This is a genomic window from Nocardia sp. NPDC056952, assembly GCF_042674185.1.
GTDB lineage: Bacteria > Actinomycetota > Actinomycetes > Mycobacteriales > Mycobacteriaceae > Nocardia.
In genome coordinates, this window is the sequence record NZ_JBHURA010000005.1 from 64,170 (window position 1) to 294,031 (window position 229,862).

General features: G+C 68.0%; 215 protein-coding genes, 2 tRNA genes and 1 other RNA gene (1 of these 218 only partly in view). 108 read left to right on the forward strand and 110 right to left on the reverse strand.

Annotation, left to right across the window (positions count from 1 at the left end; translation table 11 throughout):
* Positions 1-122: 122 nt before the first annotated feature.
* Positions 123-323 (reverse strand): hypothetical protein, encoded by a 201-nt coding sequence (locus ACFTS5_RS19105; protein WP_378632582.1) that lies wholly within the window; start codon positions 321-323, stop codon positions 123-125.
* A 101-nt stretch (positions 324-424) separates the two neighbouring features.
* Here ACFTS5_RS19105 and ACFTS5_RS19110 point away from each other — a divergent pair, with 101 nt between their 5' ends.
* From ACFTS5_RS19110 to hpf, 6 genes are all read left to right on the forward strand, one after another.
* The gene (locus ACFTS5_RS19110; protein WP_378632584.1) at positions 425-1,072 is read left to right on the forward strand and encodes a dTMP kinase; all 648 of its coding nucleotides are present in this window, start codon (positions 425-427) and stop codon (positions 1,070-1,072) included.
* Between the two features lie 77 nt (positions 1,073-1,149).
* Positions 1,150-1,827 carry an MtrAB system response regulator MtrA gene (gene mtrA, locus ACFTS5_RS19115; protein ID WP_056813049.1) on the forward strand — a complete coding sequence of 226 codons (678 nt, stop codon included), beginning with the start codon at positions 1,150-1,152 and terminating at the stop codon, positions 1,825-1,827.
* Between the two features lie 70 nt (positions 1,828-1,897).
* Positions 1,898-3,781 carry an MtrAB system histidine kinase MtrB gene (gene mtrB, locus ACFTS5_RS19120; protein ID WP_378633430.1) on the forward strand — a complete coding sequence of 628 codons (1,884 nt, stop codon included), beginning with the start codon at positions 1,898-1,900 and terminating at the stop codon, positions 3,779-3,781.
* On the forward strand, positions 3,778-5,595 hold the full coding sequence (lpqB, locus tag ACFTS5_RS19125; protein ID WP_378632586.1) for an MtrAB system accessory lipoprotein LpqB: 1,818 nt from the start codon (positions 3,778-3,780) through the stop codon (positions 5,593-5,595). The genes mtrB and lpqB overlap by 4 nt, the downstream gene beginning before the upstream one ends.
* 33 nt (positions 5,596-5,628) lie before the next feature.
* The gene (locus tag ACFTS5_RS19130) at positions 5,629-6,273 is read left to right on the forward strand and encodes a ComF family protein (protein WP_378632589.1); all 645 of its coding nucleotides are present in this window, start codon (positions 5,629-5,631) and stop codon (positions 6,271-6,273) included.
* A 255-nt stretch (positions 6,274-6,528) separates the two neighbouring features.
* Complete coding sequence (gene hpf / locus ACFTS5_RS19135; protein WP_378633433.1) at positions 6,529-7,158, forward strand: ribosome hibernation-promoting factor, HPF/YfiA family; 630 nt, start codon at positions 6,529-6,531, stop codon at positions 7,156-7,158.
* Between the two features lie 47 nt (positions 7,159-7,205).
* On the opposite strand, the gene bluB is transcribed toward hpf, so the two are convergent.
* From bluB to ACFTS5_RS19165, 6 genes are all read right to left on the reverse strand, one after another.
* The gene (bluB, locus tag ACFTS5_RS19140; RefSeq protein ID WP_378632591.1) at positions 7,206-7,850 is read right to left on the reverse strand and encodes a 5,6-dimethylbenzimidazole synthase; all 645 of its coding nucleotides are present in this window, start codon (positions 7,848-7,850) and stop codon (positions 7,206-7,208) included.
* Between the two features lie 14 nt (positions 7,851-7,864).
* On the reverse strand, positions 7,865-9,109 hold the full coding sequence (locus ACFTS5_RS19145; RefSeq protein ID WP_378632593.1) for a fatty acid desaturase family protein: 1,245 nt from the start codon (positions 9,107-9,109) through the stop codon (positions 7,865-7,867).
* A gap of 94 nt (positions 9,110-9,203) precedes the next feature.
* Positions 9,204-10,607 (reverse strand): fatty acid desaturase family protein, encoded by a 1,404-nt coding sequence (locus ACFTS5_RS19150; RefSeq protein ID WP_378632595.1) that lies wholly within the window; start codon positions 10,605-10,607, stop codon positions 9,204-9,206.
* A 298-nt stretch (positions 10,608-10,905) separates the two neighbouring features.
* Entirely contained in the window at positions 10,906-12,063 is a 1,158-nt protein-coding gene (locus ACFTS5_RS19155) for a ferredoxin reductase (RefSeq protein ID WP_378632597.1), read from the reverse strand.
* Positions 12,064-12,163: 100 nt separating this feature from the next.
* Positions 12,164-12,709, reverse strand: coding sequence for a DUF6912 family protein (locus tag ACFTS5_RS19160; RefSeq protein WP_378633435.1), 546 nt, complete (start codon positions 12,707-12,709; stop codon positions 12,164-12,166).
* Positions 12,710-12,719: 10 nt separating this feature from the next.
* Positions 12,720-14,132, reverse strand: coding sequence for a wax ester/triacylglycerol synthase family O-acyltransferase (locus ACFTS5_RS19165; RefSeq protein WP_378632599.1), 1,413 nt, complete (start codon positions 14,130-14,132; stop codon positions 12,720-12,722).
* Positions 14,133-14,359: 227 nt separating this feature from the next.
* On the opposite strand from ACFTS5_RS19165, the gene secA reads away from it, so the two are divergent.
* On the forward strand, positions 14,360-17,158 hold the full coding sequence (gene secA / locus ACFTS5_RS19170) for a preprotein translocase subunit SecA (RefSeq protein WP_378632600.1): 2,799 nt from the start codon (positions 14,360-14,362) through the stop codon (positions 17,156-17,158).
* An 85-nt stretch (positions 17,159-17,243) separates the two neighbouring features.
* On the opposite strand, the gene ACFTS5_RS19175 is transcribed toward secA, so the two are convergent.
* The 3 genes from ACFTS5_RS19175 to ACFTS5_RS19185 form a co-directional block, all read right to left on the reverse strand.
* A complete protein-coding gene (locus ACFTS5_RS19175) occupies positions 17,244-17,567 on the reverse strand; it encodes a hypothetical protein (protein ID WP_378632602.1) in 324 nt (107 codons plus the stop codon).
* Positions 17,564-17,842, reverse strand: a complete 279-nt coding sequence (locus tag ACFTS5_RS19180) for a hypothetical protein (RefSeq protein WP_056813016.1) — start codon at positions 17,840-17,842, stop codon at positions 17,564-17,566. The genes ACFTS5_RS19175 and ACFTS5_RS19180 overlap by 4 nt, the downstream gene beginning before the upstream one ends.
* 110 nt (positions 17,843-17,952) lie before the next feature.
* Positions 17,953-18,768, reverse strand: a complete 816-nt coding sequence (locus ACFTS5_RS19185) for a DUF4352 domain-containing protein (RefSeq protein ID WP_378632605.1) — start codon at positions 18,766-18,768, stop codon at positions 17,953-17,955.
* 69 nt (positions 18,769-18,837) lie between these two features.
* Here ACFTS5_RS19185 and ACFTS5_RS19190 point away from each other — a divergent pair, with 69 nt between their 5' ends.
* The gene (locus ACFTS5_RS19190) at positions 18,838-20,118 is read left to right on the forward strand and encodes a hypothetical protein (protein ID WP_378632607.1); all 1,281 of its coding nucleotides are present in this window, start codon (positions 18,838-18,840) and stop codon (positions 20,116-20,118) included.
* Between the two features lie 45 nt (positions 20,119-20,163).
* Here ACFTS5_RS19190 and ACFTS5_RS19195 read toward each other — a convergent pair whose 3' ends face one another.
* From ACFTS5_RS19195 to ACFTS5_RS19220, 6 genes are read right to left on the reverse strand one after another with little or no spacing between them, the layout of a single operon-like run.
* Positions 20,164-21,678, reverse strand: a complete 1,515-nt coding sequence (locus ACFTS5_RS19195) for a class I adenylate-forming enzyme family protein (RefSeq protein WP_378632610.1) — start codon at positions 21,676-21,678, stop codon at positions 20,164-20,166.
* Positions 21,675-22,427, reverse strand: coding sequence for a glycosyltransferase family 2 protein (locus ACFTS5_RS19200; RefSeq protein ID WP_378632612.1), 753 nt, complete (start codon positions 22,425-22,427; stop codon positions 21,675-21,677). Before ACFTS5_RS19200 ends, ACFTS5_RS19195 begins: the two co-directional genes overlap by 4 nt.
* Positions 22,424-23,443, reverse strand: a complete 1,020-nt coding sequence (locus ACFTS5_RS19205) for an NAD-dependent epimerase/dehydratase family protein (protein WP_378632615.1) — start codon at positions 23,441-23,443, stop codon at positions 22,424-22,426. The genes ACFTS5_RS19200 and ACFTS5_RS19205 overlap by 4 nt, the downstream gene beginning before the upstream one ends.
* A 59-nt stretch (positions 23,444-23,502) precedes the next feature.
* Complete coding sequence (locus ACFTS5_RS19210) at positions 23,503-23,862, reverse strand: hypothetical protein (protein WP_378632618.1); 360 nt, start codon at positions 23,860-23,862, stop codon at positions 23,503-23,505.
* Positions 23,859-24,674: a hypothetical protein gene (locus ACFTS5_RS19215; RefSeq protein ID WP_378632621.1), complete on the reverse strand. Its 816-nt coding sequence runs from the start codon at positions 24,672-24,674 to the stop codon at positions 23,859-23,861. Before ACFTS5_RS19215 ends, ACFTS5_RS19210 begins: the two co-directional genes overlap by 4 nt.
* Positions 24,675-24,731: 57 nt before the next feature.
* Positions 24,732-25,760, reverse strand: coding sequence for a 3-oxoacyl-ACP synthase III family protein (locus tag ACFTS5_RS19220; protein WP_378632623.1), 1,029 nt, complete (start codon positions 25,758-25,760; stop codon positions 24,732-24,734).
* Positions 25,761-25,939: 179 nt separating this feature from the next.
* Here ACFTS5_RS19220 and ACFTS5_RS19225 point away from each other — a divergent pair, with 179 nt between their 5' ends.
* Positions 25,940-27,082 (forward strand): cytochrome P450, encoded by a 1,143-nt coding sequence (locus ACFTS5_RS19225; protein ID WP_378632626.1) that lies wholly within the window; start codon positions 25,940-25,942, stop codon positions 27,080-27,082.
* A 47-nt stretch (positions 27,083-27,129) separates the two neighbouring features.
* Here ACFTS5_RS19225 and ACFTS5_RS19230 read toward each other — a convergent pair whose 3' ends face one another.
* From ACFTS5_RS19230 to ACFTS5_RS19260, 7 genes are all read right to left on the reverse strand, one after another.
* On the reverse strand, positions 27,130-27,849 hold the full coding sequence (locus ACFTS5_RS19230; RefSeq protein ID WP_378632629.1) for a hypothetical protein: 720 nt from the start codon (positions 27,847-27,849) through the stop codon (positions 27,130-27,132).
* Positions 27,850-28,061: 212 nt separating this feature from the next.
* Complete coding sequence (locus tag ACFTS5_RS19235; RefSeq protein ID WP_378632630.1) at positions 28,062-29,459, reverse strand: FAD-binding protein; 1,398 nt, start codon at positions 29,457-29,459, stop codon at positions 28,062-28,064.
* Between the two features lie 52 nt (positions 29,460-29,511).
* Entirely contained in the window at positions 29,512-30,153 is a 642-nt protein-coding gene (locus ACFTS5_RS19240) for an ABC transporter ATP-binding protein (protein WP_378632632.1), read from the reverse strand.
* Positions 30,153-31,121 carry an ATP-binding cassette domain-containing protein gene (locus ACFTS5_RS19245; RefSeq protein ID WP_378632634.1) on the reverse strand — a complete coding sequence of 323 codons (969 nt, stop codon included), beginning with the start codon at positions 31,119-31,121 and terminating at the stop codon, positions 30,153-30,155. The genes ACFTS5_RS19240 and ACFTS5_RS19245 overlap by 1 nt, the downstream gene beginning before the upstream one ends.
* Positions 31,118-31,972 carry an ABC transporter permease gene (locus ACFTS5_RS19250; protein WP_378632637.1) on the reverse strand — a complete coding sequence of 285 codons (855 nt, stop codon included), beginning with the start codon at positions 31,970-31,972 and terminating at the stop codon, positions 31,118-31,120. Before ACFTS5_RS19250 ends, ACFTS5_RS19245 begins: the two co-directional genes overlap by 4 nt.
* The gene (locus ACFTS5_RS19255; protein ID WP_378633438.1) at positions 31,965-32,996 is read right to left on the reverse strand and encodes an ABC transporter permease; all 1,032 of its coding nucleotides are present in this window, start codon (positions 32,994-32,996) and stop codon (positions 31,965-31,967) included. The genes ACFTS5_RS19250 and ACFTS5_RS19255 overlap by 8 nt, the downstream gene beginning before the upstream one ends.
* Positions 32,957-34,540, reverse strand: a complete 1,584-nt coding sequence (locus tag ACFTS5_RS19260; protein WP_378632640.1) for an ABC transporter substrate-binding protein — start codon at positions 34,538-34,540, stop codon at positions 32,957-32,959. The genes ACFTS5_RS19255 and ACFTS5_RS19260 overlap by 40 nt, the downstream gene beginning before the upstream one ends.
* A gap of 93 nt (positions 34,541-34,633) precedes the next feature.
* Here ACFTS5_RS19260 and ACFTS5_RS19265 point away from each other — a divergent pair, with 93 nt between their 5' ends.
* A complete protein-coding gene (locus ACFTS5_RS19265) occupies positions 34,634-34,966 on the forward strand; it encodes an ArsR/SmtB family transcription factor (RefSeq protein WP_378632642.1) in 333 nt (110 codons plus the stop codon).
* A 26-nt stretch (positions 34,967-34,992) separates the two neighbouring features.
* The gene (locus ACFTS5_RS19270; protein ID WP_378632645.1) at positions 34,993-35,118 is read left to right on the forward strand and encodes a hypothetical protein; all 126 of its coding nucleotides are present in this window, start codon (positions 34,993-34,995) and stop codon (positions 35,116-35,118) included.
* Positions 35,119-35,129: 11 nt separating this feature from the next.
* Here ACFTS5_RS19270 and ACFTS5_RS19275 read toward each other — a convergent pair whose 3' ends face one another.
* From ACFTS5_RS19275 to ACFTS5_RS19290, 4 genes are all read right to left on the reverse strand, one after another.
* Positions 35,130-35,438, reverse strand: coding sequence for an antibiotic biosynthesis monooxygenase family protein (locus ACFTS5_RS19275; RefSeq protein ID WP_378632647.1), 309 nt, complete (start codon positions 35,436-35,438; stop codon positions 35,130-35,132).
* A 17-nt stretch (positions 35,439-35,455) separates the two neighbouring features.
* Entirely contained in the window at positions 35,456-35,902 is a 447-nt protein-coding gene (locus tag ACFTS5_RS19280) for a hypothetical protein (protein ID WP_378632650.1), read from the reverse strand.
* Between the two features lie 73 nt (positions 35,903-35,975).
* Entirely contained in the window at positions 35,976-36,434 is a 459-nt protein-coding gene (locus ACFTS5_RS19285; RefSeq protein ID WP_378632653.1) for a MarR family winged helix-turn-helix transcriptional regulator, read from the reverse strand.
* Positions 36,435-36,556: 122 nt separating this feature from the next.
* A complete protein-coding gene (locus ACFTS5_RS19290; protein WP_378632655.1) occupies positions 36,557-37,147 on the reverse strand; it encodes a DUF4352 domain-containing protein in 591 nt (196 codons plus the stop codon).
* 312 nt (positions 37,148-37,459) lie between these two features.
* On the opposite strand from ACFTS5_RS19290, the gene ACFTS5_RS19295 reads away from it, so the two are divergent.
* The 3 genes from ACFTS5_RS19295 to ACFTS5_RS19305 all read left to right on the forward strand — a co-directional run bounded on the left by ACFTS5_RS19295 (position 37,460) and on the right by ACFTS5_RS19305 (position 42,237).
* The gene (locus ACFTS5_RS19295) at positions 37,460-39,394 is read left to right on the forward strand and encodes an N-6 DNA methylase (protein WP_378632658.1); all 1,935 of its coding nucleotides are present in this window, start codon (positions 37,460-37,462) and stop codon (positions 39,392-39,394) included.
* Between the two features lie 103 nt (positions 39,395-39,497).
* A complete protein-coding gene (locus tag ACFTS5_RS19300) occupies positions 39,498-41,024 on the forward strand; it encodes a serine/threonine-protein kinase (protein WP_378632660.1) in 1,527 nt (508 codons plus the stop codon).
* A 172-nt stretch (positions 41,025-41,196) separates the two neighbouring features.
* On the forward strand, positions 41,197-42,237 hold the full coding sequence (locus tag ACFTS5_RS19305) for a hypothetical protein (RefSeq protein ID WP_378632663.1): 1,041 nt from the start codon (positions 41,197-41,199) through the stop codon (positions 42,235-42,237).
* Here ACFTS5_RS19305 and ACFTS5_RS19310 read toward each other — a convergent pair.
* The gene (locus ACFTS5_RS19310; protein ID WP_101466068.1) at positions 42,234-42,551 is read right to left on the reverse strand and encodes a hypothetical protein; all 318 of its coding nucleotides are present in this window, start codon (positions 42,549-42,551) and stop codon (positions 42,234-42,236) included. The two genes, ACFTS5_RS19305 and ACFTS5_RS19310, sit on opposite strands and share 4 nt — an antisense overlap.
* Before the next feature lie 207 nt (positions 42,552-42,758).
* Here ACFTS5_RS19310 and ACFTS5_RS19315 point away from each other — a divergent pair, with 207 nt between their 5' ends.
* Positions 42,759-43,598, forward strand: a complete 840-nt coding sequence (locus tag ACFTS5_RS19315) for an Ig-like domain-containing protein (protein WP_378632666.1) — start codon at positions 42,759-42,761, stop codon at positions 43,596-43,598.
* 26 nt (positions 43,599-43,624) lie between these two features.
* Here ACFTS5_RS19315 and rsgA read toward each other — a convergent pair whose 3' ends face one another.
* Together rsgA and aroA are read right to left on the reverse strand one after the other, a co-directional pair.
* Positions 43,625-44,506 (reverse strand): ribosome small subunit-dependent GTPase A, encoded by an 882-nt coding sequence (gene rsgA, locus ACFTS5_RS19320; RefSeq protein ID WP_378632668.1) that lies wholly within the window; start codon positions 44,504-44,506, stop codon positions 43,625-43,627.
* A 119-nt stretch (positions 44,507-44,625) separates the two neighbouring features.
* The gene (gene aroA, locus ACFTS5_RS19325; RefSeq protein ID WP_378632671.1) at positions 44,626-45,918 is read right to left on the reverse strand and encodes a 3-phosphoshikimate 1-carboxyvinyltransferase; all 1,293 of its coding nucleotides are present in this window, start codon (positions 45,916-45,918) and stop codon (positions 44,626-44,628) included.
* A gap of 112 nt (positions 45,919-46,030) precedes the next feature.
* On the opposite strand from aroA, the gene ACFTS5_RS19330 reads away from it, so the two are divergent.
* Positions 46,031-46,816 (forward strand): SOS response-associated peptidase, encoded by a 786-nt coding sequence (locus tag ACFTS5_RS19330; protein ID WP_378632673.1) that lies wholly within the window; start codon positions 46,031-46,033, stop codon positions 46,814-46,816.
* 26 nt (positions 46,817-46,842) lie between these two features.
* Here ACFTS5_RS19330 and ACFTS5_RS19335 read toward each other — a convergent pair whose 3' ends face one another.
* Both ACFTS5_RS19335 and ybaK read right to left on the reverse strand, forming a co-directional pair.
* Positions 46,843-47,154, reverse strand: coding sequence for a hypothetical protein (locus ACFTS5_RS19335; RefSeq protein ID WP_378632676.1), 312 nt, complete (start codon positions 47,152-47,154; stop codon positions 46,843-46,845).
* Positions 47,155-47,241: 87 nt separating this feature from the next.
* A complete protein-coding gene (ybaK, locus tag ACFTS5_RS19340; RefSeq protein WP_378632678.1) occupies positions 47,242-47,718 on the reverse strand; it encodes a Cys-tRNA(Pro) deacylase in 477 nt (158 codons plus the stop codon).
* 242 nt (positions 47,719-47,960) lie between these two features.
* On the opposite strand from ybaK, the gene ACFTS5_RS19345 reads away from it, so the two are divergent.
* Entirely contained in the window at positions 47,961-48,596 is a 636-nt protein-coding gene (locus tag ACFTS5_RS19345; protein ID WP_174552018.1) for a sigma-70 family RNA polymerase sigma factor, read from the forward strand.
* 20 nt (positions 48,597-48,616) lie between these two features.
* Positions 48,617-48,874, forward strand: coding sequence for a mycothiol system anti-sigma-R factor (gene rsrA / locus ACFTS5_RS19350; protein ID WP_378633441.1), 258 nt, complete (start codon positions 48,617-48,619; stop codon positions 48,872-48,874).
* Positions 48,875-48,948: 74 nt separating this feature from the next.
* Here the strand turns inward: rsrA and ACFTS5_RS19355 are convergent, their stop codons facing one another.
* Positions 48,949-49,023 carry a 50S ribosomal protein bL37 gene (locus tag ACFTS5_RS19355; RefSeq protein ID WP_022597109.1) on the reverse strand — a complete coding sequence of 25 codons (75 nt, stop codon included), beginning with the start codon at positions 49,021-49,023 and terminating at the stop codon, positions 48,949-48,951.
* An 85-nt stretch (positions 49,024-49,108) separates the two neighbouring features.
* Between ACFTS5_RS19355 and ACFTS5_RS19360 the strand changes: the two genes are divergently transcribed.
* Both ACFTS5_RS19360 and ACFTS5_RS19365 read left to right on the forward strand, forming a co-directional pair.
* Entirely contained in the window at positions 49,109-49,324 is a 216-nt protein-coding gene (locus ACFTS5_RS19360) for a biotin/lipoyl-binding carrier protein (protein ID WP_378632681.1), read from the forward strand.
* Between the two features lie 31 nt (positions 49,325-49,355).
* Positions 49,356-50,870, forward strand: coding sequence for a sensor histidine kinase (locus ACFTS5_RS19365; RefSeq protein ID WP_378632683.1), 1,515 nt, complete (start codon positions 49,356-49,358; stop codon positions 50,868-50,870).
* A 114-nt stretch (positions 50,871-50,984) separates the two neighbouring features.
* Here ACFTS5_RS19365 and ACFTS5_RS19370 read toward each other — a convergent pair whose 3' ends face one another.
* Both ACFTS5_RS19370 and ACFTS5_RS19375 read right to left on the reverse strand, forming a co-directional pair.
* Positions 50,985-51,239: a WhiB family transcriptional regulator gene (locus ACFTS5_RS19370; protein WP_022567051.1), complete on the reverse strand. Its 255-nt coding sequence runs from the start codon at positions 51,237-51,239 to the stop codon at positions 50,985-50,987.
* Between the two features lie 251 nt (positions 51,240-51,490).
* Positions 51,491-52,435 (reverse strand): diacylglycerol/lipid kinase family protein, encoded by a 945-nt coding sequence (locus tag ACFTS5_RS19375; protein WP_378632685.1) that lies wholly within the window; start codon positions 52,433-52,435, stop codon positions 51,491-51,493.
* A gap of 146 nt (positions 52,436-52,581) precedes the next feature.
* Between ACFTS5_RS19375 and ACFTS5_RS19380 the strand changes: the two genes are divergently transcribed.
* The gene (locus tag ACFTS5_RS19380; protein ID WP_378633443.1) at positions 52,582-52,980 is read left to right on the forward strand and encodes a hypothetical protein; all 399 of its coding nucleotides are present in this window, start codon (positions 52,582-52,584) and stop codon (positions 52,978-52,980) included.
* A gap of 1 nt (position 52,981) precedes the next feature.
* Here the strand turns inward: ACFTS5_RS19380 and ACFTS5_RS19385 are convergent, their stop codons facing one another.
* From ACFTS5_RS19385 to ACFTS5_RS19405, 5 genes are read right to left on the reverse strand one after another with little or no spacing between them, the layout of a single operon-like run.
* The gene (locus tag ACFTS5_RS19385; protein ID WP_378632687.1) at positions 52,982-53,659 is read right to left on the reverse strand and encodes an endonuclease V; all 678 of its coding nucleotides are present in this window, start codon (positions 53,657-53,659) and stop codon (positions 52,982-52,984) included.
* 3 nt (positions 53,660-53,662) lie between these two features.
* The gene (locus ACFTS5_RS19390; protein ID WP_378632689.1) at positions 53,663-54,148 is read right to left on the reverse strand and encodes a GNAT family N-acetyltransferase; all 486 of its coding nucleotides are present in this window, start codon (positions 54,146-54,148) and stop codon (positions 53,663-53,665) included.
* Entirely contained in the window at positions 54,145-54,762 is a 618-nt protein-coding gene (locus tag ACFTS5_RS19395; protein WP_378632691.1) for an acid phosphatase, read from the reverse strand. The genes ACFTS5_RS19390 and ACFTS5_RS19395 overlap by 4 nt, the downstream gene beginning before the upstream one ends.
* A gap of 23 nt (positions 54,763-54,785) precedes the next feature.
* Complete coding sequence (locus ACFTS5_RS19400; protein ID WP_378632694.1) at positions 54,786-56,021, reverse strand: hypothetical protein; 1,236 nt, start codon at positions 56,019-56,021, stop codon at positions 54,786-54,788.
* 24 nt (positions 56,022-56,045) lie between these two features.
* On the reverse strand, positions 56,046-57,800 hold the full coding sequence (locus ACFTS5_RS19405) for a DEAD/DEAH box helicase (RefSeq protein ID WP_378632696.1): 1,755 nt from the start codon (positions 57,798-57,800) through the stop codon (positions 56,046-56,048).
* Between the two features lie 481 nt (positions 57,801-58,281).
* Between ACFTS5_RS19405 and ACFTS5_RS19410 the strand changes: the two genes are divergently transcribed.
* Together ACFTS5_RS19410 and ACFTS5_RS19415 are read left to right on the forward strand one after the other, a co-directional pair.
* Complete coding sequence (locus ACFTS5_RS19410; protein WP_378632699.1) at positions 58,282-59,334, forward strand: alpha/beta fold hydrolase; 1,053 nt, start codon at positions 58,282-58,284, stop codon at positions 59,332-59,334.
* Between the two features lie 28 nt (positions 59,335-59,362).
* Complete coding sequence (locus tag ACFTS5_RS19415; protein ID WP_378632701.1) at positions 59,363-60,052, forward strand: ferritin-like fold-containing protein; 690 nt, start codon at positions 59,363-59,365, stop codon at positions 60,050-60,052.
* A 1-nt stretch (position 60,053) separates the two neighbouring features.
* Here the strand turns inward: ACFTS5_RS19415 and ACFTS5_RS19420 are convergent, their stop codons facing one another.
* The gene (locus tag ACFTS5_RS19420) at positions 60,054-60,926 is read right to left on the reverse strand and encodes a helix-turn-helix transcriptional regulator (protein WP_378632703.1); all 873 of its coding nucleotides are present in this window, start codon (positions 60,924-60,926) and stop codon (positions 60,054-60,056) included.
* Between the two features lie 100 nt (positions 60,927-61,026).
* Here ACFTS5_RS19420 and ACFTS5_RS19425 point away from each other — a divergent pair, with 100 nt between their 5' ends.
* A complete protein-coding gene (locus ACFTS5_RS19425; RefSeq protein WP_378632706.1) occupies positions 61,027-61,563 on the forward strand; it encodes a YceI family protein in 537 nt (178 codons plus the stop codon).
* 163 nt (positions 61,564-61,726) lie between these two features.
* On the forward strand, positions 61,727-61,954 hold the full coding sequence (locus ACFTS5_RS19430) for a DUF3107 domain-containing protein (protein WP_067450585.1): 228 nt from the start codon (positions 61,727-61,729) through the stop codon (positions 61,952-61,954).
* 61 nt (positions 61,955-62,015) lie between these two features.
* On the opposite strand, the gene ACFTS5_RS19435 is transcribed toward ACFTS5_RS19430, so the two are convergent.
* Positions 62,016-62,699, reverse strand: coding sequence for a TetR/AcrR family transcriptional regulator (locus ACFTS5_RS19435; protein WP_378632708.1), 684 nt, complete (start codon positions 62,697-62,699; stop codon positions 62,016-62,018).
* A 195-nt stretch (positions 62,700-62,894) separates the two neighbouring features.
* Between ACFTS5_RS19435 and ACFTS5_RS19440 the strand changes: the two genes are divergently transcribed.
* The 7 genes from ACFTS5_RS19440 (at position 62,895) to ACFTS5_RS19470 (ending at position 70,761) form a co-directional block, all read left to right on the forward strand.
* Entirely contained in the window at positions 62,895-63,983 is a 1,089-nt protein-coding gene (locus ACFTS5_RS19440) for a DUF3152 domain-containing protein (RefSeq protein WP_378632710.1), read from the forward strand.
* 119 nt (positions 63,984-64,102) lie between these two features.
* Complete coding sequence (moeZ, locus tag ACFTS5_RS19445) at positions 64,103-65,284, forward strand: adenylyltransferase/sulfurtransferase MoeZ (protein ID WP_378632713.1); 1,182 nt, start codon at positions 64,103-64,105, stop codon at positions 65,282-65,284.
* A 111-nt stretch (positions 65,285-65,395) separates the two neighbouring features.
* A complete protein-coding gene (locus ACFTS5_RS19450; RefSeq protein ID WP_378632716.1) occupies positions 65,396-66,247 on the forward strand; it encodes a TIGR02569 family protein in 852 nt (283 codons plus the stop codon).
* Positions 66,248-66,416: 169 nt separating this feature from the next.
* Complete coding sequence (locus ACFTS5_RS19455; protein ID WP_378632718.1) at positions 66,417-68,270, forward strand: SCO2524 family protein; 1,854 nt, start codon at positions 66,417-66,419, stop codon at positions 68,268-68,270.
* Between the two features lie 2 nt (positions 68,271-68,272).
* Positions 68,273-69,193, forward strand: a complete 921-nt coding sequence (locus tag ACFTS5_RS19460) for an SCO2523 family variant P-loop protein (RefSeq protein ID WP_378632720.1) — start codon at positions 68,273-68,275, stop codon at positions 69,191-69,193.
* A 188-nt stretch (positions 69,194-69,381) separates the two neighbouring features.
* Complete coding sequence (locus ACFTS5_RS19465; RefSeq protein WP_378632723.1) at positions 69,382-69,909, forward strand: GNAT family N-acetyltransferase; 528 nt, start codon at positions 69,382-69,384, stop codon at positions 69,907-69,909.
* 30 nt (positions 69,910-69,939) lie between these two features.
* Positions 69,940-70,761: a hypothetical protein gene (locus tag ACFTS5_RS19470; protein ID WP_378632726.1), complete on the forward strand. Its 822-nt coding sequence runs from the start codon at positions 69,940-69,942 to the stop codon at positions 70,759-70,761.
* On the opposite strand, the gene ACFTS5_RS19475 is transcribed toward ACFTS5_RS19470, so the two are convergent.
* The 6 genes from ACFTS5_RS19475 to ACFTS5_RS19500 form a co-directional block, all read right to left on the reverse strand.
* Complete coding sequence (locus ACFTS5_RS19475) at positions 70,762-71,757, reverse strand: SCO2521 family protein (RefSeq protein WP_378632728.1); 996 nt, start codon at positions 71,755-71,757, stop codon at positions 70,762-70,764.
* A gap of 2 nt (positions 71,758-71,759) precedes the next feature.
* Positions 71,760-72,758, reverse strand: a complete 999-nt coding sequence (locus tag ACFTS5_RS19480; RefSeq protein WP_378632730.1) for an SCO2522 family protein — start codon at positions 72,756-72,758, stop codon at positions 71,760-71,762.
* Entirely contained in the window at positions 72,759-73,727 is a 969-nt protein-coding gene (locus tag ACFTS5_RS19485; RefSeq protein WP_378632733.1) for an SCO2523 family variant P-loop protein, read from the reverse strand.
* Positions 73,724-75,568 carry an SCO2524 family protein gene (locus tag ACFTS5_RS19490; RefSeq protein WP_378632736.1) on the reverse strand — a complete coding sequence of 615 codons (1,845 nt, stop codon included), beginning with the start codon at positions 75,566-75,568 and terminating at the stop codon, positions 73,724-73,726. Before ACFTS5_RS19490 ends, ACFTS5_RS19485 begins: the two co-directional genes overlap by 4 nt.
* Before the next feature lie 168 nt (positions 75,569-75,736).
* Positions 75,737-77,221 carry an MFS transporter gene (locus ACFTS5_RS19495; protein ID WP_378632738.1) on the reverse strand — a complete coding sequence of 495 codons (1,485 nt, stop codon included), beginning with the start codon at positions 77,219-77,221 and terminating at the stop codon, positions 75,737-75,739.
* Between the two features lie 202 nt (positions 77,222-77,423).
* Positions 77,424-78,095 carry a FadR/GntR family transcriptional regulator gene (locus ACFTS5_RS19500; RefSeq protein WP_101466098.1) on the reverse strand — a complete coding sequence of 224 codons (672 nt, stop codon included), beginning with the start codon at positions 78,093-78,095 and terminating at the stop codon, positions 77,424-77,426.
* 335 nt (positions 78,096-78,430) lie between these two features.
* Between ACFTS5_RS19500 and ACFTS5_RS19505 the strand changes: the two genes are divergently transcribed.
* From ACFTS5_RS19505 to ACFTS5_RS19535, 7 genes are all read left to right on the forward strand, one after another.
* The gene (locus tag ACFTS5_RS19505) at positions 78,431-79,579 is read left to right on the forward strand and encodes an MFS transporter (protein ID WP_378633446.1); all 1,149 of its coding nucleotides are present in this window, start codon (positions 78,431-78,433) and stop codon (positions 79,577-79,579) included.
* Positions 79,580-79,833: 254 nt separating this feature from the next.
* Positions 79,834-81,288, forward strand: coding sequence for a nitrate/nitrite transporter (locus tag ACFTS5_RS19510; RefSeq protein ID WP_378633448.1), 1,455 nt, complete (start codon positions 79,834-79,836; stop codon positions 81,286-81,288).
* A gap of 30 nt (positions 81,289-81,318) precedes the next feature.
* The gene (gene nirB, locus ACFTS5_RS19515; RefSeq protein ID WP_378632741.1) at positions 81,319-83,868 is read left to right on the forward strand and encodes a nitrite reductase large subunit NirB; all 2,550 of its coding nucleotides are present in this window, start codon (positions 81,319-81,321) and stop codon (positions 83,866-83,868) included.
* Positions 83,869-83,931: 63 nt separating this feature from the next.
* Positions 83,932-84,312, forward strand: coding sequence for a nitrite reductase small subunit NirD (gene nirD, locus ACFTS5_RS19520; protein WP_101466100.1), 381 nt, complete (start codon positions 83,932-83,934; stop codon positions 84,310-84,312).
* Positions 84,309-85,550, forward strand: coding sequence for a uroporphyrinogen-III synthase (locus ACFTS5_RS19525; protein ID WP_378632745.1), 1,242 nt, complete (start codon positions 84,309-84,311; stop codon positions 85,548-85,550). Before nirD ends, ACFTS5_RS19525 begins: the two co-directional genes overlap by 4 nt.
* Positions 85,544-86,281, forward strand: a complete 738-nt coding sequence (locus ACFTS5_RS19530; protein ID WP_378632748.1) for a sirohydrochlorin chelatase — start codon at positions 85,544-85,546, stop codon at positions 86,279-86,281. The genes ACFTS5_RS19525 and ACFTS5_RS19530 overlap by 7 nt, the downstream gene beginning before the upstream one ends.
* Before the next feature lie 77 nt (positions 86,282-86,358).
* A complete protein-coding gene (locus ACFTS5_RS19535; protein WP_378632750.1) occupies positions 86,359-87,120 on the forward strand; it encodes a hypothetical protein in 762 nt (253 codons plus the stop codon).
* On the opposite strand, the gene ACFTS5_RS19540 is transcribed toward ACFTS5_RS19535, so the two are convergent.
* Positions 87,104-88,054 carry a GlxA family transcriptional regulator gene (locus tag ACFTS5_RS19540; protein WP_378632752.1) on the reverse strand — a complete coding sequence of 317 codons (951 nt, stop codon included), beginning with the start codon at positions 88,052-88,054 and terminating at the stop codon, positions 87,104-87,106. The genes ACFTS5_RS19535 and ACFTS5_RS19540 overlap by 17 nt on opposite strands.
* A 126-nt stretch (positions 88,055-88,180) precedes the next feature.
* On the opposite strand from ACFTS5_RS19540, the gene ACFTS5_RS19545 reads away from it, so the two are divergent.
* From ACFTS5_RS19545 to ACFTS5_RS19570, 6 genes are all read left to right on the forward strand, one after another.
* Positions 88,181-89,125, forward strand: a complete 945-nt coding sequence (locus tag ACFTS5_RS19545) for an NAD-dependent epimerase (protein WP_378632754.1) — start codon at positions 88,181-88,183, stop codon at positions 89,123-89,125.
* Positions 89,126-89,224: 99 nt separating this feature from the next.
* Positions 89,225-93,460 carry an amino acid adenylation domain-containing protein gene (locus tag ACFTS5_RS19550; RefSeq protein WP_378632757.1) on the forward strand — a complete coding sequence of 1,412 codons (4,236 nt, stop codon included), beginning with the start codon at positions 89,225-89,227 and terminating at the stop codon, positions 93,458-93,460.
* Positions 93,457-94,134 carry a DUF6875 domain-containing protein gene (locus tag ACFTS5_RS19555; RefSeq protein WP_378632759.1) on the forward strand — a complete coding sequence of 226 codons (678 nt, stop codon included), beginning with the start codon at positions 93,457-93,459 and terminating at the stop codon, positions 94,132-94,134. The genes ACFTS5_RS19550 and ACFTS5_RS19555 overlap by 4 nt, the downstream gene beginning before the upstream one ends.
* A gap of 56 nt (positions 94,135-94,190) precedes the next feature.
* Entirely contained in the window at positions 94,191-95,156 is a 966-nt protein-coding gene (locus tag ACFTS5_RS19560) for an alpha/beta hydrolase (RefSeq protein ID WP_378632762.1), read from the forward strand.
* Positions 95,157-95,191: 35 nt separating this feature from the next.
* The gene (locus ACFTS5_RS19565; protein ID WP_378632765.1) at positions 95,192-95,524 is read left to right on the forward strand and encodes a TfoX/Sxy family protein; all 333 of its coding nucleotides are present in this window, start codon (positions 95,192-95,194) and stop codon (positions 95,522-95,524) included.
* A 79-nt stretch (positions 95,525-95,603) separates the two neighbouring features.
* Positions 95,604-96,056 carry a VOC family protein gene (locus tag ACFTS5_RS19570; protein WP_378632767.1) on the forward strand — a complete coding sequence of 151 codons (453 nt, stop codon included), beginning with the start codon at positions 95,604-95,606 and terminating at the stop codon, positions 96,054-96,056.
* A 55-nt stretch (positions 96,057-96,111) separates the two neighbouring features.
* On the opposite strand, the gene ACFTS5_RS19575 is transcribed toward ACFTS5_RS19570, so the two are convergent.
* Positions 96,112-96,540, reverse strand: a complete 429-nt coding sequence (locus tag ACFTS5_RS19575) for a hypothetical protein (RefSeq protein WP_378632770.1) — start codon at positions 96,538-96,540, stop codon at positions 96,112-96,114.
* Positions 96,541-96,717: 177 nt separating this feature from the next.
* Here ACFTS5_RS19575 and ACFTS5_RS19580 point away from each other — a divergent pair, with 177 nt between their 5' ends.
* Together ACFTS5_RS19580 and ACFTS5_RS19585 are read left to right on the forward strand one after the other, a co-directional pair.
* Entirely contained in the window at positions 96,718-96,939 is a 222-nt protein-coding gene (locus tag ACFTS5_RS19580; protein WP_378632772.1) for a hypothetical protein, read from the forward strand.
* Between the two features lie 145 nt (positions 96,940-97,084).
* On the forward strand, positions 97,085-99,682 hold the full coding sequence (locus tag ACFTS5_RS19585; RefSeq protein ID WP_378632774.1) for a LuxR C-terminal-related transcriptional regulator: 2,598 nt from the start codon (positions 97,085-97,087) through the stop codon (positions 99,680-99,682).
* A gap of 2 nt (positions 99,683-99,684) precedes the next feature.
* Here the strand turns inward: ACFTS5_RS19585 and ACFTS5_RS19590 are convergent, their stop codons facing one another.
* Positions 99,685-100,302: a TetR/AcrR family transcriptional regulator gene (locus ACFTS5_RS19590; RefSeq protein ID WP_378632776.1), complete on the reverse strand. Its 618-nt coding sequence runs from the start codon at positions 100,300-100,302 to the stop codon at positions 99,685-99,687.
* Between the two features lie 115 nt (positions 100,303-100,417).
* On the opposite strand from ACFTS5_RS19590, the gene ACFTS5_RS19595 reads away from it, so the two are divergent.
* The 6 genes from ACFTS5_RS19595 (at position 100,418) to ACFTS5_RS19620 (ending at position 107,921) form a co-directional block, all read left to right on the forward strand.
* A complete protein-coding gene (locus ACFTS5_RS19595) occupies positions 100,418-101,791 on the forward strand; it encodes a flavin-containing monooxygenase (protein ID WP_378632778.1) in 1,374 nt (457 codons plus the stop codon).
* A complete protein-coding gene (locus ACFTS5_RS19600) occupies positions 101,788-102,936 on the forward strand; it encodes a serine hydrolase domain-containing protein (protein ID WP_378632780.1) in 1,149 nt (382 codons plus the stop codon). The genes ACFTS5_RS19595 and ACFTS5_RS19600 overlap by 4 nt, the downstream gene beginning before the upstream one ends.
* A 2-nt stretch (positions 102,937-102,938) precedes the next feature.
* Complete coding sequence (locus tag ACFTS5_RS19605; protein ID WP_378633451.1) at positions 102,939-103,982, forward strand: NAD(P)-dependent alcohol dehydrogenase; 1,044 nt, start codon at positions 102,939-102,941, stop codon at positions 103,980-103,982.
* Between the two features lie 11 nt (positions 103,983-103,993).
* Entirely contained in the window at positions 103,994-105,646 is a 1,653-nt protein-coding gene (locus ACFTS5_RS19610; RefSeq protein ID WP_378632782.1) for a class I adenylate-forming enzyme family protein, read from the forward strand.
* A gap of 13 nt (positions 105,647-105,659) precedes the next feature.
* Positions 105,660-107,399, forward strand: coding sequence for an amidohydrolase family protein (locus ACFTS5_RS19615; protein ID WP_378632784.1), 1,740 nt, complete (start codon positions 105,660-105,662; stop codon positions 107,397-107,399).
* Between the two features lie 174 nt (positions 107,400-107,573).
* Positions 107,574-107,921: a hypothetical protein gene (locus tag ACFTS5_RS19620; protein WP_378632786.1), complete on the forward strand. Its 348-nt coding sequence runs from the start codon at positions 107,574-107,576 to the stop codon at positions 107,919-107,921.
* Positions 107,922-107,953: 32 nt separating this feature from the next.
* Here ACFTS5_RS19620 and ACFTS5_RS19625 read toward each other — a convergent pair whose 3' ends face one another.
* The 5 genes from ACFTS5_RS19625 to ACFTS5_RS19645 form a co-directional block, all read right to left on the reverse strand.
* Positions 107,954-109,114: an NADH:flavin oxidoreductase gene (locus ACFTS5_RS19625; RefSeq protein ID WP_378632789.1), complete on the reverse strand. Its 1,161-nt coding sequence runs from the start codon at positions 109,112-109,114 to the stop codon at positions 107,954-107,956.
* Positions 109,115-109,235: 121 nt separating this feature from the next.
* A complete protein-coding gene (gene narI / locus ACFTS5_RS19630) occupies positions 109,236-109,991 on the reverse strand; it encodes a respiratory nitrate reductase subunit gamma (RefSeq protein ID WP_378632791.1) in 756 nt (251 codons plus the stop codon).
* A complete protein-coding gene (gene narJ, locus ACFTS5_RS19635) occupies positions 109,988-110,668 on the reverse strand; it encodes a nitrate reductase molybdenum cofactor assembly chaperone (protein ID WP_378632794.1) in 681 nt (226 codons plus the stop codon). Before narJ ends, narI begins: the two co-directional genes overlap by 4 nt.
* Entirely contained in the window at positions 110,665-112,356 is a 1,692-nt protein-coding gene (gene narH, locus ACFTS5_RS19640; protein ID WP_378633453.1) for a nitrate reductase subunit beta, read from the reverse strand. The genes narJ and narH overlap by 4 nt, the downstream gene beginning before the upstream one ends.
* A 10-nt stretch (positions 112,357-112,366) precedes the next feature.
* Positions 112,367-116,077, reverse strand: a complete 3,711-nt coding sequence (locus tag ACFTS5_RS19645) for a nitrate reductase subunit alpha (protein WP_378632796.1) — start codon at positions 116,075-116,077, stop codon at positions 112,367-112,369.
* Positions 116,078-116,803: 726 nt separating this feature from the next.
* Between ACFTS5_RS19645 and ACFTS5_RS19650 the strand changes: the two genes are divergently transcribed.
* Positions 116,804-117,595, forward strand: coding sequence for a helix-turn-helix transcriptional regulator (locus ACFTS5_RS19650; protein ID WP_378632799.1), 792 nt, complete (start codon positions 116,804-116,806; stop codon positions 117,593-117,595).
* On the opposite strand, the gene ACFTS5_RS19655 is transcribed toward ACFTS5_RS19650, so the two are convergent.
* A complete protein-coding gene (locus tag ACFTS5_RS19655; protein WP_378632802.1) occupies positions 117,592-118,401 on the reverse strand; it encodes an alpha/beta fold hydrolase in 810 nt (269 codons plus the stop codon). The two genes, ACFTS5_RS19650 and ACFTS5_RS19655, sit on opposite strands and share 4 nt — an antisense overlap.
* A 240-nt stretch (positions 118,402-118,641) precedes the next feature.
* Here ACFTS5_RS19655 and ACFTS5_RS19660 point away from each other — a divergent pair, with 240 nt between their 5' ends.
* On the forward strand, positions 118,642-119,541 hold the full coding sequence (locus ACFTS5_RS19660; RefSeq protein ID WP_378632804.1) for a hypothetical protein: 900 nt from the start codon (positions 118,642-118,644) through the stop codon (positions 119,539-119,541).
* A gap of 11 nt (positions 119,542-119,552) precedes the next feature.
* Here the strand turns inward: ACFTS5_RS19660 and ACFTS5_RS19665 are convergent, their stop codons facing one another.
* The 5 genes from ACFTS5_RS19665 to ACFTS5_RS19685 form a co-directional block, all read right to left on the reverse strand.
* The gene (locus tag ACFTS5_RS19665) at positions 119,553-120,692 is read right to left on the reverse strand and encodes a hypothetical protein (RefSeq protein ID WP_378632807.1); all 1,140 of its coding nucleotides are present in this window, start codon (positions 120,690-120,692) and stop codon (positions 119,553-119,555) included.
* 9 nt (positions 120,693-120,701) lie between these two features.
* Positions 120,702-121,397, reverse strand: a complete 696-nt coding sequence (gene mtnC / locus ACFTS5_RS19670) for an acireductone synthase (RefSeq protein ID WP_378632809.1) — start codon at positions 121,395-121,397, stop codon at positions 120,702-120,704.
* Entirely contained in the window at positions 121,394-121,963 is a 570-nt protein-coding gene (locus tag ACFTS5_RS19675; RefSeq protein ID WP_378632812.1) for an acireductone dioxygenase, read from the reverse strand. The genes mtnC and ACFTS5_RS19675 overlap by 4 nt, the downstream gene beginning before the upstream one ends.
* Positions 121,960-123,747 (reverse strand): S-methyl-5-thioribose-1-phosphate isomerase, encoded by a 1,788-nt coding sequence (gene mtnA / locus ACFTS5_RS19680; protein WP_378632814.1) that lies wholly within the window; start codon positions 123,745-123,747, stop codon positions 121,960-121,962. The genes ACFTS5_RS19675 and mtnA overlap by 4 nt, the downstream gene beginning before the upstream one ends.
* A 113-nt stretch (positions 123,748-123,860) precedes the next feature.
* On the reverse strand, positions 123,861-126,260 hold the full coding sequence (locus ACFTS5_RS19685; protein ID WP_378632817.1) for an arylsulfatase: 2,400 nt from the start codon (positions 126,258-126,260) through the stop codon (positions 123,861-123,863).
* A 264-nt stretch (positions 126,261-126,524) separates the two neighbouring features.
* On the opposite strand from ACFTS5_RS19685, the gene ACFTS5_RS19690 reads away from it, so the two are divergent.
* The 4 genes from ACFTS5_RS19690 to ACFTS5_RS19705 are packed head-to-tail and all read left to right on the forward strand — an operon-like array spanning position 126,525 to position 131,855.
* Positions 126,525-128,102 carry an ABC transporter substrate-binding protein gene (locus ACFTS5_RS19690; protein ID WP_378632819.1) on the forward strand — a complete coding sequence of 526 codons (1,578 nt, stop codon included), beginning with the start codon at positions 126,525-126,527 and terminating at the stop codon, positions 128,100-128,102.
* Positions 128,099-129,058 (forward strand): ABC transporter permease, encoded by a 960-nt coding sequence (locus tag ACFTS5_RS19695; RefSeq protein ID WP_378632822.1) that lies wholly within the window; start codon positions 128,099-128,101, stop codon positions 129,056-129,058. The genes ACFTS5_RS19690 and ACFTS5_RS19695 overlap by 4 nt, the downstream gene beginning before the upstream one ends.
* On the forward strand, positions 129,055-129,915 hold the full coding sequence (locus ACFTS5_RS19700; protein ID WP_378632825.1) for an ABC transporter permease: 861 nt from the start codon (positions 129,055-129,057) through the stop codon (positions 129,913-129,915). Before ACFTS5_RS19695 ends, ACFTS5_RS19700 begins: the two co-directional genes overlap by 4 nt.
* Positions 129,912-131,855, forward strand: a complete 1,944-nt coding sequence (locus ACFTS5_RS19705; protein WP_378632827.1) for a dipeptide ABC transporter ATP-binding protein — start codon at positions 129,912-129,914, stop codon at positions 131,853-131,855. The genes ACFTS5_RS19700 and ACFTS5_RS19705 overlap by 4 nt, the downstream gene beginning before the upstream one ends.
* A gap of 50 nt (positions 131,856-131,905) precedes the next feature.
* On the opposite strand, the gene ACFTS5_RS19710 is transcribed toward ACFTS5_RS19705, so the two are convergent.
* The 4 genes from ACFTS5_RS19710 to ACFTS5_RS19725 form a co-directional block, all read right to left on the reverse strand.
* Positions 131,906-132,061: a hypothetical protein gene (locus ACFTS5_RS19710; RefSeq protein WP_156677410.1), complete on the reverse strand. Its 156-nt coding sequence runs from the start codon at positions 132,059-132,061 to the stop codon at positions 131,906-131,908.
* A gap of 277 nt (positions 132,062-132,338) precedes the next feature.
* Complete coding sequence (locus tag ACFTS5_RS19715) at positions 132,339-134,078, reverse strand: NTP transferase domain-containing protein (RefSeq protein WP_378632831.1); 1,740 nt, start codon at positions 134,076-134,078, stop codon at positions 132,339-132,341.
* Between the two features lie 134 nt (positions 134,079-134,212).
* The gene (locus ACFTS5_RS19720) at positions 134,213-134,503 is read right to left on the reverse strand and encodes an MGMT family protein (RefSeq protein ID WP_378632834.1); all 291 of its coding nucleotides are present in this window, start codon (positions 134,501-134,503) and stop codon (positions 134,213-134,215) included.
* A gap of 4 nt (positions 134,504-134,507) precedes the next feature.
* On the reverse strand, positions 134,508-135,296 hold the full coding sequence (locus ACFTS5_RS19725; RefSeq protein WP_378632836.1) for an alpha/beta fold hydrolase: 789 nt from the start codon (positions 135,294-135,296) through the stop codon (positions 134,508-134,510).
* 115 nt (positions 135,297-135,411) lie between these two features.
* Between ACFTS5_RS19725 and ACFTS5_RS19730 the strand changes: the two genes are divergently transcribed.
* The 4 genes from ACFTS5_RS19730 (at position 135,412) to nudC (ending at position 144,953) form a co-directional block, all read left to right on the forward strand.
* Positions 135,412-139,221: an ATP-dependent helicase gene (locus ACFTS5_RS19730; protein WP_378632839.1), complete on the forward strand. Its 3,810-nt coding sequence runs from the start codon at positions 135,412-135,414 to the stop codon at positions 139,219-139,221.
* The gene (locus ACFTS5_RS19735; RefSeq protein WP_378632841.1) at positions 139,218-142,811 is read left to right on the forward strand and encodes an ATP-dependent helicase; all 3,594 of its coding nucleotides are present in this window, start codon (positions 139,218-139,220) and stop codon (positions 142,809-142,811) included. The genes ACFTS5_RS19730 and ACFTS5_RS19735 overlap by 4 nt, the downstream gene beginning before the upstream one ends.
* A gap of 150 nt (positions 142,812-142,961) precedes the next feature.
* Positions 142,962-144,017: a potassium channel family protein gene (locus ACFTS5_RS19740; RefSeq protein WP_378632844.1), complete on the forward strand. Its 1,056-nt coding sequence runs from the start codon at positions 142,962-142,964 to the stop codon at positions 144,015-144,017.
* Between the two features lie 45 nt (positions 144,018-144,062).
* Positions 144,063-144,953, forward strand: coding sequence for an NAD(+) diphosphatase (gene nudC, locus ACFTS5_RS19745; protein ID WP_378632846.1), 891 nt, complete (start codon positions 144,063-144,065; stop codon positions 144,951-144,953).
* A 9-nt stretch (positions 144,954-144,962) separates the two neighbouring features.
* On the opposite strand, the gene ACFTS5_RS19750 is transcribed toward nudC, so the two are convergent.
* Positions 144,963-145,196, reverse strand: a complete 234-nt coding sequence (locus ACFTS5_RS19750) for a mycoredoxin (RefSeq protein ID WP_143876199.1) — start codon at positions 145,194-145,196, stop codon at positions 144,963-144,965.
* A gap of 111 nt (positions 145,197-145,307) precedes the next feature.
* Between ACFTS5_RS19750 and ACFTS5_RS19755 the strand changes: the two genes are divergently transcribed.
* From ACFTS5_RS19755 to ACFTS5_RS19765, 3 genes are all read left to right on the forward strand, one after another.
* Positions 145,308-147,464, forward strand: a complete 2,157-nt coding sequence (locus tag ACFTS5_RS19755; RefSeq protein WP_378632849.1) for an ATP-dependent DNA helicase UvrD2 — start codon at positions 145,308-145,310, stop codon at positions 147,462-147,464.
* 110 nt (positions 147,465-147,574) lie between these two features.
* Positions 147,575-147,907, forward strand: a complete 333-nt coding sequence (locus tag ACFTS5_RS19760; RefSeq protein ID WP_143876049.1) for a hypothetical protein — start codon at positions 147,575-147,577, stop codon at positions 147,905-147,907.
* A 138-nt stretch (positions 147,908-148,045) separates the two neighbouring features.
* Complete coding sequence (locus ACFTS5_RS19765; protein WP_378632852.1) at positions 148,046-148,369, forward strand: WhiB family transcriptional regulator; 324 nt, start codon at positions 148,046-148,048, stop codon at positions 148,367-148,369.
* 64 nt (positions 148,370-148,433) lie between these two features.
* Here ACFTS5_RS19765 and ACFTS5_RS19770 read toward each other — a convergent pair whose 3' ends face one another.
* A complete protein-coding gene (locus tag ACFTS5_RS19770; RefSeq protein WP_378632854.1) occupies positions 148,434-149,018 on the reverse strand; it encodes a helix-turn-helix domain-containing protein in 585 nt (194 codons plus the stop codon).
* A gap of 195 nt (positions 149,019-149,213) precedes the next feature.
* Here ACFTS5_RS19770 and ACFTS5_RS19775 point away from each other — a divergent pair, with 195 nt between their 5' ends.
* Complete coding sequence (locus tag ACFTS5_RS19775; protein ID WP_378632857.1) at positions 149,214-150,317, forward strand: aryl-sulfate sulfotransferase; 1,104 nt, start codon at positions 149,214-149,216, stop codon at positions 150,315-150,317.
* Positions 150,305-151,618 carry a uracil-xanthine permease family protein gene (locus ACFTS5_RS19780; RefSeq protein ID WP_378632860.1) on the forward strand — a complete coding sequence of 438 codons (1,314 nt, stop codon included), beginning with the start codon at positions 150,305-150,307 and terminating at the stop codon, positions 151,616-151,618. The genes ACFTS5_RS19775 and ACFTS5_RS19780 overlap by 13 nt, the downstream gene beginning before the upstream one ends.
* A gap of 22 nt (positions 151,619-151,640) precedes the next feature.
* Here the strand turns inward: ACFTS5_RS19780 and ACFTS5_RS19785 are convergent, their stop codons facing one another.
* The 3 genes from ACFTS5_RS19785 to ACFTS5_RS19795 all read right to left on the reverse strand — a co-directional run bounded on the left by ACFTS5_RS19785 (position 151,641) and on the right by ACFTS5_RS19795 (position 155,593).
* On the reverse strand, positions 151,641-152,990 hold the full coding sequence (locus ACFTS5_RS19785; RefSeq protein ID WP_378633455.1) for an ABC1 kinase family protein: 1,350 nt from the start codon (positions 152,988-152,990) through the stop codon (positions 151,641-151,643).
* Between the two features lie 61 nt (positions 152,991-153,051).
* Positions 153,052-153,927, reverse strand: a complete 876-nt coding sequence (locus tag ACFTS5_RS19790; protein WP_378632862.1) for a TOMM precursor leader peptide-binding protein — start codon at positions 153,925-153,927, stop codon at positions 153,052-153,054.
* A gap of 208 nt (positions 153,928-154,135) precedes the next feature.
* On the reverse strand, positions 154,136-155,593 hold the full coding sequence (locus ACFTS5_RS19795) for a zinc-dependent metalloprotease (protein WP_378632865.1): 1,458 nt from the start codon (positions 155,591-155,593) through the stop codon (positions 154,136-154,138).
* A 127-nt stretch (positions 155,594-155,720) separates the two neighbouring features.
* Between ACFTS5_RS19795 and ACFTS5_RS19800 the strand changes: the two genes are divergently transcribed.
* Positions 155,721-156,746 (forward strand): PDZ domain-containing protein, encoded by a 1,026-nt coding sequence (locus tag ACFTS5_RS19800; RefSeq protein ID WP_378632867.1) that lies wholly within the window; start codon positions 155,721-155,723, stop codon positions 156,744-156,746.
* Here ACFTS5_RS19800 and ACFTS5_RS19805 read toward each other — a convergent pair whose 3' ends face one another.
* A complete protein-coding gene (locus ACFTS5_RS19805; RefSeq protein WP_266292347.1) occupies positions 156,747-157,325 on the reverse strand; it encodes a PPA1309 family protein in 579 nt (192 codons plus the stop codon). It lies immediately after the preceding gene.
* 156 nt (positions 157,326-157,481) lie between these two features.
* On the opposite strand from ACFTS5_RS19805, the gene ACFTS5_RS19810 reads away from it, so the two are divergent.
* Positions 157,482-160,463, forward strand: a complete 2,982-nt coding sequence (locus ACFTS5_RS19810) for a UPF0182 family protein (protein WP_378633458.1) — start codon at positions 157,482-157,484, stop codon at positions 160,461-160,463.
* 73 nt (positions 160,464-160,536) lie between these two features.
* On the opposite strand, the gene ACFTS5_RS19815 is transcribed toward ACFTS5_RS19810, so the two are convergent.
* The gene (locus tag ACFTS5_RS19815) at positions 160,537-161,079 is read right to left on the reverse strand and encodes a transglycosylase family protein (RefSeq protein ID WP_378632869.1); all 543 of its coding nucleotides are present in this window, start codon (positions 161,077-161,079) and stop codon (positions 160,537-160,539) included.
* Positions 161,080-161,435: 356 nt separating this feature from the next.
* Between ACFTS5_RS19815 and ACFTS5_RS19820 the strand changes: the two genes are divergently transcribed.
* Positions 161,436-161,509, forward strand: a tRNA-Met gene (locus tag ACFTS5_RS19820).
* A 56-nt stretch (positions 161,510-161,565) separates the two neighbouring features.
* Here the strand turns inward: ACFTS5_RS19820 and ACFTS5_RS19825 are convergent.
* From ACFTS5_RS19825 to ACFTS5_RS19840, 4 genes are all read right to left on the reverse strand, one after another.
* Positions 161,566-161,823 carry an HPr family phosphocarrier protein gene (locus ACFTS5_RS19825; RefSeq protein ID WP_101466146.1) on the reverse strand — a complete coding sequence of 86 codons (258 nt, stop codon included), beginning with the start codon at positions 161,821-161,823 and terminating at the stop codon, positions 161,566-161,568.
* 26 nt (positions 161,824-161,849) lie between these two features.
* Complete coding sequence (locus tag ACFTS5_RS19830; RefSeq protein ID WP_378632872.1) at positions 161,850-164,093, reverse strand: fructose-specific PTS transporter subunit EIIC; 2,244 nt, start codon at positions 164,091-164,093, stop codon at positions 161,850-161,852.
* 228 nt (positions 164,094-164,321) lie between these two features.
* Positions 164,322-165,311, reverse strand: a complete 990-nt coding sequence (locus tag ACFTS5_RS19835) for a 1-phosphofructokinase family hexose kinase (RefSeq protein ID WP_378632875.1) — start codon at positions 165,309-165,311, stop codon at positions 164,322-164,324.
* Positions 165,308-166,075, reverse strand: a complete 768-nt coding sequence (locus tag ACFTS5_RS19840; protein WP_378632878.1) for a DeoR/GlpR family DNA-binding transcription regulator — start codon at positions 166,073-166,075, stop codon at positions 165,308-165,310. Before ACFTS5_RS19840 ends, ACFTS5_RS19835 begins: the two co-directional genes overlap by 4 nt.
* 262 nt (positions 166,076-166,337) lie before the next feature.
* On the opposite strand from ACFTS5_RS19840, the gene ACFTS5_RS19845 reads away from it, so the two are divergent.
* Entirely contained in the window at positions 166,338-167,156 is an 819-nt protein-coding gene (locus ACFTS5_RS19845) for an amino acid-binding protein (protein WP_378632879.1), read from the forward strand.
* A 3-nt stretch (positions 167,157-167,159) separates the two neighbouring features.
* Here ACFTS5_RS19845 and ACFTS5_RS19850 read toward each other — a convergent pair whose 3' ends face one another.
* Positions 167,160-167,384: a hypothetical protein gene (locus tag ACFTS5_RS19850; RefSeq protein WP_378632882.1), complete on the reverse strand. Its 225-nt coding sequence runs from the start codon at positions 167,382-167,384 to the stop codon at positions 167,160-167,162.
* 80 nt (positions 167,385-167,464) lie between these two features.
* Here ACFTS5_RS19850 and ACFTS5_RS19855 point away from each other — a divergent pair, with 80 nt between their 5' ends.
* Entirely contained in the window at positions 167,465-168,640 is a 1,176-nt protein-coding gene (locus tag ACFTS5_RS19855) for an alpha-hydroxy-acid oxidizing protein (RefSeq protein ID WP_378632884.1), read from the forward strand.
* A gap of 134 nt (positions 168,641-168,774) precedes the next feature.
* The gene (locus ACFTS5_RS19860; protein WP_378632887.1) at positions 168,775-169,527 is read left to right on the forward strand and encodes a DUF6319 family protein; all 753 of its coding nucleotides are present in this window, start codon (positions 168,775-168,777) and stop codon (positions 169,525-169,527) included.
* Between the two features lies 1 nt (position 169,528).
* Here ACFTS5_RS19860 and ACFTS5_RS19865 read toward each other — a convergent pair whose 3' ends face one another.
* Complete coding sequence (locus ACFTS5_RS19865) at positions 169,529-171,034, reverse strand: diguanylate cyclase (protein ID WP_378632890.1); 1,506 nt, start codon at positions 171,032-171,034, stop codon at positions 169,529-169,531.
* 290 nt (positions 171,035-171,324) lie between these two features.
* Here ACFTS5_RS19865 and galK point away from each other — a divergent pair, with 290 nt between their 5' ends.
* From galK to ACFTS5_RS19885, 4 genes are all read left to right on the forward strand, one after another.
* Positions 171,325-172,431: a galactokinase gene (galK, locus tag ACFTS5_RS19870; RefSeq protein WP_378632892.1), complete on the forward strand. Its 1,107-nt coding sequence runs from the start codon at positions 171,325-171,327 to the stop codon at positions 172,429-172,431.
* A 153-nt stretch (positions 172,432-172,584) separates the two neighbouring features.
* Positions 172,585-174,303 carry a sodium:solute symporter family protein gene (locus ACFTS5_RS19875; protein WP_378632895.1) on the forward strand — a complete coding sequence of 573 codons (1,719 nt, stop codon included), beginning with the start codon at positions 172,585-172,587 and terminating at the stop codon, positions 174,301-174,303.
* A 12-nt stretch (positions 174,304-174,315) separates the two neighbouring features.
* The gene (locus tag ACFTS5_RS19880) at positions 174,316-174,564 is read left to right on the forward strand and encodes a hypothetical protein (protein ID WP_378632897.1); all 249 of its coding nucleotides are present in this window, start codon (positions 174,316-174,318) and stop codon (positions 174,562-174,564) included.
* 47 nt (positions 174,565-174,611) lie between these two features.
* The gene (locus ACFTS5_RS19885) at positions 174,612-175,565 is read left to right on the forward strand and encodes a zinc-binding alcohol dehydrogenase family protein (RefSeq protein ID WP_378632899.1); all 954 of its coding nucleotides are present in this window, start codon (positions 174,612-174,614) and stop codon (positions 175,563-175,565) included.
* 32 nt (positions 175,566-175,597) lie between these two features.
* Here the strand turns inward: ACFTS5_RS19885 and ACFTS5_RS19890 are convergent, their stop codons facing one another.
* The 11 genes from ACFTS5_RS19890 to ACFTS5_RS19940 form a co-directional block, all read right to left on the reverse strand.
* Complete coding sequence (locus ACFTS5_RS19890) at positions 175,598-177,178, reverse strand: alkaline phosphatase D family protein (protein WP_378632901.1); 1,581 nt, start codon at positions 177,176-177,178, stop codon at positions 175,598-175,600.
* A 70-nt stretch (positions 177,179-177,248) separates the two neighbouring features.
* Positions 177,249-177,581: a hypothetical protein gene (locus ACFTS5_RS19895; protein ID WP_378632903.1), complete on the reverse strand. Its 333-nt coding sequence runs from the start codon at positions 177,579-177,581 to the stop codon at positions 177,249-177,251.
* Positions 177,582-177,646: 65 nt separating this feature from the next.
* Positions 177,647-179,107, reverse strand: a complete 1,461-nt coding sequence (locus tag ACFTS5_RS19900) for a PepSY-associated TM helix domain-containing protein (RefSeq protein WP_378632905.1) — start codon at positions 179,105-179,107, stop codon at positions 177,647-177,649.
* Between the two features lie 296 nt (positions 179,108-179,403).
* Positions 179,404-179,964 carry a hypothetical protein gene (locus ACFTS5_RS19905; RefSeq protein WP_378632906.1) on the reverse strand — a complete coding sequence of 187 codons (561 nt, stop codon included), beginning with the start codon at positions 179,962-179,964 and terminating at the stop codon, positions 179,404-179,406.
* Positions 179,965-180,030: 66 nt separating this feature from the next.
* Positions 180,031-181,689: an acyl-CoA synthetase gene (locus ACFTS5_RS19910; protein WP_378632908.1), complete on the reverse strand. Its 1,659-nt coding sequence runs from the start codon at positions 181,687-181,689 to the stop codon at positions 180,031-180,033.
* 126 nt (positions 181,690-181,815) lie between these two features.
* On the reverse strand, positions 181,816-183,444 hold the full coding sequence (locus ACFTS5_RS19915) for an acyl-CoA synthetase (RefSeq protein ID WP_378632910.1): 1,629 nt from the start codon (positions 183,442-183,444) through the stop codon (positions 181,816-181,818).
* Positions 183,445-183,545: 101 nt separating this feature from the next.
* The gene (locus tag ACFTS5_RS19920; protein WP_101468527.1) at positions 183,546-184,040 is read right to left on the reverse strand and encodes a helix-turn-helix transcriptional regulator; all 495 of its coding nucleotides are present in this window, start codon (positions 184,038-184,040) and stop codon (positions 183,546-183,548) included.
* Between the two features lie 98 nt (positions 184,041-184,138).
* Complete coding sequence (locus ACFTS5_RS19925; RefSeq protein ID WP_378632912.1) at positions 184,139-184,771, reverse strand: hypothetical protein; 633 nt, start codon at positions 184,769-184,771, stop codon at positions 184,139-184,141.
* A gap of 165 nt (positions 184,772-184,936) precedes the next feature.
* A complete protein-coding gene (locus ACFTS5_RS19930; RefSeq protein WP_378632914.1) occupies positions 184,937-185,314 on the reverse strand; it encodes a hypothetical protein in 378 nt (125 codons plus the stop codon).
* Positions 185,311-185,613, reverse strand: a complete 303-nt coding sequence (locus ACFTS5_RS19935; protein WP_266292300.1) for a type II toxin-antitoxin system prevent-host-death family antitoxin — start codon at positions 185,611-185,613, stop codon at positions 185,311-185,313. The genes ACFTS5_RS19930 and ACFTS5_RS19935 overlap by 4 nt, the downstream gene beginning before the upstream one ends.
* 43 nt (positions 185,614-185,656) lie before the next feature.
* A complete protein-coding gene (locus ACFTS5_RS19940; protein ID WP_378632917.1) occupies positions 185,657-186,640 on the reverse strand; it encodes a diiron oxygenase in 984 nt (327 codons plus the stop codon).
* A 223-nt stretch (positions 186,641-186,863) separates the two neighbouring features.
* Between ACFTS5_RS19940 and ACFTS5_RS19945 the strand changes: the two genes are divergently transcribed.
* Entirely contained in the window at positions 186,864-187,826 is a 963-nt protein-coding gene (locus tag ACFTS5_RS19945) for a DUF5996 family protein (protein ID WP_378632920.1), read from the forward strand.
* A gap of 22 nt (positions 187,827-187,848) precedes the next feature.
* Here the strand turns inward: ACFTS5_RS19945 and ACFTS5_RS19950 are convergent, their stop codons facing one another.
* From ACFTS5_RS19950 to ACFTS5_RS19965, 4 genes are all read right to left on the reverse strand, one after another.
* Positions 187,849-188,862, reverse strand: coding sequence for a TIGR03617 family F420-dependent LLM class oxidoreductase (locus ACFTS5_RS19950; protein WP_378632922.1), 1,014 nt, complete (start codon positions 188,860-188,862; stop codon positions 187,849-187,851).
* Between the two features lie 143 nt (positions 188,863-189,005).
* The gene (locus ACFTS5_RS19955) at positions 189,006-189,782 is read right to left on the reverse strand and encodes a DUF1206 domain-containing protein (RefSeq protein ID WP_378632925.1); all 777 of its coding nucleotides are present in this window, start codon (positions 189,780-189,782) and stop codon (positions 189,006-189,008) included.
* 317 nt (positions 189,783-190,099) lie between these two features.
* Entirely contained in the window at positions 190,100-191,314 is a 1,215-nt protein-coding gene (locus ACFTS5_RS19960; RefSeq protein ID WP_378632927.1) for an acyl-CoA dehydrogenase family protein, read from the reverse strand.
* Positions 191,315-191,344: 30 nt separating this feature from the next.
* The gene (locus tag ACFTS5_RS19965) at positions 191,345-192,742 is read right to left on the reverse strand and encodes an acyl-CoA dehydrogenase family protein (protein ID WP_378632930.1); all 1,398 of its coding nucleotides are present in this window, start codon (positions 192,740-192,742) and stop codon (positions 191,345-191,347) included.
* Positions 192,743-192,868: 126 nt separating this feature from the next.
* On the opposite strand from ACFTS5_RS19965, the gene ACFTS5_RS19970 reads away from it, so the two are divergent.
* Positions 192,869-194,281 (forward strand): glycosyltransferase family 39 protein, encoded by a 1,413-nt coding sequence (locus ACFTS5_RS19970; RefSeq protein ID WP_378632932.1) that lies wholly within the window; start codon positions 192,869-192,871, stop codon positions 194,279-194,281.
* Positions 194,282-194,298: 17 nt separating this feature from the next.
* Here the strand turns inward: ACFTS5_RS19970 and ACFTS5_RS19975 are convergent, their stop codons facing one another.
* The gene (locus tag ACFTS5_RS19975) at positions 194,299-195,060 is read right to left on the reverse strand and encodes an alpha/beta fold hydrolase (protein WP_378632934.1); all 762 of its coding nucleotides are present in this window, start codon (positions 195,058-195,060) and stop codon (positions 194,299-194,301) included.
* 60 nt (positions 195,061-195,120) lie between these two features.
* Here ACFTS5_RS19975 and ACFTS5_RS19980 point away from each other — a divergent pair, with 60 nt between their 5' ends.
* Complete coding sequence (locus ACFTS5_RS19980) at positions 195,121-195,489, forward strand: MerR family transcriptional regulator (protein ID WP_378632937.1); 369 nt, start codon at positions 195,121-195,123, stop codon at positions 195,487-195,489.
* A gap of 70 nt (positions 195,490-195,559) precedes the next feature.
* Here ACFTS5_RS19980 and ftsX read toward each other — a convergent pair whose 3' ends face one another.
* The 6 genes from ftsX to ACFTS5_RS20010 all read right to left on the reverse strand — a co-directional run bounded on the left by ftsX (position 195,560) and on the right by ACFTS5_RS20010 (position 200,354).
* Positions 195,560-196,462: a permease-like cell division protein FtsX gene (gene ftsX, locus ACFTS5_RS19985; RefSeq protein WP_378632940.1), complete on the reverse strand. Its 903-nt coding sequence runs from the start codon at positions 196,460-196,462 to the stop codon at positions 195,560-195,562.
* Complete coding sequence (gene ftsE / locus ACFTS5_RS19990; RefSeq protein WP_378632943.1) at positions 196,462-197,151, reverse strand: cell division ATP-binding protein FtsE; 690 nt, start codon at positions 197,149-197,151, stop codon at positions 196,462-196,464. The genes ftsX and ftsE overlap by 1 nt, the downstream gene beginning before the upstream one ends.
* A gap of 54 nt (positions 197,152-197,205) precedes the next feature.
* Positions 197,206-197,361 (reverse strand): hypothetical protein, encoded by a 156-nt coding sequence (locus ACFTS5_RS19995; RefSeq protein ID WP_378632946.1) that lies wholly within the window; start codon positions 197,359-197,361, stop codon positions 197,206-197,208.
* Positions 197,348-198,205: a mechanosensitive ion channel family protein gene (locus ACFTS5_RS20000; protein ID WP_378632949.1), complete on the reverse strand. Its 858-nt coding sequence runs from the start codon at positions 198,203-198,205 to the stop codon at positions 197,348-197,350. Before ACFTS5_RS20000 ends, ACFTS5_RS19995 begins: the two co-directional genes overlap by 14 nt.
* A 128-nt stretch (positions 198,206-198,333) precedes the next feature.
* A complete protein-coding gene (gene prfB, locus ACFTS5_RS20005; RefSeq protein WP_056812604.1) occupies positions 198,334-199,452 on the reverse strand; it encodes a peptide chain release factor 2 in 1,119 nt (372 codons plus the stop codon).
* Between the two features lie 44 nt (positions 199,453-199,496).
* On the reverse strand, positions 199,497-200,354 hold the full coding sequence (locus tag ACFTS5_RS20010) for a helix-turn-helix transcriptional regulator (protein ID WP_378632953.1): 858 nt from the start codon (positions 200,352-200,354) through the stop codon (positions 199,497-199,499).
* Positions 200,355-200,495: 141 nt separating this feature from the next.
* Here ACFTS5_RS20010 and ACFTS5_RS20015 point away from each other — a divergent pair, with 141 nt between their 5' ends.
* From ACFTS5_RS20015 to ACFTS5_RS20050, 8 genes are all read left to right on the forward strand, one after another.
* Positions 200,496-201,077 (forward strand): NADPH-dependent FMN reductase, encoded by a 582-nt coding sequence (locus ACFTS5_RS20015; RefSeq protein WP_378632956.1) that lies wholly within the window; start codon positions 200,496-200,498, stop codon positions 201,075-201,077.
* A 122-nt stretch (positions 201,078-201,199) separates the two neighbouring features.
* The gene (hisN, locus tag ACFTS5_RS20020; protein WP_378632959.1) at positions 201,200-201,985 is read left to right on the forward strand and encodes a histidinol-phosphatase; all 786 of its coding nucleotides are present in this window, start codon (positions 201,200-201,202) and stop codon (positions 201,983-201,985) included.
* 95 nt (positions 201,986-202,080) lie between these two features.
* Positions 202,081-204,072 carry a DNA helicase RecQ gene (gene recQ, locus ACFTS5_RS20025; protein WP_378632962.1) on the forward strand — a complete coding sequence of 664 codons (1,992 nt, stop codon included), beginning with the start codon at positions 202,081-202,083 and terminating at the stop codon, positions 204,070-204,072.
* A 93-nt stretch (positions 204,073-204,165) separates the two neighbouring features.
* Positions 204,166-204,399, forward strand: a complete 234-nt coding sequence (locus ACFTS5_RS20030) for a hypothetical protein (RefSeq protein WP_378632965.1) — start codon at positions 204,166-204,168, stop codon at positions 204,397-204,399.
* Positions 204,400-204,719: 320 nt separating this feature from the next.
* Positions 204,720-205,328: a YdcF family protein gene (locus ACFTS5_RS20035; RefSeq protein WP_378632968.1), complete on the forward strand. Its 609-nt coding sequence runs from the start codon at positions 204,720-204,722 to the stop codon at positions 205,326-205,328.
* A gap of 95 nt (positions 205,329-205,423) precedes the next feature.
* Positions 205,424-206,362: an acyl-ACP desaturase gene (locus ACFTS5_RS20040; RefSeq protein ID WP_378632971.1), complete on the forward strand. Its 939-nt coding sequence runs from the start codon at positions 205,424-205,426 to the stop codon at positions 206,360-206,362.
* A gap of 48 nt (positions 206,363-206,410) precedes the next feature.
* On the forward strand, positions 206,411-206,884 hold the full coding sequence (gene smpB / locus ACFTS5_RS20045; RefSeq protein ID WP_378632974.1) for an SsrA-binding protein SmpB: 474 nt from the start codon (positions 206,411-206,413) through the stop codon (positions 206,882-206,884).
* On the forward strand, positions 206,881-207,744 hold the full coding sequence (locus tag ACFTS5_RS20050) for an EamA family transporter (protein ID WP_378632976.1): 864 nt from the start codon (positions 206,881-206,883) through the stop codon (positions 207,742-207,744). Before smpB ends, ACFTS5_RS20050 begins: the two co-directional genes overlap by 4 nt.
* Before the next feature lie 4 nt (positions 207,745-207,748).
* Here ACFTS5_RS20050 and ACFTS5_RS20055 read toward each other — a convergent pair whose 3' ends face one another.
* Positions 207,749-209,047, reverse strand: coding sequence for an ABC transporter substrate-binding protein (locus ACFTS5_RS20055; protein ID WP_378632978.1), 1,299 nt, complete (start codon positions 209,045-209,047; stop codon positions 207,749-207,751).
* Positions 209,048-209,272: 225 nt separating this feature from the next.
* Here ACFTS5_RS20055 and ssrA point away from each other — a divergent pair.
* Positions 209,273-209,645: a transfer-messenger RNA gene (gene ssrA / locus ACFTS5_RS20060) on the forward strand.
* A gap of 361 nt (positions 209,646-210,006) precedes the next feature.
* Here the strand turns inward: ssrA and ACFTS5_RS20065 are convergent.
* Positions 210,007-210,336, reverse strand: a complete 330-nt coding sequence (locus tag ACFTS5_RS20065) for a hypothetical protein (protein WP_378632981.1) — start codon at positions 210,334-210,336, stop codon at positions 210,007-210,009.
* Positions 210,337-210,569: 233 nt separating this feature from the next.
* On the opposite strand from ACFTS5_RS20065, the gene ACFTS5_RS20070 reads away from it, so the two are divergent.
* The 3 genes from ACFTS5_RS20070 to ACFTS5_RS20080 are packed head-to-tail and all read left to right on the forward strand — an operon-like array spanning position 210,570 to position 212,222.
* Positions 210,570-210,908: a hypothetical protein gene (locus tag ACFTS5_RS20070; RefSeq protein ID WP_378632983.1), complete on the forward strand. Its 339-nt coding sequence runs from the start codon at positions 210,570-210,572 to the stop codon at positions 210,906-210,908.
* Entirely contained in the window at positions 210,880-211,395 is a 516-nt protein-coding gene (locus tag ACFTS5_RS20075) for a DUF6879 family protein (RefSeq protein ID WP_378632986.1), read from the forward strand. Before ACFTS5_RS20070 ends, ACFTS5_RS20075 begins: the two co-directional genes overlap by 29 nt.
* A complete protein-coding gene (locus ACFTS5_RS20080) occupies positions 211,392-212,222 on the forward strand; it encodes a helix-turn-helix domain-containing protein (RefSeq protein WP_378632988.1) in 831 nt (276 codons plus the stop codon). Before ACFTS5_RS20075 ends, ACFTS5_RS20080 begins: the two co-directional genes overlap by 4 nt.
* 119 nt (positions 212,223-212,341) lie before the next feature.
* On the opposite strand, the gene ACFTS5_RS20085 is transcribed toward ACFTS5_RS20080, so the two are convergent.
* Entirely contained in the window at positions 212,342-212,485 is a 144-nt protein-coding gene (locus ACFTS5_RS20085) for a hypothetical protein (RefSeq protein WP_378632991.1), read from the reverse strand.
* A 197-nt stretch (positions 212,486-212,682) separates the two neighbouring features.
* Here ACFTS5_RS20085 and ACFTS5_RS20090 point away from each other — a divergent pair, with 197 nt between their 5' ends.
* The 4 genes from ACFTS5_RS20090 to ACFTS5_RS20105 are packed head-to-tail and all read left to right on the forward strand — an operon-like array spanning position 212,683 to position 215,433.
* Positions 212,683-213,012 (forward strand): ArsR/SmtB family transcription factor, encoded by a 330-nt coding sequence (locus tag ACFTS5_RS20090; protein WP_378632993.1) that lies wholly within the window; start codon positions 212,683-212,685, stop codon positions 213,010-213,012.
* A 14-nt stretch (positions 213,013-213,026) separates the two neighbouring features.
* Entirely contained in the window at positions 213,027-213,707 is a 681-nt protein-coding gene (locus ACFTS5_RS20095) for a cation transporter (protein WP_378632994.1), read from the forward strand.
* Between the two features lie 2 nt (positions 213,708-213,709).
* Entirely contained in the window at positions 213,710-214,318 is a 609-nt protein-coding gene (locus ACFTS5_RS20100; RefSeq protein ID WP_378633461.1) for a methyltransferase family protein, read from the forward strand.
* A 53-nt stretch (positions 214,319-214,371) separates the two neighbouring features.
* Positions 214,372-215,433: a hypothetical protein gene (locus ACFTS5_RS20105; RefSeq protein ID WP_378632996.1), complete on the forward strand. Its 1,062-nt coding sequence runs from the start codon at positions 214,372-214,374 to the stop codon at positions 215,431-215,433.
* 89 nt (positions 215,434-215,522) lie between these two features.
* Here ACFTS5_RS20105 and ACFTS5_RS20110 read toward each other — a convergent pair whose 3' ends face one another.
* On the reverse strand, positions 215,523-215,732 hold the full coding sequence (locus ACFTS5_RS20110) for a DUF5302 domain-containing protein (protein WP_063816119.1): 210 nt from the start codon (positions 215,730-215,732) through the stop codon (positions 215,523-215,525).
* A gap of 111 nt (positions 215,733-215,843) precedes the next feature.
* Between ACFTS5_RS20110 and ACFTS5_RS20115 the strand changes: the two genes are divergently transcribed.
* On the forward strand, positions 215,844-216,731 hold the full coding sequence (locus ACFTS5_RS20115) for a hypothetical protein (RefSeq protein ID WP_378632999.1): 888 nt from the start codon (positions 215,844-215,846) through the stop codon (positions 216,729-216,731).
* Here the strand turns inward: ACFTS5_RS20115 and ACFTS5_RS20120 are convergent.
* Positions 216,709-217,533, reverse strand: a complete 825-nt coding sequence (locus tag ACFTS5_RS20120; protein WP_378633002.1) for a DUF1266 domain-containing protein — start codon at positions 217,531-217,533, stop codon at positions 216,709-216,711. The genes ACFTS5_RS20115 and ACFTS5_RS20120 overlap by 23 nt on opposite strands.
* Positions 217,534-217,674: 141 nt before the next feature.
* On the opposite strand from ACFTS5_RS20120, the gene ACFTS5_RS20125 reads away from it, so the two are divergent.
* On the forward strand, positions 217,675-218,370 hold the full coding sequence (locus ACFTS5_RS20125; protein WP_378633004.1) for a helix-turn-helix domain-containing protein: 696 nt from the start codon (positions 217,675-217,677) through the stop codon (positions 218,368-218,370).
* A gap of 124 nt (positions 218,371-218,494) precedes the next feature.
* Positions 218,495-218,983, forward strand: a complete 489-nt coding sequence (locus tag ACFTS5_RS20130) for an NUDIX hydrolase (RefSeq protein WP_378633007.1) — start codon at positions 218,495-218,497, stop codon at positions 218,981-218,983.
* On the opposite strand, the gene ACFTS5_RS20135 is transcribed toward ACFTS5_RS20130, so the two are convergent.
* From ACFTS5_RS20135 to ACFTS5_RS20150, 4 genes are all read right to left on the reverse strand, one after another.
* Positions 218,959-219,357, reverse strand: a complete 399-nt coding sequence (locus tag ACFTS5_RS20135; protein WP_378633010.1) for a VOC family protein — start codon at positions 219,355-219,357, stop codon at positions 218,959-218,961. The two genes, ACFTS5_RS20130 and ACFTS5_RS20135, sit on opposite strands and share 25 nt — an antisense overlap.
* Positions 219,358-219,409: 52 nt before the next feature.
* Positions 219,410-219,823, reverse strand: coding sequence for an arsenate reductase ArsC (locus ACFTS5_RS20140; RefSeq protein ID WP_378633013.1), 414 nt, complete (start codon positions 219,821-219,823; stop codon positions 219,410-219,412).
* A gap of 142 nt (positions 219,824-219,965) precedes the next feature.
* The gene (locus tag ACFTS5_RS20145) at positions 219,966-221,267 is read right to left on the reverse strand and encodes a D-arabinono-1,4-lactone oxidase (protein ID WP_378633015.1); all 1,302 of its coding nucleotides are present in this window, start codon (positions 221,265-221,267) and stop codon (positions 219,966-219,968) included.
* 57 nt (positions 221,268-221,324) lie between these two features.
* Positions 221,325-222,002, reverse strand: coding sequence for a TetR/AcrR family transcriptional regulator (locus ACFTS5_RS20150; RefSeq protein WP_358070330.1), 678 nt, complete (start codon positions 222,000-222,002; stop codon positions 221,325-221,327).
* Positions 222,003-222,131: 129 nt separating this feature from the next.
* Between ACFTS5_RS20150 and ACFTS5_RS20155 the strand changes: the two genes are divergently transcribed.
* The 8 genes from ACFTS5_RS20155 to ACFTS5_RS20190 all read left to right on the forward strand — a co-directional run.
* Positions 222,132-223,625 carry an MFS transporter gene (locus tag ACFTS5_RS20155; protein WP_378633018.1) on the forward strand — a complete coding sequence of 498 codons (1,494 nt, stop codon included), beginning with the start codon at positions 222,132-222,134 and terminating at the stop codon, positions 223,623-223,625.
* Between the two features lie 174 nt (positions 223,626-223,799).
* Entirely contained in the window at positions 223,800-224,216 is a 417-nt protein-coding gene (gene crcB / locus ACFTS5_RS20160; RefSeq protein ID WP_378633020.1) for a fluoride efflux transporter CrcB, read from the forward strand.
* Positions 224,217-224,280: 64 nt separating this feature from the next.
* Positions 224,281-224,643: a fluoride efflux transporter CrcB gene (gene crcB / locus ACFTS5_RS20165; RefSeq protein ID WP_378633021.1), complete on the forward strand. Its 363-nt coding sequence runs from the start codon at positions 224,281-224,283 to the stop codon at positions 224,641-224,643.
* Between the two features lie 47 nt (positions 224,644-224,690).
* Positions 224,691-226,328: a phosphoglucomutase (alpha-D-glucose-1,6-bisphosphate-dependent) gene (gene pgm / locus ACFTS5_RS20170; RefSeq protein ID WP_378633023.1), complete on the forward strand. Its 1,638-nt coding sequence runs from the start codon at positions 224,691-224,693 to the stop codon at positions 226,326-226,328.
* Entirely contained in the window at positions 226,325-227,656 is a 1,332-nt protein-coding gene (locus ACFTS5_RS20175) for an MFS transporter (RefSeq protein ID WP_378633024.1), read from the forward strand. The genes pgm and ACFTS5_RS20175 overlap by 4 nt, the downstream gene beginning before the upstream one ends.
* A 65-nt stretch (positions 227,657-227,721) precedes the next feature.
* Positions 227,722-228,462 carry a DsbA family protein gene (locus ACFTS5_RS20180; protein ID WP_378633026.1) on the forward strand — a complete coding sequence of 247 codons (741 nt, stop codon included), beginning with the start codon at positions 227,722-227,724 and terminating at the stop codon, positions 228,460-228,462.
* 181 nt (positions 228,463-228,643) lie between these two features.
* A tRNA-Ala gene (locus tag ACFTS5_RS20185) sits at positions 228,644-228,716 on the forward strand.
* Positions 228,717-229,120: 404 nt separating this feature from the next.
* On the forward strand, positions 229,121-229,862 hold the 5' end (the start) of the coding sequence (locus tag ACFTS5_RS20190; RefSeq protein ID WP_378633027.1) for an AAA domain-containing protein. The gene runs 2,048 nt beyond the window's last position; only the first 742 of its 2,790 coding nucleotides appear in the window; the start codon lies at positions 229,121-229,123; its stop codon lies off the right edge, out of view.

Here is a 229,862-nt window from a genome sequence, read left to right on the forward strand (position 1 = left end):
CCCTTTTACACCATGTTGTTTGGGTCGCCCCCTAACACCCCGTCCATCTCCCTATTCTGTTTTCTCAAAGGGGGGCCCGGCGCACCTGGGGGGCCCGGGGCCACCGGCATGTTCGGTCTCGGCTAGCCGATGATCAGGCCGGTGCAGAAGATGTTGTGCTCGCTGCTGATCCCGAGCAGCGCGCACATCACCGAGTTGAAAGCCGCCGACGACCCCGCGTCGGGAGCGGCGGTCGGGGTGGCTGTCTGCGCGGACGCGGTGCCACAGGCAAAGGCGGCGGTGATGGCAAGCGTGGCGGCGGTGGTGCGGACGATCGTTTTCATGGGGGGATCCTCGTTCGCCCGAGCGGGTGCCGACCAGACCGCAATTCTGGGGTGACGGTGAGGTGTGAGGGCAACGCGCGCGAGCGCGGTAATCTCACCGCATGGGTGTATTGATCGCGGTGGAAGGGCTCGACGGGGCGGGCAAACGCACGCTGATCGATGGATTGATCGCCGAATTGTCCGCCAAGGGGCTCCGCGCGGACAGTCTGGCCTTTCCCCAGTACGGGCATTCGATCCACGCCGATCTGGCGGCCGAAGCGCTGCGCGGGGGCAACGGCGACCTGGCCGGCTCGATCAACGGCATGGCGATCATGTTCGCGCTCGACCGGGCGGCGGCGCGCGCGGAGCTGTCGGACCTGTTGGGCGGCAACGACATCGTGATCCTGGACCGGTGGGTGGCGTCCAACGCCGCCTACTCGGCCGCGCGGGCGCACCAGGACGCCGACGGCGAAATCGTTTCGTGGGTGGGCGATCTGGAGTTCGGCAGGCTCGAACTGCCGCCGCCGGCTCTCACCGTTCTGCTCGACGTGCCCACCGAGGTGGCGGCCGAACGCGCCCGGCGCCGAGGCGAACTCGACGACGCGCGCGCCCTCGATGCCTACGAACGGGATGGCGGTCTGCAACGACGCACCGGCGAGGTCTATCGTGAACTCGCCGACCGCGACTGGTTCGGCCGGTGGTGGACATACCGATCCGATGACGATAGGCCTGCGTTACTCACCCTCTGCTCGGAAATCTTTTCCGGATAAGGTTGGATACGCGACGGGTTCACACCATTAATGGCGTGGCGGCCCGATCCTGGCCATGGAGATGACAACATAGGACTATGAAGCCCAAGATTCTGGTCGTCGACGACGATATGGCACTCGCTGAGATGCTGACCATCGTCTTGCGCGGGGAAGGGTTCGACCCGCATGTGGTGGGCGACGGCACACAGGCCCTGTCAGCGGTGCGGGAGATCCGCCCCGACCTGGTACTGCTCGACCTGATGCTGCCCGGCATGAACGGCATCGATGTATGCCGGGTGCTGCGGGCAGATTCCGGCGTTCCGATCGTCATGCTCACCGCCAAGACCGATACGGTCGATGTGGTCCTCGGCCTGGAGTCCGGTGCCGACGACTACATCGTCAAACCCTTCAAGCCCAAGGAGCTCGTCGCCCGCGTGCGAGCGCGTTTGCGCCGCACCGAGGACGAGCCCGCCGAGCTGCTCTCGATCGCCGATATCGTCATCGACGTGCCCGCGCACAAGGTGACCCGCGGCCCCGGGCAGATCTCGCTCACCCCACTGGAGTTCGACCTGCTGGTCGCGCTCGCGCGCAAGCCGCGTCAGGTGTTCACCCGCGAGGTGCTCCTCGAACAGGTGTGGGGCTACCGGCACGCCGCCGACACCCGTCTGGTGAACGTGCACGTGCAGCGACTGCGCGCCAAGGTCGAGAAGGATCCGGAGAACCCGGAGATCGTGCTCACCGTGCGCGGCGTCGGTTACAAGGCCGGACCGCCGTGATCGGTCACTGCGGGGCGCCGCTGTGACCACTGGTCCAGTGGCGCAGCTGCGGCGATGGGCGAGCCCGATCATGGCCTGGTTCCAGGCCGTCGGGACAGCACTCGGCCACCTGTGGCGCCGATCGCTGCAGCTGCGAGTCATCGTCTCGACGTTGACCCTGTCGCTCATCGTGATCACGATCCTCGGGGTCGTGCTCACCGGTCAGATCACCGACCGGCTCCTCGAAGCCAAGATCAACGCGGCTGTCGAGGAGATGGATCGTGCCCGCAGCACGATCGAGAACAAGCTTTCCGGCGTTCCGTCCGGTAACAGCCAGGATCAGCAACTCGCCGACGCGCGTGCCGCGCTGTCCAGCCGTGGTGGCACCGGGCAGTCCAGCGGCGCCGCGGGCAGTTTCGACTCGGCCCTGGCGATGGTCGGCGGCACTCCGCCACACGAGATCGCGGCCGGACCGCTCACCGAGGTGCCGCAGGAGCTGCGCCGATTCGTCCAGCGCAATCAGGTCTCCTACCAGTTCACCACCGTCGCCGACCCCGACGGCTATCGCGGGCGCGCGCTGGTCATCGGCAGCCCGAGCGCCGAGGTCGCGACCCTGGAGATCTACCTGATCTTCCCGCTGGCCAGCGAGGAATCGAGCCTGTCGCTGATGCGCGGCACGATGCTCATCGGTGGCGTGGTGCTGCTGGTGCTGCTCGCCGCGATCACCGCGCTGGTGACCAGGCAGGTGGTGCTGCCGATCCGGTCGGCGGCGCGGATCGCGGGCCGATTCGCCGACGGCCGGCTCAAAGAACGCATGCTGGTGCGCGGCGAGGACGACATGGCCCGGCTCGCGCAGGCGTTCAACGAGATGGCCGAGAGCCTGTCGAACCAGATCACCCAGCTCGAGGAATTCGGCAATCTGCAGCGCCGATTCACTTCCGATGTCAGCCACGAACTGCGCACCCCGCTCACCACGGTGCGGATGGCGGCCGATCTCATCCACGGCTCCAGCGACGATCTCGATCCCGCCCTCGCGCGCAGCTCCGAACTGCTCGTGAACGAGCTCGACCGGTTCGAGGGCCTGCTCAACGACCTGCTCGAAATCTCCCGCCACGACGCGGGCGTGGCCGAACTACAGGTCGAATCGCTGGATGTGCGGATGTGCGCGCGTGCCGCGATCTCCACGGTCCGCCACCTGGCTCGCGACGCCGAGATCGAGGTGGTGATCGATCTGCCGGAGGAACCGGTGATCGCCGAAGTCGACCCGCGCCGCGTCGAGCGCGTGCTGCGCAACCTGCTCGCCAACGCGATCGACCACTCCGAGGGCAAGCCGGTGCTGATCCGCATGCGCGGCGACGCCGAGGCCAACGCCGTCGCGACAGTGGTGCGCGATCAGGGCGTCGGGCTGCGGCCGGGCGAGGAAAAGCTGGTGTTCAACCGGTTCTGGCGCTCCGACCCTTCGCGGGTGCGGCGCTCGGGCGGCACCGGGCTCGGCTTGTCGATCAGCGTCGAGGACGCGAATCTGCACGAGGGCAGGCTCGAGGCCTGGGGCGATCCCGGTGTCGGCGCGAGCTTCCGGCTGCTGCTCCCGATGGTGCGCGGCCGCAAACTCGGCCAGAGCCCGCTCGCCCTGGAACCGATGCTGCGCAAGGTCCCCGCGCTGCCGGAAGCCGAACCCGAGCCGGCGATCATCGAAGCCGAACCTGCCGGACCGACCGCGGGCGAGGCGACGGGATCAGAGACCATCGGCGCGGAGCCGACCGGCGCCGAGTCGGCTGGATCCGACTCGACTGTTGCCGAACTGACGGTTGTCGAGACGGCAGCCGAACCGCAAGACGACCCCGCGGCCGACGATTCCGGTGTCGAACCGCCCACGGCAGGCGCGCATTCGGCGACCAACGGCCGCAACGCGGCCCCCGCCGACGCCGACCGCGACGAGTCGATGCCCACCGAGACCAGAGACAGGAAGTCATGACTAGTGCGCGTGGTGATCGTCGGGATCGGCACGGCGCCGCACTGGTCGCGGCGGTTCTGGCCGGTCTGATGGTGCTCACCGGGTGCGCCAGCCTGCCGGAGTCCTCCGCACCGCAGGCACTCGGCACGATCGACCGCGCGCCCACCTCGGAGGGCCCGACCCCGCCGACCTCCGGCCGCGACCCCGACCTGCTGCTGGGCGACTTCCTCACCGCCAGCGCCGACCCCACCAACCGGCACGCCGCGGCCCGCCAGTACATGGCGCCCGAGACGGCGGGTAGCTGGAACGACGAGGCGAGCACCACCATCGTCGACGATCGCCCCGACACCCTGCGCGAGTCGCGGTCGGGCGACAAGGCCAGCTATGTGCTGCGCGCCCGCAAGGTCGGTGAGCTCGCCCGCGACGGCGGCTACCGGGCCACCGAGGGCACCCTCGAGAACAAGATCGAGATGAGCAAGATCGACGGCGAGTGGCGGATCACCGAGCTGCCACCGGGCGTCGTGATGGGCAACGACGCGTTCGTCAAGTCCTACCACCGCTACGTCCTGCACTACATCGACCCGGGCAACTCGCTCCTGGTCCCGGATCCGCGCTGGATCTCGGTGCCGCGCGCCCAGCTCACCGAGCGATTGATCGGCATGCTCGCCGAAGGCCCGCAGTCCACGATCGCCCCGGTGGTGCGCAACCAGCTGGCGCAGCCGGTCTCGCTGCGCGGTCCGATCACCAAGGCCAACAACGAACCGGGTGACGTCGGTGTCGGCATCGGGGGAGTGCGCATCGACTTCGCCGGGCTCGGCGGACTCGCCCAGCGCGACCGCGAACTGCTCGCCGCGCAGGTGGTGCTCACCCTGGCCGGCGCCGACATCCTCGGACCGTACGTGCTGCTCGCCGACGGTAAACCGCTCGACGACCGGTACGCGGCCAACGGCTGGTCGGTCGCCGATGTCGACCAGTACAGCGCCTCGGCGCCCGGCCAGAACCGGATCGGCCTGCACGCCCTGCGCAACGGCACCCTGGTGCAGGTCACCCCGGACGGGATCGTCACCCCGAGCGGTTCCTTCGGCGAGGCGACCAACCTGCAGTCCGTCGGCATCTCGGCCGACGGCCAGTTCGTCGCCGCGGTCGCCGACTCCGGCAAACCGCTGCCGGAAGCCGCCCGCACCCTGCTCATCGGCAACTACGGAGCCAAGGCGTTCGCGGTCGCCGAGGGTGCCGGCATCGCCCGTCCGTCCTGGACCAGTGACGGCGGCGCCGCCTGGACCGTGATCGACGGTGACCGGGTCATCCGGGCGGTCACCGATCGGGCCACCGGCAATGTCTCCACCGAGGACGTCGACATCACGGCCCTGTTCGAAGGCGCGGGCGCTCCACGTCCGCCGATCAGCGAAGTGGTGATCTCGCGCACCGGAGTGCGCGCGGCGCTGATCGCCGACGGCAAGGTCTATGTGGCGGTGGTCCAGCGCCGCCCCGACGGCAAGTACGCGCTCACCTCGCCGCTGCCGCTCGCGCTCGGCCTGAGCTCGCGCGCGGTGTCGCTGAGCTGGGTCACCGGCGACACGATCATGGTGGCCCGCGAGGGCAATGTCGACCCGGTCTTCACCGTCTCCATCGACGGTTCGCAGTTCAGTGCGGTGACCTCGCAGAACCTCACTCCGCCGGTGCGGGTGGTGACGGCGGCCCCGGCCACGCAGTACGTGGCCGATTCCCGGGCCGTCCTGCAGCTCCAGACCGCCGATCCGACCCGCAACGACCGTTTCTGGCGTGAGGTACCCGGATTGACCGGAGAACGGGTTGTGCCGGTCTTGCCGAGCTGATCATGTCGGTGCCCGCTGTCATGCTTCTCCGCTATGAGAGCCCTGCTGGATCTGATCCTGCCCGACCGGTGCGGTGGCTGCGGTGCGGTGGGCGTGAGCTGGTGCGCCGAGTGCGCGGCCGAACTCGGCCGCGATCCCGTCCGGGTGCGCCCGCGCGCTGATCCCGGGGTTCCGTGCTGGGCGCTGGGCCCCTACGCCGGTGTGGGTAAGCGGGCGGTGCTGGCAGCCAAGGAACAGAACCGGCGCGACCTCGCCGCCCCACTCGGGCTGGCGCTCGCCCACGCGCTCGCCCGCTTGCGTGCCCCCGATCGCCCGCTGTTGCTCGTGCCCGCGCCGACCAGAACCGCGGCGGCGCGGCGCCGCGGTGGTGACCCGGTGGCCCGCTCGGCCGAGGTCGCGGCACGGTGGCTGATCGATTGCCGGAGTGTGCCGCTGCTGCGGATGGGACGCGGTGTCCGGGATTCGGTGGGCTTGACGACGGATGAGCGTTCCCACAATGTGCGCGGCAAGATCATGACTGTCGCCGATCCGGGCGAATGGGTCGCGATCAGCGCGAAAGCCCAGGTAGTGCTGGTAGACGACGTGCTGACAACCGGTGCGACATCCTGTGAATCGACACGTGTTCTCAACCGGATCGGCATAGTTCCCCGCGCGGTTTTGGTGACCTGCGCGGCTTGACTGATGAAAGTTCGCGTGAACAGTGGCGGACTTGCCGATGGCGGACTAGCGTCGCGAGCACACACCGAACCACAAGTTTGGGAGGTGGTGCCGCGGATACAGGTGCCGGGCGATTCCCGATCGGCACAGCTCAATCCCGCCGCCCTACGCTTGTAGTTGTGCGGCCATATCCGGGAGGTACGCGTGACGACTTCTTCACGGGCATCAGTGCAAGATGCTGAACCCACGGCACTCCAGAACGGTGCCACCGAGACGATCGACTTCGAGACCCCGAACGCCGAAGTGGTGGTCTCCGGTCGCAACGTCGAAATCCCTGACCACTATCGAATCTACGTCGCGGAGAAGCTGTCTCGGTTAGAGCGCTTCGACCCGTCGATCTTCCTCTTCGATGTGGAACTGTTCCACGAACGCAACCGTCGTCAACGCAAGGCCTGTCAGCGTGTGGAGATCACCGCGCGTGGCCGTGGACCGATCGTGCGCGCCGAGGCGTGCGCCGACAGTTTCTATGCCGCGCTCGAATCGGCCACCCAGAAGATCGAGAGCAGACTGCGCCGGGCCAAGGACAAGCGGCGCGTCGTGCACTACGGCGACAAGACGCCGGTCTCGGTCGCGCAGGCCACTGCCACATTGGTCGACGAGTCGCTGTTCACCCCGCCGGACGGTTCCGCTGCCCACGACCACGACGAGGCAGTCGACGAGACGGGCCCCGGCCACATCGTGCGCACCAAGGTGCACACCGCGACACCGATGTCGGTGGACGACGCCCTCTATCAGATGGAATTGGTCGGTCACGACTTCTTCCTCTTCCATGACAAGGAGACCGACCGTCCATCGGTGGTCTACCGCAGACACGCCTTCGACTACGGCCTGATCAAGCTGGCCTAGGACCCTGACCGATCCGGGCATCCGCCGTGCGGATGTCCGGATCTTGTTCAGCCGCCGAAGGTCTCGTGATGTACGGCCTCGGTCAGCGATCGGCCGGACCGCCACCCGAAACGTTCCAGGTCCGGTACCTGCTGGAACGCGTCGACCGGGCCTACGCACAGCCAGGCCACCGGCTTGATCCCGGTGGGCAGGCCGACGAGTTCGCGCAGGAATTCCGGATCGTAGAACGACACCCAGCCCACCCCCACCTGCTCGGCGGTCGCCGCGAGCCACAGGTTCTGGATCGCCAGCACGGTGGAGTACACGCCGGTCTCCGGCACACTCGCCCGCCCGAGCACCTGTGGGCCGCCACGCGAATCATCGTGCGTGACAACCACACCCGTACCGCTCTCGACGATTCCGTCGATCTTGATCGGCGCGAAGGTCATCGCGCGCTCGGCGGGCAGCGACGCACCGAACTCGACCCGCTTGTCCGCCACATGGTCGGCGAAACGGCGCAGGGTCTCGGCCTGACGAACCACCACGAAGTCCCACGGTTGTGAGTTCCCGACGCTGGGCGCGCGATGCGCGGCGTCGAGGATCCGCAGGAGGGTGTCGTCGTCGACGAGCTCGCCGGTGTATTCGGCGCGCACGTCACGACGCAAACGGATCGCGTCGTAGACGCTCAGCTGATCGGCACTCACGCCGACCATACAACCGCAGCCGGTCAGGCCATGGTCCGGCGGGCCAGCTTGCGCCCGGCGGCCAGTGCGGTGCGCAGTCCCTGGCGACGCCCGGTCACCGGGTCGATCGAGGGGGTGGTGTTGCCGGCGAACAGGCGTTCGGACTTGGTCTCCGGCGCGTCGTCGGTGGTGTGGCGCAGGTACTTGTTCGGCAGCGACAGCTTGAGGATGGTGCGCCACGACTTGAAGTACTGCACCGGCAGCGAACCGGTGGTGTAGGGCAGGTCGTACTTCTCGGCCAGCTCGCGTACCCGCACCGCGATGGCGGCGTAGCGGTTGCTCGGCAGGTCGGGGAACAGGTGGTGCTCGATCTGGTGGCTGAGGTTGCCGCTCATGAAGTGCAGCAGCGGTCCGCCGCTGATGTTGGCGCTGCCCAGCATCTGGCGCAGGTACCACTCGCCCTTGGTCTCGTTCTCGATGTCGGCCTTGGTGAACTTCTCGGCGCCGTCGGGGAAGTGACCGCAGAAGATGATCGCGTTGGTCCACACATTGCGCATCACGTTGGCGGCGATGTTGGCGGTGAGCGTGGTGACGAACGAGGGGCCGGTGAGCAGCGGGAAGACCAGGTAGTCCTTGGCGGCCTGCTTACCGATCTTCTTCAGGACCAGGGTGCGGTCGGCCTCGAACTGCTTCCACTCGGGTGAGTCCTTGGCCCACTTCTTCTTGGCGACCTTGCCCAGCTCGAGGTGCTGGATCGCGACGCCGTACTCGAACAGCGCCTGCAGCAGGAAGTTGTAGATGGGGTTGCCCAGGTAGAACGGCATCCAGCGCTGGTCACGGGTGACGCGAAGCAGGCCGTAGCCGATGTCGTCGTCCATGCCGAGCACGTTGGTGTACTTGTGGTGCAGGAAGTTGTGGGTGATCTTCCAGTGCGCCGACGGGCCCGCGTTGTCCCATTCCCACGAGGTGGAGTGGACTTCCGGATCGTTCATCCAGTCCCACTGCCCGTGCATGACGTTGTGCCCGATCTCCATGTTCTCGATGATCTTGGCGGAGCCGAGCAGGGCGACACCGGCCAACCAGGCCGGGGGCAGGAAGCTGGCGAACAGGACCGTGCGGCCGCTGATCTCGAGCGCGCGCTGTAGCCGGATGACGTTGCGGATATAGCGCGCGTCGGCCGCGCCGCGAGAGGATTCGATCTCCCGGCGGATCGCATCGAACTCCGCGCCTAGAGCTTCGACATCCGCTGCGGTGAGGTGCGCGTATTCCTTGACATCCGAGATCGCCATGGCGGCTACAGTACCGTAAGTTACGAGAGCGTAGGTTGGCGATTTTCGGGACGAAATGTGTGATAAGTCCTATTGCGCGATCGAGATGAAAATGTTATCGGGAATGGCGAGCCATGCGCCGAGCTGCCTTGTCGCGCAGCACACCCCGTTCGCGCACGGCGCGTTCGCCCAGTGCCCGCTTGGCCTCGCGCAGCGCCAGCTTCTCCTGCCGTGCTCGCGCCTTCAGCGCGGTCTTGGCCTCGCGCAGTACTTCCTTCTCGTGCCGCGCCTTGATCTCGAGCGAGACCTTGGCATCGTGCAGCGCCGAGCGCAGACCGAAACGCTTGCCGGTCTCGGGATCGACCCGCAGGCTGTCGGGCAGCGAGATGCCGGCGAACTTGCGCTCCGACGACGTCTCGGGCGCATCGTCGGCGGTGCGCTTGAGGAAGCGATCCGGCAGCGCCAGCTTGTGGATGGTGCGGAAGGCCAGCAGGTACTGCTTGCCCAGCGATCCGGTGGTGTAGGGCAGGTCGTACTTGTCGCACAGTTCGCGCACCCGGACCGCCACCTCCGAGTACCGATTGCTCGGCAGGTCGGGGAACAGGTGATGCTCGATCTGGTAGCAGAGGTTGCCGCTCATGAACGCCATCACGGGGCCGGCCTTGAAGTTGGCGCTGCCCAGCATCTGGCGCAGGTACCACTCGCCCTGGGTTTCCCCGTCGAGCTGCTCGGCGGTGAACTTCTGCGCGCCGTCGGGGAAGTGGCCGCAGAAGATCACGGCGTAGGACCAGAGATTGCGGACGAGGTTGGCGGTGGCGTTGGCCTTGAGCGTCGACTTCCAGGCCGGGCCGGTCAGCGCCGGATAGATCACGAAATCCTTGGCGACCTGGCGGCCCGCCTTGCGATAGAACTCGATATCGGGGGGCGAGGTCATCGTGCCGCTCTCGACTCCGGCCAGCTCCTTCTCGATGCCGAGATCGTGCAGCGCGATACCCCACTCGAAGGTCGCGGCCAGCAGCAGATTGGCGGCGGGCTGGACCAGGTGCACCGGACGCCACGCCTCGTCGCGGGTCATCCGCAGAATGCCGAAGCCGAGGTCCTCGTCCTTGCCGAGCACGTTGGTGTAGGTGTGGTGCGAATAGTTGTGCGCCCGGCGCCACTGCGCCGAGGTGCCGGTCATGTCCCACTCCCAGGTGGTGGAGTGGATCTCGGGATCGTTCATCCAATCCCATTGGCCGTGGCTCACATTGTGGCCCAGCTCCATGTTCTCGATGATCTTGGCGACCGAGAGCATCGCGGTGCCGCCCAGCCACGCCCAGCGATTGCGGCTGCCGAACAGCACCGCGCGCCCGGCGACCTCGAGAGCTCGCTGGGCGGCGATGGTGCGGCGGATGTAGCGAGCGTCGCGTTCGCCACGGGAGGTCTCCACCGAACGGCGGATCGAATCGAGTTCTTTCCCCAGTGTCTCGATGTCGGCCGCCGTCAGATGGGCGAAGGCCTGAATATCGGTGATGGCCACCGGGGGTCCTCCTGTTGTTTATCAGCAGCTGATGCCGCGGGTTCTCGGCCTGGGAACCTCGATCTTGCCTCGTCGAGGGCGCTCCTCGGTCGCACTCTTCGGCGAGTCCGGAATCGAGGCGCCGAAAACCGGGCGCTGCGCGCCTAGGGTTGTCGCCTCGATGCGGTTCGGCCTGTGAGTGATCCTAAGTCGCGCCCTCAGGCATTGATCGAAGTGAGGGGCCTAAGCGATTGCCGCCGGTCACGGGTTATGGCCGACGCGTACTTCAAGGGTACCCGCTCAGCGGTTCGGCAACCGGTTAGATGTCCAGCGTGCAGTCGCCTGCGGCGGCGGAGATGCAGGTTTGCACCTTGTCGCCGGGCTGACGTTCGTCGCCGTTGCGCAGGTCGCGGGCGTGTCCCGCGGACAGCGTCACCACACAGGTCTGGCAGATGCCCATCCGGCAGCCGAAGGGCAACTGCACGCCGACGGACTCACCGGCTTCGAGCAGGCTGGTGGCGCCGTCGACGGTGAGGGTGCGTCCGGTGGTGCCGAAGGTCACCGTGCCGCCCTCGCCGATCGCGGAGCGTTCCACCTCGAAGCGCTCGATGTGCAGCTTGTCGCCCACACCCGCGTTCTTCCAGTGGGTTTCGATCGCGTCGAGCATCGGGGCAGGTCCGCACGCCCAGGTCTCGCGCTCGCGCCAGTCGGGGTAGAGCTCGTCGAGGCTGGCCAGCGAGAACAGGCCGTGGGCGTCGGTGAGCTGCAAGTGGGAGACGAAGCTGGGGTGCTTGTCGTGCAGGGCGCGCAGTTCGGCGCCGAACATCACGTCGGCGTCGGTGGGCGCGGAGTGGACGTGCACCACATCGTTGACGCCGTCGCGCCGGTCCATCGTGCGCAACATCGACATGACCGGGGTGATCCCGCTGCCCGCGGTGAGGAACAGCACCTTCGCCGGCGGCGGCTCCGGCAGCACGAACCCGCCCTGCGGCGCGGCCAGCCGCACGATGGTGCCCGCAGCCACCCCGTTGACAAGGTGGCTGGACAACTTGCCTTCCGGCATCGCCTTCACCGCGATGGAGATGAGCCGCTTACCGCCCTCCCCGGTCCAGTCCGGCGGGCAGGTCAGCGAGTAGGAACGCCAGTTCCAGCGGCCGTCGATCAGGATGCCGATGCCGATGTACTGCCCGGGGCGGTACTTGAAATCGAAGCCCCAGCCCGGCTTGATCACCAGGGTCGCCGAGTCGGCGGTCTCCTTCTGGACCTCGACGATGCGCCCGCGAAGTTCGCGCGCCGACCACAGCGGGTTGGCCAGATGCAGATAGTCGTCGGGCAGCAGGGGAGTGGTGACCCGGGCTACCGCGCCGCGCAAGATATTGAGCTTGCCGCCGCGGTCGGCGACCTGCGCCGCCGGTGCTTCGAGCCATTCCCGGAACTTGTCGATGACCATGCTGTGCGATTTCTCCCTGTCGTGCATCCGGTCCACCGTGGGGTAGCCCTCTCGCAGCCAGGTTACGGCATCGTAGGTTCGGCGCCAGTTGTGAACAGTGGGCAACCCCGAGGTCGCCCACCGCAAATTACAACAGCTCGAGCAGGAACGGCAGTTCTTGTGGTGCGTACCAGGCAAGCTGGTGGTCCTCCGCGTCACCGAGGACGAATTCCGCGTCGGTATCACCGAGGTCAGCGGCGTCGATGACGTCCACCGCCTTGGCCACCTGCGGCTCGGCCTCGGCCAGGTCCACATGCACGGCCGCGATTTGTTTGAAGGTGACCGGTCCCGACAGCTTCACCACAGCATCGTCGAGATCGGGCCGCAGTTTCGCCCCCGCTACATCCGCGGCGATCACCGCGCGCCGATACACCGGGCTAGCCGGGGCGGTGGCCGAGCCCTCGGCGTCGTCGTCGAGATCGTCGAGTCCGTCGCGCTCGGCGCCGATCAACCGCATGGAGGCCCGCGCGGCTTCCTGCATCGCCACTTCGGCGAGCTCCTCGTCGTCGCCCGCGGCGTAGGCCTCGCGCAGCGCGGGCGTCACGGCGAACGCGGTCGCGCCGAGCGGGAGCAGTTGCTGCTCGTCGACGAGTTGGCGCAGCAGCGGAATCGTCGCCGGGATGTAGACGCGCATCGTGTCGTTCTCAGGGACAGGCACCGAGCAACTCCTCCATCGATTCGTGCACCGATGCCGCGAGGACATCGATATCGGCCATGGCGTCGCGGTCGGCGTTGAGTCCGTAGAAGACCTGACCGTCGTACGAGGTGAGTCCGAAACTCAACGTCTGATTGCGCAGCAGCGGCGATACCGGATACATCTCCAGCATGCGCGCGCCGCCGATGTACATCGCGGTCTGTGGTCCCGGCGCGTTGGTGATCACCAGATTGAAACTGTTGTCGGCGAAGGTACTCGCCGCTCGCACACTCATCGCGTGCAGGCTCGCGGGCGCGAACCCGGCCAGGTGCACGAGTGTGCGCGCCCGCACCCCGCGGCGCTGCCTGCCCGCCGCCTCGGTGGCATGCGAGATGTGTGAGAGCCGCATCGTCGGGTTCGGTTCGCCCACGGGCAGATCGATGAGGAACGAGGACACCTCGCTGGCCGGGGTCAGCTGATTGTCGCCGTCGACATAGACCGACATCGGCACCACCGCGCGCAGATTGGTCGACTCGACCAGCGCCTCGTTGCGCGAGAGCAGCCAGTTGCGCAGCGCCCCGGTGACCACCGCGAGCACGGCGTCGTTGATCGAGCAGTCGAAATGCCTGCGGATCGTGCGGTAGTCGTCCAGATCCGTGCGTACCACGTCGAAGCGGCGGCTGCGGGAGGTGCGGGCGTTGAGCGGGCTGTCCGGCGCCGCGCTCGAGGTCGCCGCGCGCACCACGTTGGCCGCGGCCTTCACCGCCATCCGCGTGCCGCGCACCACGCCGAACGCGTTCGATCCGGCGTCGCGCATCACGCTGTAGGCCTCGCGCGGTTGCGCGGCCAGTTGCGAGAGTGCGCCGGCCAGCAGTTCCACATCGGTGGGTTCGCGCGGCGCACGCCACGAGTCGTCGGCCAGCTCGCGCGGCAGCGGGGAGTTGTCGAGGATCACGTGCCCGATCTCCAGGGCGGTGTCACCGTCGACGAGCGCCGAGTGCGACTTGGTGAACACCGCAGCGCGCCCGTCGGCGAGGCCCTCGATCAGATACATCTCCCACAACGGTCGTCCCTGGTCCAGGGGTCGTGACGCGAGCCGGGCGACGAGATCGTAGAGCTGGCAGTCGCTGCCGGGACTCGGCAGCGCGGAGCGCCGGATGTGATAGCTGATGTCGAAACGGCTGTCCTCGACCCAGACCGGCCTGCCCATCGCGAGCGGGATCTCGCGCACCTTGCGGCGGTAGCGCGGCACCATCGGCAGCCGGGATTCGACCAGGTCGACGAGGCGTTCGTAGTCCAGTACCTGGCCCGTGCTGTCGGGGGAGGAGTTGTTCAGGATCGCGAGAGAGCCGATGTGGATCGGGTTACTGCTCGACTCGAGCCGATAGAACGACGCGTCCTGCGGCGTCAATCTCGTGATCACGCGCTCCGAAGCTCCTTCCGGTGCCGCATGGCGCTGATCGGGCACGCGCTACATCCTACGTCACGGCAGGTGAATCGCGGTGCCGGGCAAGGAGGCTCGCCGAGCGTCGTGACCTGGGGTAATGAGTGCGCCGGTACGCCGGGCACGGGTCCGCACCGCCGGGTACGGTGGTCTGCGGACTACCATCGCCGTTGAACACAACTCCGACCAGAGGACTGACGAGACCCGTGCCTGCGCTGACACTGACGAGGTTGCTACGGATTGGTGAAGGTCGCATGGTCAAGCGGCTCTCGAACCTCGCCGATGAGGTCATCGCGTACGGCGACGAGATCGAAGCGTTGACCGACGACGAGCTGCGTGCCAAGACCGACGAGTTCCGCCAGCGCTACGCCGACGGGGAAACCCTCGACGACCTGCTGCTCGAGGCCTTCGCCGTGGCGCGTGAGGCTTCGTGGCGAGTGCTGAACCAGAAGCACTACAAGGTCCAGATCATGGGCGGCGCCTCGCTGCACCTGGGCAATATCTCGGAGATGAAGACCGGTGAGGGCAAGACCCTCACCTGTGTGCTCCCCGCGTACCTGAACGCCATCTCCGGCGACGGCGTGCACGTGGTCACCGTCAACGACTACCTCGCCAAGCGCGACGCCGAGTGGATGGGCCGCGTGCACCGCTTCCTCGGTCTCGAGGTCGGCGTGATCCTGGGCGGTATGACTCCCGCCGAGCGTCGGGTGGCCTACGCCGCCGACATCACCTACGGCACGAACAACGAGTTCGGCTTCGACTACCTGCGCGACAACATGACCCACTCCCTGGACGATCTCGTCCAGCGTGGCCACAACTTCGCCGTGGTCGACGAGGTCGACTCGATCCTCATCGACGAGGCCCGCACCCCGCTGATCATCTCGGGCCCGGCCGACGCCTCCTCGAAGTGGTATGCCGAATTCGCGCGCATCGCGCCGCTGCTGAAGAAGGATGTCCACTACGAAGTCGACATCAAGAAGCGCACCATCGGCGTGCACGAGCAGGGCGTGGAGTTCGTCGAGGACCAGCTCGGTATCGACAACCTCTACGAGGCCGCGAACTCACCGCTGGTGAGCTACCTGAACAACGCCATCAAGGCCAAGGAGCTCTACCAGCGCGACAAGGACTACATCGTCCGCGACGGTGAAGTGATCATCGTCGACGAGTTCACCGGCCGCATCCTGGTGGGCCGCCGCTACAACGAGGGCATGCACCAGGCGATCGAGGCCAAGGAGAAGGTCGAGATCCAGCCGGAGAACCAGACGCTGGCCACGATCACCCTGCAGAACTACTTCCGCCTCTACAACCGGCTCTCCGGCATGACCGGTACCGCCGAGACCGAGGCCGCCGAGCTGCACTCGATCTACAACCTCGGCGTGGTCCCGATCCCGACGAACAAGCCGATGGTCCGCAAGGACCAGGCCGACCTGATCTACAAGTCGGAAGAGGCCAAGTTCGCCGCGGTCGTCGACGACGTGACCGAGCGGCACGAGAAGGGCCAGCCGGTCCTGATCGGTACCACCAGCGTCGAGCGCTCGGAGTACCTGTCCAAGCAGTTCACCAAACGCGGTGTGGCGCACTCGGTGCTGAACGCGAAGTTCCACGAGCAGGAAGCCCAGATCATCGCCGAGGCCGGTCGTCCCGGCGCGGTCACCGTGGCCACCAATATGGCCGGTCGTGGTACCGACATCGTGCTCGGCGGCAACGCCGACATCATCGCCGACATCCTGCTGCGCAAGCAGGGCCTCGACCCCGTGAACACCCCCGACGAGTACGAGGCCGCCTGGCACTCCGCGCTCGAACAGGTGAAGAAGCAGACCGAGGACGACGCCGAGACGGTCCGCGAGGCCGGCGGTCTCTACGTGCTCGGCACCGAGCGCCACGAGTCGCGTCGTATCGACAACCAGCTGCGTGGTCGTTCCGGCCGTCAGGGCGACCCGGGCGAGTCCCGTTTCTACCTGTCGCTGGGCGACGAGCTGATGCGCCGCTTCAACGGCGCCGCGCTCGAGTCGATCATGACCCGGCTGAACCTGCCCGACGATGTGCCGATCGAGGCGAAGATGGTCTCCAAGGCCATCAAGAGTGCCCAGACCCAGGTCGAGCAGCAGAACTTCGAGATCCGCAAGAATGTTCTGAAGTACGACGAGGTCATGAACCAGCAGCGCACCGTCATCTACGGCGAGCGCAACCAGATCCTGCGTGGCGAGGACATGGAGGGTCAGGTTCAGAACATGATCACCGACGTGACCACCGCCTATGTCGACGGTGCCACTGCCGAGGGCTACGTCGAGGACTGGGATCTGGACAAGCTCTGGACCGCCCTCAAGACGCTCTACCCGGTGACCCTGGATCACAAGGAACTCACCGGCGAGACCGCCACCGGCGACGCGGGCGAACTCACCCGCGACGAGCTCCGCGAAGCGCTCCTCGAAGACGCGCACAACGCCTACGAGAAGCGCGAGCAGGAGATCGACGGCCTCGCGGGCGAAGGCGCCATGCGCAACCTGGAACGTCAGGTTCTGCTCTCGGTCCTCGACCGCAAGTGGCGCGAACACCTCTACGAGATGGATTACCTCAAGGAGGGCATCGGCCTGCGCGCCATGGCCCAGCGTGATCCGCTGGTCGAGTACCAGCGCGAGGGCTTCGACATGTTCGCCGCCATGCTGGAAGGCCTGAAGGAGGAGTCCGTCGGCTTCCTCTTCAATCTCCAGGTGGAGGTCCAGCAGCCCCAGCCCGAAGGCGTCTCGGTCGACAAGGGGCTGCGCTCCCCGGTCGGTGCCCGACCGCAGGACACCCCCGCGGCGAACCAGGCCCCGCCTGCTCTGCGTGCCAAGGGAATCAGCGACCAGGCTCCCCGAGCCATGAACTACTCGGGCCCCGCCGAGGACGGCCACGCCGAATCCCATTCCGACGCACAGGAATACGGCGGCCAGCCGCAGTCCGGCACCCGCCGCGAACGCCGCGAAGCCGCCCGGACCGACTCGAAGGGCAAGCGCCGCCGCTGAGGTGAGCCAGCTGATCTAGACGACTGAAGCCCCCGCTTTCGGCGGGGGCTTCAGTCGTCTTCGCGTCTACCGGTCGGTCCGCGCGTCAGCTCGCCCGGTGGATGGGGTGGACTCGGGAGAGGGCGCGTTTGGCTTCGGCGAGGGAGATCATCTGGTCTTCGTCGTCGATGTCGGCGACGGCTGCTTCGGCCCATTCGCGCAGAAGGGTGGAGACCCCTACCCGACGTTCGTCGGCGAGGGATTTCAGGCGGCTGTGCAGGCCGAGGGGGAGCCGGATCGACGTGGTCACCATGATGTCTTCGTTGACGGGAAGACGTGGTGGGGCATCGGTGGGCTCGTCGGAGAAACTCAGCCGATCCATGAAGTCGGCGAGTTCTTCTTTGCTGGACGGAAGTCCTGGCTCGCTCATGATCGGGTCTCACTTTCCCACTGCTCGAATTGCGCCAGTTCCTCGGCGCGCATCGTGCGTGCGCCGATGATCACCCACGTCCAGTCCTCCCGTTGTCGCATCACCACGATCAACGGGCGGCCGGCTGTGGTGCGCCCCCACACCGTCAGGACGGTCACCTGGCCGTCGAAGGCCGGGCGTGGCCACCGTCGTGACGCTGCGAGGACCTGCCGAACCTCGCTGGGTTCGATGCCGATCAGGTGAGCGATCGCCCAATCAGGCCACTCGAAACCCATAAGTCCATAATACGCATGTAGTACGGCTGGTGGAAGGGCAGGCAACGCGAGATCGCCCCTACCCGCGCCGGTACACGGCGGGGTAGGGGCGATCGACTATCTCGAGTGGGCTATTTCAGCGCGACGCGCACCCCGTTGGAGAAGGCTGAATCGTGGAACACTATTGCCGCCGGTTGGGTGCCGGTCGGCACGTCGAAGGCGATGACCACGGACTTCTTGTTGCCTGGATTGATCTGTCCGGTCAAGTCCGGGTTGACCGCGAACTCGGCCATGGTGTCGTTGGCGTATTCCTTGCCGGCAGTGTCGATCAGCTTCTGATTGTCGCCGAAATAGGACTGAGCCTCGCTGCCGATATTGGTGACGTCGACGCGGACGAGGATGTATTCGCCCTGCGCGGTCTTCTGGCTGAACTGGTTGTCCCCCACGGTTGTCACCGGCGGATCCACCTCGGTGACTACAAAGGCGAATTTGCCGTCGCGAACCTCGGAACCGGCAGGCGCGGCCGAGGAGGCTTTGGCGCTGCTTTCGTTCATCTCGTCGCCCGCCTTGTTGAAGACGGCGACGCACCCGCCGCACACCACCAGGATCAACGCGAGCACGCCGAGCAGGACCCACAACCACACTTTGCTCTTCTTCGCGGGTGGCTGTGGCGGATACGGTTGCCCGCCGCCGTACGGCTGACCGCCGTACGGCTGACCGCCGTACGGCGGCTGGTTGCCAAAATTCGGTTGTCCCTGGGGCGGTTCCTGCGGATTCGACAAGCTCGTCCTCCCGATTCGGCGGTCGTCCACCATGCGGAATTCGTTCGGCGGATTCCAGCCGAATTCTGACAGCGCCGCTCCGGCGGTCGTCGGCATTCGGTGGATCGCTCGGTTCTGAACACCAGATATAGGGGTTGCGCGGACCTCGAGCCGGTTTGAGGGCACGGATGCCGACGAGTTCCCTCTCGGTCACCGGTGCACGAGAGGGCTCGCCCCACGCCGTACGCTCGAGCGATGGGCAACGAGGTCGCGCGGCCGCTGTCGGCGTCGGAGCGGTGGTTCTGGCTCGTCGATCAGTTGTCGCCGGCGAATTGTGTGGTCCGATTGCGGGTGCGCGGCCCGATCGGCGCTTACCGGTTGGAAGAGGCCGCTGACGCGCTGGTCGCGGAATTTCCGCTGCTGCGGACAACGGTTGTCGACGGCCCGCGTTTCGCCCCGTCCGCCGACCCGCATCTACCGGTCCTGCACCGCATAGTCGACGACCCCGACGAGTGGCGCACGGTCTTCGACGAACAGCTGGCCGAGCCCGTCGACCTCGCGACGGCACCGGGGCGCCTCATCGATTTGGTGTGGCGCCCAGGCACTTGCGAGGAACGACACGACCTGATCCTCGTGTTGTCCCACGTGGTGCTCGACGGCCGTTCGATGACGTCGCTGGGTTGGCGAATCCTCGCTTACGCCTTCGGATCTCCCGTCCCCGCCGGCTCTCGCTCGCCGATCCCGGCCCCCGACGATCTCATCCCGCCCGCGTACACCCGCCTCCTACGCTGCCTGCGCACCAACCTCACCGGCCAGCTCACCGCGATGGCCCGCCGCCCGACCAGCCTGCCCGGCACCCCGCCACCACTCCCGATCCGCCGCACCCGCACCGTGATCCGCACCATCGAGGGCGACACCCTCACCGAGCTGCGCACCCGCTGCCACGAGCACGACGTCACGATCAACGCCGCGCTGACCGCCGCCCTGGCCGGCGCCCTCGGTGAACTTGCCCTCCGGCCCTCCGGCGTCGCGGGCATCGGCATTCCGGTCGACGTCCGGTCCCGCTTGAACCCGCCCCCGGCCGACGACGAGCCCGGCATGTTCACCGCGGTGGTCCCCACTTTCGTCCCCTACGGCCCTGCCCATTCCCTCTGGGAGGCGGCTCGCGCGGCGAAAACCCAACTGCGCCGGCGGCTGGCGAAGAACAACGATCTCACCGCCCTTGCCGCGATTCGCTACGGCTGCCCCCGTTCCCTCGAATCCGGCAGGCGCACCATCGAACTCATCGACCGCCGAGCCCCGTGGAATGTCACGCTCAGCAACCTGGGCAGGCTGTCACCGCCCGAAACTCCTGAGCCGCTGGACATCACGGCGCTGACGGTCGCCGGAACGAACTCCTGCGCCAGTGCGCTGACGGTCGCGGTAGCCACTCTCGGCACCACGATGTCGATCACCTTCTGTTACGTCGACACCATGCTCCCCCGGGCGACCATCGAAACCCTCGCCGACCGCACGCTCCGCTCGGTGACCCGCTGAGCCGTAACCGTCATTGCGCGCACCGAGCCCAGCAGTGGGCGGGGCTCAGGCGAGCAGCCTGCCCACGAGCTTCCGCAGCGCCGCGCGGTCCGGTTTGTTCGTCCGCCCGCTGACCGGAATTCGATCCACCACCACGATGTCGTCCGGGACGGCGGTGGTGTCGATGACCTGCGGCAGCCGTTGACGAAGTAGGGCCGCGATGTCGTCTGCCCCCGGTTCGGCGACAACGGCGAGCACGATCCGCTCATCGCCGATCTCGTCCGGCAGGCCGACCATGATCGCCTCGCGCACTCCGTCGATCGCGGTGATCACCGGCTCGTACAACCCCGGGTAGATATTGGTCTTCCCCCGGATCATCATGTCCTTCTTGCGTCCGGTGAGGACGAGTTCCGTGCCGTCCCACCGTGCGAGGTCCCCGGTCGCGATCTCGGTCAGCGGCTCCGCGCCGAGATACCCGCGGCACAGGTTCGGACCCGACAGCAGGAGTTCCCCGTCGTCGGCGATCCGCGCCTGCACACCCCGCACCGGAGCGCCGAGCAGATCCCCGTCGTGCGCGAGCTTGGCGGTGCCGGTCGCGATCGCCACCGGCAGGATCTCCGTCATCCCGTAGATCGCGAGAAACTCGGTGTCGGGCAACGATTTCCGTGCCCGGCGCAGGAGTGCGGAGGTGACCGGCGCACCGCCTAGGGCCACTTGACGTAGATTCGGCGGCGGCTCGAGGTCGCCGGCTTCGATCGCGTCGAGCGCGACAGCGAGATCGGCCGGGGTGTAGAACGTATGCGTCGCACTCCGCAGATTTCGCGTGAATCGCACGGGATCGATGTGGGTCCCGAACCGTGGATACCGGGGCATCGCCCACCGTGCCCCCGCCATCAACGCGGGCAGACCCATCATGAGCTGCTCGGTGTGCAGGAAGGCGCCGGGCGCGAGGCTGGTCTTTCCGCCCATCGCGGCGAGCCCCGCACTCAGCGAAGCACGGGTGTGCACAACGGCTTTCGGATCGTCCGTCGTCCCGGAGGTGAAGACGATCAACGCCGCTGCCTCGGGATCCGCGGCAGGCAGGGCGGTCTCGCGTGCGTCACCGGTGAACCGCCGCAACGGAATCGACCCGAACGGCGTACCGGGCAACCACACTCCGCTGTGGATATGGCGAACATCGAGCGCGCCGAACCGCGGCAGTTCCAGCCCCTTCTCGCGGCCGAATCCGGCGAGGGGACCACTCACCGCGTACAGCAGTGATTCCGTTGCGGCCCAAGTGGGTTCGACCAGGCCGACTCGCTTGGTGAAGAGCTCCGGCCCGACGCCGGGATCGACGAACACGATCGTCCCGCCCGCTGCGATCACCCCGAAGATCACCAGCACCGACGACACACTCGGCCGGATCGAGAACAGCATTCGATCGCCCGGGGCGAACCCCGCCTCGCTGAGATTGTGTGCCACCCGGCCGATGGAATCCACCAGCTCCCGGTAGGTGAGCGCGCGCTTGCCGACCGTGCCGAGCGCCGATGCGTCCGGAATCCGTTCGGCTTGCGCGGCAAGCCGTGCGAGAAAGTCGGTCACCGAATATCGACCACGTCGGGCCGATACCGATGATCGGCGTACCAGGCCAGTGTCTTGCGAATACCCCAGGCGCGCACTCGCCGATTCGAGCCGTGCACCCGCACGTCCCGGCGCAAACCATAGTCGGTGGTGATCGTGCGCACCGCGTTGACCAGCGCCCGGTCCTCGTGGAGATCCTCGATCGCGGTGCGCGGGAATCCGCCTGCGGCAACATACAATTCGGCGGTGATGGCCATATTGCACCCCGGCGTCATCACATACGGTCCGAGATATTTCGGATCCCGGTTGCCCGAGCGCACCTTGCCGAACGTCGAGGCCACTTCCAGTGCCACCCGAATGATCGTGCGGTCGATCCAGGAAACGCCTTCGTCGGTGCGCGGAATCAGCTGACCGCTGACCAATCGCAGCCCGGAGCCGAACCCGGCCTTGATCCGCTGGGTCCAGTCGGGGGCGGGCAGGCAGTCGGCGTCGGTGCGCGCGAGGTAGGTGGCGCCTCGGGAGATCGCGTAGCGCATCCCGGTATCGGCGGCGGCGCCGGTGCCCTTCTGCTGCTCGTCGATCACCACGATGCGCGGCAGTGGATGGGCGGCGGCGAATGCCCGCACCACCTCGACGGTGCGGTCGGTGGAGTTGTTGTCGACCACGACCACCGTGAAATCCGTGTCCTGTTGCGCTGCGATGGCATCCAGGGTGCTGCCGATGCCGCGTTCCTCGTCGAAGGCGGGAATCACCACCCACAGATCACTCACGCGTCCTCCAGCAGCCGGTCGAGCCCGCCGGCCTGGTCGACCCAGCGGTGGAAATTGTCCAGGCCGGTCGCGAACGGCACCTCCGGTCGATAGCCCAGTTCACGGGCGGCGCGCGAGATGTCATAGGTCGCCGACCGGGTGACCAGCGCGACCGCGTACCGCGACAGCGGGGGAGTCCACCGCTGCGCGACCGCCGGTATCCGCCACAGTGTTTCGATCGCCGCCAAGGCCCCGCCGAGCACCGGTGCGGGCACCGTCACGCTCGGTCCGGCCAACGAGAACCGCGCGGCCACCGCGTCCAAGGTCGCCCATACCGACACCGGCTCCGCGTCGGCGACGAAATACGCACGCCCACCGACCTTCTCGGCCGTCAGCGCGAGAGCGGCGGCGTGGACGAGGTGGTCGATGTAGCACAGCGAAGCCCGTATATCGCGCCCGCCGGACAGATCCGGCAACCGCCCCGCCCGCAACTTCGCCAGAATCTGCACGATCGGCCCGTGCCGGTCGCCGGGCCCCCACACCGCGCGCGGCCGCAACGAACACGTCGTGAACTCCGGTGTATCGGACGCCAGCACCAACTGCTCGGCGACGGCCTTGGTCTCGCAATAGCTGTTCAGAAATCGCGCGGGGTAGGGCACGGTCTCATCGATCCCCACCTGATCCCCACCGCCGGGCGCCATCAACGCACTCGGACTCCCGATGAACACGAACCGCCGTACTCCGGCCGCCGCGGCCTCCTGCATCAGCCGATCGGTCCCGGCCACGTTCACCGCGAAAAAATCGGCGGGCCTGCCGAATTCACCGAGCAGGGCCGCCGCGTGCACAACGGCGCGCACCCCGGCCACCGCCGCGGCCAGCGCACCCGCGTCGGCGAGATCGGCCACCGCCACCTCGACACCCTCCGGCGCCGAGGCAGGATCGCGAACCATCGCCCGCACCGGCACCCCGCGCGCCACCAGCCCGCGCGCGATCGCCCCGCCGACGAACCCGCTCGCGCCAGTCACCAGCACTGTCATCGCGCCACGTTATCCCGTCGACGATCGCGCGAAGCCGCAGCCGGACGGTGCCGCCTCGGTCACTGTTCGCCCTCGCCCAGCGTCTTCCACCAGGTAGCCCCGAGCAGCATGGTCATCACGGCCGCACGACGACCCGAGATCCCCCGTTCAGCGGCTACTTTCCGGGCCGCTGGAATCTGCGCGGCGTGCACCCCGACGCTCAGCACCACATCGATCCAGAAGGCCGTCCGCAGCCACCGGGCCCGGAACGGCCGCACGACCCCGACGATCAGGAATATCCAGCCGATCACCGGAATCGACCGCAGCGCCAGCACGGCTCCCGGGCCGGGTACCGCGACCGAAGTACCGGCCGCCGCGCGATGGCGACCATGTCGCGGCGCACTCACCGGATCCGGAACAACATGCAGAGACCGTGTCACCGCACACCAACCCCTCGATAGGTCACTGCCGCCGCGGTGGGTCCACCGTCGGCGGCGACGAACAGCAACGGCCGTTCGGCCAGTCCCGCGTCACGGGCCGCCACGAACGCGGCGGTCAACGCGGAAGTGTGCGCGTCGGCGGCGAAGTCGTCGGTCACCACCGCGCCCACGCCGAGCTGGGCCGCCAGTTCGCCGGCGAAGTCCGCTGTCGGTTTACCGCACAGCAGCACCACCTGTCCGGCGTCGATACCGTCCGCCGCCAGCGCTTCTCGCGCCGCGACAGCGGCGTGCTCGACCAGTTCCGCTGTCCCGGTGAGCAATTCCACCGTCAGCGAGGAACGCCCTTCGGCTCCCATCGCGGACAGCTTCACGTATCCCTGCGGGTCGGGCAGTACGTCGCCGGCACTCACGTGGACTCCGCCGAAACCCGCGGCTTCGGCGGAATTCTCGAGCACGAAAGCCGCCCCGACCGGCTCGAACGCGAACTCCACATCGGCCCGGCCCGACGGATGCGCGTCGCCCGACACGACGACCACATGTCCCGTGGGCAGATCTGCCAGCAGCGAGGCGGCCACCCCGACCGCGTTCACCACCCCGCAGGCACCGTTCATCAGATCGAACGACAAGCACGGCACGTCACCGCGTCGATAGTCCAGCCCGATCCCCGCGGCCTGCTGGATCAGCGCCGCGACCGCCGGTTCCACCAGGTTCGCATCGCGATAGACCCCCACATTGATCAGTGCGTCGACCTGCTCCGGCGGACAACCGGCTGCCGCTAACGCGTCGCGCGCGGCGCTTGCCGCCTGTCCCACCGAGCTGACTCCGCCGCTGCGCGTCACTGCCGAAGAAATGATGATTCCCATACTGTCCTATACCCGCAGATCGCCGATTGTCACCGACAAGAATCCGGCGACCACCCCGGAAGCCGCCGGTACCAGCAGTACTTTCGACCCCGGCTCGATCAAGCCCTGCCGCAACGCGTCGTGCAGCACCACGAAATGTGAGGTCGACGCGGTATTGCCGTATCTGTCCAGCACCGCGAGTCCCGGCGGCATCGCCGCGTCGAATTCGCGCTCGGCGATCTTGTTGATCAATTCCACAGCGGGGCCGCTGAACTGGTGATGGATCAGGTAGTCGTAGCCCTCCTCGGCGAAGCTGGAACCGCGCGCGGCCAGGAACTCCAGCTGCCGCGAGGTCCACAGCAGGTACCGGGACTCGTTGTGCATCGCCCGATTGTCGGTGTAGAGCGCGACTCCCGGCCCCTGATCACTGGGCATCCCCAAGCACAGCTTCGCGAACGCGGCGCTGGTGTTGAGCTCCACGTAGTCGAGCCCTGGCCCGTCGGTGCCGTCGAGCAGTACGGCCGCCCCGGCGTCGCCGACGGTGAGCGAGGCGAACTGCGGGTCGTACTTCTGCGAGATCTCCCGCACCGCGGTGTCGGCGATCGGCGTGATGCACTCCCCGGACACCACCATGCCGCGACGCACGGCACCGGATCGAATCATCCTGTCCAGCAGCAGAACTCCGGTCATCATCCCGGCACACGCGTTGGACACGTCGAAATGGATCGCCCTGTTCGCCCCGAGCGCGGTGCGCAGCATCAGGGCGAACGACGGTTCCAGGCAGAAGTCCTCGCCCCGGGTGCGGGTGATCGAGCAGGAGATGATCACATCCAGATCGGCGGCGTCGTAGCGCGAATTGCCCAGTGCGCTGCGGGCGGCGGCCAAGGCGATGGTGAAGGAGTCCTCGGATTCGCCGCGTACCCTGCGCGCCCTGACTCCGCTGACCTTCTCCAGATCCAGCGGCGCGTCGACGGCCAGCTGCGCCAGCAACTCCGCCGTGGTCACTTCTCTGGCCGGCAGATACGCGCCGACGGCTTCGATTGTCGAACTCACCATGCTTGTTCACTTCCAGATATCGCGTGATGCACAGATCACCACCAGCGCATCTCGTCGATCCTAGCCACAGACCTTCACTAATCGGGCGTGCTCGATTAGATTCTGCCGGGGTGTGGAGCTCCGCCCGACGCCATGAACTAACCCTACTCGCCGCTGGTCAACCCTGGTTGCCTGGATTATTGCTGCTGGGACGGTTCGCGCGGCCGATCCGCAAGGTGCCCGAACTCGGCTGGTTCGTCGCCGACCCGCTGGTGGCCCGCCAGATCTACAACGACAGCACCCATTTCAGCATCGTGTCCGAGGGCGCGGCCGGGCACTGGTGGGCGCAGGTCATCGGCGACTGGGTCGAGGATCTGTTCGAGGGTCCCGGCCATACCGACCTGCGGACCAAGGTGCGCGACCTGTTCACCCTCGGCCACACCGATGCCCTGGTCGCGCGCGTGATCGGCCCCGACCTGCGTGACCTGCGCGAACGCCTGGCGGCGGGGGAGACCGTCGACATCGCCGCCCGCGCGCAGATCCTGGTCGGCCGCAGCGTCTCCGACCTGGTCGGCATGCGCCCCGAAGACATCGCCGCGGCCATCGGCGGCGACTACACCGACGATCAGGACGCGCTGTTCCTGCGCCTGTTCCACCACGTCGAAGAACTGGTCAACCTGGGTTTCGGCACGATGGCCTCGACCACGCTCGACCCGGTGGCGCTGGCCCGCGCCCGTGAGCTGGCGACCCAGCTCGCCGTCAACGTTCCCGACGCGTACGCCCGCGCCGATCCCGACACCACCCTCGGTCGCTGCCGTGAACTGGGCCTCGACGTCGAGCACGCGGGCGGCCTGGCGATCCTGATGGCCGTCGCGGGCACCGACACGCTCGCCAGCGCCATGACCAGAATGGTCGCGATCATGCACGACACCGGCCAGCACCGCGCCCTGCTCGCCGCTCCCGATCGCCTCCCCGACGCGGTCCGCGAGACCCTGCGCGTCACGAGCCCGGCCTACCTCGTCGGCCGCTCGGTCACCGAGGACGTCCGCGTCGCCGACCGCGACCTGCGCGCCGGCGAACACGTCAAGATCCTCACCTGGACCATCAACAACGCCGCGGGCGAGTTCCGCGTCGACCGCGACTACAACCCCGAGACCCGCCAGCTCTGGTTCGGCGGCGGCCGCCACCTCTGCCTCGGCGCACAGCTCGTCCACTCCGAACTCACCGCGCTCCTCGAAGCCTTGACGGCCGCCGGTCGCCCCTGGGAAATCGTCGAACGTCGCTATCGCAGAAAGGTTTTCATCCCTACCTACGAGAAGCTGCGCATCCGGCTCGCGCGCTGAACAGCACAATGGCCCCGTCCGGGTGGACGGGGCCATCGCGACGACGACTACTGGTTTTCGGGCGCGTTGATCCGGTTGTGGAAGCCGATGCCGATGGCGATCGCGGCGGGGACGCCGGTCAGCACCAGGCCGGCGGCCGCACCCAGCGGGATGCCGACGGCGGCACCGGCGAGGCAGCCCGCGATGCCGGTCGCGCCGCCGAGGGCGAGCACCGGGACGCCGAGAACCAGGCCGCCGACGCCGCCGATGGCGCAGCCCGCGAGGCCACCGGTGAGGGTGCCGACGAGGGTGCCGATGGCGGTGATGATGCCGAACTGGGTGGCTGCGGCGCCGACGGCGTCGTCGAAGGCGTCCTGCCGGACGACGTCCTTCAGCAGGGTCGACGGGCGGGCCGAGGCCACGTCGGTGCGCGGGGTCAGGGTGGCGCGGGTGCCGTCGATGGCGGCGTCGATCGGGTACTCGAGGTCGTCGATCGTGTAGGCGAGCGGCAGGGCGGCGACGATGTTGCCCTGGTTGTCGCGCACCTGGAACTGGTTGTTCTCGGTGGTGAGCGAGCCCGCGTCGGTCTCGACGACGACCGCGTCGCCCTCGATGCCGGTCTTCCAGTTGATGCCGGGCAGCACCTGGTTCACACCCTGGTTCACGCCGTCGAGGAAGGCCGCGACGGGCGCGGGAGCAGGCGCCGGAGCGGCGTGCGACGTGCCGGTGGCAACGCCGAGCGCGGCGATGACGAGTGCGGAGGTTGCGGCAACCTTGCTGATGTTCATGAATGCAGTCTTTCCCTCAATGGCGATGCTCCCTGGGGAGCGCAGGCCCTCGATCGAGCACCCATGATCAAGTGTCCAACTGTTTGTTGCTGAAATGTAACTTAAAAAGTCATAAGAGTTCAAAACGGACAGTGACGTGCGTCATTGCCGGTGAATTCGATGAGCTGTGAACAACTTTCGCTCACAATTCATCGGCCGTGATCTGAAGCACATCAATGTCGAAGTCCTGTCACCAGCCGCAACCGTCGTGCGAGGTCGGAGGCGAATACCCGTTCGGGGTCGACTCGGTCCCTGATCCGGCGCCATTCGGCGAGCCGCGGATACATCGTCGCGATCATCTCGGGTGTCGTCCGTGATTCCTTCGCGAGGTACAGGCGGCCACCCGCCGCCCGCACCCGTTCGTCGAGGTCCACGCAGAAGCGGTCGAGCCCGCTGGTGAGCGCGAAGTCCAAGCTCAGCATGTATCCGGGATGCGGCCACGACAGCGGCGCCGGGTTGCTCGCCCCCATCCGTTTGAAGACGTTGAGGAACGAGTGGTGCCCCGACTCGGCGATGGTGCGCACCGCGTCGGCCAGCTGCTGTTCGGCCCCGAACGGCATCGAGAACTGATACTGCAAGAATCCTCGCTTGCCGTACGCCCGATTCCATTCGCCGAGCAGGTCGAGCGGATGATAGAACTGCGTCAGGTTCTGGATGCGCCCACGGGCCCGCCGGGGAAACAGGCGATGAGCGGCCTCGGCGGCGATCCGGGTGGTCACCGAATTGACCATCCCGTTCGGAAAGATATCGGGCACCGTGAACAATTGTGGGGCATCGAAATTCAAGGGTTTGCTACGCAGTCTCGACGGCAACTGGTCGACGGTGGCCAGCGAGCCTCGGCTGAATCCGGCCCGCCCGAGTTTCGCCCCGGTGGAAATGGTGTCCGGCACCGCCATCGAGTAGTCGTACCCGTCGTCGGAACCGCCGGTCAGCAATTCCATCGTTTCGTCGAGATCGCGCGTGCGGTCGTTGTCGACGAGGAAATACGCGGTCTCGGTGTGCTTCAACCGAACTCGCGCGCCGACGATGATGCCGGTGAGTCCCATCCCGCCGACCGTCGCCCAGAACAGCGCCGAGTCGGGCCCCTCCGGCGTCAAGGTACGCACCGATCCGTCGGCGGTCAGCAGATCCATCGACACCACGTGATTGCCGAAGCTGCCCTGCGAATGGTGGTTCTTGCCATGGATATCCGCGCCGATCGCCCCACCGACCGTCACCTGCCGGGTGCCCGGCAGCACCGGGACCCACAGCCCGAACGGCAGTGCCGCCCGCATGAGCGTGTCCAGGCTGATGCCCGCGTCGACCTCGACGATCCCGCTGTCGGGATCGATGCTGTGGATACGGTCCAGCGCGGTCATGTCGACCACCAGCCCGCCCGCGTTCTGCGCCGGATCCCCGTAACTACGTCCGAGTCCGCGCGCGATCACCCCGCGCGGCCCCGCGGTCCGCACCCGTTCGGCGATCACCGCGATGTCGGGGGTGCGCAGCACTTCGGCGACGGTCGGTGCGGTGCGGGCCCATCCGCTGAGGCTTCGGCACGCGCTGACTGGATTCGGTTGCGTGAAAGTCACAGGGGCTCACGCTAAAACGGGTTCCTGTGCGCAGCCTGAGGTAATCGTGCGGTTATTGCGGAGATGCCTGCCGCGGGGTGAGGATGCCTTCGCGCATCGTGGCGACGCGGGTGCAGGCGGCCGCGAGGAGGGGCTCGTCGTGGCTGATCAGCAGGACGCCGAGGTTGTCGTCGGCGCGGGTCATGACCAGGCGGATGATGGTGGCGGTGGTGGCGGCGTCGAGCATGGCGGTGGCTTCGTCGAGGATGAGGTAGCGGGGGTTCTGGGCGAGGGCGCGGGCCAGGCAGGCGCGCTGGAGCTGGCCGTCGCTGAGGGCGTGGGGGTGGCGGTCGAGGAGGTCGGGGGTGAGACCGACAGCGGTGGCCAGCGCGGTGAGATCGGGGACCGAGGCACCGCGGATGCGGGCGGGTTCGGCGATGATCCGGGCGAGAGTGAAGTGGGGATTGGTTGCGGCACGGGGGGATTGAAAGACCATGGCGATGCTGCCGCGAGCCCGTCGGGGTGCCTGTCCGTCGACGGTGACGGTGCCGGAGGTGGGCGTCAGTAATCCGGCCATGGTTCGCGCCAGCGTGGTTTTCCCCGATCCCGAGTCGCCGGTGATGCCGATGATCTCGCCCGGAGTGATCCGCAGGTCGACCCCGCGGATGACGGATTCCGAGCCGTAGCCCGCGGTCATGGAGTCGGCGATCAGCATCAGGACCTCGGTCGGCGAATCATGCGCGGCTGCTGGGGAATCAATCGCGTCGGGCCACCCGCGTAGGGGCAGATCTCGGACAGGTTCGTCAGCGCTCGTGGGGGATGGGGGAGCGGGTGCAGGCCGTGTTCGGGCAGGGCGGCGAGCAGGTCGCGCGTGTAGTCGTGCCACGGATCGTCGAGCACGTGCGCACCGGGGCCGACCTCCATCAGGCGTGACGCGTACATCACCGCGACGGTGTCGGCGATGCCCGCGCGGATCAGATGGCCGAGATCGTGCGTGATCAGCAGGACCGCGGCGCCGCTGTCGGCGCACTCGCGCAACAGTTGTCCGATCTGGTCGGTGCGTGAGCGATCGAGTCCGGAGGTCGGTTCATCGGCGATGATCACCTCGGGATCGCCCGCCAGCGCCGCCGCCACGGCCGCCCGCTGGGCCATCCCGCCGGAGAGCTCGTGCGGGTACAGGTCGAGCGCGGTGCGGGCGAGCCCCGCGCGATCGACGAGGTCAGCGGGGGTGTGCGCGGTGCCGAGGGCGGTGATCGTCTCCTGGAGCTGGGAGCCGACGGTCCGCACGGGAGTGAAGGAGGTGCTCGGGGATTGGGGCACCAGCGCGATATGGCGGCCGCGATAGGAGTGCTCGCCGACGAGGATGTCGATCGGTTCGTCGGCGGAGTCCGCCGGACCGTCCACACGCAGGTGGATGGACCCGGTGGTGACGGCATCGTGGGGCAGCACGCCCATCACCGCACCGGCGACAATCGACTTCCCGCACCCGGATTCGCCGACGAGTGCGGTGACGCTGCCCGCTTCGATGTCGAGCGACAGCTCGGTCACCGCATGCACCACATCACCCCGGCCGACCGGAATCCGGACGGTCAGCGCATCGATCGACAAGCGGGTGCCCCGACCTCCACGGTGGGCGTCGAGCAGTGCGTCCGCGGTCTCACTAGGGAGGGAAGGTTCTGTCATCGCGGCATCCTCGACGGTGTGGGTGGGGCGAGAAGTCCGCGCAGCGACGACCCCGCGACAGCGACCGCCACCGTCGTCAGCACCAGGAATCCGGCCGGGAACGCCAGCGTCCACCACCCGCCCAGAAGCAGCGAAGTGCGCGCTTCCTCCAGCAGGGTGCCGAGGCTCGGTTCGTGCGGCGGCAGTCCGAACCCGAGGAACGACAAGGTCGACTCGTGCCAAATCGCGTGCGGGAGAAGCAGAACCACCGCGATCAACGCCTGCGGGGCGACAGCGGGCAGCAGATGCCTGAGCAACAGGTGGGTGCGGCTCGCGCCCGCGAGCACCGCCGCGGACACGTACTCGCGTTCGCGCAGACTCAAGCTCTCCGCCCGCACGATCCGCGCCACCTGCACCCAGTGCGTGAGTCCGATCGACAGCACCACCGCCAGCGCGTTCCCCCGGAACAGCGCCACGATCACGATCCCGAGCAGCAGATGCGGCAGCGCGTTGGCGGTATCGGCGAACCGCATCACCACCCGGTCCACCCACCCGCCTGCCAGCGCCGACACCGCACCGACGAGCACGCCGATCACCGTCGACACGGCCGCCGCGCACGCCGCGACGATCAGCGAGGTCCGCAGCGCCGCCGCGATCCGCACGAACAGCGACCGCCCGGCCGAGTCGGTCCCGAACCACCACTGCCCCGACGGCGCCTGCCGCGCATGCGCGAAATCGGTCAGCCGATCGTCGACCCCGCCCACCCACGGCACGATCACCGCGTACAGCACGACCGCGAACAGCACCGTTAGCGCGAGATACAACCGTCGCTCCGCAGCCCCGTGCGTGCGGTCGCGCCACCGCTCAACCATCGGCGCGCACCCTCGGATCGAGCAGCACCACCGCGACATCGGCGAGCAGCGACCCGAGCATCACCGCGCAGGTCGTGCCGACAGTCAGCACGGCAAGCAGCGCCATGTCCAGATCCTTCGCCGACTGCACGAACGCGCCCGCGATCCCCGGCCACGAGAAGATCTCCTCCACCAGCACCGCCCCGACCACGACCTCCGGCAATCGAGCGCCGAGGATCGTCACGAACGGGGCCAGCGAGGTCGGCAGAATGTGCCTGCGGGTGACCGTCGCGGTGTCGATGCCGCGCGTGACGGCACCGACCACGAAATCCTCACCGCGATTGCCCGCCACCGATTCCCGCACGGCCAGCAGGAGCCACGGCACCTGCGAGAGGGCCAACGCGGCAGCGGGCAGCACGAGATGTCGTGCCACCTGACCGGCTCCGACCTCGGCCCCGGCGTCGGTGAGCCCGGCAGGCGGCAACCAGCCGAGTCCGACCGCGAACACGCCGATCGCGGCCAGTGACACCACGAACGGCGGCAGCCCCTGCATCACCACACACGACGCGGTGACCAGCCGATCGATCACTCCACCGCGATGCATGCCCGCCCAGACGCCCGCGCCGAGCGCGACGGCGACCGCCATGCTCATCGCGACCACCACCAGCAGCACCGTCCACGGAATCCGTTGGGCGAGCAGGGTGCTCACCGGCTGGGCGAACCCGCGGGAAACACCGAGATCGCCGCTGAACAGGTCGCCGATCCAGCGTCCGTAGAGCTGGTACCACGACGCGTCCAGCCCGAGCCGGTTCGTGAGCAACGCCCGATCCGACGCACTCGTCGTCTCGTAGCGAGCGCCGAGATAGCCGACCAGCGGGTCGAACGGTGACACCGCCGCCGCGGCGAAGAGCGCGGCCGACACCGCGGCGAGCACCGGAATCAACGCCGCCAGTCGCCACCCGACCATTGCCCGCAGGCCGCGTCCGCGAACGCGACTGCGCCCCATCAGCGGGTCCAGGTCTGCAGCGACCACCACGGTCCCCAGGTGACGCCGTGCGCGTGCGGCTCGAGAATCGGCCCCGACATCGTCCAGGAAGAATCCTTCACCACATAGGTGTGATCGAGATGGACCAGGAAGACGTGGCTCGGATCCTGGGCATACCGGCTCTGGACCTCCCGGTACGCGGCGGCGCGTACCGCGGGATCGACACTGCGCCGCGCGGTGTCGAGTTGCGCGTCGATCGCGGGATCCGCGTGCCTGCTCGCATTGTCGTACGGGCTGCCCGCACTCGGGTCGAGCAGCGGCGAGTGCAGGGTGTTGTAGGCCTGGGTGTCGGGATCGTAGGGCTCGCTCCCGCCGCCGAGCAGGATCCCGGCCTGTGCGATGCGCGGCTCGATCCGATCCCAGGACAGCGCCTCGAGATCGATCTCGATACCCACCCGCCGCGCATCGGAGGCGAAAGCCAGTGCGAGGTCACGGCGCAACGTGTCGGTGGAGTTGTACATCACGGTGAATCGCGCGCGCACACCGTCTTTCGCGCGCACGCCGTCGGCGCCGGTCCGCCATCGCGCACCCTCGAGGATCGTTTCGGCACGCGTGCGATCGAAGGCGAAAGCGACTGCCGGGTTGTGGGATTCGCCGTAGACCTCGGCGAAAGGCGTGTAGGCCGGGCGGCCGTGGCCGCCGAGGATGTTGTCGATCATCGCCTGGCGGTCCACCGCGTAGTTCAGTGCCAGCCGGACGGCCGGGTCCCCGGCGACCGGATCGCGCTCGGGCATCGACACACCGCGCCAATCCGCGGACATGTTGGCCTGCAACGACATCCGTGGTTCGAATGTGGCGGCCAGCAGGGGCGGCAGCGACGTTCCGTCGAGTTCACCGCCGGCCATCCGCTGCGCGCGGGTGTTGTCGTCGGGTACGTAGAGAACCGTCAGCCGCTTGACCGAAGGCGCACCACCCCAATAGCTTTCGTTCGCCTCGAACACCGCCCTCGTCGGCTCCAGCGCCGTGAGCCGATAGGGGCCGGTGCCGATCGGGGCGGTATTGAGCGGTGATTCGGTCGCGGGTCCCGGCGTGGCGACGGCCTCCGACGGCACGATCCCGATCAGCAGCTTGGCCGGGAACGCGGCATAGGGATGACGCAGGGTGAACCGCACCGTCAGCGGATCGACAGCGTCGACCCGGTCGATCATCGAAAACGACGACCGCACCTCCGAGGCCGACGCCGGATCCAGAATCGCCCGGTAGGTCGCCACCACGTCGGCGGCGTCGAACGCCGACCCGTCGCTGAACCGCACACCGGGGCGCAGCGGCGCCGTCCAGACAGTCGCATCGGCGTCGGGCGTCGGCAATGCCGTTGCCAGGGCAGGCTCGAAACCGGGCATGCCGGTGCCGCCGGTGAGCCGCAGCAATCCGTCGTAGACCTTGGCCTCGCCGGCCGCGCCGTACCCGGCGACCGGGTTGTACCCGCCGAGCTCATACGCGTCGGCGAGCACGAGCGAGTCGGTGGACCCGCTGTCGGGCGCTCCGCACGATGTCAGCACGACCGCCAGCGCGGCTCCTACAGCGAACAGCGGCCGAGTGCGCATCCATCATCCCTACATGTTTATCTGAACAGATGAACAGATAATAGTCGCGGGCGGTGCCGTCCTGTCCACTCGGCGATTAAGCTGGGCACCGCCATGGGAGAGCCACGCACACTGCACGGGTCGCCGGTCGAACTCGGCCGGCGCGCGATCGGCGACGTCGAGATCAGGGAATGGGCGCAGCGCTTCGACCTGCTGTCGGACCCCGGCCGCCTGGAAATCCTGCTGTGTCTGCACCGCTCGCCCGGCATCAGCGTCGGCGAACTGGCCGCCGCTGTCGGCCGCAACGAGAACGCGATCTCCCAGGCGCTGCGCGTGCTGCGGCACGAGGGGTGCGTCACCTCGAGTCGCGAAGGCCGATCGGTCACCAACCGGCTCACCGACCCGATCATCCACGAAATTCTGCACACCATCGGCGCCAAGCACTGACGTCGAGAGTCCGCTTCTCGGAGGCGATGACGGCGAAGGTCCTGTACGTGCTGACCGGTGCCGATCATTGCCGGGCACGTTGTCGTCGCGACACCGGTCAGAACCCCGCCTCGGCAGGCCCGCTGGCCGCGGCGGTGCTTGGCGCGCTGTGAATGCCTGTCGCTCAGCAGAACTCGGCGACCACTTCGTAGAGGGCGGGATTTGCGCGCGCGACCTGACGCGCCTGGTCGACCGAGGCGACGACCGTCGGATTGCGTCCGGCGGCCTCGCAGGCCTCGGCGCTGTCCCAGTGTGCGATGTTCACCAGCTGGAATCGCGAATCGGGCAGCAAGGCGCGGTGCAGGCGGACATCGCGGAAACCGGGGGCGGTGCGCATGTGCGCGGCCCGTTCGCGCCACTGGGCGACGAATCCCTCGATGTCGTCGGCGGAAACCTCGATCACATTGATGAAAGTGACACCCTGGTCGGTCATGGGGAGCTCTTGTTCGGTCACGCGGCGGATCCGGGACGCACGATCATGAGAACGACCACGGCCGTCCACAGCAGGTTGTAGATACCCGCGAGCATCGACAGCACCCGCAGGCGCTTGCCGTCGTCGGGCTGGTCGAGGGCCTCGCGCTGCATCGGAACGATCTGCACGGCGAGCAGCCCGCCTGCCACCGCGGTCGTCACCATCGCGGTGGTGATCCAGATTTCGTTCATCCGGCCCTGAATCGTGGCCAGCACGATGCCGATCACCGGCACGATAATGGCGAGTTTCGCGTAGTTCCCGGTGATCCGGTGCATGGCGGCCGCGACCGGCCTGCTGCGCACCGAGTCCGGATCGGGCGCGCCCGCGACCGGCGCGTACCGGGGAAAAAGACTGGTGGCGACCGCTGAGCCGCCGACGAAGACGATGCCCGCGAGCACATGCACGGACAACAAGACGTGTTCCAACTACCGACTCCCTCCGACCTTCAATGTGCTTGAAGCCTAGCTCGAGTTTCAGTCACATTGAAGGTCGGATTCGTCACGCCTCTGGTCGAGGGGGAATCGTCCCCGCGAACGCGTCGACGATCGCCGCTCCGACCCGCCGCAGAATCGGATCCGCATCCGCCCCGAACAGCTGGGTGTCCACCCGCGCCACCGCTTTACGCGCCTGCGCCAGCAGCTCCGCGCCCGCCTCCGTCAGCTCGATCGCCGACGCCGACCCCGCCCGCGCCGTCCGATCCTGCACCAAACCGGCCCCCACCAGCCCCTTCACCGCGGCATGCACACTTTGCACGCTCGTCCCCGACATCCGCGCCAGCTCGCTGAACGAGGCCCCCGGCACCCCATTGATATGCCCGAGCAACCCCAGCCGGGCCACCGTCAAATCCAGCGCCCCCAACTCGACCCCCAGCGCCGCCTCCACCCGCCGCGACATCGTGATCACCAAAATGCTCGGGCTCATAGCCGGCGGTCCAGGACGCTCGCTCTCGGTGGTCACCCCCTCATTTTCCCGCACGACACCCCGATAGTCGTGTTCCGGGAGCCGTATCCATCCCGCGCCCGCGAAACAGCCACGGGCCCAGCGAGTTCGCTGGGCCCGTGGCCGGTGCGGGAGCGGGACTATTTCAGTGCGACACGGGCTCCGTCGGAGAAAGCCGAGTCGTGGAATTCGACCGCGGTGGGGACGGTGCCTACCGGGACGTCGAAGACGAGGACCATCGAGGTCTTGTTGCCGGGGTTGATCTCTGCGGAGAGCTGGTCGTTGACGTTGATCTCGGCGGTGGTGTCGTTGGCGAACTCGCGGCCCTGATCGTCGATCAGCTTCTGGTTCGAGCCGAAGTAGCTCTGGGCGACGGTGGAGGTGTTGGCGACGTCGACGTAGACCAGGATGAATTCGCCCTGCGCGGTCTTCTGCAGGAACTGGTTGTCGCCGACGGTGGTGACCGGCGGATCCACCTTCGTCACCGTGAACCCGAACTTGCCGTCGCGTACTTCGGTCCCGGCGGGAGCCGCGACCGACTTGGTCTCCTCGGCCTTGGCGACCTCGTTGGCGGCGGTGCCGATCAATGCCGCACATCCGCCGAACAGGACGAGCACGGCCAGGACGAACCCGCCGAGCACCCACGGCCACACTTTCTTCTTACGCGGCGGCTGCGGGTAGTAGGGCTGGTGCGGGGCGGCGGGGTTGGTCGGGTACTGGGGATTGGTCATGACGATCGTCCTCTTCTGGGAAACGCTGTCGGTCGCCGTGGCGCGACCGATCGCGGCCTCGATGGGCCGTGCGGTGCGGGATGGTGCATCGACGAAGGAATCTGCAAGAACTGTTGTCTCGCAACGTTGTTCGTGTGCTGGAAGCGACTGTTCGGGTTGTTGCCGCTCCGTCGAAAAAGGACGCTACACCTACGCAACCGCAATAGCAACAGGGAAACAATGTTTTCACTGTGGACGATGAAAACATGTGTACTGACGTCGTCTTATGTCAACGATGATGTGTAAGGTTTGACCTTGACCAGAGGAGACCCCTTGTCAGACTCGACGCCCACCGTCGCCGCCGCCGAGATCTCCCGGCTGGCCGGCGTCACCCGTGCCACCGTGAGCAACTGGCGTCGCCGACACGCCGATTTCCCCGCGCCGGTACCGGGCGGCTCCGAATCGCGGCCGCTGTTCGACCTCGCCGAGGTGCAGCAGTGGTTGCGTGGACACGGTGTGACCGCGGCGGATTCTCCTGTTCAGCGCTTGCGTACGGTGCTGCGTTCCGAGGTCGCACCCGAGGATGTCGCCGGGCTGATGGCCTTCGTGGCGGACCCGGCAGTCGAGGTGAAGGGCGCGGCGCACGAGGCGGTGCGCGCGTCGATCGGTGAAGTCGGCGTACAGCAGACTCTGGCGGTGCTGGCCGAACGCGGTCTCGACGGTCCGAGTACCGGCATCTACCCGACCGATCAACCCGTCGCCGCGCTGATGGCCGATGTGCTCGCCGCGTCCGCGTCGCCCGCTCCGCGCTCGGTGCTCGACCCGGCGTGCGGCGGCGGAACCCTGTTGCTCGAGGCCGCTCGGATCGGCGCCGAACGGCTCGACGGTCAGGACATCCTGCCCGTGCAGGTGAGTCGCACCGCCGCGCTGCTCAGCACGCTCGCCCCGGGCGCCGAAGCGGATATCCGCGCGGGCGATGCTCTGCTCGCCGACGCGTTCACCGATGTCGAGGTCGACGCAGTACTGTCGAATCCTCCCTATTCGCAACGGGATTGGAGTGCCGATGAACTGGCGCTGGATCCGCGGTGGGTGTACTCGGTTCCTCCGCGCAGCGAATCCGAACTCGCCTGGGTGCAGCACGCCATCGCCCATCTGCACCCCGGCGGCACCGCTGTTCTGCTGCTGCCACCCGCTGTCGCGGCCAGGTCCTCGGGTCGGCGGATACGGATGGAACTGTTGCGGGCGGGCGCATTACGTGCCGTGATCGCTTTGCCGCCCGGCGCGTCGACACCGCGACAGGTAGGACTGCAACTGTGGGTCCTCCGCCGCCCGGGCAAGGGGAATCCGACCGACACCCTGCTGTTCGCCGACACGACCCGGTTGCCCGATCATGGTGGGGACCAACCGGATTGGCACGTCCTCGCCGAAACAGTCGTCACTGCGTGGCATGCCTTCGACAACGGCGACGACGCCACCGTCCCCGACGTGACCGCCGTGGTCCGGGTGATGGATGTACTCGACGACGACGTCGACCTCACGCCCGCGCGTCAGGTGCGCGCCGCCGTCGACCCGGAGAGTGCCTCGGCCTCGGCCCGTGGCGCCATCGGTCACCTCGGCGCGAACCTCACGGATCTGCATTCCGTCGTAGATGCTGTGCGCGAATGGGATTCGGCGCCCGGCACCGTGTGGCGCTATGTGGCGGTCGGCAACCTGATCGCGGGTAAGGCCGTGCGAATCGTCACCAGTACCCCCGACGCGGTCGCCGACGACGCCCCGCAACGACCGGTCCTCACCGGCCACGATCTGCTCAACAGCCGCGCCCCCTCCGGCCTCACCGCCCCCGGCGCCCCCGTCGGCGATCCGATCGAGGAAGGTGACGTCCTGGTCTCCCGTCTGCGCGACGACCACGGCGCCGCCCAGGGCACCCGCGTCGCCGAAGGCGCCGACATCGGCGCCGTCCCCGCACCCGGCGTCCTCGTCTTCCGCACCGACCCCACCCGCATCGACCCCTGGTTCTTCGCCGGCTTCATCGGCAGCCCCGACAACGCCGCCGCCATGTACGGCACCACCACCATCCGCCTAGACCCCGCCCGCCTCCGCATTCCCATGCTCCCCCTCGCCGACCAGAAGACCTACGGCGCAGCCTTCCGTCGCCTGCACCACCTTCGAGTAGCCGCCCACACCACCGCCACCGCCGCCCACCGGGCCGCCGACCTCATCGCCACCGGCCTCACCGCGGGCGCCCTGGAGCCCCACCCCGAAAACTGACCGGCCCGCATCGTGCGCGCTGTCGGCTCGACGATGCCGTCGCCGGTGGACGGCGCGCAGTATCGTGCGGTGGACCGTGTCGGGTGTCGGGTCGGAGGTTGGGGTGCGCGAGGTCATCGACGGGCGGTATGAGATCTCCGGGGCTTTGGGGGCAGGCGGGATGGGGCAGGTCCTGTCGGGGTACGACGTGGTGCTGGATCGGGCGGTGGCCGTCAAGCGGATCGCGGTGGGGCAGTTCGCGTCTCGGGCCGACCTGGCCGAGGAGTTCGTTGCCCGGTTTCGGCGGGAGGCCAGGGTGACCGCGCGGATTCGGCATCACGGTGTACCGCAGGTGTTCGATGCGGTGCTCGACAAGGATGCCGAGAGTGTGTATCTGGTGATGGAGCACATCGATGGCGTGACATTGCGGGACTTCGTGTCCGGGGTGGGGATGCTGCCGATCGAGTACGGGGTCGCCGTCGCGGCGCAGATCGCGACGGTGCTGTCGCATGCCCATGTGTTGCCGGTGGTGCATCGCGATCTGAAACCGGCGAATGTGCTGGTGGCAGGCGATGGGACAGTGAAGGTGATCGACTTCGGGATCGCGGCGCTGCTCGATGGGAGTACGAGCCGGATCACCCGGACCGGGTCGGTGCTCGGGACGGCCGCGTATATGTCGCCGGAACTGGTGAACGGGCAGGATGTCGGGCCACGGGCAGACCTGTACGCGCTCGGCTGCATCATGCACGAGATGTTCAGCGGCCGAGGCGTCTTCGCAGCCAGGTCGGAGTTCGATACGCACAATCGGCACCTCTCGGAGGCGCCGACGCCGTTGCGCACGCTCCGCCGTGAGGTGCCACCACAGATCGAACAGCTGGTCCTGGACTTGCTCGCGAAGGATCCGGTCGACCGGCCGGCCACTGCCCGTGACGTCTACGACCATCTGCTGCCGTTCCTCCCCGGGCCGGGGACGCCCGAAGGCCCGGCCCCCGCTGGGTATCCCGATCCGACAAGAATCTTCCGCCGCCCCAACCCGCCCGCCGATCCGGCACCGGAACCCGCGCCGCGACGGTCGGCACCCGGCAAGCCCGCGTCCGCGACCGGCGGCCTCGTCGACGTCGCGGCACGCTACCGGGAACTCTGCGAACTCGGCCGCTTCGCCCAGGCGGCCGAGGCATTGGTCACCGTCGTCGACGAGGCCGAGCAGCGCTACGGCTCACACAGCCCCCAGCTCGGCGCTCTGCACCGCGACATCGCCACCGCCTTCACTCACAGCGGCGAACACCGCCGAGCCCTGACCGAATGGGAGCGCGTCGAGACGATCGAACGACAGGTGGGTGCCACGAGCAGGGTGTGGCAGGCGAGGATTGCCGCAGTCCAGTGCCGGGCCACCCTCGGCGACCTCGCCGCGGCTGCGGCGGTGGACGAGCTGTACCGGCTGTTCGGTGAAATCCGCGCCGCGGACAACGAATTCGGTGATGCCGCCGTGGCGGTGCGCGTCGCCATCGCGGAGCTCCTGCCCGCGGTGGGCGATCGATCGAGGGCGCAGCGGTTCCTCACGCAGCTGCGAAACGATCTCGAAGTGCTTCGGCCGCCGGAAGATCCGGTGCGGCGACGGGTCGAGCAGCTGGCCGTCGAACTACACCGCTGACAGTTGACCGTTCTGCTCGACGCGGTTGTCCGAGCGGAACCGGGCTGCCGTCGAGGCGCGGTCGCGGGCATCCCGGTCGTCGGGCCCGCCGAGTATGCTCCTCGCATTCGCCGACGGGGGAGCGCGTCGGCAGTCGGTGCGGCCGCCAACAGGGGGTTCGCACGGAAGTGGAGTGGGCCAGGTGCAGTTGTTCGCCAAGTTCGGGTGGGTCGTCGGGCTGCTGGCCGGTGCCTTCAGCATTCTTCTCGGAATCGTCGGCTACTTCACCGGCATCGACCATGCCAGTACGTTCGAAATCGTGCTGGCGGTGGCCTTTCTGGTACTCGGTACCGCACTGGCGGGCGCCTCGATGTGGCAGCTCGTGGCAGGCGACCGGCGCAAACGGCACACCTTCTACCCGCACGGCGAACGGACTCGGCAGCACGATCCCGGTGCGGCACAGATCGGCTATGGGCCGTCCTGGAATAACGGTGCGATCCCGACGCCTCCGAGCCCGGCAACGCCGCCGGTTCCGTATCCACAGGTGCCTTACGTTGCTCAGCAGTCGCCGCAGTACCCGCGATCGCCCTACACTCCACCCTCGGCGCCGATCGCGCCGACGGTCGCGCAAACCCCCGATTGGCAGACCCGCACCCGCACTGCCCAGCACTGGCTGCCCACCGGGATCCCCTACGCGAGCGCACCCACGGGCGTCCTCGGTTCTCCCGCCGACCTCGACCGCGACAGTTCCGCTACCATCCCGATCCGCGTGCGCGACGCAGTCCGCGAAACGATCGCGATCGAAGGTCCCATCGAGCGGAGCCACCTGGTGGCGCGGGTCGCCCAGCGCTTCGGTGTGCACAAACCCTCCGAGAAACAGCAGATCTGCGTCCTCGGCGAGGTGCCGGAATCGCTGATGCGCGCTACCTCGTCAGGTGTGTTCGTCTGGCCGTCCGACCTGGACCCTTCGACCTGGCGCGGTTTCCGTTTCACCCCGCCCACCGTCTCGCGCGCCATCGACACCATTTCCGCCGAGGAAATCGTCAACGCGATAACCCATGTGGCACAACGCAATAAGCATTCGTTCGACGAGATGGTCTGGGCCACGCTCACCCAGTTCGGCCATGAACGCACCGGTGCCGCGGAGGACCGCATCGAAGCGTGTCTGACCATGGCGGTCCGGCGCGGACGCCTGGCCCGTGACCCCGACGGTCGCTACCGCGCGCTGACCTAGGCGGGGAGGGCGGGCAGGGTTCTCGTGTGGGTGATCTCGGGGGTGACGGTGATGATGTCGCAGGCGGCGACGATGCGGTGGGGGAGGTCGGAGCCGAGGTGGGTGAGGCTGGGGGTGACGATCGCGGCGGCTTCGGTGGTGGTGACCACGTCGAGCAGGCGGCCGATCGGGTCGGCGGTGCGGTCGCTGAAGACGACGGTCTTGGTGAAGCGGTAGCCCAGGCGTTCGGCTAGGGAACGGATCTGCGTTTCGTCCCAGGACTGGGCGACACCCGAGATGTCGCGGCGCAGGTAACCGATCGCCGGTGGCTTCATGGGGATGACGGTACCGGCGGACAGTGTCGTGGTTGTGAACGCGAGCGAACGCGAGTCGAATTCGAAATCTGAACGAGATCTATTTCGGATTTGGATCCGCCGGGGACCATGGCGTGATCTACTGCTCGCCACTCGGGCGTATCAGCGCCTCGACGACGTCGAGGGCGTCCGGCACGTAGTTGGAGACACATGATGGTGGACAGAAGAGTGCAGCGCGCAGCCGTTTTCGCCGCCGCGGCGGGGCTGGCGATGACGGCGTTTCCCGGCTCGGCCGTAGCCGCTCCGGGATCGATCACCTGGGATGACGGCAACAGCCATTTCACCCGAACGGTATCGAACACCAACCCGGTGGTCGGCGACACGGTCACCGTGACCACGAAGTTCGAACGCACCGGCATCCCGGTGGAATACATCTACTCGATCAAGGACCTGCACCCGGCGTGCCTGACGCCGGTCGCGGGCTCGGCGAAGATGTCGGGTGACGCGGTCTCGATCGACACGTCGTCGTCGGACTGGATCCGCGCCGAGTTCGGCATCACCAAGTACCCGGTGTACCCGAATATCTCGCCGAAATCGCAGACCTTCGAGATCCAGTACAAGGTCGGCGTGAACTGCGCCCGCGACACCCCGCTGCCGACCTCGATGCACTACGGCGGGTCTCTCGGCGACGGCATCTACCAGGCCAAGGGACCGGCCATCACGGTGTCGGGCGACGCCGTGTCCAGCACCGCCATCACCGCGGTGTCGGGTGCGCAGGTCGGCAAGGCCGTCACGCTGGAAGCGAGCGTGACCCCGGCCGCGGCGGGCGGCACGATCCAGTTCAAGGCGGGCGACAATGTGCTCGGCGACATCCCGGTCGGCGCGAACGGCAAGGCGAGCATCGTCTGGACGCCGGGTGCCCCGGGTGCCTACAGCATCGGCGCGGCCTTCTCCGGGCGCAGCGGGGTGGCGGGTTCGTCGAGCACCGCGACGGTGACCGTGGCCGAGGTGCCGACCGATGGTGGCGGCGGTGGCGGCGGGGTCGACACGGGGTCGTTCAGCTTCTGAGAGTCACCCCGGCACGGAATCGGTTGCTACCAAGCGTCATTGGCGATCAGGGCGGTCAGCAGCGTGCGAATCGCGGCGACCCGCCGTTCCGTGCCGGGCAGCTGATCGAGCGCGCATTCCGGATCGGCCGGCGGCCCGAGATGGGTACAGCCGCGCGGACAGTCCTCGATGGCACCGGCGAGGTCGGTGAACGAGGCGATCACATCGTCGGGCGTGATGTGGGCGAGGCCGAACGAACGCACGCCCGGGGTGTCGATCACCCAGCCGCCTTCGGGTAGCGGTAGCGCTACCGACTGGGTGGAGGTGTGCTTGCCCTTGCCGACACCGGACACCTCGCCCACCGCCCGATAGGCATCGGGCACAAGACGATTCACCATCGTCGACTTGCCGACACCGGAGTGCCCGATCAGCGCGGTGAGCCGGTCGTTCAAGATTTCCAGCACCGGCTCCATCGGATCGTCGATGCCCGCGTAGAGGATCTTCAGATCGAGACCGTCGAAGGCGGCAGCGAATTCGGATTCCGAGACCAGGTCGCGTTTGGTGAGCACCAGAATCGGTTCCAGCCCGCCGGCATACGCGGCCACCATCGCCCGCTCGACGAAACCGGTGCGCGGCGGCGGATCGGCCAGCGCCACCACGATGAACAACTGCTGGGCATTGGCGACGACGATGCGTTCGAACGGATCGGTGTCGTCGGCGGTGCGGCGCAGCACGGTGCTGCGCTCGCTCACCCGCACGATCCTGGCCAGGCTGTCGGGCCTGCCGGTGAGGTCGCCGACCACGTCGACCTGATCGCCCACGACGATCGGGGTGCGGCCCAGTTCGCGGGCGCGCATGGCGACGATGCGCCGGTCGGCGTCCCCGTCGAGCACGCATCCCCAGCGGCCGCGGTCGACGGCCACCACCATGGCGGCCTCGGCGTCGGCGTGCTGCGGACGGGTCTTGGTGCGGGGACGCGACGACGCCTTACCCGGGCGTACCCGGACGTCGGATTCGTCGTAGCTGGCTGAGGATCGCCCCTGGCGGCTCAGCGCGCCACTCCGTCACTGGATAACGCGGGAGCCAGCATCTGCTCCCACAGTGTGACGAAGGTCGGCAGGGTCTTGGCGGTGGTGCCGATGTCCTCGATCTCCACCCCCGGCACGCGCAGGCCGAGAATCGCACCGGCGGTGGCCATTCGGTGATCGGCGTAGGAGTGCCACTGTCCGCCGTGCAGCGGGGTGGGCACGATCTCGAGGCCGTCCTCGGTCTCGGTGACGTTGCCGCCGAGGCGATTGATCTCGGCGGAAAGTGCTGCGAGACGGTCTGTTTCGTGTCCGCGCAGGTGGGCGATGCCACGCAGGCGCGAGGGGGAGTCGGCCAGTGCGGCCAGCGCGGCGACGGTGGGGGTGAGCTCGCCGACGTCGTGCAGGTCGATGTCGATACCGGCCAGGCGTTCCGGACCGTGCACGGTGAGGATGCCGTCGAAGATGCGGGCCTCGGCGCCCATCCGGACGAGGATCTCGCGGATCACGTCACCGGGCTGGGTGGTGCCGCGCGGCCACATCGGGATGCTCACCTCGCCGCCGGTCACCGCGGCCGCCGCCAGGAACGGGGTGGCGTTGGACAGGTCGGGCTCGATCTCCCAGTCGACCGCGCGGATCGGGCCGGGCGCCACGGTCCAGGTCTGGGCGTTGCCGGAATCGGCCGGGGTCTGCACGGCCACATCGGCGCGGCGCAGCATCTCGACCGTCATCTCGATGTGCGGCATCGACGGCAGTGCCTTGCCGTCGTGGTGGACGGTGATGCCCTCGTCGAAGCGGGCGGCCGAGAGCAGCAGCCCCGACACGAACTGCGAGGATCCCGACGCGTCGATGGTGACGGTGCCGCCGCGTAGCGCGCCGGTGCCGTGCACGACGAACGGCAGCGCGTCACCGTCGACATCGAGACCGAGCTTGCGCAGGGCGTCGAGAATGGTGGACAGCGGGCGCAACTTCGCCTGCTCGTCGCCGAAGAACGCGACATCGCCCGTGGCGAGTGCGGCGGCGGGCGGCAGGAATCGCATGATGGTGCCCGCGAGCCCGCAGTCGACAGCGGCACTGCGCAGGGGCGCCGGGGTGATCTCGAGGATCTCGGCGTCGCCGGTGATCTCGGTGCCGAGGGCGCGCAGGGCCCCGATCATCAGATCGGTGTCGCGGCTGCGCAGGGCACCGGTGAGCGTGGACGGCCCATCGGCCAGTGCGGCCAGGATGAGCGCGCGGTTGGTGATGGACTTCGATCCGGGCAGGGTCACGGTCGCGTGGACGGGGACCTCGATATGGGGCGCAGGCCAGAAACTCACGTCCCCATCTTCGCTTATGTGCGGTTCGGACGCACCGGTGGTGCGCTTTTTCGGCGTGGGGTGGCGTCGTCGGCGGGGCCTGATGTCGGTGCCCGCGCGTATCTTGACCTTTATGTGTGGACGATATGCGACGACCACGAATCCGGGCCGGTTGGCGGCCGAACTGGACGCTGTCGACGAGACGGGGCTCGACGAGCCGGACGCCGCCGTCAGCTACAACGTCGCGCCGACCACCCAGGTGCTCACGGTCGTGGAGCGGCACGCGCACGGCGAACCCGACGACGACCCGCGGCTGCGGATCCGGCGGATGCGCTGGGGCCTGATCCCGCACTGGACCAAGGCGGCCGAACCCGGCGTGCCCGCCAAGGGGAAACCGCTGTTCAACGCGCGCGCCGACAAGGCCACCACCGCGCCCTCGTTCCGCGATTCGGCCAAGCACAAGCGCTGCCTGGTGCCGATGGACGGCTGGTACGAGTGGCTGGTCGAGGCGTCACCGACCGGCAAGGGCAAAGCGGTGAAGCGGCCCTTCTACATGTCGCACAGCGACGGTTCCCTGCTCTATATGGCCGGGCTCTGGTCGGTCTGGCGTGATCGCAGCCTGCCCGATGCCGAGCCGCTCATGTCGTGCACGATCCTGACCACCGACGCGAGCGGCGAGCTGGCCGACATCCACGACCGGATGCCGTTGCCGATGCCGCGCGAACACTGGGACGCCTGGCTCGACCCGGATCACCCGGCGCCCGCCGAATTGCTGAGACCGCCCTCGCGGGCAGCACTGGCGACGATCGTGGCGCGTCCGGTCTCCACCCTGGTGAACAACGTGCGCAACAACGGCCCGGAACTGCTGGTGCCGGACGGGACCTGTGACGACAAGGCCGGGCAGACCACATTGCTGTGATCGTGCCCGGCCTCGGGTAGCAGATCTCAGAGCGAGCAGGGCACCGAATCGGTGGCGATGTTCAGCCCGCACTTGATGATCCCGGTGATCAGATCGATCACCTCGGTGGCGACCCCACCGCCGAGCTTCTCCGACTTCTCGGCCCTCTCCTCGGTCTCCGGGTCGGTCTTCGGCGAACTCTTCGGCGTGGTGCCCTGGCCGTTGAGCGGATAGTCGCCGGGTTCGGCCTGCGACGGCGGAACCACCTGCGGAACCGCGGTGGCGGGGGCCAGAGCAGCGGCGCCGAAAGTGATCACCAGGGCACCGGACAGGGCGGCGATCGTCGAACGAGCGGACATTTTCGCATCACATCCTCGGGTCGAATCGGTCGTACCGGGCGCAGAATGCGTCGAATTTATTCGGAACGAGGCGCCGACCGGATTGCCTCAGCTGGTGATCGGGGCGGTGACGGCCGCGCAAGCGCGCACCAGATCCGCGGGCGCCAACTCGATTTCGAGCCCGCGTTTGCCCGCGCTGCACAGCACCCGATCCCAGTCGAGCGCGGAGGCGTCGACAACAGTGGGCAACTTCTTGCGCTGACCCAGCGGTGAAACCCCGCCCAGCACATAGCCGGTGGTGCGCTCGGCCTTGGTCTTGTCGGCCATGCTCGCCTTCGACGCGCCGAGCGCGGCGGCCGCCGCCTTCAACGACAACCGCGCGGGCACCGGCAGAACGGCCACCGCGAGCGCGCCGGATGAGAGTTCGATCACCAGCGTCTTGAAGATCTGCGCGGCTCGCACTCCCAGTTCGTCGCCGAGTGCGTCGACGGCCTCGTCGCCATAGGAGTCGGCGCGCGGATCGTGGGAATAGGAGTGCACCGTGTGCGCGATACCGCTGAGGGCCTTGATCGCGGGAGTCGACATAAGCGGACACCCTAATCGCCACCACGCCCGGCCCGGCAACCACATTTCCGCCGGTATGGGAACACGAATGCGGGGGTGCATGTTGCACACAAGTGACAAGCCAACGCGGCCAGAGACGACGTGAAGGAGAGATAGTGACACTGCTGCTCGAGGAGCGTCCTGTCCTGCCACGGGGTGCGCGATTGCCTATCGATTCCGTCGTGCCGGTAGATTCGGCTACTACGGCGATCGAAGGGATTGGTGTGACGAGCGACGACGACGTGGTGTCCGACGGTGCGTCCGGCACGGAAGTCGACGAAGCCGAGCTGGCGGCCCGGTTCGAGCGCGACGCGCTCCCGATGATCGACCAGCTCTACGGCGCCGCCCTGCGGATGACCAGGAACCCGGCCGACGCCGAGGACCTGGTGCAGGAGACGTTCGTGAAGGCGTTCCAGGGGTTCAAGTCGTTCCGGGAAGGCACCAATCTGCGTGCCTGGCTGTACCGGATCCTGACCAACACCTACATCAACTCCTACCGCAAGAAGCAGCGTCAGCCCGCGCAGTACCCGACCGACGAGATCACCGACTGGCAGCTGGCGGCCACCGCCGAGCACTCCTCGGTGGGTCTGCGCTCGGCCGAGGTGGAGGCGCTGGACGCCCTGCCCGACGACCAGATCAAGTCGGCGCTGCAGCAGCTGCCGGAGGAATTCCGGATGGCGGTGTACTACGCCGATGTCGAAGGCTTCCCGTACAAGGAAATCGCCGACATCATGGGCACCCCCATCGGTACCGTGATGTCTCGGCTGCACCGCGGACGCAAGCAGCTCAAGGGCCTGCTCGCCGATGTGGCGCGTGAACGTGGATTCGACCGTGGGGAACGCCAGGAGGTAGTCAAGTGAGTGACGATCCCGATCTCGACATGGACTGCACCGCGGTCCTCGCGGATGTGTGGCTCATGCTCGACAACGAGTGCGATCAGGCCACTCGGCAGCGCTTGCAGGAGCACATGGATCACTGCAGCCCGTGCATCGAGGCCTACGGCATCGAGGAGAAGATCAAGGGTCTGCTCAGCCGCAAATGCGGTGGCGAGCACGCTCCCGAGGGTCTGCGCGACCGGCTGAAGCTGGAGATCCACCGGTCGATCACGGTGACCAGGATCGAGACCACCGAAGGCTGATCACCCCCGAATACGGAAACAGCACGCTCTCATCGCGAGAGCGTGCTGTTGTCGTCTGTGCGCAGCGGCACGACTCAAGCGTTAGGACGCTTGCCGTGGTTCGCGGCGTTGCCCTTGCGGCTGCGCTTCTTACGTCCACGCTTACCCATGGGAGCTCCCTTCTATGTCTGGTCGAGAGCCATTGTTTCACGTGTGGTTGGCTGTAGCTTCGGCGGATACTAACGAAGGGGTGCCATGCCTGAAGAAGTGCGCGCGGAGATGGTCTCGACCGTGCTCGCTGTCGAGGTCACCGTGGGCGAACACGTCCGGGTCGACCAGACACTGGTGCTGCTCGAATCGATGAAGATGGAGATCCCGGTGCTCACCGAGGTCGAGGGCGACATCACGTCGGTCGACGTCAGCCCGGGCCAGGTTCTCCAGGCGGGCGACCTCATCGCCACCATCGCGTAAGTCACCCGAGCAACGAAGCGGTAGATCCAGCGTGGCAACACTGAGCGAGCTCCTGGCCGAACACACCGACCTTCCCGGCATCGCCGTGGACCATCTGCAACGGGTGGTGGGCGATTGGCAGTTGCTCGCCGACCTCTCGTTCTCCGATCTGCTGCTGTGGGTGGGCGCGGGCCCGGTCGTCGACGGTTCCGATGTGGTGTGTGTGGCCCAGATCCGGCCGACGACCGCACCCACCGTGCATCTCGAGGACAAGGTCGACACCACCGCCTCGCGCACCGATTTCCCGCAGGTCTTCGATGCCCTGCTGAGCGGGAACACCGTGCGCACCGACACCGAGGTCGAGGTGAGCGGGGTCTATCACCCGAGTCCGGTGCACGCGGTGCGCGAAGCGATTCCGGTGCGCTGCGGCGACGACGTGATCGCCGTGCTCAGCCGGGATTCCGACCTGGCACGTTCGAGGGTTCGCAGCACCCTCGAAACGGCCTATGTGTCCTGCGCCGACGATCTGTGCCAGATGATCGCCGACGGCAGCTTTCCGGTGCCGGAGGACCGGGCGGCCACGCATTCCAGCCCTCGTGCGGGCGACGGTTTCATCCGCCTCGACACCGAGGGCATCGTCGTCTACGCGAGCCCGAACGCGCTCTCGGCCTATCACCGGATGGGGATGCAGGCCGATCTCGTCGGCCAGGATCTCGCGGTGACCACCCGCTCCCTGATCACCGATCCGTTCGACGCCCAGGAGGTGGTGGCCGATATCCAGGCCGCGCTCGCCGGGCGAACCGGGCGCCGGATGGAGGTCGAGGCACGCGGGGCGACGGTGTTGTTGCGCACCCTGGTGCTGCGTCCGGGCGGGGAACTGGCCGGGCCGGCGGTGCTGGTCCGCGATGTCACCGAGGTGAAGCGGCGCGATCGCGCGCTGCTGAGCAAGGACGCCACGATCCGTGAGATCCACCACCGGGTGAAGAACAATCTGCAGACCGTGGCGGCGCTGCTGCGGTTGCAGGCGCGCCGCACCGAGAACCCGGAAGCCCAAGTGGCACTGACGGAATCGGTGCGCCGGGTCACCTCCATCGCCTCGGTGCACGAGATGCTGTCGATGTCGGTGGACGAGGAAGTCGACCTCGACGAGGTCATCGACCGGTTGCTGCCGATCATGGCTGATGTGGCGACGGTGCACACCGCGCGGATCAAGGTGCGCCGCGCGGGTTCGCTCGGGGTGTTCTCCGCCGAACGGGCGACGCCGCTGGTGATGGTCTTGACGGAACTGGTGCAGAACGCGATCGAGCACGCCTTCGACGCGGGGGAGAACGGTACCGTGACGATTCGCTCGGAACGGTCGGCCCGCTGGCTCGACGTGATCATCTCCGACGACGGCCGTGGCCTGCCGTCAGGGTTCAGCCTGGAGGGTTCCGACCGGTTGGGTTTGCAGATCGTGCGCACCCTGGTGACCTCGGAACTGGGTGGCTCGATCGGCTTGCATCCGGGTGCCGATGTGGGCACCGACGCGGTGTTGCGGGTTCCGCTCGGACGCCGTTCCGGGCGCTGAGACTACGGAAAGCTCAGGTGGGCAACAATAAACCCGGCACCGTGAAGGTGCCGGGTTCTCACACATGCGTTACCGGACCGGGGCTGATGGCCCGGCAACGCCAGGTCCGTCGATTCAGACGGAGGTACGCGTACGGGTGCGCGCGTTGCGCCGCTTGAGCGCGCGACGCTCGTCTTCGCTCATTCCACCCCACACGCCGGCATCCTGTCCGGACTTGAGGGCCCATGACAGGCAATCGGCCGTGACGGGGCAGCGGGCGCAGACCAGCTTGGCATCGGCAATCTGCGCGAGCGCAGGACCACTGTTACCCACCGGGAAGAACAGTTCGGGGTCCTCATCGCGACAGATGGCCTTGTGGCGCCAGTCCATTCCTCTGCTCCTTTGCGAGGGCGCCACAAAGGGCGCCTGTAGTTAGTGGATCGTTCACTTGTGCGACTCGAATGTTTCCGCACGGTTGCTTGTGAATGCTTTCACGATCACCGTAGATGTCAATAGGTCTCCGGCGCACCGTGGGGGAGATCACGCTCTAGGCCCCCACAAGGGGAACCTGCCCGGTCCTTTGTACTCGCGTCTCCGGGTTTTCGCAGCGCAACCAGGAGATTTTTCTTGCCATCCGGTGGTCAGGACGGCTTGGGTGCCACCACGTCGAGCACGCTGGGCACGGATGTGAAATGCACCATCTTGCGTTTTCCGATGAAGTCGCCATCGATTTGCAGGCCGATCTCCTGGCCCGTCTCGATTCGCACGGACGGTACGTCGTCGGCGCGGAAAAGTATGGGCGACTTGGGGTTTCCATTCTCGGCCAGCAACTGCCGCGCAAGCAGCAGCGTGCGGGTCACACTCATCGACCGCACCGCGAACACGCCGAGGCCCGATTCGAAGGTGGTGGTGGGATTCGTGCGAATCGGGCGGTCCTCGAGATAGGTCCACGGACTCGAATTCGTGACGAAGGCGTAATAGACCTCCTCGACCGGATCCCGTCCTGTGACCTCGAGGGTGACGCTCGGATCCTGACGCCGAGCCCGGAAGAACTGCCGGACCGTGGTGCGCAGATAGCGCGCGGGCGTCGCCTTGCGGCCCTTGGCTCGCGCGGTGTCGATCGACTCGCACACATCGGCGTCGAGGCCGACGCCCGCGCTGAAGGTGAACCATCGGTCGTCGGCGAGGCCGAGCCCGATCCGGCGGTCGGCGTCGCGCGCCAGCAGATCGATGAGCTGGTTGGTTGCTGTCACCGGATCGGGGGAGATGCCGAGCGCGCGGGCGAAGACGTTCGCCGAGCCGCCCGGGATGATCCCCAGACGTGGGCGCCACACCTGGTCGTCGCCGACCTGGGGCACCGGCAGGAAGCCGTTGATGGTCTCGTTGACCGTCCCATCGCCACCGTGCACGACGATCAGGTCCATTTCCTGCGTCGATGCCCACTGGGCCAGTTCGGCCGCGTGGCCGCGATGCTGGGTGTGCGCAACGGTCAGCTGCGTTCGGCTCTCCAAGGCGTGGGCGAGCAGATCCCGGGTGGCCGGGGTCGTCGAGGTGGCATTGGGATTGACAATGAGCAGCGTCCGCACAGTGCCGAGGGTAATGCGCGCGGGCGAACACCCGGCGCGCGCCGGGCGCCACGACGCGTCGTCGTAGGCTGGGGCACGTGGCAGAGCAGGACGTGACAGACGGTGACCAGCGCGAGGGCGGCGACCAGGTGTCGACCGGTATCCCGATGACGGTGCGGGTGGCCGGTGGGCTGGTTTCGCTGGAGGGGCTGGCCGGGGTGGTGACCGCGATCGTGCTGATCGTGCGGGCGCTGACCGGACACGATCAGTCCGCGGCCAGCGGGGTCGGCACCGCGATCTGGTTCGGGGTGCTGTTCGGCGGGGTGCTCGCCGCGGGCATCGGGCTGCTGCGCGGCAAACGCTGGGGGCGGGCCATCGCGGTCATCGCGAACGTGTTGCTGCTGCCGGTGGCCTGGTCGTTGCTGACCGACTCGCATCAGCCGCTGTGGGGGAGTTTGCTCGGGCTCGTGGCGGTGGCCGGATTGGCCGCGCTGTTCGCCCCCGCCACGAGTCGATTCATGGCTCAGGACTACGGCGAGATCCCCGAGGACGACGAGCGTCCGTAGGTCAGGCCGTGGCCGCCCGTAGTGCCTCGCGGCACAGGTGGTCGGCTCGGCGGGTGGTCTCGGGCTGCCGGAAACCCTGTGTGAGGGCCAGTACCCGGTCGCAGGCGGTGTCGAGGTCGATGCGGTGGCCGACCGAGACGAACAGTGGCTTCACCTCGTCGCGCGTGCGCAGTGCGCGCCCGACGACCTCGCCGTCGATCGTCACATCGCTGGCGTCACCGCGGCGCGGCCCCGGCGCGCGGTATTCGCCCCACACCGATTTGGCGACACCGATGGTCGGAATCGCGGTGAGCAACCCGACATGACACGCCAATCCGAAACGCCGGGGATGCGCCACGCCCTGTGCGTCACACACGAGTAGATCCGGTGTGACAGTGAGCTTTTCCAATGCGGCAACCGTCGCGGGCAGTTCCCGGAACGCGAGTAACCCAGGCACATAAGGAAATTCCGAAATGCCGTGTGCGACTGCCGATTCCACCGTTTCCATAGTGGCGATGTCGATAATTACCGCGGCCGTCGCGACGGTGCCGTCGTCGGCATACGCCGAATCAATTCCGGCCGCTGTCGAAAATCGCGGCGGCGCGGGGTTTTCGGTGGATACCGAAGGGCGGAGTTCGTCCTGGAGGGCGATCGCCTCGTCGGGCGTCCGTGGCCAATCGTGGGGCAACGTAATGCGCACGGTTCAGCTCGCGGTGGCGGCCAGCGCCGCCAGTTCGGCACCGGCGAGGCGATAGCCGATCCACTCGTCTTGCGGTGCGGCGCCGAGGGATCGGTAGAACTCGATCGACGGCGTGTTCCAGGTGAGCACCGACCACGACACCCGGCTGTAGCCGTGTTCGACCGCTTCGGCGGCCAGCGCCGCGATCAAGGCGCGGCCGAGCCCCGTACCTCGGGTCTCGGGTCGCACGTACAGGTCCTCCAGGTAGATGCCGTGCACGCCGTCCCAGGTGGAGTAGTTCAGGAACCAGATGGCGCAGCCGACCACGTCACCGTCGTTCTCGGCGACGTGTGCGAAGAGCGCGGGGGCCGGCCCGAACAGCGCGGACCGCAACTGCTCCGGGGTGAGCGTGCACTCGGCGGGAGCCTTCTCGTACTCGGCCAGATCGTGGACGAGCCCGACCATCGCCGGCACGTCGGCGGGGGTGGCGCGGCGGACGAGCGCGCTCATCGGCGGACTCCTTCGATCGGCTCGGTGCGGGTCGTCAGGTTGTGGCCCCAGACGGAGTGGGCGTCGTGGTCGAAGCCGAGCACACTCACCGCACCGGTCGACATCGCGAACCGGCGGCCCTCGCGCACCGCGAACTCCGCCCAGCGCGCGATCAGCACCCGCGAGAAGTGCCCGTGACCGACCAGGACCACGTCGCGCCGCGCCAGCTCCGGCTCCGCCCGGGCGAGCACCCGATCGGCCCTCGCACCCACCTGTTCGGCCGTCTCGCCGCCGGGAACCGGCGCGGTCCATACGGTCCAGCCGGGGACGGTCTCGCGGATCTGCGCGGTCGTGATGCCCTCGTACTCGCCGTAGTTCCACTCGACCAGATCGTCGTCGACCTCGATCGGCGACAGACCGGCCAGTTCGGCCGTGTGCCTGGCCCGCAGTCGCGGACTGGTGAAGCAGAGCGGATCGCGCAGGTCGAGGGATTTCAGCACCAGCCCGGCCGCGACAGCCTGAGCCTCGCCCAGCTCGGTCAGCGGCAAGTCGGTGAAGCTGGTGTGCTTGCGCTGACTCGACCACTCGGTTTCGCCGTGGCGCAGCAGGACCAGGCGGGCATCGGGTGTGGACATGGGTCCATCATGGCAGTGCGGGTTCAGCCGAGCGCGTAGAGCTGTCCGCCGCGTCGTTCGAAGACCGTGTTGCCCAGGACGGCGGTGGAGATGGTGTCGCCGCGGTAATCGGTGCGCGAGAGCGGGATCTGGGCGACGGTCGCGCCGTTGCCGCTGTCCACCGCGAGCTGCCCGTCGGGGACCGGGACCAGCAGCCTGCCCGCCATCAAAGCGGGGGTGCCGAGAGCGTCGCGCACCGTCCAGACCGGCTGCAATGAGCTGGAGCTCAAGGCGATCAGGCTGTTGCCGGTGAAGACATAGATGGCCGAGCCGAGGCGGGTCACCGTGGTGCGCTCGTCCCACGGGGCGGCGAGCTGGTGGGTCGCGATCTCGTTGCCGGTGCCGTCGTGCACGGCGATCCTGGCCGGCAGCCCGAGGCCGGTGGCGGTCGCGGGCGTCGGCGGGTAGTAGACCGCGATCTTGTTGTCCGACACCGCGATCACCCGCATCTGCGGCGCGTCGGCACCCGGTGCGGTGAGCACCCGCGAGCCGTATTCCTCGGGCGCGGTCGATTCCTTCGGCGCCGGATTGAGCACGGTCAGCCGGTCGGTCGCGTCACCCGGGCAGCGCTCGAGCACGGCCAGCCGCGAGGAACTCGACGCGGCCGACCGCAGTGCGCATCCGCTGCGCGGCTGGGTGTTCGGATTCACCGGGGCATCCACGTAGCCGTACTCGAGGGTGCGCACCAGATCCGAACGCCACATCTCCAGCCGGTTCGCGCCGAGCGCCAGCAGGTAGGTGCCGTCACCGCTGACACGGATCTCGTCGTCCATGTAGCTGCTGCGCGCGACCCGGCGCGCACCGGTATCGGACTCGAGCATCACGGACTGGCTGCACCCACGCTGATCGCGATAGGTGGCGATCACGGTCCCGAACTGCGACTCGACCCCGCACAGCGGCATATCCCGGCGATACCACCACAGCTGATTACCGGTGAGCGGATCGCGCCCACTCACTGTGCCGTGATCGCCGGTCACCACCACGTTGCCCGACGTGAGCGCGCGCCTGCTCGACTCGTCGGCGGCATGCCACTGCTCGCGCAAGGTGGTGGGCAGCTGGGTGGCCGCGGTCACGGTGGGTGCGGGCGACGCGGCGGTGACCGAATCGGTCCCGGTGGCATCGGCACGCGCCCATACGACGAACGCCGCCACCACGAGGGTGACGGCGATCGCGACTGCTACAAAGATATCGGCGCGCGTCCGCCGCTCCGGTGCGAGCACGAGAGCGACACTAGCCGATCGGTCCTACTGGACGGAGCCTGCCGTCGCGTGCACGGCGGGCTCGGTGGTCGCGGCTTCGGTATCGCCACCTGCACCGGTACCGGCGGGCTTGCGGCGGCGCCTGCGACGTGCGGGCTTGGCCGTGTCGTCGCCCTCGTTGTCGGCCGGAGCCGAATCGGAGACGTCGGCGGAAGCTGCGCCCGACTCCGCGGTAGCCGCATCGGTCGACTCTGTCCCCGCGTCGCCTGCCTCGGCGGGCTTGCGGCGGCGGCGCCTGCGGCGGGCGGGCTTGTCGCCGTCGGCCGCTTCGTCGGCGTTGTCGGCCGACTCGGTGGTCGTGGTCGACTCGGTGCCCTCGGCGTCGGCCTTGCCACCACGGGTGCGGCGGCGGCTGCGGGAGGACTTGGGACGCTCGGTGCGCTCCTCGACTACGGCGTCGTCGTCACGGGTGGGGGCCGCGGGCTTGCGGATCACACCGGTGATGCCCTCGGGGATGCCGAGGTCGCTGTAGAGGTGGGGGGAGCGCGAGTACGTCTCGGCGGGGTCGGCCATGTTCAGGCCGAGCGCCTTGTTGATCGACTCCCAGCGGTGCAGTTCGTCCCAGTCGATGAGGGTGATCGCGACACCGGTGCGGCCGGCGCGGCCGGTTCGGCCGATCCGGTGCACGTAGGTCTTCTCGTCCTCGGGGCACTGGTAGTTGATGACGTGGGTGACGTCGTCGATGTCGATACCGCGCGCGGCGACATCGGTGGCGACGAGCACGTCGATGGCGCCCTTGCGGAACTTGGTCAGCGCCTTCTCGCGGGCGATCTGACCGAGGTCGCCGTGCACGGCGCCGACATTGAAACCACGCTCGGCGAGATCGTCGGCCACCTTCTGCGCGGTGCGCTTGGTGCGGGTGAAGATCATCGTCGCGCCGCGGGACTCCGCCTGCAGCACGCGCGCGACCAGTTCGGCCTTGTCCATCGCGTGGGCCCGGTAGACGAACTGCGCGGTGCGATCGTGCACGGCGGAGTCGTTGGCGAGCTCGGCGCGGATGTGCGTCGGCCTGGTCAGGAAGGTGCGGGCGAGGGTGATGATCGGGCCGGGCATGGTGGCCGAGAACAGCATCGTCTGACGCTTGTCCGGCACCATCGACAGGATGCGCTCGATATCGGGCAGGAAGCCCAGGTCGAGCATCTCGTCGGCCTCGTCGAGGACGAGCACGCCGATCTTGCCCAGGATCAGGTGGTTCTGGTTCGCCAGATCGAGCAGGCGACCGGGGGTGCCGACGACCACGTCGACACCGTCGCGCAGTGCGGCGATCTGGGTGTCGTACGGGCGGCCACCGTAGATGGCGGCGACCTTCAGCGAACCCTGGTGATTGGTCAGGTACTTGCTGGCGTTCTCCAGGTCCTTGGTGACCTGGATGCACAGCTCGCGCGTGGGCACGATCACCAGCGCGCGCGGGGTGCCGTCGAGCGGGGTGGTGCCGGTGTCGGCGGTGGCGATGCGGTGCAGCAGCGGCACGCCGAAACCGAAGGTCTTGCCCATGCCGGTGCGGGCCTGGCCGATGAGATCCTCGCCGGCCAGTGCCAGCGGCAGGGTCAGTTCCTGAATCGCGAAGGTACGTTCGATCCCGATCTCACCGAGTGCGCGCACGATTTCTTCGCGCACGCCCAATTCGGCGAAACTCGGCGGGATGTGGGTGTTGTCCAGTTCGGCCGTCAGGAGTGTGTCGGCCAAACCGGGTTCCTGTTCGACAGTGATCTTGCTCAGTGTTCGTGCCTTCCTCGTCATTGCATCTCGCACGCACGAGGTGGGGCGGGCCGGTCGGCCCGCGACGACCACATACCCGCCTGTGATATTCACCGGGCCGGCGCCGGATAACCATCGCCGACCAGGCGTTATGCGTGGTCGTCGAGACGGTGTCATCGGCGCGGCGCTGCGGTGATGCGGATTCGTTGCGCGCACATTTTCTTCGACATTGCTGTCTGGGCAACGCCGCTGTCCGCCCGCGCTGTGCGCCGGTGGAGTGCCACGCCGCGGAGTATGTCCGGGCGTCGAAACTAGCGTTGTCCACGGAGATTGTAGCGTGATATTCTGCGGAATCCGAATTTCGACGTGGCTGAATGCCGCGCGAATACGGGCTCGCCACGGGATTACCTCGGCACCGGTGGTGTGTCGCAGCGCAATTCATCGATGCCGGATTTCGCGCGTGTCCACCGGTGTAATCGAGCTCACTGGTACCGGCGGTACTGTGTGTGAGACATTTCTAGTCGTGAGTATCACCGACACCGTCTCCACTGCCGCGCGCAACGCGTGGGCGCTGAGCTTCGGCGCGGGCATCGAGCCCGTCGACCCGGCCCCCTCGACCGTGCTGTGGGACGAGCCGCACCGTCTGCTGCGTCGCTACGATACCGAATTCCAGTCTGCGGCAAGCGATTCCGCGGTGCTGCTGGTGCCGCCACTGGCCGCGCCCGCCACCTGCTTCGACCTGCGCCGCGACCAGAGCGTGGCCCGGTACCTGGTGGAGACCGGTCGTGCGCCCTACCTGATCGACTACGGTGACATCTCCTTCGCCGATCGCCGGATGGGCTTCGAGGACTGGGTCCTCGACATCCTGCCCGAGGCGATCCTGCGCGTGAGCGCCGATCGCGGCGGTGCCCCGGTCGACCTGATCGGCTGGTCCGTCGGCGGCATGTTCTCGCTGCTCACCGCGGCCGCGAATCCGGAACTGCCGATCCGCTCGGTCACCGGGGTCGGCCCGCCGCTCGACTACGACAAGATGCTCGGAATTCCGCAGCTGCGTGCCGTCGCCGGCCTCACCGGCGGCTGGGCGACCACCGCGTTCGTCCGGGCCGCGGGCGGCATTCCGGCACCGCTGACCAAGCTGGGCTACCGGCTCGCCGCCTACGACCGTGAACTGGCGCGTCCGAGATTCATCGCCGGCAATATCGCGAACACCGAGACCCTGGCCAAGATGGAATCCATCGACCGCTTCCAGGCCGCCATGCCCGGCTACCCCGGCCGCTTCTACAACCAGCTGTGGGGCCGGATGATGCTGGCCAACGACATCGGCAACGGCAAGCTCGAACTGCGCGACCGGACCATCGAACTCGCCGACGTGCGCGTGCCCGTGCTGCTGATCGGCGGCAAGTCCGACGTGATCACCCCCAAGGCCGCTGTCGAGGCCGGTTTGCGCACACTGTCGGGCTCGCCATCGGTCACCTACGAGGTCGTTGCGGGCAGTCACCTCGGTATTCTCACGGGACCGGAGGCCCGCGAGACGACCTGGACACACCTGGACAAATTCCTGGCCGAACGCGACTGAGCACCGATCGGGACTATTGTTGACAGTCATGGGAGCCCAGACCTCTGCCGCGCCGGAATTCTTCTCGACCGAGCCGCTCGCCGCGGACCACGCGGGGGTGACGGAGCTGTTCGCGGTCCTCGCCTACGGCGAGCTGTCCGCGTTCTACCGGCTCGCCGAAGAGGCGAAGCAGGCGCCGTCGCTGCGCGGCCGGATCGGCGTCGCCAAGATGGCCGCCGCCGAACTCGCGCACTTCGAGACCCTCGAAGCGGCGCTCACCGAGCGCGGTGCCGACGCCGAGGCCGCGATGGCGCAGTACCAGGGCGCGCTGGACTCCTACCACGCCTCCACCGACCCGTCGACCTGGCTCGAGTCGATGGTGAAGTTCTACGTGGCAGACGGCTTGGCCGCCGACTTCTACACCGAGATCGCGGGCGCACTGCCCACCGAGGTCTCCGATGTGGTGCGCGATGTCCTCGCCGAGACCGGTCACTCGCAGTTCGTGGTCGACGAGGTCCGCAGCGCGGTGGCGGCCAGCCGCTCCGAGCGCGACCGCCTCACGCTGTGGGGGCGCAGGCTGCTCGGTGAGGCGATCACGCAGGCGCAGTTCGTGATGGCCCAGCGCGACGAGCTGGCCGAACTGGTCCTCGCCGCCACCGGCGATCTCAACGGCATCGCGACCCTGTTCGACCGCATGCAGCAGCGGCACGCGGCCCGCATGGCGGAACTGGGTTTGTAGGTTATCCGCCCACCACGCGTTGCTGCACCAAGCGCAATTCTGGTGCGCGGGCGGCTGTTTCGCGTGGCAGCCAGACCACGACCTGCTGGTCTTTGTCCGCGGACAGCGTTTGCACCGTATAGGTGAGGGTGCCTCGGCTGGGATGTTCGAAGCCGAGGAGGGTGGGGATGTCCTCGGCCAGGCGGTGGGGTTGCCAGCGGCGAGCGAATTCGGGTTCTTCGCAGAGGGTGGTGATCACGCCCGCGATACGTTCGTCGTCAGGGCGGCGCAGGCGTGTTCTGGCGAGCTGGTCGGCGAGATGATCGGCGAACTGGGGCCAATCGGTGACCGTGGTCCGAGCCAGGGGATGGCGGAAGGCCCAGACGGCGAGGTTGACCATGTCCGGGTTGTCGAGCAGGCCGAGCGGCGTGGCCAGGTCGGCCCACGCGCTGTTCCAGGCGAGCACGTTCGCCCGGGGTCCGAGCGCGAACGCGGGGGTGGGGGAGAGCGCGTCGAGCACGCTGCGCAGCGCGGCGGGCACCTGATCGAGATCGGGGTCGAAGGCCGTGCTCGGGCACCGGGATTCGCTGCTGGTGGTCAGCGCGAGCCAGCCGAAATGGGCCCGCTCGGTGTCGTTGAACCGCAGCGCGGTGGCGAGTGCGTCGACCACGGCCATCGACGGGTTGGTATCGCGGCCCTGCTCGAGTCGCGCCAGATAGTCCGCGCTCACCCCGGCGAGTACCGCGACCTCCTCCCGGCGCAGGCCGGGGGTGCGCCGCCTGCCGCCGCCGGGCAGGCCGACGTCTTCCGGGCGCAACTCGGCGCGACGGGCGATGAGAAGTTCCGCGAACGCCGACCGGGCGCCGGGATGATCCGTGCTGTCTGCGCCAACCATGCCTCGATCCTCCCTGGTCGTGGAGTTTTCAGCCACGCCCTGCCAGGACCAGGATAACCGCGGTCTGGTTAACGGACCGCAGTCCGGACAGGGTGGAGGCATGACTTCCTCGACACAGACCCAGCAGCTGAAGACCGGATCCTGGGCCCTCGACACCGCCCACTCCTCGGTCGCGTTCACCATTCGCCACCTCGGGATCGCCAAGGTGCGCGGCGGCTTCACCCGCTTCGCGACCGAGTTCGTCGTCGACGAAGCCGGCGCGGCCACCCTCGGCGCCACGATCGAACTCGACTCCTTCGACACCGGCAACGCCGACCGCGACGCCCACATCCGCCAGGCCGACTTCCTCGACGTCGCCAACCGCCCGACCCTGAGCTTCCGTGCCACCCAGCCGGTCCGGGTCGCCGAAACCTTCACCGTCACCGGTGAGGCCACCCTCGGCGCCATCACCCGGCCGCTGACCCTCGACGTCGAATGGGGCGGCATCGCCGACTTCCCCGACGGCACCCGGCACGCGGGTTTCTCCGCCACCGGCGCCATCAAGCGCACCGACTTCGGCGTCGGCGTCGCGATGCCGGGCATGCTGTCGGACACGGTGAAGATCGAACTCGAAATCGAACTGATCGAACCTGCGTAAAGGACACCGACGCGTAGTGTTCCTCAGCCGCGCACGGCCGGAGCGCAAGCGTAGGTACGCCTGATCCGTTCGCTCAGAGCGCAGGCGGCTGTGACACCGGCGTCGGCCGCCTGCACTAGCCTGGGAGTCGACAACACAGGACTCTTACGTTCGGAGGTTGGCCGTGGAGGTCAAGATCGGTATTTCGGATAGCCCGCGCGAGCTCGTGATCAACAGTGCGCAGAGCCCTGATGAGATCGAGGCGCTGGTGTCCGATGCGCTGAGCGGCTCCGCCGGTGTCGTGTCACTCACCGACGAGAAGGGCCGCAAGTTCCTGATCCAGGCCGCGAAGGTCGCCTACGTGGAAATCGGTTCCCCGGCCGTCGGCCGAGTCGGCTTCGCCACGATCTGAGCTGCGAACACGAAAATGCCCCGCCATTTCCGATGGCGGGGCATTTTTCGTCGGTGCGGACTCAGAGGTCCGGGGAGTACGCCCGCTGGGCGGCGGTCAGCGGCACGTGCTTGAGGCCACCCCAGGCCAGCGACACCGTGGTGTCGACGGCTTCGTCCTTGGGGACCGGACGGTCGGCTTCGAGCCAGTAGCGGGCCGAGAACTGGCTGGCGCCGACGAGGCCGACGGCAAGGATGCGGGCGCGGTACGGGTCGAGACCCGAATCGTGGGCGACCAGATCGAACACCGCGTCGACACACGCCTCGGTGGCCTGCTCGACCCGGCGCTGCACCTGCGGTTCGCTGGTGAGGTCGGATTCGAAGACGAGGCGGAAGCCCTGCATCTCGTTGTCGACGAAATCGAAGTACGCGGCGACCGCGGCCCGCACGCGCTGCTTGTTGTCGGTGGTGGAGCGCAGCGCCTGGCGCACGCTCGACACCAGGATGTCGACGTAGTTCTGCAGCACCGCCAGGTACAGCTCCAGCTTGCTGGCGAAGTGCTGGTACAGCACCGGCTTGCTGACCCCGGCTACCTGGGAGATCTCGTCCATGCCCGCCGCGTGGTAGCCGCGCTGGACGAAGACCTCACTGGCGGCGAGCAGCAGCTGCTGGCGGCGCTCGTCACGAGGCAGGCGGGTGCCGCGTTTGGCCGGGACCGTCTCCGGCACCGATCGGCGCGAGGGCATGCGGTCCACGAGGTCAGTCATCTCGGCTCTCTATAGTCGATTCCCCGGGCCGCCGGGTGTGCGGTCGGGTATCCCACGAACGATACTCGCACGGTGTTCGCCCTGCGTCTCGCCCTGGAAATGTAGTACCAGTCCACGGAGTTCGCCGGGCCGTAACCGCGCGATCTCCTCCGGCCGCCCGTACGGCGGATTTGCGCACTGTGAGAATCTGATGGGGTGACCGACCGGACGGATGACCATGCCGACGGCGGGCGCGATGTCGCTCGCTCCACGCAACCCTCCGAGTCCGGTGCTGTCACGTCGGCGCCGGAGGGGCGGGAGTTGCAGGTCTACGACCCGCTCGGGCTCTATCAGCCCGCTGACCGATCCCGCCAGCCGCTGCGTGCCCGATGGGATCCCACCGACCACGACAACGGCCGCCCGCGCAGCCCGCAGCGGGAGGCGAAGAAGCAGAGCGCGCTCGGTCGATTCGTGTCCGCCTACGGGTGGCGTGCCTACGCGTTGCCGGTGCTGCTCGCCATCACCGTGCTGGTCGTCGTCGACGCGGTGCGCACCGGACCGATCCCGCCGCCGAGCGATCCCGGCTTCGGCGCGCTGAGTCCCAAGGTGGCGCAGTCCGGCATCATCGGCGCACCCCCCGGCGACGGCAAGTTCCCCGCCGATCTGCCACTGGGCGCGCTGCCGGAGGGCGGCGACTACGTCGAGCGCGCGGCAGGCACCTGGCATGTGGTGCCGGGTACCAGCGGCCAGGTCGGCGCCGGCACCGAGCGGGTGTTCCGCTACACCGTCGAAGTCGAGGACGGCATCGACACCGCACCGTTCGGTGGCGACGCCGCGGTGGCGAAGATGGTGGAGACCACCCTGGCCAACCCGAAGAGCTGGACCAACGACCCCAAGTTCGGCTTCCAGCGCATCGACGCGGGCCCGGCCGACTTCCGGCTCTCGCTCACCTCTCGCGAAAGCACTCGCGCCGCTTGCGGCTTCGAGATCCCGATCGACTCGTCGTGCTACAACGCCGACCTCGACCGGGTCGTGCTCTCGGAGGTCCGCTGGGTCCGCGGCGCGCTGGCCTTCGACGGCGACATCGGTTCCTACCGGCAGTACCAGATCAACCACGAGGTCGGCCACGCCATCGGCTATCACGGCCATCAGCCGTGCGAGACCGACGGCGGTCTCGCGCCGATCATGATGCAGCAGACCTTCGGCACCAAGAACAACGACATCGCCCTGCTCGACCCCCACGGTGTGGTCCCCGCCGACGGCAAGACCTGCCGCTTCAACCCCTGGCCGTACCCGCGCGGATAGTGGCCTCGCCCATGCGGGAACATGAACGGGGAAGAACAGCGCGGCGGGTCTTGTTGTAGTCAGCAGAGCGGCCACCGGTTCACGGCCGCGCCCGCCGCCATAGATACAGGAGTTCTCACGTGTCTCTTCATGGGACGTTGCCGCCGCTCGTCGAGCCGGCCGCGGAACTGACCAAAGACGAAATCGCTCGCTACAGCAGGCACCTGATCATCCCCGATCTCGGTGTCGACGGTCAGAAGCGGTTGAAGAACGCCAAGGTCCTCGTGATCGGCGCGGGCGGTCTCGGCTCGCCTGCCCTGCTCTATCTGGCCGCGGCCGGTGTCGGCACTCTCGGCATCGTCGAGTTCGACGAGGTCGACGCCTCCAACCTGCAGCGCCAGATCATCCACGGCGAATCCGATATCGGCCGTCCCAAGGCCGACAGCGCCCGCGATTCCATCCTGGAGATCAACTCCGGGATCGACGTGCGGCTGCACAAGATCCGTCTGGAACCGGAGAACGCGGTCGAGCTGTTCGCCGAATACGACCTGATCGTCGACGGCACCGACAACTTCGCCACCCGCTACCTCGTCAACGACGCCGCCGTCCTCGCGGGCAAGCCCTACGTGTGGGGCTCGATCTACCGCTTCGAGGGCCAGGTCTCGGTGTTCTGGGAAGACGCCCCCGACGGTCGCGGCATCAACTACCGCGACCTGTACCCGGAGGCCCCGCCGCCGGGAATGGTCCCGTCCTGCGCCGAGGGTGGCGTGCTCGGCGTGCTGTGCGCGTCGATCGGATCGGTGATGGTGACCGAGGCGATCAAGCTGATCACCGGCATAGGTGAGACGCTGCTCGGCCGCCTGATGGTCTACGACGCACTGGACATGAACTACCGCACCATCAAGCTGCGCCGCGATCCGCAGCGCGAGCCGATCACCGAACTGATCGACTACGACGCGTTCTGCGGTGTGGTGTCGGAGGAAGGCACCGCCGCCGCGGCCGGGTCGACCATCACCGCCGCCGAGCTCAAGGATCTCCTCGACGCCGACAAGGTCGAGCTGATCGACGTGCGCGAGCCGGTGGAGTGGGACATCGTCCACATCGCGGGCGCGACCCTGATCCCCAAGGATCGCATCCTGTCCGGCGAGGCCCTGTCCGAACTGCCGCAGAACAAGCCGATCGTGCTGCACTGCAAGACCGGCATCCGGTCCGCGGAGGCGCTGGCCGCGCTGAAGCGCGCCGGGTTCGCCGACGCGACGCATCTGCAGGGCGGCGTGGTGGCCTGGGCCAAGCAGGTCGATCCGTCGCTTCCGGTCTACTGACCCGATAGCTGCCGGTTTGCGACCTCATCGCATATTGCGGTGAGGTCGCAAAGTGGACTGTCACAGCGTGCCTTGGGTCGCCTGCGGTGATCGCGGGGTTACGGTACGGCCGTGACCTCAGTCGAACCTCCCGAGCATGTGCGAGCCACATTCGGGCTTCGCGAAGTGACGCCGGTTTCCCTCGGAGACTGGGACGGTGGCTGGCGCATGGGTGACGTGGTGCTCAGCCCCGTCGCCGATCACGCCAGGGCCGCGTGGTCGGCGAAAGTACGCGAACACCTGGCGGTCGACGGGCTGCGGGTGGCCCGCCCCGTCCGCGCCACCGACGGACGCTATGTTGTCTCCGGCTGGCGCGCCGACACCTTCGTGGACGGCGCCCCCGAGCCCCGCCACGACGAGGTCGTCTCGGTCTCCCTGCGTCTGCACAAGGCGACAGCGGAATTGGAACGCCCCCGCTTCCTGGTCCAGCCGCCCGTCGCCCCGTGGGTCGACGTGGACGTGTTCGTCGCCGCCGACCGCGCCGCCTGGGAATCGGTCCCGCTGCGCACCCTGCGCGCGGGCGGCGTCCCCATCGCCGCCACCCCCGACGGCCAGCGGTCCCTCGAACTGATCGGCCAGCTCGCCACGCTGCGCAAACCCGTCCGCAGCCCCGACCAACTCGTCCACGGCGATCTCTTCGGCACCGTCCTGTTCACCGGCGCCCACACCCCCGGCCTCACCGACATCACCCCCTACTGGCGCCCCGCCACCTGGGCCGCGGGGGTCGTCGTCGTCGACGCACTGGCTTGGGGCGGGGGCGATGACGGCTTACTCGACCGCTGGGCGACTCTGCCCGAATGGCCCCAAATGCTGTTACGCGCCTTGATGTTCCGCCTGGCGGTCCACGCATTGCACCCGCGTTCGACCCCCGAAGCCTTCCCCGGACTCGCTCGGACCGCGGACATGGTCCGTTTGGCACTGTAAGGCGGAAACCGCACCTGCTCTGACCTATCGGTCGGCGTCGGACTCAAAACTGTTGACACTCAACGTTTTCTGGTATCAGCCGTGCTATTTTCATCGAGCATCGCTGCCGTGCGTCCTACGTCGGCTCGCGGACTCACTGCGGCAGTCACGAGCGGTGAGGATTGTTGCGATGAGAATCCAGCCAAGACAACAGATCCTGGACATCTGGGGTGCCATGGTTTCGACCTGCTATCGGGACGAGAAGTGGCGCTGGGACGGCATCCTCGGCGCCGACTCGATCAGCGATTCCGAACAGCTGCTGTGCCTGTTGTATCCAGCGGCGGAGATCGAGACCTTCGCGCTGGATCAGCCGGCATCGATGTCCGAGGATGTGCGGAAGGTGTTGGCGGCCTTCGGGGGACCGGTAGGAATCGGCACCACGGTTCTCGGTCTCATCGAGGAGTACTTGGCCCGGAACACCGATGCCGACGACGTACCGCGCTTCGCCGCGGGCAGCTATCTCAGATCGCCCGAGGATGGTGATCCGACGGCCGCGCAGCGCGCTCTCGAGGTGGTCGACGGGTATTCCCGTTCGGTCACCGTGTGTATCGCGGCGCTCGGTTTCGCGCGCGGATTCGACCGGTGGGCGCAGGCTGAGCGGCGCACAGCGATCAGCACGCGGATCGCCGACCTGAGCCGCGATGTGAGCACCCGGCTGACTGCCGCGATGACCGGCCTCGTGCGCAGTTTCGCGGTCGACACGCTCGCCCCGCACTCACCTTCGGGCAGAGCGATACTCGGGATGCTGAATCAGTCGGGGCAGCCGCAGAGCTCTGTGATCCATGACATCTCTCGGAGCCTCGAACGCGTGCGGGCCCGTCTGCGCTGCGATGTGATGCTCGGTCCGGCGCTGGTGTCCGAACTCGACAACGAGGATCTGCTGTTCGAGTGTGGCTGGAGCTGGGGCATCGTCCAGGAAGCCGGCCCGGTCGATTTCGTGCCGACCACGATCGGTTCCTGTCAGGGATTCGCCGACCGCCGGCCCTATCTCCACTTCACCATCACCGCACTCGATGCGATCAGCGACGTGCTGTCATCACGCACCAGGGAACTCGGCCTGCTCGACGAAACCCAGCAACGTCTGGCCGAGGCGCTGCGACTGCGCTGGGAAATCACCCAGCGCTACTGGTCGACTGTCGCCCGTTTCGGCACCGGAACCTGGCCGCTGGAAGATATTCCGTGGCGTACATCCGACGGCGAGGAATCGGACTATTTCAGTCTGCTCGTCTCGGCGGTGCTGATCCAGGATCTGGTCGAACGTAGCGCCGCTGATGACGATCTGACCAGGGCGGTCGGCATTTTCGACGAGCTGGCGCGACGCGGGCGAATCACGCGAAGGCCGACGCGGGCAGACCCGTCGGTCGCCCTGCACTGTCCGGGTGTGCGGATGACACTGCGCGGCAGCGAACTCGTCGACGGCGGTGGGTCTCGACTGGACTGGATCGCCTCGGATTTCGCACCGGTACTACTCGAGCGGCTGCTGCGGGCGGCTCGCTTGTCGGGCAACATCACCGCCCGTGACCAGCTGATGGAACTGGCGAAGCAGGTGATGGATCACCTCGATCATCGGATGATTTCGGATGGCGACGCGGCCGGTCTGTGGGACGATCCCGGCGCGGCATTCGGTGCGTCGGCACAGCGCGGGCCGCTCCCGTCGTGGTACATGACCGAGCGCATCGTCAAGTGCTTGGTCGCCGCCGACCGCACTTATCGTGCGGTATCTTTGCGATCGCCCGCGATGGTGGTCCGGGCAGTCGAGTTGCTCCACGAGGCCGAGCACCTGCTGAATCAAGCGATGCTCGACGTCGGAGTCTACGACACCTCGGCCAACCGGTTCGCGCTCGACGCTGTCGAGCAGAAGCTGGACCGGGCGAGGAGCGTCATTGATGCGCAGCCGGGAACCGCGTTCACACTCGTCTCGGCGGCACTGATCGAACTCGATCGACTCGCCTGGGCCCGCCTCGACGCGATGCGGAGTTCTTGACGATGATCGTCTTCGCTGCCTCCGGCAAGGGCGGTGTCGGCCAGTCGGTGACCAGCTGCAATCTGGCCTACCGGCTCAGCCTGCACGGCATCAGCACGGCCTACGTCGATTTCGATCTCGGCTCGCCCAGCGCGGGCGCAGTGTTCGAGATCGGCTCGGTCGACAGTTGCGCAGAGACGGGCAACGGGCTGCACTCGTATCTGCTCGGCCACGACAGCATCCATCGGCGCGTGGACGTGCGGGCGAGTACCCATCGAAAAGCGTTGCACAGCCGACGCTCTCGCGGGGCCGCGCTGGTCCTCCTGCCGGGTGACGAGGGTTGCGGCGAAGCCGTGTCGGCCAACGATCGTCAGGTGGTGCGGCGCTGCCGTGAGTTACTGCTCGACCTGGACAGCACCTTCAAGGTGGTGATCGTCGACCTCAGCGCTGGCCGATCGGTGGCGATGCAGATAGCGCTGGAAGCCACCCGGCCACTGGATATGCCGGACAACGAGGTGTACTGGCTCGTCTACCACCGCTGGACCCGCCAGCACCTGATGTCCGCGAAGCGTGTGGTGCACGGACCCAAGGGCCTGCTGGCGAGGGCAGTCGAGCTCGGTTATGGCCTTGACGACCTCCGGACCAGAATCCGCTTCGTGCGCACTGCTGTTCCCTGCGTCACCGGCGAGCACGCCGCAGGCGGCGGTCCACAGGCGGCCTGGTTGCTCAAACAACACGATGTCCTGCGGTCTCTCGCTGCTGAGTATCGACTCGGTGACAGCGTGTCGCTGGGGGAGGTCCCCGTCGACCGGTTGCTGCAGTGGCGGGAGCAGATTGTTCTCGATGCCGATGTTGGCGCCGGTATCGCGAATTGGGCGACGGTGGTGGCTTTCGACAACCTGGCGCGACGACTGGTGGACAGAGCGACGTGGGTACCGGTGTAGGGGTTGCGCCGGCGAAGAAGGGATGTGACCGTGTTCGTGTAAGGCAGTGCGACCCGACACGCACCTCCGATGTCGCGGATGCTGTCGTGTAAAAGCTGAGTACACTGCCTCTGATTTCGATGTTCGTGATCAGGTGCGGCGTCTAGGCTTGACTTCATAGGTTCTTGTGCGCGAACGCAAGGGAGCAGATGACCACCATCGAGGAAGCCGTGCGGTATCGGGAGCCCACGCAGGCCGATCTGCCCGATATTCAGGTGATCGATGGCGCGGCCTTCCGTGACCGTTACCCCTTCTTCGTCCTGCGCCAGTTCATGGACTTGAACAGTTCGCGCTGCGTCGTCGCCGTCGAGCCCTGCGGCGACGAGGACAAGGTTGTCGGATACGCGATGACCATCATGGGCGAAGGTTCGAGAGCGTGGCTGATCAGTTTGGCGGTGTCGCCCGATCGGCGCGGTCACGGCTACGGTCGTGGGCTGCTGCGGCGCAGCATCCGGGTTTGTCGGCACAAAGGTGATGTCGACGAGATCTGGTTGACCGTCGACCCGAAGAACGTCTCGGCTTACAACCTGTTCAGAGAGTTCGGTTTCGTGCTACGCGAGCACGACGAGCGATACTTCGGCGAAGACGAACCGCGTGATGTGCTGGTGTACAAGCTGCACCGCCTACCCGGCGACCACTCGGTAGGAACCGGCGAAAACGGTTACACTGGAACCTGATTCGGCTGGGCTCGATGCGGGGGTATTCGGATGCCGGGGGGTAGGCCGCAGTCATCGCACGAATCGGTCATCGCCGATATCGGCGATCGCGCACTGCGCTACACCCAGAGACTCGAGCAGGTCGGGGTCGCCGGAACCGGCACCTTGGATGACTTGGACACGCACATCGAAGCCCTGCTCGACCGCCCCGAACTGCTCATCCGCGGGCGGCAGAGCAACAAGCTGCGTTTCGGCGTGCTGTACGAGCGGGCCCCGAACGCGGCACCCGGCGACGAGGCCTGGCGAACGCCGCTGATCGCCGGGCTGATCGCCGCGGAAGTCGAATTCCGCGGGCCACTGCGGCTGAGCCCGGCCCAGAACACCTTGCTCGCCGCCCGATACGAGACGCTCGCCACCGCGCTCACCCGCGCCGATCTACCTGCGCACGCAGTGCGCGCCTGGAGCGGCGCCGTGGAGCTGCACCGCCGCGCCAAGAATGCCGGAGCCGAGGATCGCTGCGCGCTGGCGCTGGCGCGAGCCCGCCGTCGCACCGCCGCGCCGGGTTGGCGGCGTGGCGTCAGCATCGTCTCGGATCTACTGTGCGGTTACGGGTATCAGCCGTTCCGGCTGCTCGGCTGGGTTGTCGTGCAGATCATCGTGTGCACCGCACTCGCCCTGTTGTGGGCAGGGAACAAGCCGTGGAGCGAGGTCGTCTACCTGGGTGTCCTCACCTTCCTCAATCCACTCGATCCGGCGAATGCGGTGGGCATGGCTCCGCAGGCGCGAATCCTGTTCGCCGCCGAAGCGTGGCTGGGCGCGGTCTCGATGTCGGTGTTCTTCGCGCTGCTGGTCCGCCGGTGGTTCCGGCTGTAGTCACCAGTCGCCGGACAGGTTTCCGCCGCGTGCGGCGTAGTACGTCGCCACGTCGATCCGGCGCTGCACCTGTTCCACGCGGGCGGTCCACTGTTTGGAGAAGTTGGCCGCGGCCTGCAAGTCCCGCCACGGCGCCCGCATCGCGGCCGGGACCTGTGCGCCCGGCATCCACAGGTGCGCCAGATGTTCGAGCACGGGCGCGAGCACGGTGACCTGCTGCCCGTCGTCCAGCCCTTCGGCCGCCCGCACTCTGGCGTCGATGACCGTCAGGAGCCAGTCGTGGACGGCGACATCCTGGCAGAACCGCAGGGCATCGGGCAGATCCGTAGCCGCACGCACCGTGACCCGCAACGCCCTGCACAGCTCGTCCTCGAGACGTAGCGATACCGCCGGGCCGGCGTTACCCCCGACGACGGCGGTCCACCGCAGGCGCGTGGTCGGCGCCCTCAGCTGCGGCCGTTGATCCAGCAGCGGCGAGGACCTCAGGTCATCGAGATGCCTGGCACAGATCGAGGCGAGATCCAGCGTGTTCGGGCCGGGTGGGGCGAAATAGCCTGCGACCAACTGCTTGTCGGCGACCGCGCGGTCGGGCACCTCACCGATCACCTCTGTCACGCCGATCCGGCTGATGTAATGAGACCACGGCCTGCGCTTTTTCTGCTGGGCCCGCACTACGGTGGTGTGCGACGACAGCTGGACCAATCGGCCGCCCACCAGGACCACAGTCGATGCCACCGTCCCCACCACGCGCGCGGTCGCTGTCGCGCCCCACCCGAGATGGCAGTCGACGCCGGTCGCTCGGCGCGGTGAGAAGGCAAGCGGGCCAGGACGTTCGCGGCGCAGGACGGACGCCCCGGCCACCGTCGCCAGCAGTTCGTCGGTGGCCTGGCCGTCCAAGGTCATCGAATGCGGCAGCAGGCAGGTACGGATTTCGCCCAGCACCACGAGCGGGGTCGGCAGTCCCGGCGCGGGGCGGCGCGGCGGCGTAGGCGGCACGGTCAGGTCCCATCGAGTAGCAGGTGCCCCACGCGTTCGACGACTTTGGGCGGTACCACCACCTGCTCGGCACTACCCTGGGTGGCGACCTGAGCGGCGACGTCGTCATCCGGCGCGAGATGATCGAGGATGACCCGCACCGCCGACTCGATCAGCAGATAGCGCTTGGGCAGCATCGACAGCGTCCGATACGCCGTGAACGGCGCCGCGTCCGGATTGAGCCGTACCACGGGAGGCAGGTCCTCCCAGCTGTCCGGCCATTCGCGATCGCCGGGCCACAGCTGCGGATCCACGACGGGGGCACCGTGATAGCGCAGCATGCCCAGGCGCAACAGCTGCCATACCGCAGCCAGGAACGGGCACGACCAGCGTCGTGCGGCCTCGTCCCGGTCGTGCCACAACTCCACGTCGAGGAAGATCGAATGCTCGCCGCGGCCGTACTCCTGTGGGGGCCGATATGGCTGCGGATGCATGGCGAGGCGGGACGAATCGTCCTGTTCCCGACGCCCGTTGCACAGCCAGCCGGATTCGGTGGTCGGTGGTCTGCTGCCGTTGGCGACCTCCTCGTCCTCTGGCTGCGCGACGAGCCGCGCCGCCACCATCTCCGCGACCGGGATCGGTGCGCCGACGGCGACCCCGCCCGCGAAAACCGGCGCTCGGTGGCAACCGGATTCCCTGGCCAGATAGTCGATGGTCAGCCCGGCGTCGGCCGCGGCGCCCAGCAGCCTGCCGAGCACCTCGGCCGGTTCGAAGCGTGGCTGGAAGTAATCGTCGGTGAGGTAGCAGGTACTCACCCTGGTGTCCGGCCCGTACTCGATCCGAGCCGACTCGATGAACGCGGCGACCAGCGGGACCGCGCGCCGGAATTGGGCGCGGACCAGGTCGGTGTCGTAGAGGATTTCCTCGTGCCGGAAGTGGCAGATCTCGATCGACAGATGGGCCATGGGTAGTGGCGCGACGGCGGATTCCTCCGACGCTTCCCGATACGTTGGCAGATTCATTTATTCGATGTCCCAGGTCGTCGGAACGGTAAGCCGCCGAGCCAGATCCGTGTACGCCGCGACGGTTGCCGGATCGGCGAGGCCGGCGTTGACGTCGGCATCGAGGATGAGCTGTTCGCGCCACTGCAGCATCGGCTCGATCGGTGTCTGCCCCAGCACCATGGCCGCGCCGATACCCTTGGCGGTGGCCAGTTCTCGCAAGGCGTTCGCCTGTTCTTTCAGCCAGGCAGCCTGGGCAGGCCGGTCCACTGTGCGGGTCCGGTCCGATGCGGCGACTGCCGTGCGCACACAACGCATCGATGCGAGGCGGGCTTGTTCGGACTTCTCGACTGTGAGCAGTTTGTCGCGCTGACGATCCCAGATCGCACCGGTCTTGATCAGCCCGTGCTGTCCGTGTACCAGGCCGCCGGCCGCCAGCACGTGCTGGCGCGTCCACCGGTGGAAGACCAGCCAACGATGCGCGCGGTGCGCCAGCATGGTCGAGGCTGTGGCCCGCAATGCGATCTCGAGCGCGACCGAGCGTCCGGCGCTGAGATCGACTATCACCACGGCGAATTCGCTCAGCAGCTGGGCGAACAAGGCGGTTCCGCGCGCCACCATGGCATTGTCGCAGCCGAATTCGGCGCCGCCCAGGTCGCCGGGGAACAAGACCAGCTGCCCAGCTCCAGGTGCGTCGCGGCGTAGTTGGGGTCGGTCGGTTTCCCGGCCGACGATCAGCCGCCGAGGCTCGCCGGTGTTCCCGCGCAGATACGAATGCATCCCGCGGTCATCGGTGATGCCGCGTTCGGCGTGTCCGATCTCGAACAGCGCGCCCGCCGTCGGAGAGCCGAAATCGAAGTCGACATAGGCGACATCGAGGCCGTGCAGAGCCAATCTGTAGGCGATGTTGCAGCTGGTAACCGACCGCCCCGTGCCTCCCTTGTCAGAGGTCGCGAAGACCAGCATCGGCGCGGCGTCATCGGCGCTCATCGGGTGGCGTCCTCCCGGGCGTAGGCGAGCGCGTTGAGCCGAAGCAGCGCGTCGGCCGCCAGCGCCTCGGCGGTGTGCGGTCGCTTGTTCAGGATCTCGTCAGCGCGGTCCAGCGACTGCTGGATCGCGGCCAGCTCCTGGAATCGCGACGAGTACACGGCATCGCTGACCTGAAGAAACTCCTGGCTGAGCAGATGCTCGGCCTCACTGAGCTTGCCGATCGCGGCGTTCACCATTGCCTGGGTGGCCAGCGGGGGTCGAGTGTAGGTGTTGTGTGCGACTACCAGGCACTCCATCATGCGTTCGGTCAGGAACCACGATGGCGCGGCGTCGGCGGCATCGCCGACCGGTCCGAGGTTGTCCCACAGGCCCGCGGAACGGCCGCCGGTGATGGCTCGGTCCTGCATGTGCTGCAGGGCCGAGGCGGCCAGGTCGAGCAGCTCCTCGCGGGTGTCCACGTCACGTGCCAGCCGGGCGGCCTGGAGGCTGCGCTTGAGTAGGAGCGTAGTGAAGTCGCTGACGTGATAACCCAGCACCGTGCCCGGCTCGATGGCCTCGGATCCCTTGAGCGTCAGGGTAATTCCGGGATAGTGCAGACGAGCGGCAGGATCGTCGGGGACCTGCCGGTTGATGATCCGGGCACGCTGGGCCAACTGCCGTAACACCCCGACAGTGCGTGCCAGATCGGTGGTGGACTCCCGCTCCAGCAAGTCCTGGATGAGAAATGCCGTCACAGCCAGGCTGTAGTAGTCCGACTGTTTCCCGTCGGAAGTGCGCCAGGGCAGGTCTTCCAGCGGCCAGCGCCCGGTTCCGAAGCGAGAGATCGTGGACCAGTAGCGCTGGGTCAGCTCCGCGCGGCGCTTCAGCGCCTCGGCCAGTTGGAGCTGATGCGGCTCGAGGAGCGCCGGTTCCTGGGTCCGCTGGGAGTACAGGTCCTTGATGCCGTCGAGCGCGACCAGGGTGAAGTAGAGGTACGGCTCGGTGACCGCGTAACCGGGCTGGGTGGCAACCCGGCCGGTGACCTCGACGGCGGGGCCCGCATTGGTGTCGATACCCCATGCCCAGCCGCATTCGAAAGCCAGGTTGTCGTCGCGCAGATCGAGGCCGGGGGTGTGGCCGCTGCGCACGTCGTTCTCGGCCTGCACGCGGATCTGCTCGAGCGCACCGGAGAAGTCGGCGATGACATCCTTGACCGGGGCGCCTGTCTGGTTCACCAGCTTCAGGATCTCCTGCCCGGCGGAGGAGGAGAAGGGCGGGGTGTGGATAACGAAACTTCGGATCAGACCCCCCATCGCGGAGGTGAGTCGGACGCTTACCCGGGGGGTCAGCGCGTGGATGCGCTCCTTCAGGTGCGTGCCCTCGCGGCGCACCTCGTGCACCAGATACCGGTCGAGACCGCGCAGAAAGCGCAGCGACGCGATGCACAGACTCAGCGACATCGAATAGGAGTCGACCACCTCGAGCTCACGCTGCGCCGCCGAGGGCTCTCCGAAGCCCGAGTCGCGAAAGTAGCTGCCGCCCGCGAATATCGGATTCCCGTCGGCGTCGGTATAGGAGTCGAAGAACTCCTCGATCTTCGTCACCAGGGCGCCGCCGACCCGGAGGTTGTCGCCGAGCGCCGCCATGACCGCGGCGATATCGTCGGCGGACTCGATGCTGTCCGGGTCGAGTGCGAAACTCGCCAGTTCGGTGGACGGATACAGCAGGCACATCAGCTGTTCGGCGTCGCTGATCGAATTGCGTCCGTCGCGTCCGCCCCAGACCCACCCGCCCTCGCGGAACGAGGTGCGCAGGTGGGCGCGCCAGAGATCCAGAAGTTGTTGCCGCGGTCGAATTCTCACCGATGTCCCCTCCGTGCAACTGCCTCCTCAGTGTGGACGCTGGGACGCGTCCTTGTCATCGGTTGTGCCGTAATACGTTTCGACGTGGGTAACAACGGAAACGGCGTAACAGCCGAAAGCCACGTTCGGGAGGGGACCGAACGTGGCTTCCGGGTGGGTGGGGATGGATCAGACGCTGGCGTAGGCCAGCGAGGGGACCTTGTCGGTGGCGAAGGAGGTGCGCAGGTAGCACCACCAGGTGACGGCGGCCATCACGAGGAAGACGGCGGCGTAGGCCCAGAAGGCGGGGGCCATGGTCTTCAGGTGGACGTTGGACAGGCGAAGGGCCTGCTGGACGACGAACCCGCCCGCGGCGCCGACCGCGCCGATGACACCGATCGCGGCACCGGCCTGACGCTTGGCGGAGGTGGCCGCCTCGGTCAGGTCCATGCCGTGCTCGGAGGCGTACTTCTTGGCAGTGGCGTTGAAGATCGACGGGATCATCCGGTAGGTGGAGCCGTTGCCGATACCGGCCAGGATGAACAGGGCAAGGAACGCGGTCAGGTAGAGCGGGAAGCTCTTCATGTCGACGGCGGCCACGATGCAGGCCACCGCAATCGACATCCCGCCGAAGACGAACACCGTGATCTTGGCGCCACCGCCGATCTTGTCGGAGACCCAACCACCGAACGGGCGGCTGAACGAACCGACCAGGGCGCCGAGGAAGGCCAGGTTACCCAGGGTGGTGATCCAGCCGATCTTGGCGAGGTCGGGGAAGGTGGCCTTGATCAGCGTCGGGAAGGCGAACGAGAAGCCGATGAACGAGCCGAACGTGCCGATGTAGAGGAACGACATGATCCACGTGTGCCGGTTGGTCAGCGCCAGCTTGTAGGACTTGCCGTCGGACTTGGCCTCGGCCAGCGAGTCCATGAAGTACAGCGCGCCGAGGGTCGCGACCGCGATGAACGGCAGCCAGAACAGCACGGCGAGGGTGATACCGAAGCGGTAGCCGCCCGCGTCCTTGGCCATGATGTGGGTGCCGAAGGTGATCAGCAGCGGCACGATCAGCTGGGTTTGCGCGACACCGAGGTTGCCGCCCGCGGCGTTGAGGCCGAGCGCGGCGCCCTTCTTGCCCTCGGGGAAGAAGAACGAGATGTTCGACATCGACGAGGAGAAGTTGCCGCCACCGACACCGGCGAGGGAGGCCAGCACCAGGAACACCCACATGGGCGTGCTCGGCTGGTTGACGAAGTAGAGGATGCCGAGCGCGGGTAGGAACAGCATCGCGGCGCTGAACGCGGTGAACGCGCGCCCACCGAACCGCGGTACCGCGAAGGTGTACGGAATGCGCAGGGCCGCGCCGACCAAGGTCGGGATCGAGGTGAGCAGCAGCGCGTTGCTCACGGCGACCGCGTTGCCCTTGCCGAGACCCTGCAGGAACTCGAAGCCGGCCGGGCCCATCGCGGTGACGATGGAGCCCCAGATGACCCACATGCTGAAGCCGAGATTTTCGGCGAATACGGAGAAGTACAGATTCTTCTTGGCAGTCTTCGCGCCGCCGGATTCCCAGAACCCCTTGTTGTCGGGGTCCCAATGGGAGATCCAGCGGCCCTTCTTCTGGTATTCGAAGGACGGGGCTTCCGTCTCATGGCCGGTGGCGGCTATCGCGGTCATCGGCTTCCTCTCGATCGGGCTCGATAGGAGCGGCTCGCCTGGTGTTCGACGATGCTCCCTGCGGTGTCGAGATAAAGGTAGGAGCCGGTTGTTGCGTGACAATGGCCGCAGGTGACGTTCCCGGCAACTACGGCTCACCGTGCGACTTCGCTGGTGGTGACAGCCCGGTTACCTGGATTTAGGAAGCGTCTCTCCGCGCTGCTCAGCGGTCCGGATATTCGGCGATGAGCGAGCCGAGGAAGCAGTTGGCCGCCTGCACGGCCCGCTCGGCGTCACCGTCGATGACGGCCTGGACCAGCTCGGCGTGCTCGGTGTCGTACGCGTCGTCGGATTTCGCGGTCCGCGCGTGGATCACCTGCTCGATGATCGGCAGCAGCGAATCGTAGAACTCCAGATATACCGCGTTGTGGCTGGCGACGACGATCGCGCGGTGCAATTCGACGTCGGCGGCGATGGCCACCGGGTCGGCCTCGGCCCAATTCCGGTTGCTGCGTTCGGCGAGCAAGCGCTGGAGGGTGGCGATATCGGCGTCGTCGCGGCGGCGCGCGGCCAGGCCCGCCGCGGTGGTGTCGAGAGCTTGGCGCAGTTCGAGGATGTCGCGTTCGTGCGCGTCGGCGAAGTACTTGCCCAGGGTGCCGCCGACCTCGGAGGTGGCGATCACATAGGTGCCCGAGCCCTGACGGCGTTCGAGCATGCCCGCGTGCACGAGCGCCTGGACGGCTTCGCGCACGGTGTTGCGGCCGGTCCCGGTGAGCTCGGTGAGCTCTGGTTCGGTGGGGATCCGTTGGCCCACTGGCCAACGGCCGGAACGGATCTCGGCCCGAAGCTGCTCGGTGACCTGGGCGATGAGGCTGGTACGCCGGACGGGTTGCACGTCAGCAAGGTTACTGGGCTGTTCCGCCTCTCCGGGACTTCAGGCCGGAGTTGTGCACGGGGTGAGCTGGGTCGGCGGCCGACGAGAGGTCGGTTGTGCGGTAGCCCGGTCCCGGTGATTTACCCGTGTTCTCGCGGGAGATCGCTCACAGTCGCTTGGCAGTAGTCATCGGGTCATCCTATGATTTCCGGGTGCCGCCGCTCCGTGATTTCCAGCCAGCTTCCGGCGCCGGGTCGACCCTCGAGGACGACCGGCGCGGTCACGTCGACCCGCCTTCCGAGATCACCCAGCGGTCGCTGATCGAAGGTCGGCTGCTCGTTCTGGCGGCCATCATCATGTCGGCGCTCACCTTGCGCGCCGCCGTCACCGCATTCAGTCCGCTTGCCGAGACGATCGGCGCCGAGGTCGGGTACGGGACGGGGATCGTCGGGGTGTTCGGCATGTTGCCGACCGCGATGTTCGGTCTCGCCGGGCTCATCGCGCCGCTGTTCGTGCGCCGGTTCGGGCTGGAGCGAACCGTGTTCGTCGCGATGCTGCTGGCCGGCGCCGGGTCGCTGGTGCGGGTGTTCTCCACCGGTACCGGTGGACTGCTGGCGTTCTCCGGGGTGGCGCTGCTCGGCATGGGCATCGGCAATGTGGTGATTCCGCCGCTGGTGAAGCGGTATTTCGGCGATCATCTGGCCGCGATCAGCTCGCTCTACATCGTGATGGTGCAGCTCAGTACCGTCATTCCGGCGTTCATCGCCGTGCCGGTGGCGCAGGCGCACGGCTGGCGGATCTCGATGGGGGTGTGGGCGTTGGTCGGTTTCGCCGCCGCGATCCCGTGGTTCGTCGTGCTGCGCGATCGGCGTGGTCGCGACACCGTTGACACCACCGCGCTACCCGCCGAGGCGCCCGAGACCGGCAGAGTCTGGCGTTCGCCGGTGGCGTGGGGGATGGCGGGCATGTTCGGCATGACCTCGCTGACCACCTACGCCATGTTCGCCTGGCTGCCCAAGATCCTGTCCGACGCGGGCGCGAGCGCCGGTTTCGGCGGCAGCATGGTCGGCTTGTTCGCGCTGATCGGGCTGATCCCGGCGCTGGGCGCGCCCACCGTGGTCTCGCGGACGCGCAATCCGTTCCCCGTCGTCGTCGGCTGCATGGTGCTGTTCGCGACCGCTTTCATCGGCCTGCTGGTGGCGCCGATGCAGGCACCCCTGCTGTGGGTTGTGCTGCTGGGTCTGGGCCCGTCCACCTTCCCGATGGCGCTGACGCTGATCAACCTGCGCACCCGCACCCCCCATGGCTCGGCGGCACTGTCCGGCTTCACCCAGGGCGTCGGGTACGCGATCGCCTGCACGGGCCCGCTGCTGTTCGGCATGCTGCACACCTGGACCGGCGGCTGGCTCGTCCCGTTCGCCATGCTGTTCGTCGCCCTCGGTGTGCTCCTCGCGGGCGCCTGGCAAGCCTGCAAGCCGCGCATGCTCGAAGACAGCTGGAATTGATCTCACCGTTCGAGTTGCGAACCGGTGCGTTCGGAGTAATGCTGTGTAGATCACACCCTCACGGGCGTTTCCGATGATTTCTTGCTGCTTCCTTACGCGCGGAAATCGTTGCGACACATGCCGGAAACAAAAGGGCTGATCTCACCTCCCTGATCGGGGGAAGGTGAGAAACCGTTGATTCAAGCGACATTTCCCGCAGCATTTCGGCAATACCCATTTCCTACCGTTGGGCCATCGCACTTTTGGGAGGCCCAATCTTGAGCACGCTGAAGCGGAACCACGACATCGACAACTGGGATGCCGAGGACGTCGCGGCCTGGGAAGCCGGTGGCAAGGACGTCGCCAAGCGCAATCTGATCTGGTCGGTGATCGCCGAGCACATCGGATTCTCGGTGTGGTCGATCTGGTCGGTGATGGTGCTGTTCATGCCCACCGACAAGTACGGCATCGACGCGGCGGGCAAGTTCTTCCTGGTCGCCATGCCCACCCTGGTCGGCGCGTTCCTCCGCATCCCCTACACCGTCGCCACCGCCCGCTTCGGCGGTCGCAACTGGACGATCTTCTCCGCGTTCCTGCTGCTCATCCCGCTGCTGCTGACGCTGTACTTCGTCAACCAGCCCGGCACTTCCTACACCACGTTCCTGGTCGTGGCCGCGTTCGCCGGCTTCGGTGGCGGCAACTTCGCGTCGTCGATGACCAACATCAACGCCTTCTACCCGCAGCGGCTCAAGGGCTGGGCGCTGGGCATGAACGCCGGCGGCGGCAACATCGGCGTCCCGGTGATCCAGCTGCTGGGCCTGCTGGTGCTGGTCACCCTCGGTGGCGACTACGCCTCGGTGATCTGCGCGGTCTACCTGGTCCTGGTCGGTGTCACCGCCGTCGGCGCCGCCGTCTACATGGACAACCTGACCAACCAGAAGGCCGACATGTCCTACATGGTCAAGGCCCTGCGGGTACCGCAGTCCTGGGCGATCGCCTTCCTCTACATCGGCACGTTCGGCTCGTTCATCGGCTACAGCTTCGCTTTCGCCCAGATCCTGCAGATCAGCTTCAAGGCCGGTGGCGACACCGCCGCCCAGGCCGCCGTCCACGCCGCGTCGATCGCCTTCATCGGCCCGCTGCTCGGTTCGCTGGCCCGCCCCTACGGCGGCAAGATGGCCGACCGCATCGGCGGTAGCAAGGTCACCATCGCCACCTTCGGCGCCATGATGGCCGCCGCGCTGCTGGTGATCACCGCGTCGACGATGGCCGACGGCAACAAGGGCATCGCGACCGGTGCCACCATGACGCTGCTGGTCGCGGGCTTCATCGCCCTGTTCGTCCTGTCGGGTTTCGGCAACGGCGCCGTCACCAAGATCATCCCGTCGGTGTTCGAGGCCAAGTCCAAGAGCCTGCCGATCTCGCGGGTCGAGCAGGCGGCCTGGTCGCAGAACACCTCCGGTGCGCTGATCGGCTTCGTCGGCGCCATCGGCGCGCTCGGCGGCGTCGGCATCAACATGGTGCTGCGCAGCTCCTACGCCAGCACCGCTTCGGCCACCTCCGCGTTCTGGGTGTTCCTCGCCTTCTACGTGGTCTGCGCCGCCGTTACCTGGACGGTCTTCCTGCGCCGTCCCCGTCTCACCTCCGACTCCGCAGTGGTGGTCGAGGCCGAGCACATGGTCCTCGAGGCCGAAACCAACGCTTCGTCGGCCAATTCGTCGGCTCGCTGACAACCGACCACTACCAAGGAGGTCACTCTCATGAACAGCACTCGCAAAACAGCGGTCGTGGTCGGCCACGGCATGGTCGGACACCGTTTCGTCGAAGCCCTTCGCTCGCGCGACGAGGCAGGCCAGTGGCAGGTCATCATCCTGTCGGAGGAGAAGCTGCCCGCGTACGACCGCGTCGGCCTGTCCTACTACGTCGGCAACTGGAACGCCGACGACCTGGCGCTGCCCGGCAACATGTACGACGGTGACGAGCTGGTCGACCTGCGGCTGGGCCAGCGCGGCGAGTCCATCGACCTCGAGGCCAAGACCGTCACCAGCACCAGCGGCGACGTCATCGCCTACGACGCCCTGGTCATGGCGACCGGTTCCTACCCGTTCGTGCCGCCGGTCCCCGGCCACGACCTGCCCGAGTGCTTCGTCTACCGCACCATCGACGATCTCGACGGCATCCGCGCCGCCGCCGAAGCGGCCGGTCCCGGCGCGCACGGTGTGGTCGTCGGCGGCGGTCTGCTCGGCCTGGAAGCCGCCAACGCGCTGCGCCTGCTCGGCATGACCCCGCACGTGATCGAGTACAACGGCCGCCTGATGCCCGCCCAGGTCGACGCCGGTGGTGGCGCGATCCTGGAGAAGCTCGTCACCGATATCGGCCTCAACGTGCACACCGGTGTCGGCACCGCCAAGATCGTCTCGATCGAGGAGGAGGGCGCCGACAAGGTCACCGTGCACCTGTCCGACGAGGCCGAGATCAAGGCCTCGCTGGTGGTGTTCTCCGCCGGTGTCCGCCCGCAGGACGCCCTCGCCAAGGCCTCCGGCCTGGAGATCGGCGCCCGCGGCGGCATCCTCACCGACCTCACCCTGCAGACCTCCGACCCGAGCGTCTACGCGATCGGTGAGTGCGCCGCGATCGAGGGCGTCTGCTACGGCCTGGTCGCTCCCGGTTACACCACCGCCGAGATCGTCGCCGACCGCCTGCTGGGCGGGGCGGGCGAGTTCCCCGGTGCCGATATGTCCACCAAGCTGAAGCTGATGGGCGTCGACGTGGCGTCCTTCGGTGACGCGCACGGCACCACCGAGGGCGCCCTCGAGGTCGTGCTGCACGACGCGGCCAAGGGCACCTACGCCAAGCTGGTCGTCTCCGACGACGCCCAGACCCTGCTGGGCGGCATCCTGGTCGGCGACGCCAGCCAGTACGCGGCCTTGCGCCCGCTGGTCGGGCGCCCGCTGCCCGCCGACGCCGCCGCGCTGATCTCCCCGGCCGGCGCCGAACTCGGTGCCGACGCGCTGCCCGACGACGCCCAGATCTGCTCCTGCAACAACGTCAGCAAGGGCGCCATCTGCGGCGCGATCGCCGAGGGCGCCTGCGATATCCCGGCCGTCAAGAGCTGCACCAACGCGGGTACCTCCTGCGGTGGCTGTGTGCCGATGATCAAGAAGCTGCTCGAGCAGTCCGGCGTGGCGCTGTCGAAGTCGCTGTGTGAGCACTTCACCCAGTCGCGTGCCGAGCTGTACGACGTGGTCGCCGTCACCGGCATCCGCACCTTCTCCGAGCTGATCGCCAAGCACGGCAAGGGCTCGGGCTGCGATATCTGCAAGCCGACCGTGGCCTCGATCCTCGCGTCGACCTCGAGCGAGCACATCCTCGAGGGCGAGCAGGCCGCGCTGCAGGACACCAACGACCACTTCCTGGCCAACCTGCAGAAGAACGGCACCTACTCGGTCGTCCCCCGGATGCCCGGTGGCGAGGTGACCGCCGACCAGCTGATCGTGATCGGCGAGGTGGCCAAGGAGTTCGGCCTCTACGTCAAGGTCACCGGTGGTCAGCGCATCGACCTGTTCGGCGCCCGCGTGGAGCAGCTGCCGCTGATCTGGAAGCGTCTGGTCGACGTCGGCATGGAGTCCGGCCACGCCTACGGCAAGTCGCTGCGCACCGTGAAGAGCTGCGTCGGTTCCACCTGGTGCCGCTACGGCCAGCAGGACTCGGTCGGCATGGCCGTGCTGCTGGAGAAGCGCTACCGCGGCCTTCGCTCGCCGCACAAGATCAAGCTGGCCGTCTCGGGTTGCGCGCGTGAGTGCGCCGAGGCCCGTGGCAAGGACGTCGGCGTGATCGCGACCGAGCACGGCTGGAACCTCTACGTCGGCGGTAACGGCGGTCTGACTCCCAAGCACGCGGTGCTGCTGGCCGGTGACCTCGACGACGAGACCCTGATCAGCTACATCGACCGCTACCTGATGTTCTACATCCGCACCGCCGACCGCCTGCAGCGCACCGCGCCGTGGCAGGAGGCCCTCGAGGGTGGCTTCGACTACCTCAAGGCCGTCGTCTGTGACGACAGCCTCGGCATCGCCGGTGACCTCGAGGCCGCCATGGCCAGGCACGTCGAGGGCTACAAGGACGAGTGGGCCGCCGTGCTCGAGGACGAGAACAAGCTCTCGCGCTTCGTCTCCTTCGTCAATGCCCCTGACGAAGCCGACCCGACGATTTCGTTCGACGACAGCGGAGAACGCAAGGTACCAGTGCTCCTCGGTCTTCCCGGCATGCCCGTCGGTGTTGCTTCGGACACAGCACCGGCCGGGAAATAAGCCCTTAACGCTGCGGAAACAGGGCGCCTGTACCAATAGGTAAGGCGTTCGGAGGAGGAACCGATGACCGTTATCGACACACCCACCATCACCACTGAGACCGTGACCTGGACCCAGGCTTGCCGGCTCGATTTCCTGATCCCGGGGCGCGGCGTGGCTGTCCTGCTGAAGGGTGGCCGTCAGGCGGCTCTGTTCCTACTCACCGACGGCACGCTCGCCGCCGTCGGCAACATCGATCCGTTCGGCCGGGCCGCGGTGATGTCACGCGGCATCATCGGTGATCGCGGCGGTGTTCCCGTCGTCGCGTCGCCGCTGCTCAAGCAGGCCTTCTCGCTGATCGACGGCCGTTGTCTCGACGACGAGTCCCAGTCCCTGCCGGTGTACGCCGTCCAACTCGACGGCGGCGTCGTCGCGGTCTCCAACGAGCCGGTGCAGACCCCATGACCTCTCCCACCGACAGTGGCCCTTGCCTTGCCGGCTTCACCATCGGCGTCACCGCGGCTCGCCGCGCCGAGGAATTCAGCACCCTGCTCACCCGCAAGGGCGCGAGCGTGGTCTCCGCCCCCGCCATCCGCATCATCCCGCTGGCCGATGACACCGAGCTCGAACGCGTCACCGAACTGCTGATCGCCGATCCGCCGCAGATCACCGTCGCCACCACCGGCATCGGCTTCCGCGGCTGGATGGAAGCGGCGGAGGGCTGGGGCCTGGCCGAGGTCCTGCGCGACACTCTCGCCTCCACCCGGATGCTGGCCCGCGGCCCCAAGGCCAAGGGCGCGATTCGCGCCGCCGAACTGCGTGAGGAATGGTCGCCTGCCTCGGAGTCCTCGGCCGAGGTGCTCGACCATCTGCTCGCCGAGGGCGTCGAAGGCGTCCGCATCGCGGTGCAGCTGCACGGCGCGACCACCGAATGGGAGCCGGTTCCCGACTTCTGTGAGGTGCTGCGCTGCGCGGGCGCCGACGTGGTCCCGGTCCCGGTGTACCGCTGGGAGCCGCCGGCCGATCGTGGGCCGATGGACAACATGATCGAATCGATCATCTCCGGCAGCCTGGACTGCGTCACCTTCACCAGCGCGCCCGCCGTGGCGTCACTGCTGATGCGCGCCAAGGAAACCGGACTGCTCGAGTCGGTGCTGCACGCGTTCCGCGGCCGGGTGCTCGCCGCCTGTGTCGGGCCGATCACCGCGGCCCCGCTGGAAGAACTCGGCGTGCCGACGACGATGCCGGGTCGTGCCCGGTTGGGCGCGCTGGCTCGCCATGTGGCAGAAGAACTTCCGCGTCGCGCCAGCCGCATCTACGCCGCCGGTCATCTGATCAGCGTGCGTGGTGGATGTGTTGTCGTCGACGGTGAGGTGCGCCAGCTGGCGCCCGCTCCGATGGCGTTGATGCGATCGCTGGCTCGTCAGCCCGGTCGGGTCGTGTCGCGCGAAGACCTGCTGGCCGCGTTGCCGGGTGGCGGTGACGACACCCATGCGGTGGAGACCGCGATCGCGCGACTTCGGGCCGGCCTCGGCACTCCCAAGGCGATCCAGACCGTAGTGAAGCGCGGGTACCGGCTGGCGCTGGACGCGGCCGACTGCTCCGATACGCCCGTGCGGGCGGCTGTTCAGGCACCGCACGCCGCGGGGATCGGAACACCTGCCCGCTCGTCCCGGCCCGCCCAAGCGATCGGGGTGTGGTGAGCGCCGGACAGCCGGGTGATCCGGCTCTGGTGCTGGTCGCGCACGGGACTCGCAGTGCGCGCGGGGTGGAGATGATCGCCGCGCTGGCCGACGCGGTGGCCGCCGAACTCGGCGTCGCGGTGTCCTCGGCGCCGAATACCGCGCTGCGGACCGCGTTCGTCGACGTGCTCGGTCCCTCGCCGTCGGAGGTGCTGCGGGATCTCGATGGGCCCGCTGTCGTTGTTCCGGCGTTCCTCGCTTCCGGTTATCACGTGTATCAGGACGTTCCGCGTGAGGTCGCCGAGAGCGGGCACGGCGCGGTGGCTGTGACCGAGGCGATGGGACCGGATCCGGCGCTGACCCGGATCATGGCGGTGCGGTTGCGGGCGGCCGGGTGGAAGCCCGGTGACGCGGTGGTGTTCGCGGCCGCGGGTTCTTCGGATTCGCGTGCGCGCCAGGATGTTCGGCGGGCCGCGGGGATGCTGGCCGAGCAGCTGGGCGCGCCGGTGAAGATCGCGTATGTGGCGACCGGGACGCCGCGTGTGCCCGAAGTCGTTGCCTCGCTGCGTGAATCGGGTGCGCAACGGGTGTTCATCGCTTCGTATCTGCTGGCGCACGGGCTGTTTCATCAGCGGTTGCACGATGCCGGTGCCGATGGGGTGGCCGAGCCGATCGGTGTGCATCCCGGGGTTGTCCGGTTGATCGTCGATCGGTATCGCAGCGCGGCCAGGGAGCTGGTCGGCGTTCGCTGACGCCGATCGCACAGGCAGCCGGTGCGGGCGGCTGCGACTAGAGTTGGGCCGACTTCACAACAAGGGGGCACCGCTCGATGTCAGATCCGTCCGCAGGTCAGGGCTATTCATCGCAGGATGACGGGCTGACGGCGTACCCGGACGAGTCGGCGGCGCGGGGGACCGCGAATCCACCGGTTCCCGCCGCCTATCCGCAACCGCCGAGCCAGGCCGTCCCGCAACCGCCGTACGGCCCGGTGCCGGGTGCGGTGGGATCGCCGCCGCCCTACGCGCCGCCGCCGCCCTATGGGCCGGGTGCTCCGTATCCCGGGGGTAGTGCGCCGGTGGACGCCGGGCCTCGGGTCGTTCCGCAGAGTGTGCAGATCGCGTTCTACGTGATGCTGGCGGGCGCGGTGGTCACGCTGCTCAGCATGGCCTACTCGCTCACCGTGCTCGACGAGACGCGCAGTGCTGCGCTCGACGCGTCGGGTGGGGTGTTGCGGGGAGACGAACTCGATCTTCTGGTGTACGCGAGCGTCGGCGGCGCCCTCCTGAGTTCGCTGGTGACGGTAGGGCTGTGGGTGTGGATGGCGTTCGTCTGCCGGGCGGGAAAGAACTGGGGCCGGATCACGGGGACGGTCTTGTTCGGGATCAACGCGCTGCTCTATGCCGGAGGCACGGTGACGGCGTTCGTCACCTCGACGGCGGGGATCGCGCTGGTGTTCAGCACGGTCACCCTGGTGATCGGGCTCGCCGCGGTGATCCTGCTGTGGAACCGGACGTCTTCGCCCTTCTTCGCGGCTCGGGCGCCGCAGGGCTACCAGCCCTACCCCGGCTATCCGCCTATCGCGCCGTACTGAAATTCGCGCGGTAGGTACTCGGGGCGACGCCGACCTGGCGAACCATGTGCTGGCGCAACGACTCGGCCGACCCGATGCCGCTGTGCCGCGCGACCTGTTCGATCGGCAGGGTGGTCGATTCCAGGAGTTCCCTGGCGCGGTGGATGCGCTGGCTCAGCAACCATTTCTGTGGGCTGAGGCCGGTCTCCTCGTGGAATCGGCGACTCAGGGTGCGCACGCTGATTCGCGCGTGTTCGGCCAGGTCGCGCAGGGACACGGGGGTGTCGAGGCGTTGTAGCGCCCACGTCCGGGTGGCGGAGAGGGACAGGTCGTCGTCGGCGGGTAGTGGTGTGTCGACGAACTGGGCCTGTCCGCCGGGCCGCACGGGCGTCACCACCGCGGCCCGCGCGGCGGCGTTCGCCACGGTGGCGCCGTAGTCGGCGCGAATCAGGTGCAGGCACAGGTCGATTCCGGCTGCCGCGCCCGCCGCGGTGGTCACCGGTCCGTCCTCGATGAACAGTGCGTCGCTGCGCACCTGGACGAGCGGATGGTCGCGGGCCAGTTCCTCGGCCAGTGCCCAGTGCGTGGTCGCGGTGCGCCCGTCGAGCAGTCCGGCTTGGGCGAGCACGAACGCGCCGCTGCAGATCGAGGTGACCAGGATGCCCCGGTCGACGGCCGCGCGCAGCGCCTTCAGCGTCACCGGATCCGCGTCGGCGCGGCTGCCGGTGCTCGGCACGATCACCGCGTCGGCGGTGTCGAGTACCTCGAGCCCGTGCCGGATCACGACATCGAACCCACCGGGCGTCATCGAGGGCAGGGCCCCTGGCACGGCGGTGCAGACCACCACGCGATAACCGGGCTCGCCGCCGACCGTGATCGAGCCCATCAGCGTTTCCGGCATCGACAGATCGAAGGACTTCACCGGTGGGACAGCAACCACGGCAATGGTCTTCATGGCCTGATCCTTGGGATAGCTGGCAGTGCGGCCACTAGTTTAGCCGTCTCGCGAACGGCATCGTGGAAGGCGCGGGCGCAACCACATTGCTCGCATCGAAAGATGTTGTCGTGAAAGGGAATTCGCATGTCAACGCATGTTGTGATCGGCCGTGGCGGCACCGCTACCGCCACCGCGTTGTCGCTGGTCGAAGCCGGGGATCGGGTACGGATGGTGAGCCGGACCGGGCTCGGCCCCACCCATCCCGACGTGGAATTGATCGCCCTCGACGCCCTCGACACCACCGGTCTGATCGAGATCGCGACCGGTGCGAGCACCGTCTTCAACATGGCGATGCCCGCGTATCACACCTGGCCGGAAACGGTTCCGCCCCTGTTCGGCTCGATCCTGTCGGCCACCGAAACCGCTGGCGCCGACCTGGTCATGCTGGGGAACCTGTACAGCTACGGCCCGGTCGACGGTGTCGTGTCCGAACGCACCCCGCTCGCCGCGACCGGCAGCAAGGGCGCGGTCAGGGCCAGGATGTGGGCCGATGCGCTCTCCGCGCACGAGGCAGGCCGGCTGCGCGTCACCGAAGTGCGCGCGGGGCAATTCCTCGGCGCGGCCGCTGTCTCGGTCTTCACCCTGTTCGTCCAGGCCGCGGTCCTGTCGAACACCCCGGTCAAGGTTCCGCAGGAACTCGACCTCCCGCACTCGTACACCGCGACCGGTGATGCCGCGGCCGCGCTGGTGGCGGTCGCGCGCGACGACCGGTCGTGGGGGAGGGCCTGGCATGCCCCGGTGATCACCACGACCGTGCGCGCGATCGCGAACCGGCTCGCCGAGCTGGCCGACGTCGCGACGCCCGAACTCGCGGTGCTCACCGACGAGGAGATCACCGAATTCGCCCAGCAGGACCCGTTCTGGACCGAATTGTTCGAGACGAAACACATGTCCCATCGCGAGTTCGTCGTCGACGATTCGGCGGTGCGTGCCACCTTCGGTATCACCGCGTCGAAGCTGGACGAGGTGCTCGCCGAGGTGGTCGCCGCCGACGCGGCCGCGCGGCTATCGGTGCCCGACGCGGGGTAGATGCCGTAGGTTTGCCGGGTAACCAGTCAACGGTTGCTCCGAATCCCGGGAGGCCCGGTGCGGCAAGGCGAGGATGGTATCGGCGCGGTAGATGCCGTGATGGCGGCCGAAGCTGTGCCGATTCCCTTGTCTCCCGGACAATTACGCTGGTGGGTAGCTCATCAGCTCGCGCCCGGCGTGCCCGCCACGATCGCCCTGTATCTGGATCTGCGTGGGCCACTGGACATCGCGCGCCTGCGCACCGCGATCCGCGCGGCGGCGGTGCGACTGCAGTCACCGCTCGTGCGCCTGCGGCTCGTCGACGGCACACCACACCAATACCTCGACCCGGCCGTCTTCGGCGAACTCACCGACGTCGATCTCACCGGTGCTGCCGAGGTTCCGCCGGGCGGCGGTGCGGATCATGGTGCGGCGGTAGCCGAAGCGCTGTCGCGGATGGAGGCGGATCGCCGGGGTCGGTTGGACCTGTGTGCGGACGCGATCACTGTCGCGACGTTGTACCGCGTCGCACCCGAGCGGTGCCTGCTCTATCTGCGCAGTCATCATCTGGTGCTCGACGGTGTCGGTGCGGTGGCGCTGCTGCGGCTGGCCGCCGAAAACTATGCGGAGGGAAGCAGTCTCGATCACCCGCAGCTGCTGTCGATCGAGGACCTGGTCGAGGCGGATCGGGTCTATCGGCATTCCTCTCGCGCGGTGGCGGATCGGGCTTTCTGGGCGAAAGAGACTGCTGGGCTGCCAGATCCGATCGGGGTGGCCGGTGTCGCCGCGCCCGCGTCGGCCTGTCCGCACCGGGTGTCGGCCTGCATCGACGAGCGCACCGCGAATCTGCTGGCCGCCGCGCGCCGGCGTTACGCGGCAAGCTTTCCGGAGCTGACCGCCGCCGCCTTCGCCGCGTTCCTCGCCGGAATGTCGGGCTCCGACCAGGTCGTTCTCTCGCTGCCGGTGGCCGCTCGGCCCACGGCCGCCCTGCGACGCTCGGCCGGATCGGTCTCCAATGTCGTGCCCTTGCGGCTGCGCGACCTCGGCTCGGCAACAGTCGAAGAGCTGATCCATCAGGTGCGGCTGCGGGTGATCGGCGCCCTGCGTCACCAGTGCTACCGCTACGAGGACATCCAGCGCGACCGTGGCGAAACCCACTTGGCCCGAGGCGGATTCGGTCCGGTGATCAACCTCCTCGGCTTCACCGCTCCGCTGACCCTCGGGGCGGCTACCGGCCGGGCCCACCTGCTGAGCCTCGGCCCTGTCGAAGATCTCCTCGTCAACGGCTATCAACTCGGTCCCGACGACACCGCCGCGACGATCGACTTCCAAGCCAACCCGGCCCGCTACGACGCCGCCACCCTGTCCTGGTACCACCGCCTGTTCCTCGACTGGTTCGCTACGTTCCTCGCCGCCGAGCCCACCCGGCGGATTCGCGACCTGACCGCCGAATTCAGCACGCCGCGCTCGCGATTCTCCGCCGAGGACGCGGGCGTGGAACCCGGTGAGCGCGACGATGCCGGTGACATCGCAGGACGACCGGAGCTGCGCCCTGCTGCGAAATCGGTGCCGAGTTGTTCACGCACGGCCACCGGTGCGGCGACGACTTCGACGTTGAGCGAACTGTTCAGCGGGTTCGATGGGACCGACAGCGTCGCCGTGGTGGACGGTGGCCGGTCGATGACCTATCGGGAGCTCGGCGAGTCGGCGGCGCGGTGGGCCAGGGTCCTCATCGCGTATGGGGCCACGCCGGGAAGTCCGGTACTGACCGCGATTCCGAGGTCGCTCGAGTCGGTGCTGGCAGTGCGCGCGATCGCGGCGGCCGGTGCCTGCCTGACACCGATCGATGTGGGTGATCCGGGTGAGCGGGTCGCCCGGATCATCGCCGGATCCGGTGCGGTGCTGGGGTTGACGACACGGGCTGCTCGCCCCGGGCGAACCGGCGATGCCGCCGGGGTCACCTGGCTGATGCTCGATGACGCGGACACCCTGGCCCGCGTGGCCGATCAGCGGTCGGACCCCGTCACCGACGCGGATCGTCGCGCCCGGCTGAGCTCCGCGCACCTGGCCTATCTGATCCATACCTCGGGGACAACCGGGGCGCCCAAAGGCGTCGCGGTCACGCATCGCGGCCTCGCTCCCTTGACCGGCCATCTGCTCGACCGCTATCGCACCACACCGGATTCGGTAGTGCTGCACGCGCATTCACCCGCCTTCGACGCGCACCTGCTCGAACTCCTCGCCGCGTTCGCCGCAGGCGCGCGCCTGGTGATCGAACCGCCCACGGTGGTCGCGGGCGCGGAGCTGACCGGGCTGATCGCCGAGCATCGCGTCACGCATCTGCTCACCACGCCCGCCGTGCTGGCGACACTGCGCCCCGCCGACGTGCCGAGTCTGGCGGTGGTGGTCGTCGGCGGCGAGGCCTGCCCGCCGGAACTGGTCGCCACCTGGGCGGCCCGAGTCCGCTTGCGCAACGGCTACGGCCCCACCGAGGCCACGGTGATGGCGACACAATCGGCGCCCCTGGTAGCGGGGGAGCCCGTGACCATCGGCGCACCGCTGCCGGAAGTGGTGGCGCTGCTCCTGGATCCACGCCTGCGAGCTGTCCCCGCCGGTGCGCGGGCCGAGCTGTACCTCGGTGGGCCGTGCGTAGCGCAGGGCTACATCGGCGATCCCGCGAACACCGCGGCCCGTTTCGTGGCAGATCCCCGGGGTGGCGGCGGACGTGTCTACCGCACCGGCGATCTCGTCGGACCACGCGCCGACGGCGGCTACGAGTTCCTCGGCCGCATCGATTCCCAGCTGGCCGTCCGCGGCCGCCGCATCGAACCGGCCGAGGTCGAAGCAGCGCTGCTCACCGACCCTGCCATCGCCCACGCCGCAGTCGACATCGCCGACGCGGGCACCCCCGCCGCCCGGCTCATCGGCTACGTCGTCCCGACCCGAACCTCCGGCCGCCCCGATCCGCGGCAATCCTGCGCGCCGAACACCACGTCCGACAGTGCCTCGCCCCTGCCCTGCGGCTCGGACGATCCTCCCGCATCGGACACCGCCTCGGTCCTGGTCCGCGGGCCGGAGCATCTGTTCGCCTCGGGCATCACATTCGATGCCGCCGCGGCCCTCGCCCGTCTCCGCACTGTCCTACCCGCGGCCCTGGTCCCCGCCGCGTTGGTCACCCTCGACCGCCTCCCACTGACAGCCAACGGCAAACTCGACCGCGCGGCACTTCCCACGCAGCCCGCCACTCCTTACCGATCGCCACAAACCCCGCTCCAGCACCTGATCGCCACCACCTTCGCCACCGCCTGCGATCTCGAGACGGTCGGCGCCGACGACGACTTCTTCGCGATCGGCGGCAATTCCCTGACCGGCGTGAGTGTTTCGGCGCAGCTGGCCCAGTCGACGGACACCCCGATCACGGTCCGCTGGCTCTACACCGCACCGACGGTCGCCGCCCTCGCCCACCGCATCGAGACCTACCGCACCGACGCCGACCCGGGTGCCGACGCCCTCGCCACTGTGCTGCCCTTGCGCACCGGCGGGACCCACCCCCCTCTGTTCTGTGTGCACTCCGCCGTTCCGCTCGCCTGGTGCTACACCGGCCTGGCACGCCACATCACGGACCGTCCGGTGTACGGATTGCAGGCACCGACCTTGTCGGTCGCGGGGCCGGGCCGGGCCGCATCAGGTGAGCACGTGACCGCGAAACCATCGCGGCCGGACGCCCTGACCGTCGACTTCCTCGCGAGGACCTACGCCACCGAGATCACCCGCCTGCAACCCGAGGGCCCCGTCCACCTCCTCGGCTGGTCGCTCGGCGGCCAGCTCGCCCACGCCACCGCCGTCCGGCTGCGCGCCGAAGGCCGAGACGTCGCCACCCTCGCCATGCTCGACAGTGTCGTCGTCCCCGAGCACGCGGATCCACCCCCGCGCCCCCGCATGCGCGACCTCCTCACCCACCTGCTCGGCGACGAACCCGACGACGCAGACGCCCTTCCCGACCTCTCGGCGGAGCAAGCCGCCGCCGAATTGGCCGCCGCCGGAGCAACTCTCGGATCCGGGCTCACCGCTGCCCAGCTGACCCGACTGCACGAGGCCTACGCCGACGGTGTTCGTCTCTCGCACGGCTACCGCCCCGACCGGTTCGACGGCGACCTCCTCTACTTCTGCGCCACCCAGGGCATGACCGCCTTCCTCGACGCCCAGATCTGGCGGCCTTTCGTCACGGGTCGTCTCGTCGAGCACCCGGTCGACACCACCCACGCCCAGCTCACCAACGCCGATGTCGTCGCCCGCATCGGCCCGATCCTCGACCGTCACCTGCGTGCGGCCGAAACCGCGACGGCCACACCATGACCACCCTGCGCTCGACGACCGGCAGGCGCACCGCTGCCACCTGGTGGTGCGTCTACGACGACCCCGTTCGCTGGTCCGCCGAACACCCTCGAACGGCGCCGTTGCTGGAGTGGTTCGCCGACACCCTGATGCGACCGGATCCCACCCAGGGCCGGCCCGGCCCCGTCTGCCCGTTCGTCAAACCCGCTGCCGCACAACACACCCTGTGGATCGCCGAACTGGCCGGCACCGGCTCGATCACCGAGGCCGTCGACGACGCCTTCGACCTCTACCGCACCCTCGACCACACCCCCGCCGTTCTGACCGTCTTCCCCGACCTCGACGACACCACCCGCATCGACGCCGCCCACGCCACGCGAAAGAGTGACATCGTGCGCGCGGGCGCCATGCTCGGCCAGTTCTATCCCGGCTGCCCGGTGGCGGGCCTGTGGAATCGCGACTACCGCCCGCTGCACGCCCCGCTGCCGATGCTGGTGATCCGTCCGATGATGAACACCGATTTCCCGTTCCTCGTCGGCGAACCGGAATGGCTCTCGGCCTATCTCGCCCGGCACGCGCCCGGACTCCCGCGCAAGCTCCGCGCCACGATTGCGGACCGGATGCACGTCCCCGATGCGGGACCCGCCTCGATCACCGGGCTGCGCGCGCATTTTCCGGATGAACACGCACAATAGGGACACGAACCGCCCAATGCCGGACATTAGCGGGGTCATGCGGCACACTACGTCGCATGCGTCGGCTTGTGTGCTGTCTGCTCGTCCTGCTCGGCTGTGGAATCGTCGTCTCGCCCGCGGCATCGGCGGAGTCGGGGATCCTCGATGTTCGCCCGCTCGGCGGCCGGCAATTCGAGGTGGTCGTGTACTCCGCGGCGATGAACCGCCCGATCACCCTGTGGATGTCGCATCCCGGGTCCGGTGCGCCCGCGCTGTATCTGCTGAACGCGGTCGACGGTGGCGAGGGCGGCGGGCCGTGGATGCGGCGCACCGATGTGGTCGACTTCTTCGCCGACAAGCCGGTGAACGTGATCGTCCCGATCGGTGGCCGCGCCAGCATGTACACCGACTGGCAGCGCGACGACGGCGCGCTGGGTCGCAACAAGTGGTCCACCTTCCTGACCGACGAACTTCCCCCGCTGCTCAACGATCGCTTCGGCATGACCGGCGCCAACGGCGTCGCGGGCCTGTCGATGTCGGCCACCTCGGCCTTGAATCTGGCGATCGCGGCGCCCGGCCTGTATCGCGCGGTCGGTGCCTTCAGCGGGTGCACGCAGACCAGTAATCCGCTCGCGGAGACGCTGGTCCGGTCCCAGCTGGCCACGTTCGGCGCCGACGCGACCAACATGTGGGGCGCCCCCGGCGACCCGGCGTGGGCGGCCAACGACCCGACTCTGCACGCCGACCGCCTGCGCGGCACCGCCATCTACCTGTCCTCGGGCAACGGCGCTCCCGGCCCGCACGAGGCCTTCAACGATCCGAGCATCGCGGGCAACGTCGGCGTCCTGCTCGACCGGCTGCTGGTCGGCGGCACCATGGAAGCCGTGGTCGGCAGCTGCTCGAGCCCACTCGCGGGACGCCTGGCCCAGCTCGGTATCCCCGCGGACGTCCGCTTCCGCGCCGGGGGCACCCATGCCTGGCCGTACTGGCAGGACGACGTCCACGATTCCTGGCCGATGTTCGCCGCCGCCCTCGGCATCTGAGCCTTCTTGTCGGTGGCTCGGCGCACACTGAGCCGATGGCATACGACGAGGAACTCGCCGAGCGGATCCGGGAGATCGTCTACCCACGGCCCGATCTCGACGAGCGGAAGATGTTCGGCGGTCTCGCCTTCCTGATCGGCGGCAACATGGCCGTGGCCGCCAGTGGCAAGGGCGGGCTGCTGGTGCGGGTCGCCCCGGCCGAAGGCGATGCCCTGCTCGACGGATCGACGATCACGCCGATGGTGATGGGCGGACGCGAGCTGCACGGCTGGCTGCGCGTGGCACCCGAAACGGTCGACGACGACACCGCACTGCGGGAATGGGTCGAACGCGGGGTGGGGTTCGCGCAGACCCTGCCGCGAAAATAAAGTTCGGTGGATGTGTCGAAGGGCGGTGCGCGGCTCCGACCAGTGGGTGAAGCAAGCCACTCACCCCAAGGAGCACATCATGTCCGTCAACACATTCCTCTGGTTCGATGCCGACGCCGAAGCGGCGGGCGAACTCTATGCCGCGACCGTCCCGAACTCGCGCGTCGTCGAGGTCACCCGCCAGGGCGACGGTTCGGCCTTCATCGTCACCCTCGACCTCGACGGCCAGGCCGTCACGCTGATGAACGGCGGCCCGGGTCACCCGCACAGTGATGCCGCCTCGCTGCAGGTGATCGTCGATACCCAGGACGAGATCGATCGGCTCTGGGAGGCGTTGACGAGTGGCGGCGGCGCGCCCGGTCCGTGCGGGTGGCTCACCGACCGCTTCGGGGTGTCCTGGCAGGTCGTCCCGGCGGTGCTGCCCAAGCTGATGGGTGGCGAGACCGATCGCGTCATCGCCGTCGGCACGGCGCTGCGCTCGATGTCCAAGCTCGACATCGCCGCCCTGCAACAGGCCTACGACCAGGCCTGAACGCGCGAACGGCCGCCGCGGGGAGAGGTTCGCGGCGGCCGTCGTGCGGGTGGGGCTAGCCGGCCGAGCCCGACAGCAGCCCACCCAGATCAGCGGAACCGGTACTCGTGCCACCGCCGGGGTTGGTCGGCTTCGGGGCGACGGTGATCGTGACGGTCTTCGAGCTGATGAGCTCCTGCACCGCCTTGATCTCGTGCGCGCCGGTGGTCTTGGGCGTCCAGGTGATGGTGGCCTTGCCGTCGGCGACCGAGACCGGCTCGCCGATCTGGGTGCCGTTGTCGGTGAAGGTCACCTTGAACAGGAACGAGGTGGCCGTGACATCGGCGGTCACGGTGTAGGCGGTATCCACGTAGTGCGTGCTGCCGCTCACCGCGATCCCCTGCACGAGCGCGGATGCCTGGGGTGCTGCCAGCACGGCGGCCGCGGCCACCGCGGTGAAAGCCGTGAGTCCGAAACCGGCACGCCGCGCCTGGTAGATCTTCATGATGTTCTCCTGTTCGCGCTGATGATGAGCGCGACATTAGCCACCGGAGCACCACCGCGTCCCGGAAACTGAAATAACCATGTTTAAAAATGTTCCGGCCGGTGACGTCGCAGGTGGCGGCCGAATTCACCCGGAGCGGATGAGGCACCCTCGGCGACCGGCCGCGACACTGGAACCATGTCGACGTCCGGCCCGCTGCGCTATCAGTTCGTCATCGAGGGCGAGCTGTCCGAGCGTGTCCTCGCGGCCTTTCCCGAGCTGCGTCCCAGCTCGCATTCGCCCACCGGAACCACCACCCTGTTCGGTCTGGTCGCCGACAGTACGGCCATGCGCGGCGTGATGGCCCGCATCGACACCCTCGGCCTCACGCTGCTGAGTATGTCCCAGTTGCCCGACTGAGCATTCGCCGACGAGTCGACGTCGATCTGATAACGAGCGACCTCACTTCCCCTCGCCAGCAACCGTACAGCCGCTGATTCGCCTACCGTCGATCTCGGCGGAGGTCGGCCGCCGCGCGGTGAACAGCGTGTTCAGGAGGGTGAAGATGGCTTCGTCGTCGGGTTCTCTGGACTTTCACGGTGGCGGCTCGGTGATAGCTGTGGCGGGTCGGCCCGCCGGTCTTCCCGAGCTGTCCTTCGCCCCGGTTCGATGCAACGAGGCGTTCGCCCGCCTGGATCGGGCGCAGGCAGGCGCCGGGCAGACGGTGCTGCTGTGCGGGCCCGCGGGCAGCGGGAAGACCGTCGTGCTGGTCGACTGGGTGCGCCGCCGGTGCTCGGCACGCGTCGCGTGGTCGACCGTCGCCGAACAGCACGGATCCGATCTGCTGGCCGACATCGCCCGAACACTCGAGCCGATCCCGGATTTCGTCCCGACCGGGATGCTGCACACGCCGATGGACCGCGCCGTGGACCTCGTCGCCGCGCTGGCCGACGTCGAGCCGACCGTGCTGGTGATCGACAACGCCCACCTGCTCACCGACCCGCTGCAACTCGCCGGCCTCGAATACCTGCTCACACACCTGCCCGGCCAGGTCACCGCGGTGATCGCGAGCCGATTCGACCCGCCGCTGCGATGGCACGCCCTCGATCTGGCGGGCAGGCTCACCCGGATCGGAGCGCCCGAACTCGCGTTGTCGCCGGATCGGGTCGCTCAACTGCTGGCCCAGCACGGGTGCCGACTCGACGACGCCGAACTCGCCGTGGTCCAGAATTTGACCCGTGGCTGGGCCGCGCTGGTCCGCATCGCGGCGATCTGCCTGTCGGCCGGCGGCACCGACCGCGACACCGCCCTCGCGGCGCTGGCTCGCCCCTCGCACGCCGTCGCCGACTTCCTGGTCGCCGAACTGCTCGCCGCGCTGCCCGCACCCACGCTCGAATTCCTGCTCGCCACAGCGGTTCCCGAGCAATTCTGTCTGCCGATGGCCGAGGATCTGGTCGGCGGCGACGCCGCCCGCATCCTCGACGAACTGCTGCGCGCGAACTTCCCGCTGCACACCGTCGCCCACGCGGGCGAACTCTGGCACACCTACCATCCGCTCCTGCGCGCCTATCTGCTCGCCGAGGCCGCGTACACCAGGCCGGAGCGCCTGCCCGACTGTCATCGCCGGGTGGCGGCCTGGTTCACCGCGGCCGCGATGCCGGGGCCCGCGCTCGGGCATGTCCTGGCCGAGCCCGGCACCCCCGGGCTGGTGCCCTTCCTGCGCGACTGGGGGTTGCGCATGGTCCTGGACGGCACGGGCCACGCCCTGCTCGCCGCCCTCGAAAACCTGTCCGAACACGACACTTTCGTTCGCTTGCTGCGCGCGGCCGTCGCGGTGGAGTCGGGCGATATCGCCGCCGCAGAGGTCTATCTCGAAGCCGCCCATGTGGGTCCCGAATCGGTCGCGCCGGTGGTGCCCGCCGAGTGGGTGGCCGCTCTCGACCGCGCTGTGAGCGCGGGAGTGGCTGTCCTGGTGGGTGATTCGTCCTCGATGCGCTGGCCACTGCCGCCGGTGACCGGCCAGCCCGACCTCGACTGCTACGCCGCACTGCACTGCGGCATCGCCGAGATCTACGGGGGCGAGATCGACAGCGGCGCGGCGTCTGTGCGCCACGCGATCGTGCACTCCGAGCAGGCCGGACTGGGTCGCGTCGCGGTCCGTGCCAGAACCGCGACGGCCGGGGCGGCCGGGATGGCGGGTCGGCTCGGTGAGTTGCGCGCGCTGGCGGTCCAGGCGATCGACTGCGCCGAACGCTACGAACTGGCCGGCTCGGCCGAAGCCGCTCCGGCCAGGGTGCTCGCGGCCTATGGCGCCTATCAGCAAGGCGCGGATTTCGAGCGGCCGCCGTCGGGTCTGCCCTGGGTCGCGGCCGACGAGACCGTGGTGCCCGCGCCGGTGCGTCAGGTGGCGATCATGACCGGGGTGCTGATGTTCGCCGACGCCGCGGATCGGTCGGCCGCCGCGGTCGCACTCGCCAAGCAGCTGCACCGCCTGCTCGACGAATCGCCGACGCTGTACGGCACCGGTGAACTGGTCACCGACGTGCTGTGGCTGCTGCTGCGCGTGCAGGCCAGGGCCGACGCGCAGCAGTTGATCGATCACGCTACGCGCGTGCTCGGCCGGACCCCCGAGATGGCTGTCGCCGAAGCGGGACTGGCGCTCTACGCCCATCGCCCGGCCGTCGTGCTGACGGTGCTGGAACCGCTGCTCGCCACCCCGCGCTGTTCCTCGCGCTCGCTGGTCGCGGCGTGGCTGCTGGTCGCGGTCGCCGCCGACCGCCTCGATCGTCCCCGTAAGGTCGACGACGCCTGCGAACAGGCTCTCGCGCAGGCGTCGACCGAACAGCTGACCCGCCCGTTCCTCGACGTGCCGGAGGCCGCCGAACTGCTCGCCCGCATCGGCTCGCGCTTCGGCCAGTACGCGGCGCTCGTGGACCGTATCCGTGCCCACCGCGGCGCCACCGCGGGCGCACCGCAACTCACCGACACCGAACTGGTGGTGCTGCGCCAACTTCCCTCGGGCATGACCGCGGGCAATATCGCCACCGACCTCGGCGTCTCGGTGAACACCGTCAAAACGCACCTGCGCGGCATCTACCAGAAGCTCGCGGTGAACGCGCGCGCCGAAGCGATCGCCCAGGCTCGCGTGCTCGGCCTGCTCTGAACTCAGTCCGGCGCCTGCAGGGCCGGAAACCAGACATCGGTGAGCACCGCCGCGGCCTGCGCGGCTGAGACGTCGATGGTGCCCTGCATCGCCCAGCGGGTGAAGAACCGCTCGAGCTGGGCGACGAGCAGTTCGATCCGCAGGCGGGCCTCGTCGCGGCGGTGCTCGGGCCAGCGGGCGAGATAGGCGGGCATGGTGTCGGCCAAGGTCATGATGCCCTCGCGCGCCACCGCGCGGAATTCCGGTTCGAGCGCGGTGGCCTCGTCCCAGGCCGGGAGCATGTCCTTGTTCGTGAAGAACCAGTCGATCGCGCGAGTCATCCAGTCCGCGAACGACTCTCGGGAGCCGATGGTGAGTACCCGGTCCAGGTCGGCGTAGAAATCCCGGACGCTGGCGAGGGTGCCTTCCTGGGCGATGGCGCGCAGCACCTCGCCTTTGCTCGTGAAGTGCAGGTAGAAGGTCGCCCGGCTGCAGCCGACGGCGGCGGCGATGTCGTCGACGCGGACATCGGAGTAGCCCTGCGTTTCGAACAGGGTGCGTGCGGTCTCGACGATCCGGGCCTTCGTCAGGCGCTTCTGTTCCTCGCGGAGCGATCCACGGCGGGCGGGTTCGGTCGTCATGCGGCCATCTTAGACGATCAGCCCATTCACTGGACATGATGTCTAGCGAGACGTTATCCTGTGGTCCACGTCACCGGCATGGTCATCGATGGCCGAGGCCGCTCAGGAGTTGTGCATGGATACACGCGAATTACCCAAGGTCTGCGTCATCGGCGCCGGACCTTCGGGTATCACCGCCGCCAAACGGCTTGCCGAGAACGGAATTCCGTTCGACTGTTACGAGGCGTCCGACGAGGTCGGCGGCAACTGGTACTTCAAGAACCCCAACGGCATGTCGGCTTGCTATCAGAGCCTGCACATCGATACCTCGAAGTACCGCCTGCAGTTCGAGGACTTCCCGGCCCCGGCGGATTGGCCGCACTTCCCGCACCACTCACAGCTGCTGCAGTACTTCAAGGACTACGTCGACCACTTCGGCCTGCGCGACAGTATTCGGTTCAACAGCCTGGTCACCTCGGCCGAGCGCGACGACGCGGGACTGTGGCGGGTCACGACAGCGGCGGGCGACACCGAGGTCTACGACGCGCTGATCGTGTGCAACGGCCACCACTGGAATCCCCGATTCCCGGACTACCCCGGCGAATTCGACGGCGTGCTCATGCACAGCCACGCCTACAACGACCCGTTCGACCCGATCGACATGCGCGGCAAGCGGATCGTCGTGGTGGGCATGGGCAACTCCGGGCTCGATATCGCCTCGGAACTGTCCCAGCGGTTCATCGCCTCGAAGCTGTTCGTCTCCGCCCGTCGCGGCGTGTGGGTGCTGCCCAAGTACGTCAACGGGCAAGTGGGCGACCGGGCGTCGATGCCCGCGTGGATTCCCGATAAGATCGCGCTCAAGCTCAAACAGCGCTTCGTGCGCAAGAACCGCGGCGAGATGTCGACCTACGGACTGCCGACGCCCGATCACGAGCCGTTCGAGGCGCATCCGTCGGCGAGTGAGGAATTCCTGCACCGGGCCGGCTGCGGTGACGTGGAGTGCAAGCCCGCGATCACCCGATTGGACGGCGACACCGTGCATTTCGCCGACGGCACCAGCGAGCAGGCCGACGTGGTCGTGTGCGCCACCGGCTACCACATCAGCTTCCCGTTCTTCTCCGACGCCGAGTTGGTGCCCGATGCGGCCAATCGGTTCCCGCTGTTCCAGATGATGATGAAGCCCGGCGTGGACAACCTGTTCTACCTCGGCCTGGCCCAGCCGATGCCGACGCTGGTGAACTTCGCCGAGCAGCAGAGCAAGCTGGTGGCGGCCTACCTGACCGGCCGCTATCACCTGCCCCCGCGCGAGCAGATCGACGAGGTGCTCGGCGCGCAGGAGGCCAAACGCGCCGGACGCTACTACGATTCGCCCCGCCACACCATCCAGACCGAATTCGAGCCGTACGTGCGCTCGATGACCAAGGAGCTGGAGCGCGGCGCGAAACGTGCCGCCGCCGCCGGCAATACGTTGCCGGTGCCCGCTCGGGTGACCGCCGAGGTGGCGCGATGAGCACTTCTTCGGGCTTCTGCCGTGACGAATTCGCCGGTGTGCGTGCGGCCTTCGACGAACACCTCGCCTCCGGCGCCGAACTGGGCGCCGCCCTGTGCGTCACCGTCGACGGCGACCCGGTGCTCGACCTGTGGGGTGGCTACGCCGACCCGGAGCAGAGCACCGCGTGGGCGGCCGACACCCTGGTGAACGTCTTCTCGGTCACCAAGACGATGACGGCGCTGTGTGCCCTGCTGCTGGTCGACCGTGGTGAACTCGACGTCGACCAGCGGGTTGCCCACTACTGGCCCGAATTCGCGGCGAACGGCAAGGCCGGCATCGAAGTTCGGCACCTGCTCTCACACACCTCGGGTGTCTCGGGCTGGGACAAGCCGATCGCGCTGTCCGACATCTACGACACCGATGCCGCCGCCGCCCGGCTGGCGACACAGGCACCTTGGTGGGAGCCGGGCACCGCCTCGGGCTATCACGCCATCAACTACGGCCATCTCGTCGGCGAACTCGTGCGCCGCATCACCGGTCGTTCACTGGGCACGTTCTTCGCCGACGAACTGGCCGGGCCCCTCGGCGCCGATTTCCACATCGGCACCGGTCCCGAGCATGCCGACCGGATCGCCACCCTGGTCCCGCCGGAGATGCCGGACTTCGACCTGTCGACCCTCGATCAGGACAGCGTGCTGATCAAGACGCTCACCAGTCCCTGGCTGGAGGTCTCCGAAACCGCGACACCGGCCTGGCGCGAGGCCGAGATCGGCGGCACCAACGGGCACGGCAACGCGCGCTCGGTGGCCCGCATCCAGTCGCTGATCGCCAACGGCGGCGAGCTGAGCGGCAGGCAGTTCCTCTCGCCGGCGACGATCGAGCTGATCTTCCGCGAGCAGGCCGACGGCATCGACCTCGCGCTGCTGGCTCCGCTACGTTTCGGCATCGGCTACGGGCTGCCACGACCGGAGACGTTCCCGCACATCCCCGACGGGCGGGTCTGCTGGTGGGCCGGGTACGGCGGCTCGATGGTCGTCAACGACCTGGATCGCCGAATCACTTTCGCCTACACCATGAATCGCATGGCCACCGGACTGATCGGTTCCGATCGGTGCGACAGCTATCTGAAGGCCACGTTCGACGCGGTAGGAGACACCCGATGACCATGCGCGCGATGCAGTTGACGGCCCCGGGCACCCTCGAACTCCGTACGGTGCCGGTACCCGAACTCGGCCCCGGCGATCTGCTGCTGCGGGTCGGCGCGGCCGGGATCTGCCATTCGGATTCGTTCGTGCTGAGCCTGCCGTTCCCGATGAGCGAGAAGCCCTTGACGTTGGGCCACGAGATCGCCGGCACCATCGAGGCGATCGGCTCGGGGGTGGAAGGTCGCAGCGTCGGCGAACGCGGGATCGTGTACCTGTGCTGGTCGTGCGGGGAATGCCGGGAGTGCCTGCGCGGCAACGAGAATGTCTGCCTGGCCGCCGGTCGCACCGCGATGCCACCGTGCCCTGGCCTCGGCCCCGACGGCGGCATGGCCGAGTACGTCCGCATTCCGGTGCGCTCGTTCGTACCGATCGCCGACGAACTCGACTTCGCCCACGCCGCGCCGCTCGCTGACGCCGCCCTGACCCCGATGCACGCCATTCGCGGCGCCATGGACCAGCTGTGGCCCGGCGCCACCGCGGTCGCCATCGGCATCGGCGGACTCGGCCACGTCGCGATCCAGCTGTTGAAGACCCTGACTCAGACCACCGTGATCGCGGTCGACGTGGACGCCGACAAGCTCGCCCTGGCCACCGAATGCGGCGCCGACATCGTGCTCAAGGCCGACGAGAACACCGCGGCAACGATCTTGGAGCTCACCGGCGGACGCGGTGCGGAGGCGGTGTTCGACTTCGTCGGCGCCGACCCCACCGTCAAGGTCGCCGTCGAATCCGTCGCCCCCAACGGCGCTGTCCGGCTGGTCGGTCTCGGCGGCGGCGCCACCGGCATCGACGCGGGACCGGCGGGCGGACCCGGACTGCCCTGGGGCGCCACGGTGCGAAAGTCCTACGGCGGCACCAGGTCCGACCTCATCGATGCCGTGGCTCTGGCCGCCGCGGGCAAGCTCCGCGCCCAGGTCGAGCGGTTCGACCTGGCCGACGCCCGTACCGCCTTCGACCGACTCGACTCCGGCGCGATCCGCGGCCGCGCCGTCCTGATTCCCTGATGGAGAAGAACATGACCGATGCTGTAGACCCACAGGAATTCGTGGCCAAGGTGGCAGCGGGCCTGACCGCGCCGGGCGCGCCGTTCGAGATGACCGTCGAACCCGTTCTCGGCGTGCCGATTCCGGTCCTCGCCCATCGCCGTGCCAACCTGCGCGAACTACTGGAGCACTCGCGCACGTGGGGCGAGCGCGACTACCTCGTCACCGAGGACCGCCGGATCTCCTTCACCGAGCACGCCGCGGCCGCGGGTGCGCTGGCCACCGCGCTGGCCGCCAGGTACGGCGTCGGCAAGGGCGATCGCGTGGGCATCCTGGCCGCCAACGGCCCGGACTGGGTGATCGCGTTCTGGGCCGCGCAGTGCCTCGGCGCGATCCCGGTCGGCTACAACGCTTGGTGGGCGCCACCGGAGATCGCCTACGGGCTGGGCCACACCACCCCGACTGTCGTCATCGCCGACGCGAAAAGGGCTGCGCTGCTCGCCGAGACCGGCACCGACCTGCCCGTCTTGACCATGGACGAGGATCTGCCCGCCCTGATCGCCGAGTTCGGCGGCGGCGAGATCCCCGGTACGCCGGTCGCCGAGGACGATCCGGCCGTGATCCTCTACACCAGCGGGACCAGCGGCAGGCCGAAGGGGGTTGTCCACTCGCAGCGAAACATGGTGGCGATCAGTGACTATCACCGTTTCACCGACGCCATGCTGGCCGCGTTCATGGGGCAGGAGCCCGGCGACGCCCCCAGCGATCGCCGCTACCTGGTCACCGCGCCGCTGTTCCACATCGCCAGCCTGCACAATCTCGTCATCCCGCGTCTGCTGACCGGTGCGGCGGCGGTGTTCCCGCACGGCGCCTTCGAAGTCGGCCGGGTACTGAGCCTGGTCGAGCGCGAGAAGGTCACCAACTGGGCGGCGGTGCCGACCATGGCCTCGCGTCTGCTGGAACACGATGTGGCCCAGCACGATCTGTCGTCGCTGAGCGCGCTCTCGCTGAACTCCGCGCCGTCCTCGCCCGCGCTGCTCGCCAGCCTGCGCGAGAAGATCCCGGCCCTGCAATTCTCGTTGACCACCAGCTACGGCCTCACCGAGAGCGGCACCGCGGCGACGGTCGCCACCCCGCTGGACCTGGCCGCGGACGACGCCTCGGTCGGCAGGCCGATCATCGGGGTGGCGGTGGAGATCCGCGACGCCGAGGGCAACGCGGTCGCCGAGGGTGAAGAGGGCGAGATCTGTATCCGCAGTCCCTACGTGATGCTCGGCTACTGGAACGACGACGCGGCCACCGCGGCCGCGATCGACGACCAACGCTGGTTGCGCTCCGGCGATTTCGGCACGATGGACAACGGCAGGCTCACCGTGTCGGGCAGGCGCACCGACCTGATCCTGCGCGGCGGTGAGAACGTGTATCCCACCGAGATCGAGAACGTGCTCGTCGAGCATCCGGCCGTCAGCGACTGCGCGGTCTTCGGCGTCGCCCACCCCGATCTCGGCCAGGAAGTGGCGGCGATCGTCGTCGCCGAACCAGGGGCGGTGGACCCGGAGGACCTGCGCGCTTTCGTCGCCGATCGCCTCGCCTATTTCAAGGTGCCCGCCCGGTGGCGGATCACTTCGGACGCGCTGCCGCGCAACGCGACCGGTAAAGTCACCAGGCGCGAGCTCGCGATCTAAGAGGGGTCACACCATGTTCGACAGCATCATCAAGGGTGCCCGTTGGTTCGACGGCACCGGCGCCCCGTCCGCGGTTCGTCACCTCGGCATCACCGACGGCAGGATCGCCGAGATCTCGGAGACCCCGCTCGACGAGACCGGCTGCTCCCGCGTCGTGGACGCGACCGGAAAATGGGTGATCCCCGGCATCATCGACATCCACACCCACTACGACATCGAAGTCCTGCTCGACCCGTCGCTGTCGGAATCGGTGCGGCACGGCGTCACCACCGTGCTGCTCGGTTCGTGTTCGCTCTCGACCGTGCACGTCGACGGCGAGACCGCGGGCGATCTGTTCGGCAGAGTCGAGGCCATCCCGCGTCAGTACGTGGTCGGCGCGATGAACGACGTCCAGACCTGGAGTACCGCAGGCGAATACGTCGACGCGCTCGAACAGCTGCCGCTCGGGCCCAACCTGGCCGGCTTCATCGGCCACTCCGATATCCGGGCCGCGGTGATGGGGCTGGACCGCTCCACCCGCAAGGACGTGAAACCGTCCGCGCAGGAGCTGGCCGAGATCGAGCGCATGCTCGCCGACGCGCTCGACGTCGGCTTCGTCGGAATGTCCTCGCAGCAGCTGCTCTTCGACAAGCTCGACGGCGAGACCTGCCGTTCGCGCACGCTGCCGTCCACCTACGCCAAGAGTAAGGAACGCCACCGGCTCAACACGATCCTGCGCAAGCGCGGTCGCGCGTTGCAGGGCGGTCCCGACATCACCAACCCCAAGAGCCTGGTGTCGATGGCGGTGTCGAGCATCGGTCTGTGGCGTAACGCGCTCAAGGTGAGCCTGCTGTCGGCGGCCGATGTGAAGGCGGTGCCGGGCGCGTCCAAGATGTTCCCGGCCGTCGGCAAGATCATCAACGGGCTCGACGGCAACTTCCGCTGGCAGCATCTGCCGGTGCCGTTCGAGGTGTACTCCGACGGCATCTCGCTGCCGGTGTTCGAGGAGTTCGGTTCCGGCGCGGCGGCTCTGCACCTGTCCGACCACATCGACGAGCAGCGTCACCTCATGCAGGACGAGGAGTATCGCCGCACGTTCCGCAAGGACTACGACAACAAGTACGGCCCGCGCGCGTGGCACCGCGACTTCTTCGACGCCGACATCGTCGAATGCCCCGACGAGACCGTCATCGGCAAGACCTTCGGTGAGGTCGGTGTCGAGCGTGGGGGCCTGCATCCGGTCGACGCGTTCCTCGACCTCGTCGTCGAACACGGCGACAAACTGCGCTGGCGCACCACCATCTCCAACCACCGACCCGAGGTGGCCGACGTCCTGGCCGCCGACCCGTCGGTCCAGCTCGGTTTCTCCGACGCGGGCGCGCACCTGCGCAATATGGCCTTCTACAACTTCGGTCTGCGCCTGCTTCGTCGCGTCAACGACGCCGCCACCAGCGACAAGCCGTTCATGACGGTCGAGCACGCGGTGCACCGCCTCACCGGCGAACTGGCCGACTGGTACGGCCTGGACACCGGCCACCTGCGCGTGGGTGATCGCGCCGACGCCGTCGTGATCGACCCCGCCCACCTGGACGAAACCCTGGACGCCTACGCGGAGAGTCCCCTCGCGATCTTCGGCAACCTGTCGCGCATGGTCAACCGCAACGACGACACCGTCACCGCGGTCTTCGTCAACGGCCGCTACGTCTTCGGCGAGGGTGAAGCGGATCCCGTGCTCGGCACCGAACGAGTGGGAGCCTTCCTGCGCGCGGAGTAGGACCGCCGCCCGGCGCTCGCCGCGTCCGGGTACTCGCTGCTGGGTCGTCGCGCACCCTGACCCGGTGCGCGACGGCCCAGCCCCGATCTGCGACCCTCACCTGATGACCGGGCGGCGGTCGACCGAACCCGGTCGTCGCCGCCGGCCTACCTCACATCAGCGAGAGGACTCGATATGTCGGACGCGAAACGGATCGCCTGGGGCAAACCGCGTCATCCCACCGACGCCGACCGCGACGCCCTCCGCGAGGACCTGCTCGCCAAAGCACGCGCCGTGCGCGACGACGGCTGGGCCGGCCACCGCGCCGAATGGCCCGCCGGTCAGGTGGCTGTGGTCGCCTATGTGCTGGGCGACGCCGAAGTCCTCGCCGAACTCGAGGAGAACGAGAGCACCGTCCTGAGCCGCTACGCCGCCGACCTGTTCGGCTTCGTCGGTGGCCGCAAGGACAACGAGAAGGGCCTCGTCGACACCCAGGCCTGGTTCGACGCGGTGCGCAAAGCCCTCGGTAACCCGGCGTCGTGATCACCTGGTCGGCGATCGGCCGACCAGGTGGGCTAGGTGCGGAGCACGCATTCCGTGCGTGAGTAGATGGTCGGCACGCATTCGTTGCAGTGCGTGCACAGGGAACGGGTCGTCGCGTCGGTGTGCCAGCGGCGGATCAGGTCCGGTTCGCGCAGCAAAGCGCGGCCCATGGCGACGAAATCGAAACCGTCGTCGATGGCCTGCTGTGCGGTCGGGCGGTCGGTGATGCCACCGAGCAGGATGATCGGCAGCGTCAGCTCCTCGCGGAACCGGCGCGCCTTGTCGGCGAGATAGGCCGGGCGGTAGGGGTATTCGCGCAGGAACCCCTTGCCGACGAGCTGGAATCCCCACCGGGTCGGCACCGGCAGCGTCTTCGCGAAGTTCTTGCGCGGCGCGTCACCGCGGAAGATCGCCATCGGATTGAGCAGGGAGCTGCCCGCGGTGAGTTCGAGGGCGTCGATCGCGCCGTCGTCCTGCAACCAGGTCGCCACCTGTAGCGACTCCTCGATCGAGAACCCGCCTCGCACACCGTCTTCCATGGTGAGCTTGGCCGTCACGGCCATCGTGTCGCCGACGGCGTCGCGCACGGCCTTGACCAGTTCCCTGGCCACCCGCGCCCGGTTGACCAGCGACCCTCCGTAATCGTCCTTGCGCCGATTGAGCATCGGGCTCAGGAACGAGCTCGCCAGATAGTTGTGCCCGAGATGCACCTCGACGGCGTCGAACCCGGACTCGCGCGCGAATCGCGCCGCCCGCGCGTGCGCCGCGACGACCTCGGCGATCCCGAGCGCGTCCGGCACCTTGGTGAAGCGCATGCCGAGTGGATTGAACATCCGGCTCGGCGCCAGCGCGGGCGCCTGATTCGACTTGGCGTTCGCGACCGGTCCGGCGTGCCCCAGCTGCGCGCTCACCGCCGCGCCCTCGGCGTGCACCGCGTCGGTGAGCCTGCGCAGGCCGGGTACCGCCTCGTCGCGCATCCAGATCTGATGCCGGTCGGTGCGCCCGCCCGGCGCGACCGCGCAGTAGGCGACCGTCGTCATCCCCACCCCGCCTTCGGCGACTTCCCGGTGGAACTCCACCAGGTCGTCGGTGACGAGTGCGTCCGGTGTGCGCCCCTCGAACGTGGCAGCCTTGATCACCCGATTACGCAGGGTGAGCGGACCGAGAGTGGCGGGTGCGAGGACATCGCTCATGTGCAAAAGTGAAACACGTTACAGTCCTGCGGGCAATGGGGGATCTCCCGCTGAGTGGGCCGAAACGACAACGGCCCGCCTGCGTGGAGAGCGGGCGGGCCGGTCGAACGGGCACTGCGAACTACCAGCGGTCGGGCGTGACCGGGGCGTCCCAAGCCTTCGCGAAGCGGGTCTTGTCCTTGGTGTCCACTTCCTTGCGGCGGTAGACGATGTAGGGGCGGGTGAGGTAGCCGATCGGGGCGCTGAACATGTGGACCAGCCGGGTGTAGGGCCAGGCGGCCACCAGAACGAGAACGACCAGACCGTGCAGCTGGAAGGTCCAGGGGACGCCGACCATCAGGCCGGGTTCGGGGTTGATCGAGAACAGACTGCGGAACCACGGCGACACTGTGGTGCGGTAGTTGTAGGTGCCCCACAGCAGGTTGGAACCCCAGGTGTTGAGCAGACCGGTGACCAGGGCCAGGGTCAGCAGCGTGTACATCATGACGTCGTTGCGGCTGGTGTTCTTGCGCACGGCGGGAATGACGATGCGGCGATAGCACAGGATGGCCACGCCGGCCACGACCATCAGGCCCGCGATCGACCCCGCGCCGACCGCGACGATGTGGTACGCGTGCTCGGAGATGCCGATCGCCGAGGTCCAGGACTCGGGAATCAGCAGACCCATCACATGCCCGCCGAACACCCCGAGCATGCCGAAGTGGAACAGCGGGCTGCCCAGTTGCAGCAGCTTGGACTCATAGATCTGCGAGGACCGGGTGGTCCAGCCGAACTGGTCGAACCGGTAGCGCCAGACATGGCCCAGCACAAAGGACGTCGCCGCGATGTAGGGCAGGATCAGCCACAGGCCTTCGGGCAGGGGGATGGTTGCGTTCATCGGCGGCCTTCTGTTGCTTCGAAGAGGGCGGGGTCCATGGCGTACGGCTCGAGGCCGACCTCTTCCTCGGGCGGACCCTGGGCGGCGAGTTCGGCGATGCGCCTGCGGTCGGCGGTGGTCACCGGCGGCAACGTGGTGAGCACCGCGCCGAGGACGCCGCTGTAGGGAGAGTTGTTGTCGCCCAGCGACAGTCGCAGCAGCTCCATCACCGGTACGTGCTCACCGAGCAGGCGTTCGCCGCCGATCGGGTCGATGGTCGCGGCGAATTCCAGCAGCACCGGCAGGTGGTCGGGCAATTCCTCGTCGCCGAGTTCCACCCCGGCCTGGCGGTAGGCGTGCTTGAACCGCAGCAGTGCCATGCCGCGCTTGCGGGTGTCGCCGAAGGCGTAGAACGTCAGGTGCAGGCTGGCGCGGCGGCGCATGTCGAAGGTCTCGACGTAGCTCTGCGCCACCTCGATCGCCGGGGTATCGCGCAGATAGGCGAATACCTCGGCGAAGTGCGCCTGTACCTCGTCGGGCAATTGCGCTGCGGCTTCGGACAGCTGGTCGAGCATGGCCAGCATCTGCTCGCCGGGATAATCGAGCAGCAACGCCGCCAGCCGCCACACGACCAGGCGGTCGTGCTCGGCCATGTCGGTGACCGGTTGGGGCCGTTTACGAATCGACAGCAGGCTCATGGCGCGACACCACTCACGGGGTTGTCGGCGACGGCAGCGCCGTTGCTGCCGTTGCCGTTACCGGCGCCGTTGCCGGTCTTCCCGTTACCAGCGGTGCCGCCGTTCGCGCTCGGCAGAAGTCCGCTGGTGCTGCGACCGTCCCAGTTGAGCAGGTTGATCCGGCCCGACTTCTCCTCCGGCGCGGCCTGATTGACATCGGAGAGCGAGAACTTCTCGACGACCTGATCGAACGCGGTCATTCCCGGTCCGCCGTCGGTGTCGAGACTGCACCCGGTGGCCAGCGAATCCAGTTCGTGCGCCTTGGACGTCGCGCCCATCGGGATCACGTACCGGTGCTCGTACTTGGCGATGGCGAGCAGCCGGTACATGGCCTCGATCTCCTCGGGCTCCAGCCCGATCGACGGCGCGATGTGGGCCTCGGGCTCCTCACCCAGGTTGACCGAACGCATGAACGCGCGCATCCCGGCCAGCCGCTGCAACGAGGACCGCACCGGCCCGATCTCCCCGGCAGTGAACAGCTCGGCGAGGTATTCGAGCGGGATGCGCAGTGCGTCGATGGCGCCGAACAGGTTGCGCACGTCCTCGCCGTCGTGACCGGTCTCGGCGAGCACATCGACGACCGGCGACAGCGGCGGCACATACCAAACCATCGGCATGGTGCGGTATTCCGGGTGCAGCGGCAGCGCCAGCTGGTAGTCGACGATCAGCTTGTAGACCGGCGAATCCTGGGCGGCCTGAATCCATTCCGGCGAGATGCCCGCCTTCTCGGCCTCGGCGATCACGCGCTCGTCATGCGGGTTGAGGAACACGCCGAGCTGCGAGGTGTAGAGGTCCTGCGGATCGGTGACCTGGGCCGCTTCGAGCACCGCGTCGGCGTCGTAGAGCATCACGCCGATGTAGCGCAGCCGCCCGACACAGGTTTCCGAGCACACGGTCGGGATGCCGACCTCCACGCGCGGGTAGCAGAAGGTGCACTTCTCCGCCTTGCCCGTCTTGTGGTTGAAGTAGATCTTCTTGTACGGGCAGCCGGTGATGCACTGGCGCCAACCACGGCACTTGTCCTGGTCGACGAGCACGATGCCGTCTTCCTCGCGCTTGTAGATCGCGCCGGAGGGGCACGACGCGGCGCACGAGGGGTTCAGGCAGTGCTCGCAGATGCGCGGCAGGTAGAACATGAAGGTCTCTTCGAACTCCAGTTTCACCTTGGTCTCGAGCTTGCCGAGGATGGGGTCCTTGCCGACCTGCTCGGGACCCGAACCCAGGTCGTCGTCCCAGTTCGCGCCCCAGGTGACCTTGGTGTCCTCGCCGGTGATCAGCGACTTGGGCCGCGCCACCGGGGTGGTGTCCATGGGCGGCGACGACAGCAGGTTGTCGTAGTCGTAGCTCCACGGCTCGTAGTAGTCGTCGACCGTGGGCAGGTCGGGGTTGGCGAAGATGTTCATCAGGCGCTTGAATCGCGAGCCCGACTTCAGGGTCAGCTTGCCGCGCTTGTTGAGCGTCCAGCCACCCTTCCACTTCTCCTGGTCCTCGTACTGGCGCGGATAACCCTGTCCCGGACGGGTTTCCACATTGTTGAACCAGACGTACTCGGTGCCGCCACGGTTGGTCCAGGCCTGCTTACAGGTGACCGAGCAGGTGTGGCAGCCGATGCACTTGTCCAGGTTCATGACCATGGCGAGCTGTGCCATTACGCGCATGTCAGTACTCCACGTTCTGGTTGCGGCGGCGAATGGTGGTGACTTCGTCACGCTGGTTACCGGTCGGGCCGTGGTAGTTGAGGGCGAAGGACTGCTGGGCGTAGCCGCCGATCAGGTGCGAGGGCTTGATCAGCACCCGGGTGAGCGCATTGTGGATACCGCCGCGCTTGCCCTTGGCTTCCTTGGTGGTGTCCTCGGCGCCTTCGATGCGCGGCACGTCGACCGCGCGGTCCTGGGCGTGGTACATGAAGACCGTGCCCTCGGGCATGCGGTGCGAGACGATCGCGCGGGCCACGACCACGCCGTTGCGGTTGATCGCCTCGATCCAGTCGTTGTCCGCCACCCCGATCTTCTTGGCGTCGACATCCGACATCCAGATCGTCTGACCGCCGCGCGAGAGCGTGAGCATGTGCAGGTTGTCCTGGTACGCCGAGTGGATCGACCACTTGGAGTGCGGGGTCAGGTAGCGCACGGTGAGACCGTTGCCGCTCACATTGCCGATGCTCGGCTCCGCGAACAACGCCGACATGTCGAGCGGTGGACGGAAGATCGGCAGTTGCTCGCCGAGTTCGATCATCCAGTCGTGGTCGAGGTAGAAGTGCTGGCGGCCGGTGAGGGTGTGCCACGGCTTGAGCCGCTCGACGTTGATGGTGAACGGCGAGTACCGGCGTCCACCGGATTCCGAGCCCGACCATTCCGCCGAGGTGATCACCGGCACCGGGCGAGCCTGGGTGTCGGCGAAGGTGATCCGCTTGCCCTCGGCCTCTTTCGCGAGGTCGACCAGTTCGGTGCCGGTACGCCGCTCGAGCGCCTCGAATCCCTCGACCGCCAGGCGGCCGTTGGTGGTGCCCGACAGCGACAGGATGGCCTCGGCGGCGTGGGTGTCCTTGGCCAGCGAGGGCCGGCCCGCGGCGATGCCGGAGACGATGGTGCCGTTCTGCCCGGCCAGGTAGGCCACTTCTTCCTCGGGGAAGGTGGTGACGCCCTTGGTCGTCAGGCCGAGCTTCTCCACCAGCGGCCCGAGCGCGGCCAGTTTCTCCGCGATCTTGGTGTAGTCGCGTTCGATCTCCACGATCTTGGGCATGGTCTTGCCCGGGATCGGCTCGCACTCACCGGCTTTCCAGTCCAGCACCTTGCCGCCCGCTTGTGCCAGCGCATCGGGCGAATCGTGCTGCAACGGCACCGCGACGATGTCCTTGCGGGTGCCCAGATGCTTTTCGGCCAGCCAGGAGAAACCGCGTGCGATCCGGTGGAACGCCTCGAAGTCGGTCTTGGCCTCCCACGGCGGGGAGATGGCGGGGGAGAACGCGTGCACGAACGGGTGCATGTCGGTCGAGGACAGGTCGTGCTTCTCGTACCAGGTGGCGGCGGGGAGCACGATGTCGGCGAACAGCGTGGTGCTGGTCATCCGGAAGTCCAGTGCGAGCAGCAGATCCAGCTTGCCCTCGGCGCCTTCCTCGCGCCATTCCAGTTCCTGCGGGCGCACCCCGGTCGCATCGGTGGTCTGCAGGTTGGAGCCGCAGCCGAGCAGATGCTTCTGGAAGTACTCGTTGCCCTTGCCCGAGGAGCCGAGCAGGTTCGCGCGCCACACGGTGAGCACGCGCGGGAAGTTCTCGGGGGCGTCGGGGTCTTCGCAGGCGAAGCGCAGGTCGCCGGACTTCAACCCGTCGACGACGTGCTCGGCGGGGGTCTTGCCTGCTTCGGCGGCCTCGTCGGCCAGGTCCAGGGGGTTGCGGTTGAACGTCGGGTAGCTGGGCATCCAGCCGAGGCGACTCGCCAGCGCGATGTTGTCGGCGGCGGTGCGCCCGGCGAACTTGCCCTTGCCCAGCGGCGAGGCGAACGAGTCCGAGGTGAACGGGTCGTAGCGCCACTGATCATTGGTGAGGTACCAGAACACGGTGCCCTGCATCTGACGCGGCGGGCGCTGCCAGTCGCTCGCCGACGCCAAGGTGGCCCAACCGGTGACGGGACGGCACTTCTCCTGGCCGACGTAGTGGGCCCAGCCACCACCGTTCTTGCCCTGACAGCCGGTGAGCAGCGTGAGGGTGAAGAAGGCACGGTAGATCTGATCGGAGTGGAACCAGTGGTTGGTGCCCGCGCCCATCAGGATCATCGAGCGTCCGCCGGAACGTTCCGCGTTGTCGGCGAATTCGCGTCCGATGCGGGCCGCCTGAACGGCGGGCACTCCGGTGATGGCCTCCTGCCAGGCCGGGGTGTACGGCGACTCGGCGTCGTCATAACCCTTCGCCCACTCGCCCGGGAGACCGTCGCGGCCGACACCGTACTGGGCCAGCAGCAGGTCGAACACGGTGGTAACCCGCTTGCCCGCGACGATTTTCGTCGGCACACCACGGATGATCGACCCGGCGACGTCGGTGTCGAAACGCGGCAGCGCGATCGTGGCCGGTGCGTCGTCGGAGTGGCCGAGCAGGGTGAGCAGCGGGTCGACACCCTCGAGGTCGAGGTTCCACTTGCCCGCGTCGCCCTCGCCGAAGCGGTGGCCGAGCGAGCCGTTGGGCACCACCGGGTTGCCCGCCTGGTCGAGCAGGACCGGCTTGTGTTCGACGCCTTCGCCGGTATGCCCGAGATCGGCGGCGGTGAGGAATTTGCCGGGAAGGGCGCCGTCCTGATCTGCCGCCTCGTCGAGGCAGATCAGGTACGGCAGATCGGTGTAGGTCTTGATGTAATCGGTGAACATCGGAGTCTGCTTCTCGATGAAGAACTCCTTGAGCACGACGTGCCCCATCGACATCGCCAGCGCGGCATCGGTACCGGGCCGCGCGGCCACCCATTCGTCGGCGAACTTGGTGTTGTCGGCGTAGTCGGGGGAGACCACCACGACCTTCTGGCCGCGGTAGCGCGCCTCGGTCATGTAGTGCGCGTCGGGGGTACGGGTCACCGGGACGTTGGAGCCCCACATGATGAGGTAGCCCGCGTCGAACCAGTCCGCCGACTCCGGCACGTCGGTCTGGTCACCGAATACCTGCGGCGAGGCCACCGGAAGGTCGGCGTACCAGTCGTAGAACGACAGCATGTAGCCGCCGATCAGCGAGACGAAGCGGGCGCCGGTGGCGTGGCTGACCATCGACATCGCGGGGATCGGCGAGAAGCCGGCCACCCGGTCGGGGCCGTACTGCTTGATCGTGTAAACATGCGCGGCGGCGGCGATTTCGGCGGCTTCCCACCATTCGGCGCGCACGAATCCGCCCTTGCCGCGCGCGGTCTTGTAGGCCTTGGCCTTGGCCGGGTCCTCGACGATGGACTCCCACGCCAGCACCGGGTCCTTGAGCTCGGCCTTGGCCTTGCGGTACAGGTCGAGCAGCGTGCCACGCACATACGGGTAGCGCACGCGGGCCGGGGAGTAGGTGTACCAGGAGAAGGACGCGCCACGGGGGCAGCCGCGCGGCTCGTACTCGGGCTTGTCCGAACCCACCGACGGGTAGTCGGTCTGCTGGGACTCCCAGGTGATCACGCCGTCCTTGACGTAGATCTTCCAGGAGCACGAGCCGGTGCAGTTCACGCCGTGGGTGGAGCGCACCACCTTGTCGTGCGACCAGCGGTCGCGGTAGAACTCGTCGGCATCGCGACCACCGACCTTGTAGACGGACCGGTTGTCGGGCGATACCTCGCCCCGCTGGAAATACTTACCGAGGTTCAGCAATGTGTCGCCGAAATCGGCGGGCGACGGACCTTGCGTGCGCGAATTAACCACGACGCCCCCTTCGAGCTGTGAAATCGGGCTGTTGGGGGAAACTGTAAGGAGGCGGACTCCTTCGGCAAAACGAACTTTTCACATCCGGATTCGGACCCCGGTGAGCTGTGAGGTCGGCGAAATGTCGTGGTCACGGGGGAGGTTCGCGACGACGCCCGCGATCGGGGGCTCACCAGGGTGAACGAGCCGCGAGCTGGCAGAATGCGGTGATCGGGGGGTGCGTCGTCAGGTCGGCGGTGATGCTTCGGAAACGACTGGTTCTCCCGCGGTTTACATTTGTTTACACACCCGGTGTGCCCGCTGAACAGCGCTGATGTGACGCCACACACAACTATGGTCGGGTCGGGCCCGCCTCGAGGCGGTCGACGGTGGCGGCGGGGATCACTGGTGCTCGCCGGTCGCCGGGCTCGGCGGGAGGCGTTTTCGGGTCGATCCGCGGTGAACCGGGGCCGACCGGTCGGCGGCGGGGATGTCCGGCGGGGGTGTGGATCGCGACGGTCGTGGTGGAGCGGTGCGGAATCCTATAGCACTGCTGAACGGAACGAATCAGAATCCTTTTAATTCGGTTCGGCACACCGCATTTCGTGACCACGCACACAGTTGCCCACCGGTAACTACCCAAATGACGGGGCGCCAATATAAAGAAACGGCATCTTTTCCGGTCGGCGGTTGGCTCGAGGTTGAATAGTCATCCAGGATGAGCCCGTGCAGACAGGGAGGGTTGGGGTGATACCGAAGCCATCGTTCGACGGGCCTGACGGGCCGCCGAAACCGCCGACGCTCGGCGGGTTGCTGCGGCGACTTCGCGACGATCGGCGGATTTCGAGGGAAAAGCTCGCCTTCGCGGCGGGGGTCAGCTCCAGTTACATCACGCATTTGGAGAGTGGGGACCGCGACCGGCCCACGCACGCGGTGATCGAGGCGCTCGTGCGCTACCTCGACCGGATCGCGCCGGTGACCGATATCGAGCGCAGACATCTTTTCGATCTTGCCGGGCTCGCCCCGGTCGACAACCCGACCGTCGACGATCTGCGAGCCGAGATCAGCACCGAGATGCGCCGCACATTGGCGCTCCAGGAACCCGATCTCGCGGCTTACGTCGACACGCGCTGGAACGTGCTGGCGGTCAACGAATCCTATGATCGCGCGTTTCCCGGACTGGTCGAGGACGTCAATATTCTGCGCTGGTTCTTCGGCAACCCGTTGTCGCGCAAAGTAATGGTCGAATGGGAGACGGAGTCCACGCTCACCGTGCACTGGCTGCGCGGTCTGATCGGCCAGCAGGGCGGCGGCGACTGGGCCACCGAATTGCTCGACGAATTGGCGCAGTACCGCGACTTCCGCCGCATCTGGGACGACGGCGACACCGTCTACGGCCGCGAGCACACCGCCATGCGGCTGTGCGATCTGCACACCGGCGAGAACTACACCGTCGACGTCCAGCTGTTCCGGCTCGACTCCGTCGCCTACCCCGGCCGCATCCAGTACTACCTGGGTGTTCGCGGTCCCGACCGTTAGATCCCGGCGACCGCGACCGGCTCGACCGCGTACGGGGTGCAGGCCGTGACCAATCCGGCCAGTGCCGCGGCGACCTGCTCGGGATGGGTCAGCGCGCAGCCGTGTCCCGCGCCTGCCACCGTGCGCACCTCGCCCGCCCCCGGCAGCCCGGCGGCCAACCGCGCGCACTTGTCCGCGGTGCTGCTGTGGTCGTGTTCGCCGCGCAGCACGAGCACGGGCACGGTGATCTCGTCGAGTCGCCCATCGACCGAATCGCGGCCGATCAGGCAGTCGGCCGCCGGGCGGATGGCGCTGCGATCGCCGGCCAGCCAGCGGGTGATCCAGGTCTGCCAGATCTGCGGGTCGGTGCCGCCGATCAATCGTGGTGCGAGGTCTTCGGCCAGTGGCCGCAATGCGCCCGCGCCGCACCATTCGTCGAAGAAGTTCTCGTAATAGGTTTCCTCGTCCCTGGTGCACGCGTCGGCCTCGGTATCGAGCAGTGCCAGTCCGGTCACGCGTTCGGGAGCGAGCAATGCCATTCGCAATGCCGTGTATCCGCCCTGGCTCATGCCGCCGACAATCGCGTGCTCGATGCCGAGCGCGTCGAGAACCCGCAGGCCGTCGGTAGCCAGATCCCAGTAGTCGAACCGCGGGTTGTCGCCGTATCCGGTGCGGCCGTGACCCCGGGCGTCCCAGGCCACGACATTGATATCGGTGTGCGCCAAGACTTTCCGGATCGGGTCGAACATGGATTCGTCCATGAGGAATCCATGGGCCAGCAGCAGCGTCGGACCGTGGACGGCATCGGTGCGGAAATGGACGTTCACGGAATCGGAGTGTACGAAGGGCATTGTCGAAACATACAAGCCATCCGGTCGATTTCGCCCGGTTGCGGACTGAATGCGGTACTCCCGTCTGGGGTACTGCCGGTCCTGTGAATTCACTGGCGAGTGTATGTACCTCACCGGGGACAAATATTTGTGCGCGCCCTGTGGACATGTGTGTTCATGACCGATTGGATAGGGGGCGTACCGATATTCGGCTCGAATCGGAAAATGGGGATTTTGATGAGGGTGACGGAGCAGGGGCTGGACGCCCATATAAGTCTGGCCGCCGCGGGCGACAGTGTCTCGGCGACATTCGCGGTCTGCGACGCGGAGGGCAGGGCGATCTGGTACGGCCCGTTCATCGACGCCGACGCCGACCATCCGCGCGGCGACCAACTCGCGGCCACGATGGGGGCCGCGGGCCGCGCGATCTGGCTCGCGGGCCGAGCACGCGAGGACACCGGGGTCGAGAAGGTGACATTGCACCTGGCGGTCAGCGAAGAGGGGCTCGACGCCATCACCCTGGCCTGCACCGCGTCGATGGCCGGGCTCGCACTGGATCTGGTTGTCACCGAAGACAATCCGGCACTGGACTGGTGCCAGGCGTTCGGCAGGCTCGACTGGTCGTCGGGACCGTTGACCGGTCTGGTCGATCCGGAAATGCCACAGACGATTCCGGCACTCCGGGCGATCACCGGCGGCCTCGACCAGCAGACCGAACCACAGGAAAGGCTCGTCATGCACGAACTAGCACTCGATCCCTCGATGGAACTGCGCTCGGCACTGGAAAGTCTGCTGCTGCACGACGCTATCGGCATGGACGCCAAGATGCGCCACGCCATCGCCGCCGTCGTCCACCTCGCCGTCGACACTCCCCATGGCCCGCCCGAGGACGCCGAGGAATTCCTCGGCCGCCTCGATGCCTCCTGGCTGGTCGCGGCCTGGCTCGGCCACGACACCGAACTCTCCCTCATCGCCACCCTCGCCGCCGGTGAGATCCCCGCCCTGTCCTGGTGCGAACTGATGTTCACCACCACGCTGGCGCCGTGGTCGATCAGCCCGGTCGCGGTTCACGCGCGACGGGTGTTCGGGGCGGTGCAGCGGGGGTCGTTAGGCCCGGTCCGGGCTCAGGTCGGCTGAGAGACTGGGAGTCAGCGCTCGACGACCCTGACGCCGAGTTCGCGCAACCGGGGAAGGACTTCCGGCGCAAACAGCGCTCTCGGAAGGATCAGTGGTGTGGCGCCATATTTCAGGACCGCGCAGTCCGCGCGAACGATGACTTCGGTGACGATCGAAAACGGTGCGCGCAGTATGAAGGTGGCGCCCGCCAGTACGACCGCGTCGGTGCCGAACTGCGCCGCGAGGCCACTCGCGACCGGCAGCATGCCCTGATACTGGCGCAGGGCGTTCTCCGACGGCCGACGCATCCAGAACCGAATCGTCAGCGCAAGAAGTGATGCGAGGATCAGCGCCGACAGCGCACCGGGGACTCCGTATCCCAGTGCGCCGAACGCACAGGCCTCGGTCAGCAGGAACACGATGGCGAGCGGACCCCAGACCGGCCGGCGCCACGGCTCGAGGCGGCGCGCGACGGTGAGTCGGTGCGCGGTATCGGCGGCGATCACCGTGTGCACCTGGGGGTGTGGGAGCCGAGGAAGCGGTGGCAGCGAGGCCGGGCGCGCTGTGGGGTCGGCGCCGACGAGCTCGCGCAGTCGCGTGAACAGCGGGTCGGGGAACAGCTCTCGGGGCAGGGCGACGTGCCGATTGTCGAAACCCAGCGTGACGATGCGGCGGGTGGCGCTGACCGAGCGAATACGGTCGTAGCCGATCCGGGTACGCGACGAACCCTCGGCCAGGTCGAGCGCGTCGGCACCGAGGGTGATGGCGCAACTGCCGGTCGTGACATCGGACCGGGACAAGCTCCGGAACTGGCGACGGAGCGAGAAGTACATGGCGACCAGCACATACGCGACGATCACACCCTGCAACACCAGTATCGATTCGAGGGGGAGACCGAGCCAGAGCAGCATGATCGTGCTCGTCGGTACCGCGATCGCGAGGAGGATCCCGATGTACCGTGGCGCCGCCCGCAGCGCATTGTGCCGGGCGAGCTGCGCGGCTGTGCCGGGTGTCAGCACGAAGGTGGCGTCGGGGGCGTCCAGTCCCGGGATCTCGGGTGCGAGCTGGGTGAACGGGTCGACGTCTGTCGGCGGCATCGTCTGGATGAACGCTGGTGCCGGTGGATCTGTCTGCTGCGGGGCGGGTTCGAGGCTTGGCCCCTGGTCGTTCATGGAAGCAGACTAGTGGGCCGGTAACTGCGGATCTATGTCAGCGAAGGAACTCACCCAGCGGTGGGGTGGGCGTGGGGGATTGGGTTCGTCGGGGCGGTGTACGCCGACGACTTGCCAGCCCGCGGCGACGGCAGCGTCGAGTTCGTCCGGGTGGTCGGAGAGGAACAGGATGTCCGGTGGGGAGACGCCGATGCGGTCGGCGATGGATTCGTAGGAGGCGGGTTCGCGTTTGGGGCCCGCGGTCACCAGGTCGAAGTGGTCGGTGATGAGGCCGGACAGATCGCCTGCGTCGGCGAAGGTGAACCAATCGCGTTGGTTGCGTTCGGATCCCGAGGAGTAGACGAAAAGCTGGAAGCCGTCGGCGTGCCACGCTTTCAAGGCGGGTGCCACGTCGTCGAAGAAGCGGCCACGCAGTGCGCCCGCGCGGAAGCCCTGGGCGCAGATCGCGCCCTGTGCTGTCTTGAGCGGCTCGGCTTTGACGTCGGATTCCAGCCAGCCGCGCAGGATCTCGGCGACGCGCTCGGGTCCCGCATCGGGTTCACCGGCGAGCTCGCGGGTCGCGGTGAGCACCGAATCGGCTGTGCCATCGGTGTTCTCGGACAGCCAGGTGGGCAGGTGGGCGGACGTGTAGCCGTAGAGGTCGGTGCGGACCGCGTCGGTGGGGCTGGTGGTGCCCTCGATGTCGAGGACGATCGCGCGGGTCACGCGAGCAGTTCATCGAGCGTCGGGAAGCCCGCGCTGATCTTGTCGCCGGTGAAGTCGCCCACCCAGCCGTCGGCCTCCTCGAAGAAGCGGATGGCGATGAAGTCGGGGGTGGTACCCATGTCGAACCAGTGCAGGGTGCCCGCGGGGACGGAGAGCAGGTCGCCCGCTTCGCAGACCGTCGCCAGCACGGCGTCGCCCACGTGCAGGTAGAAGCAGCCGCGGCCGGCGGCGAAGAAGCGCACTTCGTCCTCGGCGTGGCGGTGCTCGTCGAGGAACTTCGCGCGCGCACCGGCGGCGACGGCGGGCCACTCCGGGTTGTCGGCGTCGGGGTGGATACGGGCGACGTCGATGTGCTCGTAGCGGCCCGAGGCGTTGAGTTCGGCGATCTGCGGGCCGTAGTGGGCGAGCAGGGTGTCGGAGTCGGTCGCGGCGGCGTCGGCGAGCACCTCCCAGTGTGAGTACGCGATGCCGTGCTGGGCCAGCTCGGCGCCGATCTCGGTGGGGTCGGTGGTGCGCACCCGGACGTCGGCGGCGTTGTCGGCGGCCATCACTTGCAGCAGGGTCATGTCGGTCCGATCTCGAGGGGCGTGGCGTCGGTTCGTCCGGTGCGGGCGATCAACTCGCACAGGGCTTCCAGGCATTCGGCGCGATCACGCGCCTGGGCAAGAGTGTCACCCCAGGTGGTGATCCCGTGCCCGGTGATGAACAGAATCGGTGGTGCGGCAGGGTTTTCGCGCAGGTAGGTGTCGATGTCGGCGCCGATCCGCGCCACATCCGGCCAGTTCGGGAACACTGGGATGACGACCGTCGACGGGTCTGCCAGTCCGAAGCCTTTGATCAGTTCGAAACCGCTGATCCGGACAGGGGTTACCGCGTCACCGGGGCGTGCGGCGGTGGTAGCCAGCGCGGTGGCGAACGGGGAGTGCACGTGCACGACCGCGCCGGCAGCGCGGGTGCGGTAGACGGCGGTGTGAATGCTGGTCTCCGCGGAGGGTTTCCGGCGCTGGCCAGGGCGCGGGGTGGTATCGGCGATCGCGACGAGCACCGTGTCGTCCGCGCACAGTTCACCTTTGGACAAACCGCTGGCGGTGATGAGCGCGTCCTCGCCCCCGCCCGGTTGGGCCGGGGCGATCCGCACCGAGATATTGCCCGCCGTGCCCGGCATCCACCCCCGCTGGTAGAGCTGACGCGCGGTGGTGGCGATCGCCAGACCTGGTTCGGCGAAAGCCGGGTCCGCTGCCGGACCCGGCGCGCTGCCCGCGCCGGCGGGAATCGCCCGGCCCCGGTCATCGAACGAATCCGAATTGCGGTAGACGACACCGTTTTCGGTGACGACCGCGGTGACGAGGTCGGTGGGCGTCACGTCGAAAGCCGGATTGAACGCCGCGGTGTCGGCCGCCGCCGTCGCGACCCCACCGAACCCGGTCACCTCCGCCGCGGCCCGCTGTTCCACCACGATCTGCGCGCCGGTCGCCATCGCGGTATCGCGGGTGGACTCCGGCGCGACCACGATGAACGGAATGCCGTGGTGGCGGGCGGCCAGAGCCAGGGTGAAGGTGCCGATCTTGTTGGCGACATCGCCGTTGGCGGTGATCCGGTCGGCGCCGACCAGCACGGCGTCGACCTGACCGGTCGCCATCGCCCAGGCGGCGGCGGAGTCGATGGTCAGGCGATGCGGAATGCCCGCCTCGGCCAGTTCCCACGTGGTGAGCCGCGCGCCCTGCAACAGCGGGCGGGTCTCGTCGACGATCACGTCCGCGACGGCGCCGCGCTCGTGCAGCACCCGCAACGTGCCGATCGCGGTCCCCACCGCGCTGGTGGCCAGGCGCCCGGTATTGCAGTGGGTGAGCAGGCGCAGCGGCTGCGCACCGCACAGGCGTTGCACCAGATCGGCGGCGTGGGTGGCGGCGGCCAGGTTGACCCGCCCGTCCTCGGCGAGCATGTCGAGAGTCTCGGCCAGCACCGCGTCGGCGCCCTCGGCGATCCGGGCTCGCACCCGGTCGACCGCCCATGCCAGGTTGACAGCGGTCGGCCGGGCCGCGGCGATCCTGTCGGCCTCGGCCTGCACAGCGGCCACGTCGACCACGTCACCGGCTCGACAACCCGCCTCGCCGGGCGAGTGACTCGGCGCGTCCCCCGAGCCGCCGCGAGTGTGCGCCCTGGTGGCGATGACCACGCCGAACGCGCCCGCGATCCCGATCGCCGGAGCGCCGCGAACGGCGAGGGTGGTGATCGCCTCGATGATCTCGTCGACGGTGCGCAGGCGCAGTTCCCGCACCTCGTGTGGCAGTCCGCGCTGGTCGATGGTGACAAGCGCACCGTCGTCCCAGATCAGGGAACTGTCGTCCATCTCCGTCGTCCTGTCTGCGTGGCATTTCCGGCTGGTAAACGGTATCCGACCTGGTCGCGACTCGATCCTCGGGGCCCGCGCTGAGCGGCGCCCGTCGAATGAGCGGCGGTCCGTCATTCCGCGGCGTACTCGGCCTCGCGCTCCACCGCGTCGATAGTGCGCTGCGGGACCTGCACGGGGCCAGGCGTGTAGGTGATCGCACGCAGGCTCCCGGTATAGCGGAACGGCCCGCGGCGTTCGCGCAGATCCCACGAGACCGGACCGCGCGCGTCGACGCCGACGGAGATCCCGGTCCACGGCGCCATACCGACCAGTTGCACCTGGTCGGTGAGTTCCGCGAGCGGCGTGCCGTCGACCTGGATGGTGAAGTCCCAGCGCAGACGCGGCTCGATCGTGGCTCGGACGGTGATCTCGCGCGTCCCGATGGGCAGCGGCACGCCCACCGACGCATACCGCCCATAGCTGTTCACGCCGAGCACTACTTCGCCGTCCTCGATGTAGAGCAGGTACCCGCCGAGCGGGTCACCGTGCGCCACGAGCACGCCCTCGTCACCGAGCTGGAATCCGGCCACCTCGGCCCGCTCCGCGACATCGGGTGCTGCGTCCGAAGCACGCGATGTCGCCGGCGCCGTCGCGCCGGCGGGCGGTCGGGCCCCCGTCAGGTCGGCGGTGATGGTGAAGTCGCGGTAGGCGATGAGGCGCTGCGAGCGGTAGCGCTCGAGGGTGGGGGTGCCGGGGAGGAGGCGGACCGGCGCGGCGAATCGGGCTTCCTCGGGGCGGCGGCGGAACAGGTCGGCGCGCGTCAGCAGCGGGAAAACGGTGTTGGCCCAGGCCGATTCGTCCCATGCGGTGGCGAGTTCGCCGGCCTTGTCCGGGTACTGCGCCGAAAGATCGTGCAGCTCTGTGGGGTCGGCGCGCACGTCGAACAGTTGCCAGTTCGGCGCGTCGATGTCGGCGTCGGCATCGTGTAGCGACAGCAGCTTCCAGCCGTCGCGGTAGAAGCCACGATGACCGGTCATCTCGGAGTACTGCTCGGTGTGGCGGGTCGGGGCTGCCGGATCGCGCAGCAGCTCGGCCGCCGAGATTCCGTCGAAGTCTTTGGCGGGCAGCCCGTTACGCACAGAAGGACGGTCCAGGCCCGCCAGGTCGAGCAGGGTCGGCGCGAGATCGGTGACGTAGGCGTACTCATGGCGAATACCGGAATCGGTGCCGGTGCGCGGCAACCCCTTCGGCCACGACACCACCAGCGGCACTCGCACGCCGCCGGCGAAGGTCTGGCCCTTGTAGAACCGGAACGGCGTGTTGGACGCCTGACCCCAGCCGCGCGGGTAGTGCACGCCCAGCTTCGCGGTGCCGATCAGGTCCTCGTCGTGCGGGACATCGCCCACCCAGTCTGGATCGTCGATGTGGGCGAACTCGGCGAAATAGGAGCGCGTGCCCTCCGGTCCGCCCTCGGCGGTGCCGCCGTTGTCGGAGGTGAACACGATGATGGTGTTGTCCAGTTCGCCGAGGTCGTCGAGCAGGTCGACGATACGACCCAGGCTCTGGTCGATGCTGTCGACCATGCCCGCGTACACCTCCATGTACTTGGCGTAGCGCCGCTGCTCGTCGGCCGACAGCGAATCCCACTCCGCCGCTTCGTAACCCGGCTCGGTGTTGCGCGGCTTCTGCTCGGTGCCAGGCGGGAACAAGCCCTGGGCCAGCTGTTGGGCGAAGCGTCGCCTGCGCAGTTCGTCCCAGCCCTGGTCGTAGCGACCCCGGTACTTGGCCTGATCCTCGGCCTTGGCCTGCAACGGCCCGTGCATCGCCACGTGCGCGAAGTACAGGAAGAACGGCTTCTCCGCGTCGTGGGCGCGCAGGTCCTTGATGTAGGACAGCGCCTTGTCGGTGAGATCGTCGGTGAGGTAATAGCCCTGCGGGTACTCCTGCACGTCGACCACCGAGCTGTCCGAGACCAGCTGGTTGGGATAGTAGAAGGAGTTCAGACCCTCCAAAGACCCGTAGTAGCGGTCGAATCCGCGCTGGGTCGGCCAGGAGTCCCGATGCGCCGACGGGTTCATCGTGGCGTCGCGCACCAGATGCCATTTGCCCACCGCGTAGGTGGCGTAGCCGTTGCCGCGCAGTATCTCCGGGAGCGTGAGTACATCGTCGGCCAGTTCCAGGCGCAGGCCGGGGTAGCCGGGGTCGGCATTGGCCACGAAGCCGAAACCCGCTCGGTGGGAATTGATGCCGGTGAGCAGCGCCGCGCGCGAGGGCGAGCACAGTGGCGTCGTGTGGTAGTTCGAGAGTCGAACGCCCTGGGCCGCGAGGCGGTCCAGGGTCGGTGTCTCGATCTCGGAACCGAACGGGCCGATATCGCTGTAACCCATGTCGTCCACGAGCACGACGACGATGTTCGGCGAGCCGGCGGGCGCGGTGGGTGGATACGTCCAATCGGGGGTCGACTCCGCGGATGTGCGACCGGCCGAGCCGCCGAAGGATGCGTAACCGCGAGCATGGGGTGGAACAGGCATTCTGGCAGTAAAGGCGACGTATTCGCTGGTCACCAGGGTTATGTGCAGTGTGCGTGGAATCGGTGACCGGTCCGCCGCAACTTGTTAGCGTCACTGCCGTGCCCACGAATCAGCCACCCTGCTGCTGTTCGTGTCGCGTCCTGCGCGGCTGACGAACGCCCACGACGTTCGCGGCCGAGCCGATGTGTTCCCTTTCCTGCGGTGCGCTGTGCGCACCCTCCTCGGCCCGCAGCGCGGGCTGATGCGTCTTCGAGGATCTTCACGATGAGTTCAACGGCGAGTGGCTTCGGCCGCCGAAATTTTCTGCGCACCAGCGGCATCGCCGCCGCGGCTATCTTCGGCGGTGCCGCACTGGCGGCCTGCACCTCGGCGGTCTCGGAGCAGAAGGCGGGCGGGGACGACGCGACGCCGGTGCGCGGCGGCACCCTGAAGGTCGGTATCCGTGAGGACCTGGTGCCCGCGAACCTGCTCACCAACACCGCGGCGACCCCGGTCGTGATCGGCCTGGTCTACGAATCGCTGATCCGCTACCCGAACGACACCCTGGAACCGCAGCCGTTACTGGCCAAGTCGTGGCAGCTCGCCGCCGACGGTCGTTCGCTGAGCCTGGACCTGCGCGACGACGTGAAGTTCCACAGCGGGCGTCCCTTCACCGCCAAGGATGTGGAGTTCTCGCTGCGCACCTACGCCGACGCCAAATGGTCGGCGCAGCTGCGTAGCTCGGCCGCTGCCGTCACCGGTTTCGACATCGTCTCGCCGACGCGGATCGTGTTGCAGCTCGCCCATCCGCTGAGCAACATCTACGACCTGCTCGACACCGTGCCGATCCTGGACAGCGAAACCGCGGACAAACTCGGCACCGGCGACACCTACATCGGTACCGGCCCGTTCAAATATGTCGAGCGGGTGCCGAACTCGCAGTTGATCTTCGAGAAGAACCCGAACTACTGGGTGCCCGAGCGCCCGTACCTCGACCGGGTCGAGGTCTCGATCATCCCCGACCCGAACGCGCTGCTCAACGCGTTGAAGTCCGGTCAGATCGCCGTGGCGCGCGAACTCGGCTACCGCGATGCCGAAAATCTCGGCAAGAGCGGCGGATTCACGGTGCACGACCTCGAAGGCGCCGAGCTGCAAGCCTATGTCGGCGTCAATGTGACCGAGCCGTCGCTGGCCGATGTCCGGGTCCGCCAGGCCATCGCCTTCTCCCTCGACCGCGACCGCATCATCAACGAGGTGTTCCGGGGCGCGGGATATCCGCTGAACGTGCCGTGGCCGAAGAACTCGCCCGCCTTCGACGAATCCCGCAACACCAAGTACAAGCGTGACATCGACAAGGCCAAGCAACTCCTCGGCCAGACGGCCAAGCCGCCGAAGCTGCCGCTGACCTTCGCCCCCGGTTACGGCGAGGTCGCCCAGATCGTGCAGGCCAATCTCGCCGACGTGGGTATCGAGGTCGAACTCGACCCGGTCGACGCCGCCACCTTCGTCAAGCAGCTCACCGGCCAGCAGTTCCGCGGTCTGTGGGTCACCGACCATTCGTGGGCGCAGTTCGTCCCGTCGACTCTCACGGTGAGCGCCTACCCGTTCAACGCCCGCCGCAATGCCTCACGCTACGAATCGCCCGCCTACACCGCGGCCGCCGACGCCGCGTGGCAGCTGGCGCAGGGCACCGGGCCCGAAGCGGTCCGCGCCTACCAGGCGGTCACCGACCAGCTGCTCGAAGGACTGTTCCTGATCGAGATCGGTGTGCGTTTCCAGCAGTACTCCACCGTCAGCAAGGTGCACGGTTTCGCCTGGACCAAGCGGCGCGAGCCCGTCCTCACCGACACCTTCCTGTCATGACGCGCTACCTGCTGCACCGGCTCCCGTCGGCGCTGCTGGTGTTGTTCGGCGCCTCGGTGCTGATCTTCCTGCTGCTGCGGCTCGTTCCGGGTGACCCCGCCACCATCCTGGCGGGCAACGACGCGACACCGCAGACCATCGAGGTGATCCGCCACCAGCTCGGCCTCGACCGATCGATCCCGGTGCAGTATCTGCAGTGGCTCGGCGACGTGTTCACCCTCGATCTCGGTCGCTCCTACATCATCGGCGGCGAGATCACCGACCTGGTCGGCCGCGGGCTCACCAACACGCTGGTGCTCACGGTGACCGCACTGCTGCTGGCCGTGCTGGTGAGCCTGGTCGTGTCGGTGGCGTCGGTGCTGTGGCCGAGCCGCTGGCTCGATACTGTTGTCGCCGCGGCCAATACGATCGCGGTGGCGCTGCCGACCTTCGTGGTGGGACCGCTGCTGGTGCTGGTGTTCGCCGTCGCGATTCCGGTGCTGCCCGCGGGCGGGGTGCCGCCGGACGGATTCATCGCCCGGCCCGATATCGCCGTGCAGTACCTGCTGCTGCCCGCGATCTGCCTCGCGTTGCCGGTGTCGGCGGCGCTCACCCGGTTCCTCACCGAAGCGCTGCGCACCGAACTCGCGAAACAGTATGTGCTGACAGCACGTTCACTCGGCGTCGGATATCGCGAGATCGTCACCCGTGGCGCACTGCGCAACGCGCTGCCGACCATGCTCACCGTGCTCGGCATCCAGACCGGGCAGCTGCTCGGTGGTGCGGTGCTCGTGGAGGCGGCCTTCGTGTGGCCGGGGATCGGGCAGCTCATCGAGCAGGGGATCAGTCGTCGTGACTATCCGCTCGTGCAGGTGCTGTTGCTGCTGTCGGTGGCGGTGTTCGTGGTGATCCAGCTGATCACCGATGTCGCGCACGCGTGGCTGGACCCGCGGATTCGCATCGGAGGACGCTCGTGACTGGCGCGAAAACCACGGTGGCTGTGGATCGATCACCACGGCACGAGGGGCCCTTGCGCGCACTGCGTCGTGGGCAGGGGCTGGCCGGGGTACTGCTGGTCGCTGTGGTGGCACTGGCCGGGGTGTTCGCCGGGCTGCTCAGCTCCTACGATCCGCTCACCCAGATCCCCGGCGCCAACCTGCTGGGCCCCAGCGCGCAGCACTGGCTCGGCACCGACCACCTCAACCGTGACGTGGCCGCCAGGGTGCTGGCCGGTATCCGGATCGACCTGCTGATCGCGCTGCTCGCCGTGCCGATCGGGGCCCTGGTCGGTGCGCTGGTCGGGCTGGCCGCCACCGTCCATCCGATCGCGGACGTGACCGTCCAGCGGGTGTTCGATCTGATCCTGGCCTTCCCCACACTGATCTTGGGGATCACGCTCGCCGCGATCACCGGGCCCGGCTGGCACGCGGTGGTCATCGTGATCATCGCCGCCGAGATCCCGATCTTCGGCAGGCAGATCCGCACGGCGGTACTGGCCGTGCGCGAACAACCGTTCGTGGAAGCCTCGGAGGTGATCGGCGCCGATACCTGGTGGACCTTGCGAAAGCATGTGCTGCCCAATGTGATCGAACCGCTCGGCGTCCAGTTCGCGCTGTCGCTGTCGGTGGCGGTGTTCATCGAAGGCGCGATGAGTTTCATCGGGATCGGCGTGCTGCCGCCGCAGCCGTCGCTGGGTTCGCTGATCGCAGGCTCGATCGCCAACCTCGACGCCAACCCGTGGATCGCGATCGGACCGCTGGTCGTGGTGGCCGCGTTGACCCTGGGATTCCTGTTGATCGCCCAAGCATTGGGCCGGGCAAGGAGATTGGCATGAGCACACCATCCGACCAGCTCGACCCCGTGCTCGACATCGACGAGTTGACGGTGAGTTTCGGCGACCGGACGGTCGTCGACCGGGTGAGCTTGCGGGTTCGCCGGGGTGAAGTCGTCGCCCTCGTCGGGGAATCCGGCTCGGGCAAGTCGCTCACCGCGCGATCGGTGCTCGGGCTGCTGCCGGAGACCGCGCGGGCAGGCGGCTCGATCCAGCTCGCGGGCACGCAGGTCGTCGGGGCCGCCGAATCGGCGTTGCGGGACCTGCGTGGAACCAAGGCCGCCATGGTCTTCCAGGAACCGCAGACCGCGCTGAACCCGGTGCAGAAGATCGGAACCCAGATCGCGCAGGCGCTGCGCGCGCACGGCGTGACCGACAAGGCCACCGCGCGAACCCGCGCGATCGAACTGCTCACGGCAGTGGACATTCCGGAGCCGGACAAGCGCCTCGACTGGTATCCGCATCAGCTCTCCGGCGGGCAGAAACAGCGCGTGGTCATCGCACTCGCCCTGTCCGGCGAGCCGGCGCTGCTCATCGCCGACGAACCGACCACCGCACTCGATGTCACCGTGCAGGCCGAGATCCTCGCGCTGCTGCGCACCCTGCAACGTCAGCGCGGGACGGCGATCCTGTTCATCACCCACAACCTCGGGGTGGTCGCGGAGATCGCCGACCGGGTCGTGGTGATGCGCGAGGGGCGGGTGGTCGAAGAGCAGACGGTGTTCGGGTTGTTCGCCGAACCGGGCGAGGACTACACGCGGACGCTGCTGGCGGCGGTGCCGCGGTTGCCCGCGGTGTCGTCGCGGGGGGGAGATCCAGAACCTGCCACCGATGCCGCGGCGGACAGTGCCGCCCCGGATGCTGCCGAGATCATCGAGGCTTCGGTCGACGCCGGTGCGCCGGGTGGTGACAGTTCCACGGTGCAGGCCGACGACAGCGAAACCGGTGCGGTCGGTGCGTCCGACCACGACGACGAGCCGGCGGACCTGGCCGACGAGCCGGCCGATGCGCCGTCGGAGGGCAGTGTTCGCAGGATTCTGCGGCGGGTCGTCGTGCGTGGGCCCGCGGTGGTCGCCGAGAAGGGCGGCGGGCGTGGCGAGTCCGAGTACCGCGACGTGCTGCGGATCGACGACCTGTCCGTGGTGTACCCGGGACGCCACGGTGGCGCGTCCTTCCCCGCCCTGCAGGATATTTCGCTCACCCTCGGTCCACGTGAGGTCCTCGGGCTGGTCGGTGAATCCGGGTCGGGCAAGAGCACACTGGGGCGCACCGCGCTCGGACTCGTGCCCGCCACCACGGGACGAGTAGAGCTGCAAGGTGTCGCGCTGGCGGGGTTGTCGCGGCGCGAGCTGCGCGGACTGCGCAAGCATGTCGCACTGGTGCATCAGGACGTGAGTGCCTCACTCGATCCGCGACGCACTGTCGCCGACTCGATCGGCGAACCGTTGCAGGTGCATCGGGCCGCATCGGGGACTCTGTTGCAGGCCAAGGTCGAGAACCTGCTCGAATCGGTGCGGCTGCCGAGGGATTACGCGCAGCGCAGGCCGGGGGAGTTGTCCGGCGGGCAGCGTCAGCGGGTGGCGCTGGCTCGGGCGCTGGCCTTGGCGCCGCGCCTGCTGGTGGCCGATGAGCCGACCAGCGCGCTCGATGTGTCGGTGCAGGCACAGGTGCTGGACCTGTTCGCCGACCTCCGTGCCGAGTACGGCTTCGCCAGCTTGTTCATCAGTCACGATCTGGCCGTGGTGCACCAGGTCGCCGACCGGGTTGTGGTGCTGCGGCAGGGCCGGATCGTCGAAACCGGCGAGGCGCGCGCGGTATTCGCCGCACCGGCTCAGGAGTACACCCGCCGCCTGGTCGACGCGGTACCCGTTCCCGATCCGACGACGGCTCGGCGTGGGCGGGACGGATCCGGGGCAGGCGCGCTGCTGAGCATCGGGGCATGACGTGGACGAGCCGCCGGTAGCGATACCGGCGGCTCGTCGACACACGTATTTCAGTGATGGCCGGGGCGGCGCTGTTCACGCCGATCGTCCTGGCCTGCTCGCGTCATCCCTTGCGAGTCCTGCCCCTGCTCCTGCCGCTGCTCCTGCTGCTGGCGCGGCATCTGCTTGGGCATTTTCTTCGGTGCTTTTTTAGACTTGTCAGCCATCTCCACACGGTCCTTTCCGAGGGATAAGTGATTAAGCCTTCAACGCACTGTCCGACGCAATCCACCTCGCGTGCGGGGCGTCCCACGCCTGACTCGTCCAACAATAAGCACCATTACGGCACGAGGGTAGACCTGCGGCGAAAATAGGTTTCTGACCTGTGCGAATGCGGCGTGTCAAGCGCACTTCGGCGTGCTGCGGGCCAATTAATCCGGACTTCGCCGTTCTGTGACAATGCGAGAATTGCGGCGAGTGCGCGAGATTCGATCTCGGTCATTGTCAGGAGGGGAGGGGGATGAATTCGACGATCGATCCGTCGGTGGCATTCGGGGGGACGATGACCAGGCCGTCACGGTCGATCAGGCCGGCGAGGTGGGCGGTGCGGACTGTGGGGTCGCCGAGCCAGCCGCCGTCGGGGGCGTAGCGGGCGGGGGTGATGCGCTGGACCGGGGCGGTGATGTCGGCGGCGTTGTGGAGCGGGCCGAGGATTTTTCGGGGGAGGGGGGAGCCGGTGCGGGCGGCGACGATCGCGGGGGTGAGGGCGAGGAGGACGGCGATGGCGGCGAAAGGGTTGCCGGGAAGGCCGAGGACGGTCTGGCCGGTGGGCAGTTCGGCGACGACGGTGGAACCGCCTGGGCGCAGGGCGAGTCGGGGAACCAGGACGCGGGCTTCGGCTCGGGCGATGGCGGTACGGAGTTGATCGGCCGCGCCGCCGCCGGTGGCGCCGACCACGACCATCAGGTCGAAATCCGAGGTGCCGGTGAGCATGTCGTCGAATCCGTGGGCGGTGTCGCGCAGATGGACTCGGTCGGTGACGCGAACGCCGCAGCCCGCGAGCAGATCTGGCAGGACGGGCCCGATCGAATCGCGGGTCTGGCCGGTCTGGAGCGGGCCGGTGCTGCGAATCTCGTCGCCGGTCATGACAATTCGGGCACGCACCGGTCCGCGAACCGTGCCGGTGGTGACCTCCACCGAGGCCGCTGCCGAGCGCAGGGCGGCGGTGACCCGGGTGCCCGCCGGTGCGACGAGGTCGCCGATCTTCCTGTCCTCACCGCTCTTTCGGACGTCGCCGCGGATCGGGCTGTCGGGCAGGCGGGCCAGCTCGTCGCCGGTGATGGCGGCGAATTCGTCGCGCACCACCGACGTGGTGCCGTCCGGAACGTGGGCGCCGGTGGCGATGCGCACCGCCTCGCCGGGCAGCAGGCCCGCCGGTCGCGCACCACCCGCGAATCCGACGTCGCGGCGCAACTGCCACGGGCCGTCGCCACATACGGCGTAACCGTCCATCGCCGAGACATCGAAGCGGGGGAGTGGCCCCGCGGCGGTGATCGCGGCGGCCAGCGCGGCACCGGAGACTTCGCCCAGCGCGGCCTCGTAGGTGACCAGGGGTGTCAGGCCGGAACCGATGCGCTCGCGCGCTTCGGTGAGATCGAGGCGGGCCGACGCGCGGTCGGTGGCCAAGGATTCGCGCGCGCGGCGGACCTCTTCCTCGGTATCGCAGTCGGCGATGTCGGGCAGCTCGACCAGGACGGTCTCGGCGGGCACGATGGCTTTCATCGGCTGGTTCACCAGTGAATCCAGTTCGGCCAGCGCCGCCACCAGCGCGCTGCGTCGCCAGACACCGACCAGGTACTGCGGACGACCGGAAGCATCGATCGCGAAAACGGCATCAGCGGTGGACTCGGTTGCGCTGCGCAGCAGTTCGTGGACGGTCACGTCGGTCAGGAAGGGCATGTCGGCCGCGAGGACGACGACCAAGGGCGCGGTGGAGCCGAGTGCGGTGAGACCGGTGCCGATCGCCGCGACCGGGCCGGAACCCGGTGGCACCTCACGAACCTGCCCGAACCGCGCGTCGAGTTCGGGACGATGCGGACCGACCACGACGACCTCGGCGCAGTCGCGCACCGCATCCAGCGCGGCATCGAGCATCGACCGCCCACCGATCATGATCGCCGGTTTGTCGACGCCACCCATCCGACTGGCTCGCCCACCGGCGAGCACGATCGCATCGGCGGTCATCGGCTGACTCGGAATCGGGTGATCGGCACGAAAGTCATGCTAGTAGGCGCGGCCCGGATGCTAGAGCCCCCGCAGCCGAGCGTGCCGCTCCCGCCGGGAAGTCGGTGGCGGATGCGGAGCAACGATCGGCGTGCTCAGAGTCGCGCCGTCCGCAGAACGACCCGGCCGTCGACGATCGGGACGCCCTCCTCGCCGAGAAGCCGGAGCTGACGTGCGGCCAGGTGGGCGGCGGGACGTCCGGACGCGCCGATGACGCGGTGCCACGGGAGGTCGGCGGAATCGGTGCGCATGATCCAGCCGACCGTGCGGGCCGAGGACAGCCCGGCCGCGGCGGCGATATCGCCGTAGGTGGCGACCCGGCCGGGCGGAATCGCGGCGACCAGTTCGCGGACCTTCTCCACCTGTTCCTCCGTCGTGACGGCCATCGGGCTACAGCACCGCGGCGATCAGCGCGGCCGTGTCGGCGGGGCGGGCCTGGGCGACCATGTGGTCGCAGTCCCAGACCTCGGCGGTGAACGTGTCGAGGTGGGCGGTGAGGGCGTCGAGGAACTCCGCGGTGACATACGGCGGCTGCACCTTGGCGGCGCGCACCAGCACCGTCGGCAGGTCGGCGGGCGGCAGCACGAACGGTCGCGCCAGCTGACCCCAGTACGAGGTGATCGCCGGTTGGAAGATGCGCCAGCCGACCCGGCCGCCCTCGGTCGGCACGAGATGCTCGGCCAACTCCCGTTCCAGCACCTCGGGATCGACCTCGTCGGGTCCCCACGCGCTGACCTGCTTGTCGGAGCGGGCTTCGGCGAGATCGGTGTAATCGGGGGAGGCCAGGTTCGCGAGGGCGACCTGCTCGATCAGCTTGGCGTCGATGCCGATGGCGGGATCGAGCAGGACCAGCGCCCGCACGAGATCGGGGTGCTGCCGGGCCAGATGGATGCCGGCGGCGCCGCCGAAGGAGTGGCCGACCACGACGACCGGGCCGTCGGTCTCGGCGCGCAGCAGCTGCGCGAGATCGGCGACGATCGTTTCCAGATCCCAGGGCGGCAGCGAGGTGGAACGACCGTGTCCGCGCAGGTCGGGGGCGATGATCCTGGCCTGGGGCAGATGCTCGGTGGCGAGGGTTTCCCACCGGTTGCCATGGCCGGTGAGACCGTGCAGGGCGAGGACGACGGGACCGTCGGCGGGGCCGAATCGGTGCACATGAAGCGACGACACGACTGCCATTCTGGCCGGTCGCGCGAGGTCTCGCAGCGTGTCCCTCCGGTAGGGGTGCGCCGGTGTGTCGGACTGGTCTGTTGCAATAGCCGATGTGGTGCGATCGGATAGCTCGGTGCGACTCGTGCGCCGGACAACGCGGGCGCCCCGGCCGCGGGCCTGGGGTGCGTCCGTTCGCGCGCTGTTCGCCGAGCAAGCCCAGCCCGCGCCGCCGCGTCCCGGGTGGCGACCGTGGCAGGTGATGGGCGGGCCGGGGACGGGCAAGACCGCGCTGCTGGTGGATCTGGTGACCGCGCGGATCGCCGACGGTGCCGACCCGGCGTCGGTGCTGGTCCTCACGCACACCAAGCACGCGGCCGCGGCGTTGCGGGATGCGATCACCCACCAGCTGGGACCTGCCGCGGGTGGTATCCCGGGCGCGAGCCGGGAACCGATGGTGCGCACGTTGCACTCCTACGCGTTCTCGGTGCTGCGCCGGCACGCGGACCTGCACGGCAATCCGCCGCCGCGGCTGCTCACCGGCGCCGAACAGGACGCGGTGCTGCGGGAGATGCTGCGCGGAGATCTCGCCGACATCGAAGCGGGGGCGGGCGGTTTGTGGCCGCCGCGATTACAGCCCGCACTGGCACTGGGCGGGTTCGCCGAGCAACTGCGTGACCTGATGCTGCGCGCGACCGAGCGCGGGCTCGGCCCGGAAGACCTGATGGCGCTCGGTCGCGAGCACGACAACGATGCCTGGGTGGCGGCCGGGCGCTTCTTCCAGCGGTACGAACAGGCGTCGATGCTGCGGTGGTCGGTCGGTGTCGCCGCGCCGGAGGCCACCGCGCCCGCGCTCGACGCCGCGGAACTGGTCGGCGCGGCGCTCGATGCCCTCGCCGGAGACCGGAATCTGCTTGCCGCCGAACGGGATCGGATCCGCTACCTGCTCGTCGACGACGCACAGCACCTCGACCCGCAGGCCGCGACACTCGTGCGCGCCATCGGCAGCGGCAGCGCGAGCACCGTCGTCACCGGCGACCCGGACCAGGCCGTCTTCACCTTCCGCGGCGCGGATTCGCACTTCCTCACCGACCTCGACACCGTCGCGCAGCGGCGGATCATCCTGCGTCACAACCATCGCAGTGGTGCGCCGATCCGCTTGGCGAATGCGCGCATCGCGGCGAGGTTGCCCGGGAGCGCACGGCACCGGGTACTCCCGGGACAGGAGAACGAACCACCCGAGCCCCTCGGTCAGCCTGTCGCCCAGGGTCCGGGAATCGAAGTTGACGTTGATCTGTTCGCGCCCGCCGGCCCGAGCGCGGAACCAGATCTTCGGCCGGTGCCAGTGGATCTGCCGCCCGATGACGAACCGCCACCTGATGACGAATGGGCGCCCCCGGCGGATCTGCCTCCCGCCGACGAACCACCGCCCGATGACGAGTGGACGCCCCCGGCCGATCTGCCGCCCACCGACGAGTCGAGTGTGCGAGTGCGGGTGTTGTCGACTCCGGCGAAGGAGGCGGCGCTGATCGCCGACCATCTGCGCCGCGCGCACCTCACCGATGGTGTGCCGTGGTCGGCGATGGCGGTGATCGTGCGGTCGGTGCCATTGTCGCTGGCGCCGTTGCGGCGGGCCCTGCTGGCGGCCGGGGTACCGGTGCGCAGGCCCGCGGTAGCCGAGCCGTTGGCACGTCGGCGCGGCGCGGCGTGGATGGTGCTGGCGCTGCGGGTGTTGCTGGCGGGGGATGCGTCGCGGCCGGGTTCGCGTCGGGCGATCGATGCGATGTTCTCGTCGGACGACGCGATGGATCTGCTGTCCGGGCCGCTCGGCGGGGCCGACCAGATCGCCCTGCGCCGATTGCGGCGCGGTGTGCGGCGCAGCGTGCTCGACCTGGAACGCACGGGTGCGCTCGCCGAACCCTTCGTCGATGGCGCCGACCAGTTCCTGCTCTGGGACGAAGCCGTGCCCGCGCCGGAAATCGCCGAACCCGAACCGGATCCGATCGACGACGAATGGTTGCCGCCCCCTGACCCCGAGGATCCGCTGCGCCCGGAACCGGAACCGGACTGGGATATCGCCGAACGGCTGCCCGACGATATCGATCTCCTCGATGCCGAAAACCCGCCTGCCGTGCGCACTGTCGTGGAAACCGCGCGCCCGGAGTCGCCCGCGGTGCCGCTGATCGATCAGTCCTCGGCCGAGGTGTTGCGTGACCTGATCGTCGGTATCGGCGAGGAACGGCTGCTCGACGGGCTCACCGAGGTCGAGGCGGCGCCGCTGCGTCGCGTGTTGCGCGCGGTGGCGAAGGCGAAGGAGACCCAGGCCAGAGGGCAGGGGCTCGAAGACGTGCTGTGGACGTTGTGGACGAATTCGCGGCTGGAGCGACGCTGGTTCCGGCAGTCGCGACGCGGCGGGGCCTCGGGCATGCAGGCCGACCGCGACCTCGACGCGGCCGTCGAATTGTTCGATGCCGCAGCCGCTTACGTCGACCGGTTGCCCAAGGCGAGCATCGACGGGTTCGTCGAATATCTGCTGCATCAGCAACTCGCGCAACAGGGCAGGCCGCTGACCGCGGAGGGCGAGGCGGTGACCCTGCTCAGCGCGCACGCCGCGGCGGGCCGGGAATGGGACGTGGTGGCGGTGGCCGCCGTGCAGGAGGGCATCTGGCCCAACCCGCGCTCGCGGGGCACATTGCTGCACACCGAGGACCTCGTCGACCTGGTCGCCGGGGTCGACCCGAGCGCGACCGTGAGCCGGGCCGCGCCGATCCTGGCCGAGGAACGCAGGCTGCTGCTCGTGGCGTGCAGCCGCGCGCGACGGTCGTTGCTGGTGACCGCCGTCGAATCCGCCGCGGGAGACCAGGATCTGGTGCCCTCGCGGTTTCTCACCGAACTCGTCGGCGACGACGACAGCGGCGAACCCGGCGCGCTGCCGGTCGCCGATCCCGGGCGGGCGCTGGTGATGCACGCGCTGGTCGCCGAACTGCGCGGGGTGGTGTGTGATCCCGGTGCCGACCCCGAGCGTCGTGACCGGGCCGCACGGCAGCTGGCGCGCCTGGCCGACGCGGGTGTGCCCGGTACCGACCCCGGCGACTGGTACGGCACCGCCGAACTCAGTTCGCAGCGCGAACTCTGGGACGACGACGACTCCCCGATCGGGTTGTCACCGTCGACGGTCGAACTGCTGCGCACCTGTCCGCTGCGGTGGGCCCTGGAACGGCACGGCGGCACCGACGGTGACAATCCGCACGCCGTGAAGGGCAATCTCGTGCACACGCTCGTGCAGGCGCTGGCGGGCGATGTCCCCGAGGCGCAGGTGCGGGCGGCGCTGGATCAGGCGTGGAAAACGGTCGACCCGGCCGACGGCTGGCATTCGCGCCAGGAACTGCGCCGCACCGAGACGATGCTGGAGACCTTCCTCGCCTGGGTGCGCACCACGCGCGGCGAACTCACCCAGGCCGGGGTGGAGGTGCCGGTGGACTGTGTGCTGCCCGCACGCACGGAAGGCGCACGGGCCGTGCGCATTCGGGGTCGCATCGATCGGCTCGAACGAGATGCGCAGGGGCGCTTCGTCATCGTCGACGTGAAGACGGGCAAGACGCCGGTCAGTGAGAAGGCGGTGGCCGATCACGCGCAGCTGGCGACCTACCAGGTGGCGGCCGCGCACGGGGCGCTGGACGAGGACGAGTCCGACGAACCTGCCCCTGTGACCGACCCCGGTGGCGCGCGGTTGGTCTATGTCGCCAAGCCGAACCGCAAGACCGGTGCGGCCGAACGGACCCAGAGCGCGCTCGACGGCGACGGTCTCGATCAGTGGCGCACCACCATTCACGACGCGGCCGACGCGACGCGCGGGCCCGGCTATCTGGCGGTGCGCAACGACGGGTGCCGGCACTGCCCGGTCGCGGGCAGTTGCCCGGTGCAGGACACCGGACGGCAGGTGACCGACGAGTGAGCGGTGTGCGCGTCACCCCGCAACGGCTGGCCGACGCGCTCGGCCTGCCGCCCCCGACCGATGAGCAGTCGGCGGTCATCGCCGCGCCGCCGGAGCCGACGCTGGTCGTCGCGGGCGCGGGCGCGGGCAAGACCGAGACGATGGCCGCGCGCGTGGTGTGGATGGTGGCCAACCAGCTGGTCGCTCCGGACGAAGTGCTCGGGTTGACCTTCACCCGAAAAGCCGCCCAGCAGTTGACCTCCCGGATCCGGACCCGGCTCGCCCGGTTGGCGGGCGCGCCGCTGCTGCGTGAGATCGATCCCAGCGGCGCGTTGCGCACGATCGTCGCCGGTGCCGAGCCCGAGATCAGCACCTACCACTCGTACGCGGGCAGGCTGCTCACCGCGCACGGACTGTTGTTGCCGGTGGAACCCTCGGCGGCACTGCTCACCCAGACCCAGCTGTGGCAGCTCGCGCACGAGGTGGTGCGGTCCTGGGACGGCGATCTCGACACCGATCGCACGCCGGTCTCGGTGACCGAGGCGGTGCTCGCCCTGTCCGGGCAGCTCGCCGAACATCTGGTGGAACCGGAGCAATTGGCCGAGGCACACGCGGAACTGGAGAAACTCGTCTACACGCTGCCCGCGGGCCCCCGGCAACGCGGCGGACCGAGCCAGGCGCTGGTCGGCGTGGTGACCGCGCAACGGGAGCGCGTCGCCCTGCTCCCGCTGGTTCGCCAGCTCGCCGAAGCCCTGAACCGCCGTGGCGCACTGGATTTCGGCTCCCAGATGTCGCTGGCCGCGCAATTGGCCGTCGACCATCCCGAAGTCGCGGCCGCCGAACGCGCGCGGTTCAAACTGGTCCTGCTCGACGAATACCAGGACACCGGGCACGCGCAACGGGTGCTGTTGTCGGCGCTGTTCGGCAATGCCGAAGCGGTACAACGGGATCGGCAGCGACAGCCCGTTCTGATCCGGGGTGAGGCGTCCCCGGCCCGAACTCGCGAAGCCGACACCTTGTTCGCGATGGATGAGCAGGATTCGGCATCCCCGCAGGTTCGCGACCGTGGACAGCAGGACGGCATCTCGGGCACGCGGTCGCCGGACGCGGCGGCAGAGGAAGCCGCCCCGCTCGCGGTGACGGCGGTGGGTGATCCCATGCAATCCATCTACGGATGGCGGGGCGCGTCGGCGGCCAACCTGCCGAGGTTCGCCACCGATTTCCCTGCTGCGCCAGGGGTCCCCGCGCCGGTGCTGCCGCTGCTGACCAGCTGGCGGAACCCGCCCGAAGCGCTGGCGCTGGCGAACCTGGTGGCGGATCCGTTGCGGGCGGTGGCGCGGGCCGCTGGTGGGGCGACGGTGGACGCGTTGCGGGCCAAGCCGCAATCGCATGCGGGGGTCGTCGAGTTCGCGCTGACCGAAACCATCGCGCAGGAGCGGGACTGGATCGCCGAGCGGATCGCGCGCGAGTGGGCGACGGCGCGGGAGAACGAGGGTCCGCCGCCTACCTCGGCGGTGCTCATCCGGCGCAATGCCGATGCGGCGCCGCTGGCAGAGGCGTTGCGCGAGCAGGGATTGCCGGTGGAGATCGTCGGGCTCGGTGGGTTGCTGGCGACGCCGGAGGTCGCCGATATCGTCGCCACGCTGCGGTTGATTGCCGAGCCGGGGACCGGGAGCGCGGCGGTCCGCATTCTCACCGGGGCCCGGTGGCGGATCGGGGTGGCGGACCTGGCCGCGCTGGCGCGGCGGGCGCAGATGCTGTCCATCAGCAGCGGGTCGGGTGCCACCGACGCCATCACCGACGCGGCCGGACTCGCGACGGCGTTGCGCGAGGTCGCGCCCGAACCGACCGAGAAAGCCGGTCTCGCCGACGCCATCGCCGACCCCGGTGCGGCGGACCAGTATTCGGAGGCCGGGTTCGCGCGGATCGCGGCCCTGAGCGAGGAGCTGGCCGCGCTGCGCGAACGCAGTGGGCAGCCGCTGGTGGAACTCGTCGCCGATGTCGAACGGACCATCGGCGTCGGGGTCGAGACCCAGGCCAGGCGGGCGATCGCCGGTGGCGGCGCCGGACGCGAGCACCTCGATGCCTTCGCCGAGGTGGTCGCCGGGTACGCGGCCGATTCCCGGGCGTCACTGAGCGGCTTGCTGGCCTTCTTCACCGCGGCGGAATCGGTCGAAAACGGTTTGGAGCCGGGCGAAGTCGAGGTCGCGCGTGACCGGGTGCAGGTGCTCACCGTGCACGCCGCCAAGGGCCTGGAATGGGAAGTCGTCGCGGTGCCGCACGTGAGCGCCACGGTGTTCCCGTCGACCACCGCGCTGAGCACCTGGCTCGGCGCGCTCACCGAACTCCCCACCACGCTGCGCGGCGACCGCGCCCAGCCGGACGCGTCCGAGGGCGTGCCCGTCCTCGACTTGAGCGCCGTGGGCGACCGCTCCGAACTCGAACACGCGATCGCCGATCACAAGGACGCGCTCAAGAGCCGCCGGCTCGACGAGGAACGGCGCCTGTTCTACGTAGCCCTCACCAGAACCGAACGGGTGCTGCTGGTTTCGGCCTACTACTGGCCCGAGACGGGGACCTCGCAGAAGGGCCCGTCGGACTTCCTGCTCGAGCTCAAGGAAGCGAACGAGAACCCGGACAGCGAGGCCTACGGCGTCGCCACCGTCGCCCGCTGGGACGACAAGCCACCACCGGACGCGGTGAACCCGTTCGCCGACAACCCACCGACCGCCCCGTGGCCACGCGACCCACTGGGCCACCGTCGCGATCCCATCGAACAGGGCGCCGCACTCGTCCGCGAAGCACTCGACGAATTGCGCAGCGGCACCTCGGTTGCCGACAGCACCGCCGAGGATCAGGCCGAGATCGACGATCCCGAGGGCTGGGTCAACGATGTCGACGCCCTCCTCGCCGAATTCACCGCCGCCGAATTAGCCGAACAGCAGGTGGAACTCCCCGGCCAACTCCCCGCCACCGCCCTCGTCGAACTTCGCGCCGACCCGACCCGCTTGGCCGCCCGCCTGCGCCGCCCGCTCCCGTACCCCCCGAACCCGATGGCCCGGCGCGGCACCGCCTTTCACGCCTGGGTGCAATCCTGGTTCGGCACCGAACAGCTGCTCGGCCTCGACGAACTGCCCGGCGCCGCCGACAGCGCCACCGAAATGGGACGCGCCGACCAGGAACTCGCCGCCATGCAGTCCGCCTTCCGCCGTTCGCCATGGGCGCACCGCAACCCGGTCGACGTGGAAGTGCCCTTCGAAACCAGCATCGCGGGCACGGTGATTCGCGGCCGCATGGACGCCGTCTTCGCCGAACCCGGCGGCCGCTGGATCGTGGTCGACTGGAAGACCGGCGCCGAACCCGGCCCCGCCGACGAGCCCGCCGTCGCCATGCAGCTGGCCGTCTACCGCCTCGCCTGGGCCCGCCTGATGGCCACCCGCACCGGCGAGACCGAGGACCGGATGCTCCAACGTGTCGGCGCCGCATTCCATTACATCCGCTCCGGCCGCACCATCGCCCCCGCGCAACTGGCGGGCCCCGCCGAGCTGGAGCGCCTCATCCGCGACGCGGCACCGGAAAACGCCGACACCGATCCACACGAGACCCACTGAGCCGATAGTGTTGCGGTCGCCGCCGGGTTTTCGGCCGCCTTGATCTGGCCTGACCAGAGGGTGCGGCGAAGGAGTGCCCGGCGGGCGGGACGATCAAGGTACCCAGGCCGAGAACACGCGGCGCCAGCCGCCAGAAATACAGGAGCAGGCATGTTCGGTGACACGCGCAACCCGGTCGGGTTGAGCAGCAGTCCCGACTACGCCCTGGTCGGTCTGTTGCGGATCCCGGCGGCGCAGTCCAGTCCGTGGGTTTCGCTCACCCGTCGCGTGTTGTTCGCGATCGCACTGCTGTTCACCGCCGCGACTGTGGTCTACGTCGGCCGCCACGGCTACAGCGACAACACCGGCGACGAGCTGTCGTTCCTGGACGCGATGTACTACGCCACGGTGTCGCTGTCGACCACCGGCTACGGCGATATCGCCCCGGTGACCCCGTCGGCGCGGTTGGTGAACATCATCGTCATCACCCCCCTGCGCGTCCTGTTCCTCATCGTGTTGGTCGGTACCACTCTCGGCGTGCTGACCGAACGGTCGCGGCAGGCATTCAAGATTCAGCGATGGAGGCACACCGTGCGTAATCACACCGTCGTCGTCGGCTACGGCACCAAGGGCCGGACCGCGATCGATGCGATGGTCGGTGACGGGATCCAGGTGTCCGACATCGTGGTGGTCGACACCGATCCCATCGCGCTAGAGGCCGCTGCCGCCGCGGGCCTGGTGACCGTGCACGGTTCGGCGACCAAGTCCGATGTGCTGCGACTGACCGGGGTGCAGCGTGCTGCCGCGGTCGTCGTCGCCACCAATCGCGACGACACCGCCGTGCTGGTGACGCTCACCGCGCGCGAACTGAACAAGACGGCCAAGATCTCGGTGGCCATCCGCGAAGCGGAGAACACCCACCTGGTCCGTCAATCCGGCGCCGACTCGGTGGTGGTGTCCTCGGAGACCGCGGGCAGGCTGCTCGGTATCGCCACCACCACGCCGACGGTCGTGGAGATGATGGAGGACCTGCTCACACCCGAGCAGGGCTTCGCCGTCGCCGAACGCGAGGTGGAGGCGAGCGAAGTGGGCGGATCGCCGCGCCACCTCAGCGATATCGTGCTCGGTGTGGTGCGCAACGGCGCGCTGATCAGGGTCGGCGAACCCGAGGTCGATGCCCTCGACACCGGCGACAAGCTGCTCTACATCCGTCGCGCCGGAAAGTAGTCGGCCGCCCGAGCCGCACCTGCGCCGTCGCTCTATGCTCGGAACGTGTCGTTCCGGCTGAAAAACGTTCCGCTGCTGTCACGTTCCACCATCGACCGGGCCGAGCACGCCCGGCTCGATCCCGGCGCCCTGCGCGAAGGGTGGGGGAAAGCGAAGATTCTGCGTATCGACGCGCGGGGGAAAGTGCGGGTGGAGGACGGCAAGATCGTCCTCGACGCGGCCGTCTCGGTGGCCGAGGAGCCCGGTGAAGGCGCGGTCTTCCTCGGTGCCGTCGACGGCAGTCACCTGTGGGCGGTGCGAGCCGACGATCTGGACGGCACCCTGAAGGATCTGCGCACGCTCGGCGCTGTCGACGATTTCACCGCGGAACTGCTGTCCACCGCGTACGCGCTGCTCAACTGGCACGATCGGGCCGGGTATCACGGCGGCGACGGCACGGCGACCACGACGGCGCGCGGCGGTTGGTCGCGGCTGACCGCGGCAGGCGAGGAAGAGTTCCCGCGGATCGACCCCGCCGTGATCTGCCTGGTCCACGACGGCGCCGATCGAGTGCTGCTGGCCCGTCAGCAGAGCTGGCCGGAGACGATGTTCTCCCTGCTCGCAGGCTTCGTCGAAGCCGGTGAATCGCTGGAACACTGCGTGGAACGCGAGGTCCGCGAAGAGGTCGGTGTCGACCTGCGCGATATCGACTATCTCGGCAGCCAGCCGTGGCCGTTCCCGCGCTCGCTGATGGTCGGCTTCGCCGCGGTCGGCGACCCCGCCCAGGAACTCGTGTTCTCCGATGGCGAGATCGCCGAGGCGCATTGGTTCACCCGCGAGGAAGTCCGCGCGGCACTGCGGGTCGGCGACTGGTCGGCGCGCGAACCCGGCGCCCGGCTGCTCGTCCCCGGGTCCATCTCGATCGCGCGCTCGATCATCGAGTCCTGGGCGGAGTGACGCGGCGAATCAGGCCTGCTGGGCGGCCAATGCCTGCTTGACCGCGGCCAGCGACGGGTTGGTCGCGGTGGAGCCGTCGCGGTACTTGATCGTCGGCACGACGTGGTTGCCGTTGTTGACGCTGCCGACGAACTCGGCCGAAGCGGGATCGTCCTCGATATCGATCACCGAGTAGGTGATGCCCGCCTCGTCGAGCTGGGTCCGCAGGCGCCGGCAGTAGCCGCACCACGTGGTCGAGTACATCGTCAGATCTGGGGTTGCTTCAGTCACGCGATGTGCAACGTCGCGAGGGGGCGCTGTGTTCCTTGCCCCTGCATCCGCGGGCGTCGCGGCACGTTGTCGGTGGGCGCTGTCATGATGGTGCGCGTGCCAGCACTCGATCTCACCGCCCTCGACCCGGAACAGGCCGCCGCGGTGCGGGCACCAAGGGGGCCGGTCTGTGTTCTCGCGGGTGCGGGGACCGGTAAGACCAGGACGATCACGCATCGGATCGCGCACCTGATCGCGGGTGGGCATGTGAAGGCCGACCAGGTGCTGGCGGTGACGTTCACCGCCCGCGCGGCGGGGGAGATGCGCAATCGGCTGCGCACGATGGGACTCGGGGGCGATGCCGGGCAGGTGCAGGCGCGGACCTTCCACGCCGCGGCGCTGCGGCAGTTGCGGTATTTCTGGCCGCAGGTGGTGGGGGATGTGCCGTGGCGGTTGATCGATAGCAAGTTCCCCATCGTCTCGCAGGCCGCGCAGCGGGCGGGGCTGCGTGCCTCCACCGAAATGGTGCGCGACCTGCTCAGCGAGATCGAATGGGCCAAGGCGTCGCTGATCGCCCCGGAGGACTATCCGGCCGCTGCCGCCAGACATCATCGTGACGCGCCGGTCGACGTCGCCAAGGTCGCCGAGGTGTACCAGGGCTACGAATCCGCGAAAGCCTCCGCCGACGGCCTGCTGCTCGACTTCGACGACCTGCTCCTGCACACCGCGGCCGCACTCGAGGACTATCCGGCCGTCGCCGACGAATTCCGTGGTCGCTATCGCAGTTTCGTCGTCGACGAATACCAGGACGTGACGCCGCTCCAGCAGCGCGTGCTCGACGCGTGGCTGGGCGAGCGCGACGACCTGACCGTGGTCGGCGACGCGAACCAGACCATCTACTCGTTCACCGGGGCCACCCCGTCCTACCTGCTCGACTTCTCCCGGCGCTTCCCCGACGCCACCGTGGTGCGGCTCGAACGCGACTACCGGTCGACACCCCAGGTGGTGTCGCTGGCCAACCAGGTCATCGGCGCCGCGCGCGGACGCATCGCGGGCACCCGCCTTGCCCTGATCGGTCAGCGGCCCGACGGCCCCGAGCCCGAATTCGCCGAGTACGCCGACGCGCAGGCCGAGGCCGTCGCGGTCGCCGGGCGGATCGAGAAGCTGATCGCCGCCGGAACCCCGGCGTCCGAGATCGCGGTGCTCTACCGGACCAACGCACTGTCGGAACCGTTCGAACAGGTGCTCGGCGCGCGGGCGATTCCGTTCCAGGTGCGCGGCGGCGAGGGGTTCTTCCAGCGTCAGGAAGTACGTCAGGCGGTGTCGGCGCTGCGTCAGGTCGACGCCCGCGACGATCTGCCCGACGAGGCGCGCAGTGGGTCGTCGCTGATCACGCTGGTGCGGGCCGCGCTGGCCCCGGTCGGGCTCACCGCGGAGGAACCGGCCGGTGCGCAGGCGAAGGAACGCTGGTCCGCGCTGCTGGCGCTGGTGCAGCTCACCGAGGAACTGGTCAGCCACGACGACGACATGGATCTCACCGCGCTGTTGCGTGAGCTCGCGACCCGCGCCGAGGCCAAGCATCCGCCGATCGTCGACGGTGTCACCCTGGCCTCGCTGCACGCGGCGAAGGGCCTGGAATGGGACGCGGTGTTCCTGGCGGGGCTCACCGACGGCACGCTGCCGATCTTCCATGTGCTCGGCCGGAAGAACGCGCCCGTCGACGAAGCCGGGCTGGAGGAGGAGCGCCGGCTGCTCTACGTCGGTGTCACGCGGGCACGCGAACATCTGAGCCTGTCGTGGACCCAGCGGCGGCTGCAAGCGGGCGGTGACTATCGGCCGGTGACCCGGTCGCGGTTCCTCAACGGGTTGATTCCGGACAGTTCGGCGGCCTCGCGGATCGCCGTGGAAGTCCCGGTCAAGGCCGACACCCCACGTCCGCTGTGCCGGGTGTGCCTCAAGCCGTTGATCGGCACCTACGCCACCATGCTCGGCCGGTGCAGGCGCTGCCCGGGCGAGGTCGACCCCCAGCTGCTCGAGGCGCTGAAGGAATGGCGAGCCGAGAAGGCCGAAGCGCTCCAGCGGCGTGACTTCGTGGTGTTCACCGACACCACCCTCACCGCCATCGCCGAACAGCTGCCCGCCGACGACGCCGCGCTGGCGGCCATCGCCGGTATCGGCGCGAAGAAGATCGAACAGTACGGTGCCGATGTGCTCGCCATCGTTGCGTCACGTTTGCGGGCAACAGCACAAAACCCCAGGTAGAAAATAAGTTGTTCGGTTCTCGATCATTGCCTATGGTGGAGAACACGCACCGAGAGTGATCCCGGTGCGCGGTAATTGTTCACACACGAGTTCAGGAGGGAGGCAGACACATGAACACGAACACGAACACCACGTTCGATGCGATGAGCAATCGCGTCCTGGTGAACGGATTTGTCATGTCCGCCTCCCGGGGGGTCCTCGCTCTGCAGGGGACCGGCCTGTCCGGCGTCGATGCCAAAGCTGTGCCGATGACTGTCGTCCATCAGCACACTCCGATTCGTCTCCAGGACAAGCCCAACGTGGGTTGGCAGCCGACCGCCGTTGCGGCACCGGCAGCAATCGCCGATGAAGCCGGTTACGCACCGGAGTTCATCGGCGCAATCCGCCTCCGCGTCCACCCAGCGACCGTGATCAGGTCTCGACAGAAATGTCGAACTAGGTAGGGAACACCTCCCAGACCTCCTGGCCACGGATCGCGAGAAGCGAAATCCGTGGCCATCTTTATTTCGGCTCCTCAGCCGTTGGCACCGGGTTCGCACACCGAACATTCGACCGCTGCAAACGAGCTGAAGGAGAACGACGTGTTCACCGCCCAGGACTGGCCGACGGCCACTACTGACGTGACATGCCGAACCGTGGCGCAGACCCCTCGCGTCCGTGAGGTCACCAAGACTCTGCCCTGTAGGGGCGGAAACCCCGATCTGTGGTTCGCCGAGAGCCCCACCGATCTCGAGCAGGCCAAGGAACTGTGCGCGGCCTGCCCGATCCGCAAGGGCTGCCTGACCGCGGCCATCGATCGTGCCGAGCCGTGGGGCGTGTGGGGCGGTGAGATCTTCGACCAGGGTGTCGTGATCGCCCGCAAGCGCCCCCGCGGTCGCCCGCGCAAGGTCGCGATCGTGGCATGAACCCGGGAAAAGGGTTGTACCGCAAGCGAACCGCTCACCTCGTCATGGTGAGCGGTTCGTTTTGCTATATGCGGGATGCGCGTTTGACGGTGCGACCGTCGGCGACGGCGAGGACCAATGTGGTGGTGTCCGGGGAGTGCGCCCACCACCGGTGCTTCTCACCCGCGCGGCAGTAATAGGTGTCACCGGTGCCGAGGTCGTGTTCGGTGCCGTCGGCGATCAGTGAGATCCGGCCGCGGATCACGTGGATGATCTCATCGGATCGGTGGACGAAATCGCGGTCACCGCGATCGGTGCCGCCGGTGAATTCCAGGGCTCGCAGGTCGCGGTCACCGTGGACGAGGGACCGGACGGTGCCCGCGCCGGGCTCGGTTTGAGGCAGGGCGGTGTCGTCGGCGGCGCGGACCACGGCCGCGGGCGCGGTGTCGTCGGCCGCGGCCAGCAGGGCTGTCGCGGTGGTCGAGAGGGCGTCGGCGATCAACTGGAGCGAGCGCAGGCTGGTGTTGGTCCGGCCGTTCTCGAGTTGGCTCAGAAATGACTGGGACAGACCGGTTTCGGTGGCGAGGCGGGCCAGGGTGTACTCGGCGGCGAGGCGCCGATCGCGGATCACGGTGCCGAGCTGCCGATTCCGGATGTGCTCACTGGCCACTGATCGCCTCCGTGTCCTCGGTCCTGGCTGTGCCTGTGACTGTAGTGAATCTTCAGTGCCCGCAACCGGTGCTGGTCCGCTGTTTCGGTGTCCGACCAGGGGGTGAGCGGGTTTCGCGCACCATGATCGGAACGGTTCCTGTTTTCATGATTCTACTGAATATTCAGTGGGGTCGAATATTCAGGAAGAGGCGGCATGGAACAGAACACCCTCAAGCGCCGGGGCACCGGGCTGATCGGCAGCGATGCCGAGCTGGCCTCGCCCGGCTTCACGCTCTACGCGCCGCTGGCGGGCAACGGCCGAGTCGACCTGGTCGACCTCGACGGCGAGATCGTCCACCAGTGGCACCTGCCCTACCGCCCGGGCAGACACGCCCGCATCCTCGCCGACGGCTCCCTCGCCTACAACGGCGCGACCCTGGCCCGTGCACCCTTGTTCGCCATGTGGCGCAAGTACTCCGGCGGTTCGATGGCCCGCTACGACCACACCGGTGCCCAGCTGTCCGAGATCCGCGACGATCTGGCCCACCACGACGCCCACCACTACGACGACGGGCGCGTGCTCTACGCCGCCGTGCAGCCACTCACCGGCGCCGACGCGGCACGGATCCAGGGCGGTGTGCCCGGCACCGAAGCCGACGGGATCATCTGGTCCGATGTGATCCACGAGGTCGGCCCCGACGGCGCGCCGATCTGGGAGTGGCGTGCGGTCGAGCATCTCGACCCCGCGAAATTCACGCTGCAGCCGCACTATTGGCGTGAGCACTGGCCGCTGATCAACAGCGTGTACCCGCTCGACGAGCACACGGTGGTGGCCAGTCTGCGCAGTGTCTCCGCGGTGATCCTGATCGATCGGCGCACCGGCGTGGTCACCGAGCTCGCCGACCGCGACACCGTCGCCCAACAGCATCACGCCACCCCGCTCGGCGACGGCAAGATCCTGGTGTTCGACAACGGCACCTTCCGCACCGGTGAGTCGGTCACCTACAGCCGCGTCGTCGAAATAGACGCTGTTACCGGCGAAGTCGGGTGGACCTACCAGGACTCCCCGCGTGAGGCGTTCTTCACTCCCTTCATGGGTGGCGCGCAGCGGCTGCCCAACGGCAACACGCTGATCACCGAGGCCGCGTTCGGCCGGATCTTCGAGGTGACCCCGGACCGGCAGATCTGCTGGGAGTACGTGGTGCCCTCCTTCACCGAATACCCCGATCCCGATACCGCCCAGGTGTTTCCTGGTATCTCCAACGCGATCTTCCGTGCCTACCGTTACCGCGCCGAGGAACTCCCATGGCTGCGGTGACCGAACCGGTCGTGGCGCCGGTCGACGAGATCCCACCCGCGGGACGGGCTTTCGCCGGTGCGCTCCAGCACCTGGTGGTGATGATCGCGATGCCGCTCACCTCGGTGCTGCTGATCAGCCGCAGCTTGAACCTGGACGACGAGGCAGCCCGCGCCTTGCTCTGTGGCGCACTGCTTTTCAGCGGTATCGGCACCATCCTGCAGTCCGGTGGCCGGTACGGCCTCGGGGCCGGGCTGCCGTTCGTCATGCTGCCCGGTGGCGCGGCGGTGGTGCTGTTCATCCAGACCGCGCAGACCTACGACCCCGCCACCGCCACCGGTGCGGTCCTGATCACCGCGGTCGCCGGCATCGCGCTGGTACCGATCGCGCGCAAGCTGGTGCGGTTCCTGCCGATGGTCGTGATCGCCGCCATGATCCTGGTGATCGGGGTGAACCTGGTGAAGGTCGGCGCGAATCTGATCACCTCCGCCGACGACCCCACCCCGGTCAGGTCGGTGACCATCGCCGGGGTGACCATCGCGGCGACAGTGCTGGCACATCGTTTCCTGCCTTCCGGTTGGCGACGCGTGTCGGTGCTGATCGGGATGGGGGTCGGGACCGCGGTGGCGGCCGCGCTCGGCCGGTTCACGCTCGCCCCGGGTGACGCGCTGGTGCAACTGCCGGAGCCGTTGCTGTTCGGCGCACCGCATTTCGACCTGCTGGCGGCCGTGCCGCTGCTGGTATTCAGCATCGGCTCGATGGCCGAGGCCACCGGACAGACGGTGCTCAACGCGCAGGTGGTCGGCAAGCAGATCGACACCGCGCCGACGGTCGGGCGCACGATCCGCGGTGACGCTGTCACCTCCCTGTTCTCCGGGCTGTTCGGTGGACCGACCATGGTGACCAGCGGTGAGAACATCGGGCTGATCCGGCTCACCGGTGTTCGCAGTCGCTACGTCACCGCGCTGACCGGCCTGATGTTGATCCTGGCCGCGTTCGTGGCCCCGGTCGGCCGCATCGTGAATTCCCTGCCCGGCCCTGTCGTCGGCGCGACGGCGGCCATCGTGTTCGCCACGATCATCGCTTCCGCGATCGGCCTGTTCCGCGAAGTCGACCTGAACGACGACGCTGCCCTGCTCACCACCACCGCGGCCCTCACCGCGGGCCTGCTGCCGATTCTGGTTCCCGCCCTCTATCGCGGCTTCCCCGCCGATCTGAAGCTGCTACTCGGCAGCGGAGTCACCATGGCCGCTGTGGTCGGCATCCTGGTGCACCTGCTGTGCACGGTGGGCCGACGCCCGTCCGGGGCATCCGTCGACTGAGACGCCCCGGGCTGGGGGCGCCCTACGAAGCCTGTTCGGCGCGGAAACCCGGCACCCAGGTGCGGACCAGGTTCATGAAGCCGAGTTCCGCGTCGAGCTGGGCCAGGATGCCGACCGAGCCACCGAGCACCCGGAAGACGGTGAGGTACTCGGCCGGAAGTTGCAGGGCGCGAGCAGTTTTCATCTCCGGGCTGGAGAACTCGGAGGCCTTGCCCGCCACCCGCTGCATCCACGACCGGGTGAAGTGGAACGTGTCGGTGCGAATCGGGTCGCTGAACGGGCGCAGGTACGCCTCGATCTCCTCGTGGGTCACCACCCGGCCGGGAATGACCCAGCCGTGCTCGTAGAGCAATTCGGTGAGGGCCGCGTGCTCGTCGGCGACAGCGAGGGCCAGCATGCGGCCCAGGATCTCCGGGAAGCCGTCCGGCATCGGCGCGCACGCGCCGAAGTCGAGCACGGCGAGGGTGCCGTCGGCCCGCACCAGGAAATTGCCGGGATGCGGGTCGCCGTGCAGCAGGCCGACCAGTTCGGGCGAGCTGAAGTGGAAGGTCCCCATCAGCTCGGCGATCCGGTTGCGCTGCGCCCGGGTGCCCTCGGGGTCCTCCGCGCCTGCCTTGATCAGCGCCGACACGGGGGTGCCGTCGAGCCATTCGGTGACGATCACCTTCGGGGCGCCCGCCACCACCTTGGGGATCGCGATGGTGGGGTGCCCCTCGAACGCGGCGGCGAAGCGGCGCTGGTTGGCGGCCTCGATGCGGTAGTCGAGTTCTTCCTCGGTGCGTTCGGTGATCTCGGCGAGCAGCGGCTTCACATCGGCGCCGGGGATCACCGACGAGAGCAGTCCGGTCATCCGGGACAGCGTCTTCAGGTCGGCGCGCAGCGCGTCGTCGGCGCCCGGATACTGCACCTTCACCGCCACCGCGCGACCGTCGGACCAGACCGCGCGATGCACCTGGCCGATGCTGGCCGAGGCGGCCGGGGTGTCGTCGAAGGACGTGAAGCGTTCCCGCCACTTGGTGCCCAGCTGCTGGTCGAGCACGCGGTGCACCGTCTCGGCGGGCATCGGCGGTGCGGCGGCCTGGAGCTTGGTCAGCGCCTCGCGATAGTGCTCGCCGAACTCCTCCGGGACCGCGGCCTCCATCACGCTCAGCGCCTGCCCGAACTTCATCGCGCCGCCCTTGAGCTCACCGAGCACGGTGAACAGCTGCTCGGCTGCTTTCTGGTTCAGGTTCGCGTTGATCTGCTTCTTGTCACCACCGACGAGCTTCTTGCCGAACCCGACAGCGGCTCGTCCGGCGATGCCGAGCGGAATCTTGGCCAACTTGGCATTGCGGCTGGAACTGCGGCGCACGATCTCGGACACGGTACCCATCATGGCCGAACTCGCGGGGTGTGTGCCATAAGAATGCTCACACCGGCTGATGCGACGCCCGTCACCGTGCGGTTTCCGGCGCGCGTGAGGTCATGTTCCGGCACCCGCATTCCTGATGCGGCAGCCACGGCCGACGCTGGATCTCGTGGGTGTCGAGGTTCAATTCCACGGTAGCGTCGAGAGTGCGCGGTGGACGCCGCGGTGAACAGGCGACGATCGCCTCCAGCTCGCCGAGCGCCAGGGCGGTCGTCGCCGCGATGCCCGCCGGGGACGCGTGCCCGGTGCGGCCCAGTAGCTGGGCGGCCAGATGCGGCCAGTCGTTGTCGAATCCGGCCCGGGTCAGATCGGCACAGCGCAGGCAGCTGGTCTCGCCGGGCAGCACGAGCGGGCCGACCACGCCGACCCCGTCGCGAACTCGGACCTGCAGGTGCGGCACCCGTCGCAACACCAGATCCACCGACAGTCCGGGGTCGATCATCAACGCGTCGGTGAGCACCACCAGATCGCCCGCGGCGGTACCGAGCGGATGGTCGGGCCGGTACGCGCGCGAGCGGGTGGGGCGAAAACCCATGCGCCGCAATCCGATCGCTACCGCGTCCGAGAGCGGACCGAGGCCGTGCACGGTGATACCGCGGATCTTGCCCAGTGCGGGTTCGGGCTCGAGCAGCAGGCCCGCACGCTCGATCGCGGTGAGCATGCCCATGGTGCGATCGGGGCTGATGCCGAATTCGCCCGCCCGCCAGATGATCTGGGGCCGCGATTGCAAGCCGTCGAGCAGGCGGAGGAAGGCGAGCACGGTACCGGTGTCGTGATCGGTGGTTTCGAGGAGCAGCGCGCGTTCGGGGTCCCAACCGAGCTGGACCGTGCCGGACGGGCGAACCAGGGTGGTCACTCGCGGGTTGAGCATCGGCCCGCGCAGTGGGGAAGTGGTCGTCATGCCAGAAGTATCGGCACCCGGCAGCGGGGCGAGGTGCGCCGAAAGTGCAGTTATCCACAGGCTTTCGGCGTGTCGGCCCGCGGATTCCGAAGTGTGAACAACCGCTGTACCGCGGGTCGCCGCCGCGTTTCGCGACGAACGTTAGCCTCGGAACCGTGTCGCGCCACCGAGATCGGAAGTTTCTCACCGACCTCGGCGGCGAGGTGGATCAGGCCTTGCCGGGATCCGAGCCGGAATCACCCTCGTCGCGCGGGGTTTCGTCGGAATCGGACTCTTCGGCCTCGGTTTTGCCGAGACCGGCCGCGTCGCGCTCCCGCGCTTCGGTCGCGGCCAGCTGGGCCAGCGGGTCGTCGAAAGCGCCGGTGCTGCCACCGATGATGGAGTCGATGAATCCGGCAGGGGAGTCGAGATCGGTGGAGTCGGGCAGCAGATCGGGGTGTTCCCACACCTTGTCACGCCGCTCCATCCCCGCGTCGGTGGTGAGCCGCCGCCACAGCGCCGAGGCCTCACGCACCTTGCGCGGCCGCAACTCCAGGCCGACGAGCGTGGCGAATGTCTGCTCGGCGGGTCCGCCCGTCGCCCGGCGGCGACGCAGCGTCTCCGACAGCGCGTTCGCGCCCGGCAGGCGCTCACCCACCGCGTCGCTGACCACGACGTCGACCCAGCCCTCGATCAGCGCAAGCAGGGTCTCCAGGCGCTCGAGTGCCTGCTTCTGCTCGGGTGTGGTCTGCGGTTCGAACGTGCCCTGGGAGAGCAGTTCCTCCAGCTTGGAGGGGTCGCTCAGCGACATCGGGTCGATGCCCTGCGCGGCTTCCTCGATCGCGGAGAAGTCCATCTTGATGCCGCGCGCGTAGTCCTCCACGGCGCCGAGCACCTGCTGACGCAGCCAGGGCACGTGCGCGAAGAGCCGCTGGTGGGCGGCCTCGCGGGCGGCCAGGAAGACCATGATCTCGCTCTCGGGCTGCTCGAGCCCTTCGCTGAACGCCGAGATCGCGGTCGGCAGTAGCGCCGCGGTACCGGCCGGGCCCAACGGCAGACCGATATCGGTGGAGGTCAGCACCTCCTTGGCCAGCTGGCCGAGCGCCTGACCGAGCTGGGAGCCGAACGCCAGCCCGCCCATCTGACCGAGCATGCCGACCATCGGCCCGGCGAACTGCTTGGCCTCCTCGGGCAACTGCGCCGTCCACATGCCTGAGATCTGCTCGGCCACCGGATCGCACAGGCGCTTCCAGGTGGGCAGCGTCTCTTCGATCCAGTCGTTCGGGGTCCACGCGACCGTCTTGGTGGCGCCCGCGGGCAGCACCGTGGCGCCGTCGAGCCACAGTTCGGCCAGGTGCGCCGCGTCGGTTACCGCGGTCGTGGTCCCCGACGCGATCGGGGCGATGGTGGAACCGAGCTGCTGGCGGGCCAGTCGCTTGGCGACGTCGTAGTTGACCGGGCCGGACTGTGAGCCGGCGGGACCCATGCCCTGGCCCATGCCGCTGATCATCTGCCCGAGCTGGCTCAGCATCTGGCCCAGCTGCGACGGATCGAAGCCGCCCGCACCGCCGGCGCCGCCCGCTCCGAACCCGAACGGATCGTTTCCGCCGGGTCCGTTGCCCTCGTCGCGACGCTTGCCGGAATCGTCGTCGTCGCCGGTCGAGAAGCCGAAGGGGAGATCGCTCATACCTCTTACGTTACGCGGGACCCCCGGGCCCACGGTGTTCGCGCATCGCGAAATCGCGCGACGACGCCCACGCCATAAAGCGTGCCACTGCCGTCGGTCACGGCCGTTGATCACTACTGTGGTCCGAGTGAATCGTCGGATCCTCACCCTGATCGTCGCCCTCGTCCCTGTCCTCGTGCTCGGTGTGGCGGGCAGCGTGGTCACCGTGCCGTTCGTCGCGCTGGGCCCCGGCCCCACCTTCGACACCCTCGGCCAGGTCGAGGGCAAGCAGGTGGTCGATGTCACCGGCGCGCCACTGGATCCCACGAGCGGGCACCTGAACATGACGACCGTGTCGGTGCGCGACGGGCTGAACCTGTTCGAGGCGTTCGGGTTCTGGGCCAGCGGTGAGCACGGCCTTGTCCCGCGCGCCGAGGTGTACCCACCCGGCGTGTCACGCGAGGAGGTCGACAAGTCCAACCAGCAGGACTTCAAGGACTCCGAGAGCGATGCCGAGGTCGCCGCGCTGCACTACCTGAAGATGCCGACGGTCGTGCTGGTCCGCGGACTCGGCGAGGACGGGCCGGCCAACGGCGTGCTCGAGGTCGGTGACGAGCTGATCAGCATCGACGGCACCCCGATCACCACGCCCAAGGACGTGATCGACATCGTCGGCACCAAGGCGCCCGGCGCCACCATCACCGTCGTCCACCGTCGCGGCGACGCCGAGCTGACCAGTCCGATCACCCTGGCGCCGCGCCCCGGCGACGAGACCAAGGGCTACCTCGGGATCACCCCGGGCGAAGGCGGACGCCCGCCGTTGCAGGTCGAGTTCAACCTCGCCGATATCGGCGGACCGTCGGCCGGTCTGATGTTCAGCCTCTCGCTGATCGACAAGCTCTCGCCGGGCGAACTCAACGGCGGCAAGTTCGTCGCGGGCACCGGGACCATCGACCAGGACGGCAAGGTCGGCCCGATCGGTGGCATCCAGTACAAAATGATCGCGGCGCGTGAGGCAGGCGCGGAAACGTTCCTCGTCCCCGCCGACAACTGTAACGAGGCCGGTCAGCGTGCTCCGGAGGGTCTGCGCCTGGTGAAGGTCGACACCCTCGACAGCGCGATCGCCGGACTTGCCGAGATCAACGCGGGTCGCGAGGCGATCGGCTGCGGGTAGTCACTCCAGCGTGTGGTGCAGGGCCTCGACCAGGCCCGGCGCCAGGTTGGGGTAGGTGCGCAGGTCGAGATCGCCGAAGCCGTCATCGTCCTCGGGACGGATCTGCAGCAGGCACAGGGTGGCGCCCTGGCGCAGCACACCCGCGATGAGCCGGGCGTCGCGCCGACCCGGATGCGCGTGCGCGGCGGCGCGCCCGGCCGCGTCGGCGGCTTCGTCATCGGCGAGTAGCGGAACCAGCGCTTCGTCGAGATCGCTCTCGGCGTCGGGCGGCAGCACCACGATCTCCTGCACCAGCACGCAGCCTTCGACCGCGGGCGGCCAGGTGGTGGTGGCCAGGAACTCGTCCAACGCCATCGACCCGCCGGTGATGTCGTCGGGGAAGGCTTCCTGGGCCACCGGGGTCAGCTCGCTGCCGTCGTCGAGCTGGTCTTGCAGGTCCGGTTCGGCCGCGGCCAGGTCGGCGGTCGGCACCAACGCGAACATCTGCGGCGGGTTTCCCCAGCCCTCGGCGTCGGCGAACTCGACGACCTCGCGGACACAGCGGGCGAGGAGAACTTCGGCGTGCTCGTCTTCGGTCACCCGCACATCCAATCATTTTCGGCCCAGACGCTTGCACGGTGTCCGATTTCCGTAGAGTGGGCGCCAACGGTCCGGCAACGGATCACCCGCAACATTCGGACTGCGGTGACTGCGCCGATCACGGTGTGGAACCGCCGGAGCATGGAGAGTGGCACCGTGGGCATGCGGCCCCCCACCGGCTTACCTTCGTTGTCCCGACGCAGCCGTGTGCTGCTGGTGACAGCAGTCGTCCTCGCGGCGCTGTTGCTGCTCGGGCCCCGCTTCACCGATGCCTATACCAATTGGTTGTGGTTCGGTGAGGTCGGTTATCGCAGTGTGTATCTCGGCGTGTTGCGCACGCGGCTGATGCTGTTCGTGGTCGTCGCGTTGCTCGTCGGCCTGGTGGTTTGGGCGGCGCTGCTGCTGGCCTATCGGTCGCGTCCGGTGTTCGTGCCGGTCGCCGGGCCCAACGATCCGATCGCGCGTTACCGCACGACCGTGATGAGCAAGCTGCGGCTGTTCGGCGTCGGTATCCCGGTGCTGCTCGGCGTGCTGTCGGGTTTGGTCGCGCAGTCGAACTGGGCGACGGTGCAGCTGTTCCTGCACGGCGGCGAGTTCGGTCAGCAGGACCCGCAGTTCCATCTCGACATCGGCTTCTACACCTTCGATCTGCCGTTCTACCGGATGGTGCTGAACTGGCTGTTCGTCGCCGTGGTGATCGCGTTCTTCGCGAACCTGGTGACCCACTATGTGTTCGGCGGCCTGCGGCTGGCCGGGCGTGAAGGCACCCTCACCAGGGCCGCGCGCGTGCAGCTCGCGGTGATCGCGGGGATCTTCGTGCTGCTCAAGGCGGTGGCGTACTGGTTCGACCGGTACGACCTGTTGTCGAGTACGCGTAAGGAGCCGACGTTCGGCGGTCCGTCGTTCACCGATATCAACGCGGTCCTGCCCGCCAAGCTGATCCTGCTGTCGATCGCGTTGATCTGCGCGATGGCGTTCTTCGCCGGGATCGTGCTGCGCGATCTGCGGGTTCCCGCGATGGCGGCCGCGCTGCTGGTGCTGTCGTCGATCCTGGTCGGTGCGGTGTGGCCGATGGTGGTCGAGCAGTTCTCGGTGCGACCCAACGCCGCGGAGAAGGAAAGTCCGTATATCGAGCGCAATATCCAGGCGACTCGCGAGGCGTACGGGATCACCGACGACAAGGTCGAGTATCAGGACTACCAGGGTGAGAGCAGGAAGAGCCCGCTCGAGGTGCCTGCCGACGCGGCCACCATCGGCAACGCCCGCCTGCTCGACCCGAACATCCTCTCGCCTACCTTCACCCAGCTCCAGCAGCGCAAGAACTTCTACGGCTTCCCCGAGTCACTCGACATCGACCGCTACAGCCTCAACGGCGACGTCCAGGACTACATCGTGGCCGCGCGCGAGCTGCACCCGGCCGCGCTGTCGGGCAACCAGAAGGACTGGATCAACCAGCACACCGTCTACACCCACGGCAACGGCTTCGTCGCCGCGCCCGCCAACCGGGTCAACAAGCCGCAGTCCGAGGCCCAGAGTGCCACGGGCGGCAGTGATTCGGGCTATCCGCTGTTCATGGTGAGCGACCTGTTCACCAAGGTCGAAGACCAGCAGATCAAGGTCGAGCAGCCGCGGATCTACTACGGCGAGCTGATCGCGCAGACCGATCCCGACTACGCCATCGTCGGCACCGCGGAGGGCCAGGCGCCGCGCGAGTACGACTCCGATCAGGCGCAGTTCACCTATGACGGCAGCGGTGGCGTGCCGATCGGGAACTGGTTCAACCGGCTGGCCTTCGCGGCCAAGTACGCCGAGCGCAACATCTTGTTCTCCTCGGCGATCAGCGAGGACTCCAAGATCCTGTTCAACCGTGGCCCGCGCGACCGGGTGCAGAAGGTCGCGCCGTGGTTGACCACCGACGGCAACGCCTACCCGGCGGTCGTCGGCGAGCGCGTGGTCTGGATCGTCGACGCCTACACCACGCTGGACAAGTACCCCTACGCCCAGCCGACGTCGCTCGACGGCGCGGTCGAGGACAGCATCGACAAGAAGACCGGACGGGTCATCCCGCGCAAGGAGGTCAGCTACATCCGCAACTCGGTGAAGGCCACCGTCGACGCGTACGACGGCACCGTCACCCTGTACGAGACCGACACCACCGACCCGGTGCTCAAGGCCTGGCGTGGTGTGTTCCCCGACGCGGTGAAGCCGCAGAGCGAGATCTCGCCCGAGCTGCGCGCGCACTTCCGCTACCCGGAGGACCTGTTCAAGGTCCAGCGCGACATGCTCACGAAGTACCACGTGGACAATCCGCGTGAGTTCTTCACCAACAACGCGTTCTGGTCGGTGCCCAGTGATCCGACCATCGAGGGCGGCACGTTCAACCAGCCCCCGTATTACGTGTTGCTGGGTGACCCGAAGACCAACAAGCCGGTGTTCAACCTGACCTCGGCGATGGTCGGCTACAACCGGCAGTTCCTCTCGGCCTACATCTCGGTGCGGTCGGACCCCGACGGGTACGGCAAGTTCACCGTGTTGCAGCTGCCGGTGGAAACGCAGACGCAGGGTCCGCAGCAGACGCAGAACTCGATGACCACCGCCGACGCGGTCTCCCGAGAGAAAACCCTGCTGTCGAACTCGAACAAGATCCGCTACGGCAACCTGCTCACGCTGCCGGTGGCCGACGGCGGCATCCTCTACGTGGAACCGTTCTACAACGAGCGCAACACCGGTTCGTCGACGTTCCCGCAGCTGCTTCGCGTGCTGGTGAGCTATCGCGACGCGGCGGGCAGCGTGAAGGTCGGCTACGCGCCGACACTGGCCGAGGCGCTGAACCAGGTGATGCCGGGTGCGGGTTCGCTGGCGACGCCGTTCGGTGGCGATCCGTCGGTGAAGCCGAAACCGGGGGCGGTTCCGCCGGTCGACCAGGGCGCCGTCACCCCGCCCGGTAACGGCACCACACCGCAACCGGGGACGACTCCGCCCGCGGGGTCGACGCAGGAGGCCGCGGCCGCCGAGCTCAGCCGCAAGATCGAGGCGGTGCGCACGGCGATGCGGACGGGCAACTTCACCGATTTCGGTAAGGCGCTGGAAGAACTGGACGCTGCGGTGAAGGCGTATCAGGACGCAGGCGGCCGGTAGCCGGCCGCCGCGCAGCAGCAAGAAAGGCCCCGTCTGGTCGACGGGGCCTTTCTTGTGCAGGGGGAACGGTGGATCAGCCGCCGATCGAGGCGATCAGCGGAGCGTTGGCGTCGAGCAGGGCCTGGTACTGGCCCGCGACACCGTACTGGTCGGCCAGCGACTTGCCCGCGGCCTTGGCCTGGTCGACGGCAGCCTGGACATCGGTCTTGGCCTCGGCGGGCAGTTCGACCGGCAGTTCGACGGCGGGCTCCTCGACCACCTCGGGCTCGGATGCGCCCGACTGGAGGAACTGACCGCAGTGCGGCCACGCGCCGACGCCCTGGCTGGCGAGCACGTTCTCCGCGACGCGGATCTGCTCTTCCTTGCTGGCGTTGTGCGCCGAACCCTGGCCGCCGTTGGCCGCCCAGGTGCTCTGCGAGAACTGCAGGCCGCCGTAGTAGCCGTTGCCGGTGTTGATGCCCCAGTTGCCACCGCTCTCGCACTGGGCGACGCCGTCCCAGTTGTAGGCGGCGGCGGAGGCGGTGCCGGTGGCGAGGCCGAACGGAACGGCAACAAGGGCGCCGGCGATGGCGGCGACGCCAAGGGCGCGGGTGCTGAATTTCCGGGTCTCAGTCATGGGGGAGACGCTAACCAAAGAATCGACGCCGATCACATCTTGATAACAAGCCGATTCTGTGAACGGAATAGTCGCCTTTTCAATGTTTACGCTGCATAACCAGTGGGAATACCTAGATTCCGGTCGGTCTGTTATTGGACCGTTATGTGTTCGGGATCACGGGGTGATAGTGACGCCGCTCACCGAAACTCGGCCCCGGCGCGTGCAGTTGCCGGAATGTGTGATGGCTGCCACAGTCAAAGGGTGAGATGTGCGGTGTTGCTCGTCGAGGATTGGGCTTTTTGGTCACGAAACCCTTGTTGACCTCGCGATTTGGCGCCTGCGCACACCTGTGTGTAATGTTGTGTTCACACCGACGCGGGGTGGAGCAGCTCGGTAGCTCGCTGGGCTCATAACCCAGAGGTCGCAGGTTCAAATCCTGTCCCCGCTACAAAGAAAAGGCCCGGAACCACTGGTTCCGGGCCTTTTCCGTTTCTCCGGGTCGATTCAGGCGTCGAGGTCGCTGGCGACGAGCTCGGCGATCTTGTCCAGAGTCGGCTGATCGTCGCTGGTGATCACCACCTCGGCGCCCTGGCCTGCGCCGAGGGTCATGATCATCAGTGCGGAGCCCGCGTCTACCGGGTCGCCGCCCGTGACAGCGATGGTGACGGGAACTCCTGCCGCGCCGACCGCTTCGGCGATGAGGGCCGCGGGGCGGGCGTGCAGGCCGACCGAGGAGCCGACGGTGACGGTAGTGCTTGCCATGGGATATCTCCTTGTGTGCGAATGGATTACGCGGTGGTGAGAACAGGGGCGACGGACTGCTTGCGGGTGACTTCCTTGGCGAGGGTGACGCAGGCCGCGGCGACGAGCGTGCCGGCGACCAGCGACACCAGGAACCAGCCGAGATGCCCGATCGCGAAGAACACGAAGATGCCGCCGTGCGGTGCGCTCAAGGTGACGTCGGTAGCCATGATCAGCCCGCCGGTCACCGCGCCGCCGACCATCATCGACGGCAGCACCCGCAGCGGGTCGGCGGCGGCGAACGGGATCGCGCCCTCGGAGATGAACGAGGCGCCGAGCAGCCAGGCGGCCTTGCCGTTCTCGCGTTCGGCCTCGGTGTAGAGGCGCGGGCGCAGCACGGTCGACAGGGCCATCGCCAGCGGCGGCACCATGCCCGCGGCCATCACCGCGGCCATGATCCGCAGGGTCGCGATATCGGTGACCGAGAGTCCGGCGGCGGCGAATGAATAGGCGGCCTTGTTGACCGGACCACCGAGGTCGAAGCACATCATCACGCCCAGGATGACGCCGAGCGCGATGGCGGAGGTGCCGGACAGGCCGTTGAGCCAGTCGGTGAGTCCGTTGGTCACGGCGGCGAGGGGCTTGCCGAGCAGCACGAACATCACGATGCCGACGATCGCCGAGGCCAGCAGCGGGATGAGCACCACCGGCATGAGCCCGCGGGCCCACGTGGGTACCGGCAGCTTGCTCACCCACAGCGCCGCGAATCCGGCCACCAGACCGCCGACCAGACCGCCGAGGAATCCCGCGCCGACGAAGACCGCGATCGCGCCTGCGGTGAAACCCGGTGCCAGGCCGGGACGGTCGGCGATCGCGAAGGCGATGTATCCGGCCAGTGCCGGGACCAGGAAGCTGAAGGCGAGCGAGCCGATCTGGAAGAGCACGGCGCCGAAATAGGTGGCCAGACCGCCGTCGGGCAGGTCGGTGATCGAGTTGTCGAGCACGATCGCCTTCGCGCTGTCGGAGATCTCGTAGCCGCCGAGCAGGAAGCTCAGTGCGATCAGCAGACCACCCGCGGCGACGAACGGGATCATGTAACTGACGCCGGTGAGCAGGATCTGGCGCAGGCGGGTGCCCCAGCCGATGCCCTTGGCCGCCGCCTGCGCGGGTGCGGGTGCGGTACCGCCGACGGTGGCGGCGTCCGCGGCGGTACTCGCCGCGACGGCCTCCGCGATCATGGTGTCGGGCTCGTTGATGGCGCGTTTGACGCCGGACTCGATCACCGGCTTGCCCGCGAACCGGCTTCGGTCCTTCACCCCGACATCGGTGGCGAAGATGACGGCGTCGGCGGCGGCGATCGTGGCCGGGTCGAGTTTGTCGCCACCACTCGAGCCCTGGGTTTCCACCGCCACGTCGACTCCGGCCCGTTCGCCCGCGGCGACCAGGGAGTCGGCGGCCATGTAGGTGTGGGCGATGCCGGTCGGGCAGGCGGTGACCGCGACGATCTTCTTCGGCGCACCGGACTTCGCTGTGCTGACAGCCGGTGCATCGCCCGCAGTGCCGTCTCCAGCGGACGCTGGGTTGTCGCCCGGGTGTCCGGTGGGGGCCGTCGTCGCGCCATCGGTTGTCGCGCCGGAACCGGCCACGCCCACTGCGGCGGTACCGGCTGCCGCCGCGCCGACTCCGGCGGCCGATGACTCGGAGACAGGAGTCGCATCCCTATCGTCCGCGGCGGAGGAGGTCCCCGTTCCGCCGTCGGCGGGCGAACCGGACCCGGCCGCACCAGCCGATCCCGTCGCGGCTGTGCCACCGGGGGAAGGTGTGGTCGCGGCCGGTGGGGGATTGATGACGCTGTTGACCAGGGCGACCACGTCCGCCGGTGTCGCGGCCGCGCGTAGGTCGGCGACGAAGGCAGGCCGGACCAGTGCGCGAGCCAACGACGACAACAATTTCATGTGCTCCGCGCCCGCGCCTTCCGGAGCGGCGATCAGGAAGACCAGATCGGCGGGCCCGTCGGGAGCGCCGAAATCGACGGCGGGTGCGAGGCGGGCGAAAACCAGTGAGGCGGTGGTGACGGCGGCCGATCGGCAGTGCGGGATCGCGATGCCGCCGGGTAGCCCGGTGGCCGATTGCGACTCCCTGGCGAGGGCGGCTTCGGCCACCGCGCCGACGTCGGTCGCGCGGCCCGTGGCGGCGAGCTTGTCCGCGAGCGCGGTGATCACGGCGCCCTTGTCGGCGCCGAGGTCGGCGTCGAGCGTGATCAGTTCTGGGGTGATGATCGAATCGGCCATCGTCGTGTCTTTCCGGAGTGGGGGTGGAGCAGGAGCTTGTCGGGTCCAGCGGTGCCGATCGGCGCGGTTATCGGCGTCGGCCGGTGGGGTAGCGCTGGGTGATGGATGTGTGGCGGTGGTGATCGCCGTCTGCGGTCGGATCTCGGATCAGCGGCGGACGAACGCGCAAGTCGCAGCGGTTCGAGTTCGGCGATGGGCGAAGGCGCCGGGCGCCGATCGTGGGGACGCTCATGCCGGGGCCGATGGTCGGTCGGCGGTGAGTGGGTGCGCGGTGACGGCTTCGAGGACGACGTCGGCGGGGCCGGGTAGTTCGGTGCCGGGGAGTGCGGTGGCGGCGCTGCCGTAGGCGACGGCGGTGCGCAGGCGGTCGGCGGGGGATTCACCCGCGAGGTCGGCGAGCAGGTAGCCGGCCAGGGCCGAGTCGCCCGCGCCGACGGTGCTGCGCGCGACGATCGGCGGGGCGGCGGCGAACCACGTGTCCTCGGCGGTGACCAGGACCGCGCCCGCCGCGCCCAGGGTTGCCAGCACCGCGCCGACGCCACGGTCGATCAGCATCGTGGCAGCTTCGGCGGCGGCCGTGGGGTTCTCGAGGTCGACGGCGTCGAGGCCGGTGAGCTGAGCCAGCTCCTCCGAGTTCGGTTTGATGAGATCCGGTGCGGCGCCCACTGATTCGGCGAACAGGGCGAGCAGCGGCGCATCGGAGGTATCGACGGCGACGCGGGTGCGACGCGTTCCGTCCGGCGAGACGGGCGGTGTGGACAACATCGCGACGAGCTGCGCGTACCAGTCGACGGGCACGCCCGGCGGTAGTGATCCGGACAGCACGATCCACTCGGCTCCCGCGGCCACCTCCACGAGCAGCGCTGTGAGTTCGGCCAGCTCGCGCGCCGACAACGGACGGCCGGGCTCGTTGATCTTGGTCGTGGTGCCGTCGGATTCGGCGATGGTCAGATTCACCCTCGGCCCGCCGGGCACCGGTACCGTGCGGAATTCGATGCCCGCCGTACGCAATCCGTGCACCACGGGGTCGTCGTCGGCCCCCGGCAGCACCGCCGTGACCGCCGCCCCGCCCCCGGACACCACCCGCGCGACATTGACTCCCTTGCCGCCGGGGTGCGAGGTGACGCTCGCCGCGCGATGCACCTGCCCGCGCCGCAACGGCTCGGTGAGGGTGACCGTGCGGTCGACACTCGGGTTCGCGGTCAGCGTGACGATCATGCGAGTACCACCTCGATTCCTTCGGCGACCAGTTCCGCGTGTGCGGTGGCCGGGATGTCGGTATCGGTGACCAGGACGTCGACCTCGGCGGCACTGCCGAAGCGCACGAAGTCCTCGCGCCCGATCTTGCTCGCGTCGGCGACCACGACGACCCGGTCGGCGGCGGCGATCATCGCGCGTTTCACGGCGGCTTCCTCCGGATCGGGGGTGGACAGCCCGTGTCGCACCGTCAGCGCGTTGGTGCCCAGAAACGCGACGTCGACCCGTAGTTCGCCGAGCAGCCGCAAGGACTCGGCGCCGACGGCGGCCTGGGTGACGCCGCGAACCCGCCCGCCGAGCAGGTGCAACCGGACACCCGCGAACCCGGTGAGGCGCGCGGCGACCGGTAGCGAGTTGGTGACGGTGACCAGGTCGACGTCGGCCGGCATGGCCGCGGCCACCCGCACGGTCGTCGTGCCCGCGTCGAACAGCACGCTGCCGCCCGTTCGCGGCAGGTACCGCTGCGCGAGTTCGGCGATCCGGTCCTTCTCCGCGGCGCGAGTGCTGTCGCGCTCGGCGGTGCCCGGTTCGAAGGTCGTGAGCGCGCCGGAACCGACCGCGCCCCCGTGCACCCGCCGGATCACCCCGAGTCGGTCGAGCACCGCCAGATCGCGGCGCACGGTTTCGGTGGTGACCCCGTACTGGTCGGCGAGTTCGGCGACGGAGACGCGCCCGCGATGCCCGATCAGGGTCGCGATCGCCTGCTGCCGTTCCTCGGCGTACATGGAGTTCCTCCGGTCTCGATGAATCTTTACTTATGTTGTTTTATGCCCACTTGTGTGGGTTTGTCAATGAATTTTGGTGATCCGAGTCACAACTGTTGCCCTCTGCCTATCGGGTGAATGGTGCCGACAGTCACACCACAACAGTGCGGGTGCTCGACATCACCGCGGAAATCAGTGCAGGTCAACGGCTTTCGCGTGCGCTTTCACGTCGCTGTTACGCGCCTCGTCCAAGATCGACACGAAGGCCGGAGACGCTGACCCCATGTGGCGATTCGCAGTGCGACCCCGTGTCACGGTCCTGGCCTGCGAGGTATGCGGCAGACTGCCGCATCCCGGCCGGACCAGGCTCACGCTGGCCAAACTCGCGGCGGTGTTCCCGGTCGAGCTGGCGCTGCACGCGTTGGTCGTCCATCTGCACCCGCCGTACCTGCTGACCGTCGCCCTGCTCACGGTCACCACCACGATCCTGGTGATCTGGGTGGTGGAGCCGTCGGCGATGCGAATGCTCGGCGGCTGGCTGCACGGCCCGGAACTACGGCACCGCGACCGCATCGACTCCGCGCCCGCGCTCTGGCGGATCCGCGTGCGCCTGGCCGACCGTCCCGGCGCGCTCGAGACGTTGGCCAAACATCTCGCCCACCGCGACGCCAACATTCTCACCGTGCACGTGCACCAGCTCGAGGACGCCGTCCTCGACGAACTCGTCGTCGCCGCGCCCGCCGAGGTCACCGCGCACGCGATCACCTCCGCCGCCGAACACGCGGGAGGGTCCGGAGTGCGGGTCTGGCCCGCGACCGTGCTGTCGCTGATCGATGGTCAGACCAAGGCGCTGGCCATCGCCGCCCGCATCGTCGGCGATCCGGACGAATTACCCTTGGCCGTCGCCGAACTGCTGGGCGCGCGCTACCTCGCGCCCGGCACGCCGGAGGTGAGCGAACCGGGCGAGGGCACGCTGCTGGAACTGGACCGTGACGATCGTCGCTGGGGTTTCGTACGCCCCGACGAACCGTTCACCCCCGCGGAAATCGCCCGCGCGCATCGGCTCGCCGATCTGGCGGTGCTCACCGCGCGACGACGGTGAGGTTCAGTCGAAGCCGAGGTCGCTGGTGAGCGGATCGCGTAGGGCGCCCTCGGCGGCCCGCAGGCGATCGGTGACCGAGGTCAGCAGATCCATCGAATCCTGGGACAGCCCGAGCGCGAGGCGGGTCAGGTGACGGATGGCATCGCAATGGAAGAGGTCGGCGAGTAGAGCGTCCGGGTCGGCGGGCGCGGCCGAGTGTTCGACGACGGTCACGGCAGGGGCACTCACAATCTCGTATTTTCGAGTATGACGCACCTTACATCCACCCTGCGGTCCGTGAACCCCGGTCGGCGTGCGAAAGTGCAGCAATGAGTCAGTTCGCCGACTATCAGAACGAGATCTACCTGGCCGCGCTCGGTGGGATCCAGCCCGAATTTCCCATGGATTACGCGACGCTCGAGCGCAAAGCCACTGCGGCACTGCCGGATTCGTTGCTGAACTATATCGCAGGCGGAGCGGGCGACGAGCTCACACAGCGGCGCAACGCCGAAGCGTTCGCCGATTGGGGTCTGGTGCCGCGAATGCTGGTCGGCGCCACCGAGCGCGACCTCGCCGTCACCGCCTTCGGCCACACCTTCGCCAACCCGCTGTTCCTCGCGCCGGTCGGGGTGATCGGTCTGGTCGGCGAGAAGGGCCACGGTGACATCGCGGTGGCCGAGGCGTCGGCGCAGACCGGTGTGCCCGCGATGTACTCGACGCTGATGGAGGACCCGCTCGAGGACGTGCGGCCGCACGCGGGCGACACGCCTTCCTTCTTTCAGCTGTACACGCCGAAGAACCGTGAACTCGCCGAGAGTCTGGTGCACCGGGCCGAGGCCGCGGGGTACGCGGGAATCACGGTCACCCTCGACACCTGGGTGCCCGGTTGGCGTCCGCGCGACCTGGCCGGCGGGAACTTCCCGCAGCTGCGTGGGCACGTGCTGAAGAACTACACCAGCGACCCGGTCTTCCAGCAGATGGTCGGCTCCGACGATCCCAAATTGATTGTCCTGCACTGGATCGCGACCTTCGGCAATTCGCTGACCTGGGATGATCTCGGTTGGCTGCGCTCGATCACCGATCTGCCGCTGATCCTCAAGGGCATCTCGCATCCCGAGGACGCGCGCAAGGCGATCGACTTCGGCGCCGACGGGATCTACTGCTCCAATCACGGTGGGCGCCAGGCCAACGGTGGGCTGAGCGCGCTGGAGACCTTGCCCGCGGTCGTGGCCGCCTGTGACGACCGGGTGCCGGTGCTGTTCGACTCCGGGGTGCGCTCGGGCGCCGATGTGGTGAAGGCGCTCGGACTCGGCGCGTCGATGGTCGGGCTCGGCAGGCCGTATGTGTACGCGCTCGCGCTGGGCGGTGTGCGCGGCCTGGTGCATCTGCTGCGCAGCTACGCGGCCGAAGCGGATCTGCTGATGGCGGTCAACGGCTATCGCGATGTGGCCGCGGTGCGCGAGAACATCCGGCCGACGACGCGCGGCCGCGCCACTCTCGGCTGACGGTGTCGCGGCCCGGAAGCCCCGAGCAGGAGGGTCTTTCGGGCCGTGTGGGCGGCTCGGGGGAGAACTTGTCGGTGCTGTGCGGCATCATCGGTGCGAAGACCACGCTGTAGCACCAACCCCCGGAGTCCACGATGTCCTCGCCGAGCACCAAGTCCGCATCCCGCCGATCAGCACCGCCGGTACTATCCGACGCCGAGCTCGCGCGTATCGCAGGCGAGCTCGCCGAGGGCAAACCGCCGATGGTGTGGTTCACCGCCGCCGCTGTCGGTGTCGCCGAGGGGAAGTCGGGCAAGGTTGTCGCGCTCGACGACCCGTCCGCGGGCGACTTCCTGCAGGTGCGGCCCACCGGTTCCAAAGATGTGCTCTCGTTCGGCCCGAGCGAGGTGACGCTGACCAAGCCGGCCCGCGGGACTACCGTAGCGCCGGGCGGATCCGCACGGACCCGCCCGGACAGTGCCCCCGCGCCGAGCAACCGAAAGGACAACACTGTGACCCAGCCGTCGACCCTGCCGAGCGCTGCTACGCCCGCGCCGAGGTCGCTCGCCCCGGTAGCCGATGATCCCAAGCCCGCCCCGGCAACGCCGCGGCCGGCGAAGGCTCCCGCGGTGCGCAAGGCCAAGGTGGCCGAGGTGACCGTCACCCTCACCGGAACCGCCGATGGTGAGTGGACTGTCGATGTGATCAACGGTAAGAAGCGCAGTGTGAAGGGGTTGGCGGTCAGCAGTGCGGCCGTCGCTCAGGCCGCGAAGATCCTGCACCCCGAAGTGGAGGAAGTGGTCGCCGGGATTCTGGAGGCTGCGCGGGGGGCTCAGCAGGCCAAGGTCGCGCAGTTGCAGGCCGAGCTGGAGGCGGCTCGGAAGCTGTTGGAGGAGTTGGGGGACTGACCTACTGGGCCACCCGCTGAATCCGCGGGGAGGCGGAGACGCGCCGCCGCGTCGACGGCTTTCTCAGTTCGTCGTGGAAGCTGAGGCCGAGGCGGTATTCCTTGGCGTGATACATGGCGGCGTCGGCGGTGCGGATCAGGTCGTAGATGGTTGTCTCGGTGGGGCGGGTGGTCACGCAGGCGACGCCGATGCTGGCGGTGATGGGGATTTCACCGCAGCTCAGCTCGAAGGGGCGGATGAAGGCGCCGAGGATGTGTTCGGCCAGCACGGCGGCTTCGGTGCGGGTGCGTGGTGCCAGGACCACGAATTCGTCGCCGCCGTAGCGGGCCGTGAGATCGGCGCTGGCGGTGGTGCGGCGGATGCGGGACGCGGCGTTGGCGATGAGTTCGTCGCCGACGGCGTGACCGTAGCTGTCGTTCACCATTTTGAAGCCGTCGAGGTCGATGAACAGCAGGCACAGTGGTTTTCCGGCCCACTGATCGCGATAGCGGTGTGGTGCGCGCAGCAGCGCGGCCCGGTTGAACAGCCCGGTGAGCAGGTCGTGGTCGGCCTGGTACTGGGCGCGGCGTTCGCTGCGCATGCTGCGCGCGATGGCGCGTTCGCTGCGCACCAGGACACCGACCAACAGCAACGTGAGCAGCGCGCAGATCACCACGCGGTCGACCACCCCGAGCTCGGCGCCGACCACACTCACCAGCGAGGCCGCCACCAGTGCCACCGCGATCATCCCGGCCCGCTGCCGCGATCGATGCGGTCCCACATCCTCGGCGTCGCGCAACCCGCCCATCGTCGGCTGCACCGCGGCCAGCCCGGCCAGCAGATACGCCCACTGCTGCGGCACCAGCGCGACTTCGGGATCGACCGCGATCGTGCCTGCGGCAGTGAGACTTTCGATCAACCCGCCGATGAGCACGGCGATCAGTGCGGCCTGCAACAACCGCAGCGATGTCTCCGAGCGCACCACCGTCGCCAGCGAATGCGCGAGCACGGTAGCCAGCAGCGCGTGGATCAGCGGATAGCTCGCGGCCAGCGCGGTATCGACGAACCCGGTGCTGTGCCGCAGGATCGGCGAGATCAGGAATGTCCACGAGGCCAGCAGCGCGCTGAGCCCGATGAGCGTCGAATCCAGCCAGAGGTCACGGGCATTGCGGAGGCGGTGCGGCTGCAACCAGCCGACGGCGGCCAAGCCCAGGCACAGCGAGGCCGCCAAGGTACACAGATCGTCGACCGGGTGCCAGCTCGGGCGCAGCCCGAGCGCGCGTATCGCGGTGCCCGCGGCGAACAGCGGCACCGATGCGGCCAGCAGGTACCAGGGCAGCCGGTGCGCGGGTCGATGGCAGTACATGCCGTACCCGATCATCGCCAGCGATCCCGCGACGATCACGATGAGCAGCAGAAACGGCAGCGCCCGGCCGCCCGCCAGCGGCGCGATCAGCACGGCCCCCGCCGCGCCGAGCAGCACCACGCACCGTCGCAGGCTCCCGTAGCGTGTCTCGCTGATGGTCATCAGCCCCCCTCGATCTTGCTGCGCACGCGACGAGCGTCGATCGAATGTGAGGCCGGTGAATCACTCGAAGTATCGGCCGAGAGCACCGAGTGTTGTTGTCCGAGCACGATCCCCAGCCGGCAGTGCCGACGCTCAAAACCTTTACAACTCAGTCGATCATGACACGTCCACGGCCCTGCTGTCGATGCGTTGAGAGCATTGCCGCATACCGATTCGGCACCCGGTGCTCGACAGTTGCCCGCCGCGGTGTTCGGTGATGACATCGTCGCAGCAAGCGGAGGGAAGTACGGGTGGAGAAGTGGATCGCGCCGGGCCGGGTGAACATCATCGGCGAGCACACCGACTACAACGACGGGTTCGTGTTGCCGATCGCCCTGCCGCTCGGCGTCGTCTGCGCGGCCGGACCGCGCGGTGACGGGCTGGTGCGGCTCACCTCGGCGCAGCGGCCCGGTGAGGTCGTCGAGGTGGGCGTCGATGCTCTTGCAGCACAACGGGATCGGCTGCCCCGCTGGGCCCGCTATCCGCTCGGTGTCGTCGACGAGTTCGTTCGTGGCGGTCACCGCGTCACCGGGGTGGACCTCGAACTCGACGGCACGGTGCCGATCGGCGCGGGCCTGTCCTCGTCGGCGGCCCTGTGCTGCGCGGTGACGATCGCGCTGCGCGACCTGTTCGCGCCCGCGCTCACCGATCGGCGCATGATCGAGATCGCCAGGGCGGCGGAGAACGGCTTCGCCGGAGTGCCGACGGGCCTGCTCGACCAGTCCGCCTCGATCCTGTGTACCGAAGGCCACGCCCTGTTCCTCGACATCCGTGCCTTCGCCGACACGGAAGCAGGTGCCGCAGAACAGATTCCGTTCGATCTCGCCACCGCCGGTCTGGCATTGATCGTCGCCGACACCGGCCACCCGCACGATCTGGCAGACGGCGGATATGCCGAGCGTAGAGCCCAGTGCGAAGCCGCCGCCGCCGCGCTGAATCTGTCCGCCCTGCGCGATGCCACCTCCGAAGACCTGCCACGCTTACGGGATCGAGTGCTGCGGCGTCGCGCGAGGCACGTGGTCACCGAGAACGCGCGGGTGCTCGCCGTCGTCGACCGGCTGCGCGCCGGTGCGGACCCGCGGGCGATCGGTGAGCTGCTGACGGCCTCGCACCACTCGCTGCGCGAGGACTTCGAGGTCTCCGCGCCCGCACTGGATCTCGCGGTCGACGCGGCACTCGCCGCGGGCGCACACGGTGCGCGCATAGTCGGCGGTGGCTTCGGCGGCAGCATCATCGCCCTGGTCGAGCACGTCGACCGGGTGGCCGAGAACATCATGCACCGTTTCGCCACCACAGGTTTCGCCCCGCCCCGCGTCTTCGCCGTCGAACCGGCAGCGGGAGCGCGCAAACTGGAGTGAACAGTTGTCCATTTTGTTCTGTGCGATTTCGCTGTGAGGCGCAGGACGGGCGCGCACAGTGGAAGCACCCGAAACAGTTCGACGGACGACGCGACCCGCGCCGTGTGAACGACGCTCGTGTGCCGTCCGGCTCCAGGTCAGGAGGGACACGCTGTGCCGCTTGCCTTTTCGCTCGCCACCCCAGAAGCCTCATCGACACTGCGGCTCGACGCCGCCCCGGTCGACTACGCGCTGGTCGCCCTGTATTTCGTCTTCGTCCTCGGCATCGGCCTGATCGCCCGGCGCCGGGTGTCGTCGAGTATCGACTTCTTCCTGTCCGGGCGCTCATTGCCCGCGTGGGTCACGGGCCTGGCGTTCATCTCCGCCAATCTCGGCGCGGTGGAGATCATGGGTATGTCCGCCAACGGCGCCCAGTACGGCTTCCCGACTTTCAACTACTTCTGGATCGGCGCCGTGCCCGCGATGCTGTTCCTCGGCGTGGTGATGATGCCGTTCTACTACGGCTCCAAGGTGCGTTCGGTGCCGGAATTCATGCGCAGGCGGTTCGGCACCGGCGCGCACCTGGTGAACGCGTTGAGCTTCGCGGTCGCCCAGGTGCTGATCGCGGGGGTGAACCTCTATCTGCTCGGCACCATCGTGAACGTGCTGCTGGGCTGGCCGCTGTGGATCTCGGTGGTCGTGGCCGCGGTGATCGTGCTGTCCTACGTCACCCTCGGCGGGCTCTCGGCCGCGATCTACAACGAGGTGCTCCAGTTCTTCGTGATCGTGGCCGCACTGCTGCCGCTGACCCTGGTCGGCCTGCACCGTGTCGGTGGCTGGGACGGCTTGCAGGACAAGGTGTCCGGCTCGCCGGGTGGCGCCGATCAGTTGCAGACCTGGCCGGGCAACGCGATGAGCGGTTTCACCGACAACTTCGCCTCGATCATGGGCATCGTTTTCGGTCTGGGATTCGTTCTCTCCTTCGGGTATTGGACAACCAATTTCGTAGAAGTACAGCGAGCCTTGGCCACTCACTCGATCTCGGCCGCGCAGCGCACCCCCATCATCGGCGCCTATCCGAAGATGTTCATCCCGCTGATCGTGGTGATCCCCGGCATGATCAGCGCGGTCCTGGTGCCACAGATGATCGAGTACAAGCAGCAGGTCACCGCGAATCCCGATTTCGAGGGCGACGTCACCTACAACCAGGCGTTGTTGTTCTTGATGAAAGAGGTGCTGCCCAACGGCCTTCTCGGTGTCGGGCTCGCGGGTCTGCTGGCGGCGTTCATGGCCGGAATGGCGGCCAATGTCTCGGCGTTCAACACCGTGTTCAGCTTCGATCTGTGGCAACAGTACGTTCGGAAGGGACGACCCGACGGGTACTACCTGAAGGTCGGCAGGTTGGCCACGGTCGGTGCGACGGTGGCGGCGATCTTCACCGCGTTCATCGCGGGCGGATTCAGCAACATGATGGACTACCTGCAGACCCTGTTCAGCTTCTTCAACGCACCGCTGTTCGCGACGTTCATCCTCGGCATGCTGTGGAAGCGGATGTCGCCGACCGCGGGCTGGGTCGGCCTGGTCAGTGGCACGCTCGCCGCCGTGTTCGTGTTCCTGCTCAACGAGACCGGGGTGACGAACCTGTCCGGGCAGGGCGCCAGCTTCGTCGCCGCGGGCGCCGCGTTCGTGGTCGACATCGCCGTCAGCGTCGCGGTCACCCTGGTGACCAGGCCGAAGCCGGCCGCCGAACTGGTCGGCCTGGTGTATTCCGAGACGCCGAAGGCGATGCGCACCGATGCCGATGCCGACTCGCTGCCCTGGTACCAGCGGCCGGCCCTGCTCGCCGGGATCGCCCTCGTACTGGTGATCGCCCTCAACATCATCGTCGGATAAGGAGTCAGCACCATGCTTTTCGATATCCGCACCATTGTCGGTGCGCTGCTCGGCAGCTACGGCGTCATCCTGGTGATCACCTCGCTGGTGCAGGACAGTGCGGCCCAGGAGGTCAAGACCGGCGGGGTCGATGTGAATCTCTGGGCGGGGCTCGGCATGATCGGGTTCGCCGTCGTGTTCATCGGCTGGGCGCTGCTGCGCCCGGTCCAGGTCCCCGAGGTCGCGGCGATGACGATGGAGGAATTCACCCCGGATCCGTGACGCGTGTGCGCCCGGGTCGCTGTGCGGGGCGCGGTAGCGTCGAGACCATGGCGAACACGATGCGCGCGTTGCTGACCGGTGCCGGATCGCTCCGGGTCGGCACGGTGCCGGTTCCCGTGCCGGAGCCGGGTCAGCTGCTGGTCCGGGTCGCGGCGGTGTCTTTGAACAACGCCGATGCCAGTGCCGACGCGAGCTCCGACGGTGTCGAGCGGGTCGCCGGGTACGAGTTCAGCGGTGAGGTGGTCGGCGGTGACGACTCCCTGCGCGGACAGCGGGTGATGGGGACAGCGCCCGCCGCCTTCGCCGAATTCGTCGTGGTGGACAGCCGTCACGTGGTGCCGGTGCCCGCGCACTTGGCGCCGACGGCCGCCGCCGCCCTCCCGGTGGCGCTGTTCACCGAGCACGGCGCGCTCACTGTCGCCGGTGCGGCACCCGGGCAGACCGTGTTGGTCACGGCGGGCTCATCGGCGCTGGGACTGATCGGCATCCAGGTCGCCCGCGTACTCGGCGCCGCACGGGTACTGGCCACGACTCGGACGCCGGGTAAACGCACGCTGCTCGAGCGGGCGGGCGCCGACCTCGCGCTGTGTGTAGACGGCGCCGACCTGGCCGATGAGGTACTCGAAGCCACCCACGGTGCCGGGGTCGATGTCGTGCTCGACCATATCGGTGGCGCGATGGTCGACATCGCGATCGGGTCGACGGCACCGGGTGGCGTCGTGGTCAGTGTGGGCAGGCTCGGCGGCGCCGAAGCCACCATCGACCTGTTCGGTTTGGCGCGCCGTCGGGTCCGCCTGCAATCGGTGTCCTACGGTTTCACCCCGCCGGAGGTGATCGGCGAGCGGCTCGCCGCCCTGACACCGGTCGTCTTGCCCGCCGTCGCCGACGGCCGGATCGCGGCTGTCATCGACAGCGTGCACCCCTTCGCAGATGCGGCCGCGGCCTTGGAACGCCTGCGTGGCGGCGCCACCGAGGGGAAAGTCGTGCTCACGCTGACCTGATACGCAGTGCCCCACAGCCGGAAACGCAGGGCTCAGACTTCGATGGCCCCGGGGATTCCGTCCTCCACGACGAAACTCGCCCGCGTGCTGATCGGGGCACCCGGACGGCTCACATAGGGAACCACGCGGAAGTCGTTGCGCCACTGGCGATGGTCGAGGTCGACGCGGACATAGCCGCGTTGCCGGTTGTAGAACTTCAGGTCCGGGTTGGCGGCCAGCAGGGTACGGCCCGCGTCGGTGAGATCCGCGCCGTCGCTGCCGGTACTGATCGACGTGCCGGTGAATTCTGTTGCCACGACGGGTGATTCGGGATCAGCGTAGTCGCGGCGTAGGTCGGCCACGTAGTTCTCGTGGCGGTCGCCGGTGATCACGACCAGGTTGTCGACCGCGTGGTCGGTGGCCGCGGCCAGCACCGTATTGCGGTCTGCGACATAGCCGTCCCAGGCGTCCGTGCCGAGCAGCAGGTCGGGGCCGGGGTCGTAGTCGGACTGGGCCATGGCGACCTGATTGCCGAGTACCTGCCAGCGGGCGGACGAGGTGGCGAAGCCGCCGACGAGCCAGTCACGTTGGGCCGCACCGAGAATGGTGCGGTCGGTGGCGAAGCGGTCGGCACATCCGATGACCGCCGAGCCGTCACCGCAGGCCTGCGGGGTGCGGTACTGCCTGGTGTCGATCATGGTGAATTCGGCCAGATCGCCGAATCGGTAGCGGCGGTGCAGGTGTATCGACGGGCCGACGGGCAGCTGCGCCAGGCGCATCGGCTGGTGCTCGTACATGGCCTGGAACGCAGCGGCCTTGCGGCGGCGGAACAGCGGCGCGAGGCGGTATACGTCGAAGCCGAGGCCGGGATTGTCACCGGCCCAGTTGTTGTCGAGCTCGTGATCGTCGAGGGTGACCAGCCAGGGGAACGCCGCGTGCGCGGCCTGGAGCGGCGCTTCGCCTTTGGCCTGGGCATAACGTAGTCGGTAGCCCGCCAGATCCACTGCCTCGCCGGCGAGCTGCGGCGGCAGGTGCGCGCCGCGGCGGGCCAGCACCCAGGAGGATTCGTAGATGTAGTCGCCGAGATGCACGACGAGGTCGAGATCTTCGGCGCTGAGGTGTTCGTAGGCGGTGTAGTACCCCGAACTCCACGACTGGCACGACGCGAAGGCGAACCGGAGCCGCGCGGTCGGGCTGTCGAGCGCGGGCGCGGTGCGGGTGCGCCCGACCGGCGAGATCGCCGAACCGGCCCGGAACCGGTAGTAGTACCACCGATCCGGCGCCAGCCCGGCGATCTCGGGATGCACACTGTGCCCGAGCTCGCGGGTCGCCACCGCCGAGCCCCTGACCACGACTTTCGTGAATCGTTCGTCCTCGGCGACCTCGTAGTCGACGGTCACCGGGGCGACCGTCATCCCGCCGTACCCGTCGGGTGCGAGCGGATCGGGGGCGAGTCGCGTCCACAGCACCACTCCGTCCGGGGTCGGTTCGCCGGAAGCGACCCCGAGCGAGAACGGTTCGCCGAGCCGCCGTGGCGCGGCGAACCGTGCACTGCTCACCGCGGAGACCCCCACGAGAGCGGCGATCGAACCGCCGATGCCGCCGTGCAGGAGTTGTCGGCGAGACAGCGTCATCCGCTGATCCTTTCACCGCGGATCCGAACCATCCACCGATCGTGTCCGGTTCGGCGTCGCGATGCTGGTGTCAGAGCCGGAAGATCCGCGAGCCGACGGCCCACCCCGCGCTGGACCAGTTCGGACCGAAGCACGCCACGGTGCCCGCCTGGCCGACCGGCAGGTCCTGGCGGATCGTGTACGGCCCGACGGCGAAGGGCGCGATGTTGTAACCGATGCAGTCGACCTCGAGCCGGTAGGTGCCCTCACCGCCGTAACAACCACCATTGAACGCCCACGGGCCGTTCATCGATCCCTGGCAGCCGGGATCAGCGGCGGCTGTCCCCGCGGCGACACCGGTCAAGGCGACCGCGATGGCCGGAGCGGCCAAGCACATCGCTACTGCGCGAGCTGAGGTTCTCATGGGGAAGCTCCGATCATCGAGGGTCATGGGTTACATGGGATGTTTCCTCGATAGTTAGCCATGCGTTACACCTTGTCCGCGCGAGCGGCCAGGCCCAAGGCGACATCGATGAGCAGGAAAACGACCAGGCTCACGCCGATGAGCGGGAGGAACCAGCCGATGGCGACCGCCGCACCGACCAGCGGAACGGTGATCCACGGCGACGTGCGGCGCAGCACCCCACGCCGTGGCGGGACGGGCAGAGCGGCCCTGCGGGTGGGTCGACGCTGCCACCACATGCGGTAACCGAGCACGATCACGGTGACGAGGCCGATCATGATCGCGAGCAGCAGCAGCTGGTTGACCAGGCCGAACAGCAGACCCATGTGGAAGGCGATGCCCCAGTTGGTGAGCTTGGCCATCAGCGGCCAGTCGGCGAACGCCAGCCGGTCGGTGACCGTGCCGGTCGCGCCGTCGACGGCGAGCGAGTCGACGGTGTAGGTGCCGGGCAGGCGCAGTTCCTTGATGCCGAACGCCTTCTCCGGTGTCGCCGGGATGGCGATTTCGGCGCCCTGGGTGATGCCCTCGGCGCGAGCGACCTCGTACACGCGATCGAGCTGCGCGATCCGCGCCGAGGAGTCGACCGGGGCCGGGACGGTCTGCCCGCCGCTGTGGTGGTCGCCGCCCGAGGACTGGGCGGGACCGGCGGTGCCCGGCAGCTTCACACTCACCGCGGGGGTGGTCCAGCTGAGTTCTTCGCGCAGCTTCGTGACGTTCTCACCGGCATAGGTCGACCACGTCATGCCGGTGGCCGAGAGCAGCAGCACCACGGGCAGGATCCAGACGCCGATCGCGCCGTGCCAGTTCATCTTTCGACGCCTGGTCTGGGACAGATCCGGCTTGAGCAGCCACTGCGCCGAGCGCCGCTCGCGCCGCTTGCGCACCCGGTGCACCCACAGCACCAGCCCGAACAGCGCGATCACCCACAGCCACGACGCGGCCAGTTCGCTGTAGAGCCTGCCGGGTTCGCCCAGGTGCAGGCTGCGATGGAACTCGCTGAGCCAGGTGCGCAGCGGCAGCGCGCCACCACTTCCGTAGACCACGGACTCGCCGACCGGCTGGGCGGTGTGCGGGTCGACGAACACCGACAGCCGCTCGGAATCGCCGAGCGCCGGATCGTTGAACAGGATGCGCGTGGTGTCGCCCTCGTTCGGGGCGGGGGCGACCGCGACCAGGGTGAGGTCGGGGCGCGCCGCGACTGCCGCGCCGACCTGGGCGGACAGGGCCTGGTCGGGCCCGGTGGTGTCGACCTGCAACAGATCGCGCGAGACGAACCCTTCGATCGTCGGCGCGATCGCGTACAGCGCGCCGGTGAGCGCGGCGATCAGGATGAACGGGGCGACGAAGAACCCCGCGTAGAAGTGCAGGCGCAGGGCCAGCGGAGACAGGCGTAAGCCCCGGCGTGCGCCGGAACGGGGACTGTCACCGGGGATCGGTGGTGCCGAGGGGGAGTTCTCCTCGGCCGGACGAGTGTCCGTGATGCTCATGCTGATTCATTTCTGGAGTACTGGAACCCGGTGCGCGCGGACAGGTCCGGCTCGGCGCCCGCATCGACGACGGCACGCGAAGGCTGTCGACCTGGTGCGGCGTGGAGCCTGCCGATCGCTGGGCGCGGATTTCGTCCGAGCGGAGCCGGACGAACACGGCCGACCGGCGGCGCACGTCGAGCGCCACGCTCACGTCGAGACAACGGGTGACGTCAGCGTGGGGAGGCGACAACGAGGCGCGCGGGTTCGACACGGGGACACCGCACGACGAGTCCGTGCACCGGGTGAGGGAAAGGTCAGAAAGGAATCGCGAGCGGGGGAGCGCGGGTTCGCAGCGACGACGTGGCGAAGATCCGCAGGATGACGCGGTCGCGGTGGGCCAGGCGCAACGGCGCCGGGTCGGGGATGCGGGGAGTGCGGTAGCGCAGCGGCAGGATGCGTGCCAGCACAGCGCCGCCGACCCGGTATGCGGCCTCGGCGCCCACGATGACGACGGCCGCGAGCAGCGCGGCGACGGTGTGGGCGGTGAGCATGCCGAGTCCGAGCGAATCGTCAGCCGAGTGCGAGTGCCCCGACCAGCTCATCGTGGTGTGGCCGACCAGCTGACCACCCAGCAGCACCGCCGCCAAACCCAGCGCGCCGTGACGCAGTGGTCCGATCCCGGCGACCAGTGCGCCGACAACCGCCGAGGCCGCGGCCAGCAACACGATCGCGGTGCTGCCCGGCAGCGCCCCACCGGCGGCCAGCCCGTGCGCGGCCAACGACAGCGCGCCCGACATCGAGCCCGCGCAGGCACCACGCAGCCGCGCGCCGACAGCACGCGACGGCGCGGACGCCTGCTCGAACCCGATGATCACGCGCTGATGATAGTCGACCGACGAGGCCCGCTCGGCGGCAATAGAGCGGGCTACGTCCAGCCGTTGTCAGTCCGTCTCGACCGGCATCTCGATCAGCGGCTTGCGCAGCAGTTTGCCGGTGGCGTTGCGGGGCAGTTCGTCGACGAAGATCACCTCGCGCGGCACCTTGTAGCGGGCCAGGTTCTCGCGGACGTATTCCTTGATCTCCTTGGCGTCGCGCTTGGACTCCGGGCCGGGCACCACGATCGCGCGCAGCCGTTTGCCGTAGTCGTGGTCGTCGACGCCGACCACCGCGGCCTCGAACACATCGGCGCGGCCCGCGATGAGGTTCTCCACTTCCAGCGGGAAGACGTTCTCGCCGCCGGAGACGATCATGTCGTCGTCGCGGCCGTCGATGTAGAGCAGACCGTCGGCATCGAAATGGCCGACGTCACCGCTCGACATCATGCCGTCGACCATTTCCTTGGTCCGGCCGTCGGTGTACCCGGTGAACGCGAACCCGTTGTCCACGAAGATCGTTCCGGTGACATTCGGGGCGGTGATCGGCTTGCGGTTCTCGTCGAGCAGCACGATCCGGATGCCGACGGGCGCCTTGCCCGCCGTGGTCGGCGCCTTGCGCAGATCCTCCGGGGTGGCCACGGTCATCACCGCGCATTCGGTGGAGCCGTAGAGGTTGTAGAGCGAATCACCGAAGTAGTCGAGGGTGCGGGTGACCACGTCGGGGGCGATCGCCGAGCCCGCGGCGAAGATGACCTTCATCGTCGACGGGTCGTACTTCGCCAGCACCTGCTCGTCCAGATCGAGGATGCGCTGCAGCATCGTCGGCACCACGACCAGCGAATCCGCCTTGTACTTCACCACATTGGCGAGCGTCTGCTCCGGGTCGAACCGGCGCTGCTGGAAGATGACCCGGTTTCCCAGGGCGAGCCCGAGGGTGAACTGCGACAGGCCGGTGCCGTGGAAGATCGGCGCCGCCATGATCATGGTGCCGTTGTTGGGCAGCGGCACCCGATCCACGAACTGCGCCGACGCGAACGGGCTCACCTTGTCGCGCGGTGCGCCCTTGGGTGTGCCGGTGGTGCCGCTGGTCAGGATCACCATGCCGCCGGGCTTGCTCGGTGCGGTGATCGCGGCGGTCGAACGATCCGCCGACAGCGATGCCACAGTCGGGATCGACGGGTCGGCGCCGTGCGCTTCGTCGACCCAGGTGAGTACCCGCGGGATGTCGGTGGGGATGGCGCTCATCAGGTCGAGGAACTCGCTGTCGTGCAGCACCGCCTTGACCTTCTCGCGCGCGGCGACATCGGCGAACTGCGGCTTGGCGAACCCGGTGTTCATCAGCACCGCGCGCACACCGAGCTTGCCCGCCGCCAGCAGGCTCAACACCATGCCGCGATGGTCGCGGGCCAGCACGGCGATCACGTCGCCCTCGCTGATCCCGCTCGCGCGCAGGCCGCGGGCGAAGGCGTTGGACTGCGCGTCGAGTTCGCCGAAGGTGATCTCACCCAGTTCGTCGACGATGGCGCCCGCCTGCGGCCTGCTCTGCGCGGCGTGCATGACGACGCCGGCGAACGGGCCGAACTTCGAGACATTGCGGAACGAACGGGCAGCGTGGTCGAGGCGCAGCGGATTGAACAGCTTGCGATCGACCATGACCTTGACGCCGAGCGCGAAGTCACCGGCACGTCGGGCGGTAGTACCTAGCGCGGGCAGAGACAGAGACATCGAACAGCCTTCCGGCAGACCGAGCCCACGCAGAACCGCAGGCCGGACCGCGTCTTCGAGATCCAGTGCTGTCGCTAACACTAGCAAGCGATCCGGCCGCGCTGTCTACTCCGTAGTAGCCAGCGCCTATCCCTGTGAGACCTCATAGTCGATGAGGGTGCGGCGCACGATCTTGCCGGTGGCGTTGCGGGGCAGTTCGTCGAGGAAGATCACCTCGCGCGGCACCTTGAACCTGGCCAGATTCGCCTTGACGTGCGCCTGGAGTTCGGCGGCGTCGAGGGTGTGACCTTCTTCGAGAACGACGAAGGCGCGCAGGCGTTTGCCGAACTCCGGATCGTCGACGCCGATCACCGCCACGTCGAAGATCTCGGGCCGCTCGACCAGCAGGTTCTCGACTTCCTGCGGGTACACGTTCTCGCCGCCGGAGACGATCATGTCGTCATCGCGGCCGTCGACCATGAGCAGCCCGGTGTCGGTGAAATGGCCCATGTCGCCGCTGGACATGAAGCCGTCGATGATCTGCTTGTGCCTGCCGTCGGTGTAGCCCTCGAACGGCGCGCCACTGCGCACGAAGATCCGGCCACGCGCGCCCGGCGTCTCGACCCGCTGATCCTGGTCGTCGTAGAGGCGGACCTCGCAGGTGATCGGCGAACGGCCGACCGTGCCCGGCGCTTCCGCCAGCTCGGCTGGGTTCGCGATGGTCGCGATGGCGACCTCGGTCGACCCGTAGAGGTTGTAGAGCACCGGTCCGAAGGCCTCGGTGGCCTTGATGCACAGCTCCGGGGTGAGCGCGGAGCCGGCGAACAGGATGACCTTCAGCGAGGACAGGTCGTATTTCGCGCGGACGTCGGCGGGCAGCTCGGTCATCCGGTGCAGCATCGTCGGCACACACACCAGCATCTCGACCTTGTGCTCGGCGATCGCGGCGAGGGTGGCCTCGGCATCGAATCGACGGCGCATGACGATCTTGTTCGACAGGATCGTGTTGACCAGCCAGGTGCCCAGACCCGTGCTGTGGAAGATCGGCGACACGATCATCGCCGTTCCGCGCTTCGGGAACGGCACGCGGTCGACGAACTGCGCGGTCGCCATCGGCGTGACCTTGGTGCGCGGTGCGCCCTTGGGCAGGCCGGTGGTGCCGCTGGTGAGGATGATGAAGCCGCCCGGCTTGCTCGGCGCGGGCAGATCCTCGGTGGAGTTGTTCGCGATGAGGTCGTCGAATGTCGTGGCGCCCGCGGGGAGTTCGGTGCCTTCGTCGACCCAGGTGAGGTAGCGCGGCAGGTCGGCGGGCAGTGCGTCGAGCAGACCGAGGAACTCGCTGTCGTGCAGCACCGCGCGCACGTTCTCGCGTGCACAGACCTCCGCGAACTGCGGTTTGGCGAAGCCGGTGTTCATCAGCGCGATGCGCGCGCCCAGCTTGCCCGCCGCGATCATCGACATGATCAGCCCGCGGTGATCGCGGGCCAGCACGGCGATGACCGTGCCCTCGCCGATGCCCGCTTCGCGTAACCCGCGGGCGATGGCGGTGGATTGCTCATCGAGCTCGCGATAGGTCAGCTCACCGCGCTCGTCCACGAGGGCCACCTGATCGGGGGCGACGCGGGCCGAATGGCGCACGAGGGTGGCCTGCGGGCCGTAGATCTTGGATTCCTTCATCGTCCGCAGGGTCTCCAGCGGCGTTTTGGGATCGGAGACTCCGCGCGCGCGCAGTACACCGATCGCCTTCACGCTTTCGAGCAGATGTGACAGGTTCACTCGACTACCTCCGCAGCTTGAATCACTCGACGCTCACCGTAGCAGTCGATGTGCTGTGCATCACAGTAGTCTAACCGGGCAATTGGGACATCTCCACAAGATCAGCGTTGGGCCGCCGCCAGCACCGCGAGGAGCGGGACCAGCCTGCCCTCCGGCACCTCGAAACGGCCCAATCCCGCGGTCTGCAACCAGCCGACGGCGGCCAGCTGGCGCAAGTGCTGGTAGATCTCGGGTGAGGTGCCCAGTTCCGCGATGGCGGCGAGATCGGCGGCGGTTCTGCGCCCGTAGACGATTTCCTGAAGTAGCCGCAGCCGCACCGGATCGGCCAGCGCAGCAAGGCAATTGGCCGCCTCGATGGTCCAGACATCACCGACGATGGCATCGGTGGGGTACTGGGCCTGCCAATCGAAGCGCTCACCGGTGGGCAGTTGCAACGCGCCCGCCAGCAGCACGCCGCCGGTGCGTTTTCCGGCATCGGCGAATTCCTGCCGCAGGCGCGCCACCGCCCACGGCAGCTGCGCGTGCTCGGGCTGCGCGCTCTCCAGCGCGGCAACGCGGCGTTCCAGTTCTTCGAGTCGGTCGACCAGATCCTCCACGCCGGTCAACCTACGCCACACCGAAGCTGTTGCGCTGCTTCACCGAAACGACAACGCACCCCGGACCGCGTGGACCCGGGGTGCGCAGTGGACGAACGTCAGCGCGTGACAGCACCGAACGAGGGCTGCTGGATGGTGCCGAGCTGGTAGGCGAACCCGTCCGGGTGCGCCTCGTCGACCGGCACCGGCCAGCGGTGCCACAGGTTGCCGTACACCGCCGCCACGACCAGCCCGGCGCCGGTGTTCAGCGACGCCGTGCGGATGGTGGTGTCGACCGGCACGTCCTGGTGTTCGCTCAGGACCGCGGTGCCGCTCTGCCCGCTGGACAGATTCAGCCACATGACCTCGAGCTTGGCGTTGCCCTGGTTGGGCGAGATGGTGCCGGGCCCGCCGAAGAAGCCGAGGCGGAAGCCGTCGATATCGAGGGCGATACCAGAGCCGTACACCCCTGGCCCGCCACCGTTCTGGCCGATATCGGAGGTCGCCGGGATCTGGAACGGCTGCGCGGGCAGCGCGACATCGACCGTGCCGTCGGCGGTGAGCTTGTCGAGGGCGGCGAGTGCGCCCGGATTGTTCGCCACCGACGTACGCAGCTGCGAGACGGCCGCGGCCACGTCGACAGTCTGTGTCGCCGGTTCCGCGACCGCGGGGCCCGCGAAGACGATGGCGACGGCGGCCGAGGTGACGGCTACCGCGGTGGTGAAGCGACGCATGAAACTCAGATGATGCATAACCAGCTCTCCTCGAGTGTTCCTGGTACTGCTTTCCCTGGTAATTCGTCCGCTGTGCGAGTCGGCCGGGCTATCAGTCGCCGACCACCTGTGCACGGTACCGACAGCCGATGTGGGATCTGTCACTACCCCGGGGAAAGCCGAGTTCAGGACCTCGCGGGTCGGTTACGGCATGTTCGCGATCTCTACCTTGTAGCCCCGATAGAGCTCGGGTTTGGCAGTGAGGACCGGCATGTCTAGATTCTGCGCGGTGAACACCACGGGCGCGATCAGCGGCCAGTCGAGATGGTCGTCGACGATCGGCACGGTGGTGCCGATGCGGATCGCGGTGGGGGCGTCGAGTTCGGCCCAGCGCACGGCGACGCGATTGTCGAGCAGGCGGCCGAGTTCGTCGATGTTGTCGACGGCGCGCATCGCGGCCATCAGGCTCACGGTGGGCACCACCAGGATTCGGCGCTGCTGGGTGAACTGACGCATGATCACCTGCCCGAACAGCGGCGACAACGCCAGCGAGGTGAGCGCGGTGTGGTCGGCGACGCTCACTGGCGACTGTCCAGCGCGCCCATCAGCTTGCTCAGTTTGGCTTCCGCCTCGGCGATGTCTTCCGCCGAATGCTGGGTGATCCTGGCGTCGAGCTTGCCCAGGATCTGCTCACGCAGATCGTCGTTGAAGTACGCGGGAGGCAGTGCCCCGTGCCGCAACACCTCAGCGGGTACCACCGCGACCAATTCTTTCCCCTCCCGCGTCACGATCACGGGCCGTCCGCTCGCGGACACCCCGTCGAAAACACTACCCAGCTGACCACGTAACTCGGTCAGCGGCACACTGTCGTAATCGGCCATAGTCAACTGTACATCGCTGTGTACAGTCGCGCCGACCGATCGCTCAGGCGACCTTGCGGGCAGGTTCGCTGCGGTAGCGGGTAACCGGGCCGTCGATGCCGAGCAGGCGCCAGGTCAGCTTGGCGACCGGGTTCATCAGCCCGCTGTTGGTGGCGAGGGCACGCACATCGCCGAAGATATTGCGCATCGTGGTCTGCGATTCCTCGCTGCTCCAGTACGCGTCGCGCATGACCTCCGCCGGAATGTCGAACTTCTCGACGAATTCCTTGGGCGGGGTCATGATCATGTCGAGCATCACCCGCATGGCGATCGGGAAGGCCACGGAGAGAACCGATTTCGTGATCGGGTTCATGCCGGGCACGTTGCGGCGCAGATATTCGTGGGCGAAGGAGATGTGCCGGGCTTCCTCGGCCACGTGGATCTGCATCACCCGCTGCACCATCGGGTGCAGATCGACGCCGGCGCGCAGCAGCGACTTCTGCAGGTGATCGATCGGCTCCTCGCCGCCGAGGATCATCGTGAAGAACAGTTCGGGGAAGTACTTCACCGCGGGCCAGATGGCCATCGTCAGCTTGCGATCGATGGTGCCCATGCCGATCACATCGCGGTAGCCGATGCGGTTGATCATCTCCTGGAACATCATCGTGTGGTTGCACTCTTCGGCAGCCTCGTGGGTGATGTACCGGAATTCCGGGTCGCCGTTGGGGACCGACACCAGGTACTGCATCAGCCCGCGGATCAGCAGCTGCTCGAAATCCAGGCCCACCTTGGCGATGCCGGCCTGGCGCCACATGCCGATGGCGATCTGCTTCTCGATCGGCTGGGCCTTGTACCAGGGGTGACGGCCCAGCGGGTCCTCTTCGGGCATGATCCAGCGCGGATCGTCGCTGTGCACGGCGAACTCGGGGGATTCCCAGTCGATGTCGACGTAGGGGTCGAAGTGCCGGTTGACCGAACCTTCGGACAGGTTGCGCAGGATCTCGTGGTATTCGGGATCGGTGGCGGTGTTCTTGATTGTCGACAGCATCAGCGGTGTCTCCTTTTGGTGTGGCGCGACTCCTACGTTATATGAGACTCGGAGTCCCACACAACCCCTCTGGTGGTCGGGTTCGTCCTTGCGGCGCGATCTACCAGCGCCGACGTACGATGAAACGTCGCAGGACACGCCGAACGGTTGATCAATCAGCCAGTGCACCTGGCTGTGAACGGGCGGGGCCCACGGGGTCGCGCACCGAGAGAGCGAGGATCCGATGGCACGTTCGACTCCCGCCAAGGCCGTCTGGCCTGCCCTACGCGTCGACTCCTGGTCCGACACGCGCGACACCCTGCACATGTGGTCGCAGATCATCGGCAAGCTGACCATGGCGGGCACTCCGCTGGTGAACCACTGGTGGAACGTCACGTTCGCGGTCAGCGCGCGCGGGATGACGACCGGCGCGATTTCCGTCGACGGCCGCCTGCTCGACATCGAATTCGACTTCGTCGACCACGAACTCGTCCTGCGCAGCAGCGACGGACGCCGCGCCACGATCGCCCTGCGCCCGCGCACGGTCGCCGACTTCTACGCCGAACTCGGCCATGTGCTCGGCCGGCTGGACATCGTCGTCGATATCGAAGCCTCACCCAACGAGGTCGACCCGGCCATCCCCTTCGCCGAGGACACCACCCACCACTCCTATGACGCCGACGCCGTCCACCTGTTCTGGCAACAGCTCGTCCAGATCGAGCGGGTATTCCAGCTCTGGCGTGCCGGGTTCGCCGGGAAATCCAGTCCGGTGCAATTCTTCTGGGGTTCCTTCGACCTGGCCTGCACCCGCTTCTCCGGCCGCCCCGCGCCCCTGCACCCCGGCGGCGCCCCCAACTGCGCCGACTGGGTGATGGAGGAGGCCTACTCCCGCGAATGCGCGAGCGCGGGCTTCTGGCCCGGTGGCACCGAAGGCACCTTCTACGCCTATTCCTACCCGGCTCCGGATGGATACTCCGCTCGTCCCGCAGGTCCCGACGGCGCCCAGTGGGACACCACCCTCGGCGAATTCGTCCTCCCGTACGACGTGGTCCGCAATTCCCCCGACCCCGACGCCACCCTCCTACACTTCCTCGATACCACCTACGCCTCCGCGGCCGACCTGGCCCACTGGGACCGCCCGCTCCTCGAAGTCGATCCGCACCGCCTCGATCGCCGACTCCACGTCGACGACACGACGGCGCTCTGACCGATCCCCACCCGGCGCGACATCACATCTCCCGCAACAGTTCTGTCAGCAGCGCTGGGTCGACCCGATAGGGCGTGTTGAACCCGAGCCGTCCGACGATTCCGTCGTAGCGCTCGTGCAGTTGCGCCGCCGCGCGGGCGGGGTCGGTGGCTGTGATCGCGACGGCGTCGAGGAAATCGTCGTCGACGAGGTCGGCCATCCGATCCCATTCCCCGTTCTTGGACATCGCTTTCAGGCGGGGTCCGAGTTCGGCTCGATCGTGCAATTGGAGAATCGGCCAGTAGGCCGGTGTCGATCCGTAGAACGCCAGCTGCTTTCGGACGGCCTGCCTGGCCGCGGCGAGCTCGCTGACGGATCTGCCGGTCGCGACCATCGCCGAATGGTGGATCACGATGTCGTCCACGGGTTTCCGTGCGCGCGCCGCACCGTGCGCCAGGGCGGGCAGGGTCACCTCGCGCAGAAATCTCGGCGTGCAGAACGGGTGCGACATGAATCCGTCGGCGACCTCGCCCGCCACCGCGGTCATGCCCGGACCTACCCCGGCGAGATAGATCGGCGGCGGTCCGAACCCGGCCACCTCGTCGGCCGCGGGGCGAAACAGTGGCGGCATCAGGGTGTGCTGATAGAACTCGCCCTGGTAATCGAGCCGCCCGCCCTGCTCCCAGCTCGCCCAGATGGCACGCACCGCCAGCACCATGTCGCGCATCCGGTCAGCTGGTCGGCTCCACGGCATCGAGTAGCGCCGGGTGATGTGCGCGCGGATCTGGCTCCCGAGACCGAGGACGAACCGACCACGGGAAAAGGCCTGGAGATCCCAGGCGATGGTGGCGAGCAACAGCGGATTGCGGGCGAACGCCACCGCGATCGAGGTACCGAGCTCGACCCGCTCGGTGTGTTCGGCGGCGAGCAACAGCGGCAGAAACGGGTCGTGCGCGCCTTCGAACGTCCAGATGCCCGCGTACCCCGCGGCCTCCGCGGCGGCGGCATCCTTGCCCATCGTGGCGAGCCCGCCGGTCAGCGTTGTGTCGATCTTCAAAACGCGCGTCCCATCACTGTCGTGTGCCGTCCAGCGGTGTTCGTGCCGGCGCGGACAAGTCGACCATCAACGTATCGCCGCGCAACTGTCGATCCGGGCTGATCCGGCAAACGCCGACGACACCGGCACGACCGGCCCGCGGATCAGACCGGGACACCGCCGTAGGTCCTGCGGTGCTTGGCCTCGAGAAAGGACAGCGCACCGAAGGCGATGAGGCCGAGCGCGATCAGCATGAGTAGCCAGGGGCCGAAGGGGTTTCCGGCGAAATCGTGCAGGACCGCGTCGACACCCTTGGCGGCCGCGGCGTCGTAGTTCACCGCCGCCACCATGGCGGCGAAACCGATCCCGATCACGACGGCGCCCCGGGCGAGATAGCCGACGCGACCCAGCCAGATCGCGGCCTGCCGCATACCGTGCGTCATCCAGCCCATCCGGAGGTCATCGGCGAAGTCCAGGCGCAGACCGCGCACCGTCTGCCAGATACCGAAGGCCAGGACGGCGATACCGATCAGCAGCACGACCACCTGCCCGCCCTCCCAGCTCAGGACGCGACCGGTCAGATCGCGGGCGACCGCATCGCTCGGCGTCGGCGCCCGGCCGTGCATCACGAACCGCAGGGTGCTCCAGAAGGCCAGGGCGTAAACGATTCCGGAGATCACGGCGTAGGCGCGGTGTCCGCCGGAATAGGTCCGCCGCGCACCGGCCACCTGCACCACGCGCCACACGACGAGCGCGGCGAAACCGAACACGAGGATCCACAGCAACAGATAGCCCAGCGGTTTCGCGGCGATCGCGGCCAGTGCTCCGCCGCCGTCGGGCTCGTGCTCGGCCGATCCGATCGCCAGCAGGAAAGCGAGAATGCCGAGCACGATGTAGGCGACGCCACGCGCCACGAAACCGAAACGGGCGGCAGCCTCCACTCCGCCGGAACCGGCTGACCTGCGCGGCGCCCGGTCATAGGTGCGGCGCCCCCAGCCCCGGTTTCGGTTGGAGCGCCACGTCCTTCGCCGATCGGTCCCGACCCGATCACGTCGCCGATATCTGTTCGCATTGCGAAATATGCTCATGGTGTTCCCTATCTCTTCAGCTGCGGGAATGCCCGCACCGTGGGGTTCAAACACCATGAAGAGATTTTCGACGCAGCGAGATCTACTGCCGGGCAACGGAATGCGTCGAAAACAAGAAATCCGGTGCGAGTCAGCAAGTCGACTCGCACCGGATTTCGTTGTCTACCAGGTCACTTCAGTTCGGAGCTGGTCTTTCCGAGCACGCGGCGAGCCACGATCAGCTGCTGGATCTGCTGGGTGCCTTCGAAGATGTCGAGGATCTTCGAGTCGCGGGCCCACTTCTCGAGCAGGGTGCGCTGGGAGTAGCCGATGGTGCCGGCCAGCTCCACTGCCTTGAGGGTGACGTCGGTGCCGGTGCGACCCGCCTTGGCCTTGGACATCGAGGCCTCGAGGGAGTTCGGCTTCTTGTTGTCGGCCATCCAGGCGGCGCGCAGGGAGAGCAGGTAGGCCGATTCGTAGTCGGCTTCCATGCGCAGGAACTCGGCGGCCGCCGCTGACTGGTTCATCGCGGGGGTGTCGTAGGAGATCTCGACCCCGGCCTCGGTGAGGACGGTACGCAGTTCCTCGAGCGCGGCGCGGGTGACGCCGACGGCCATGGCCGCCACGAGGGGACGGGTGTTGTCGAAGGTCTGCATGACCCCGGCAAAGCCCTTCTCCACGTTGACTTCCGGCGAACCGAGGATGTTGTCGGCGGGGATGCGGCAGTCCTGCAGCAGCAGCACCGCGGTGTCGGAGGCCTTGATGCCGAGCTTGTGCTCGAGCCGCGCCACCGACAGGCCCGGAGCGTCGCGCGGGACGACGAAGGACTTGATCGCGGCGCGACCGAGGCTCTTGTCGACCGAAGCCCACACCACGATGTGGGTGGCGCGCTCACCGCAGGTGACGAAGATCTTCTCGCCGTTGAGGACCCACTCGTCACCGTCGAGGGTGGCGGTGGTGGTGACGGCGGCGGAGTCGGAACCGAAGGACGGCTCGGTGATCGCCATCGCGGCCCACACCTTGCCGAAACGCGAGAGCTGCTCGTCGGTCGCGACCGCGGCGATCGCGGCGTTGCCCAGTCCCTGGTAGGGGATGGTGAGCATCAGACCGACATCGCCCCACGAGGTCTCGAGGGCGTTGAGCAGCGCGGACATGTTGCCGCCGTTGGCATTCGCGGTCAGGTCCGCGGCGGTCTCGTCGTTACGGCCGCCCGCGGCGCCACCGATCTTCTGGGTGCCGGAATCGGCGAGCCCTTCGATCATGGCGGCCATCGTGTCGAGCTCGACCGGGTACTCGTGCTCGGCGAGGTCGTACTTGCGGGAAATGGGACGGAAGATCTGCGAGGCGACCTGGTGGGCCTGGTTGGCGCTCGCCTTCAGCTTCTTGGGGAGTTCGAGATTGATCATGAGGGGGCTCCTGGAAGGTGAGAAACGGGCCTAGACCAGCACGATGCCTTCGGCGACACCGACGGAACGAAGGTCGCGGTACCACCGCTCGACCGGGTGTTCCTTGGTGAAGCCGTGGCCGCCGAGCAGCTGCACGCCGTCCAGGCCGATCTGCATGCCCTTGTCGGTGGCCAGCTTGCGCGCCAGCGCCGCCTCACGGGCGAACGACAGACCCTGCTCGGCGCGCGAAGCACCACGCAGGGTGACCAGGCGCAGGCCGTCGAGCTCGATCGCCATGTTGGCGACCATGAAGGCCACCGCCTGGCGGTGCGAGATCGGCTCGCCGAACGCCTCACGCTCGTTCACGTACGGGATCACGTAGTCGAGCACGGCCTGGCCGGTGCCGATGGCCAGCGAGGCCCAACCCAGCCGGGCGAGCTGCACCGCGTCGCCGTACTCGGCGGCACGGGTCTTGGCGTCACTGTCGCCGAGGACGGCGTCGGCGCCGACGGCCACGTTGTCCAGGATCAGCCGGCCCAGGCCCGCGGCGCGCAGACCCATGCTCGGGTCGGCTTCCACCGACAGCCCGGCGGTGTCGGACTCGACGATGAACAGCGCGGGGCGCCCGTCGAGCTCGGCGGCCACGACGAACAGTTCGGCGTCGGCCGCGGCCGGGACCAGGCTCTTCACGCCGTTGAGCTTGTAGCCGCTGGGGGAGCGCACGGCCTTGGTCTGCAGCGCGAACGGGTCGAACAGGGCGCGCGGCTCATTGATCACCACGGACGCCTGCGGCACACTCTCGCCGGTGAAGGCGGGTAGGTAGGTCTGCTGCTGGGCGTCGGTGCCCCACTGCGACAGGGCGACGGTGACACCGCTCGGCGCCAGAATCGGCAGCGCCAGGCCCATGTCACCGTGCGCCAGCGCCTCGGCGACCAGGGAGTTGGTGACGGCGCCGCGCTCGGAAGCCGCGCCTTCCAGCTCCTCGGGCACGTTGATCAGGGTGATGCCGAGTTCGGCGGCGCGCTCGAGCAGGTCGCGCGGGGCCTTGGCGGCATTGTCGGCGTCGTAGGCCGCGGGACGCAGGATCTCGCCCGCGAAATCACGCACCGTCTCGACGATCATCTGCTGCTCGTCGGACGGGGTGAGATCGAAGTAGTCCTTGGTCTTGGACTCGTTGTCGACCAGACGCTTGGGCTCACCGCCACCCGCGACCTTGGCGAACGTACGAGTGGCCGCGCCCAGGGTACGGAACCCGGTCTTGGTGCCCTCGTAGGTGACGCGCTCGATCGGCTTGCGCAGGTTGTACTTGCCCGCGAGCTCCGACCCGGTAATGGTCGTCAAAGCGCGCATCGCGGCGCCCATCCAGTCCCGTTTGGGCTGGCTGAGGCCGACCGCGGACGTGTCGTTCGGACGTCGCTTCGTCGCGCTGTCTCGAGTGCTCATCATCACCTGATTTCCTCGGCTGTCGGGGTGCCTTCGACCCCACCATCTTACTCTTCGGTAAGTCTATCTTACTCCAGAGTAAGAAGTGTGCTGACCCGTCGTCGAATCGCCGGTTTCTGTCACGCTGGTCGGGTGCCCGTCATCGCGTCGGTTTTCGCGCTCGTCCTGCTGGTGACCTCGGGGCGCTACGGCTACCACCGCGACGAGCTGTACTTCCTGGCCGCGGGTCGGCGGCTGGACTGGTCTTACCCCGATCAGCCGCCGTTGTCGCCGTTTCTGGCCAGATTCATGGCTGCGGTCGATCCCGATTCGTTATGTGTCATGAGATTGCCCGCCATCGCCGCGGCGACGTTCGTCGTGGTGTGTGCCGGGCTGATGGCGGGGGAGTTGGGTGGTGGGCGTGGCGCGCGAGCGCTGGCGGCCGGTGCGGTCGCGAGTTCCGCGCTGATGATGGGCGTGGGGCGTCTGCTGGGGACGACGGTGTTCGATCTGGCGGCCTGGTCGCTGATCTGTCTGCTCGTGCTGAAGCTCGGGCGGGATCCGCGATGGTGGCTGGTGCTCGGATCGGTCGTCGGGATCGGGCTCCAGAACAAGGTACTGCTGATCGTGCCGGTCGGTGTGCTGGCCGCGACACTGGCCGCGACCGGACAGCGAAAGTTGTTCGCGACCAGGTACTTCGGGTTCGCTGTCGGCATCGCGCTGGTGTTGTGGGCGCCGTATCTGTGGTGGCAGGCCGGCAACGGGTGGCCGCAGTGGGAGCTGAGCAGAGCCATCGCCGGTGGATCGTCGGGTACCTCGGATACGCCGATCATGTTCGTGCTCTTGCAGTTCGGGCTGTTCGGGCCGCTGCTGGTTCCGCTGTGGGGGTACGGATTGTGGCGGTTGTGGAATTCGCGGTGGCGGGCGTTTGCGCTGACCTACGCGGTGCTGTTCGTGGTATTTCTCGTGACCGGCGGCAAGGCCTACTACCTCGGCGGGATGTACCCGGTGCTGCTCGCGGCGGGTGCCGTAGGTCTGTGCCGGTGGCTGGGTGAGGACCGAAAACGCTGGGCGGCAGTCACTTCGGTGCTCACGGTCAACGCGGTGATGTCGGCGGTGTTGTTCCTGCCGGTGCTGCCGGTCGCGTGGTTACGCGACTCTGCGGTCCTCGCGATCAACTACGACGCGGGCGAGACCATCGCCTGGCCCCGCTACGTCGAACAGATCGCCGCTGCCTGCCCACCCGGTGTCCCCATCCTCACCGCCAACTACGGCGAAGCGGGTGCGATCGAACACTACGGACCTGAATATGACCTGACCACACCGTATTCCGGCCACAACGCCTACTGGTGGTGGGGACCTCCGCCCGACACCGCGACAGAGGTCCTCACCGTCGGCATCGACCATCGACGACTCACCGAGCTGGGTTCGATCGTCGAACCCGCGGGTGTGCTCGACAACGGTCTCGGCATCGACAACGACGAACAGGGTGAGCCGATGTTCGTCTGCCGGAACCCGATCCGGCCGTGGTCGCAGCTGTGGCCGCAGCTGCGCACGCTCGGGTGATCGGTGGTTCGCGGGTGCTAGAGCCCGTGCCGATCGAGGAAATCGGTGAGCAGCTTCTGCCACTCGTCGGGACGCTCGACCATGACCACATGGCCTGCTTCGATTTCCGCGTATTCGGCGCCGGGTATTCCCGTGGCGAGTGCCCGCGAGTTCTCCGGATCGACGAGCAGATCGGCGGTGGTGGCGACGACGAGAGTCGGGACCGAGACAGTGGCGAGATCGGCGGTGGTGTCGACGGTTTCGATCAGGGCCGCCTGTTGGCGGGTACCGCCGGGGATCGAGCCGGCCGTCTGCCGGACCATCTCGTCGACTGTCGGTGCCGGAAGGCTGTTGACGAAATCCGTGGAGAAACCGGTGAGCAGAACCAAGCGGGCGAAGGATTCGTGCGCGCCCCGGTCGAGGAGGTCCTGCCAGGCCTGTACGGCCAACCGGGCTCGATTGTCGGGTGCGGCCAACCCGGCGGTGAGCAGCAGGCCCGTGACACGGTCGGGATGACGTGCGGCAGCGCGCACGGCCACCGCGGTGCCGAGGGAGAAACCGACGATGGTGAAGGTCGGGACACCGGCGTCGGTGGCGGCCGCTACCAGGGCATCGGCGAGGTCATCGAGCGTCAGCGCGGTGTCGTCGCCGGGGTAGTCGGGGGCGACCACGGTGTGCCCGGCCGCGAGCGCGGGGATCACGGTGCCGAAGTTGCTCTCGATCGAGCCACCCCCGCCGTGCGCGAGGAGAATGCCGGGGCCGGCGCCGTGGATGCTGGTCTGGAGCGGAATGGTTGTCATACGGGCGACGTTAGGGATTCACATGGATGTGAAGGTCAAGCCGAAGGTGCCGGTGGTCACATGCTGATCGGCGAATTGGCGCGACGCACCGGGGTCGCCACCCGGCTGCTGCGCTACTACGAAGAACAGGGTCTGCTGCATCCGCACCGCGACAGCAACGGTTACCGCAGTTATCCGGCATCGGCGGTAGCGGCGGTCGCCCGGATCAGGGAACTGCTGGCCGCGGGACTGAACACCGATGACATCGCCCTGCTCATGCCGTGCGCGGAAGACGCGGGGCCGGTCCAAGCCTGCGAGATGTCGGTGCGAATCATGGCCGACAGAACCGCCGAACTGGACCGACGCATCGCCGACCTCGACCGCCAGCGATCCCGACTCGCCGCTCAACTCGGCGCCAGCCTCGCCCACGCCGGGACGGGCTTGACGTAACCAGCACGCTTGGTGTCGTCTGCCGTCGACGCGGCGGGACCGATCGAGCTGGGCCCGCCGCGTACAAACCTTATTCGCGCACGTAGTAGCGCAGGGTCAGGTAGGCGGTGACGGCGGCGAAGACGATGCCGACGGGCGCGATCGTCAGGGCAACCACGGCGATGTCGTCGCCGGTGATGCGCGGGAAGACATTGCTGTCGAACAGCGGGCCCAGCGCCCGGTCGATCACCAGCGGCCGGGCGATCACCAGGCCGAGGATCGCGAGTACCGAACCGACGAAGGCGGCCGCGACCGCTTCCAGCAGGAACGGTAGCTGCGTATACCAGCGGGTCGCGCCCACCAGGCGCATGATGCCGACTTCCGTGCGCCGCGTGAACGCGGCGATCTGCACCATGTTCAGCACCAGCAGCATCGCGGCCAGCGCCATCACCAGCGCCAAACCGAACGCGGCATTGCGCAGCCCGTCGAACAGGCTGGTCAGCCGGTCGACGAACTCCTTGTCGTTGGCCACGATCCGCACACCCGGCCGCGTCGCGAAACTGTCGTAGATGTGCTGATACTGATCGGCGTCGGTCATCTTCACCCGCAACGAGGCAGGCAGTGGCGAGTCGGAGATGTACTGCACCATCTCCGGCTGATCCGCGAACAGCTTCTTCGCCTCTTCCAGCGCGTCGGCGCGGTTGAGGAACTGCACGCTCTCCACACCCGAGGTCTGCTTGAGGTCGGCGAGCAGCGACTTGCACGGGTCGGCGGCGCAGTCGGGATCGGTGTCGGAGACCGCGTCGTCGAGATAGAAGCGCACCTCGAGGCGGCCGATGAAGAAGTTCTCGGTCTTGTCGGCCATCCGCACCGACAGCATGCCGCCGCCGAGCATCATCAGCGACACGGCCGTGGTCAGGATCATCGCGATGGTCATCGTGAGATTGCGGCGCAGGCCGTCGACGACCTCGGTGAACAGGAAACTCAGTCGCATTATCGACCCACCCCGTAGACGCCGGTCGCTTCGTCGCGCACGAGTCTGCCGTGGTCGAGTTCCACCACCCGCCTTCGCATGGCGTCGACGATGTGATTGTCGTGGGTGGCCATCAGCACCGTGGTGCCGACGCGATTGATCCGTTCCAGCAGCGCCATGATGTCGGCGCTGGTATCCGGGTCGAGGTTGCCGGTCGGCTCGTCGGCGAGCAGGACCAGCGGCCGGTTGACGAACGCGCGCGCGATCGCGACCCGCTGCTGCTCACCACCGGACAGCTCCGACGGCAACCGCTGTCCCTTACCGCCGAGCCCGACCATGTCGAGCACCTCGGGCACCGTCCGGTCGATGAATTGGCGCCGCTTGCCGATCACCTCCAGCGCGAACGCGACGTTCTGTTCCACGGTCTTCTGCTGCAACAGCCGGAAGTCCTGGAACACGCAGCCGATCCGCTGCCGCAACTTGGGCACCTTCCGGCCGGGCAAGCGGTCGACGCGGAAATCCGCGACCCGGATCTCGCCCGATGTCGGCGCCTCTTCCTTGAGCAGGAGTCGCATGAAGGTCGACTTGCCCGAACCGGACGGGCCGATGATGAAGACGAACTCGCCTTTTTCCACATCGACGGAAACGTTGTCCAGCGCCGGTCGCGTCGAGGTCTCGTACGACTTGGTCACGTTGCGCATGGTGATCACGGGGAGCCAGTGTAACCAGCGAACCAGCCGTCTCAGCGGGACGCGGCGCGTCGATCAGGGTTGGGGGTCGGCATTCACCCAGGTCGGTACGGCGTTGAGGAACGTCGTCGGGCCCTCGGCGGCGGTATCGGTGGGTTTGACGAACAGGTACACGACAAACGTCGACAGCCACGCCGCCATCAGGATCGCTGTGGACTTACGTGGTTTCACTGATTCCCTCCTTACGCAGGGCCGCGGCGACGCGTACGCGCAGTTCGCGACCCACTTCGAATTGTTTGCCTGGCAATGTGCGGGCAACCATCCGGATGTTCATCACGTCGAGCGAGAGATCTTCGACACCCATCACCGACGGCTCGTCGAGCAACAGCGGTTTGAGGCGGCGGTCCTCGTAGGCCTTGGTGCACACCGCGTGCAGGATCTCGTTGATCTTGGTGATATCGGCCTGCGCCGACACCGGGACGTCGATCGCGGCCCGCGCCCAATCCTTGGACAGATTGGTGACTTTCACGATCTGCCCGTTGGGGACGATGATCACTTCGCCGTCGGAGTTACGCAGCGTGGTGATGCGCAGCGTCACGTCCTCGACGGTGCCCTCGGCGGGGTCGGCGGAGCCGGTGACCGAGATCTGCACCACGTCACCGAAGCCGTATTGGCGCTCGGTGATCAGGAAGAACCCGGCCAGAATGTCCTGGACGATGCGCTGCGCGCCGAAACCGAGCGCGGCACCGAGCACCGCCGCCGGCGCGACCAGACCCGTCACCGCGAAGCCCAGCCTGCGCAACACCTCCATGCCGACCAGCACGTACACGATGGTCAGCACCACCCACGTGACCACCTGTGCCAGCGCGTGACGGTGCTTGGCCGCTTCGGTGCGGACCAGGGCGTCACTGGTCTGGAAACCCGAGTCGATCTTGGTGGTCACCCGATCGCGCAGGAACGCGGCGAACCGGCCGAACAGCATCGCGCCGACGATCAGCAGGACGATTTCCAGCCCACTGGAACGCATCCAGTCGCTGATCTCGGGTCCGCTGCTGGCCGCGAGGACGTCGGTCATCGCGTCTCCTTCATGGACCTGCACAGGCACAGTTTCGGTTCGGTCGAACGCACACCAGAAAGGTTACAGGTCGGTCACGGCGTGCGGTCAAACGTGCTGAAGCGCACGGTTTGTGAGCGAACAGCTGGCTACGCGTCGTCCTGATCGCGCATGCGCCAACGGATTCCGGACTCGATGAAGCCGTCGATGTCGCCGTCGAGGACCGCGGTCGGATTGTTGACTTCGTGGTTGGTGCGCAGGTCCTTGACCATCTGGTATGGGTGCAGCACGTAGGAACGCATCTGGTTGCCCCACGACGCGCCCTCGTTGGTCTTGAGCGCGTCCATCGTGGCGCGCTCCTCCTGGCGCTTGCGCTCGAGCAGCTTGGCCTGCAGCACGCGCATGGCCGAGATCTTGTTCTGCAGCTGCGACTTCTCGTTCTGGCAGGTCACGACGATGCCGGTGGGAATGTGGGTCAGGCGCACCGCGGAGTCGGTGGTGTTGACCGACTGGCCGCCGGGGCCCGACGAGCGGTACACGTCGACCCGGATCTCGCCCTCGGGGATCTCGATGTGGTCGGTCGTCTCCACGACGGGCAGGACCTCGACCTCGGCGAAGGAGGTCTGGCGACGGCCCTGGTTGTCGAACGGGCTGATCCGGACCAGGCGGTGCGTGCCCATCTCCACCGACAGCGTGCCGTAGGCGTAGGGCGCCTTGACCGCGAAGGTGGCGCTCTTGAGGCCCGCCTCCTCGGCGTAAGAGGTGTCGTAGACCTCGACGGGGAACTTGTGCCGCTCGGCCCAACGGATGTACATGCGCATCAGCATCATCGCCCAGTCGGCGGCGTCGACGCCGCCGGCGCCGGAACGGATGTTGACCAGCGCGTCACGCTTGTCGTACTCGCCCGAGAGCAGGGTGCGCACTTCCATCGCCTCGACGTCCACGCGCAGTGCGGCGCGCTCGGCATCGGCGTCGGCGGTGGCTTCGGCGGCGGCCGCGTCCTCTTCGGCCTCGGCCAGTTCGTAGAGCACCGGCAGGTCCTCGAGCCGCTGGCGCAGATCCTCGACACGGCGCAATTCGCTCTGCGCGTGCGAGAGCTCACTGGTCACCTGCTGGGCGTGCTCCTGGTTGTTCCACAACTCGGGATCGGCGGCCTGGTGCTCGAGTTCATCGATGCGGCGGCGTAGTTCCTCGACATCGAGGACCGACTCGACCGTCTTGAGCGTGGTGTCGAGTTCTGCGAGGTCGGCGATAACGTCAGGATGCACGATGTCCTAGGCTACCGGTCCCGTCCGACACAGTGCCTATTCGGTCAGCTTGCGATGGACCGCAGGCCCCCTGGGCGGCGTCCGACCAGCTGGTCGAGGGCGTTCGCGCTGGCCTCGTCGGCCGGGAGCAGGACGTAGAGCGACTGGTCGTCGTCGATGGACAGATCCAGCGATTCGTAGGCCAGCCGCAGCGTGCCCGCCTCGGGGTGATCGATGCGGTTGATCCCGCCCGACGGCGGCAGTCCGGGCAGCGTCGCGAGGCGATCGGTGAAGGCGCTGCCCGCCGTCACGGTGAGCTCGTCGACCAGGGCGGCGACCATCGGATCGGCGCGGAACGGGCCCTGCTTGAGCGAAGCGACCAGCTTGTCGGCAGCCGATCCCCACTCGGGGTACAGCGCGCGGGCGCCTGGGTGGGTGAACACGAATCGGGCGACGTTGGCGGGCTCGCCCTGCTCGAACAGCCCCGCGGGCGCCATCAACTTCCGGTAGCCCTCGGTGCAGGCCAGGATCTCGGTGAAGCGATTGGTGATCGCGGCGGGCGCCGGTTCCAGCTGGGCGAGGATCGCCAGGATCGTCGGACGCACCGTGCGGTTGGGACCGTTCTCGGCAGCGCCACAACTGAAACCGGACACGCCTTTGCTGAGTTGATGCAGGTGAACGCGTTCGCGAGGACTCAGCCGCAACGTCTCGGCCAGCGCGGACAACACCTGAGCGGAGGGATGGCTGTCGCGGCCCTGCTCGAGCCGGATCAGATATTCCACACTGACACCCGCCAGCATCGCGACCTCGGCGCGACGTAGACCCGGCGTGCGCCTGCGTTGTCCGGCGGGCAGCCCGACCTCGGCGGGGGAGACCGCCTCGCGGCGGGTCCGCAGGAACAGCCCGAGTTCGTTGTCGCTCACCTCTTCGACGGTACCCAGCGCGGCGCCGCGCAGAGTGGCCGTGCCACTACCACTCTCAGCGTGGTCTCCCTGGGACGCTCGCGGTCCGCGAGATTTGGTCGTACCGGCTGATCGAGCCGGTACGACGAACAGGAGAACATCGTGTCCACGCTGAAGCTCGCGATCATCATCGGCAGTGTCCGTGACGGACGATTCGGCCCCGTCGTCGCGAACTGGTTCGCCCAGCAGGTCGACGACCGCTTCGAGGTCGACATCATCGACCTCGCCGACACCGCCCTGCCCGCCCTGCCCGCCGTGCCGCCCGCCCTCGACCCCGACCCGGTCCGCCCCGCCGGCATGCGCGACCTCACCGACCGCCTGGCCGCGGCCGACGCCTACGTCATCGTCACCCCCGACTACAACCGCAGCTACCCCGCCGCCCTCAAAGCCGCCATCGACTGGCACTTCACCCAGTGGGACGCCAAGGCGATCGGCTTCGTCGGCTACAGCGGCGGCTCCGGCGGACTCCTGGCCATCGAACACCTGCGCCAGGTCTTCAACGAACTCAACGCCCACACCGTGCGCCACTACGTCTCGTTCCCGCGCTACTACATGCTCTTCGACGAGACCGGCCAACTGCACGACCCGCAGGAACCCGAAGCCGCCGCCACGGCCCTGCTCGACCAGCTGCACTGGTGGACAAGTGCTCTGGTCGCAGCGAAAACAGCCCAGGTCGTGGCCTGACCGGGCGGCTTTCGCACGTTCTCACACACCCGGCCGGAGCCGCTGAGCTGGGGCGGGCAACGGCCGTGATGTTCACCGCGCCGCGAACTCGAGCGCGCCGGCTCGGCGAATACACTCCCACCGTGGCTGCCTACTCCGCTGACCTGGACCTTGCCCTGCGACTGGCCGACCAGGCCGACGCCATCTCCCTCGAGCGCTTCGGCGCCGTCGACCTCGAAGTCGACTCGAAACCGGACCTCACCCCGGTCTCGGACGCCGATCTCGCGGTAGAACAGCTGATCCGCCGCGTACTCGCCGACGAACGTCCCGCCGACGCCGTGCTCGGTGAGGAGTTCGGCGGTGACGCCGAGTTCAGCGGCAGGCAATGGGTGGTCGACCCGATCGACGGCACCAAGAACTTCGTTCGCGGCGTACCGGTGTGGGCCAGCCTGATCTCCCTGCTGGAGGACGGTGTCCCGGTGGTCGGCGTGGTGAGCGCGCCCGCACTGGGCAGGCGCTGGTGGGCCGCCGCCGGTTCGGGTGCATGGGTACAGGTCCACCCCGGAGCGCCCAAGCCGATCTCGGTATCCGCGGTCGCCGACCTCGATGCCGCGAGCCTGGCCTTCTCCAGTCTGTCCGGCTGGCACGAGCGCGGTCTGCGCGAGAAGTTCATCGACCTCACCGATGCCGTCTGGCGAGTCCGCGGTTACGGCGATTTCTTCAACTATTGCCTGGTCGCGGAGGGTGCGGTCGATATCGCGGCCGAGCCGGAGGTCTCCCTGTGGGACCTGGCCGCCCTCGACATCCTGGTCCGTGAGGCGGGTGGCGCGTTCACCTCCCTGGACGGGCGCTCCGGCCCGCACGGCGGCGACGCGATGGCCTCCAACGGCCTGCTCCAAGACGAGGTCCTCGGCCGTTTGCGCGGGTGAATCGAAGTTATCCACAGGTGCGCAACTTCGGCATCCGCCGCCGTCGGCTCCGGTCGACGGGCTGCGCGACCGGCGCTCGCTCGTAGGATGGCCCGGTGAGCAATTCCGGCGCCACAGCCCCCGATGTCGACGACTTCCCGCCCGAGGACTTCCCACCCGACGACGCGTACCCGTCCGACGGCGGGTACGTCTCCGAGCACGATTTCGCCGATACCGGCGGCTTCCACTTCGACGATCTCGCCCCGGCCACCCCGGGCCGGGTCGCGGCTCCCGATCGCGCTGAGACAGCCGACGAGGTACTACGCCGCGTCTTCGGCTACGACAGTTTCCGCGGCGACCAGGCGGCCATCGTCGAACAGGTCGTCGGCGGTGGCGACGCACTGGTACTGATGCCGACCGGTGGCGGCAAATCCCTCTGCTACCAGGTCCCCTCGCTGGTCCGCGAGGGCGTCGGCGTCGTCGTCTCACCGCTGATCGCCCTCATGCAGGACCAGGTCGACGCGCTGAGTGCCCTCGGTGTGCGGGCCGGTTTTCTCAACTCCACCCAGTCGCCGGATCAGCGGCGGACCGTGGAGGCGCAGTTCGTCTCGGGCGATCTGGACCTGCTGTACCTGGCGCCGGAACGCCTACGACTGGAAGCCACGCTGCGGCTGCTCGATCGCGGCAAGATCGCCCTGTTCGCGATCGACGAGGCGCACTGCGTGTCGCAGTGGGGCCACGACTTCCGGCCCGACTACCTCGCGCTGTCGCTGGTGCACGAACGCTGGCCCGATGTCCCGCGCATCGCGCTCACCGCGACCGCCACCGAGAAGACCGCCGCCGAGATCGTCGAACGGCTGGATCTGGGTGCCGCGAAACAGTTCATCTCCAGCTTCGACCGGCCCAACATCCAGTACCGGATCGAATCGAAGAACCGCGCCGACCGTCAGCTGCTCGACTTCATCCGCGCCGAGCATCCCGGCGATGCGGGCATCGTCTACTGCCTCTCGCGCAATTCGGTGGAGAAGACCGCGGCCATGCTCAACGAGAACGGCATCCGCGCGGTGCCCTATCACGCGGGCCTGGATTTCCGCACCCGTGCCGAGAACCAGTCCAGATTCCTGCGCGAGGACGGCCTGATCGTCGTCGCCACCATCGCCTTCGGCATGGGCATCGACAAACCCGACGTGCGCTTCGTGGCCCACCTCGACCTGCCGAAATCGGTCGAGGGGTACTACCAGGAGACCGGCCGCGCGGGTCGCGACGGCCTGCCGTCGACAGCCTGGATGGTCTACGGCCTCAATGATGTTGTGCAGCAACGCAAGATGATCGACTCCAGCGAGGGCGACGCGGCACATCGCAGACAGCTGCAACTGCACCTCGATGCCATGCTCGCCCTGTGCGAGACCGTCGGCTGCCGTCGCGCGCGGCTGCTCAACTATTTCGGTCAGACCGGTGGCGCCTGCGGCAACTGCGATGTGTGCCTGAACCCGCCCGAGACCTGGGACGGCACGGTGCCCGCGCAGAAGCTGCTGTCCACGGTGCTGCGGCTCAAACGCGAACGCGGACAATCGTTCGGCGCGGGCCACCTCGTCGATATCCTGCTCGGCAAGACCAACCAGAAGATCACCCAGCATCGGCACAACGAGCTGTCGGTGTTCGGCATCGGCACCGATCTGCGCGATACCGAATGGCGCGGGGTGGTGCGGCAGCTGCTCGCGGGCGGCCTGCTGGCGGTACAGGGCGAGTACGGTGTCCTCGCACTGACCGACGAGAGCAACGAGGTGCTGTTCGAGGGCAGGAAGGTGCCGATGCGGCGCGAGCCCGAACGCGCCGCCCGCCCCGCGCGCAGCGCGAAATCGGCCAAGGCGACAGCCGACCTGCCCGCAGCGGACGTCGGAGTGTTCGAGCGCCTGCGGGCCTGGCGTGCCGCGACGGCGAAGGAACAGGGCGTGCCCGCCTACGTGGTGTTCCACGACGCCACCCTGCGCGAGATCGCCGCGCGCAAACCCGCCGACCTCGCCGCGCTCGGCACCGTCGCCGGCGTCGGCGAGAACAAGTTGGCTCGCTACGGCGAGGGGGTGCTGACCACACTGGCCGGGGAGTAGCGGTGCACCTGCGCCTCCCCGCCCAGCAGGGGGTACACGCGCGGCGGCGAGGAACCCGCACCGAATCGGACGACGCCGAGTTACTGTCGAGTCATGGCGAACGGTGAAGGCTCGGACGACGATACGTCGGGCAGCAGCCCGAGTGCGGGAGCCGATACTCCGACCCCCCCGATGCCGCACCGCCACATCGACCCGGTCGTCGCACCCACCCTCCTCGGCGCCCACCACGGCGCGATCCACCGCGGCAGGCCACGCTGGTCGACCCTCGCGCTGATCGCCATCTTCACCGCCGCCTTGGTCCTCTACCTCGTACTGAGCCCCGGCTGACGTTCCGCCGCCGCCGCCCGATCGGCCGAGTTCGACAACGTCCCAGACACCGCTGCCGGATCCAGTGCTGTGTCACTGACGGCCGTGTTCCAGCGATCGCCCTCGCTGCCCGCCGATCGATCGTGTGCTCGCCAAGTCCTCGTATGCCCCGGCGTCCGATTCCGGAAATTTTGCGATGCCACGCACCAGCGGTGGCCGACATACGCATGTGAGTTGTCGTAGCCGCAGGTCAAAGGGATACCTGACGTCGACGACCCGGCGCACCGTTGCCGAGCGGGACCGATCACGGAGATCGGCCCGAGCTCGAGGAGGCGACGGCAATGGTGCGGTGGACTTGGGGCAAGCGTGTGGTGTGCGCGGCGATAGCGGTCACGGGATTGGCCTGCGTGCCGGTACCCGCCGGTGCCGACTTTCCGGCCCCACCCGGTCTCGACTTCGCGCGGGCGCTGGGCACACCGACCCTGCCCGGCATCTACGGCCCCGACACCGCCGTCGTGGTCCTCGGCTACGGCCTGACCCCGGAGGGCACGATGCGCGAGGAACTCGTGCGACGACTGCGCGCGGGCCTGGCCCAAGCCGTCTTCGCGCCGTGGTCGCCGATCATCGTCACCGGCGGCAACCCGCAAGCCGGTCTGTCCGAAGCCGACGCCATGGCCGAGTGGCTGATCGGCGCCGGCATCGACGAGAGCCGGATCCTGCGCGAATCCGAGGCCGACTCGACGGTGGCCAACGCTCGCAACACTGCGGCAGTGCTCGCCGACAAGGGCTTGCGCTCGGTCGTTCTGGTCACCTCCGAGGACCACATCGCCCGGGCCAGAGGCGCATTCGCCGACGCGGGCGTCCTGGTTGTCGGCGACCTCACGCCCGACCGCGCCCAGTGGGATTCGGTGCCACTGCACGTCGGCAGCTTCGGCCCCGCACCGCTGTGACCGATCATCGCCGCACGTCGGCAGTTGTGATGAGTAGTCGCGGAAATCTCGGCAATAACCCCGAGAACCCACCCTTCGCCTCGTAGCGTCGACCCATGACGCTCCACCTGTCCGACAGCGACATCCTCGCCGAGCTCGAGCCGACGGCCGAAGCCAATCTCAACGACCACCTGTCCAAGGCCAAGATGTGGCACCCCCACGACTACGTGCCGTGGGACGAGGGCCGCAACTTCGCGGCCATGGGCGGCGACGACTGGGATCCCGAGCAGTCGCGACTGAGCGAGGTCGCCAAGGCGGCGATGATCACCAACCTGCTCACCGAGGACAACCTGCCCTCCTACCACCGCGAACTCGCCGACACCTTCGGCTTCGACAACGCCTGGGGTACCTGGGTCGGCCGGTGGACCGCCGAGGAGAACCGCCACGGCATCGTTTTGCGTGACTACCTCGTCGTGACCCGCGCCGTTGACCCGGTCGCGCTCGAAGAGGCCAGGATGTCGCACATGACCGCGGGCATCGCCAAGCCGGAGAAGGGTTCGCAGTTCCTCAAGGGCGTCGCCTACGTCACGTTGCAGGAGCTCGCGACCAGAATCAGCCACCGCAACACCGGCGCGCTGTGCAACGACCCGGTCGCCGATCGCATGCTGGCCCGGATCGCGGCCGACGAGAACCTGCACATGATCTTCTACCGCAAGCTCTGCGCGGCGGCCCTCGACCTCACCCCCGACGAGGCCATGCGGGCCATCACCGACGTGATCCTGCGTTTCCAGATGCCCGGCCTCAACCAGCCCAACTTCCGCCGCAACGCGGTGCTGCTCGCCAAGCACGGCGTGTACGACCTGCGCCAGCACCTCGATGTCGTCTTGCGCCCGACCCTGCGGATCTGGCGAATCTTCGAGCGCACCGATTTCGGTCCCGAAGGCGAGATCGCCCGCGACGAGCTGCACACCTACCTGCTCGACCTCGAGGTCAAGGCGGCCCGTTTCGAGGAGCAGCGCGACCGCGCACTGGCCAGGGCGGCCGCCCGGGTCTGAGTCAGCCATGGAATAAAGCGCTGGCGCCGTCACTTACAGTTGACCGTTATGAAGGAAAAGGGGCGCAAGGTCATCGCGACCAACCGCCGGGCGCGGCACAACTACACGATCCTCGACACCTATGAGGCGGGGATCGCGCTGGTCGGCACCGAGGTGAAGAGCCTGCGTGAGGGCAAGGCCTCGCTGGTCGACGCCTTCGCGACCGTCGACCACGGTGAGGTCTGGTTGCGCGGGTTGCACATCCCGGAGTTCAGCCACGGCACCTGGACCAATCATTCGCCGCGCCGCACCCGCAAGCTGCTGCTGCACAAGCGTGAGATCGAGCACCTGGTCGGCAAGTCGCGCGAGGGCAACCAGACGCTGGTGCCGTTGTCGATGTACTTCTCCGACGGCAAGGTGAAAGTGGAGCTCGCCCTCGCCAAGGGCAAGCAGGACTACGACAAGCGTCAGGATCTGGCCCGCAAGCAGGCCGAGCGCGAGGTCACCCGTGAAGTAGGTCGGCGGGTCAAAGGCATGCGTTGATCTCCGTAGTGCTGGCCCTCGTCGCGGCGGCGGGCTACGGAGTCAGCGACTTCTTCGGCGGGATCGCCGCGCGCAGGGTCACGGCGCTGCGTGTGGTTGTGGTGTCGTACCCGTTTTCCGTGCTGCTGGTCTTGCTGATCGCGCCGCTGGTGGGCGGGCATGCCGACACCGCGTCGGTGCTGTGGGGTCTGGCCGCCGGTGTGGCCAGCGGCTTGGCGGTGTGGTGGTTCTACGCCGCGCTCGCCGACGGTCCGATGTCGGTGGTGTCGCCGCTGACCGCGGTGCTGGTCGCGGGGATACCGGTCATCGCCGGGTTCTTTCTCGGCGAACGGCCCGGCTCGATCGCGATCGCGGGCATCGCCGTGGCCCTGGTCGCGGTGGTGCTCGTGAGCCGGGAGGCACCCGACGAAACCACCGAGGAAATCACCGGCGGCAGGCAACTGCGTTTCACCCGCAGGGTCGCGCTCCTCACGATCGGGTCGGGCGCCGCGTTCGGTTTCGCGTTCTACTTCCTGCACGAAACGAGCGCGAGCGCCGGACTGTGGCCCCTGCTCGCCCAGCGGGTGGCGGCCACCGCGGTCGTGTGGACATCGGCGCTGGCGGCAGGCGAATTCCGCGGACTGCACGGTGAACCCTTGCGCTTGGCCCTGGCGGTCGGCGTGCTCGATGTGATCGCCAATGCCGCGCTGCTCTACGCCTTCCACGGCGCGATGCTGTCGGTGGTGAGCGTGATCGGCTCGCTGTATCCGGCGGCGACCGTGCTGCTGGCGATGGTCCTGCTCGGCGAACGCATCAGCGCCACCCAGAAGGTCGGTATGGTGCTCGCGCTCACGGCGGTCGCCATGATCGCCGCGAGCTGATTCCCTACAACCGGGTGCAGGGCTCGTGCAGGTTCAGCCGACCCAGCGTCTTGCCCTGATAGCCGACACTCACCGCTCTGGCGCCCATCGGCGCCTCCCGGTCCGGTTCGAACACCGCCGACCACTCCGTCTCCAGATCCGGTTCGGCCGCACCCGCCGGGTGGATCACGACCATGCCCTCACCGTCGGGTTTCATCGCGCCGACGCTGCGCCGCAGGCCGGCGCGGGTGAGTTCGCCGTTCGCCGCCGCCGCGGTGAGCAGGGCTTTGAGTGGATAGGTGATCGCCCAGCCCAGCGAATAGCCGAAGTTAGCCGGTTCGCCGGTGATCGCGTCGCGGGCGTGCTTGGCGCCCACGCTGTCGCCGGCCCAGCTGTCGACCGGGGTCGTGTAGTTGTAGAGCGCGGTCAGCGCCGGCGCGGCCGCCGATTGCAGCAGTGCCGCGTTCCAGGTGGGCAGCGAACCGAGGAATCGCCCGGTGAAACCCGACTTCACGAGCTTGCCCACGATCTCCGCGGTCTCGGCGGGTCCGGTGGCCAGCATCACCAGGTCCGGCGCCGCGGCCAGGATCTCCGCCACGGGCCCGTCCTGGTTGCCGACCTCGGCATTGGGTCCGGTGTCGATGCGATCGGCGATGGTGGCGTCGTTGGCCAGCGCCCACTTCAGCGCGCCGCTGGCGTAGTCGCCGCCGTAGTTGCCGCGATAGGCGACCACGGCGATATTGCGCGGCGCGTAATGGGTTTCGGCGAACCAGTCGAGGCCGGTCACCGCTTCGGTGCAGTAGGAGTAGCCCGCGCTGAGCACCAGATTGCGGTCGGCGCTGCGATAGTTCCAGCCCGACCACTGGGTGGCCGCGGTGCTCACCATGTCGTCGGCGTCCATCTGGTTGAGCATCGCGACGGTCTGCGCGGTCCCGAAACTCATCGACAACGCGAGCACGTTCGGCTCGATCTCCTCGTACGCGCTGCGATGGGTGCGCGGATCGTAGGAGGTGTTGCGGGTGTAGGTGCTGATGTCGATGTCGTAGCCGCCGATGCCGCCCGCCGCGTTCACCTGCTTCCAGAACGCCACCTGACCGTCGTTCATCGAGGCACCGAGCGGGGTGAACGGCCCGTTCGCCAGATCCGAGAGCACCCCGAGATAGATGCAGCCGTTATCGGTGTTCGGAGAACCGGGACAGGGCGTGCTGGTGACGCCCGGCGCGGCGGTGGACTCGCCCGACGAGCAGGCCGCGGCCAGCACGAGACTCGCAACAGCCGGGATCGCCGCGAATCGGCGCAGTCCACGGTGACTGGTGAATGCCATGAGATAACTCCTTGCTCCAGTCGCCCAGGACATTTGACCGTTCCGGGGCGGCCGAACGAGAACAGTACCCGTCACCACCGGCGGCCCCACCCGGATTCGCCGAGGCCATCTGGCGGGGTTCGCTACAAGATCACTCAGGCGACACCGCGAGCTGGCAGAAATAATGGGAAGATCTCACGCCGCGCCGGTGTTAATATGACTAGCCCGCACGGTGCGGGCACGTACGGGGCTGAACGGTTTCGACTGCGTACGTTGATTCAGGGGAAGCGTGTCGGTGCAGGCAAGAGACCACCGTAAGCGTCGCTGCAACCAATTAAGCGCCGATTCCAATCAGCGCGAGTACGCCCTCGCTGCCTAAGTAGCCAGGTCGTCTCTGTCAGTCCGGGTTCGTCCCTCGACCCGGGTACTGGCATCAGCTAGAGGGAATTACCGTTCGGCTCGGTCGCGGAGTCGGATGGGACATCTAACAGCGACTGGGATCGTCATCCAGGCTTGTTCGCGAGACTTGGAGATCCGAGCAGAGACACAGCGAACTGCACACGGAGAAGCCCTGAAGACGCGGCGGAGGACCCGGGTTCGATTCCCGGCAGCTCCACCAAGAGTCTCTGGCCTGTTAATGCAGGTCAGAGACTTTTTTTATGCGCTGAGTACGGGCAGATTCGGCCTGCTGCCCACACTTTGCCCACATCCTGCGGCAGCAAGTCTCCTCAGCACCACGGCGAGAATCACGCACTCGGCTGTCTGGCTCAGTTCATCGAAGTAGAACGTAAGGATCGGTGAGACGACGGCTGTTATCCACCGTGACGATCACTTCCCTGATACTTAGTGCTCAGGGTATCGGCGCACACACGCTTCGGGTGGCCGAACAAGACCTATGTTCACTGGTCGCGCTTTGGCCCACACGGCTGCGACGAACACGATGGCTGGTAGGCCGATCACGATCGCCCACCCGAGCACGATCACGTGTCCGCCTGGCATCCGGCCGGGAAGTACTGCCGGGGGCGGCGGTCGTAGGTTTCTGCGGCGCTCAACCATGCGGCGATGGCGTCCACGTCACCCACAACAACCACCCTCCAAACCGAGGCGAGTTGCCAGCCTTCCGGGGTGGATGTGATGGTCATCGACCGGCGTGCGGCGCGTTCGGTCAGGTCGGCAAGCTGGGCCTTCGTCTGGCTGGTCATGAGGGCTGCTTGTTCGTCGGCCACGCCTCGAGCGCTGCGAGCAGTCGCCTGATCACGCTCGGTGGCGCAACGTTGATCGGGTGCGGGCGTTCGGTTCTGGGTGTCCACTGCGGGAGCATCGCGGCCTCCTGGTGCTCTTCGGGATTCACTCCCGGCGCGGACTCTTAGTTCAAACCCGCCGGGAGCGTTGGAGCTGACGGTATGGGTTTGTACAACCGCCTGGACAGGAACTTTCTTGAACTTGCTCCAACTGGTCTGAACAGGCGACAACCTGTGTGACACGGTGGGACGATGTGGGAGTACGGGAAAGCTCGCGCAAGTTCTCACCAGGGGGTAGCGATATGCGCCTAACGTTCCTCGGCAACGGCGGCAGCGACTCGGGCGGCTGCCCGACACTGTTCGCTACCGACAGCGGCACCTACGCGGTCCAGGGATGGCAGACGGACTCACCGGAAACCGTCGAAATCCCGCACTTGCTCCTAGGTTTCGCCCAACCAGACACCTACGTCGGGGTACCGATGGCCGACAGCGGTAGGGGCACGTTCACCCTGACCGGCCGACCGATTACCGACCCGGAAACGCTCGCACAGATGAACCTCGCCGCCGACGAGTCGGCTATCGAGGTCCCCAAGCTCGAAAGGACCTTTTACGGTGCGCTATCGGCCCAACGACGAGCCTGACCTGTGGCCCGGACTGTTCCGGGAAACCAAGCGGTCAGCGTTCCATTTCGAGTGCCGAGACACCTATTTCGTCGCCGACGAGGACGAACGTCTGCGTGCGTTCCTCGCTGGTGAGCCAGCGCCCTACACCGCGACACCGTGGCAGGCGCTCATGCGGGAAACGACCGAACGCGGCGTGAGCGTGAGCCGTGTCCGGGTGGTCACCACACCGCTGTCGGACTATCAGCGATGGTTGCTGTCGGTCACCGGCCACAACGTCGAAGCGGGCGAAAACATCCGGTACGTGCCACGTCACGACGCCGGAGAGATCCCGCCGGATGATGCGTGGCTGTTCGATGACGAGCGGGTCGTCTACAACCTGACCGACGAACGCGGAGCCCCGGCAGGCTTGGCGGTCACCACCGACCCGGCCGTAGTCGATCATTTCGTCGCGACTCGTGACCGGCTGTGGAACGTGGCTGTTCCGTTCGGAGAGTTCGCCGGGTGACCAATCCGGCAGACGCGCGGGAAGCTCTCGGGGCCAGGCTCCGGGAGCTTCGCCGTACAGCAGGCATTACTGGCCGCGCCCTGGCTGACCTCGCCGGTTGGGGTGAGGCGAAGGTCTCGAAGATCGAGAACGGCCGACAGACACCGTCATCCGACGACCTGCGCGCCTATTGCGCCCACACCGGCACCCTCGACCAACTCGCCGATCTGCTGGCGACCCTGCACAACCTCGAAACGGCCTACACCGAGTGGCGCAAGGTTCTGGGCACCGGCACACACCGGCAGCAGAAGGCGAACATCCGCCTAGCCGAGTCAGCCGAGATGATCCGGATCTACCAACCGCAGATCATCCCCGGCATTTTGCAAACAGCGGACTACGCGACTGCCGTTCTTCGCCGTTACGTCGAGTTCTATCGGACGCCCGACGACGTAGACCAGGGCGTCGCCGCGCGCATCGAACGTCAACAGCTCTTGTACTCGGGTCGGCGGAAGTTCCACATTCTCATCGCCGAACAGGCGCTACACACCACGGTCGGCGACGACGCGGTCATGGTCGGCCAACTGGACCGCCTGCTTGCCGTGGCGGGCTTGTCCAGGGTGCTGCTGGGCATCATCCCCGCGAAAGCCGAGATGCCGATACAGGCGACGAACTTCGTCCTGTTCGATCAGCGGCTCGCCACGGTCGAAGCGATCACGGCGGAACTGCGGGTGACCCAACCCCGCGAGATCCTGATCTATCTTCGTGCGTTCGACGCGCTCGCCCGCCAGGCCGCCACTGGGGACCCTGCCCGGCTGCTCATCCGCCGGGCGATGGAAACGCGGCTGTGAAGCCAGCCCAGAGAGCCAGAATCGGCTCGGACTCGGGGCCCACATTTCGCCCACACCGGGAGCGGAAACAGATGCGCAGCGCGAGCACTGGCCGGCGTGGTCCGGGTCTGGGCACGGGTCTACCTCCGGGCGAACTTGATCAGGATGAATGCGACGGCGAGCCACGCTACCGCGTAGACCCCGGCGCGCACCGGGTTCCAGTTGTCGGCGAGCAGGAGAGCGCCGAGGACGGCGAGGCCGGCCAGCAGGGCGAAGATTCTCATGGGTGGTGCCTTTCGGTGCGTGGTGCCGGTCGATCTGAACGCTGCTCACTATTCTTGAATTCAGTTCTGGGCAGAGAAGATTCACGGATGTCGGCCACCAGTTCCCGTCGGGGCGGCGACATCGATGCCCGCCTCGATCCGTCAGCGCTATCAGTACATCCTTTTCTGAATACAGATTCTGATGTACCGTCTGAGGTATGGAATCCACGGTGCAGACCGAAGCGCTGTCCCGGTTCGGTTATGCCCTCTCGGACTCGACCAGAACCAAGATCCTGCTGAGTCTGCGGAAGGAACCCGGCTATCCGTCGGAGCTGGCCGAGGCGATCGGTGTCTCGCGGCAGATCCTGTCCAATCATCTGGCCTGTCTGCGTGGATGTGGTTTGGTCGTCGCGGTTCCCGAGGGGCGGCGCAGCCGGTATGAGCTGGCGGATCCGCGGATCGGGCGGGCGCTGGACGATCTGGTCGGGCTTGTGCTCGCTGTTGATCCGGCCTGTTGCCCGGCGGCGGAATCGGATGGCTGCTGCTGATGGAGGCGATCGGGATGCCGGTGCCGATCGCGCCCAGTTCGGTGCGTCAGGCGGTGCTGGCGACGCGGATTCGGTGGTTGGTCGCGGCGACGATCAGCTACAACGTGGTCGAGGCGGTGATCGCGCTGACCGAAGGCGCGCGGGTGTCCTCGTCCGCGCTGATCGGGTTCGGGCTGGACTCGGTGATCGAGGTGTCCTCGGCGGCCGCGGTGGCGTGGCAGTTCGCCGGGCGCGATCCGCAGGCGCGGGAGAAGGTGGCGCTGCGGGTCATCGCGTTCTCGTTCTTCGCGCTGGCCGGCTATGTCGCTGTCGATGCCGTCCGTTCGCTGCTCGGGGTCGGTGAGGCGCGGCATTCGGCGGTCGGGATCGGGCTGGCGGCCGCGAGTCTGGTGATCATGCCGGTGCTGTCCGCCGCGCAACGGAGGGCAGGACGCGAGCTCGGGTCCGCCTCCGCCGTGGCCGATTCCAAGCAAACCCTGCTGTGCACCTATCTTTCGGCCGTGTTGCTGGTCGGCCTGCTGCTCAACAGCCTGTTCGGCTGGTCGTGGGCCGATCCGCTCGCGGCGCTGGTGATCGCGGTGATCGCGGTCAGAGAAGGAATCAACGCCTGGAAGGGCGAGCCCTGCTGCGCGACGAGGTCCACCGATGTCGGTCCCCGCAGCTGCTGTGACAACGACGATCGAGGAAACACCTGATGATGGCGATCTGCGCACTGGTTCTGTACCTGGTATTCGGCCTGCTCGGCTTCGGCTGGCGGAGTTGGCGTCAGTATCAGGACACGGGTTCGTCCGGTTTCCACGGCATCAGCGGACGGCCCGGCTCGATCGAATGGCTCGCCGGCGTCGGTTTCGTCGCCGCGATCGTGGTCGGCACGGCGTCGTCGGTGCTGCAGCTGGCCGGTGTCGTAGCCCCGATCGGGGCGCTGTCCGCGACGCCGATTCAGGCCGCCGGATTCGTGCTCGCCGTCGTGGGTATCGCGGCAACGCTGTACGCGCAGAACGAGATGGGCGAATCGTGGCGCATCGGGGTCGATCCCAGTGAGACGACGACCTTGGTCGACACCGGGGTGTTCGGTCTGGTTCGCAACCCGATCTTCACCGCGATGCTCGTCTTCGCGGGCGGTGTCACACTGATCATCCCGAACGCTGTCGCGATCGTCGCGTTCGCACTGTTGCTGGTGACGATCGAGCTGCAGGTACGGGCGGTCGAAGAGCCCTATCTGACGCGGGTCCACGGCGCGAACTACCGTGCCTACCTCGCGGCGACGGGACGGTTCGTCCCCGGTCTCGGACGGGCTCCACTCTGATCCGGTAGACCCTGGTGAAGGGTGGTGCGGGTGGGCCACGTAGAACTGAGCGAATGACGCGGTATGCATACGACTCGGGGGCGGGAACGCTGGTCGCCACCTGGGGGACCGGTCGCGGTGATGTCGCCGAGACGATCGCCGAGGTGCCAGGCGCCGAGCACGGCGTGGAGCTGGCGGCGGCCTTGGCGAGTCTGGCGCGGTTCCAGTGGCGGACCTACACCCATCCGGCGACCGCCGCCGGTGATCCCGATGTCGTGAACGGGGAAGCGTGGCGGCGGGCGGAGGAGCGCAATCGCTTCGCGAAGGTCGAAGCCGCGCTGCGCACCCCCAATCTGCCCGACGACGACGGTTGCATGCTGGTCTTCTACAGCCCCATCGAGGAATCCGCGCACCATGTGGGCCGCGTGCTCCATGCGATCGGTGACGCGAGCCTGGTGGACCGGGTGGTGAACGAGGTGCTCACCGAGCAGGCGGCGATCATGGCCGCGGAACTGGGCGATCTGGCAGGTCGAGCCAGGCAGGCCGTCGAACTCACCCGCCCGGAGATCTCCCCGGTGCAGGTGCACGCGGCGGACAGCCTGCTCCGGGCCAATCCCCTTGGGTCGATCGACCTGTTCACCGAACTGGACCCCGCCGCCGCCTCGGTCGCCGCCGCGCACTGGCTGCGAGCCGCGGCGACGGTGGCAGGCGAGGTCACGGGCCTCGAGCCGGTGGACGTGGTCGCCGAGGCGGACGACATCGAAGCCCTCCAGGTCGAGACGCCGACCGTGGTCCTGGAACGGCTCGGCGCGGGGGAGACGCCCACCCAGGTGGTGGTCGACCTGATCGCCGATGCCATCGCGGTCTCCGAGGGCAAGGTTCGCGACCTGGACGGCATCATCGAAGCCGCGCAGGAAATCGAGGAACGCGACGACGAAGACGACGATCTCGACGACTGGACCGACGGCTACCGCATCTGCCGCCTCGACCCCACTCGCCCCGCGATCGATCTGCTCGAAGACCTGCTCGGCGCCATCCGGGGATGCTGGCTGGTCTTCAGCGAAGCCGACAGCGGCGCCACCTTCGAGGACTCCGTCCGAACCGAAGCGGACGCCGATACCTCCCGCTTGCAGTAGCTTCCGATCCACCGAAAAGCCCTGCGCCGCACGGTGATCACCGCGGCGCAGGGCTGCTCACGGACGGGACAGCGCCGCCCGGTGTGGGGCTATCCGCCGGCGCGACGACGGAAGGTGCGCTTCCCGCCCGCCTGCGCATGCGTCCCACGCACTTTGGCGGAATTCTGGGCCGCGCCACCCGCGGAGGAGTGGCCGTTCTTCCGCTCGAGCGCCTCGCGGAACCGCCGCTTCGTCGCCTCCTCCGGGGTTTCGATCGCGTCCGCGGACTGTTCGGCGGAGACTTCCTGTTCATCGGGCATGCGTACAGCCTGCCACCTCGGCGCACCGTCGAACACCATCGGCAGGACCATCGCCCCGCTCGCGAGGGCCCCTCGGTAGGATCCACCGATGCGGGGCAGGCCAGGAGGGACGTGGCTTTGATCGAAGTATGGGGTGCGCGAGTCGCGGTCCGGTACGCGGACGGGCGGTTGGTGACGACGCCGCTGCGCGCAGACAACGAGATCGCGCTCGACGTCGGAGTGGCCGAGCTGGGCAGGATCGCGCTGGCGAACACCGAGGACGGGCAGATGGCGTTGCTGCTGTTCTTCCGGTCGGCGCAGTTCGTGGTGAACGGTGCGCCGACGGATCGTCATCCGGTGCCGGTGTTCCTCGAAACCGGCCTACGCGAACAGGCGCAGGCGCTGATCAGGGCGGTCGAACGCGACCTGGTCAGCCTACGCAGGGTGTTCCCGCCCCGCCCGAATCTCGTTCCACCGCACTCGGTGCAGGGTTCGAACGGCCCGCGGCGCCCCGATGTCACGGCGGCCGCACGCCGAATGCGGCACGCGGGCAACTCCTTACGCGAGATCGACATCCTGCACAGCTGTGCCCGGCCCGACGAGTACGTCCTCGAACTCGCCCAGGCGGGCCACGAGGGCGCTCCCGGCCTGGTTGCGATCACCACGCTGCGCCTGCTGTTCGTGTCCGCGTGGGCGGTCTACGAATTCCCGGTCTCGGTCCTCACCGGCGCCGAAGTGCTCACCGCTCCCGGACAGGTCGCGACGCTGCGGATCTCGGGAGCGGGCACCGATCTCGATTTCGTCGACTGGGAACCCGCCGACTTCACCCGCATCACCGAGGCCGTTCGTCTGGCCTGCGAGATCGAGCACGTCGACGGATCCATCGCCCAGTCGATGCCCTGCTCGGCCGACCTCTTCGGCGAATGGCAACTGCTGGTGGAACGCCGCAAACTGGGCATGGTCGACGACGATCCGTTCCGCCGTCAAGCCGTCGGCATCATGCTGACGATGCCGGGCTGAACACCGGCGCACCCGGATGCAGCGACACCCGCCGCCACGGACTCGACGGTCGAAGGTGCAGCCCCGCGATCATCCGCCTACGTTCGGCCACTTGGCTTTTCGCGGCCGACAGATCTTGCGTGGCCGCCCAGAAGATCGCACCGGTGAGGAACCCGTCGCCGAACTGGCGCCAGTTGCGATAGTGCTGACGCGCCCGATCCAGCCCGGTCAGCATGTGTTCCCACGCCTCGTCCTCGGTCAGGTATCCGGCCGTGCACGCGGCGCGGGCGATGAACACCAGCCGTGCCAGGTCCCATGCGGTGGCGTCGATCTGTAGTGGCGTCGGCAGGCTGTCGGTGATGCCGAGTTTGATGGCCTGTAGCCAGGCGTCGTAGTCGCGATCGATCCCGGCGGGCCCGCGATACCCGCGGAAACCCGAGAGGGTGTGCAGGAATTCGCGATGTTCGTCGGCCAATCCCGACCGATCGACCCGGCCGGTGTCGGTCGCGGCCATCACGGCGAGCGGATGGACGAGTTCGAACAGCGGCGCGTGCATCCCGGCCAGCAGCCGCCGCACGGTGTCGTGGGCGTCCTCGGCGTTGTCGACGCCCCACGACTCGTGCAGTCCTTCGATCGCGGTCTCCCGCCGCGTCGACGCGCTGTCGGGCTCCTCCGGGAGGAACGCGACGCCGTCGCACTGCGCACCCCAGCTGCGCCCGTAATACGCACCGACGGCCAGCGCCCTGATCCGGTCGTCGTCGACAGCCGCCCCCGACCACACGTCCGGCTCGATATCTATGTCCGCACCGGGAAATCCCGCCACCCGCGGCCGTCCACCCCGCACTGATGCTGTCGGTTGCATTGGCACCCCTCTGCCGAGCCGAACGTCGTGCCGTCAGATCTTACGTACCGGGTGATCACGCTGCGGCAGCTACCTGTCGGTGGGCGGGACTACCGTCGAAGTGTGGCCGAATACCGGGAACGCGAATCGCGGCTGGACCGAGCGGTGGTCTGGTCGCGGACCATGCCCGCCGCCACCGGCCCCGTCACCGTGTTCCCCGACGGTTGCATGGATCTGATCTGGACCGAGGGCACATTGATGGTGGCGGGTCCGGACAGTCGCGCGTTCCTCGCGCCGGCCGCGCGTGCCAGGGAATTCGTCGGCATCAGGTTCGCGCCGGGCACCGCTCCCACGTTGCTCGGGGTTCCGGCGGTAGAACTGCTCAACCAGCGGGTCGACCTGGCCGAGATCGCACCGTCGCGCACCACCCGCGAACTCGTCGACCGCATCGACAACGCGCCCGACCGCGGTGCCGCCTTGGAAGCGATCGCATTACGATTCGCCGCCGACAACGGCCCTGCCGATCCGGCGCTCACCGCCGTTGTCGATGCCCTTTCGGCGGGCGCGACGGTCGCCGAAACCGCCGATCGGACGAGCATGTCGGCCCGGATGCTGCACCGGCGCTCCCTGTTCGCCTTCGGCTACGGACCCAAGATGTTGGCCCGTATTCTCCGATTTCAGCGTGCGCTCGCGGCGCTTCGCACCGGAGTTCCGGCGGCGCACATCGCCGCCGTGACCGGCTTCGCCGACCAGGCGCACCTGTCCCGGGAGGTCCGTGACCTGGCGGGATGCTCGGTGCGCACCCTGCAAACCGGCTGACCGGGCGTCTCACCGCCCGGAAAGTCTCATTCGGCACAGCGTGACGGAAGGTTTAGGCTCACTAGTGCACGCCCCGTCGCAAGTGCTCAGTCCAGTCCGAACACCGACGAGAGGATGTGACCTGATGATCGACGAATCCGTGTACTCCACGCTCCGTATCGAGGCAGAACGAGACGAAATCCGCCGGCTTGTCGTCGGCGCGGTCGTCGTCCGCCATCATCGAGTGCTCATCCTGCGCCGCCGACGATCGGATTTCCTGGGTGGCCGGTGGGAGTTGCCCAGCGGCGTCGTCGAGCCGGGTGAGGCACTCGACGAAGCGCTGGCCCGCGAAGTCGCGGAGGAAACCGGGCTCGAGGTCACCGGAGTCAGCGACTACCTCGGTGATTTCGACTACCTGACCGGTGCGGGCGCCCGCACCAGGCAGTTCACCTTCGTCGTCGACGTGGCCGCCACGGGACCGGTGACGCTCACCGACCACGATGCCCACCTGTGGACCAGGCTCACCGGAGAGCCCCCGGTCAGCGACGAGGTCCGCGAGATGCTCGGCCGCTATCAGCAGCGTCAGCGCGACCCCCACGACTGGTCGTCCTATTCGGCGGGCAACGGCGCGTAGAGGTCGATGCCGTGCCCGTCGGGGTCGGCGAGCGAGGCGTAGCGCTGACCCCAGAAGGCATCCCACGGTGGCAGTTCGCCGTGATGGCCGGCGTCGACGAGCTCGGCGTAGAGCTTGTCGACCTCGGCCGGATCGGCGCATCGGAACGCGAGACTGCTGCGGCCGGGACCAGTCGGCGGCTGCCAATCGGGCGCGAAGGAGGCGATCGTCGCCTCGGTGTCCAGCGCCAGCCGAAGCCCGCCGCCGATCACGGCCTCGGCATGGCCCTCGGCTTCGGCGCCGTCCGGGAAGACCAGTCCCAGCCTGCGGTAGAAGGCCACCGAAGCGGCCATATCGGAAACTACAACGGACACGACATCAAGCTGTGGAGTCATATTCGCAGCGTAAACACTCGATCGCGGGTGCGTCTTGAACGAATCGGACGTCTCAGCGGGCGGGCACCGGCAGCAGTTCGGCGATCAGATTGCCGATCAGAATCTGCAGGTGGTCGCGAATGCCGCGCACCACCTCGATCGGCTGACCCGCCGGATCCGACAGCACCCAGTCGCGATAGCTGATCCCCGGAAAATACGGGCACACCTCGCCGCATCCCATCGTGACCACCACATCCGAGAGCCCGACGACATCGTCGGTGAGCGCGGTCGGCCGTGCGCCCGCGATATCGATCCCGATCTCGGCCATGGCCACCACCGCGGCGGGGTTCAGCGCGGCGGCCGGTTCGCTGCCCGCGGTGCGCACCTCGATCCGGTCACCGGCCATGGCGCGCAGGAGACCCGCCGCCATCTGTGATCGGCCCGCGTTGTGGACGCAGACGAACAACACGCTGGGAGTGTGGGCCATGGTCGCCCTTTCGGCGCAGGGGCGAAGTGCTTGTGGCGCTTCGGATATCACCCGTCATCATTCCATCAGCGCGCTGCGGCGGGGGCGGGTGTGGACGAACCGGCGACCCGGTTGTCCGAGCAGTGTCCGCGCGGCGAGATCGTCAGTCGAGTGCGCCCAGTACCCGGTGCACGTAGTCGTTGGCGAATACCCCGGTGGGGTCGAAGCGACGGCGCACCGCGGTGAAGCGGTCCCAGTCGGGGTAGCGCGAGCGCAGTGTCTCGGCGGTCTGGAAGTGGCGTTTGCCCCAGTGCGGCCTGCCGTCGTAGGCGTCGAAGACCGCCTCGCACGCGCGGAAATACGGTTCCCACACCATGCCCTGATACTGGTGCACCGCGATGTAGCAGGTGTCGCGTCCGCCCGCGGGGGACAGGAAGGCGTCGTCGGGCGCGACCCAGCGCACCTCGATCGGCATCGGCGTGCCGAATCGTCTTCCCAGCGCGAGGATCTCGCGAATCGCCTCGGCCGCGTGCGCGCGCGGGATCGCGTATTCCATCTCGTTGAACTTCACCAGCCGCGGGGTGGAGAACACGCGATAGGAACGGTCGACCTGCCGGTTGTTGCTCCCGGCGAGCGTGGCCGCGCGGTGAATCATGGGGATGGCGGCGGGAATTCGCCGACCGAGCTTGCACATGCCGTCGTAGACATGGTTGGCGATCAGGATGTCGTTGATCCATTCGCGCATCGTGCCGCGCGGCTGTTCCGGCGCCTGCGTGCGATCGATGGCCTTGGTCATCGCCGTGGCGCTGTGCGGGAACGCGAAGAACTCGAAATGATCACTGCCGTCGGCGAATTCGTCGATATCGGCGAGCACATCATCCAGCGGCACCGGCCGCTCGACGCACTCCAGGACGAACGACGGCTCGAGTTGCAGGGTGGCCGCGGTGACAACGCCGAGCGCGCCGACGCTGACCCGCGCCGCCTTCCAGCCGTCGGGGTCGGTCTGCTCGTTGAGCTCCACCAGGGTGCCGTCCGCGCGCAGCACCTCCACCGAGTGCAGTGCCGCGGAGATATTGCGCAGCCGGGCGCCGGTGCCGTGGGTGGCGGTGGCGGTCGCGCCCGCGAGGCTCTGCGTATCGATGTCGCCGAGATTGGGGAAGGCCAGGCCGTGTCCGTGCAGCAGCGGGCTCGCCGCGTGCAGCGAGATCCCGGCCTCCACCCGCACGCGTCCGGTGGCGGAGTCGACGTCGAGAACCTTGTCCAGACCGCTGAGGTCGATCAGCGTGCCGTCGGTGAGCACGGCGTCGGTGAACGAGTGTCCCGACCCGGCGACGCGCACGGTCCGCCCCGCGGCCGCCGATTCGGTCACGATCGCGGCCAGTTCCTCGACGTCGCGTGGCGCGGCGACGACGGCGGGTGTGCAGCTCTGCTGGCCTGCCCAGTTCACCCAGGTGCTCTTGGTCATGTGTCCAACAGTAGAGGATGCACTGTGACGCGCGCTACTGGTCGGACGGGTTTCGGCTCAGCGACGGCGTCCGAGGCAGCCGGCGGCCTTGGCCTGCTCGACTTCCTCGTTGGTCATCGGCGCGACCAGCAGTGGCCTGCGCGGCACCGCGTCGGTGCGCACGCCGTTGAGTGCGATGGCCATATATCGTTGCCACACTTCGGAATTGATCGGCCCCGCGAACTCCGCGAGGGAATTGACCATGTGGATCAGCGCGAAGAAGTCGGTGGTCGCGATGTCGGGGTCCACCGCGCCCGCCGCGCGGGCACGATCGATGATGCCCGCGACCGCCGGTTGGATCCGGTCGCGCAACTCGGCGAAACGGGCCGGATCTTCCTCGAGTTCGAGCATCACCTCGCCGAAGCCGCGGTTGGTCGCCAGGTGTTTGCACGCACTCTCGAAGAACTCGACGAGCGCGAGCCAGGCGTCCGGGTTGCTCATGGCCGCGTCAGCCGCGTCGGCGAAGTCCTTCACGTGCTGGTCGAAGACCTCGGCGATCAGTTCCTTCTTGTTCGCGAAGCGCCGGTACACCGTGCCGACGCCGACTCCGGCGCGCTCGGCGACGTCGTCGAGGGTGATCTCGAGGCCGTGATCGGCGAATAGCTCACGGGCGGCCGCGACGATGCGTTGCTGATTGCGCGCGGCGTCGGCGCGCAGCCTGCGAGGTGGTGTGGCAGTCGTCGTGGCGTGATTCACAAGTACATCCTATCAATCCGGGGATTAAGTGGAGGTCATTTCTCCGTTACTCTGGTAGCTTCGAATGAAGCGGAGGCGGTATCTCCGATTATGCCACCTGAAACCACGCGCAGACCTTCTAGGGGAGTTATGACCACCACACTCGACACCGGGCTCGAGAGCCCCGCGGATACCGGTCGCCGCGGCTCGCACGCCCTGCGCTGGTGGGTGCTTGCCGTACTCGGCATCGCCCAGCTGATGGTCGTGCTCGATGCGACGATCGTCAATATCGCGCTGCCCGCGGCCCAGGCCGACCTCGGCTTCGGCGACGGTGACCGGCAGTGGGTCATCACCGGCTACGCCCTCGCCTTCGGCAGCCTCCTGCTGCTCGGCGGCAGGCTCAGCGACCTGTTCGGCCGCCGCAACACCTTCATCGTCGGGCTCGTGGGCTTCGCGGTGGCCTCGGCCATCGGCGGTGCGGCCTCCAGCTTCGAGATGCTCGTCGCGGCCCGCGTCGGCCAGGGTGTGTTCGGCGCGCTGCTCGCGCCCGCCGCGCTCTCACTGCTCACGGTCACCTTCACCGAACCCGGTGAGCGGTCCAAGGCGTTCGGCATCTTCGGTGCCGTCGCCGGTGCCGGTGGTGCGATCGGTCTGCTGCTCGGTGGCGTGCTCACCGAATGGGCGTCGTGGCGCTGGGCGATGTACGTCAACCTGATCTTCGCCGCCGTCGCGCTCGTCGGTGCTGTGCTGTTGCTGGCCAAGCACACATCGACCTCGCGTCCCAAGCTCGACTGGTACGGCACGGTCACCGTCACCGCCGCGCTGTTCGGCATCGTCTACGGCTTCTCGCACGCCGAGTCGAACGGCTGGAGCGACCCGACCACGCTGGCCTTCCTGATCGGTGGCGCCGTGCTGCTCGCGGCCTTCGTCTGGATCGAGACCAAGGTCGCGCACCCGTTGCTGCCGTTGCGCATCGTCGCCGACCGCACCCGTGGCGCGTCGTACCTGACCGTGTTCGTCATGGGCATCGGCATGTTCGCGATCTTCTTGTTCCTCACCTTCTACATGCAGCTGACCCTGGCGTACACGCCGATCGTCACCGGTCTGGCCTTCCTGCCGATGGTGGCGGGCATGGTGGTCTCCTCGACCACCGCGCCGTCGCTGCTGCTGCCGAAGGTCGGCCCCAAGATCGTCATCAGCGGTGGATTCCTGGTCGCCGCCGCGGGCATGCTGTGGCTCACCCAGATCGGCCTGGACTCGGGCTACGCCACCCATATCCTGCCCGCGCTGGTCCTGCTCGGCCTCGGCCTCGGTGGTGCGATGTCGGTCGCGTTCCAGGGTGCGACGGCGGGCGTGCAGCACGAGGACGCCGGCGTCGCCTCGGCGATGGTCAACACCAGCCAGCAGGTCGGTGGGTCCATCGGCACTGCGCTGCTCAGCACCATCGCGGCCTCGGCGATGACCGATTACGTGTCCTCGCACCAGCCGGGCCCGCTCACGATGGCGCAGGGCGCGATCGAGAGCTACACCACCAGCTTCTGGTGGGCTACGGCCACTTTCGTGCTCGGCGCGATCGTGATCGCGGCGATCATGCCGAACACCGTGCCCGCCCCGGCCGAAGGTGAACCGGTGCTGGCGCACTGATCCAGGACAACTGCCAGACGATGGCCCGAACCGACAATCGGTTCGGGCCATCGTCGTTCGCCGGTGAGGGCTGCTGAAAGTTTGCCACGGGGCGCACCGCTCGCCAGGGTGTCGGTGGGTCTCGATACGATGAGCGACGACCACCACACGGATCGGCCGACGGGAGGGGAACGCATGGCATCGCGGCCCCCGGCGCTCGATCCGGCCGTCCTCGCGGCGATCTCGGTGGGTGGTGGACTCGGCGCCACCGCCCGTTTCGGCGTCGGGCACTGGTGGCCGGTACTCCCCGGCCGATTCCCGTGGTCGACGTTGACGGTGAATGTGCTCGGCTGCTTCGCGATCGGGGTGCTCATGGTCGTGGTCACCGAACTGTGGGAAGCACCGAAACTCGTGCGGCCGTTCCTGGGAATCGGTGTGCTGGGGGGCTTCACGACTTTCTCCACCTATAGCCTCGAGATTCGTAGACTCATCGGCACCGGTGCGACGGGCACGGCGGTCGCCTATCTCGGCCTGTCGGTGCTCGCGGCGCTCGGTGCCGTGGCAGTCGCCATGAGCGTGACCCGCTGGGGCGCGCGGCGGGGGTTCGCGTGAAATCGACGACGGAAGGGGGCCATCCGATGGTCGAGATGTGGGCTCCCACACGGGGAGGCGCGGCATGACGGTGGCGCTGGTGCTGGCCGGGGGCATGCTGGGGGCACCTGCCCGGTACCTGATCGACCGGCGGATGTCGGCGTGGTTTCCGACTGGGCTGCCGTGGGGGACACTAACCGTTAACATTGTCGGTTCGGCGTTGCTCGGGGGTCTGATCGGCGCGAGTGCGGGCAGTGCGCTGCTGGCATTCGCGGCAACCGGCTTCTGTGGTGCGCTGACCACGTTCAGCACGTTCGGCTACGAGACGGTCCGTCTGGTAACCGAGGGCGCCTACGTGTACGCCGTGGGCAATGTCGCGATCAGCGTCGCGGCGAGCCTGGCCGCGGTGTACGCCGCCGCGTCCCTGACCCAGTGGTTGTGCGCATGATTCTCATGACCAGCCGCGCGCAGCCGACACGGAAGGGAACACCCACCATGGCCCACGATCGCGCCGGACGGCCCGCCCGCCCGACCGACCTGGTGGATATCGCTCACCTGGTCACCGCGTACTACAGCCTCGTCCCCGATCCGGACGAGCCGAGCCAGCAGGTGGTGTTCGGCACCTCGGGTCACCGTGGGTCCAGCGAGGACAGCGCGTTCAACGAGGCCCACATCATGGCGATGACGCAGGCGATCGTCGAATACCGCGCCACCCGTGACATCACCGGCCCGGTCTACCTCGCGCGCGACACCCATGCCCTGTCCGAACCCGCCTGGACCACCGCGCTCGAGGTCCTGGCGGGCAACGACGTCACGGCGGTGATCGACGCCCGCGGCCGCTACACGCCCACGCCCGCGCTGAGCCACGCTGTCCTGAACCACAATCGCGGCGGTACCAAGCACCAGGCCGACGGCATCGTGGTCACCCCTTCGCACAATCCGCCGCGCGACGGCGGCTTCAAATACAACCCGCCGCACGGCGGCCCCGCCGACACCAAGGCCACCGACGCCATCGCCGCCCGCGCCAACGAACTGCTGCGCGGCGGCCTGGCCGGGGTCAAACGAGTCTCGCTCGATCAGGCGATGAACACCCACGTCCAGCGCTACGACTACCTCGACCAGTACGTCTCCGACCTGCCGAACGCGTTGAACCTGGACGCGATTCGGGGCGCGGGAATCCGGATGGGCGCCGACCCGATGGGTGGCGCGAGCGTGGACTACTGGGAGGAGATCGGCCAGCGTTTCGATCTCGAGCTCGAAGTGGTCAACCCGTTCGTCGACCCCACCTGGCGTTTCATGACCCTCGACAGTGACGGCCAGATCCGGATGGACCCGTCCTCACGCCATGCCATGGCGGCCCTGGTCGGCATCAAGGACGACTACGACATCTCCACCGGCAACGACGCCGACGCCGACCGGCACGGCATCGTCACCCCGGACGGTGGCCTGATGAACCCGAACCACTTCCTGGCCGTCGCGATCGAATACCTGGTCGCGAACCGGATGTGGTGGGACGCGCTCACCAAGATCGGCAAGACCGTCGTCACCTCGTCCATGGTCGACCGCGTGGTCGGCGTGCTCGGGCGGGACGTGCACGAGGTGCCGGTCGGGTTCAAGTGGTTCGTGCCCGGATTGTTCAGTGGCAGTTTGGCATTCGGTGGTGAGGAGAGCGCGGGCGCGTCGTTCCTGCGGATGGACGGCACCGTCTGGACCACCGACAAGGACGGCATCCTGCTGGCCCTGCTCGCCGCCGAGATCGCCGCCGTCACCGGCCAGACTCCTTCTGCCAGGTACGGCGAACTGGAACGCCAATACGGCAGCCCCGCCTACGCGCGGATCGATGCCGCCGCCACCAGCGAGCAGAAAGCCAAGCTCGCGCGCCTGACCCCCGAGGCCGTCACCGGCACCGAGATCGCGGGCGAGGAGATCACCGGCATCCTCACCACCGCGCGCGGCAACGGAGCGCCGCTGGGCGGGCTGAAGGTGACCACGGAGAACGCCTGGTTCGCCGCACGTCCCTCGGGCACCGAGGACAAATACAAGATCTACGCCGAGTCCTTCCTCGGCCCCGAACATCTCACCCAGGTACAGGCCGCGGCCGAGGAGATGGTGAACCAGGCGCTGACCGAGTGAGCGCTCCGGCCAAAGTCCGGCTACCCGCCGAGATCTGGGTACTGATCGCGGCCGCCTTCGTGATCGCGCTCGGGTTCGGTCTCGTGGCGCCCGTGCTGCCCCAGTACGCCCGCGAATTCGGGGTGGGCATCGCGGCGGCGTCGGCGATCGTGAGCGCGTTCGCGTTGATGCGGTTGCTCTTCGCGCCCGCCAGCGGTCGGCTCGTGCAGAAGCTGGGCGAGCGGCGGGTGTATCTGGCGGGCATCGTGATCGTGGCGCTGTCGACCGGGGCATGCGCGCTCGCGCAGACGTATTGGCAACTGCTGGTGCTGCGTTCGCTCGGTGGCATCGGGTCCACGATGTTCACGGTGTCGTCGATGGCGCTGATCATCCGGGTGTCACCGCCCGCCGCGCGCGGCCGGGTCTCGGGGGTCTACTCGACCAGTTTCCTGATCGGGTCGTTGCTCGGGCCGCTGGTCGGCAGCAGTCTGGCCGGTTTCGGGCTGCGTGCGCCGTTCGTCATCTACATGGCCGCGCTGCTCGTGGTGTGTGTGATCGTGTTCGCCGGGCTGCGCGAATCGCCGGTGCTCGCGCCCGAGAACGGCGCGAAGCCTGTCGAGTTCACCTTCCGTCAAGGGTGGGCCGAGCCCGCTTATCGGGCGGTGCTGCTGTCGAGTTTCGCCGGTGGTATCGCGGTGTTCGGTGTGCGGATGGCATTCGTCCCGTTGCTCGTCGTGGAAACGCTGCATCAGGAAGTCGGTATGGCGGGTGTCGCGCTGACGGTGTTCGCCGCGGGCAACGCGGCCGTGTTGTTCGCGTCGGGCAGGCTCTCCGACCGGCTCGGCCGGAAACCGTTCCTGATCGCCGGATCTGTCATCTGCGCGCTCGGCACCGGCGCGCTCGGTTTCGCGCCGACACTGCCGTGGTTCCTCGCCGCGTCGTTCATCGCGGGTCTGGGTTCGGGGATGTTCAGCCCGGTGCAGCAAGCGGCGCTGGCCGATGTGATCGGGTCGCGGGCCCGCGGTGGTCCGGTGCTGGCCGCGTTCCAGATGTCGGCCGATCTGGGCACCGTGCTCGGTCCGATCGTCATCGGCTGGTTGGCCGAGCGCACGTCGTTCGGGGTGGGTATGGCCGTGACCGGTGCGGTGCTGGCGGTGTCGGCGGCCGTATGGGTATTCACTCCCGAGCCCTCGCAGATCGAGCACCCCGACGATCCGGAGCACCCCGACCACGCGGGCGACGGCATCGACCCCCAATGCGCCTGCGACGGCAGTCCCGACGGTAAGCCGGTGGTGCGTGACGGCATGGTTCCCGCCGGTCGACCCAGCGATTACCACAAGCCGCAGTAGCAGGTCAGCGCCATTTCGGCGTGCCCGCGCGGCGCGCCGCCGGCGACTCGAGGCAGAGTGGACGGGTGAGCACAGCCGGTTCTTCGCACAATCCGCGCCCCGTTTCCAGCAACACCACCTACGCGCTGGCCGCGGTGGCGGTCGTCCTCATCGGGTTGATCGTGTTCGCTGCCTACAAGTGGAGCGCGGAACCGCCGCCCGCCGTCCGCAACGAGGGCTACGGCCCCGTCCGTGAGGCCGCCGTGCAGGTCACCACCACCCCCGAGGGCGTCATCCGCCTCGGCCGCCCCGACGCCCCCAAGACCGTCGACATCTTCGAAGACCCCATCTGCCCCGCCTGCGGCGCGATGGAAACCGCCTACGGCCAGGAGCTCGCCCAGAAGATCGACGAAGGCAAGCTCGCGGTGAACTACCACCTCGTCACCTTCCTCGACCCCCAGTCCAAGAGCAAGGACTACTCCACCCGCGCGACAGCCGCGAATCTCTGTGTCGCCCAAACGGGTTCAGGGCCCATCTACAGCAAGTTCCACGAAGCCCTGTTCACGAAGAAGCAGCCCTCCGAAGGCGGCTCCGACCTGAGCAACCCCGCCCTGGCCACCATCGCCACCGAATCCGGCGCCCCCGAATCCGTCGCCGCCTGCATCAACAACGGCACCCAGTCCGACGCCGCCAAGACCGCCGCCGCGAAGAACCTCGCCGACCTCGACGCCCGCACCGGCAACAAGGCCGCCACCCCCGCGATCTACGACGGCACCACCAAGATCAACTGGCAGGACGAGAACTGGGTAGTGAACCTGGCGCCCTGAGCCCCCGCGTGAGGTTCGGCACATTCTACCCCTGACCAGCCGATCCTTCCCGCCCCACGAGCCACTGCGCCCCCGCCCGTAACCTCACATTTTCGCCGCCTACCAGCCGATTTGTTCTCTCTCAGACGCATGGTGTAACTTCATTCAGGCAGCAGCGAGAGCCGCTGAAACAACTGAACACGGGGCTATGGCGCAGCTGGTAGCGCACCACACTGGCAGTGTGGGGGTCAGGGGTTCGAGTCCCCTTAGCTCCACCCACGACAAATGGTCCGGCTTTCGAGCCGGACCATTTGTCATTTTCGTCCCGTTTTTGGATGTCGAGGCGAAGCAGCCTGCTTCCCGACGGCGGTCCAGCCGTTCCCGAACCGGAAACGATCAGTCGGTGACCCACGACCGATCCGGCACCGCGCACGTATGCCTGAACTACCGCCCTCGCCGCAGCGCTCAGCCCGCGTGCGGATCGGGCAACGCAGGCTTCACCGGCACGACCCGCATGCTGATCGGCCGCAAACGCGTCCGGTGTCCAGCACATGATCAAGATGTTCGCTTGACCAGCTGGGGGTTGCCGTGGATCGGGCGTTGAATATCAAGTGCCGCAACAGAAGACGGGAATGAACGGGGATTGTAGACTCGCTGTTCGGGCGGCGAGGGGGGTTCGATGTTCGATCCATGGGCGACGGCGGTCGTTATCCGGCGCAAGACGGACCGGGTTCCCGAGGACAAGACGCTGGAGATCGCAGCGTTCGAACCACAGGGGGATCGGGTCCGGGTGCGGTTCGCCACACCGAAGGAGTACGCGTTCGGGTGGGATCGGGTGACGATCCTCCAAAATCCGACGCGAGTACCACTCGGTCCGGACAATCGGGTGTTCGTCGACGGCTCCTCGGTGGACGCCGTCGAGGCCTACGTGTTCGCGGGCCCACCAGAGGCCGGATCGTGGTGGCATGTGCTGGCCGGCACGAGAACCTGGTGCGTGTACAGCGATGATCGCGTGGAGGTGCTGTCGCGAGCTGCCCTGACACCTAGCTCACGCGATGTGCTCAGGTACTGGCGCATGGTGGCGGAGAAGCAGCCAGGCCCTGCCGGTGCGCTCCTCCAGCAGAACTATCAGAGCCTGGAATTCGTCCACTCCGACAGCACCTTGGCCCGCATTCTCGAGAACGCGCCGATCGTGCCGAAACCCGATGAGCAGACACCGCTTCCGGTGTACCCGTTCCGCACGAATATCAGCCAGAGCGAGGCGGTGTGCAACGCTCTGAGATACCCGATTTCGGTGATCGAAGGGCCGCCGGGAACCGGCAAGACCCAGACGATCCTCAACATCATCGCCTCGGTGATCTGTGAACCCGGTGCCACGGTCGGCGTTGTCTCGTTCAGCAATTCCGCTGTCGACAACGTTG

Coding starts and splice junctions, on each gene's coding strand:
- ACFTS5_RS19105 (WP_378632582.1), bottom strand. CDS start 323: ATGAAAACGATCGTCCGCACCACCGCCGCCACGCTTGCCATCACCGCC.
- ACFTS5_RS19110 (WP_378632584.1), top strand. CDS start 425: ATGGGTGTATTGATCGCGGTGGAAGGGCTCGACGGGGCGGGCAAACGC.
- mtrA (WP_056813049.1), top strand. CDS start 1,150: ATGAAGCCCAAGATTCTGGTCGTCGACGACGATATGGCACTCGCTGAG.
- mtrB (WP_378633430.1), top strand. CDS start 1,898: ATGGCCTGGTTCCAGGCCGTCGGGACAGCACTCGGCCACCTGTGGCGC.
- lpqB (WP_378632586.1), top strand. CDS start 3,778: ATGACTAGTGCGCGTGGTGATCGTCGGGATCGGCACGGCGCCGCACTG.
- ACFTS5_RS19130 (WP_378632589.1), top strand. CDS start 5,629: ATGAGAGCCCTGCTGGATCTGATCCTGCCCGACCGGTGCGGTGGCTGC.
- bluB (WP_378632591.1), bottom strand. CDS start 7,850: ATGGTCGGCGTGAGTGCCGATCAGCTGAGCGTCTACGACGCGATCCGT.
- ACFTS5_RS19145 (WP_378632593.1), bottom strand. CDS start 9,109: ATGGCGATCTCGGATGTCAAGGAATACGCGCACCTCACCGCAGCGGAT.
- ACFTS5_RS19155 (WP_378632597.1), bottom strand. CDS start 12,063: ATGCACGACAGGGAGAAATCGCACAGCATGGTCATCGACAAGTTCCGG.
- ACFTS5_RS19160 (WP_378633435.1), bottom strand. CDS start 12,709: ATGCGCGTCTACATCCCGGCGACGATTCCGCTGCTGCGCCAACTCGTC.
- ACFTS5_RS19175 (WP_378632602.1), bottom strand. CDS start 17,567: ATGAGCGAGCCAGGACTTCCGTCCAGCAAAGAAGAACTCGCCGACTTC.
- ACFTS5_RS19180 (WP_056813016.1), bottom strand. CDS start 17,842: ATGGGTTTCGAGTGGCCTGATTGGGCGATCGCTCACCTGATCGGCATC.
- ACFTS5_RS19190 (WP_378632607.1), top strand. CDS start 18,838: ATGGGCAACGAGGTCGCGCGGCCGCTGTCGGCGTCGGAGCGGTGGTTC.
- ACFTS5_RS19205 (WP_378632615.1), bottom strand. CDS start 23,443: ATGACAGTGCTGGTGACTGGCGCGAGCGGGTTCGTCGGCGGGGCGATC.
- ACFTS5_RS19220 (WP_378632623.1), bottom strand. CDS start 25,760: ATGGTGAGTTCGACAATCGAAGCCGTCGGCGCGTATCTGCCGGCCAGA.
- ACFTS5_RS19230 (WP_378632629.1), bottom strand. CDS start 27,849: ATGAACATCAGCAAGGTTGCCGCAACCTCCGCACTCGTCATCGCCGCG.
- ACFTS5_RS19240 (WP_378632632.1), bottom strand. CDS start 30,153: ATGCTGATCGCCGACTCCATGACCGCGGGCTACGGCTCGGAATCCGTC.
- ACFTS5_RS19245 (WP_378632634.1), bottom strand. CDS start 31,121: ATGACAGAACCTTCCCTCCCTAGTGAGACCGCGGACGCACTGCTCGAC.
- ACFTS5_RS19250 (WP_378632637.1), bottom strand. CDS start 31,972: ATGGTTGAGCGGTGGCGCGACCGCACGCACGGGGCTGCGGAGCGACGG.
- ACFTS5_RS19260 (WP_378632640.1), bottom strand. CDS start 34,540: ATGCGCACTCGGCCGCTGTTCGCTGTAGGAGCCGCGCTGGCGGTCGTG.
- ACFTS5_RS19265 (WP_378632642.1), top strand. CDS start 34,634: ATGGGAGAGCCACGCACACTGCACGGGTCGCCGGTCGAACTCGGCCGG.
- ACFTS5_RS19270 (WP_378632645.1), top strand. CDS start 34,993: ATGACGGCGAAGGTCCTGTACGTGCTGACCGGTGCCGATCATTGCCGG.
- ACFTS5_RS19275 (WP_378632647.1), bottom strand. CDS start 35,438: ATGACCGACCAGGGTGTCACTTTCATCAATGTGATCGAGGTTTCCGCC.
- ACFTS5_RS19290 (WP_378632655.1), bottom strand. CDS start 37,147: ATGACCAATCCCCAGTACCCGACCAACCCCGCCGCCCCGCACCAGCCC.
- ACFTS5_RS19310 (WP_101466068.1), bottom strand. CDS start 42,551: ATGAAGCCACCGGCGATCGGTTACCTGCGCCGCGACATCTCGGGTGTC.
- rsgA (WP_378632668.1), bottom strand. CDS start 44,506: ATGGTGGTGGCCGTCGACCGCGGCCGCTGGGGATGCGTGCTCGACGGG.
- ACFTS5_RS19330 (WP_378632673.1), top strand. CDS start 46,031: ATGTGTGGACGATATGCGACGACCACGAATCCGGGCCGGTTGGCGGCC.
- ACFTS5_RS19335 (WP_378632676.1), bottom strand. CDS start 47,154: ATGTCCGCTCGTTCGACGATCGCCGCCCTGTCCGGTGCCCTGGTGATC.
- ybaK (WP_378632678.1), bottom strand. CDS start 47,718: ATGTCGACTCCCGCGATCAAGGCCCTCAGCGGTATCGCGCACACGGTG.
- rsrA (WP_378633441.1), top strand. CDS start 48,617: ATGGACTGCACCGCGGTCCTCGCGGATGTGTGGCTCATGCTCGACAAC.
- ACFTS5_RS19360 (WP_378632681.1), top strand. CDS start 49,109: ATGCCTGAAGAAGTGCGCGCGGAGATGGTCTCGACCGTGCTCGCTGTC.
- ACFTS5_RS19370 (WP_022567051.1), bottom strand. CDS start 51,239: ATGGACTGGCGCCACAAGGCCATCTGTCGCGATGAGGACCCCGAACTG.
- ACFTS5_RS19380 (WP_378633443.1), top strand. CDS start 52,582: ATGACGGTGCGGGTGGCCGGTGGGCTGGTTTCGCTGGAGGGGCTGGCC.
- ACFTS5_RS19390 (WP_378632689.1), bottom strand. CDS start 54,148: ATGAGCGCGCTCGTCCGCCGCGCCACCCCCGCCGACGTGCCGGCGATG.
- ACFTS5_RS19395 (WP_378632691.1), bottom strand. CDS start 54,762: ATGTCCACACCCGATGCCCGCCTGGTCCTGCTGCGCCACGGCGAAACC.
- ACFTS5_RS19405 (WP_378632696.1), bottom strand. CDS start 57,800: ATGACGAGGAAGGCACGAACACTGAGCAAGATCACTGTCGAACAGGAA.
- ACFTS5_RS19415 (WP_378632701.1), top strand. CDS start 59,363: ATGGGAGCCCAGACCTCTGCCGCGCCGGAATTCTTCTCGACCGAGCCG.
- ACFTS5_RS19420 (WP_378632703.1), bottom strand. CDS start 60,926: ATGGTTGGCGCAGACAGCACGGATCATCCCGGCGCCCGGTCGGCGTTC.
- ACFTS5_RS19425 (WP_378632706.1), top strand. CDS start 61,027: ATGACTTCCTCGACACAGACCCAGCAGCTGAAGACCGGATCCTGGGCC.
- ACFTS5_RS19435 (WP_378632708.1), bottom strand. CDS start 62,699: ATGACTGACCTCGTGGACCGCATGCCCTCGCGCCGATCGGTGCCGGAG.
- ACFTS5_RS19455 (WP_378632718.1), top strand. CDS start 66,417: ATGAGAATCCAGCCAAGACAACAGATCCTGGACATCTGGGGTGCCATG.
- ACFTS5_RS19460 (WP_378632720.1), top strand. CDS start 68,273: ATGATCGTCTTCGCTGCCTCCGGCAAGGGCGGTGTCGGCCAGTCGGTG.
- ACFTS5_RS19465 (WP_378632723.1), top strand. CDS start 69,382: ATGACCACCATCGAGGAAGCCGTGCGGTATCGGGAGCCCACGCAGGCC.
- ACFTS5_RS19470 (WP_378632726.1), top strand. CDS start 69,940: ATGCCGGGGGGTAGGCCGCAGTCATCGCACGAATCGGTCATCGCCGAT.
- ACFTS5_RS19480 (WP_378632730.1), bottom strand. CDS start 72,758: ATGAATCTGCCAACGTATCGGGAAGCGTCGGAGGAATCCGCCGTCGCG.
- ACFTS5_RS19485 (WP_378632733.1), bottom strand. CDS start 73,727: ATGAGCGCCGATGACGCCGCGCCGATGCTGGTCTTCGCGACCTCTGAC.
- ACFTS5_RS19495 (WP_378632738.1), bottom strand. CDS start 77,221: ATGACCGCGATAGCCGCCACCGGCCATGAGACGGAAGCCCCGTCCTTC.
- ACFTS5_RS19505 (WP_378633446.1), top strand. CDS start 78,431: ATGTCGGCGCTCACCTTGCGCGCCGCCGTCACCGCATTCAGTCCGCTT.
- nirB (WP_378632741.1), top strand. CDS start 81,319: ATGAACAGCACTCGCAAAACAGCGGTCGTGGTCGGCCACGGCATGGTC.
- nirD (WP_101466100.1), top strand. CDS start 83,932: ATGACCGTTATCGACACACCCACCATCACCACTGAGACCGTGACCTGG.
- ACFTS5_RS19525 (WP_378632745.1), top strand. CDS start 84,309: ATGACCTCTCCCACCGACAGTGGCCCTTGCCTTGCCGGCTTCACCATC.
- ACFTS5_RS19535 (WP_378632750.1), top strand. CDS start 86,359: ATGTCAGATCCGTCCGCAGGTCAGGGCTATTCATCGCAGGATGACGGG.
- ACFTS5_RS19540 (WP_378632752.1), bottom strand. CDS start 88,054: ATGAAGACCATTGCCGTGGTTGCTGTCCCACCGGTGAAGTCCTTCGAT.
- ACFTS5_RS19545 (WP_378632754.1), top strand. CDS start 88,181: ATGTCAACGCATGTTGTGATCGGCCGTGGCGGCACCGCTACCGCCACC.
- ACFTS5_RS19550 (WP_378632757.1), top strand. CDS start 89,225: ATGGCGGCCGAAGCTGTGCCGATTCCCTTGTCTCCCGGACAATTACGC.
- ACFTS5_RS19555 (WP_378632759.1), top strand. CDS start 93,457: ATGACCACCCTGCGCTCGACGACCGGCAGGCGCACCGCTGCCACCTGG.
- ACFTS5_RS19560 (WP_378632762.1), top strand. CDS start 94,191: ATGCGTCGGCTTGTGTGCTGTCTGCTCGTCCTGCTCGGCTGTGGAATC.
- ACFTS5_RS19565 (WP_378632765.1), top strand. CDS start 95,192: ATGGCATACGACGAGGAACTCGCCGAGCGGATCCGGGAGATCGTCTAC.
- ACFTS5_RS19570 (WP_378632767.1), top strand. CDS start 95,604: ATGTCCGTCAACACATTCCTCTGGTTCGATGCCGACGCCGAAGCGGCG.
- ACFTS5_RS19575 (WP_378632770.1), bottom strand. CDS start 96,540: ATGAAGATCTACCAGGCGCGGCGTGCCGGTTTCGGACTCACGGCTTTC.
- ACFTS5_RS19580 (WP_378632772.1), top strand. CDS start 96,718: ATGTCGACGTCCGGCCCGCTGCGCTATCAGTTCGTCATCGAGGGCGAG.
- ACFTS5_RS19585 (WP_378632774.1), top strand. CDS start 97,085: ATGGCTTCGTCGTCGGGTTCTCTGGACTTTCACGGTGGCGGCTCGGTG.
- ACFTS5_RS19590 (WP_378632776.1), bottom strand. CDS start 100,302: ATGACGACCGAACCCGCCCGCCGTGGATCGCTCCGCGAGGAACAGAAG.
- ACFTS5_RS19595 (WP_378632778.1), top strand. CDS start 100,418: ATGGATACACGCGAATTACCCAAGGTCTGCGTCATCGGCGCCGGACCT.
- ACFTS5_RS19600 (WP_378632780.1), top strand. CDS start 101,788: ATGAGCACTTCTTCGGGCTTCTGCCGTGACGAATTCGCCGGTGTGCGT.
- ACFTS5_RS19605 (WP_378633451.1), top strand. CDS start 102,939: ATGCGCGCGATGCAGTTGACGGCCCCGGGCACCCTCGAACTCCGTACG.
- ACFTS5_RS19610 (WP_378632782.1), top strand. CDS start 103,994: ATGACCGATGCTGTAGACCCACAGGAATTCGTGGCCAAGGTGGCAGCG.
- ACFTS5_RS19615 (WP_378632784.1), top strand. CDS start 105,660: ATGTTCGACAGCATCATCAAGGGTGCCCGTTGGTTCGACGGCACCGGC.
- ACFTS5_RS19620 (WP_378632786.1), top strand. CDS start 107,574: ATGTCGGACGCGAAACGGATCGCCTGGGGCAAACCGCGTCATCCCACC.
- ACFTS5_RS19625 (WP_378632789.1), bottom strand. CDS start 109,114: ATGAGCGATGTCCTCGCACCCGCCACTCTCGGTCCGCTCACCCTGCGT.
- narI (WP_378632791.1), bottom strand. CDS start 109,991: ATGAACGCAACCATCCCCCTGCCCGAAGGCCTGTGGCTGATCCTGCCC.
- narJ (WP_378632794.1), bottom strand. CDS start 110,668: ATGAGCCTGCTGTCGATTCGTAAACGGCCCCAACCGGTCACCGACATG.
- narH (WP_378633453.1), bottom strand. CDS start 112,356: ATGGCACAGCTCGCCATGGTCATGAACCTGGACAAGTGCATCGGCTGC.
- ACFTS5_RS19660 (WP_378632804.1), top strand. CDS start 118,642: ATGAGGGTGACGGAGCAGGGGCTGGACGCCCATATAAGTCTGGCCGCC.
- ACFTS5_RS19665 (WP_378632807.1), bottom strand. CDS start 120,692: ATGAACGACCAGGGGCCAAGCCTCGAACCCGCCCCGCAGCAGACAGAT.
- ACFTS5_RS19675 (WP_378632812.1), bottom strand. CDS start 121,963: ATGACCCTGCTGCAAGTGATGGCCGCCGACAACGCCGCCGACGTCCGG.
- mtnA (WP_378632814.1), bottom strand. CDS start 123,747: ATGGACGACAGTTCCCTGATCTGGGACGACGGTGCGCTTGTCACCATC.
- ACFTS5_RS19685 (WP_378632817.1), bottom strand. CDS start 126,260: ATGCCTGTTCCACCCCATGCTCGCGGTTACGCATCCTTCGGCGGCTCG.
- ACFTS5_RS19690 (WP_378632819.1), top strand. CDS start 126,525: ATGAGTTCAACGGCGAGTGGCTTCGGCCGCCGAAATTTTCTGCGCACC.
- ACFTS5_RS19695 (WP_378632822.1), top strand. CDS start 128,099: ATGACGCGCTACCTGCTGCACCGGCTCCCGTCGGCGCTGCTGGTGTTG.
- ACFTS5_RS19705 (WP_378632827.1), top strand. CDS start 129,912: ATGAGCACACCATCCGACCAGCTCGACCCCGTGCTCGACATCGACGAG.
- ACFTS5_RS19710 (WP_156677410.1), bottom strand. CDS start 132,061: ATGGCTGACAAGTCTAAAAAAGCACCGAAGAAAATGCCCAAGCAGATG.
- ACFTS5_RS19715 (WP_378632831.1), bottom strand. CDS start 134,078: ATGACCGCCGATGCGATCGTGCTCGCCGGTGGGCGAGCCAGTCGGATG.
- ACFTS5_RS19720 (WP_378632834.1), bottom strand. CDS start 134,503: ATGGCCGTCACGACGGAGGAACAGGTGGAGAAGGTCCGCGAACTGGTC.
- ACFTS5_RS19725 (WP_378632836.1), bottom strand. CDS start 135,296: ATGGCAGTCGTGTCGTCGCTTCATGTGCACCGATTCGGCCCCGCCGAC.
- ACFTS5_RS19740 (WP_378632844.1), top strand. CDS start 142,962: ATGTTCGGTGACACGCGCAACCCGGTCGGGTTGAGCAGCAGTCCCGAC.
- ACFTS5_RS19750 (WP_143876199.1), bottom strand. CDS start 145,196: ATGTACTCGACCACGTGGTGCGGCTACTGCCGGCGCCTGCGGACCCAG.
- ACFTS5_RS19755 (WP_378632849.1), top strand. CDS start 145,308: ATGATGGTGCGCGTGCCAGCACTCGATCTCACCGCCCTCGACCCGGAA.
- ACFTS5_RS19760 (WP_143876049.1), top strand. CDS start 147,575: ATGAACACGAACACGAACACCACGTTCGATGCGATGAGCAATCGCGTC.
- ACFTS5_RS19775 (WP_378632857.1), top strand. CDS start 149,214: ATGGAACAGAACACCCTCAAGCGCCGGGGCACCGGGCTGATCGGCAGC.
- ACFTS5_RS19780 (WP_378632860.1), top strand. CDS start 150,305: ATGGCTGCGGTGACCGAACCGGTCGTGGCGCCGGTCGACGAGATCCCA.
- ACFTS5_RS19785 (WP_378633455.1), bottom strand. CDS start 152,990: ATGGGTACCGTGTCCGAGATCGTGCGCCGCAGTTCCAGCCGCAATGCC.
- ACFTS5_RS19790 (WP_378632862.1), bottom strand. CDS start 153,927: ATGACGACCACTTCCCCACTGCGCGGGCCGATGCTCAACCCGCGAGTG.
- ACFTS5_RS19795 (WP_378632865.1), bottom strand. CDS start 155,593: ATGAGCGATCTCCCCTTCGGCTTCTCGACCGGCGACGACGACGATTCC.
- ACFTS5_RS19815 (WP_378632869.1), bottom strand. CDS start 161,079: ATGACTGAGACCCGGAAATTCAGCACCCGCGCCCTTGGCGTCGCCGCC.
- ACFTS5_RS19825 (WP_101466146.1), bottom strand. CDS start 161,823: ATGGCAAGCACTACCGTCACCGTCGGCTCCTCGGTCGGCCTGCACGCC.
- ACFTS5_RS19830 (WP_378632872.1), bottom strand. CDS start 164,093: ATGGCCGATTCGATCATCACCCCAGAACTGATCACGCTCGACGCCGAC.
- ACFTS5_RS19835 (WP_378632875.1), bottom strand. CDS start 165,311: ATGATCGTCACGCTGACCGCGAACCCGAGTGTCGACCGCACGGTCACC.
- ACFTS5_RS19840 (WP_378632878.1), bottom strand. CDS start 166,075: ATGTACGCCGAGGAACGGCAGCAGGCGATCGCGACCCTGATCGGGCAT.
- ACFTS5_RS19845 (WP_378632879.1), top strand. CDS start 166,338: ATGTGGCGATTCGCAGTGCGACCCCGTGTCACGGTCCTGGCCTGCGAG.
- ACFTS5_RS19855 (WP_378632884.1), top strand. CDS start 167,465: ATGAGTCAGTTCGCCGACTATCAGAACGAGATCTACCTGGCCGCGCTC.
- ACFTS5_RS19860 (WP_378632887.1), top strand. CDS start 168,775: ATGTCCTCGCCGAGCACCAAGTCCGCATCCCGCCGATCAGCACCGCCG.
- ACFTS5_RS19865 (WP_378632890.1), bottom strand. CDS start 171,034: ATGACCATCAGCGAGACACGCTACGGGAGCCTGCGACGGTGCGTGGTG.
- ACFTS5_RS19880 (WP_378632897.1), top strand. CDS start 174,316: ATGCTTTTCGATATCCGCACCATTGTCGGTGCGCTGCTCGGCAGCTAC.
- ACFTS5_RS19885 (WP_378632899.1), top strand. CDS start 174,612: ATGGCGAACACGATGCGCGCGTTGCTGACCGGTGCCGGATCGCTCCGG.
- ACFTS5_RS19890 (WP_378632901.1), bottom strand. CDS start 177,178: ATGACGCTGTCTCGCCGACAACTCCTGCACGGCGGCATCGGCGGTTCG.
- ACFTS5_RS19895 (WP_378632903.1), bottom strand. CDS start 177,581: ATGAGAACCTCAGCTCGCGCAGTAGCGATGTGCTTGGCCGCTCCGGCC.
- ACFTS5_RS19900 (WP_378632905.1), bottom strand. CDS start 179,107: ATGAGCATCACGGACACTCGTCCGGCCGAGGAGAACTCCCCCTCGGCA.
- ACFTS5_RS19910 (WP_378632908.1), bottom strand. CDS start 181,689: ATGTCTCTGTCTCTGCCCGCGCTAGGTACTACCGCCCGACGTGCCGGT.
- ACFTS5_RS19925 (WP_378632912.1), bottom strand. CDS start 184,771: ATGCATCATCTGAGTTTCATGCGTCGCTTCACCACCGCGGTAGCCGTC.
- ACFTS5_RS19935 (WP_266292300.1), bottom strand. CDS start 185,613: ATGGCCGATTACGACAGTGTGCCGCTGACCGAGTTACGTGGTCAGCTG.
- ACFTS5_RS19940 (WP_378632917.1), bottom strand. CDS start 186,640: ATGCTGTCGACAATCAAGAACACCGCCACCGATCCCGAATACCACGAG.
- ACFTS5_RS19945 (WP_378632920.1), top strand. CDS start 186,864: ATGGCACGTTCGACTCCCGCCAAGGCCGTCTGGCCTGCCCTACGCGTC.
- ACFTS5_RS19960 (WP_378632927.1), bottom strand. CDS start 191,314: ATGATCAATCTCGAACTCCCCAAGAAGCTGAAGGCGAGCGCCAACCAG.
- ACFTS5_RS19975 (WP_378632934.1), bottom strand. CDS start 195,060: ATGACAACCATTCCGCTCCAGACCAGCATCCACGGCGCCGGCCCCGGC.
- ACFTS5_RS19980 (WP_378632937.1), top strand. CDS start 195,121: ATGCTGATCGGCGAATTGGCGCGACGCACCGGGGTCGCCACCCGGCTG.
- ftsX (WP_378632940.1), bottom strand. CDS start 196,462: ATGCGACTGAGTTTCCTGTTCACCGAGGTCGTCGACGGCCTGCGCCGC.
- ACFTS5_RS20000 (WP_378632949.1), bottom strand. CDS start 198,205: ATGACCGACGTCCTCGCGGCCAGCAGCGGACCCGAGATCAGCGACTGG.
- ACFTS5_RS20030 (WP_378632965.1), top strand. CDS start 204,166: ATGGCGAACGGTGAAGGCTCGGACGACGATACGTCGGGCAGCAGCCCG.
- ACFTS5_RS20035 (WP_378632968.1), top strand. CDS start 204,720: ATGGTGCGGTGGACTTGGGGCAAGCGTGTGGTGTGCGCGGCGATAGCG.
- ACFTS5_RS20040 (WP_378632971.1), top strand. CDS start 205,424: ATGACGCTCCACCTGTCCGACAGCGACATCCTCGCCGAGCTCGAGCCG.
- smpB (WP_378632974.1), top strand. CDS start 206,411: ATGAAGGAAAAGGGGCGCAAGGTCATCGCGACCAACCGCCGGGCGCGG.
- ACFTS5_RS20055 (WP_378632978.1), bottom strand. CDS start 209,047: ATGGCATTCACCAGTCACCGTGGACTGCGCCGATTCGCGGCGATCCCG.
- ACFTS5_RS20070 (WP_378632983.1), top strand. CDS start 210,570: ATGCGCCTAACGTTCCTCGGCAACGGCGGCAGCGACTCGGGCGGCTGC.
- ACFTS5_RS20085 (WP_378632991.1), bottom strand. CDS start 212,485: ATGAGAATCTTCGCCCTGCTGGCCGGCCTCGCCGTCCTCGGCGCTCTC.
- ACFTS5_RS20090 (WP_378632993.1), top strand. CDS start 212,683: ATGGAATCCACGGTGCAGACCGAAGCGCTGTCCCGGTTCGGTTATGCC.
- ACFTS5_RS20095 (WP_378632994.1), top strand. CDS start 213,027: ATGCCGGTGCCGATCGCGCCCAGTTCGGTGCGTCAGGCGGTGCTGGCG.
- ACFTS5_RS20100 (WP_378633461.1), top strand. CDS start 213,710: ATGGCGATCTGCGCACTGGTTCTGTACCTGGTATTCGGCCTGCTCGGC.
- ACFTS5_RS20105 (WP_378632996.1), top strand. CDS start 214,372: ATGACGCGGTATGCATACGACTCGGGGGCGGGAACGCTGGTCGCCACC.
- ACFTS5_RS20110 (WP_063816119.1), bottom strand. CDS start 215,732: ATGCCCGATGAACAGGAAGTCTCCGCCGAACAGTCCGCGGACGCGATC.
- ACFTS5_RS20130 (WP_378633007.1), top strand. CDS start 218,495: ATGATCGACGAATCCGTGTACTCCACGCTCCGTATCGAGGCAGAACGA.
- ACFTS5_RS20135 (WP_378633010.1), bottom strand. CDS start 219,357: ATGACTCCACAGCTTGATGTCGTGTCCGTTGTAGTTTCCGATATGGCC.
- ACFTS5_RS20140 (WP_378633013.1), bottom strand. CDS start 219,823: ATGGCCCACACTCCCAGCGTGTTGTTCGTCTGCGTCCACAACGCGGGC.
- ACFTS5_RS20145 (WP_378633015.1), bottom strand. CDS start 221,267: ATGACCAAGAGCACCTGGGTGAACTGGGCAGGCCAGCAGAGCTGCACA.
- ACFTS5_RS20155 (WP_378633018.1), top strand. CDS start 222,132: ATGACCACCACACTCGACACCGGGCTCGAGAGCCCCGCGGATACCGGT.
- crcB (WP_378633020.1), top strand. CDS start 223,800: ATGGCATCGCGGCCCCCGGCGCTCGATCCGGCCGTCCTCGCGGCGATC.
- crcB (WP_378633021.1), top strand. CDS start 224,281: ATGACGGTGGCGCTGGTGCTGGCCGGGGGCATGCTGGGGGCACCTGCC.
- pgm (WP_378633023.1), top strand. CDS start 224,691: ATGGCCCACGATCGCGCCGGACGGCCCGCCCGCCCGACCGACCTGGTG.